This window comes from Mannheimia granulomatis, from assembly GCF_011455695.1.
Taxonomy (GTDB): Bacteria; Pseudomonadota; Gammaproteobacteria; order Enterobacterales; family Pasteurellaceae; genus Mannheimia; species Mannheimia granulomatis_A.
Map to the genome: position 1 here is coordinate 1211101 of NZ_CP015030.1, position 230686 is coordinate 1441786.

The 230686-nt window shown below is 38.4% G+C and carries 216 protein-coding genes, 1 tRNA gene, 2 pseudogenes and 2 riboswitches (2 of these 221 running past the window's edge); of the genes and pseudogenes, 103 read left to right on the forward strand and 116 right to left on the reverse strand.

Annotated elements, in window-relative coordinates; genetic code table 11:
• Positions 1-262, reverse strand: partial view of a fatty acid metabolism transcriptional regulator FadR gene (gene fadR / locus A4G16_RS05780; protein ID WP_165889088.1) — the 5' portion only. The gene continues 464 nt to the left of window position 1, outside the view; the window shows 262 of its 726 coding nt (coding positions 1-262); it begins with the start codon at positions 260-262; the stop codon falls past the left edge of the window.
• A gap of 162 nt (positions 263-424) precedes the next feature.
• Here fadR and nhaB point away from each other — a divergent pair, with 162 nt between their 5' ends.
• The 3 genes from nhaB to metC all read left to right on the forward strand — a co-directional run bounded on the left by nhaB (position 425) and on the right by metC (position 3848).
• Positions 425-1966, forward strand: a complete 1542-nt coding sequence (nhaB, locus tag A4G16_RS05785) for a sodium/proton antiporter NhaB (protein ID WP_165889089.1) — start codon at positions 425-427, stop codon at positions 1964-1966.
• A gap of 63 nt (positions 1967-2029) precedes the next feature.
• Entirely contained in the window at positions 2030-2569 is a 540-nt protein-coding gene (dsbB, locus tag A4G16_RS05790) for a disulfide bond formation protein DsbB (RefSeq protein ID WP_165889090.1), read from the forward strand.
• An 88-nt stretch (positions 2570-2657) separates the two neighbouring features.
• On the forward strand, positions 2658-3848 hold the full coding sequence (metC, locus tag A4G16_RS05795; protein ID WP_165889091.1) for a cystathionine beta-lyase: 1191 nt from the start codon (positions 2658-2660) through the stop codon (positions 3846-3848).
• A gap of 69 nt (positions 3849-3917) precedes the next feature.
• On the opposite strand, the gene A4G16_RS05800 is transcribed toward metC, so the two are convergent.
• The 3 genes from A4G16_RS05800 to A4G16_RS05810 all read right to left on the reverse strand — a co-directional run bounded on the left by A4G16_RS05800 (position 3918) and on the right by A4G16_RS05810 (position 6726).
• Positions 3918-5006, reverse strand: coding sequence for a 5-methyltetrahydropteroyltriglutamate--homocysteine S-methyltransferase (locus A4G16_RS05800; RefSeq protein ID WP_165889092.1), 1089 nt, complete (start codon positions 5004-5006; stop codon positions 3918-3920).
• A gap of 123 nt (positions 5007-5129) precedes the next feature.
• A complete protein-coding gene (gene pyrE, locus A4G16_RS05805) occupies positions 5130-5771 on the reverse strand; it encodes an orotate phosphoribosyltransferase (protein WP_165889093.1) in 642 nt (213 codons plus the stop codon).
• Between the two features lie 112 nt (positions 5772-5883).
• The gene (locus A4G16_RS05810; RefSeq protein WP_165889094.1) at positions 5884-6726 is read right to left on the reverse strand and encodes a 23S rRNA (adenine(2030)-N(6))-methyltransferase RlmJ; all 843 of its coding nucleotides are present in this window, start codon (positions 6724-6726) and stop codon (positions 5884-5886) included.
• Positions 6727-6784: 58 nt separating this feature from the next.
• Between A4G16_RS05810 and ampD the strand changes: the two genes are divergently transcribed.
• Complete coding sequence (gene ampD / locus A4G16_RS05815; protein WP_165889095.1) at positions 6785-7336, forward strand: 1,6-anhydro-N-acetylmuramyl-L-alanine amidase AmpD; 552 nt, start codon at positions 6785-6787, stop codon at positions 7334-7336.
• On the opposite strand, the gene rluA is transcribed toward ampD, so the two are convergent.
• The 4 genes from rluA to A4G16_RS05835 all read right to left on the reverse strand — a co-directional run bounded on the left by rluA (position 7337) and on the right by A4G16_RS05835 (position 12894).
• The gene (gene rluA / locus A4G16_RS05820; RefSeq protein WP_165889096.1) at positions 7337-8005 is read right to left on the reverse strand and encodes a bifunctional tRNA pseudouridine(32) synthase/23S rRNA pseudouridine(746) synthase RluA; all 669 of its coding nucleotides are present in this window, start codon (positions 8003-8005) and stop codon (positions 7337-7339) included.
• Positions 8006-8021: 16 nt separating this feature from the next.
• The gene (gene rapA, locus A4G16_RS05825; protein WP_165889097.1) at positions 8022-10931 is read right to left on the reverse strand and encodes an RNA polymerase-associated protein RapA; all 2910 of its coding nucleotides are present in this window, start codon (positions 10929-10931) and stop codon (positions 8022-8024) included.
• A 220-nt stretch (positions 10932-11151) separates the two neighbouring features.
• Entirely contained in the window at positions 11152-11508 is a 357-nt protein-coding gene (locus A4G16_RS05830; protein WP_165889098.1) for a hypothetical protein, read from the reverse strand.
• A gap of 60 nt (positions 11509-11568) precedes the next feature.
• Positions 11569-12894, reverse strand: a complete 1326-nt coding sequence (locus A4G16_RS05835) for an anti-phage deoxyguanosine triphosphatase (protein WP_165889099.1) — start codon at positions 12892-12894, stop codon at positions 11569-11571.
• A gap of 71 nt (positions 12895-12965) precedes the next feature.
• On the opposite strand from A4G16_RS05835, the gene rlmD reads away from it, so the two are divergent.
• Positions 12966-14282 (forward strand): 23S rRNA (uracil(1939)-C(5))-methyltransferase RlmD, encoded by a 1317-nt coding sequence (rlmD, locus tag A4G16_RS05840; protein ID WP_165889100.1) that lies wholly within the window; start codon positions 12966-12968, stop codon positions 14280-14282.
• Between the two features lie 81 nt (positions 14283-14363).
• On the opposite strand, the gene A4G16_RS05845 is transcribed toward rlmD, so the two are convergent.
• From A4G16_RS05845 to menC, 3 genes are all read right to left on the reverse strand, one after another.
• Entirely contained in the window at positions 14364-15551 is a 1188-nt protein-coding gene (locus A4G16_RS05845) for a Bcr/CflA family multidrug efflux MFS transporter (RefSeq protein ID WP_165889101.1), read from the reverse strand.
• Positions 15551-16243, reverse strand: a complete 693-nt coding sequence (gene rsuA / locus A4G16_RS05850; RefSeq protein WP_165889102.1) for a 16S rRNA pseudouridine(516) synthase RsuA — start codon at positions 16241-16243, stop codon at positions 15551-15553. Before rsuA ends, A4G16_RS05845 begins: the two co-directional genes overlap by 1 nt.
• 118 nt (positions 16244-16361) lie before the next feature.
• The gene (gene menC / locus A4G16_RS05855) at positions 16362-17336 is read right to left on the reverse strand and encodes an o-succinylbenzoate synthase (RefSeq protein WP_165889103.1); all 975 of its coding nucleotides are present in this window, start codon (positions 17334-17336) and stop codon (positions 16362-16364) included.
• Positions 17337-17482: 146 nt separating this feature from the next.
• On the opposite strand from menC, the gene metG reads away from it, so the two are divergent.
• Both metG and ndk read left to right on the forward strand, forming a co-directional pair.
• The gene (metG, locus tag A4G16_RS05860; protein WP_165889104.1) at positions 17483-19558 is read left to right on the forward strand and encodes a methionine--tRNA ligase; all 2076 of its coding nucleotides are present in this window, start codon (positions 17483-17485) and stop codon (positions 19556-19558) included.
• Between the two features lie 10 nt (positions 19559-19568).
• Positions 19569-19985, forward strand: a complete 417-nt coding sequence (gene ndk / locus A4G16_RS05865; protein WP_165889105.1) for a nucleoside-diphosphate kinase — start codon at positions 19569-19571, stop codon at positions 19983-19985.
• A 68-nt stretch (positions 19986-20053) separates the two neighbouring features.
• Here ndk and greA read toward each other — a convergent pair whose 3' ends face one another.
• A complete protein-coding gene (greA, locus tag A4G16_RS05870; RefSeq protein WP_027074296.1) occupies positions 20054-20530 on the reverse strand; it encodes a transcription elongation factor GreA in 477 nt (158 codons plus the stop codon).
• A 103-nt stretch (positions 20531-20633) separates the two neighbouring features.
• On the opposite strand from greA, the gene dacB reads away from it, so the two are divergent.
• Both dacB and A4G16_RS05880 read left to right on the forward strand, forming a co-directional pair.
• On the forward strand, positions 20634-22079 hold the full coding sequence (gene dacB, locus A4G16_RS05875) for a serine-type D-Ala-D-Ala carboxypeptidase (protein WP_165889106.1): 1446 nt from the start codon (positions 20634-20636) through the stop codon (positions 22077-22079).
• 12 nt (positions 22080-22091) lie between these two features.
• A complete protein-coding gene (locus A4G16_RS05880; protein WP_165889107.1) occupies positions 22092-22922 on the forward strand; it encodes a GIY-YIG nuclease family protein in 831 nt (276 codons plus the stop codon).
• Between the two features lie 54 nt (positions 22923-22976).
• Here A4G16_RS05880 and A4G16_RS05885 read toward each other — a convergent pair whose 3' ends face one another.
• Complete coding sequence (locus A4G16_RS05885; protein ID WP_165889108.1) at positions 22977-23246, reverse strand: GNAT family N-acetyltransferase; 270 nt, start codon at positions 23244-23246, stop codon at positions 22977-22979.
• Positions 23247-23452: 206 nt separating this feature from the next.
• On the opposite strand from A4G16_RS05885, the gene purH reads away from it, so the two are divergent.
• Entirely contained in the window at positions 23453-25042 is a 1590-nt protein-coding gene (gene purH / locus A4G16_RS05890) for a bifunctional phosphoribosylaminoimidazolecarboxamide formyltransferase/IMP cyclohydrolase (RefSeq protein ID WP_165889109.1), read from the forward strand.
• Positions 25043-25106: 64 nt separating this feature from the next.
• Here the strand turns inward: purH and A4G16_RS05895 are convergent, their stop codons facing one another.
• The 14 genes from A4G16_RS05895 to A4G16_RS05960 form a co-directional block, all read right to left on the reverse strand.
• Positions 25107-26150, reverse strand: a complete 1044-nt coding sequence (locus A4G16_RS05895) for a YcjF family protein (RefSeq protein ID WP_165889110.1) — start codon at positions 26148-26150, stop codon at positions 25107-25109.
• Between the two features lie 23 nt (positions 26151-26173).
• Complete coding sequence (gene dusC / locus A4G16_RS05900; protein ID WP_165889111.1) at positions 26174-27130, reverse strand: tRNA dihydrouridine(16) synthase DusC; 957 nt, start codon at positions 27128-27130, stop codon at positions 26174-26176.
• 131 nt (positions 27131-27261) lie between these two features.
• Positions 27262-27888: a DUF2238 domain-containing protein gene (locus A4G16_RS05905; protein WP_165889112.1), complete on the reverse strand. Its 627-nt coding sequence runs from the start codon at positions 27886-27888 to the stop codon at positions 27262-27264.
• A complete protein-coding gene (gene djlA, locus A4G16_RS05910; protein WP_165889113.1) occupies positions 27888-28748 on the reverse strand; it encodes a co-chaperone DjlA in 861 nt (286 codons plus the stop codon). Before djlA ends, A4G16_RS05905 begins: the two co-directional genes overlap by 1 nt.
• Before the next feature lie 301 nt (positions 28749-29049).
• On the reverse strand, positions 29050-29520 hold the full coding sequence (gene pal / locus A4G16_RS05915; protein WP_042801148.1) for a peptidoglycan-associated lipoprotein Pal: 471 nt from the start codon (positions 29518-29520) through the stop codon (positions 29050-29052).
• A gap of 29 nt (positions 29521-29549) precedes the next feature.
• Positions 29550-30836 (reverse strand): Tol-Pal system beta propeller repeat protein TolB, encoded by a 1287-nt coding sequence (gene tolB, locus A4G16_RS05920; protein WP_165889114.1) that lies wholly within the window; start codon positions 30834-30836, stop codon positions 29550-29552.
• 15 nt (positions 30837-30851) lie between these two features.
• Complete coding sequence (tolA, locus tag A4G16_RS05925) at positions 30852-32165, reverse strand: cell envelope integrity protein TolA (protein ID WP_165889115.1); 1314 nt, start codon at positions 32163-32165, stop codon at positions 30852-30854.
• Positions 32166-32182: 17 nt separating this feature from the next.
• The gene (tolR, locus tag A4G16_RS05930) at positions 32183-32620 is read right to left on the reverse strand and encodes a colicin uptake protein TolR (protein WP_165889116.1); all 438 of its coding nucleotides are present in this window, start codon (positions 32618-32620) and stop codon (positions 32183-32185) included.
• Positions 32621-32732: 112 nt separating this feature from the next.
• Positions 32733-33413 (reverse strand): protein TolQ, encoded by a 681-nt coding sequence (gene tolQ, locus A4G16_RS05935; RefSeq protein ID WP_042801158.1) that lies wholly within the window; start codon positions 33411-33413, stop codon positions 32733-32735.
• A gap of 34 nt (positions 33414-33447) precedes the next feature.
• Positions 33448-33837 (reverse strand): tol-pal system-associated acyl-CoA thioesterase, encoded by a 390-nt coding sequence (gene ybgC / locus A4G16_RS05940; protein WP_042801160.1) that lies wholly within the window; start codon positions 33835-33837, stop codon positions 33448-33450.
• Between the two features lie 160 nt (positions 33838-33997).
• The gene (ybgE, locus tag A4G16_RS05945) at positions 33998-34285 is read right to left on the reverse strand and encodes a cyd operon protein YbgE (RefSeq protein WP_165889117.1); all 288 of its coding nucleotides are present in this window, start codon (positions 34283-34285) and stop codon (positions 33998-34000) included.
• Complete coding sequence (locus A4G16_RS05950; protein ID WP_080686558.1) at positions 34285-34383, reverse strand: cytochrome bd oxidase small subunit, CydX/CbdX family; 99 nt, start codon at positions 34381-34383, stop codon at positions 34285-34287. The genes ybgE and A4G16_RS05950 overlap by 1 nt, the downstream gene beginning before the upstream one ends.
• 15 nt (positions 34384-34398) lie before the next feature.
• Positions 34399-35532, reverse strand: coding sequence for a cytochrome d ubiquinol oxidase subunit II (gene cydB, locus A4G16_RS05955; RefSeq protein ID WP_165889118.1), 1134 nt, complete (start codon positions 35530-35532; stop codon positions 34399-34401).
• Positions 35533-35544: 12 nt separating this feature from the next.
• Complete coding sequence (locus A4G16_RS05960) at positions 35545-37095, reverse strand: cytochrome ubiquinol oxidase subunit I (protein ID WP_165889119.1); 1551 nt, start codon at positions 37093-37095, stop codon at positions 35545-35547.
• Between the two features lie 419 nt (positions 37096-37514).
• On the opposite strand from A4G16_RS05960, the gene A4G16_RS05965 reads away from it, so the two are divergent.
• Positions 37515-37844, forward strand: coding sequence for a DUF5339 domain-containing protein (locus tag A4G16_RS05965; RefSeq protein WP_165889120.1), 330 nt, complete (start codon positions 37515-37517; stop codon positions 37842-37844).
• Between the two features lie 141 nt (positions 37845-37985).
• Here the strand turns inward: A4G16_RS05965 and groL are convergent, their stop codons facing one another.
• The gene (gene groL, locus A4G16_RS05970; RefSeq protein ID WP_165889121.1) at positions 37986-39626 is read right to left on the reverse strand and encodes a chaperonin GroEL; all 1641 of its coding nucleotides are present in this window, start codon (positions 39624-39626) and stop codon (positions 37986-37988) included.
• A gap of 23 nt (positions 39627-39649) precedes the next feature.
• Positions 39650-39940 carry a co-chaperone GroES gene (locus A4G16_RS05975; RefSeq protein WP_027074277.1) on the reverse strand — a complete coding sequence of 97 codons (291 nt, stop codon included), beginning with the start codon at positions 39938-39940 and terminating at the stop codon, positions 39650-39652.
• Between the two features lie 234 nt (positions 39941-40174).
• On the opposite strand from A4G16_RS05975, the gene A4G16_RS05980 reads away from it, so the two are divergent.
• Positions 40175-40786 (forward strand): hypothetical protein, encoded by a 612-nt coding sequence (locus A4G16_RS05980; protein ID WP_165889122.1) that lies wholly within the window; start codon positions 40175-40177, stop codon positions 40784-40786.
• Between the two features lie 128 nt (positions 40787-40914).
• Here the strand turns inward: A4G16_RS05980 and mutT are convergent, their stop codons facing one another.
• From mutT to secM, 3 genes are all read right to left on the reverse strand, one after another.
• A complete protein-coding gene (mutT, locus tag A4G16_RS05985; protein ID WP_027074276.1) occupies positions 40915-41313 on the reverse strand; it encodes an 8-oxo-dGTP diphosphatase MutT in 399 nt (132 codons plus the stop codon).
• Between the two features lie 96 nt (positions 41314-41409).
• Positions 41410-44121 (reverse strand): preprotein translocase subunit SecA, encoded by a 2712-nt coding sequence (gene secA, locus A4G16_RS05990; protein WP_165889123.1) that lies wholly within the window; start codon positions 44119-44121, stop codon positions 41410-41412.
• A 66-nt stretch (positions 44122-44187) separates the two neighbouring features.
• Complete coding sequence (secM, locus tag A4G16_RS05995; RefSeq protein ID WP_165889124.1) at positions 44188-44508, reverse strand: secA translation cis-regulator SecM; 321 nt, start codon at positions 44506-44508, stop codon at positions 44188-44190.
• A gap of 116 nt (positions 44509-44624) precedes the next feature.
• Here secM and A4G16_RS06000 point away from each other — a divergent pair, with 116 nt between their 5' ends.
• Positions 44625-44927: a DciA family protein gene (locus A4G16_RS06000; RefSeq protein ID WP_165889125.1), complete on the forward strand. Its 303-nt coding sequence runs from the start codon at positions 44625-44627 to the stop codon at positions 44925-44927.
• Between the two features lie 22 nt (positions 44928-44949).
• Positions 44950-45324: a copper resistance protein NlpE gene (locus tag A4G16_RS06005; RefSeq protein WP_042801174.1), complete on the forward strand. Its 375-nt coding sequence runs from the start codon at positions 44950-44952 to the stop codon at positions 45322-45324.
• A gap of 178 nt (positions 45325-45502) precedes the next feature.
• On the opposite strand, the gene A4G16_RS06010 is transcribed toward A4G16_RS06005, so the two are convergent.
• Together A4G16_RS06010 and A4G16_RS06015 are read right to left on the reverse strand one after the other, a co-directional pair.
• Positions 45503-45592: transfer RNA gene (locus tag A4G16_RS06010), tRNA-Ser, on the reverse strand.
• Positions 45593-45686: 94 nt separating this feature from the next.
• On the reverse strand, positions 45687-45998 hold the full coding sequence (locus A4G16_RS06015) for a BolA family protein (RefSeq protein ID WP_165889126.1): 312 nt from the start codon (positions 45996-45998) through the stop codon (positions 45687-45689).
• A 91-nt stretch (positions 45999-46089) separates the two neighbouring features.
• On the opposite strand from A4G16_RS06015, the gene A4G16_RS06020 reads away from it, so the two are divergent.
• The 7 genes from A4G16_RS06020 (at position 46090) to A4G16_RS06050 (ending at position 52277) form a co-directional block, all read left to right on the forward strand.
• Positions 46090-46677, forward strand: a complete 588-nt coding sequence (locus A4G16_RS06020; protein WP_042801178.1) for a YajG family lipoprotein — start codon at positions 46090-46092, stop codon at positions 46675-46677.
• 220 nt (positions 46678-46897) lie between these two features.
• Entirely contained in the window at positions 46898-47629 is a 732-nt protein-coding gene (gene rsmE, locus A4G16_RS06025; protein WP_165889127.1) for a 16S rRNA (uracil(1498)-N(3))-methyltransferase, read from the forward strand.
• Positions 47629-48189 (forward strand): YqgE/AlgH family protein, encoded by a 561-nt coding sequence (locus A4G16_RS06030; RefSeq protein WP_165889128.1) that lies wholly within the window; start codon positions 47629-47631, stop codon positions 48187-48189. Before rsmE ends, A4G16_RS06030 begins: the two co-directional genes overlap by 1 nt.
• Positions 48189-48602 carry a Holliday junction resolvase RuvX gene (ruvX, locus tag A4G16_RS06035; protein WP_165889129.1) on the forward strand — a complete coding sequence of 138 codons (414 nt, stop codon included), beginning with the start codon at positions 48189-48191 and terminating at the stop codon, positions 48600-48602. The genes A4G16_RS06030 and ruvX overlap by 1 nt, the downstream gene beginning before the upstream one ends.
• Positions 48603-48698: 96 nt before the next feature.
• Complete coding sequence (locus tag A4G16_RS06040; protein WP_165889130.1) at positions 48699-49751, forward strand: AI-2E family transporter; 1053 nt, start codon at positions 48699-48701, stop codon at positions 49749-49751.
• A 174-nt stretch (positions 49752-49925) separates the two neighbouring features.
• Positions 49926-50050, forward strand: a riboswitch (glycine riboswitch).
• A 129-nt stretch (positions 50051-50179) separates the two neighbouring features.
• Positions 50180-51541 (forward strand): alanine/glycine:cation symporter family protein, encoded by a 1362-nt coding sequence (locus tag A4G16_RS06045; RefSeq protein ID WP_165889131.1) that lies wholly within the window; start codon positions 50180-50182, stop codon positions 51539-51541.
• A 58-nt stretch (positions 51542-51599) separates the two neighbouring features.
• A complete protein-coding gene (locus A4G16_RS06050; RefSeq protein ID WP_165889132.1) occupies positions 51600-52277 on the forward strand; it encodes a thermonuclease family protein in 678 nt (225 codons plus the stop codon).
• On the opposite strand, the gene A4G16_RS06055 is transcribed toward A4G16_RS06050, so the two are convergent.
• The 5 genes from A4G16_RS06055 to A4G16_RS06075 form a co-directional block, all read right to left on the reverse strand.
• Entirely contained in the window at positions 52274-54364 is a 2091-nt protein-coding gene (locus A4G16_RS06055) for a peptidase domain-containing ABC transporter (protein ID WP_165889133.1), read from the reverse strand. The genes A4G16_RS06050 and A4G16_RS06055 overlap by 4 nt on opposite strands.
• A gap of 3 nt (positions 54365-54367) precedes the next feature.
• Positions 54368-55624: an HlyD family secretion protein gene (locus A4G16_RS06060; protein WP_165889134.1), complete on the reverse strand. Its 1257-nt coding sequence runs from the start codon at positions 55622-55624 to the stop codon at positions 54368-54370.
• A gap of 381 nt (positions 55625-56005) precedes the next feature.
• Complete coding sequence (locus tag A4G16_RS06065; RefSeq protein ID WP_165889135.1) at positions 56006-56233, reverse strand: hypothetical protein; 228 nt, start codon at positions 56231-56233, stop codon at positions 56006-56008.
• Between the two features lie 664 nt (positions 56234-56897).
• On the reverse strand, positions 56898-58055 hold the full coding sequence (locus tag A4G16_RS06070) for a cupin domain-containing protein (protein ID WP_207951332.1): 1158 nt from the start codon (positions 58053-58055) through the stop codon (positions 56898-56900).
• An 11-nt stretch (positions 58056-58066) separates the two neighbouring features.
• Positions 58067-58420, reverse strand: a complete 354-nt coding sequence (locus tag A4G16_RS06075) for a hypothetical protein (RefSeq protein WP_050436781.1) — start codon at positions 58418-58420, stop codon at positions 58067-58069.
• Between the two features lie 755 nt (positions 58421-59175).
• On the opposite strand from A4G16_RS06075, the gene A4G16_RS06080 reads away from it, so the two are divergent.
• The 3 genes from A4G16_RS06080 (at position 59176) to A4G16_RS06090 (ending at position 62238) form a co-directional block, all read left to right on the forward strand.
• Positions 59176-60372 carry an aminotransferase class V-fold PLP-dependent enzyme gene (locus A4G16_RS06080; RefSeq protein ID WP_165889137.1) on the forward strand — a complete coding sequence of 399 codons (1197 nt, stop codon included), beginning with the start codon at positions 59176-59178 and terminating at the stop codon, positions 60370-60372.
• Positions 60373-60483: 111 nt separating this feature from the next.
• Positions 60484-61458: a 6-phosphofructokinase gene (gene pfkA, locus A4G16_RS06085; RefSeq protein WP_027074258.1), complete on the forward strand. Its 975-nt coding sequence runs from the start codon at positions 60484-60486 to the stop codon at positions 61456-61458.
• A gap of 72 nt (positions 61459-61530) precedes the next feature.
• A complete protein-coding gene (locus A4G16_RS06090; protein ID WP_165889910.1) occupies positions 61531-62238 on the forward strand; it encodes a YwiC-like family protein in 708 nt (235 codons plus the stop codon).
• Between the two features lie 40 nt (positions 62239-62278).
• On the opposite strand, the gene A4G16_RS06095 is transcribed toward A4G16_RS06090, so the two are convergent.
• Both A4G16_RS06095 and rluD read right to left on the reverse strand, forming a co-directional pair.
• A complete protein-coding gene (locus A4G16_RS06095; protein WP_032847392.1) occupies positions 62279-62401 on the reverse strand; it encodes an entericidin A/B family lipoprotein in 123 nt (40 codons plus the stop codon).
• 80 nt (positions 62402-62481) lie between these two features.
• Positions 62482-63459, reverse strand: coding sequence for a 23S rRNA pseudouridine(1911/1915/1917) synthase RluD (rluD, locus tag A4G16_RS06100; RefSeq protein ID WP_042801196.1), 978 nt, complete (start codon positions 63457-63459; stop codon positions 62482-62484).
• Positions 63460-63597: 138 nt separating this feature from the next.
• Here rluD and bamD point away from each other — a divergent pair, with 138 nt between their 5' ends.
• From bamD to A4G16_RS06140, 8 genes are all read left to right on the forward strand, one after another.
• Complete coding sequence (bamD, locus tag A4G16_RS06105) at positions 63598-64377, forward strand: outer membrane protein assembly factor BamD (RefSeq protein WP_165889138.1); 780 nt, start codon at positions 63598-63600, stop codon at positions 64375-64377.
• A gap of 78 nt (positions 64378-64455) precedes the next feature.
• Positions 64456-65487 (forward strand): tRNA (adenosine(37)-N6)-threonylcarbamoyltransferase complex transferase subunit TsaD, encoded by a 1032-nt coding sequence (gene tsaD / locus A4G16_RS06110; RefSeq protein WP_165889139.1) that lies wholly within the window; start codon positions 64456-64458, stop codon positions 65485-65487.
• A 72-nt stretch (positions 65488-65559) separates the two neighbouring features.
• Entirely contained in the window at positions 65560-65865 is a 306-nt protein-coding gene (cyaY, locus tag A4G16_RS06115) for an iron donor protein CyaY (protein ID WP_165889140.1), read from the forward strand.
• 75 nt (positions 65866-65940) lie between these two features.
• Complete coding sequence (recQ, locus tag A4G16_RS06120) at positions 65941-67740, forward strand: DNA helicase RecQ (protein WP_165889141.1); 1800 nt, start codon at positions 65941-65943, stop codon at positions 67738-67740.
• A gap of 153 nt (positions 67741-67893) precedes the next feature.
• Positions 67894-68436, forward strand: a complete 543-nt coding sequence (infC, locus tag A4G16_RS06125) for a translation initiation factor IF-3 (protein WP_165889911.1) — start codon at positions 67894-67896, stop codon at positions 68434-68436.
• 295 nt (positions 68437-68731) lie between these two features.
• Complete coding sequence (gene rpmI / locus A4G16_RS06130; RefSeq protein WP_005596065.1) at positions 68732-68929, forward strand: 50S ribosomal protein L35; 198 nt, start codon at positions 68732-68734, stop codon at positions 68927-68929.
• A 100-nt stretch (positions 68930-69029) separates the two neighbouring features.
• A complete protein-coding gene (rplT, locus tag A4G16_RS06135; protein ID WP_165889142.1) occupies positions 69030-69383 on the forward strand; it encodes a 50S ribosomal protein L20 in 354 nt (117 codons plus the stop codon).
• Between the two features lie 125 nt (positions 69384-69508).
• A complete protein-coding gene (locus A4G16_RS06140; RefSeq protein WP_165889143.1) occupies positions 69509-69784 on the forward strand; it encodes a hypothetical protein in 276 nt (91 codons plus the stop codon).
• 11 nt (positions 69785-69795) lie between these two features.
• Here A4G16_RS06140 and A4G16_RS06145 read toward each other — a convergent pair whose 3' ends face one another.
• Positions 69796-70425, reverse strand: coding sequence for a TIGR01621 family pseudouridine synthase (locus tag A4G16_RS06145; RefSeq protein ID WP_165889144.1), 630 nt, complete (start codon positions 70423-70425; stop codon positions 69796-69798).
• A gap of 49 nt (positions 70426-70474) precedes the next feature.
• Between A4G16_RS06145 and A4G16_RS06150 the strand changes: the two genes are divergently transcribed.
• Both A4G16_RS06150 and A4G16_RS06155 read left to right on the forward strand, forming a co-directional pair.
• Complete coding sequence (locus tag A4G16_RS06150; RefSeq protein WP_165889145.1) at positions 70475-71104, forward strand: histidine phosphatase family protein; 630 nt, start codon at positions 70475-70477, stop codon at positions 71102-71104.
• Positions 71105-71378: 274 nt separating this feature from the next.
• The gene (locus A4G16_RS06155; RefSeq protein ID WP_027074246.1) at positions 71379-71942 is read left to right on the forward strand and encodes an acetate uptake transporter; all 564 of its coding nucleotides are present in this window, start codon (positions 71379-71381) and stop codon (positions 71940-71942) included.
• Between the two features lie 108 nt (positions 71943-72050).
• Here A4G16_RS06155 and plsB read toward each other — a convergent pair whose 3' ends face one another.
• On the reverse strand, positions 72051-74510 hold the full coding sequence (gene plsB, locus A4G16_RS06160; protein WP_165889146.1) for a glycerol-3-phosphate 1-O-acyltransferase PlsB: 2460 nt from the start codon (positions 74508-74510) through the stop codon (positions 72051-72053).
• Between the two features lie 163 nt (positions 74511-74673).
• Here plsB and lexA point away from each other — a divergent pair, with 163 nt between their 5' ends.
• The 7 genes from lexA to A4G16_RS06195 all read left to right on the forward strand — a co-directional run bounded on the left by lexA (position 74674) and on the right by A4G16_RS06195 (position 81247).
• Positions 74674-75309, forward strand: coding sequence for a transcriptional repressor LexA (gene lexA, locus A4G16_RS06165; protein ID WP_165889147.1), 636 nt, complete (start codon positions 74674-74676; stop codon positions 75307-75309).
• 127 nt (positions 75310-75436) lie between these two features.
• Positions 75437-76129, forward strand: a complete 693-nt coding sequence (gene mutH / locus A4G16_RS06170; protein ID WP_165889148.1) for a DNA mismatch repair endonuclease MutH — start codon at positions 75437-75439, stop codon at positions 76127-76129.
• Positions 76130-76212: 83 nt separating this feature from the next.
• Entirely contained in the window at positions 76213-76944 is a 732-nt protein-coding gene (locus A4G16_RS06175; RefSeq protein ID WP_165889149.1) for a TerC family protein, read from the forward strand.
• A 101-nt stretch (positions 76945-77045) separates the two neighbouring features.
• The gene (gene nagZ / locus A4G16_RS06180; RefSeq protein WP_165889150.1) at positions 77046-78083 is read left to right on the forward strand and encodes a beta-N-acetylhexosaminidase; all 1038 of its coding nucleotides are present in this window, start codon (positions 77046-77048) and stop codon (positions 78081-78083) included.
• Entirely contained in the window at positions 78076-79254 is a 1179-nt protein-coding gene (gene rlmC / locus A4G16_RS06185) for a 23S rRNA (uracil(747)-C(5))-methyltransferase RlmC (protein WP_165889151.1), read from the forward strand. The genes nagZ and rlmC overlap by 8 nt, the downstream gene beginning before the upstream one ends.
• A gap of 192 nt (positions 79255-79446) precedes the next feature.
• Complete coding sequence (gene eno, locus A4G16_RS06190) at positions 79447-80757, forward strand: phosphopyruvate hydratase (RefSeq protein WP_025247479.1); 1311 nt, start codon at positions 79447-79449, stop codon at positions 80755-80757.
• A 73-nt stretch (positions 80758-80830) separates the two neighbouring features.
• Entirely contained in the window at positions 80831-81247 is a 417-nt protein-coding gene (locus A4G16_RS06195) for a DUF2251 domain-containing protein (protein ID WP_165889152.1), read from the forward strand.
• A gap of 45 nt (positions 81248-81292) precedes the next feature.
• Here the strand turns inward: A4G16_RS06195 and apbC are convergent, their stop codons facing one another.
• The 4 genes from apbC to A4G16_RS06215 all read right to left on the reverse strand — a co-directional run bounded on the left by apbC (position 81293) and on the right by A4G16_RS06215 (position 86604).
• On the reverse strand, positions 81293-82390 hold the full coding sequence (gene apbC / locus A4G16_RS06200; protein ID WP_165889912.1) for an iron-sulfur cluster carrier protein ApbC: 1098 nt from the start codon (positions 82388-82390) through the stop codon (positions 81293-81295).
• A gap of 4 nt (positions 82391-82394) precedes the next feature.
• A complete protein-coding gene (locus tag A4G16_RS06205) occupies positions 82395-83939 on the reverse strand; it encodes a peptide ABC transporter substrate-binding protein (protein WP_165889153.1) in 1545 nt (514 codons plus the stop codon).
• A gap of 27 nt (positions 83940-83966) precedes the next feature.
• Complete coding sequence (locus A4G16_RS06210) at positions 83967-84614, reverse strand: YchE family NAAT transporter (protein WP_165889154.1); 648 nt, start codon at positions 84612-84614, stop codon at positions 83967-83969.
• A gap of 121 nt (positions 84615-84735) precedes the next feature.
• The gene (locus A4G16_RS06215) at positions 84736-86604 is read right to left on the reverse strand and encodes a SurA N-terminal domain-containing protein (protein ID WP_165889155.1); all 1869 of its coding nucleotides are present in this window, start codon (positions 86602-86604) and stop codon (positions 84736-84738) included.
• Between the two features lie 184 nt (positions 86605-86788).
• Between A4G16_RS06215 and rpsO the strand changes: the two genes are divergently transcribed.
• Together rpsO and A4G16_RS06225 are read left to right on the forward strand one after the other, a co-directional pair.
• Positions 86789-87058: a 30S ribosomal protein S15 gene (gene rpsO, locus A4G16_RS06220; RefSeq protein WP_005597777.1), complete on the forward strand. Its 270-nt coding sequence runs from the start codon at positions 86789-86791 to the stop codon at positions 87056-87058.
• Between the two features lie 72 nt (positions 87059-87130).
• The gene (locus A4G16_RS06225) at positions 87131-87988 is read left to right on the forward strand and encodes a DUF808 domain-containing protein (RefSeq protein ID WP_165889156.1); all 858 of its coding nucleotides are present in this window, start codon (positions 87131-87133) and stop codon (positions 87986-87988) included.
• Between the two features lie 52 nt (positions 87989-88040).
• Here A4G16_RS06225 and grxB read toward each other — a convergent pair.
• From grxB to hemC, 5 genes and pseudogenes are all read right to left on the reverse strand, one after another.
• Positions 88041-88678, reverse strand: a pseudogene (grxB, locus tag A4G16_RS06230) (glutaredoxin 2).
• Positions 88679-88737: 59 nt separating this feature from the next.
• Positions 88738-90003: a heme biosynthesis protein HemY gene (locus A4G16_RS06235; protein ID WP_165889157.1), complete on the reverse strand. Its 1266-nt coding sequence runs from the start codon at positions 90001-90003 to the stop codon at positions 88738-88740.
• Positions 90004-90018: 15 nt separating this feature from the next.
• Positions 90019-91362 (reverse strand): uroporphyrinogen-III C-methyltransferase, encoded by a 1344-nt coding sequence (locus A4G16_RS06240; protein ID WP_165889158.1) that lies wholly within the window; start codon positions 91360-91362, stop codon positions 90019-90021.
• Positions 91363-91372: 10 nt separating this feature from the next.
• Positions 91373-92137, reverse strand: a complete 765-nt coding sequence (locus A4G16_RS06245; protein ID WP_165889159.1) for a uroporphyrinogen-III synthase — start codon at positions 92135-92137, stop codon at positions 91373-91375.
• 4 nt (positions 92138-92141) lie between these two features.
• Positions 92142-93074 (reverse strand): hydroxymethylbilane synthase, encoded by a 933-nt coding sequence (gene hemC / locus A4G16_RS06250; protein ID WP_165889160.1) that lies wholly within the window; start codon positions 93072-93074, stop codon positions 92142-92144.
• 299 nt (positions 93075-93373) lie between these two features.
• Here hemC and adhE point away from each other — a divergent pair, with 299 nt between their 5' ends.
• Complete coding sequence (gene adhE / locus A4G16_RS06255; protein ID WP_165889161.1) at positions 93374-95980, forward strand: bifunctional acetaldehyde-CoA/alcohol dehydrogenase; 2607 nt, start codon at positions 93374-93376, stop codon at positions 95978-95980.
• A gap of 71 nt (positions 95981-96051) precedes the next feature.
• On the opposite strand, the gene A4G16_RS06260 is transcribed toward adhE, so the two are convergent.
• Positions 96052-97482, reverse strand: a complete 1431-nt coding sequence (locus A4G16_RS06260) for an SPFH domain-containing protein (RefSeq protein WP_165889162.1) — start codon at positions 97480-97482, stop codon at positions 96052-96054.
• 451 nt (positions 97483-97933) lie between these two features.
• Between A4G16_RS06260 and A4G16_RS06265 the strand changes: the two genes are divergently transcribed.
• Positions 97934-99157: a DUF711 family protein gene (locus A4G16_RS06265; protein ID WP_165889163.1), complete on the forward strand. Its 1224-nt coding sequence runs from the start codon at positions 97934-97936 to the stop codon at positions 99155-99157.
• A gap of 47 nt (positions 99158-99204) precedes the next feature.
• Here the strand turns inward: A4G16_RS06265 and A4G16_RS06270 are convergent, their stop codons facing one another.
• The 6 genes from A4G16_RS06270 to yegQ form a co-directional block, all read right to left on the reverse strand.
• Positions 99205-100422: an N-acetylmuramoyl-L-alanine amidase gene (locus A4G16_RS06270; RefSeq protein WP_165889164.1), complete on the reverse strand. Its 1218-nt coding sequence runs from the start codon at positions 100420-100422 to the stop codon at positions 99205-99207.
• Positions 100423-100441: 19 nt separating this feature from the next.
• Positions 100442-100933: a tRNA (adenosine(37)-N6)-threonylcarbamoyltransferase complex ATPase subunit type 1 TsaE gene (gene tsaE, locus A4G16_RS06275; RefSeq protein ID WP_165889165.1), complete on the reverse strand. Its 492-nt coding sequence runs from the start codon at positions 100931-100933 to the stop codon at positions 100442-100444.
• Positions 100926-101486: an oligoribonuclease gene (orn, locus tag A4G16_RS06280; RefSeq protein WP_165889166.1), complete on the reverse strand. Its 561-nt coding sequence runs from the start codon at positions 101484-101486 to the stop codon at positions 100926-100928. The genes tsaE and orn overlap by 8 nt, the downstream gene beginning before the upstream one ends.
• Before the next feature lie 9 nt (positions 101487-101495).
• A complete protein-coding gene (coaD, locus tag A4G16_RS06285; RefSeq protein WP_165889167.1) occupies positions 101496-101987 on the reverse strand; it encodes a pantetheine-phosphate adenylyltransferase in 492 nt (163 codons plus the stop codon).
• 1 nt (position 101988) lies between these two features.
• Complete coding sequence (gene waaA / locus A4G16_RS06290; protein ID WP_165889168.1) at positions 101989-103269, reverse strand: lipid IV(A) 3-deoxy-D-manno-octulosonic acid transferase; 1281 nt, start codon at positions 103267-103269, stop codon at positions 101989-101991.
• A gap of 109 nt (positions 103270-103378) precedes the next feature.
• On the reverse strand, positions 103379-104758 hold the full coding sequence (yegQ, locus tag A4G16_RS06295) for a tRNA 5-hydroxyuridine modification protein YegQ (protein WP_027074219.1): 1380 nt from the start codon (positions 104756-104758) through the stop codon (positions 103379-103381).
• Positions 104759-104890: 132 nt separating this feature from the next.
• On the opposite strand from yegQ, the gene A4G16_RS06300 reads away from it, so the two are divergent.
• Complete coding sequence (locus tag A4G16_RS06300; RefSeq protein ID WP_165889169.1) at positions 104891-105262, forward strand: cytochrome b562; 372 nt, start codon at positions 104891-104893, stop codon at positions 105260-105262.
• A 46-nt stretch (positions 105263-105308) separates the two neighbouring features.
• Here A4G16_RS06300 and dnaE read toward each other — a convergent pair whose 3' ends face one another.
• From dnaE to A4G16_RS06320, 4 genes are all read right to left on the reverse strand, one after another.
• Positions 105309-108788, reverse strand: coding sequence for a DNA polymerase III subunit alpha (gene dnaE / locus A4G16_RS06305; protein ID WP_165889170.1), 3480 nt, complete (start codon positions 108786-108788; stop codon positions 105309-105311).
• Positions 108789-108864: 76 nt separating this feature from the next.
• Positions 108865-109962 (reverse strand): LPS export ABC transporter permease LptG, encoded by a 1098-nt coding sequence (gene lptG / locus A4G16_RS06310; protein WP_165889171.1) that lies wholly within the window; start codon positions 109960-109962, stop codon positions 108865-108867.
• The gene (gene lptF, locus A4G16_RS06315; RefSeq protein ID WP_165889172.1) at positions 109962-111071 is read right to left on the reverse strand and encodes an LPS export ABC transporter permease LptF; all 1110 of its coding nucleotides are present in this window, start codon (positions 111069-111071) and stop codon (positions 109962-109964) included. The genes lptG and lptF overlap by 1 nt, the downstream gene beginning before the upstream one ends.
• A 193-nt stretch (positions 111072-111264) precedes the next feature.
• Positions 111265-112074, reverse strand: coding sequence for a hypothetical protein (locus tag A4G16_RS06320; RefSeq protein WP_165889173.1), 810 nt, complete (start codon positions 112072-112074; stop codon positions 111265-111267).
• A gap of 232 nt (positions 112075-112306) precedes the next feature.
• Between A4G16_RS06320 and pepA the strand changes: the two genes are divergently transcribed.
• On the forward strand, positions 112307-113803 hold the full coding sequence (gene pepA / locus A4G16_RS06325) for a leucyl aminopeptidase (protein WP_165889174.1): 1497 nt from the start codon (positions 112307-112309) through the stop codon (positions 113801-113803).
• Between the two features lie 41 nt (positions 113804-113844).
• On the opposite strand, the gene A4G16_RS06330 is transcribed toward pepA, so the two are convergent.
• The 11 genes from A4G16_RS06330 to A4G16_RS06380 form a co-directional block, all read right to left on the reverse strand.
• Positions 113845-115416 (reverse strand): DUF2813 domain-containing protein, encoded by a 1572-nt coding sequence (locus tag A4G16_RS06330; protein WP_165889175.1) that lies wholly within the window; start codon positions 115414-115416, stop codon positions 113845-113847.
• Positions 115417-115434: 18 nt separating this feature from the next.
• On the reverse strand, positions 115435-116802 hold the full coding sequence (gene ppnN, locus A4G16_RS06335; protein WP_165889176.1) for a nucleotide 5'-monophosphate nucleosidase PpnN: 1368 nt from the start codon (positions 116800-116802) through the stop codon (positions 115435-115437).
• A 44-nt stretch (positions 116803-116846) separates the two neighbouring features.
• Entirely contained in the window at positions 116847-117605 is a 759-nt protein-coding gene (gene tcdA / locus A4G16_RS06340) for a tRNA cyclic N6-threonylcarbamoyladenosine(37) synthase TcdA (RefSeq protein ID WP_165889177.1), read from the reverse strand.
• Between the two features lies 1 nt (position 117606).
• Complete coding sequence (locus A4G16_RS06345; protein ID WP_165889178.1) at positions 117607-119538, reverse strand: ABC transporter ATP-binding protein; 1932 nt, start codon at positions 119536-119538, stop codon at positions 117607-117609.
• 82 nt (positions 119539-119620) lie between these two features.
• A complete protein-coding gene (locus A4G16_RS06350; protein WP_165889179.1) occupies positions 119621-122713 on the reverse strand; it encodes a type I restriction endonuclease subunit R in 3093 nt (1030 codons plus the stop codon).
• A gap of 5 nt (positions 122714-122718) precedes the next feature.
• Positions 122719-124185 (reverse strand): anticodon nuclease, encoded by a 1467-nt coding sequence (locus A4G16_RS06355; protein WP_165889180.1) that lies wholly within the window; start codon positions 124183-124185, stop codon positions 122719-122721.
• A gap of 9 nt (positions 124186-124194) precedes the next feature.
• Positions 124195-125376: a restriction endonuclease subunit S gene (locus A4G16_RS06360; RefSeq protein ID WP_165889181.1), complete on the reverse strand. Its 1182-nt coding sequence runs from the start codon at positions 125374-125376 to the stop codon at positions 124195-124197.
• A 218-nt stretch (positions 125377-125594) separates the two neighbouring features.
• A complete protein-coding gene (locus A4G16_RS06365; RefSeq protein WP_165889913.1) occupies positions 125595-126506 on the reverse strand; it encodes an Abi family protein in 912 nt (303 codons plus the stop codon).
• A gap of 76 nt (positions 126507-126582) precedes the next feature.
• A complete protein-coding gene (locus A4G16_RS06370) occupies positions 126583-128133 on the reverse strand; it encodes a type I restriction-modification system subunit M (RefSeq protein ID WP_165889182.1) in 1551 nt (516 codons plus the stop codon).
• A gap of 113 nt (positions 128134-128246) precedes the next feature.
• A complete protein-coding gene (gyrA, locus tag A4G16_RS06375; RefSeq protein ID WP_165889183.1) occupies positions 128247-130949 on the reverse strand; it encodes a DNA topoisomerase (ATP-hydrolyzing) subunit A in 2703 nt (900 codons plus the stop codon).
• Positions 130950-131059: 110 nt separating this feature from the next.
• Positions 131060-131440 carry a pyrimidine dimer DNA glycosylase/endonuclease V gene (locus tag A4G16_RS06380; RefSeq protein WP_165889184.1) on the reverse strand — a complete coding sequence of 127 codons (381 nt, stop codon included), beginning with the start codon at positions 131438-131440 and terminating at the stop codon, positions 131060-131062.
• A gap of 63 nt (positions 131441-131503) precedes the next feature.
• On the opposite strand from A4G16_RS06380, the gene ubiG reads away from it, so the two are divergent.
• From ubiG to A4G16_RS06400, 4 genes are all read left to right on the forward strand, one after another.
• Entirely contained in the window at positions 131504-132217 is a 714-nt protein-coding gene (ubiG, locus tag A4G16_RS06385; RefSeq protein ID WP_165889185.1) for a bifunctional 2-polyprenyl-6-hydroxyphenol methylase/3-demethylubiquinol 3-O-methyltransferase UbiG, read from the forward strand.
• Positions 132218-132279: 62 nt separating this feature from the next.
• Positions 132280-133218: a tRNA 2-thiocytidine(32) synthetase TtcA gene (gene ttcA, locus A4G16_RS06390; RefSeq protein ID WP_165889186.1), complete on the forward strand. Its 939-nt coding sequence runs from the start codon at positions 132280-132282 to the stop codon at positions 133216-133218.
• Positions 133219-133412: 194 nt separating this feature from the next.
• On the forward strand, positions 133413-133976 hold the full coding sequence (locus tag A4G16_RS06395) for an AAA family ATPase (RefSeq protein ID WP_237052357.1): 564 nt from the start codon (positions 133413-133415) through the stop codon (positions 133974-133976).
• Entirely contained in the window at positions 133964-135211 is a 1248-nt protein-coding gene (locus A4G16_RS06400; RefSeq protein WP_165889187.1) for a hypothetical protein, read from the forward strand. Before A4G16_RS06395 ends, A4G16_RS06400 begins: the two co-directional genes overlap by 13 nt.
• A 121-nt stretch (positions 135212-135332) precedes the next feature.
• Here the strand turns inward: A4G16_RS06400 and A4G16_RS06405 are convergent, their stop codons facing one another.
• Positions 135333-136991, reverse strand: a complete 1659-nt coding sequence (locus A4G16_RS06405) for a putative transporter (protein WP_165889188.1) — start codon at positions 136989-136991, stop codon at positions 135333-135335.
• 231 nt (positions 136992-137222) lie between these two features.
• Between A4G16_RS06405 and A4G16_RS06410 the strand changes: the two genes are divergently transcribed.
• From A4G16_RS06410 to A4G16_RS06455, 10 genes are all read left to right on the forward strand, one after another.
• Positions 137223-138599 (forward strand): Na+/H+ antiporter family protein, encoded by a 1377-nt coding sequence (locus A4G16_RS06410; protein WP_165889189.1) that lies wholly within the window; start codon positions 137223-137225, stop codon positions 138597-138599.
• 98 nt (positions 138600-138697) lie between these two features.
• On the forward strand, positions 138698-139501 hold the full coding sequence (xthA, locus tag A4G16_RS06415) for an exodeoxyribonuclease III (protein WP_165889190.1): 804 nt from the start codon (positions 138698-138700) through the stop codon (positions 139499-139501).
• Between the two features lie 227 nt (positions 139502-139728).
• A complete protein-coding gene (lptC, locus tag A4G16_RS06420; protein WP_165889191.1) occupies positions 139729-140313 on the forward strand; it encodes an LPS export ABC transporter periplasmic protein LptC in 585 nt (194 codons plus the stop codon).
• A gap of 29 nt (positions 140314-140342) precedes the next feature.
• A complete protein-coding gene (gene lptA / locus A4G16_RS06425) occupies positions 140343-140849 on the forward strand; it encodes a lipopolysaccharide transport periplasmic protein LptA (RefSeq protein WP_165889192.1) in 507 nt (168 codons plus the stop codon).
• 10 nt (positions 140850-140859) lie between these two features.
• On the forward strand, positions 140860-141585 hold the full coding sequence (gene lptB, locus A4G16_RS06430) for an LPS export ABC transporter ATP-binding protein (protein WP_042801291.1): 726 nt from the start codon (positions 140860-140862) through the stop codon (positions 141583-141585).
• Positions 141586-141627: 42 nt separating this feature from the next.
• On the forward strand, positions 141628-142182 hold the full coding sequence (locus tag A4G16_RS06435; RefSeq protein ID WP_165889193.1) for a PTS sugar transporter subunit IIA: 555 nt from the start codon (positions 141628-141630) through the stop codon (positions 142180-142182).
• 12 nt (positions 142183-142194) lie between these two features.
• On the forward strand, positions 142195-143061 hold the full coding sequence (gene rapZ, locus A4G16_RS06440; RefSeq protein ID WP_165889194.1) for an RNase adapter RapZ: 867 nt from the start codon (positions 142195-142197) through the stop codon (positions 143059-143061).
• Positions 143062-143142: 81 nt separating this feature from the next.
• Positions 143143-144327: an FAD-dependent monooxygenase gene (locus A4G16_RS06445; protein WP_165889195.1), complete on the forward strand. Its 1185-nt coding sequence runs from the start codon at positions 143143-143145 to the stop codon at positions 144325-144327.
• 132 nt (positions 144328-144459) lie between these two features.
• The gene (locus tag A4G16_RS06450; RefSeq protein WP_165889196.1) at positions 144460-145035 is read left to right on the forward strand and encodes a lipoprotein HlpB; all 576 of its coding nucleotides are present in this window, start codon (positions 144460-144462) and stop codon (positions 145033-145035) included.
• 69 nt (positions 145036-145104) lie between these two features.
• Complete coding sequence (locus A4G16_RS06455; RefSeq protein ID WP_237052358.1) at positions 145105-145662, forward strand: lipoprotein Hlp; 558 nt, start codon at positions 145105-145107, stop codon at positions 145660-145662.
• A gap of 56 nt (positions 145663-145718) precedes the next feature.
• On the opposite strand, the gene asd is transcribed toward A4G16_RS06455, so the two are convergent.
• Complete coding sequence (asd, locus tag A4G16_RS06460) at positions 145719-146834, reverse strand: aspartate-semialdehyde dehydrogenase (protein ID WP_165889197.1); 1116 nt, start codon at positions 146832-146834, stop codon at positions 145719-145721.
• Positions 146835-147015: 181 nt separating this feature from the next.
• On the opposite strand from asd, the gene sodC reads away from it, so the two are divergent.
• Positions 147016-147564 carry a superoxide dismutase family protein gene (gene sodC, locus A4G16_RS06465; RefSeq protein WP_165889198.1) on the forward strand — a complete coding sequence of 183 codons (549 nt, stop codon included), beginning with the start codon at positions 147016-147018 and terminating at the stop codon, positions 147562-147564.
• A gap of 104 nt (positions 147565-147668) precedes the next feature.
• Positions 147669-147956 (forward strand): hypothetical protein, encoded by a 288-nt coding sequence (locus A4G16_RS06470; RefSeq protein WP_165889199.1) that lies wholly within the window; start codon positions 147669-147671, stop codon positions 147954-147956.
• Between the two features lie 56 nt (positions 147957-148012).
• Here the strand turns inward: A4G16_RS06470 and fdhE are convergent, their stop codons facing one another.
• The 4 genes from fdhE to fdnG are packed head-to-tail and all read right to left on the reverse strand — an operon-like array spanning position 148013 to position 153627.
• Complete coding sequence (fdhE, locus tag A4G16_RS06475; RefSeq protein ID WP_165889200.1) at positions 148013-148930, reverse strand: formate dehydrogenase accessory protein FdhE; 918 nt, start codon at positions 148928-148930, stop codon at positions 148013-148015.
• 55 nt (positions 148931-148985) lie between these two features.
• A complete protein-coding gene (locus tag A4G16_RS06480; protein ID WP_165889201.1) occupies positions 148986-149660 on the reverse strand; it encodes a formate dehydrogenase subunit gamma in 675 nt (224 codons plus the stop codon).
• Positions 149660-150553 (reverse strand): formate dehydrogenase subunit beta, encoded by an 894-nt coding sequence (fdxH, locus tag A4G16_RS06485; RefSeq protein ID WP_165889202.1) that lies wholly within the window; start codon positions 150551-150553, stop codon positions 149660-149662. The genes A4G16_RS06480 and fdxH overlap by 1 nt, the downstream gene beginning before the upstream one ends.
• 2 nt (positions 150554-150555) lie before the next feature.
• Positions 150556-153627, reverse strand: a complete 3072-nt coding sequence (fdnG, locus tag A4G16_RS06490; RefSeq protein WP_165889203.1) for a formate dehydrogenase-N subunit alpha — start codon at positions 153625-153627, stop codon at positions 150556-150558.
• 235 nt (positions 153628-153862) lie between these two features.
• On the opposite strand from fdnG, the gene fdhD reads away from it, so the two are divergent.
• Positions 153863-154675 (forward strand): formate dehydrogenase accessory sulfurtransferase FdhD, encoded by an 813-nt coding sequence (gene fdhD / locus A4G16_RS06495; protein ID WP_237052359.1) that lies wholly within the window; start codon positions 153863-153865, stop codon positions 154673-154675.
• 2 nt (positions 154676-154677) lie between these two features.
• A complete protein-coding gene (locus tag A4G16_RS06500) occupies positions 154678-155607 on the forward strand; it encodes an AEC family transporter (protein WP_165889205.1) in 930 nt (309 codons plus the stop codon).
• A gap of 70 nt (positions 155608-155677) precedes the next feature.
• Here A4G16_RS06500 and A4G16_RS06505 read toward each other — a convergent pair whose 3' ends face one another.
• The gene (locus A4G16_RS06505; RefSeq protein WP_165889206.1) at positions 155678-156187 is read right to left on the reverse strand and encodes a peptidylprolyl isomerase; all 510 of its coding nucleotides are present in this window, start codon (positions 156185-156187) and stop codon (positions 155678-155680) included.
• Positions 156188-156341: 154 nt separating this feature from the next.
• On the opposite strand from A4G16_RS06505, the gene cysS reads away from it, so the two are divergent.
• The 6 genes from cysS to metQ all read left to right on the forward strand — a co-directional run bounded on the left by cysS (position 156342) and on the right by metQ (position 162301).
• On the forward strand, positions 156342-157721 hold the full coding sequence (cysS, locus tag A4G16_RS06510; RefSeq protein WP_165889207.1) for a cysteine--tRNA ligase: 1380 nt from the start codon (positions 156342-156344) through the stop codon (positions 157719-157721).
• A gap of 230 nt (positions 157722-157951) precedes the next feature.
• The gene (gene metN, locus A4G16_RS06515; RefSeq protein ID WP_165889208.1) at positions 157952-158986 is read left to right on the forward strand and encodes a methionine ABC transporter ATP-binding protein MetN; all 1035 of its coding nucleotides are present in this window, start codon (positions 157952-157954) and stop codon (positions 158984-158986) included.
• Complete coding sequence (locus A4G16_RS06520) at positions 158976-159653, forward strand: methionine ABC transporter permease (RefSeq protein WP_165889209.1); 678 nt, start codon at positions 158976-158978, stop codon at positions 159651-159653. Before metN ends, A4G16_RS06520 begins: the two co-directional genes overlap by 11 nt.
• Before the next feature lie 22 nt (positions 159654-159675).
• A complete protein-coding gene (locus A4G16_RS06525; RefSeq protein WP_165889210.1) occupies positions 159676-160506 on the forward strand; it encodes a MetQ/NlpA family lipoprotein in 831 nt (276 codons plus the stop codon).
• Positions 160507-160615: 109 nt separating this feature from the next.
• Positions 160616-161446: a MetQ/NlpA family ABC transporter substrate-binding protein gene (locus A4G16_RS06530; protein WP_165889211.1), complete on the forward strand. Its 831-nt coding sequence runs from the start codon at positions 160616-160618 to the stop codon at positions 161444-161446.
• 63 nt (positions 161447-161509) lie between these two features.
• Complete coding sequence (gene metQ / locus A4G16_RS06535) at positions 161510-162301, forward strand: methionine ABC transporter substrate-binding lipoprotein MetQ (RefSeq protein ID WP_165889212.1); 792 nt, start codon at positions 161510-161512, stop codon at positions 162299-162301.
• A 137-nt stretch (positions 162302-162438) separates the two neighbouring features.
• Here metQ and priA read toward each other — a convergent pair whose 3' ends face one another.
• From priA to A4G16_RS06555, 4 genes are all read right to left on the reverse strand, one after another.
• Positions 162439-164652: a primosomal protein N' gene (priA, locus tag A4G16_RS06540; protein ID WP_165889213.1), complete on the reverse strand. Its 2214-nt coding sequence runs from the start codon at positions 164650-164652 to the stop codon at positions 162439-162441.
• Complete coding sequence (locus tag A4G16_RS06545) at positions 164649-165269, reverse strand: LysE family translocator (RefSeq protein ID WP_165889214.1); 621 nt, start codon at positions 165267-165269, stop codon at positions 164649-164651. The genes priA and A4G16_RS06545 overlap by 4 nt, the downstream gene beginning before the upstream one ends.
• A 17-nt stretch (positions 165270-165286) precedes the next feature.
• Positions 165287-166180 (reverse strand): EamA family transporter RarD, encoded by an 894-nt coding sequence (gene rarD, locus A4G16_RS06550; protein WP_165889215.1) that lies wholly within the window; start codon positions 166178-166180, stop codon positions 165287-165289.
• A 98-nt stretch (positions 166181-166278) separates the two neighbouring features.
• Entirely contained in the window at positions 166279-167496 is a 1218-nt protein-coding gene (locus tag A4G16_RS06555; RefSeq protein ID WP_027074161.1) for a pyridoxal phosphate-dependent aminotransferase, read from the reverse strand.
• Positions 167497-167687: 191 nt separating this feature from the next.
• On the opposite strand from A4G16_RS06555, the gene A4G16_RS06560 reads away from it, so the two are divergent.
• Both A4G16_RS06560 and A4G16_RS06565 read left to right on the forward strand, forming a co-directional pair.
• On the forward strand, positions 167688-168989 hold the full coding sequence (locus A4G16_RS06560) for an isochorismate synthase (protein WP_165889216.1): 1302 nt from the start codon (positions 167688-167690) through the stop codon (positions 168987-168989).
• 240 nt (positions 168990-169229) lie between these two features.
• Positions 169230-170453, forward strand: coding sequence for a hypothetical protein (locus A4G16_RS06565; RefSeq protein WP_165889217.1), 1224 nt, complete (start codon positions 169230-169232; stop codon positions 170451-170453).
• Between the two features lie 91 nt (positions 170454-170544).
• Here the strand turns inward: A4G16_RS06565 and A4G16_RS06570 are convergent, their stop codons facing one another.
• The 3 genes from A4G16_RS06570 to queC are packed head-to-tail and all read right to left on the reverse strand — an operon-like array spanning position 170545 to position 172253.
• Positions 170545-171171 (reverse strand): 7-carboxy-7-deazaguanine synthase QueE, encoded by a 627-nt coding sequence (locus A4G16_RS06570; protein ID WP_207951333.1) that lies wholly within the window; start codon positions 171169-171171, stop codon positions 170545-170547.
• On the reverse strand, positions 171171-171593 hold the full coding sequence (gene queD, locus A4G16_RS06575; protein WP_165889914.1) for a 6-carboxytetrahydropterin synthase QueD: 423 nt from the start codon (positions 171591-171593) through the stop codon (positions 171171-171173). The genes A4G16_RS06570 and queD overlap by 1 nt, the downstream gene beginning before the upstream one ends.
• A gap of 3 nt (positions 171594-171596) precedes the next feature.
• Positions 171597-172253 (reverse strand): 7-cyano-7-deazaguanine synthase QueC, encoded by a 657-nt coding sequence (gene queC / locus A4G16_RS06580; RefSeq protein ID WP_165889219.1) that lies wholly within the window; start codon positions 172251-172253, stop codon positions 171597-171599.
• Between the two features lie 3 nt (positions 172254-172256).
• Positions 172257-172301, reverse strand: a riboswitch (PreQ1 riboswitch).
• A 178-nt stretch (positions 172302-172479) separates the two neighbouring features.
• On the opposite strand from queC, the gene ubiK reads away from it, so the two are divergent.
• Together ubiK and pgi are read left to right on the forward strand one after the other, a co-directional pair.
• Positions 172480-172728, forward strand: coding sequence for a ubiquinone biosynthesis accessory factor UbiK (gene ubiK, locus A4G16_RS06585; protein WP_027074155.1), 249 nt, complete (start codon positions 172480-172482; stop codon positions 172726-172728).
• A gap of 31 nt (positions 172729-172759) precedes the next feature.
• Positions 172760-174400, forward strand: a complete 1641-nt coding sequence (pgi, locus tag A4G16_RS06590) for a glucose-6-phosphate isomerase (RefSeq protein WP_165889220.1) — start codon at positions 172760-172762, stop codon at positions 174398-174400.
• Between the two features lie 115 nt (positions 174401-174515).
• Here pgi and A4G16_RS06595 read toward each other — a convergent pair whose 3' ends face one another.
• The 12 genes and pseudogenes from A4G16_RS06595 to A4G16_RS06650 all read right to left on the reverse strand — a co-directional run bounded on the left by A4G16_RS06595 (position 174516) and on the right by A4G16_RS06650 (position 187895).
• Entirely contained in the window at positions 174516-174857 is a 342-nt protein-coding gene (locus A4G16_RS06595) for a hypothetical protein (protein WP_165889221.1), read from the reverse strand.
• Between the two features lie 60 nt (positions 174858-174917).
• Entirely contained in the window at positions 174918-176288 is a 1371-nt protein-coding gene (gene gorA, locus A4G16_RS06600) for a glutathione-disulfide reductase (protein ID WP_165889222.1), read from the reverse strand.
• Between the two features lie 69 nt (positions 176289-176357).
• A complete protein-coding gene (locus tag A4G16_RS06605; protein WP_165889223.1) occupies positions 176358-176891 on the reverse strand; it encodes a TIGR00645 family protein in 534 nt (177 codons plus the stop codon).
• 106 nt (positions 176892-176997) lie between these two features.
• Positions 176998-177636, reverse strand: a complete 639-nt coding sequence (locus A4G16_RS06610) for a nitroreductase family protein (protein WP_165889224.1) — start codon at positions 177634-177636, stop codon at positions 176998-177000.
• Between the two features lie 135 nt (positions 177637-177771).
• Positions 177772-178449, reverse strand: a pseudogene (locus A4G16_RS06615) (ATP-binding cassette domain-containing protein); the annotation flags it as partial.
• A 223-nt stretch (positions 178450-178672) separates the two neighbouring features.
• Positions 178673-179749 carry a class II fructose-bisphosphate aldolase gene (gene fbaA, locus A4G16_RS06620; RefSeq protein WP_027074148.1) on the reverse strand — a complete coding sequence of 359 codons (1077 nt, stop codon included), beginning with the start codon at positions 179747-179749 and terminating at the stop codon, positions 178673-178675.
• 89 nt (positions 179750-179838) lie between these two features.
• Positions 179839-181014 carry a phosphoglycerate kinase gene (locus A4G16_RS06625; protein WP_027074147.1) on the reverse strand — a complete coding sequence of 392 codons (1176 nt, stop codon included), beginning with the start codon at positions 181012-181014 and terminating at the stop codon, positions 179839-179841.
• Between the two features lie 159 nt (positions 181015-181173).
• Positions 181174-182532: a sodium-dependent transporter gene (locus A4G16_RS06630; protein ID WP_165889226.1), complete on the reverse strand. Its 1359-nt coding sequence runs from the start codon at positions 182530-182532 to the stop codon at positions 181174-181176.
• Positions 182533-182614: 82 nt separating this feature from the next.
• Positions 182615-183442, reverse strand: coding sequence for a Dam family site-specific DNA-(adenine-N6)-methyltransferase (locus A4G16_RS06635; protein ID WP_165889227.1), 828 nt, complete (start codon positions 183440-183442; stop codon positions 182615-182617).
• A gap of 12 nt (positions 183443-183454) precedes the next feature.
• Entirely contained in the window at positions 183455-184543 is a 1089-nt protein-coding gene (gene aroB / locus A4G16_RS06640) for a 3-dehydroquinate synthase (protein WP_165889228.1), read from the reverse strand.
• Positions 184544-184576: 33 nt separating this feature from the next.
• Complete coding sequence (gene aroK / locus A4G16_RS06645; RefSeq protein ID WP_027074143.1) at positions 184577-185098, reverse strand: shikimate kinase AroK; 522 nt, start codon at positions 185096-185098, stop codon at positions 184577-184579.
• A gap of 241 nt (positions 185099-185339) precedes the next feature.
• Entirely contained in the window at positions 185340-187895 is a 2556-nt protein-coding gene (locus A4G16_RS06650; protein WP_165889229.1) for a penicillin-binding protein 1A, read from the reverse strand.
• A gap of 124 nt (positions 187896-188019) precedes the next feature.
• On the opposite strand from A4G16_RS06650, the gene A4G16_RS06655 reads away from it, so the two are divergent.
• The 11 genes from A4G16_RS06655 (at position 188020) to ruvB (ending at position 195864) form a co-directional block, all read left to right on the forward strand.
• Entirely contained in the window at positions 188020-188730 is a 711-nt protein-coding gene (locus A4G16_RS06655; protein ID WP_165889230.1) for a competence protein ComA, read from the forward strand.
• A complete protein-coding gene (locus A4G16_RS06660) occupies positions 188706-189224 on the forward strand; it encodes a hypothetical protein (protein WP_165889231.1) in 519 nt (172 codons plus the stop codon). Before A4G16_RS06655 ends, A4G16_RS06660 begins: the two co-directional genes overlap by 25 nt.
• 3 nt (positions 189225-189227) lie before the next feature.
• Positions 189228-189773 carry a hypothetical protein gene (locus A4G16_RS06665; RefSeq protein WP_165889232.1) on the forward strand — a complete coding sequence of 182 codons (546 nt, stop codon included), beginning with the start codon at positions 189228-189230 and terminating at the stop codon, positions 189771-189773.
• The gene (locus A4G16_RS06670) at positions 189766-190173 is read left to right on the forward strand and encodes a hypothetical protein (RefSeq protein ID WP_165889233.1); all 408 of its coding nucleotides are present in this window, start codon (positions 189766-189768) and stop codon (positions 190171-190173) included. Before A4G16_RS06665 ends, A4G16_RS06670 begins: the two co-directional genes overlap by 8 nt.
• An 8-nt stretch (positions 190174-190181) precedes the next feature.
• Positions 190182-191486 (forward strand): type IV pilus secretin PilQ, encoded by a 1305-nt coding sequence (gene pilQ, locus A4G16_RS06675; RefSeq protein ID WP_165889234.1) that lies wholly within the window; start codon positions 190182-190184, stop codon positions 191484-191486.
• Between the two features lie 76 nt (positions 191487-191562).
• On the forward strand, positions 191563-191976 hold the full coding sequence (nusB, locus tag A4G16_RS06680; protein WP_027074137.1) for a transcription antitermination factor NusB: 414 nt from the start codon (positions 191563-191565) through the stop codon (positions 191974-191976).
• A gap of 63 nt (positions 191977-192039) precedes the next feature.
• A complete protein-coding gene (thiL, locus tag A4G16_RS06685; protein ID WP_165889235.1) occupies positions 192040-193020 on the forward strand; it encodes a thiamine-phosphate kinase in 981 nt (326 codons plus the stop codon).
• A gap of 5 nt (positions 193021-193025) precedes the next feature.
• On the forward strand, positions 193026-193499 hold the full coding sequence (locus A4G16_RS06690; protein WP_165889236.1) for a phosphatidylglycerophosphatase A: 474 nt from the start codon (positions 193026-193028) through the stop codon (positions 193497-193499).
• A 7-nt stretch (positions 193500-193506) separates the two neighbouring features.
• Positions 193507-194133, forward strand: coding sequence for a LysE family transporter (locus A4G16_RS06695; RefSeq protein WP_165889237.1), 627 nt, complete (start codon positions 193507-193509; stop codon positions 194131-194133).
• Between the two features lie 110 nt (positions 194134-194243).
• On the forward strand, positions 194244-194849 hold the full coding sequence (ruvA, locus tag A4G16_RS06700) for a Holliday junction branch migration protein RuvA (RefSeq protein ID WP_165889238.1): 606 nt from the start codon (positions 194244-194246) through the stop codon (positions 194847-194849).
• 10 nt (positions 194850-194859) lie between these two features.
• Entirely contained in the window at positions 194860-195864 is a 1005-nt protein-coding gene (ruvB, locus tag A4G16_RS06705) for a Holliday junction branch migration DNA helicase RuvB (protein WP_165889239.1), read from the forward strand.
• 89 nt (positions 195865-195953) lie between these two features.
• Here ruvB and A4G16_RS06710 read toward each other — a convergent pair whose 3' ends face one another.
• Positions 195954-197060 (reverse strand): MBL fold metallo-hydrolase, encoded by a 1107-nt coding sequence (locus A4G16_RS06710; protein ID WP_165889240.1) that lies wholly within the window; start codon positions 197058-197060, stop codon positions 195954-195956.
• Between the two features lie 294 nt (positions 197061-197354).
• On the opposite strand from A4G16_RS06710, the gene oppB reads away from it, so the two are divergent.
• Genes oppB through A4G16_RS06725 form a run of 3 tightly spaced genes read left to right on the forward strand, consistent with a single transcriptional unit; the run spans position 197355 to position 200804 of the window.
• The gene (gene oppB, locus A4G16_RS06715) at positions 197355-198278 is read left to right on the forward strand and encodes an oligopeptide ABC transporter permease OppB (protein ID WP_165889241.1); all 924 of its coding nucleotides are present in this window, start codon (positions 197355-197357) and stop codon (positions 198276-198278) included.
• Positions 198279-198299: 21 nt separating this feature from the next.
• Entirely contained in the window at positions 198300-199199 is a 900-nt protein-coding gene (gene oppC / locus A4G16_RS06720; RefSeq protein ID WP_165889242.1) for an oligopeptide ABC transporter permease OppC, read from the forward strand.
• Positions 199200-199208: 9 nt separating this feature from the next.
• Positions 199209-200804, forward strand: coding sequence for an ABC transporter ATP-binding protein (locus A4G16_RS06725; RefSeq protein WP_165889243.1), 1596 nt, complete (start codon positions 199209-199211; stop codon positions 200802-200804).
• Between the two features lie 84 nt (positions 200805-200888).
• Here A4G16_RS06725 and A4G16_RS06730 read toward each other — a convergent pair whose 3' ends face one another.
• Positions 200889-201032, reverse strand: a complete 144-nt coding sequence (locus A4G16_RS06730; protein WP_156930217.1) for a hypothetical protein — start codon at positions 201030-201032, stop codon at positions 200889-200891.
• 112 nt (positions 201033-201144) lie between these two features.
• Here A4G16_RS06730 and A4G16_RS06735 point away from each other — a divergent pair, with 112 nt between their 5' ends.
• Both A4G16_RS06735 and A4G16_RS06740 read left to right on the forward strand, forming a co-directional pair.
• On the forward strand, positions 201145-203310 hold the full coding sequence (locus A4G16_RS06735; protein WP_237052360.1) for an SEC-C metal-binding domain-containing protein: 2166 nt from the start codon (positions 201145-201147) through the stop codon (positions 203308-203310).
• Positions 203311-203538: 228 nt separating this feature from the next.
• A complete protein-coding gene (locus A4G16_RS06740) occupies positions 203539-203742 on the forward strand; it encodes a hypothetical protein (RefSeq protein WP_207951334.1) in 204 nt (67 codons plus the stop codon).
• Between the two features lie 192 nt (positions 203743-203934).
• On the opposite strand, the gene A4G16_RS06745 is transcribed toward A4G16_RS06740, so the two are convergent.
• Both A4G16_RS06745 and metH read right to left on the reverse strand, forming a co-directional pair.
• Positions 203935-204801, reverse strand: a complete 867-nt coding sequence (locus A4G16_RS06745; RefSeq protein WP_165889244.1) for a S1 family peptidase — start codon at positions 204799-204801, stop codon at positions 203935-203937.
• A gap of 13 nt (positions 204802-204814) precedes the next feature.
• On the reverse strand, positions 204815-208531 hold the full coding sequence (gene metH / locus A4G16_RS06750; protein WP_165889916.1) for a methionine synthase: 3717 nt from the start codon (positions 208529-208531) through the stop codon (positions 204815-204817).
• 159 nt (positions 208532-208690) lie between these two features.
• Between metH and A4G16_RS06755 the strand changes: the two genes are divergently transcribed.
• The 6 genes from A4G16_RS06755 (at position 208691) to adk (ending at position 216714) form a co-directional block, all read left to right on the forward strand.
• Positions 208691-209968 carry an AmpG family muropeptide MFS transporter gene (locus A4G16_RS06755; RefSeq protein WP_165889245.1) on the forward strand — a complete coding sequence of 426 codons (1278 nt, stop codon included), beginning with the start codon at positions 208691-208693 and terminating at the stop codon, positions 209966-209968.
• Positions 209969-210197: 229 nt separating this feature from the next.
• Positions 210198-210965: an ABC transporter ATP-binding protein gene (locus tag A4G16_RS06760; protein WP_165889246.1), complete on the forward strand. Its 768-nt coding sequence runs from the start codon at positions 210198-210200 to the stop codon at positions 210963-210965.
• Entirely contained in the window at positions 210962-211864 is a 903-nt protein-coding gene (locus A4G16_RS06765; protein ID WP_165889247.1) for an ABC transporter substrate-binding protein, read from the forward strand. Before A4G16_RS06760 ends, A4G16_RS06765 begins: the two co-directional genes overlap by 4 nt.
• Positions 211864-213816 (forward strand): Fe(3+)-hydroxamate ABC transporter permease FhuB, encoded by a 1953-nt coding sequence (fhuB, locus tag A4G16_RS06770; protein ID WP_165889248.1) that lies wholly within the window; start codon positions 211864-211866, stop codon positions 213814-213816. The genes A4G16_RS06765 and fhuB overlap by 1 nt, the downstream gene beginning before the upstream one ends.
• A 25-nt stretch (positions 213817-213841) precedes the next feature.
• Entirely contained in the window at positions 213842-215974 is a 2133-nt protein-coding gene (locus A4G16_RS06775) for a TonB-dependent siderophore receptor (protein WP_165889249.1), read from the forward strand.
• 95 nt (positions 215975-216069) lie between these two features.
• Positions 216070-216714: an adenylate kinase gene (gene adk / locus A4G16_RS06780; protein WP_165889250.1), complete on the forward strand. Its 645-nt coding sequence runs from the start codon at positions 216070-216072 to the stop codon at positions 216712-216714.
• 70 nt (positions 216715-216784) lie between these two features.
• Here the strand turns inward: adk and A4G16_RS06785 are convergent, their stop codons facing one another.
• Positions 216785-217633 carry a dihydroorotate dehydrogenase gene (locus A4G16_RS06785; RefSeq protein WP_165889251.1) on the reverse strand — a complete coding sequence of 283 codons (849 nt, stop codon included), beginning with the start codon at positions 217631-217633 and terminating at the stop codon, positions 216785-216787.
• Positions 217634-217825: 192 nt separating this feature from the next.
• On the opposite strand from A4G16_RS06785, the gene A4G16_RS06790 reads away from it, so the two are divergent.
• Both A4G16_RS06790 and A4G16_RS06795 read left to right on the forward strand, forming a co-directional pair.
• Positions 217826-218041, forward strand: coding sequence for a YdcH family protein (locus tag A4G16_RS06790; RefSeq protein ID WP_165889252.1), 216 nt, complete (start codon positions 217826-217828; stop codon positions 218039-218041).
• Positions 218042-218264: 223 nt separating this feature from the next.
• Entirely contained in the window at positions 218265-218906 is a 642-nt protein-coding gene (locus A4G16_RS06795; RefSeq protein ID WP_165889253.1) for a class I SAM-dependent methyltransferase, read from the forward strand.
• 56 nt (positions 218907-218962) lie between these two features.
• Here A4G16_RS06795 and uvrD read toward each other — a convergent pair whose 3' ends face one another.
• Genes uvrD through argR form a run of 3 tightly spaced genes read right to left on the reverse strand, consistent with a single transcriptional unit; the run spans position 218963 to position 222614 of the window.
• Positions 218963-221161 carry a DNA helicase II gene (gene uvrD, locus A4G16_RS06800; RefSeq protein WP_165889254.1) on the reverse strand — a complete coding sequence of 733 codons (2199 nt, stop codon included), beginning with the start codon at positions 221159-221161 and terminating at the stop codon, positions 218963-218965.
• Between the two features lie 40 nt (positions 221162-221201).
• Entirely contained in the window at positions 221202-222104 is a 903-nt protein-coding gene (locus A4G16_RS06805; protein ID WP_165889255.1) for a TIGR01777 family oxidoreductase, read from the reverse strand.
• Positions 222105-222152: 48 nt separating this feature from the next.
• Positions 222153-222614, reverse strand: coding sequence for a transcriptional regulator ArgR (argR, locus tag A4G16_RS06810; RefSeq protein ID WP_027074115.1), 462 nt, complete (start codon positions 222612-222614; stop codon positions 222153-222155).
• Between the two features lie 196 nt (positions 222615-222810).
• Here argR and mdh point away from each other — a divergent pair, with 196 nt between their 5' ends.
• Together mdh and A4G16_RS06820 are read left to right on the forward strand one after the other, a co-directional pair.
• The gene (mdh, locus tag A4G16_RS06815; protein ID WP_165889256.1) at positions 222811-223770 is read left to right on the forward strand and encodes a malate dehydrogenase; all 960 of its coding nucleotides are present in this window, start codon (positions 222811-222813) and stop codon (positions 223768-223770) included.
• A 72-nt stretch (positions 223771-223842) separates the two neighbouring features.
• A complete protein-coding gene (locus A4G16_RS06820; protein ID WP_165889257.1) occupies positions 223843-224136 on the forward strand; it encodes a hypothetical protein in 294 nt (97 codons plus the stop codon).
• Positions 224137-224184: 48 nt separating this feature from the next.
• On the opposite strand, the gene A4G16_RS06825 is transcribed toward A4G16_RS06820, so the two are convergent.
• The 3 genes from A4G16_RS06825 to serB all read right to left on the reverse strand — a co-directional run bounded on the left by A4G16_RS06825 (position 224185) and on the right by serB (position 225815).
• On the reverse strand, positions 224185-224358 hold the full coding sequence (locus A4G16_RS06825) for a DUF5363 domain-containing protein (RefSeq protein WP_165889258.1): 174 nt from the start codon (positions 224356-224358) through the stop codon (positions 224185-224187).
• An 84-nt stretch (positions 224359-224442) separates the two neighbouring features.
• Positions 224443-224934 (reverse strand): YajQ family cyclic di-GMP-binding protein, encoded by a 492-nt coding sequence (locus A4G16_RS06830; RefSeq protein ID WP_165889259.1) that lies wholly within the window; start codon positions 224932-224934, stop codon positions 224443-224445.
• A 17-nt stretch (positions 224935-224951) separates the two neighbouring features.
• Positions 224952-225815: a phosphoserine phosphatase SerB gene (gene serB / locus A4G16_RS06835; RefSeq protein WP_165889260.1), complete on the reverse strand. Its 864-nt coding sequence runs from the start codon at positions 225813-225815 to the stop codon at positions 224952-224954.
• Between the two features lie 86 nt (positions 225816-225901).
• Between serB and A4G16_RS06840 the strand changes: the two genes are divergently transcribed.
• Both A4G16_RS06840 and infA read left to right on the forward strand, forming a co-directional pair.
• Positions 225902-226561, forward strand: coding sequence for a YtjB family periplasmic protein (locus A4G16_RS06840; protein ID WP_165889261.1), 660 nt, complete (start codon positions 225902-225904; stop codon positions 226559-226561).
• Positions 226562-226671: 110 nt separating this feature from the next.
• On the forward strand, positions 226672-226890 hold the full coding sequence (gene infA / locus A4G16_RS06845; protein WP_005598198.1) for a translation initiation factor IF-1: 219 nt from the start codon (positions 226672-226674) through the stop codon (positions 226888-226890).
• A gap of 61 nt (positions 226891-226951) precedes the next feature.
• On the opposite strand, the gene A4G16_RS06850 is transcribed toward infA, so the two are convergent.
• From A4G16_RS06850 to A4G16_RS06870, 5 genes are all read right to left on the reverse strand, one after another.
• Positions 226952-227572 (reverse strand): tetratricopeptide repeat protein, encoded by a 621-nt coding sequence (locus A4G16_RS06850; RefSeq protein ID WP_165889262.1) that lies wholly within the window; start codon positions 227570-227572, stop codon positions 226952-226954.
• Complete coding sequence (locus A4G16_RS06855; RefSeq protein ID WP_165889263.1) at positions 227569-228654, reverse strand: hypothetical protein; 1086 nt, start codon at positions 228652-228654, stop codon at positions 227569-227571. The genes A4G16_RS06850 and A4G16_RS06855 overlap by 4 nt, the downstream gene beginning before the upstream one ends.
• A gap of 224 nt (positions 228655-228878) precedes the next feature.
• Positions 228879-230075: an NAD(P)/FAD-dependent oxidoreductase gene (locus tag A4G16_RS06860; protein WP_165889264.1), complete on the reverse strand. Its 1197-nt coding sequence runs from the start codon at positions 230073-230075 to the stop codon at positions 228879-228881.
• Positions 230075-230431, reverse strand: a complete 357-nt coding sequence (locus A4G16_RS06865) for a DsrE/DsrF/TusD sulfur relay family protein (RefSeq protein WP_165889917.1) — start codon at positions 230429-230431, stop codon at positions 230075-230077. The genes A4G16_RS06860 and A4G16_RS06865 overlap by 1 nt, the downstream gene beginning before the upstream one ends.
• Positions 230432-230525: 94 nt before the next feature.
• A protein-coding gene (locus A4G16_RS06870) for an NCS2 family permease (RefSeq protein ID WP_165889265.1) crosses the window boundary here: on the reverse strand, positions 230526-230686 show its end. 1141 nt of this gene lie beyond the right edge of the window; only the last 161 of its 1302 coding nucleotides appear in the window; the start codon falls outside the window, past its right edge; it ends in the stop codon at positions 230526-230528.

A 230686-nucleotide genomic window follows, 5' to 3' on the forward strand; every position in this document is an offset into this window, starting at 1 on the left:
CAATAATATTAGGTCCGGCTGTTTCCCATATATCATTTACTCTTGTTGGTTTACCATGCTGAATATTCAGCCAACCTTCACGAGCTAAGCGCTGTAAAACCTCACGTAATGTTGTTCTTGTAACCCCTATACGCTCTGCCAAATCTCGCTCAGCAGGCAAATCAGAGCCTGCCGGGAAATGGTTACTCCAGATACTTTTTACAATGTATTCTTCTGCCAGTGCGGCCGGGCTTTGAGCCCTTAAAATATCGTTTTTATCCATAGATAACATCCAAAAGAACATAACAAAATTATGTTTAAATCTAAAATTTAACTATTCTTTATCTAGAATCAATTATATAACTAAAAAATCTAATATGGCTATTATCCTTTAATCTAAACTAGATTACAATGCAATATCGATTTACAATTTTTGAGGTTTTACATGAGTCATATTGATACTCTTTTTAAAAGTTTTTTAGGTAAAAGCCCAGAATGGTACAAACTGTGTATTTTGGCTTTTTTAGTCATTAACCCTCTCATCTATTTATTTATCAGCCCCTTTGCTGCCGGCTGGTTTCTCGTTGCAGAATTTATTTTTACACTAGCCATGGCATTAAAATGCTACCCCTTACAACCGGGCGGATTGTTAGCCATTGAGGCTGTTGTTATCGGCATGACTTCCCCACACCACATAAAGGAAGAAATTATAAGTAACTTTGATGTAATCTTGCTCTTAATGTTCATGGTTGCCGGTATCTATTTTATGAAGCAACTTCTGCTTTATATTTTTACAAAATTATTAGTTGCAATTCACTCCAAGAAAATCCTATCGCTTGCTTTCTGCTTAAGTGCAGCCTTCTTATCAGCATTCTTAGATGCTTTAACCGTTATTGCGGTGATTATCAGTGTAGGAACAGGCTTCTATGGGGTCTATCATAAAGTCGCCTCAGGTAACAGTTTTGAAGACTCTACCGATATTACTAATGATGAAAAAATCCTCACCAACAAAGAAATTTTGGAGCAATTTAGAGGTTTCCTAAGAAGTTTATTAATGCATGCTGGGGTAGGGTCAGCCTTAGGTGGGGTTATGACAATGGTTGGCGAGCCACAAAATCTGATTATTGCCTCCCAAGCAGAATGGGGATTTATAGAGTTTTTACTACGCGTTTTACCTGTTAGTTTACCTGTTTTAATTTGTGGCGCAGCTACTTGTTTTATTGTTGAGAAATATAAAATATTCGGCTATGGCGACAGATTACCACGCAAAGTTTGGGTAGTTCTTGCTCGTTACAATCAGCTAAAAGAGCAAAAAATGTCTAAGCAAGATCGCTTTAAGATGTTAGTTCAAGCAATTGCCGGAGTGTGGTTGATTATTGGTTTAGCACTACATCTTGCCGATGTAGGCATTATTGGTTTAACTATTATTATTATCTGCACTGCATTCTGTGGTATTACTGACGAACACACTCTAGGTAAAGCATTCCAAGAATCCATGCCTTTTACCGCATTGCTTATTGTATTCTTCTCTGTAGTTGCTGTCATTATTGACTTAAAATTATTCGAACCAATTATTAGCTTTGTCTTATCCGCTGAACCACATTCGCAACTCTCACTGTTCTATATCTTTAACGGTTTACTCTCTATGATTTCCGATAACGTGTTTGTTGGTACAGTTTATATCAATGAGGCAAAAACAGCATTAGATTCAAGCATCATCAGCCGAGAACAGTTCGATTTAATTGCTGTTGCAATTAATACAGGAACAAACTTACCTTCTGTAGCAACACCAAACGGTCAGGCTGCCTTCTTATTCTTGCTGACTTCCTCGTTTGCGCCGTTAATTAAACTCTCCTACGGTAGAATGGTTTATATGGCATTACCTTATACTATCGTTCTGTCAATTATTGGATTCTTATCATTGGAATTCTTGCTTCCATCATTAACAGAGATGATGCTCAATTGGGGGTGGATAGTAATACGCTAGAAGGTAGATAATCTACCTTAAATCAGGTAGAATGCTTTAGCTTTATAAAACGAGGAACACGCTATGCTCCATTACTTTAAAAATCTGTCCCTTTCACGCAATGCTTGGTTTTTACTGACATTAAGTTGCATTTTGCTTGAAGGTGTTGCCCTTTATTTCCAACATGGTATGGGGCTTGTTCCTTGTGTAATGTGTATTTATGAACGGGTTACTTTATTTGGCATTCTATTTGCCGGTATTTTAGGTTTTATCGGCAACCGTTACGCAATTCTTCGTTGGCTAGCTATTCTTATTTGGCTTGGTAGTGCATTAAAAGGATTTACCCTTTCACTCAAACACCACGATTATCAAGTGAATCCATCACCTTGGAATCAATGTGAATTTAAAGTGGATTTTCCTCAAACATTACCCCTTGATAAATGGCTACCGGATGTTTTTGCTCCAGGCCCAGTGAATTGCAGCCAAAGCCAATGGGAAATGCTAGGATTTTCAATGGCACAATGGCTTATTTTTACCTTTGCAATCTATCTTGTTTTAGCAGCACTCTCCTTGGTGAGCCAGTTCAAACGTAGCCAGCAAAAACAACATTTTATGTTCCGTTAATCATTTTACAAGCGGTAAGATTTTGTAAAAATTTTGCAAAATCTTACCGCTTGTCTATTTTATAAGAACAATCCTATAAGGAAATATAATGTCAAACTATAAAAATCTTTCCACCAAACTTGTACATACAGGACGTAAAAAACGCTATACCCAAGGAGCTGTTAATAGTGTAATTCAACGTGCTTCCTCATTAGTTTTTGATACTCTTGCAGATAAAAAAACAGCTACTCAAAACCGCTATAAGGGGGCATTATTTTATGGTCGCCGTGGCACACTAACTCATTTTTCATTGCAAGAAGCAATGTGCGAATTAGAAGGTGGCGCGGGTTGCTACCTCTATCCTTGCGGAGCTGCTGCAGTAACGAATGCTATTTTAGCGTTCGTTTCACAAGGCGATAACATCTTAATGACTGGTGCTGCCTACGAACCAACTCAAGATTTTTGTAATGTCGTATTAAAGCGAATGGGGATCTCTACTACATTCTATGATCCAATGATCGGTGAGAATTTACGTAATTTGATACAGCCTAATACTAAAGTATTGTTTTTAGAATCACCGAGTTCATTGACAATGGAAATACCCGATATTCCTAGCTTAGTCAGAGTTGCACGAGAAGTGAACCCCGATATTATCATTATTATCGATAATACGTGGTCTGCTGGCGTGCTATTTCCTGCTTTAAAATATGATATTGATATTTCTATCCAAGCTGGAACCAAATATTTAGTCGGCCATTCCGATGTGATGATTGGTACAGCAGTTGCGAATGCGCGCTGCTGGGATCAACTACGAGAGGGCTCCTATCTAATGGGGCAAATGGTGGATGCTGATTCCGCCTATACTACAGCACGCGGGCTACGCACTTTAGGCATCCGCTTAAAACAGCACGAACAAAGCAGCATTGTGATTGCGAAATGGTTGGCAGAACGGCCGGAAGTTAAAGCCGTTTATCATCCTGCCCTCTCTAGTTGCCCCGGACACGAGTTCTTTCAACGTGATTTCCTAGGCTCAAGCGGTCTATTTTCCTTTGAACTTTACGAAAAGCTATCCAACGAAAAACTAGCTCAATTCTTAGAACATTTTGAGTTATTTTCAATGGCATACTCCTGGGGCGGATTTGAATCCTTAATTTTAGCCAACCAACCGGAAGAAATCGCTCGTATCCGCCCAGCAATTAATCGCAAATTAACCGGTACATTAATTCGTATTCACGTAGGTCTGGAAGCGGTGGAAGATTTAATTGAGGATTTAGCACAAGGGTTTGAACGAATCAAATAGCTTGTGAAACACTTATAAAAAATGCCCGATTTTATCGGGCATTTTTACTTTTTTATAACTATAAAGAAGTTAATCTTCGCCCCAAACTTCTTTAGCAATTTCTTCAACGTGGCGAACTTTTGCCCATTGCTGAGCTTCGGACATAATATTACCCTCTTCCGTCGAAGCAAAACCGCATTGTGGGCTTAAACAAAGCTGTTCTAACGGTACATATTTTGCAGCCTCTTGAATGCGGGCTTTGATCTGCTCTTTATCTTCCAACTCGGGGAATTTAGAGCTGATTAAGCCTAATACTACGCGCCCTTTATTATTGGCAAAATGCTTTAACGGTTCAAATCCGCCTGAACGCTCATCATCATATTCTAAGAAATAGCCATCATAATTGGTTTGACCGAATAAACCATCCGCAATTGGATCGTAAGCCCCTGTTAATAAATAGGAGGATTTATAGTTACCACGGCAAACATGGGTAGTAATAGTCATGTCTGCCGGCTTATCTGCCAGAATAGCTTGAATATTTGCCACTGCCTGAGCTTTATCTGCTTCAAATGTCGGTTGCTCAAAGTTATTACATAAGGATCCCCAATAAACATCATCAATCTGTAAATAGCGACACCCCGCTTCATAAAAGGCTTTAATCGCCTCTTTATAAGCTTGCTGTACATCTTTAGCAAATTCCTCACGCGTCGCATAAATACCATGGTCCCATTGAATCGGATACATTAACTGGTTCGGGCTTGGAATCGTAAATTTTGCTACTGCACGACCGCCAACAATTGCATTGAATTTTTTGAAATGCTCGATAAACGGATGGCTTGGATTCCAAGAAACTTTGCCACAACAACGAGTATTATATGGGCGAACTTCAACGCCTTTAAAAGCATAAGCTTTTTCCGGCACATAGCCCTCAATGCCATTCAGATTTTCTAAGAAATCAATATGCCACCAAGAACGATGGTACTCACCGTCTGTTACCACTTGAATTCCTGCATCTAGTTGAGCTTGCACTAATTTTTTTACTTCTGCTTCTACAATTTCATCACGCTCTTCAAGGGAAATTTGACCTGATTTGTAATCTGAATGTGCTTTTTTCCAAGCATCTGAACGCAAATATGAACCCACGGTATCCGCGTGGAAAGGTAATGTTTTGTTTGCCATAATCTTCCTAATTAATGTACGTTAATATGATGTTTTTATCCTAAGTGAATTAAGCTGGATGAACAAGATAAATTCCTCAAACTAAGTTGAAAATTATCTGACTTTACGATGAAAAAATTTCATCTAGATACCATACTTTTCACGGTATTCACGCATTTTTGGCAAATAAGGAGCGTATTGTGGCGATTTTTCAATAAAGGCAACTAAATCATCAAAGTCCACAATGGAAAATACTTCGCAGTCATAATCACGTTCAACTTCTTGAATTGCAGAAAGTTCGCCTTTGCCCTTTTCTTTACGGTTTAACGCAATTAATACACCGGCAAGCTCGGCATTGTTTGCATTGATAATTTCCATTGATTCTCGAATTGCCGTGCCGGCAGTAATCACATCATCCACCAATAAAATTTTGCCTTTGAGAGGTGCGCCGATTAAATTGCCCCCTTCGCCGTGATCTTTCGCTTCTTTGCGGTTAAAACAACAAGGCTTATCCACATCAAATTGGTTGGCTAAAGCCACAGCAACAGTAGTTGCAATCGGAATGCCTTTGTAGGCAGGACCAAACAGCACATCATAATCAATGTTTGAAGCTTGAATTGCTTGTGCGTAATATTCCCCTAATTTGGCTAAATCACGCCCGGTGTTGAAAAGCCCCGCATTGAAGAAATAAGGGCTGATTCTGCCTGATTTAAGGGTAAATTCACCAAATTTCAGCACATTACGGCTTAAAGCAAATTCGATAAAGTCATGTTTGTATTGTTGCATATCTTTTTTCCTGTTCTGACAAGCGGTTATTTTTAGCAAAAATTTTACTTACTACGCTCGCTCCTCTGAGCCATTAGCAAAGCCATGATTCAAATGTAAGCATTTGTACAAATTACTCAGGTGTAATCCATTCTAGCTTCCACGAGCCTGTCCCCTCCGGCACTAGTACTTCGGTTAAATAAGGCAGAATATTTTTCATCTGTTGCTCAAGCTGCCAAGGTGGGTTGATTATAATCATTCCGCTTGCGGTCATTCCTCGCTGATCACTATCTGGACGAATTGCTAATTCAATTTGTAGAATTTTGCGAATGCCGGTTTCCTGTAAACCACGCACAATACGTTTAGTATGTTGGCGTAATACCACCGGATACCAAATCGCATACACGCCGGTAGCAAAACGTTTGTAACCTTCTTCAATCGCTTTTACCACCAGTTCATAATCTTCTTTTAGTTCATAAGGAGGATCGATAAGCACAAAGCCACGTCGCTCTTTTGGCGGTAAAGCAGATTTTAATTGTTGGAAACCGTTTTCACGTTTGGTTTGCACATTTTTCGCTTTAGCAAATTCCTGGCGAAGAAGTGGAAAATCATTCGGGTGCAGTTCGGTTAAAATTGCTCTATCTTGCTCACGTAATTGCTGCACCGCCAATAATGGCGAACCGGCATAGTATTTTAACTTTTCGCCACGGTTGCTTTTTTTCAGCTCATTAATATAAAACGCTACGTCTTCAGGCAAATCATCACGTTCCCACAGGCGAGCAACACCCTCTAAATATTCCCCTGTTTTTTCCGATTCCGCACTTAACAGGCTGTAACGACCACCCCCCGAATGGGTATCAAGATATAAAAATCCTTTCTCTTTTTCTTTTAATGAACGCAAAATCAATAGCTGAACAATGTGTTTTAGCACATCAGCGTGATTTCCTGCATGGAAACTGTGGCGATAACTAAGCATAATCTTCTCTTTTCTAGTAAAATGGTGGATATTTTAACGTATTAACCCTATTTAGACTATGCAAAATTTCAAAATCGAAAACGGTTGCCTTACCAATCAAAGGCAGGTATCCTCGCCTCATTTCAGCCAACGTCCGAATGAAAATGATATTTCACTGCTGGTTATTCACTACATCAGCCTACCACCGGAAGAATTTGGAGGGGATTTTATCGATCGCTTTTTCCAAGGTACTCTAAACCCAAGCATCCATCCCTATTTTGAAGAAATTAAAGAGTTGAAGGTATCAGCCCATTGCTTAATTAATCGCAAGGGCGAAATTACCCAGTATGTGAACTTTAATGATATGGCGTGGCACGCCGGTGTGTCTTGCTTTGACGGGCGAGATAAATGCAATGAATATTCTATCGGTATTGAGTTGGAGGGCAGTAACAATCAGCCGTTTACTAAAGCTCAATATCATGCTTTAGCCAAACTGACTAAAGCGATTCAAAAAAGCTATCCGCAGATTACTGATGAACGGATTACAGGGCATAGCAATATTGCCCCGGAACGTAAAATCGACCCTGGGCAATATTTTGATTGGGAATACTACAAAAGCCTACTGAAATAATTAAAAATCCGGATCTGCAGTAAAAGTCATCCGTTCACCTGTAATTGGGTGAGTAATAGTGAGCGATTCTGCGTGTAGGCACAAGCGAGGAGATAGGCTTTTTGCCAGCGGATTAGCATAAAATTTATCGCCAATGATGGGATGTCCTAATGCCAAACTATGCACTCGTAACTGATGCGATCGCCCAGTAATAGGTGTTAATTTTACACGAGTCGTATTATTGGCATTATGTGCTAGAATTTCATAATGAGTAATGGCTTTCTTGCCTCGCTCATAACAAATTTTCTGGCGTGGGCGGTTTTCCCAATCACAAATTAAAGGAAAGTTCATCTCACCTTTATCGCCCACTTTATCGCCTAGCTTGCCCCAAAGTAACGCAATATAGTGCTTTTTTGGCTCACGCTCACGAAATTGACGTTTTAGCTCTTTTTCCGCCGCTTTGCTTAATGCGAACAATAAAATCCCGCTGGTTGCCATATCCAAACGGTGAGCAGGCTCAGTAAAACCATATTTTTTCTGAATGCGAGTCATCGCACTGTCAAAATATTCCGGGCGATTGCCCGGCACCGACAGTAATCCACTCGGTTTGTTAATCACTAAAATATGATTGTCCCGATAAACCTCCTCTAAAAAAGGCTCAAGCGGTGGGTTATATTCAATTAATGCCATATTATTTATCTTTAATCTACTCTTTATTACTCACAATCACACGCAAGCAGTCTAAACGGTAATTTGCGGTTTCAAGCTGTGCTAAGGTTTCATTTAGTTGCTGCTCCAAGGCTTCCACTTCATCGGCTCGAATGTTTTTATTTACCATTTTCAGCGATTCCAAGCGGTGTAATTCTGCTTTTAATTTGCTATTTGCCTCAAACTTTGCCGAATCAATAACCTCTTTTGCCAGACTAACAACAGCTTTTTCACTTGCTTTAATCAATTTTTCAATATCAAGACGTGCCATTTTCGCAATTTTATTTGCCATCTGCTTATTCATCGGTTTTAGCTGACGTTCAAGGGCTGTAAATGACACCTGCGGTGCAATATTATTACCTTTATTATCCATCAAAATCCGAATAGGCGTAGGCGGCAAGAAACGGGTTAAATTCAACCCTTTCGGAGCTTGGACCTCTACCACATAAATGGCTTCTAACAGTAATGTACCTGCTGGGAGCCCTTTATTTATCAACAAAGAAATCGCAACTTTACCGATATCACCGGAAGTGATTAAGTCAATACCATTTCGGATCATAGGATGATCCCAGGTTAAAAACTCTACATCTTCACGCATTAGGGCCAATTGGCGATCAAAGGTAATAGTCGTTCCTTCCTCTGCAAGCCCGGGGAAATCAGGCACAAGCATGTGTCCTGTTGGACTAATCACAATGCTCTTTTCCCCTAAATCTTCTTGCTCAACCCCAATAATATCAAACAAATTCAACGCAAAATTTACCAAGCTTGGATGATTGTCTTCTTTAGCAATTTCTTGTGCTGTTTGTTGGGCAGCCTCACCACCATTAGAATTTAATTCCAGCAAACGATCTCGCCCTTTCTCTAATTCTAATTTCAAAGTCTGCCGGCGTTTTGCGTTTTTTGCTAAAAATTCATCAAATTCTAAGCGGTCCGGATTATTGATAAATAATCCCAATTCATTGCCAAATTCTAAAAACAATGCTGTCCCTATCGGACAAGTTTCTTCAAAAGCATTTAAGCCCAGGTGATACCACTGAGCCAAAATTTGTTGTGCCGAATGGTTAAAACAAGGCACATAAATTTGGATATTACTTTTTTGTCCGATGCGATCTAAACGTCCGATACTCTGTTCCAATAAATCCGGATTATCCGGTAAGTTAAACAGCACTAAATCTTTAGCAAATTGGAAGTTTCTCCCTTCCGATCCAATGCTTGAACTAATTAGTACCTGCGCTCCCTCTTCTTGTTGAGCAAAGTAGGCGGCTGCTTTATCTCGTTCTACAATAGACATTTTTTCGTGGAAAACAGCAGAACGAATTGCTTCACGCTCACGTAAAACCTGCTCTAACGCTATTGCAGTATCGGCTTGTTTACAGATCACTAAGACTTTTTCATCACGATGATTTTTTAAGAAGGTAATCAGCCACTCAATACGAGGATCAAACTCTACCCATTTCGCATTTGGGTTCATTCGCTGGAATAAACATTCCGGGTAAAGCAAATCCTTTTGGTTAATGGTTCCCATCATCGCCATTACCTTTAACGCATTCGCATACTGCTTTGGCATTTCAAGGCTGATTTGGTGATATTCACGATGCGGGAAGCCTTTTACACCTTGACGGGTATTACGGAATAATACTCGGCTGGTGCCGTGGCGGTCAATCAGCTCACTAATAAGCTCTTGACGGGCTTGCAAGCGGTCATTTTCATCCGATTTTTTGCTATTAATAGCACGGAACATCGGCTCGGTATCTTGCTCGCTTAGTAGCTCGGAAATCGCATTTTGTTCATCATTACTGAGCGGTTTATCATTGAGCAATGTTGCTACTGCATCTGCTACCGGCTGATATTGAGCTTGCTCGGCAACAAAAGCTTGGTAGTCAAAAAAGCGATCGGCATCTAATAATGCTAAACGGGCAAAATGGCTTTCTTGTCCTAATTGCTCCGGCGTTGCTGTTAAAAGTAGTACAGACGGAATCTGCTTGGCTAGTTGTTCAACCAGCTGATAAGCTTGAGAAGGTGCATTTTCCGACCATTCCAAATGGTGAGCCTCATCCACAATCATTAAATCCCACTCTGCCTCAATTAGCTGCTTGGCTCGAGCAGGAGTGGTTTCCAGCCAATTAATCGAAGTGATCACCAATGATTCACTCTCAAACGGATTTTCACTTACATCCTCGCCATCTTCATCTCTTTTATCGAAATCGCCGCAGCGTTCCTCATCAAAAAGAGAGAATTTAAGATTAAAGCGGCGAAGCATTTCTACTAGCCATTGATGTTGTAAACTTTCCGGCACAAGCACAAGAACCCTTTCCGCTCGCCCGGAGAAAAGCTGCTGCTGTAAAATCATTCCGGCTTCGATAGTTTTGCCTAATCCGACTTCATCGGCTAACAACACACGAGGCGAAAGACGCTGTCCCACTTCTTTGGCAATATGAAGCTGGTGGGGAATGAGGCTCGCACGAATACCACGTAAGCCACGTAGAGGCGATTGGTATTGCGCCTGTTGATGTTCCAACGCTCGAAAACGTAATGCAAAACGATCACTTCTATCAATTTGAGCGGAGAATAATCTATCTTGCGGCTTGCTAAAACTGATTTTATGATCAAGCAGCATCTCAGGTAGCACAGCTTCTTCGTTATTATCTACCCGTTTACCTAAATAAATAACGGCACCTTGATTTTCAACCACATCGCTCACCTCAAGCTGCCATCCGTCAAGGCTGGTAATTCGGTCCCCAACTTGAAATTGCACACGAGCCAAAGGCGCCACTGAAATAGCATAAACACGCTCTTCCTCTGCTGCAGGAAAATGAAGCGTTACTGTACGGTTATCTACCGCCTTTACAATGCCTAAACCTAAATTATTTTCTGATTCACTTAGCCAACGTTGACCGACTACAAACATCCTTTTCCTCTAAATAGTAAAATGTCATTATTGTTATTTAAGTTGGTATTTTATCAAATTCTCTTATTATCCCGCTCGACTATTTTTGCAAAAACGCGACAAACGCTTGAGGTTTGAACGTTGACTCTGCCAACCATTACTATCGGCGAACAATAAAAAGACCGCTTGTAAGCTGATAGGTTATCTTACAAGCGGTCATTTTCGGTTTTAATTTTGCAAATTATTTTTTAGCATCTAACTCTGCTTTATATTCAATATGGTTGCCTTTAATTTCAATATCGACATCCAACTCTTGTGTTCCACGTTTGAATTTTAAATCTGCATCGTCATTATTAATTTTAGATTCCAGTACGGTGAAACCTTGGCTTTTAGCATGATCTGTCGCTTTTTCGGCTAACCCACGCACATCCTTACCTTGTACTTTGTATTCTACCTCAAATTCACCATCTGCTTGGCGTTCAGATTTTACGACATCGCCTTGAGGTTGATAAATTTCAGCCGGAATTGTATTACCCGCAAAAGCAGTTGCTGATAAAAATGGGGTCAAAATAACTAATGTTTTTGTGATCGCTTTCATTATAATCTCCTATTAAAAATAAAGCTTATAAATTAGACTTTGGCAAATCCGTTTAGTTCATTACAAACTATCGTAAAGTTTAAAAGCTTGTCCGTCAGACATGCTCGCCAAATAGTCACAAATCACCCTTGCACGCTTACTTTCGTGTGCATTTTTCCAACGTTCACGAATATTATTCGGCAATAATCTCATCGGATCACTGCTTAAAATATCAAACAGCTCCATTAAAATTTGTTGCCCTTTTCGCTCTACCCGCTGAGTTTTCACATCGCAAATAACATATTGATAGACAAAATCTTTAAGAATTTTCAGCACGCACGCTACATTTGCCGGCAAATAAGCATTATAACGAAGCAGAGGCTCGTCAAATTCCGGCAGCTCTAGCCAGCGTACATGAGTAATGAAATGATTTACCAAAGCCCCAATCACATCCTTACGTTCATAGCGATGCTGAGAAAAGAGCTTTTGGCGAATCTCCACAAGGCGCTCTTGTACCCAATCCGATTGACATTCAGCCAGTAATTTTTCTGCATTTTGCCAAGATTGCGGCGTAACCATTCCGCCCACAATTGCATCTTCCAAGTCGTGCACACCGTAAGCAATATCATCGGCTAATTCCATAATACTGCAATCAAGCGATTTATAACGTGTTTTATTCGGCTGGTTCGGATCTTTATTCGGCTCGACCGAACAAAACTGCATTCTATCTTTTTCGCTTAACGGTTTCAGTACCCATTCAAAAAAATGCTTGTCGTCATCATAAATCCCTTTACTTTGCGGAAAATGGTGCAAGTTAATATGGCGGGCATCTGTAATCTCAGGCTGCTTAACAGGCGAAGTTTTTGATAACAACGCCGGATATTTAATCACTCCCAACACGGTGCGGCGAACCAAGTTCATGCCCGCATTTTCAGTGTAAGGCTCCAGTTGGGTCATAATGCGAAAGGATTGAGCATTGCCCTCAAAGCCGCCAAAGGCATACATTTTATAGTTCAACGCCATTTCGCCACCATGCCCAAACGGTGGATGCCCGATATCATGAGCAAAGCAGAGAGACTCTATTAAGCTACTTGAAGGCAACAGCGCATTTAAAATTTCAGGATCCATTGCCACATTCGGCTCAGAGCAAACTGCTTGGAAGCCTTTCCAATCCGCTAATAATTTTTCCCGTAAGCTATTGCCGATTTGTGCGACTTCTAACGAATGGGTTAAACGGGTGCGGTAAAAATCATCCTCCCCCACTGCATGAATTTGGGTTTTGGCTTGCAAGCAACGAAAGGCTTCCGAATGCAGAAGCCTCGCTCTATCGCGTTGAAAAGGCGAGCGGTGATCTTGCTCTCGTTTTTTATCACTCAAATAGCGTTCAATCCAAACTGATGAAATCATATTTACTCCCATTTTCCCCAAAAGGCTTTTCTTATATAATACACCTATTTTTGACTATTTTATCATCTTAAATGGCTATTTTTTATTCTGAAAAATCTGCAAAAAAAGCAACAAAACCGACCGCTTTACAAAGTGTAAAAATTCAATCTTTGGATTATCAAGGCTTAGGTATTGCCAAAATTAACGGCAAAACATGGTTTATTGAAAATGCCCTGCCTGATGAACAAGTCGAATTCAAAGTCATTGAAGAAAAACGCCAATATGGGCGTGGACAAGCGGTCAAAATTCTAAAGAAATCTGCAAATCGTACAATGCCAAGCTGCGAACTTTACAGCAAATGTGGTGGCTGCCAAATGCAGCATATTTCGCTTGAATTGCAACGTGAAGCAAAGCAAAACGCCTTATTTCAATGCCTACAAAAATTGCAGGCAGAACAAATTACCTTCCAGCCGATGATTGCAGGCAATGATAAAGCCTACCGCCGCCGTGCAAAATTGAGTATTGCGATCCAAAACGCTAAATTGGCAATGGGCTTTCATTTGCAAAATTCCAACCAAATCATACCGCTTGTAGATTGCGAAGTACTGGTCGAGCCGCTCTCTCAACTCTTACCGCAACTACAACAATTAGTCGCAAATTGGCAACATAAGAAAAAATTAGGGCATATTGAGTTAGTCAATGCCGATAATACTACAGCACTCTTTTTACGCCATTTAGGGCAATTATCACAACAAGATCGTGAAAATTTACTGCAATTTGCTAAGCAAAATTCTCTGTCTGTTTTTCTCATGTGTAAGGAAAATCAGCTCGAACACCTGTACGGTGAGCTGCCTTATTATGAAATTCAAGGCTTAAAGCTACACTTTTCCATTCGGGATTTTATTCAAGTAAATGGCTCCTTAAATGAAAAAATGGTGGTAAAAGCCCTTGAATGGCTGGACTTATCTGAAAACGATAGAGTGCTAGATCTGTTCTGCGGTATGGGAAATTTCACCTTGCCGATTGCAAAAACCGCTAAGTCAGTAGTGGGGGTTGAAGGCGTTGAGCCAATGGTGGAACAGGCTCGCTTAAATGCCACTGCAAGCGGTCTAAAAAACGTGGAATTTTACCAAACCAACTTAGATGAACCTTTTTCTGATAAGGCTTGGGCGAAAGAACGTTTTGATAAAGTGCTGCTTGACCCGGCACGCAATGGGGCGCTATTTTGTTTAGACCACCTTGCCGCCCTCAATCCCGAGCGGATAGTTTATGTGTCTTGCAACCCTGCTACACTCGTGCGTGATGCGGAAAAACTACTGCAATTCGGCTACCGCTTGGAAAAAGTGGCAATGATTGATATGTTCCCGCACACAGGGCATTTGGAGTCTATTTCGTTGTTTCGGAAATAATGCTTACTGACATTTTGCAAAATTTCGACCAAAAATAACCGCTTGTAATATAGCCGTAGGGTTGGGCCTTACCCCACCCTACTATTTATTTTTCTGATAGCAAAGCAAATAATAAATCACACCGGCGGTAATGGTACATAATGCCATTGCATACAGCATTGGGGCTTCGCTGGTAATGGTGATATGTGAAAGCCCTGCCCCCACGAGCGAGGCAATACCAAAACGAGCAGTGCCGGCAACACCGTTTGCCGTGCCTGCCATTTGTGGATAGCGGTCTAAAATCGCAGCTGAGGCATTACTGCCAATGGTGGAAAGCATTCCAATATAAAACGGCACGCCTAATGCCATCGCCCAGAAGCCAAGCTCAAACATCGCAGTTAAAGCAAGCCAAATACCGCCTAGCACTTGTAACGCTAAAGCAATTTGTAACATTCTTTCCGAGCCGACTTTTACCACCATTTTGCTGTTGATGGCGGTCATTATTACCATTACCACCATATTTAAGCCGAAAAAGTAGCCAAAATATTCCTGCGAAATGCCATAAATACCAATATAAACAATTGAGCCTGACGTGAGAAAACAGAAGATGCCGGCAAAGGTTAAGCCACCAATAAGGACATAACCCAAGGTCGGTTTATGTAACAAAAGTTCAGAGAAATTTTTCAGACTTTTGCCAAAACTAAGCGGTAAGCGTTTTTCTACAGGCAAAGTTTCGGGGATTTTCCAGCTTATTAACGCTACGCAAAGCAGCCCCATTGCTACCAACACATAAAAAATCGAGTGCCAGTGGAAATATTTCGCCACATAACCACCGATAATAGGGGCAAGTAATGGGGCAAGCATTGAAATAATCATAATTACCGACATTAATCTGGCAAACAGATTTTTCTCGAACAAGTCCCGCACTAATGCCCCCAACACAACTGCCGGTGCAGCAGCACACAAACCTTGAATTAAGCGTAGCAGATAAAAGGTTTCTATATTTTCCACTTGAGTAAGAAAATAAGCAGCAATCGCTGAGCCTATCAGCCCGATTAAAATAATCACCTTTCGACCAAAGCTGTCTGCCATAGGCCCCCAGAAAAGCTGCCCGCAACCGAAGCCTAAAGTGAATACCGCCAAGGTAGTTTGTACCTTTTCTTGCGATACCGCTAAATCTTTAGCGATATCCAAAAATGAGGGCAAGTACATATCAATCGCCAAAGGCGGTAGCATTGCCATCATCCCTAAAATGATAAAAAAACTGGGTTCGGGTCTTTTATTTTCCATTAGAAACTCTCAATTTCGGCTTGTGTGAGGGAGCGAAATTCGCCCTCGTTCAAATTTTCATCTAACACGACATCGCCAATTCGCCAACGGTGTAAAGCCTCGACTTTATTACCTAAGGCAGCAAACATACGTTTTACTTGATGATAGCGCCCTTCACTGATAGTGAGATTAACATTGTAATCATCTAAAATTTCAAGTTGAGCCGGCAAAGTCGGCTCTTTTTCGCCACGCAGCAAAATGCCTTCCGCTAATTTTTCTGCATAAAAATCTTCTACAGGATCGGCAAGTGTTACCAGATACGTTTTCTCGCAATGGTATTTGGGCGAGGTAACACGATGCGACCATTTTCCATCATCGGTTAATAACACTAACCCTGTGGTATCCACATCTAATCGTCCGGCAGTATGTAATTTGCTCATCAACGGATAGTCAAAAAAATGGAATACGGTTGGATATTCACCATCATCGTGCGAACAGATATAGCCTTGAGGTTTGTAGAGCATAAAATACTGTCCTTCTTCCATCCAATTTAAATGTTCACCTTGGTAGCAAATTTCATCCTCTTGGCTGATTTTTACTGCTCCACTTTTCTCAATATTACCATTTACGGTAACCTCACCGCTTTTCAACACTTTCGCCGCTTGGGAACGGGTTAATCCTGTATTTTCGGCAATAAATTTATCTAAACGCATAATATCTCTTAATACAAAAAGAAATAATAATGTAGGAGCGATTTTAACCCACTCACATTACAAATGTAGAACGATATTCAGGCAGGTTAAAACCTGCCTCTACTCAAAATATGGCTAATTATACCACAACTTTACATACAAATTCGCTGCTTTCGTCCACAAGAGGTAGAGTTGAGCCTTGCCATTCTCGCAATAATTGCACCTGCATTAAATTCAGCGTATCTAACCCCGGAGTACTGTTAGGCGTGTATTGTTGGGCAAACCTTGCCAGTTGAGTTAGCCCCAAACTGCTTTCAAGGCTTGAGCTGATAACTGCCATTATTCCCAATTGATGTGCTTGTTCAATCAGCTTTCTACATTGTTGAATGGAACCAATCAGGGTAGGTTTTAGGACGATAGCGGTTAGATTTTGCTCTTTTTTTACCAAGAAATTCGGCTCTCGTACCGTTTCGTCCCACGCAATCGCAATGCCGGTTTGCTCGGCAAATTGGCGTGAAAGTTCAGGTGTTTGGCAGGGTTCTTCAATAAATTGAATTCTGGGTTTATTTTCATTTGCAATTTTTTCGGCAAATTTGACCGCTTGTTCCAAACTCCAAAGTCGGTTGACGTCTAATCTTAGCTGCAAATTAGGGAAAGTATTGATCAGTAAATTTGCCTGCTTGCCGTCAATTTCTGGATCTTTGCCTATTTTTAATTTCCCCAGTTGTTTAATCTGACGTGAGCCAAAGGTTTGATACATTTTGTCCAAATCAGCATAGCACAAGGTGGCAGACTGGTAATTGCCCGAATTACCCAATTCACTATTCAGTTCCGCCAAAGCACAACTTAGCCCAAAAGCAACAGAGGGGAAAAGTGAATCCAAGTCGTTCTCTTGCCCGATTTTCCACGCTTTCAACCATGCTTTGGCTTGCTGTTCTGCCTGTTCGAGTGATTCTTCGCTAAAAGTCGGTAAGGGAGCAATTTCCCCCCAGCCGATTTGGTTGCCTTGTTGCAATTTAACGATTAAGCCCGTCCGTTCGGTTAATGTTTGTTTACGTAGTATCACGCCTGTTTGGATAGGCAATTGGTAGCGATAGAGGTTTACTTTACGCATACTATTCTCAAAATTTTATTCATATTTTATAAATATATTCTACCGCTTGTTAGAACAAAGCTCTAATAAATTTAGCTAACTAGAAAATGCCCTGTATTTTTGCTAAAATATGCCACAATTTTTACATTAAATTAACGAGAAAAAGAATGTATAACCAAAAACGAAAAATGCTTGTTACTTGTGCCTTACCTTATGCCAATGGTGCAATTCATTTAGGTCATATGCTTGAACACATTCAAGCGGATATTTGGGTGCGTTTTCAACGTATGCGTGGTAATGAAGTGCATTTTGTCTGTGCTGATGATGCCCACGGCACACCAATTATGCTTAACGCCAATAAATTAGGCATTACTCCGGAAGAATTAATCGAAAAAGCAAAAGCGGATCACATCGCTGATTTTGAAGGTTTTAATATCAGCTTTGATAACTATCACTCTACCCATAGCGAAGAAAACCGTGAAATAACCACCGAAATCTATAAAAAATTGCGTGCCAACGGTTTTATTAAGAGCAAAGTCATTTCACAGCTTTTTGATCCTGAAAAAAATATGTTCCTACCCGATCGTTTCGTAAAAGGTGCTTGCCCGAAATGTAAAGCGGAAGATCAATATGGCGATAACTGCGAAGTTTGTGCGTCTACTTATAGCCCAATGGATTTAATCAATCCTCGCTCGGCGGTTTCCGGCTCAACGCCTGTGGTGAAAGAATCTGAGCATTTCTTCTTTGATTTACCGAGCTTTGAAGGTATGTTAAAAGAGTGGACTCGTTCCGGCTCACTGCAACCTGAAATCGCCAATAAAATGCAAGAATGGTTTGAAAGTGGTTTACAACAGTGGGATATCAGCCGTGATGCCCCTTATTTCGGTTTTGAGATTCCTGATGCACCGGGCAAATTCTTCTATGTATGGTTAGATGCCCCTATCGGTTATATGGCTTCGTTTAAAAACTTATGCGACCGCCAAGGCATTAATTTTGAGGAATTTTGGCAAAAAGATTCGCAAACGGAACTCTATCACTTTATCGGTAAAGATATCGTCTATTTCCATAGTCTGTTCTGGCCGGCAATGTTAGAAGGTAGCGGTTATCGTAAGCCGACTAATGTTTTCGCTCACGGTTATGTGACAGTGGACGGGGCGAAGATGTCGAAATCTCGTGGTACATTTATTCAAGCCGGCACCTATTTAAAACATATCGATCCGGAATGTTTGCGTTACTACTATGCAGCAAAATTAAACGACCGCATTGAAGATTTAGACTTCAGTCTTGAAGATTTTGTACAGCGAGTTAATAGCGATATCGTGAATAAATTAGTTAATTTAGCTTCTCGTAATGCCAGTTTTATTGCAAAACGTTTTGACGGTAAATTAGCTGATAAATTAGATGATGAAGCTTTATTTAATGACTTCATCGCCCAAGCAGAAACCATTGCGAATTACTACGAAAGCCGTGAATTTAACAAGGCAATTCGTACCATTATGGAATTAACTGACAAAGCAAATAAATATATTGACGACAAAGCCCCTTGGGTGATCGCAAAAGAAGAAGGCAAAGATGCGGAATTACAAGCGGTTTGCTCAATGGGGATTGAGTTATTCCGTATTTTAATGAGCTACTTAAAACCTGTACTACCGCAACTGGCAGAACGTTCGGAAGCATTTTTACAAACAACTCTCACCTGGGATAATATCGCTCACCCGTTGTTAGGACATACCCTTTCGCCATTTAAGGCGTTATTCTCCCGCCTTGAGAAAAAACAGATTGATGCGGTAATTGAAGAAACCAAAGCGTTATTTGCGGAAGCTAACAAAGAGCCGAGCAAAGAATCTAACAAAACAGAAAAAGGAAAACAAGCGGTGGAAAATCAAGAAAATTCTGCAATCGAACCGATTGCCACTGAAATCACCATTGATGATTTTGCAAAATTAGATTTACGAGCAGCAAAAGTATTAAACTGCGAAGCGGTGCCGAAATCGGACAAAATGTTACGTTTTGAGTTAGATTTAGGCGACCACAAACGTCAGGTGTTTTCAGGAATTAAAGCAGCCTACCCAAATCCGGAAGAGTTAATCGGACGTTTCGTGATTGTAATTGCAAATCTTGCACCACGCAAAATGTCATTTGGCTTATCTGAAGGAATGATCTTATCAGCCGGGACAGGCGGGGCAAATTTATTCTTGTTAGACGCAGACAGCGGTGTACAACCAGGAATGCAGGTGAAATAGGAGAAACTATATGATCCAACAAACCCTTTCTATCATAAAACCCGATGCAACTCGCCGCAATCTTATCGGCAAGATTCTGGCACATTTAGAATCGGCAGGTTTAATGGTTAAAGCCCTCAAGTGTCTTCATCTTACACGTGAACAAGCCGAAGGCTTTTATGCAGAACACAAAGGCAAAGAATTTTTTGAGCCTTTAGTAGATTTTATGACCTCAGGTCCGATTGTAGTGTCTGTCTTAGAGGGTGAAGAGGCAATTTCTCACTACCGCACATTAATGGGCGCAACAAACCCGGAGAATCGTGAAAAAGGCACAATTCGTGATTTATATGCCCTCAGTATACGTGAAAATTCCGTTCACGGTTCAGATTCGGAAGACTCTGCCAAACGTGAAATCGCCTATTTCTTCGTGCCGAGTGAGATTGTTTAGCGTATTGTTTAAATAGCAAAAAAGCCATTTGAGGGAACTCAAATGGCTTTAAATTTTTTAGAGAGCAACTAAATATATTCTACGCCCACAATATCAAATTCAACTTTACCGCCCGGGGTGGTAATACTAACGGAATCATCCACTTCTTTGCCGATTAAACCACGGGCAATCGGTGAATTGACCGAAATTAAGCCTTCCTTAATATTCGCTTCATCATCACCCACTATACGATAAGTCACTTCCTCATCGGTATCCGTATTCACTAACTCAACAGTTGCCCCAAAAATCACTTTGCCGTTATTCGCCATTTTGGTGACATCAATAATTTGAGCATTACCTAACTTACCTTCAATTTCTTGAATACGACCTTCACAGAAGCCTTGCTGCTCACGTGCAGCATGATACTCGGCGTTTTCTTTTAAATCACCGTGTTCACGAGCTTCTGCGATTGCATCAATAATTTGTGGACGACGCACATTTTTCAAAAAATCCAATTCTTCACGTAGCTGCTCTGCACCACGCACAGTCATAGGAATTTGTTTCATTAAATCTATTTCCTTACTAAAAATTATCGGTTTACGAATGAAATTGAAAGGGCTATTATTCAATTTCTCGTTAAAAATTTCAACTCCCCTTTTATTATGTATTATGGTTTTTAAAAATTTCACTCGCAGTTTTTTTCAAAAATTTATCTTATCTGCTTTATTTATCCCAACCTTTACACAAGCAGAAATCAACACTACTGAAATCATAAAAGCCTTACCACCGGGTACTTCAGTAAGTTTTATTGCGAAAAATTTAGAGACTAACCAAATTATTACCCAATACCAAAGTGATATCTTTATGCTACCGGCAAGTACGCAAAAAGTCTTTACTGCATTGGCAGCTAAACTGGCTTTAGGCGATGATTTCCGTTTTCAAACGGCATTATTAACTAATGGTTCTATTGAAAACGGCATATTAAAAGGGAATTTAATTGCACGCTTTACCGGTGATCCAGAGCTAACAAGCGGTCAAATTTATCAATTAATTAGCAAATTAAAGCAACAAAACATTAAAAAAATTGAAGGTGATTTGATTTTAGATACATCCGTTTTTGCCAGCCATGATAAAGCCTCCGGTTGGATTTGGAATGATTTAACCATGTGTTTTAATGCACCACCGGCAGCCATTAATGTGGATCATAACTGTTTTTATGTGACTTTAGATGCTGATCAACATATTGGCAATTTCGCTAAAATTAACGTGCCATCTTCTTACCCGGTACAAGTTTTTAGCTCCGCTTATATCGTAGATGGTAAAGAAGCACCTTTTTGCCAACTCGATGTTGTGGTGAACGATAACAACCGCTATCAAATTAAAGGCTGCATGGCTCGCCAATCCCAGCCTTTCGGCTTAAGTTTCTCGGTACAAGATCCAAGCAACTACGGAGCAAATATTATCAAATCGCACTTAAAAAATTTAGGTATTGAGTTTAACGGACAAATCAAAGAGCCACTGAATACCCAAGCAGGCGTGTTACTGGCAGAACATTATTCTGAGCCGTTACCGATTTTGCTGAAAAAAATGATGAAAAAATCAGATAACCAAATTGCTGATGCCCTATTTAGAACGATTGCCAATAAACAACATAACCGTCCGGCCTCTTTCCAACTCGGCAGTTATGTAATTCGCAATCTCTTGAAATCTAAGGCGAACATTCATTTTAATAATAGTGTGGTTGCTGATGGCTCAGGGCTTTCCCGTCATAATCAGGTCAGTGCTAATACGATGCTGGAAACTTTGGAATATATCGCACAAAATGAAACAACTTTACAGCTATTTGACACCTTTCCAATTGCGGGCGTGGACGGCACGATTTCTGGCAGAGGTTCAATTTCCAGAGAGCCGCTGGCGAAAAACCTTATTGCCAAAACCGGCTCTCTAAAAGGCGTTTACAACCTCGCAGGCTTTATGAAAAATGCCCGAGGCGAACGCATCGCCTTTGTGCAATTTATCAACGGTTATTCCACTGGTGAGCTTGAAAGCAAAACCAAGCGAGCCCCACTCAATACTTTTGAAAACAGCTTATATATGGCGTTGTTTAATGAATAAGGAAGAAAAATTATGGTTACACATACTGTCATCGTTGCAGACAGAGGAAGAGACAATATTACCGTTTACACCAAGGAACCGGCTTTCTTTGTTATTGCAGATCGTAACGATTTCAATGCTTTAAAAGATTTAGAAGAAGCGAATAAAGCCGGTATTTATATTTTATTAGGTGAAAATAGGCGATATGTCGGACAGGCTTCAGGAAAAATTTATGATCGCCTTGCCAAACATATTAAAGATCAGGATAAAGAATGGTGTAATAAAATCATTTTCTTTGGCAGAGAAGATGGCCATTTGGATAAATCACAAACCGACTATCTCGAAAAATTCCTTATTAACGAGTTCAAGAAAACTGATTTAAAGCTCGATAATGTTACTATTGGTAACACTTCTTATATTGATAAGACCAGCAAAATTAAGGCCCGAAATGTATTTGATATTGTTCAAGAAATTATGGATGAGGTTGCCCACATTAATATTTTTGAAAGTGAGACTGAAGAGAATAATTCCGTTCTAGAAGAAAATAAATGTTATATTGAGCTTGCAGATGGAACTCGAATTTCAGGAAAAAGTTTCCGAGATAATCAAAGAACCTTCTTTAACTATTTATTAAAAGATCCAAAATATAGAGGATTAGTAGAAAATTATATCAAGAATGGAAAACCCACATTGACACATTGTGTAGGCTCAGAGCCCTGTTACAGACCAAATGGTATGGCATACACGACTAAACTTGAAGAAGGCATTTATGTCTATACACATTCTTCAACGGCTCAACGCCGCAAAGCAATTCAAGATTTTGCCGATAGTGTAGGACTAAAAATTACCTTTCATTGGGAATAAAACTATAAAAACAAGCGGTCGTAAATTTTACATTTTTACGACCGCTTGTATTAATTAAGCCATTAACTCTTGATGACTTCGCTGCATTTTTACATCAATATAGCTACAGCTTGGTTTGATTTTGAGGTTATTTTCTACCGCAAACGCTATTAAAGCGTTATAAAGCTCGCCGGCAATGCCTTTGCCTTGAAAGGCTTCGTCCACTTTTGTGGTGTAGGCATCAATTACTTTCTCTTTGATATAGCGATAACGCAATTTTCCCGCTTTTATGCCGTTTTCATCGAAATATTCAAATTCTAAATTCTCTAAATTATGACTAATCATAATGTCTCCTGTTGTAGGTGTTTCTCTTGGTATTTTATTGAGTTTCAAAAAGCTTGCAAGCGGTTATATTTGTAAACATTTTTGCAAAAATGCGTTGCAAATTTTTGCGTAAATTCGACCGCTTACAGATGAAAAAAGCAAACGTTTGCCATATAATAACTAGCGTTTATTTCACATTTAAATCTCATTTTAAGGAACTTAGAAAAATGGCAATTCAACAAGCGTTATTAAGTGTGTCTGATAAAAAAGGCATTGTCGAATTTGCACAAGGGCTCATAACCCGCGGTGTAAAATTACTTTCTACAGGCGGTACAGCGAAATTATTGGCTGAAGCGGGTTTACCTGTAACAGAAGTATCTGACTACACCGGCTTCCCTGAAATGATGGATGGTCGAGTAAAAACGCTTCACCCCAAAGTGCATGGAGGGATTTTAGGTCGCCGTGGTACAGATGATGAAGTAATGAATCAGCATGGTATCGAACGCATTGATATGGTTGTTGTCAATCTTTACCCTTTTGCACAAACAGTCGCTAATCCAACCTGTAGCCTTGAAGATGCGGTGGAAAATATTGATATCGGTGGACCAACTATGGTGCGTTCTGCCGCTAAAAACCATAAAGATGTCGCGATTGTGGTAAATAACAACGATTTTGATGCGATTCTTGCTGAAATGGATCAAAACCAAAACAGCCTGACTTTAGAAACTCGCTTCAACTTGGCAATTAAAGCCTTTGAGCATACGGCACAGTATGATTCGATGATCGCCAACTACTTCGGTCAAAAAGTGCTACCTTATCAAGGGGCTGAGGAAGAAGATTTAACTCAAGTGTGCGGTCAATTCCCTCGTACATTAAACCTTAACTTTGTGCGTAAACAAACCATGCGTTATGGTGAAAATGCTCACCAAAATGCGGCGTTCTATGTCGAAAATGAAGTGAAAGAAGCGTCTGTTTCCACCGCAAAACAGCTACAAGGAAAAGCCCTTTCTTACAACAATATTGCCGATACCGATGCCGCTCTTGAATGTGTGAAAGAATTTTCACAACCTGCTTGTGTGATTGTTAAACACGCTAACCCTTGCGGTGTGGCGTTAGGTGAAGATATTTTGGAAGCCTATAACCGCGCTTACCAAACCGACCCAACTTCTGCATTCGGTGGCATTATCGCTTTTAACCGTGAATTAGACGGTGAAACAGCAAACACCATTGCAGAACGCCAATTTGTGGAAGTGATTATCGCCCCAAGAATTTCTGAAGAGGCTAAAGAAGCTCTAGCTAAGAAGAAAAACGTGCGTGTGTTAGAGTGCGGCGAATTCAGCCAAGCGGAAAAACGTCTAGATTTTAAACGCGTCAATGGTGGTGTATTAGTGCAAGATGCTGACCAAGGTGCGGTTTCAACCGAAGATTTACAAGTGGTATCTGAACGTAAACCAACACAAGCCGAACTAGAAGATTTATTATTCTGCTGGAAAGTTGCAAAATATGTGAAATCTAACGCGATTGTGTATGCAAAAAACGGACAAACCATTGGTATCGGTGCCGGTCAAATGAGCCGTGTGTATTCAGCAAAAATTGCCGGCATTAAAGCGGAAGATGAAGGCTTGCAAGTAGCAGGTTGCGTAATGGCATCTGATGCGTTCTTCCCATTCCGTGATGGTATTGATGCGGCAGCTAAAGTCGGTATTACTTGTGTTATCCACCCAGGTGGTTCAATGCGAGATCAGGAAGTGATTGATGCAGCAAATGGACACGGTATGGCAATGGTACTCACAGGAATGCGTCACTTCCGTCATTAATCTATAATAGACAAAGTCGATTAAGAAATTTTAATCGGCTCTTCTTTTTTAATCTAAGTTCTTATTAGACTCTCTCTTTTTCCTTTATTTCACTTTTGCTGAACACTCTATCCTTCATTGAAGTCAGCAATTCTTGACGAATAGCCGAGATTTTCGGGCGTTCGTTAGCTTGAAAGGCGATAGGGCGACAAAACTCCATCGCTTTAATGCCTAACCTTGCGGTGAGTAACCCCACGCCAATACATTGAGCCGCTCTAAGTGAAAGTTTTGCGGTAAGGTTTTGCGAAAAGAAATCCATCCCCACATCAGTGGCAATTTCGGTAGCGCCTGCAAATACCATATTACTTAGCACCAGCCGAAACAGCTTTAAACGGCTGATGTAGCCCAGCTCCATTCCGTATGCTCGCGTAATTTTATTCACTAACGCAATATTTCTTGCCGCCATCAGTAAAACATCTACTATCGCAAGAGGGCTAACTGCAACAATCACTGCATTTTCCGCTGCATTTTTAGAGATCATTCTTTTTACTTCTTTATCAATCGGTTTTAACACATTCTCGCTAAATAGATACAACACTTCTTTTGCGTTGTAAGCTTCATTTAATTGGCTTCTCCAACGTTTTTCCGATTGTGCCACCAACGGCAAACTTTTCAGATTATTTGCAATATTTTCGCAAAATTTAACCGCTTGTTCGCCATCATTTGAGGGTAAATTTTCCAGTAATAATTGTCGGCTGGTTTGTTGATTTTGCTGATGCTTACGCAAATAAACCAATTTTCGCCATTCGGAAATTACAGCGACAATGCCACTCAAACTGACAATAAAAAAGACAATGGAAAAAGCGAAATAGATCCACTCTTTTCGTTGAAAAGTATCCATCAGCCATTGAATGCTTTGGGCAATTACCGCCACTCCAAATAAAACAAGCGTTGCCAACAGCACCCTAACCCAAAAGCGAGAAGGTTTTAGGCTTTCCTCAATAATCAACTCGGCCTCAACCTGCTTTGCTTCATCTTCAATGATAACCTCATTAATATCAAACTCTTGCTTAGGTTCGATTTTTTCAGAGTGGATAACCTCTGATTCATTAAAAATTTGTTTTGTCATCGCTTACCTTTTTACATGGAGTACTATAGCTTCTCTACTGCATTTTCAATATGTGCTTTTAGACCATCATATCCGTGTTCGGTTTTCAAAATTTCAAATAATTCCACCGCTTGCGGATATTCTTTATCAAGATAACGTAGCCATTGTTTAATACGGGCAACATGATAAAAACCGGTGTCTTGATGATTTTCCATTTTGACGTATCGGTATAGCAGTTGTAATACCTCATTCCAAGCCATTTTCGGCTCATTATATTTAATTACTTTACTTAAATTTGGCGTATTTAATGCCCCACGCCCAATCATCAACGCATTACAAGCGGTGATTTTTTGACAATTTTTTGCAGATTCAAAATCCCAAATTTCACCATTGGCAATAACAGGAATAGAGAGACGTTTTTGAATTTCACTAATTGCTTGCCAATTAATGCGTTCTGCTCGATAGCCATCTGATTTTGTTCGTCCATGAACCGTGATTTCATTCGCTCCCCCTTGAGCCACCGCATCGGCAATTTCAAAGCATTGCTCGGCGGAATCCCAGCCTAACCGAACTTTTACCGACACAATTTTATCAGAAGGAACTGCTTGTCGCATTGCAAGAGTCGCTCGGTAAATTAAATCCGGATCTTTTAATAATGATGCTCCACCATTGCTGCCATTCACTGTTTTTGACGGACAACCACAATTGAGATCTATCCCGTGTGATCCAAGTTCAATCGCTAACGCTGCGTTTTCTGCAAGCCACTGAGGATGTTGCCCTAAAATTTGTACCCGAACAGGCGTGCCGGAGTCGGTCAATCCACCTTGGTATAATTCAGGAGCGAGTCGGTAAAAAGCTTTTTTCGGTAAACGTTGCTCAACAACCCGGACAAACTCAGAAATGCAGAGATCGTATTCATTTACAGAAGTTAAAAGCTGGCGGACAAATGGATCTAACACCCCTTGCATAGGGGCAAGAATCACTTTTGGAATTGTGTTCATTATCTAAAATAAAAATACAAGCGGTTACATTTACTCTCCACACTCGCACTCATCGGCAAAGCCGGCATTCAAACGCAAGCACTTTTGACAAAAATTTGCAAAAAATTGGGAAAAAATAACCGCTTGAAAAGTTAAAAATGTCTATCTCTAATACGTAAATCAGGGCGGGCAATGAGATAAATACTCAATGCAGTTAAAGCACCAAGGGTATCAGCGAGCATATCTTTTTGTGCATCCCAAATATCGCCTTGCGAGCCTAAAAATTCGATACCTGCATTTCCGCCTTCAATTACTGCATATTGCCATTCAATAATTTCATAGCAGGCTGCTACCGCCATAATAAAGAAAAGTGAGAAGAAAAAAGCAACACCCATTCCACATTTACGCTTACGCATTAACCACTCTGCCATTGGAAAACTGTAGAAACCGATAATATAGTGAGCCACACGGTCAAAATGATTGCGGTCTTCACCTAAAATTGGGGAGAGGAACTGATTTGCCCAATCAAACGGCACTTTGGCAAAGGTATATTTTGCTCCGATTAAATGCATGATCAACCAAAGCGACATAAAAAAATAAGCTAAACCGCTAAATTGGAATTTAGGGTAAGTAATAATTAATAAGGCAAAAACCACAAAAATAGGGAACACTTCCGCATACCAAACCGCTCTATCCGTTGGATTCAGCCCGGACCAAATTGCAACTACCGTAATCAATATAGCTAAAAATAGCGGAATAATATGCGAACGTGAGTCCATTATTTCCATCCTTTGATTTTGCAGATTAAGTCATAAGCTGCTTGAATTTGTTGTGCTTTCTCTTTGGCGAGTTCCATCATTTCATCAGGTAAACCTTTAGCCGCTAATTTATCTGGATGATGTTCATTCATCAGCTTACGGTAAGCACGTTTTACGGTATTGTGATCGTCTTGTGCAGTTACACCCAATACGGTATAAGCCGCCTCAATACTTGGAGCATTGCTTGATTGATGATAGTTTCCATAAGAGCCACTCTCCGATTGCTGATAGCCACCGTTTGTTTGTTGATAATAACCACCTGTACGGAATTGCTGGGCTGCAATAATCATCGCAATCATTTGTTCAAATTGGAAACGAGACATGCCCATTATTTCAGCAATAGTAAAGAGAATTTGTTGCTCTTTAGCATCTAGTTCTCCATCTTGTAATGCGGCTTGCATTTGAACTTCTACAAAAAAGCGTAATAAGTCCGTTCTTTGCCCGCAAGCTTCTCTAAATTCTTGAATTACTTGGCGTAATGGGAAATCAGCCTCTTTACCTAAAGTAAAAGCATTTTGTGCTAACTGCTGGGCTGCACTATCTAGTTTTAAACGAGCCATTAATACTCTTGCCAATTCAATATCAGCCTCAGTTACACGACCTTTTGCTTTTGCTATATGTCCTAAAACGGCAAAGGTAGTTTGAGTAAATAATGATTGACGGGTTAAATTCTTACCAAAAATACTAGAACGAACTGAGCCTAATTCATAAAGTTTTTTATCAGCCAGATGTCCGATAAAAGCACCAAATATTCCACCGAATAGACCGTGAAACATTTGATAACCCAAAATAAAGCCAACGATTTTTCCGATAAATTGCATTTTCAATCCTTTCTATAAAGACTATTACAGCTATTCTAGCAAAATTTGCCACAAAGATTAATTTTTCATTTTGCTTGTGTTCTAGGCAAAAGAAATATCCATCAAACTAGACTAAAGCTAATTGAGTAATTAATGGGGATAAAAGGCCATAATATCAAGCTCAAAAAGGAAACAATTGTGTTTGATGATTCTATAATGCTGTTTTAGAAATGTTTAAAATTAAGCGAGATTGATAAACAAATAAGATAAAAAATAAAGCCCTGATAACTCAGGGCTTCAATGTAATAGAATCAACTAAGGATTAGTATTCTAAAACTGCACGACGGTTTTTCGCGTAATCAGCTTCAGAGTGACCTAATACAGCTGGTTTCTCTTCACCGTAAGACACAGTTGAAGTGTTGTTAGCACCTTTAGCTGCTAAGTAACTTTTAACTGCATCTGCACGCTTTTGACCTAATGCGATGTTGTACTCTGGAGTACCACGCTCATCAGCGTGACCAGCAACAGTTACATTACCTTGAGTTTTAGCTAATAATTGAGCGTGAGCGTCTAATAATTGACGGTATTCACCTTCAACTGCATAGCTATCGAAACCGAAGTATACTGTGTTGTATTGTGATTTTAATTGTTCAGCTGTTAAGCCACCGAACTCACCAGCTACATTTGCTGCGTTTGCGTTTGCATTAGCTGCTGCATCATCAGATGAGCTGCTACATGCTGCTAATGCGAAAGCTGGTACTGCTACCATTAATACTTTAGCAAATTTTTTCATTTGTTGCTCCTAATAGAAGAGAATATTTATTATTTGATCAAATATGGTGACCATGCAGGGAATTTATAATGTCCACCTGCTCCAGGCAAATTAGCTTTAAAACGCCCATCTGCTGACACCAATTGTAGCACTTTGCTCGTACCTTTGGTAGAGCTATAAATAACCATGATGCCATTTGGTGAAATACTTGGACTTTCGTCTAAGAAAGTTGAACTCAATACTTCTGTGCCACCCGAAGCGAGATCGCGTTTCACAACTTTATCACCGGCAATCATGATTAGATTCTTACCATCAGATGATACTTTAGCATTATAGCTACCTCGACCACCCATTGGGCTTACACCACCACCTGATGAACTCATTCTGTAAACTTGTGGAGAGCCTGCACGGTCTGAAGTAAAGTAAATTGAACTTCCATCCGGTGACCAGCTCGGTTCTGTGTTATTACCAGCATTTGCTGTTAATTTACTTGGCGTACCACCGGAACTACCCACAACATAAATATTTAACTCACCATCTTGATTTGATGCAAAAGCAATACGAGAACCATCCGGTGAGAATGATGGTGCACCGTTATGCCCTTTCAATGCTGCAACCACTCGGCGTGATCCCGAACGCAAATCGTGTACTACAACTTGTGCTTTTTTGTTTTCAAACGTTACATAAGCTAAACGACTACCATCCGGTGACCATTCTGGTGACATCAAAGGTTCTTTACTTTTAGTGACTGTAAATGCATTAAAACCATCGTAATCTGATACTCTTAATTCGTATGATGATACTCCACGTTGAACAACGTATGCAATTTTTGTTCTGAATGCACCACGAATTTGGGTTAATTTTTCAAAAACCTCATCACTTACAGTGTGAGCACCTTGGCGAATTTGTGCTGCCGGCACAATAAATGAGCCTTGAGCAATCACACCACCTGCAACACCTGATGTACCTAATGTATCAATTAACTGATAAGCAACATTATAACCACCGCCTGCTGGGCTAACTTGACCAACAATGATGTTATCAATACCGATAGCGCTCCATTGATCTGCAACCACTTCACTTGCAGAACCTGGCTGCGCAGGCATTTGAGAGCGTTCAAGCGGTGTAAATTTACCACTATTTCGCAAATCGTCAGAAATGATCTGGGCTACATCTGCAGGTACACCACTGGACTTAAATGGTACAACCGCAATCGGTTGTGCCATACTCACCCCTTCATCAATTGAAATCCGAACATCTGAATCTGCAACTACTGATGTAGATACTAAAGCAGACACGATGCTTATTACACCCGCTATACGAGAGAATAATTTCATTTTTAATCCTCTAAATTATTTAACTCTTAAACTAAAATCAAGTGTTGGTGATTTAAACATATTATACACTGCATCCGATGGTGCTGGCGGAACCTTCCTAGTTGCCACAATTGCACTTACAGCCGCATCACAAACTGCCTTATCTCCACTTATAACTTGATAGTTAGTAATTGTACCGTCTCGACTTAAGAAAATCTTAACATCGCATTGCTTGCCGGCAAAACTCGGATCAACACGATATTTAGACTGAATTAATTTCTTAATTCTCTGACCGTATGCATTACCATCTACATTTGCACCTTGCCCTAAGCCGCTTGTACCACCAGAGCCCTGTGAACCAGATGAATTCTTATTACCACCTTTGCTTGAACCACCACCGACATCACCGCCACTTAGGAAGTCATCCAATGCCTGATTCTTCTTAGCTTGTGCAGCTTTTTCCTCAGCGGCTGCTTTAGCTTTTGCCTCTTTTTCTGCTTTTTCTTTAGCTGCCTTTTTAGCCTTTGCTTTGGCTTCTTTCTCAGCTTTTTCTTTAGCTTCTTTTTCAGCTTTCGCTTTGGCTTCTTTCTCGGCTTTTTCTTTAGCTTCTTTCTCGGCTTTTTCTTTAGCTTCTTTTTCAGCCTTCGCTTTGGCTTCTTTCTCGGCTTTTTCTTTAGCTTCAGCTTCTTTTTCCGCTTTTTCCTTAGCTTCTTTAGCTAATTTTTCTTTAAGCTCTTTCTGCTCTTGTAATTTCTTCTCAGCTTCAACTTTCTTCTGTTGCTCTAGTTTTTGCTGAGCTTCTTTTGCTTTTTTCTCTTCTTCAGCTTGTTTTGCAGCAGCTTCTAAACGTTTTGCTTCTGCATCCGCTTTTAACTTGGCTGCCTCAGCAGCTTTTTTGCGAGTTGCTTCTTCTGCCTGCTGCTTTTTCAATTCTTCTTGCTTAGCTTGCTCCTGCTTTTTCTGCTCTTCAAGTTTTTCTTGACGTCCAATTTCTTTTTGACGCTGTTTTTCTTGAATAGCGGCTAGCTGGGCTTGCTTTTCCTCTTGGATTTCCTCCGGAGTCGGTTTATCTTCCACTTCCTCAACAGTTTCTTTCTTCGATTCTTTAGGCTCTACTTCTGGTTTTTTAGTTCCTTTTTTTTCCGCCACTAACTGACCATACTCTGCAGCAACCTGCCCTGTATCAACCATTACAGCCTCGAAGCTATCGCTATCTCCACCACTACCACCAGCGGCAGCAAGCTCTGTTTTCGTGAAAAGAGACCCGAGTAATAATAATCCAATTAACAATATATGTAATAAGATTGAAATAATAACTGCAAGCTCTAGTCTATCTTGTTGAGATTTCACACTGTATCCTTGGCTTATTATTTACCTTCGGTCATTAAACCTACTGATTTAATACCTGCATCTTTAAGTAATGTGATACCTTTCATGATCTCTTCATAAGGTACAACTTTATCACCTGCAACCAAAAACAAAGTATTATTATCTTTTTGGAAAGCCTCTCCTGCATAAGCAATCACTTCAGCTTCCGAAAGATTATACTGTCCGTTACTTTGTATATAGTTACCATCAATTTTTAACTTATACTCGCCAACACCTGCGACTTCTAAAATAACAGGTGTTTTATCTTCATTAGAAACCGATTGGCTGTGTGTGTCTTCCGGTAAATTAACTTCCACACTTTGACTAATAATTGGTGCTGTTGCCATAAAAATAAGCAACAACACTAATAACACGTCTAAGAATGGTACGATATTAATTTCAGATTTAATGTCATTACGTTTTAAACGACGAGACATAACTTCCTCTTTTATAAGGTGCTTGGACACCTGTAATTAATCTTTATGTGCTATTCACACTTATTATCAAGCGGTTGAATTTTTATAAAATTTTGCAAACCGCCTCTACTACTTATTTTTTTGAGAACGCCTGACGGTGAAGTAAGGTAGTAAATTCATCAATAAAATTCACATAATTTTGTTCAACCTTACCTAAGCGTAAATTTAAACGGTTGTATGCCATTACAGCCGGAATAGCTGCAAATAAACCAATCGCTGTTGCAATTAGCGCCTCTGCAATACCCGGTGCAACAGATTGTAATGTTGCTTGCTTCACGGCACTTAACCCCATAAAGGAGTGCATAATTCCCCATACTGTACCAAATAAACCGATATACGGGCTAATTGAACCTACCGTGCCTAAGAACGGAATGTAGTTTTCTAAGCTTTCCATTTCACGGTTTAGTGCCAAATTCATCGCGCGAGTAGAACCCTGAATAATTGATTCCGGAGCATCTGGATTTGCTTGTTGTAAACGGGTAAATTCTTTAAAACCAACATAGAAAATCTGCTCAGCACCATTTAATACTTCACGACGATTTTCCAGTCCTTGATGTAAACGATTTAAATCTTCACCAGACCAAAAACGGTCTTCAAATGCCAGTGAATCTTTGAGGGCCTTAGTTAATACTTTGCTACGCTGAATAATGACTGCCCAAGATAAAATTGAGAAGACAATGAGGATCAACATAACGATCTTTACTACAATACTTGCTTCTAAAAATAACGATAGAAGGCTAAATTCAGTTTGCATTAATAAAACTCCGAATAGTTTTTTAAATATAAAATTACTTTATTTGTAATGCTTGACGTATATCATCAGGAATTGCTACCGGTTTCATTTTAACAAGATCAACACTTGCAACAATCACCGTTGCACTACTCAAACACACTCCATCTTTACACAATTTTTGTTCAAATATAAGAGTGGCTTTTTTACATTCTGATAGAGTCGTTTCGACCGTTAACAAATCATCTAAGCGAGCAGGCAGTTTATAATCTATCTCGATTTTTTTCACTACAAAAGCAAGTGATTGAGCAAAGAGTGCCTGCTGAGAAAAATGGTACTGCCTTAAAAACTCCGTTCTTGCACGTTCAAAAAAATTAAGATAATTCGCATGATAAACAACGCCACCAGCATCCGTATCTTCATAATAAACTCGAATCGGGAAATTCATAGATCTCATTTCTCTTATTCAAAATGAAAAAAACGCCCAAAATTTAGGCGCAAACTATATGCTATTTTAGAGATAGAAGAATCTTTGTGCAAGTAGATTTTATACTAAAATAGTAAAAATATTTTAAACTCAAGCCAATAAAAAAGAGGCGTAAAAGCCTCTATCTCACTAATAGGATCCATAAAGATGGAATAACGATACAATAACCAATCAACGGTAAGAAAATAACTTTCCAGAGAGTCGATTTAATTTCAAATCCAACTCCATGAATCCATAAAATAGCCATACCATAAAATACAATAATAACTAAGTAAGGTATTCTACCACCAAAATGTGTAGCGAAAGCGGTAGAATTTAGCAAAATCATTGCAACTAATGCTGTAGTTAAAATGAAAGAAAGGGCTTTTAGCAAGCCCTTTGCTGTTAAGTTATAAAGAGCATTAATCATTACTCGTCAAACTTACCTGTTTTTTCAATACTGATTGTGATAACGGTTGCAAAGAAAATTGCAAGCATTACACCTAAGACCCAAGTTACATAAAACATAATAAACTCTCCTTATTAGTAAGCTGCTTTGTTTTCTTCTAAATAGCTAGCATCTAAACGACCATACATTTTGATATATGACCAGATGGTATAGCCTAAAACGATTGGTACAAAAATACATGCAACAATAAGCATTACCGTTAATGTATATTGACTTGCTGTTGAATCCCAAACAGTTAAACTCATCTCAGGGTGTGTAATTGATGGCATAATGAACGGGAACATTGAAACAGCTGCAGTTAAAATCACACCAATAATCATCACAGAAGATGAGAAAAATGCCCAGCCAGAACGATTTGCTTTAGAGCTAACAATCGTTAACAATGCACCAATTGCAACTAATGCAGGAACAATCCATAAAACTGGCATTTCTGTATAATTTCTAAACCATGCAGCTGTTTCAACTGCAACTGTTTTATTAGTCAGTAATGATTGAGCATTACGATCTAATTCACTAGTCAGAACAAAACCATCTTTGAAAGATAACCATACACCAGCAATAACGAATGCTACCAATACCACTATTGCAGAAACTTGTGCCACTTTTCTTGAATTATTGCGTAGCTCATCTGTTGTTTTCATCTGTAACCAAGTTGCACCTTGAGTTACTAACATCATTAAACTCACAATACCGCATAACAAGGCAAATGGATTTAGTAAACCTAAGAATGAACCTGTATATAGAGATTGGTTAATCCCATTAAATTCAAATGGAACACCTTGCAATAAGTTACCAAATGCAACACCAAATACTAATGATGGGACAAATCCACCGAGGAATAGCCCCCAATCCCAAGCACTACGCCATTTTGAATCATCAATTTTAGCACGATATTCAAAACCAACCGGGCGGAAGAATAATGCAGCTAATACAAGTACCATTGCAATATAGAAACCTGAGAAAGAGGTTGCATATACTGTTGGCCAAGCAGCAAATATTGCACCGCCTGCAGTTAATAACCATACTTGGTTACCATCCCAGTGTGGAGCAACAGTGTTGATCATAATACGGCGTTCAACATTGCTTTTACCAATTACAGGTAAAAGATTTAATACTCCCATGGTAAAACCATCTGTAATGGCAAAACCAATTAACAATACCGCAATTAAGATCCACCAAATAAAGCGGAGAATTTCATAATCGATCATTTTTAACCCCTATTATTTTGCAGATTGTTCAAAGTGATAGCGGCCTGTTTTTAATGAGCTTGGACCAAGACGACCATATTTAAACATTAAATACATTTCCACAACTAAGAATAGTGTGTATAGACCACATAATAAACCAATCGTAAACCAGAGCTCACCTGTTGTAAGCGCAGAGTTTGCAACGCCTACAGGTAAAATTTCATAGATAGCCCATGGCTGACGACCATATTCTGCTAAGAACCAACCGGCTTCGATTGCGATCCAAGGTAATGGAATACCCCATAATAAGGCTTTTAATAAGAAACGGTTATTACCTACAGTTCCGCGTATATTCTGGCAGAATGCAAAGATAATTAAGAACAACATCAAGCCGCCGGCAATCATCATAATACGGAATGCCCAGAATGTAGGTCCTACATTCGGAATAGTATTGTCTGCTGCTTTTTGAATTTGCTCTTCAGTTGCATCTACAACATTAGGCGTATATTGTTTTAACAATAAACCAAAACCTAAATCTTTTTGAACATCTTTAAATGCAGCTTTATCTGCTTCTGTATAATTACCTGAGCGCAGTTTTTCTAATAAAGCATAAGCCTGAATACCGTTACGAACACGTTGTTCATTAACTACACGAATATCTTTTAAGCCTTTAATTTCAGTATCTAAAGAACGAGTTGCAATGATACCTGCTGCATAAGGAATATGAATTGAGAATTCATTTTTCATTTCAGCTGTATTTGGAATCACAAAAGCATTCCAAGCCGCAGGTGCAGGCTGAGTTTCAAACTCCCCTTCCATAGCAGCCAATTTAGTTGGCTGAGCTTTACCGATTTCATACCCAGACTCATCACCCATGATAAGAACAGAAATAATAGCCAAAATACCGAAACTTGCACCAACCGAGAATGAACGTTTAGCAAATCCTAAATCACGACCTTTTAAGATATAGTAAGAACTAATACCTAATACGAAAATAGCACCACAGGTATAACCGGCTGTGACAGTATGTAAGAATTTAGATTGTGTAACAGGGTTTAAAAGAAGCTCAGAGAAACTAACAAGCTCCATACGCATGGTTTCAAAATTGAATTCTGAAGCAACAGGATTTTGCATCCAACCATTCGCGACTAAGATCCATAACGCTGATAGATTAGAACCAAATGCAACACAGTATGTTGTTAATAAATGTTTACCTTTTGATAAACGATCCCAACCGAAGAAGAACAATCCCACAAATGTAGATTCAAGGAAGAAAGCCATTAAACCTTCAATTGCTAATGGAGCACCAAAAATGTCACCCACATAATGAGAATAGTACGACCAGTTCATACCAAACTGGAATTCCATTGTAATACCAGTTGTAATCCCTAGAGCAAAGTTAATACCGAATAACTTACCCCAGAATTTAGTCATATCTTTATATACTTCTTTACCCGTAGTTACATAAAGTGTTTCCATCACAACAAGAATGAAAGAAAGACCTAATGTAAGTGGTACGAATAAGAAGTGATAGAGTGCAGTCAAAGCAAACTGCAAACGTGAGAGTTCTACTACGTCTAACATCTCAAACCTCTTATTATTAATATACTAATTTGAACATTTAGATTACTAAAAAGTAATCACCCACAAATTTCACTAAATTCTAACAAATAACCCAAATTGGTTAATTATATAATAAAGTGTCGGCAGTTATTCTACCTGTAAATAGCTAATTAAAAAATAGCAATTTTGTTATATTGTTCACAAAATTGATTAATTTATATAATAAATGTTATATACCCGACTAGATGACAAGGGGATAAATAACAATCTGGTTACAAATATTTTACCATTTTATTATATTTCAGTTTTATCGATCTATTTCAGAAAAAAGATCAAATTATAGATGACTTTAAATTAAACTTTTGATAGTATCCTTTCGCTTTATCACTAAATAGATAAAAGCATCTATTTCAAATAAACACTTAATGTGTGGAGAACGCATGCTAACAAGAATTTTAGGAATAACGCTGATTGCTGGAGCCTTTATTTCAGCTACTGCTGTCGCGAGTGTTAAAACCTCATCACTTACAGTTGCAAAACCTACTTTAAGTAAAACATTACCGGCTGAATGTGAGAAAATGTTTAATACCGCAGACAAACTTGTATCTGATGCAGAAAAACAACCAGGTACACATACACAAGTCAGCAAAATGAAAAATAAACTTTCTTCAACTAAACAGCAAATCTTAAAAATGGATTCTGATCTACAACTTAAAAGTTGTGAGAAAGGTTTAACAGCATTAAATACCCTTAAACAGAAACACCAATAATTTTAAAGCCAAGCTTAAATAGCTTGGTTTTTTTATTTGCAAATTTTTTGATAAATTTGACCGCTTGTGCCATCACTTCTAGTAATTAAAAAAGCTACTGAATTGATTTTTCAGTAGCTTTTATTTAAATCAATAATGGAATTACATCATTCCGCCCATTCCACCCATACCGCCCATTGCAGCCGGGTCTAATTTTTCTTCTTTAGGAAGATCGGTGATCATACATTCTGTTGTAATCATCAAGCCTGCAATAGATGCTGCGAACTGCAATGCCGAACGGGTTACTTTAGTCGGATCTAAAATTCCCATTTCAAGCATATCACCGTATTGCTCGGTGCCTGCGTTATAACCGAAGTTACCACTACCTTCTTTCACATTACGAGCAACAACTGATGCCTCTTCACCTGCGTTTGCAACGATTTGACGTAATGGAGCCTCCATTGCACGCAATGCAAGTTTAATTCCCACATTTTGCTCTTCGTTATCACCGGTTAAGGTTGCACCTACTTTGGTTGCTGCACGCACTAATGCTACACCACCTCCCGGAACAATACCTTCTTCCACCGCTGCACGGGTTGCGTGAAGAGCATCATCAACACGATCTTTCTTCTCTTTCATCGCCACTTCTGTTGCTGCACCTACTTTGATTACCGCAACACCTCCGGCTAATTTTGCAACACGCTCTTGCAGTTTTTCTTTATCATAATCTGAAGTTGAATCTTCAATTTGCTGGCGAATTTGAGCTACACGCCCTTTAATTTGAGTTTCATCGCCAATACCGTCAATAATAGTCGTGTTATCTTTGCTAATCACCACACGTTTCGCTTGGCCTAACTCTTCTAAAGTTGCTTTCTCAAGCTCCATGCCGATCTCTTCAGAAATTACAGTACCGGCTGTTAAGATCGCAATATCTTGCAACATTGCTTTACGGCGGTCACCAAAGCCCGGCGCTTTTACTGCTGCCACTTTTACAATACCACGCATTGTGTTTACCACTAAAGTTGCTAATGCTTCACCTTCAATATCTTCGGCAATGATTAATAACGGTTTACCTGCTTTCGCCACACCTTCTAACACCGGTAATAATTCACGAATATTAGATACTTTTTTATCTACTAAAAGAATGTATGGATTTTCTAATTCAACTGTACCCGCTTCCGGTTTGTTGATGAAATATGGTGATAAATAACCGCGGTCGAACTGCATACCTTCAACCACATCTAACGCATCTTCTAAACCTGTACCGTCTTCAACAGTAATCACACCCTCTTTGCCCACTTTTTCCATTGCTTGAGCAATTAATTGACCAACGGTTGAATCAGAGTTTGCAGAAATAGTACCTACTTGCTCAATTTCTTTTGAGGTTTCACACGGTTTTGAAATTGCTTTTAACTCTTCTACCACCGCGGCAACCGCTTTATCAATACCACGTTTTAAATCCATCGGGTTCATGCCTGCGGCAACGGCTTTTAAGCCTTCGTTTACAATCGCTTGAGCTAATACAGTCGCAGTAGTTGTACCGTCACCTGCCGCATCATTGGCTTTAGACGCTACTTCTTTCACCATTTGTGCACCCATATTCTCGAATTTATCTTCTAATTCGATTTCACGAGCCACAGACACACCATCTTTCGTGATAGTCGGTGCACCGTAAGCACGGTCTAATACCACATTACGACCTTTCGGGCCTAAAGTAACTTTTACTGCGTCAGCTAAAATATTCACGCCTTTTAACATTTTTACGCGTGCATCATTACCAAATTTAACGTCTTTTGCTGCCATTTTTGTTTTCCTTATTTTAAGAATTATTCCACAATCGCTAAAATATCGTGTTCTGCAAGAATTAACACTTCTTCGCCATCAATTTTTTCAGTTTTAACGCCATAACCTTCATTGAAGATCACCACATCACCTACTTTAACCGCTAAGGGCTGAACTGAGCCATTATCTAAAATACGACCACTACCTACGGCAATTACTTTGCCACGGGTAGATTTTGTTGCTGCCGAACCGGTTAAAACAATACCACCAGCTGATTTTGTTTCAATTTCTTCACGTTTTAAAATAACTTTATCGTGTAATGGACGAAGTGCCATGCTATGTTCCTTCTCTTAAAATTAAATGATTAAAATTTTACGCCCAAAAGCGCAATGCTTAACAATATAAAGGCAGATTTCGGAGTTTCAAGAGCAAGCGGTCAAATTTGTAAAAAATTTTACAAATTTGACCGTTTTTGATAAAACATTATCCTTAAAAAATCGGTTTATGTTTAGAAAACTTCAAATTCTCTTATATCATTTAAACTCTTAATTTAAAGATAGGATAATAAAATGAAAAAATACTTAATGCTCTGCTCACTATGGTTCCTCTCCGCATGCTTTAACGAAAGTTATGATTTTAGAGGAAAAGAGTTTGAGGAGCCTGTGCAAGCTATTTTGGTTGAAACGGATAAAATTTATTTCATTGGTTCCACAATTGATGCGGTATTTGATAAAACTCTTGTGGGGAATACAAAAGCTTCAGATGTTATCTATTTTTTGAATAAACTTCTTCAAAGTCCGTATGGAAGCAAGATCAATAATCACCGAATTACCTTACAAATCTATGATGAAAATATTCAAATTCAGTACAGCCCGCAATTTCTTGTAAAAAATTTAGGTATGAGCGATATTCAAGCTCTACAAAAGTTAGGCTTTGAATTTAATCATTCAAAAGAATATCTATGGAAAAGCTATGCCGGTCTTGGAGGGAAAATCACACGGTTTAAAAACCGTGAGGAAATACTAGAAAAGTATAAATTTAAGCAACCTATAGTTGCTAAAGCGAAAAGTTATCAGAAAAACATAGAATTTAGCTTTGATGACACTATTGCGGTCATTGCAGCACCAATTACGATTCCTGCTTCTATTATTTTATTACCATTCTTTAATGACGCCCCTTAATAGCATAAGTTGTGCTAAACCCGATACAATCATCATCTATTAGGTATATCAAGCGGTCATTTTTTACTAAAATTTTACCAAAAAGAAAGGGCGAATAGTGATTCGCCCTTACGTCAATTTATTAGAGATTACACCTCTGCTTTTAAACGCTTAATTAATTCTGCATTTGCCGGAGGGAAAGCGCCTTCGTCTAAATCGGATTGAGCAATCCAAAAGCCTTCTTGTCCCTCTCGACCAAAAGGTTCATTCACCCATTCTTCAACTAAATAGAAGAAAAATTCAATAATCTTGTTTGGATATTCAAAGCTAAAAGAGTCGTACGGGAAAGCACTTAGCACCTGAATACCGATTTCTTCTTCCAACTCACGTTTTAATGCTTCCTCAGGGGTTTCACCCGCATCAACTTTACCACCGGGGAATTCTAAAGATTGTGCAAAATCCTGCCCTTCTAAACGTTGAGTTAAATAAATCTGCCCAAATTCGTTACGGATAATCCCTGCTGAGACTTGAACAATAGGTTTTGACATCATTTCTTACCTCAAATAAATCTCAAGCGGTCATATTTAGACATTTTTTTGCAAAATCGCTTGCAAATTTTTTGCCAAACATGACCGCTTGTTTAACTATGCGTATTTCGCCTTGTTACCGTGGCAATGTTTGTATTTCTTACCTGAACCACAAGGACAAGGATCGTTACGGCCGATATTTAAATTTGCTAGCCCTTCGTCTGTTAATGCTTCTGTATTTGCAATAACATCCGCTTCCTGTGTAGGCTGTTGTGCAGCCTCCGCTTCCATTTCAGCTTGCTGGCGTTGAGCTTCTTCTATCTCCTCTTGGCTACGCACCTGAATACGGCTTAAAATACTGATAACATTTGACTTTAAGGCATTCAACATATTGGTAAACATAGCAAAAGACTCTTTTTTGTACTCTTGTTTTGGATCTTTTTGAGCATAGCCACGTAAGTGAATCCCTTTGCGCAAGTAGTCCATTGACGATAAATGCTCTTTCCATAATTCATCAAGGTTTTGCAGCATTACACCTTTTTCAAAGTTACGCATCACTTCAGCGCCCACTTTTTCTTCCTTAGCTTTGTACTCTTCTTTCGCAATATTTAAAATACGCTCACGCAAGGTTTCTTCCTGGAGATCTTTTTCTGTTTCTAACCAATGAGAAATCGGTAACTCTAAGCCAAATTCACGTTGTAAACGCTCTTCTAAGCCGGGCACATCCCACATTTCTTCAATAGATTGCGGCGGAATATATTGGCTGATGGTGCTTTCAAATACATCTTCACGGATGGTTTCAATCATTGCAGAAATATCATCCGTTTCCAATAAATGATTACGTTGTTCATAAATGACTTTACGTTGCTCGTTCGCCACATCATCATATTGTAATAAGTTTTTACGGCCGTCAAAGTTATGGGCTTCTACTTTTGCCTGTGCCGATGCAATTACTTTAGTCAGTAATTTCGATTCCATAGCCTCACCTTCCTCAGTAAAGGCTTTACGCATCATATTAAGCTTGCCTTCGTTGAGGTAAATACGCATTAAAGCATCGTCTAGCGATAAATAGAAGCGTGATGAACCCGGATCTCCTTGACGACCGGAACGACCACGTAGCTGGTTATCAATACGGCGAGATTCGTGACGTTCTGTACCGATAATATGCAAACCACCGGCTTTCATCACCGTTTCATAACGTTCTTGCCAGGCTGTTTTAATTTCATCAATCTGCTCTTGGGTCGGATTTTCTAACTTGGCAATTTCCATTTTCCAGTTACCACCAAGCACAATATCGGTACCACGACCAGCCATATTAGTTGCAATAGTAACCGCACCCGGTGCACCTGCTTCAGCAACAATTTCCGCTTCTTGGGCATGGAATTTCGCATTTAATACGTTATGAGGAATGCCCGCTTTGGTTAACTCTGCAGAGAGTAATTCCGATTTTTCAACAGATGCCGTACCAACTAATACTGGTTGTTTGCGTTCAATACAATCTTTGATTTCATGAATAATTGCTGCAAATTTTTCCGCTTCGCTTTTGAACATTAAGTCTGTGCGATCATCACGAATCACCGGCTTGTTAGTTGGAATCACAACCGTGTTTAATCCATAAATTTGTTGGAACTCAAATGCTTCGGTGTCTGCAGTCCCTGTCATCCCTGCCAATTTTTCATATAAACGGAAATAGTTTTGGTAAGTGATAGAGGCAACGGTTTGGTTTTCCCCTTGAATATTCACACGCTCTTTCGCTTCAATGGCTTGGTGTAAACCATCTGACCAACGACGCCCAGCCATAGTACGGCCGGTGTGTTCATCAATAATAACCACTTCACCATCTTTTACAATGTAGTCCACATTCCGTTCAAATAGCTTATGCGCACGCAATGCTGCACTAACATGATGTAGTAGCGAAATACGAGCAGGGTGATATAAACTCTCTCCCTCTTCCATCAAGCCCATTTGGGTGAGGAAATCTTCTACCTTTACCATACCACGCTCGGTTAAATGAGCCTGTTTATTTTTCAGATCAACCGTAAAATCTCCTTCACCGGTGTATTCTTCGGTATCTTCTTTATCTTGCTGGATAAGGTGTGGAATAATTTGATCTACCGCTTGATAAATTTGGGTGGCATCTTCCGCAGGTCCGGAAATAATAAGCGGTGTACGGGCTTCGTCAATTAAGATTGAATCCACTTCATCCACTAAAGCGTAGTGCAATTCACGCTGGAAACGTTCGTTTTTATCGTGAGCCAAATTATCACGCAAATAGTCGAAACCTAATTCGCTATTGGTAGAATAAGTAATGTCCGCTTGGTAGGCAGCACGTTTTACCTCCGGTGGTAAGCCCGGCACATTCACTGCAACAGTTAAGCCTAAAAACTCAAATAACGGACGGTTTGTTTCCGCATCTCGGCGGGCAAGGTAATCATTTACCGTTACCACATGCACACCTCTACCGGTTAAAGCATTTAAATAACAAGGTAAAGTTGCGGTTAAAGTTTTACCTTCACCGGTACGCATTTCGGCAATATTACGCTCTGTTAACACCATGCCGCCAATTAATTGCACATCAAATGGACGCATTCCCATTACACGGCGGCTTGCTTCACGCACGGTAGCAAAAGCTTCGGGTAACAAGCTGTCTAGGCTGGCCCCTTCAGCTAAACGTTGTTTAAATTCTGTGGTTTTTGCTTGTAATTCTGCATCAGATAATTGCTCAAAAACATGCTCTAATTTATTAATTTGTGCAACACGTTTTTTTAAACGCTTTAAGATACGGTCATTGCTTGAGCCAAAAATAGCTGTCATTAATTTTGAGATCATTGTATTTTTCCTAAGTCCTAAATATAAATATGTAAAGTTTTGTGATGGTGAAGCTAAGATTTATATTTAAGCAACCGGACCGGCTCGAATCGGATACACATTTTGTCTATCGAAGCGGTAAGATTTTGCAAAAAATTCGCAAAAACTGACCGCTTGTGGTTTAATTTCCACAAGCAAATTGCGTTGTTCTACGATAAAGGGAGATTGTTGTTCAGCATCCGCAGCAGACTGCGTATATTGCACAACAGATTGATTGATAACGGTTTCTTGCTCACTTTCATTTGGATTTATTGCTTGAATTTCAGGTAAGGCAAGCATCGCAAACATACCTAAAAGTAATTGCGACCAAAAAGGAGTTTTATGAAAGTGTCTGAAAAATAAGTTCATTAAAATAGATTAAATAGAAAATTTAAGTGATTATACGCTAAATTTAAGTAGAATAAGCAAATTATTGGGTCAAGTAACGTAAAATCAAGTAGAAAACTGACAAAAATGGTAAACAGATGAAAAATTCAGCACCTAAAAATATTAATGAAGTTTTACAGAACTCTACTCTCAGCCGACTTGTCGAAAAAGCAAACTTCATCAATAATTTGAATCAAAAAGTGGAAAAATTACTGCCCGAATCATATCGTGGACTTTACCGTGTAGCAAATTTAGTTGATAATCAACTTATCATTAATGTGCAAAATGCTACTGTTCGTCAGGGCTTAATATTACAGCAAACAACATTACTACAACAGATACAAACAGATTTACCTGAAATAACGCAACTTGAATTTAGAGTAAATCCAAGCATTAAATAACTTAATAGAAGAGGAAAATGGTATGAAAAAAATCGCATTAGTTGGATTTACAGCGGCAATCTTAAGTGCGTGTTCATTACTACCGCAAAAAAGCGTAACAGGCACTTATGCGGGTGAATTACCTTGTGCAGATTGTGAAAAAATCCAAGCAAAACTTACCTTAAATGCCGATAAAACTTACCAATATGACACTGTATATTTCAAAGATAAAAAAGAATATGCTTACCGTGATAACGGCACTTATAGCTGGGAACCTAACAAAACCAATGTGATTCGCTTAGAAAAAGCTTCCGGCAACCTTGCATTCCAAGTATCTGACAGCCATGTTGAAATTTGCGATCCAAACGGTAACACGGTAAAAAGCAAACACAATTATAAACTGCAAAAGGTACGTTAAACATTATTTAAAAGAGATTTTCACGAATCTCTTTTTTATTTTCCGCCCCTTGCTTCTGCTATAAAAAAATCCCCAAGCGATGCATGCTTGGGGATAACCTAAAAATGAAAAAGTATTATCTACTTTAACTTAACCAAGGAAATATCTATGAAAACAGTAAGGAATCTTTCAGTATGAATGGCGGTGAGAGGGGGATTCGAACCCCCGATACACTTTCGCATATACACGCTTTCCAGGCGTGCTCCTTCAACCACTCGGACATCTCACCGAAACAAACAAAAAGATGGGCGTAAATATATCAATATTGCTGATAATTTTCAAGCATTTTATTTACAAAATAAAATAAATCACTTTTTAATCAATTAATGACCAATTCCTAAGCAATTTGGCGAGTCAGGTACTCTCCCACCGATATCTTCCCATTCAGCGGAAGTATATAAATGCAATGCCAAAGCATGAACCCCCTTTGCTAATTCTTCCGCCAAACAAGCATACACTGCTCGATGACGCGCGACTGCCCTTTTCCCCTCAAATTTATCCGAAACCAAGGTTAATTTAAAATGAGATTCAGCCCCTCTGCCCGAGCTGTGCATATAGCTTTCGTTTTCAATCTTGCATAAAACGGGCGAAAATTCGGAATTAATTTTCTGAATTATTGTCTGTTCTACTGACATTTTTGCTCTCTTTAATTGAAAATTAAAATAGAATGATACTATACTAGCAAAGATATTTCTCACAATTTCTTTAAAAGGAAGGATTTAATATATGAAACTCTCTAAAAAAACATTAGTTTTAGCAACTACCTTTGCCGCAGCATTATTAACAGGCTGCCAAAACCAATCAAATACACTTACATTCTCTACTCCAACGCCAACTGCGGTATTTAATACCAATAACCAAACCGCTGCGGTGAGTGTAATGACTCAAGATTTACGCACCTCACGCGAAATCGCAAGCTACACCAAAAACGGGGAAGTAATTCGCTTAACGGCAGTACCGGAAGTTGCTGCGATGTTTCAGCAAGCAGTACAACAAGACTTAAACGCTAAAGGCTTTCAAATTGTACAAGGTGCGGCAAATGCGAATGTTATCGTCAATATCCGTAAATTCTTTGCAACTGTAGAACAAGGTAACTTACGCTATAAAGCAGATGCTCAAGTAGGTGTTGAAGTTACTGTTCAAGGTGCAAGAGGCAACTTCAGCAAAAACTTCAACGCAACTCGCGGCTATGAAGGCGCATTCGGTGCCGATAATGATGAAATCAAAAAAGTGTTAGACCAAGCTTACTCTGATGTTGTAAAAGCAATTTATAATGACAACGAAGTGGCAAACGCTATTCATCAATTCAAATAATCTGCCTTTATAAGGCTATACAAGCGGTTAAATTTCTTCTGTTTTTTGCAAAAAATAGGAAAAATTCGACCGCTTGTGGTTTATTCATTTTGATGCTGTTGTTCGCAAGCAATAAAAAGCAATACAAAATTTAATTTACTGTTCCAGCATTTATCCTTAATATAAGGCAGGCAATCTGAATTGATTAGTCTGCCTTTGATTTTAAATAGATATATACCCAATGAGAATCCCAAGAATTTATCACCCCGAACCACTAGCCCATCAACAAAGTTGCGTTTTAAGCGAAGATGCTACCAATCATGTTGGGCGTGTTTTGCGTATGAAAGCAAGCGAGCAAATTATTTTATTTGATGGTTCAAACCACATTTTTAATGCGACTTTACAAGCGGTTGAAAAAAAGCAAATTATTGCAAAAATTAACTCAAGTGAGCTAGATAACAGAGAATCCAATTTACCTATTCATTTAGGGCAAGTTATTTCTCGTGGCGATCGCATGGAGTTTACCATTCAAAAATCGGTGGAGCTTGGAGTTAAAACTATCACGCCACTTTGGTCAGAGCGGTGTGGAGTAAAGCTTAACGACGAGCGACAAGATAAAAAACTACAACAATGGCAAAAAATTGCGATTGCAGCTTGTGAGCAATGCGGAAGAAATGAAATCCCCGAAATTCGTCCGATTATGAAACTAACAGACTGGTGTAAAGAACAAGATGAGATGCTTAAACTTAATCTTCACCCACGAGCTAAATACACCATTCGCCAATTACCTAATATGCCTACAGCCGGTGTTCGCTTATTAATTGGCTCTGAAGGCGGATTGTCCGCAGAAGAAATTGCTATGACTGAATCTGAAGGCTTTACCGAAGTCTTATTGGGCAAACGTGTATTACGTACAGAAACCGCATCACTTGCCGCAATTACGGCATTGCAGGTGTGTTTTGGAGATATTTAATGTTAGAAAATTTGCAAGGTAAATTTTTAATTGCGACACCGGAAATGGACGATGAATATTTTGATCGCACAGTTATCTATATTTGCGAACATAATCAACAAGGTGCGATGGGTGTTGTGATTAATACTCCAACCGATCTATCTGTGCTTGAGCTCATTACCCGCATGGATTTCCAAATGGCGAATCAGCGTGATTATAAAAAAGATCAAATGGTATTAAGTGGCGGACCGGTTAACCAAGATCGAGGATTTATTATTCACACTAAAACAGCAAATGACTTTATCCACACCTATCCGATCACAGATAAAATTACGTTAACAACTTCCGGAGATGTGCTAGACTCTTTCGGTACACCAAAATCACCAGAAAAATTTATTGTATGCTTAGGTTGCTCAACCTGGCGAAGCAGCCAACTTGAGCAAGAGATTGCACAAAATTATTGGATTGTGTCGGATGCAAATGAAAAAACGCTCTTTGAAACAAGCTATTTAGAGCGTTGGTCAGAAGCCTATGAGATGATGGGTATTTTAAGCATACCCTCCAGAGCAGGGAGAGCTTAATGCCAAAAACTGTAATCGCATTTGATTTTGGAACAAACAGTATCGGCTGTGCCGTAGGCCAAAGTATTACCGGAACAGCGCAAAACTTACCGGCTTTTAAAGCCCAAGACGGTATTCCCAATTGGGAAGAAATCGGTAAATTGTTAAAAGAATGGAAACCGGATCTATTAGTTGTCGGATTGCCACTAAATATGGACGGAACCGAACAACCTTTAACCCAAAGGGCGAAAAAATTTGCCAATCGCTTAAATGGCAGATTTAATCTACCTGTTGAGTTACAAGATGAGCGTTTAACCACTGTCGAAGCGAAAGCTGAAATTTTTTCTCGTGGTGGTTATAAGGCATTAAAAAAAGAGAAAGTAGATTCCATTTCTGCTTGTTTAATTTTAGAAAGTTGGTTTGAAAATCACTAATTTGCCCAATACTTGCGCTTGGTCCTAGGCTTTGCCGAATGAGCCTTGAGTAAGTAAAAAACTACTGATTTTTGACCGCTTGTAATAAGGATTTTTATGACACATTCCACTAAAACACTCGTCGCAATTGCTTCGATTATTATTATTTTAGCGGGTATTAAATTATCAAATGAAATTGTTGTACCATTTTTGCTTTCTCTGTTTATTGCGATCATTTGCTCACCGATGATCAAATTTATGACTAAACGGAAAATCCCACTATGGTTAGCTATTACCATATTACTTATTGCGTTTATATTAGGGTTTACATTTCTCGCGGGCATCATTAACAATACATTGCAAGAATTTACCAACTCTATCCCACAATATAAAACGCAGCTTTCTTCTAGAGTAAATGCGGTAATAGCATTCGCACAAAAATGGCATATACCACTTTCGCTTTCACAAGAAGAAATCATGAGTAAATTTGACCCAAGTGCACTCATGAATTTGGTAAGTAAGCTGCTGATGGGGCTTTCAGGCGCATTATCCAATATATTTGTCATCTTTTTAGTTGTCATTTTTATGCTATTGGAAATGCCTGTTGCAAAATATAAATTAGCCTTAGCACTTAGCCCCGATGATGATCTTAGAAATGAAAAAGAGTACATCAACCAAGTGCTTGACGGTGTTATTGGCTACCTTGGCGTAAAAACTTTTGTCAGTCTGCTGACCGGAGGCTTAGTGTGGATATTGTTAGAATCTTTAGATGTACAATATGCTATATTATGGGCAATACTGACTTTTTTACTTAATTATGTGCCGAATATCGGCTCAATTTTAGCCGGCATTCCGATTGTCATTCAAGCTTTGGTACTAAATGGCTTTTCAACAGGACTTGGTACATTAATCGGTATCGTTGTTATTAATATGATTATTGGTAATGCACTAGAACCTAAATTAATGGGCAAAAAACTGGGGCTTTCTACCCTTGTTGTGTTTCTCTCTCTTCTATTTTGGGGATGGCTACTCGGCACGGTTGGAATGTTACTTTCCGTACCGCTTACTATGGCATGCAAAGTAGCATTAGAATCAAATAAAGCGACACAAAAATATGCCGTACTATTTAGCGACTTAGAAGAGATACCAAAAGGCAAAAAATATCGCTAAATTACCCTTGACGAATCAAAAAGAGTTGCTAAAATCCGGCAACTCTTTTTTATTTCATTTTATGAAATAAATCAGACTGTTCGGATGAAGGTAGCTGGAGAGAAATGAATTAACATTTCACCGACGAGGTAAACTCTTTCAGGTGCGACTTTCTTAGTTGCGAGGACTGTTACTGGACGAACCCTTGGAGAGATCCACTCTATTTTAGTAATTAGTAAATAGAAAATGGACGCCGAAGGCGAAAATACATTAGCTTCTTAATGTGTGAAACGCTCAGGCAAAAGGACAGGGGAGAAAAGTGAACTCAACGTAGTGGCATACAAGCGGTCATATTTTGCCTGTTTTTTGCAAAAATTTACCGTTTTTTACCGCTTGTTTCTATCATTCCTTTTCTTTCCTTGTAAGCAGTTTTTACGAGGAATTTTCAAATGTCTATCGACACTATTTTAAGCCATATCAATAGTTTTATTTGGGGCGCTCCCCTACTTATTTTGATCTCAGGTGTAGGGCTATACCTCACACTTGCATTAAAAGGCATTCAATTCACCCAACTTGGACGAGCATTCGTTTATATGTTCAAGCCGGAAACCGGCAAAGGCCAATCCGGTGATATCTCTGCTTTTGCCGCCCTGTCAACTGCATTAGCCGCAACTATCGGCACCGGAAATATTGTCGGTGTTGCGACCGCAATTCACTCGGGTGGACCCGGTGCATTATTTTGGATGTGGCTAATCGCCTTATTCGGTATGGCAACCAAATATGCAGAGGGCTTACTTGCGATTAAATACCGCACTAAAGACAAATCCGGTTTTGTTGCCGGAGGCCCAATGTATTATATCGAACTGGGTATGGGTAAAAATTGGCGTTGGCTTGCCAAAGCTTTTGCTTTTTTCGGTGTTTTAGTTGCTTTATTTGGTATTGGCACCTTTCCTCAAGTAAACGGTATTACTACTGCATTGGAAGCAACCTTTGACGTACCTATTATCTTCACTGCAATTATTTTGACCTTAATTGTTGCTGCTATTATTTTAGGCGGAGTAAAACGTATCTCAAAAATTGCTACTATCGTAGTGCCATTTATGGCGGTTGGTTATGTAGTAGCCTCACTATGCGTTATTTTACTTAATGCGGAAAAAGTGCCTGCAGCAGTTGTAACTATTGTTCATGCAGCCTTTGATCCACAAGCTGCATTAGGTGGTGCATTTGGTTTTACCGTTATGCAAGCCATTCAACTCGGTGTTGCTCGGGGGATTTTTTCCAATGAATCAGGCTTAGGCTCTGCACCTATTGCAGCTGCAGCAGCTCAAACAAAAGAGCCTGTACGCCAAGGCTTGATTTCAATGACCGGTACATTTTTAGATACTATTATTGTCTGTACTATGACAGGTCTTGTTATCGTGATTTCAGGGGCCTGGATGGGAGATGCAAAAGGTGCGGCATTAACAACAACCGCATTCACCCAAGGTTTAGATAGCTCATTTGGTGCAGTCATTGTAACCATTGGCTTGATTTTCTTCGCTTTCACTACAATTTTAGGCTGGTGTTATTACGGAGAACGCTGCTTTGTCTATTTAACCCGTGGTCGCACTCAATACATTAAGCTATACCGCTTACTATTTATTATCTTAATCGCTACTGCACCATTTTTAAAATTAGACACAATTTGGACAATCGCCGATATTGTCAACGGATTAATGGCATTCCCAAATTTAATTGCACTTATTGCATTACGTAAGGTTATACTGACAGAAACTAAAGATTTCTTTAGCAGACTGAAAAAAGGCAAATAATCAAAAACAGATAAAATCTGATAAAATATGGGGTGTTTACACCCTATATTTTTATTTTATGAAATATTTCTACACTCTTATTTTCTGGTTTTTATCCGCATCAGTCAGCTACGCTGCTGAACACACACTTCAATGCAAAGTAGTAGGAATTAGCGATGGCGATACACTAAGTTGCTTAATCAATAAAACCTCTCTTAAAGTCAGACTACAACATATTGATGCACCGGAACAAACCCAACCTTACGGAACCAAAGCCAAACAAGCTCTGGCAAATTTAGTCTTTAAGAAGAATATTACGCTAAAAATCAGCGGCTATGACCGATACCAACGTATGCTTGCAGTTGTCTATGATGAAAACGGAAAAAATATCAATTTAACTCTCATTCAACAAGGTATGGCTTGGGCCTATAGCAAAGAAGCTGGCTACCAACAAGCTCAAGATAAAGCCCAAAAGGCTAAAGTAGGGCTATGGCAAGCTCCTAATCCTATTGCACCCTCCGAATGGCGAAAAGGTGATATCCAACCAACTCACTCACAAGCGGTTAAAAAAAGAGAAAATTTTGCAAATATTTCCAATGCCATCAACTGCCAAACCAAACTTAGTTGTAACCAAATTGATAATTATAAAATGGCTCAGTACTACTTCCGCCAATGTGGTTGGAAAGAGTTAGACGGCAATAATGACGGTATTCCTTGCAACAAACTTTACCGCCAAGCCCAACAAAATAGGAATTAATTTAGCTTATTTAAATCGACTATTCTATCAGCCGAATGAATAGTTGATTGCCTGTGTGCGACAATAATACGAGTGATTTTAAGCTGTGAAATTGCTTCATTCACTACACTTTCATTAGATTCATCTAAATGGCTGGTTGCTTCATCCATCAATAAAATTTGGGGCTTTTTATATAAAGCTCTGGCAATAAATAGTCTCTGACGTTGGCCGCCAGATAAATTATTACCCAATTCACCTAATAAAGTTTCATAATTCATCGGCATTGCCATAATATCATCGTGAATATTGGCTAATTTTGCACATTCAATTGCCCATTCCCGATTATAATTACTTTCAAAACTAACAATATTTTCCAAAATAGAGCCGGAAAAGAATTTATCTTCCTGTAATACACAAGCAATTTGAGTACAATATTGTGTTAATCCCAGTTGGTAAATATCAACACCGTTAAAAAAGATAGTGCCTGAAGTCGGTTTTAATAAACCAGCGATCAGTTTTAATAATGTGGTTTTTCCATAACCGGAGGGTGCCGTAATAGCAACACTTTCACCGCTTTTAACGGTTAAATTTAAACGCTCAATCACATGTTTAGCAAAAGGATCATATTTAAAACAGAGATCTTTTATTTCCAAATTGGCTTGATGATTTTCAATAATTATCTCTTGGTATTTCGTTTCATCTTCGACTTCATTTAAAACAATGTCAGCAATACGCTCCCGATGTAATGATAAAATTTTAAGATTAAATACAATATCAATTAAATTTCCCATTCGAGCAGAAAATGATCCACGATAAGCATTAAAGGCAACAAACATACCCAGTGTCATCACATTTTCAATCACCATCGTTGCTCCAATCCAAAGAATTAAAATCTGCTCAATGGTTGAAATAAAAGTATGAATGCCTGAAAATAGCATATCGAATTTAGTAACTTTAATTGAAGTATTAAATGCGTCCGCATTTAAAGACATCCACTGCTCTTGTCGTTTACTTTCTAACCCTAATGATTTTAACGTTGTAATACCATATAAGGTTTCCATAAAATGAGAATGTGCTTTAGCACCTTTAATAATTTGCTCTTCATTCATTTGACGGTAAACCAAATAGGTGATCATTCTTAATATAAAATAGATAAAGGAGAATGCAAGTACGACCCAAAACAACCAACCACCATATAGCACCATCATAATGATTAAACTAATGATCATAATCGTATCAATAATGGTTGCAACGATACTGGAGGTTAAGGTTTTTTGAATCGTTTTGAGTGAGCTAAATCGAGAGTGAATATCGCCAACTTGTCGCTTTTCGAAGAAATCTAGCGGTAATTTTAATAGATGAGAAAAGAAACTGGCTGTCCATTGAAAATCAATTAAATAACTCATTTTCAACGAAATCCAAGCCCGAAATAGACTGATTGCAGTACGGAAGAACGTAAATAGGAATAAACCCATGCAAATAATCAATAATAATGATTGATCTTTTGCTTGCATAACGTGATCCATCACTAATTGCGTACCAATCGGCATTAACAAGGCAATCAATTCAATTAACATCGAAAGGGCAAAAATTTTCACTAATGCCCTTTTAATGCCGGAAATATGTTTTAGTGTTTCATATAAGCTAATGGTATTTTGATTTTGGGTTTTCCCGAATTTTACTTCCGTCCAAACTTCTAATGCGACACCGGTAAAATGGTTAGAAAATTCTGCTTTAGATAATTTTCGTTTACCGAATGCAGGATCGTGAATAATGAAATATTTTTCTGTTGCCTGAGTTAAAACAACGAAATGATTAAAATCCCAATGCAGAATACAAGGTAAACGTAGCTGCGGAACCTCCTCTAATTCTAGGGATAAGGCACGAGTAATTAAGCCACAATCTTTGGCAACCGACATCATTGTTTGCAGATTTATCCCGTGGGAAGAGGTACCATATTGGCTGCGCAGTTCAAATAAATTAGTATTCTTTCCATAATAACCTAGCACCATTGCCAAACACGCTAAACCACATTCAGCCGTTTCCGTTTGTAAAATCATCGGCATTTTACGCAGAAAACCAAATTTTAACTGATCGATTCCTTTCATTATTTACTCCATATTTTTACGAAGCTGATAAATAGGAAAGAGCATCCATTCATAGAGTTTCCGATTTTCTAAAAATAGTGTAGCTTCTGCTTTCATTCCACTCATAAAATAGAGAGTCTTATCATTATATTGCACATTTTGATCAGCAATATCCACGATAATCTTATAAAGAGGAATTCCCTGGTCTAACTTAGGGGGTAGATTTTTATAGAAACTTAATTCCTGCAAAGAAGCAGGCAAAGTTGAAATCGTTTTAATTTCTCCCTTAAACTGTCCAAATTTTTCAAACGGAAATGCTTCGTAGCGAATATTCACTTCATCCCCTGTTTTAATAAAGGAAATAGCACTATTCGGTACCCACATAACCAATCGATAATTACCTTTATTATTCGGTAAAATTTGTGCAAGCGGGTCATTTTCTTTAACAATTTGCCCAACAGTCACATTCGTACTTTCAATTTTTCCATCTAGTGAAGCATTCACTATAATATCGGCTACCGATTCAAACTCCATTAAACGAATAGATAAATCACTTTTTTGCATCTCATAGCGAATAATTTGATTATTAAACTCTGTTTTTCTATTTTCCATTTCACTTTCTAAATTCAATATTGTAGATTGCAGCTGAACTAATTCTTGCTTTAATTCATTGAACAAGGATTTTTGCTGAAAATAGCGAGATTTCTGCAAATTCACTTCATCATGATTTGTGTGCCCTACTTTTAATAATTTTTCATACCGTTTAACTAAATCAGCATATTCACTCATACTTTTTTCAATCTCAATAGAATAAGTCTGTTTATCTTGGTAAATTTTCTTATTATTTTTAATCTGCTTTTCAAGGCTTGCTATGCTTTCTATTTTATTCTTCTCTAAAGCGCTAATCGCTTTTTCTATTGCAGAAATTTGGGATTTCAGTGAAAGAATGGAATTAACATTGATATTACCGCTATGAGTAATTCTATCTAACGTAATTTTAAATAGAGGATCGCCCTTTTTTACTTGCTGATGGGCCTCAATATAACTTTCAGAAATATAGCCTGATTTCGGGGCAGAAAGGATAATAGGGTGTGCTTGCATAACCAGTTCGCCCACAACTTTTTCACGGCGGGTGTAACTACCAAAAACAATAAACAGAATAAAAGCAGTAAAAACAAATAAAGAGACAAAAAAGATCAACCATGACGGAATTCGACTAAATAGTACAGCAGTGCTTTTCCACTTCTTTGATTGGTATTCAATAGCTTCTTGTCTAAACATATTAATTTATAGCAATTAAATATATTTTTTAAAATTATATAAATAGCATTTATATTTTTATTATAAAAAATATAAAACCCATACATTGAAAAATTCCAAACAATAAAATATAATTTATAAAAAAGTTATTTTAATAATTTTCACATTTTATAATATCTTAAATATAAGTAGCCTTCTATTAAAGAAGGCTACATTTTTGATCACATGTTTATAAGATATGGTTTATTTTCTCTTAAACATCTATTGTATTCAATCTCCTTTTGAAGTGCTGTTTTCGTTGTTGCCCCTCCATAAGAAGAATGATAGCATTGACTATCTTTATGACCCATTTGTGAGTGATTAGCACACGCAGTAAGAAATAACGATAGTAATAAGGTATATCTAAAATCTAATATTGACATTAATACCGCCACCAGTTATTTTGTTACCTCTAAATCTATCTTTTTGGAAATCAACTGATGGTGTTACTGAAATATTTTTTGTTGGATTAAATGTGTAACCAGCATTAATATTCATATGAGTACCCCAGTTTCCTCTTCCCCCTCCACCAGAGAAATTAAATCTACCACCACTTACAGCAAGTATTTCTAAATGATTCAAATTTTTCATAAAATTACTCCTTTTGAATTATTTTTAACTAATAGTCTGAATTGCTTCAGCAAGAGCATAGTAACAAAACCCAACCAAAAAAAAACTTGACAAAGATCAAAAAAAACACATCTTTTTACATTTTATTTATGCTTTTTGTTAAAAGATAGGATAAATAATTAAGAAATGCAACATAAATTATATACATAACAAAACCATATATACATATATATAAGAATATTTAGGTTACTCCTATTTTTTGCTTATCTCCATTTTCTATCAAACTATTATACTCTAATTAAATTGTCAAAGATTTTTATGTATTCTATATCATAGCATATTATTGCAAATTCAAAACAAGGAATTTCAATACATAGCTTAACCTATACCAAAAGAATGTTCTAGGCTAGTTAGTTTAAATCATAATAAACTACAAATCCATTTTTATTAACATTCTTATTCATTCTATCCAATGTATCAGGCATTTGCTTTTCTGCATTTTAATAAATGTTTCAAACAATGGTTCAAATCTAAATTTACCGATTTTCTAACAGATAAAATCTCCAGCAACAAAAACAGATATCATTTATACTCAAAAGAGGACTATTTTACAATAAATCATCAGCGTATAAAGACTAAAATAAGATATGAGAGAATAACTAATTATCTCTGGATAAACATATACTTAACTCAATTTTAGCACGCCAATATAAGATAACTGCCAAATAAGCTGAGAAACTTTATCTCGTTTATCTTCTGATACTTTTTCTAAAATATCATTTAATGAAACTTCCTGCCCCCGTTTAAGAAATTTAATAACATTTCCAAACTCTTCGTCAAGAGAAATACCATATCCATTTGAAATTATCTTATCTTCATAACCAAAGTAGTGATTTTTGGTTTTAAATGAAATTTTTTGATTTTCCGAAATAGAATTATATTGATAATTTCCTAAAGTTTCCAAATTAAGCGGTTTTTCAACCCGCTTCTGATCATAAAAATTCTCTATAAATTTGCGATAATTCTCTTTATCTTTAATATATTTTGCTGTTTGTTCTGCCAGCTGTGCTATCAACTCTTTATCTGATTCATAGTGCGATAAAGAAGCTCGAGCAATTTCTTTCTCAACCATATTTTGAGATACCCAAGTCAGATAGTTATGAGTATAAGCAGGGAAAATGCCTACAGCTAAATGCACTGTTTCTTCACCAACCGGAATAGGATCGTGCCACCAACCACGAGGGAGATAAAGAATATCACCAGCTTCAAGAACAATGTCCATATAAACATCATCAAGATTAGGAGCATATTCAGGCATATCCTTACTATGATGCATATATAACGGATTTTTAAAAGTTGGGGCATGAATAATCCAACGTTTTTTACCTTGCATTTGCACCGCAAAAATATCACGACTATCCCAATGACTTTTAAAAGACCGCTCAGTATTAAAAGCAATATATAAACTTGAAAAAATATGGCAGCCAGTAAATTGAGCTATCTCTTGAGAGAAACAATCAATACTTGGTTCATTAACAATACCATTAGCAACTAACGTTGCACCATCTCTTAAAAAGTTATACAAATGCTCTTCTTGAAATTTATAACGAATAGTACCTAGATCATTATATTCTTCTAAATAATCTTTCTTATGTACTCTTTTTCCTTTATACATTACTTTAATTGCATCTTCAGAAAGTAAATCACAACGAGGTAATACTTCATTGATAGCATTCCAAGAGAGTAAATCTTGTTGCTTTATTGCTCCTTTCATTAATAAAGGCTGTTTCTCAAAATAATTTTCACGAAATTCTTGATAAGAAATTGGAAATTGAATCTTCATTTTCATCTCCACTAGCCTTGATAATCTGTACCATCACCACAATCATAGTTTGAACCTGACTTATTATTACTGTTTCCTCGAATATCATCCCCCATACTCTTAATTATATTATCAGATATTCCTGAAACAACACCACCTATCGTAGAAGCCCCCCAAGAACCAAATTTCGCACCTATACCCCCACCTACTGCTCCTCCAGCAGCGGCTCCCAAAGCTCCTTGAAAAGTCATATTTTCTGGATTACTAATATTACTTGCTCCATAGTAGGCTGTGCCAGCTGCTGCTCCTTTTAAAGCTCCTCTTAGTATTAATCCAGAAAATCCACCATAAATAAGCTGACAATCATTAATAGTTAAATCTTTCAATTTTAATTCTCCTTTGCGTTAAAAATAAATTATCACTGGGTAAATATTAAAATAAGTCAAAAATAATTTCTCAATGTAAAAAAACAAAAAAATCAATATTACAAATAGAAACACCATTAAAAACCCTTTATCTTTTAAAAATGATTTTTTATGAAAAAAATAAAAAACAAAATAGGAAGGAGCAATAATCAACCCTAGGTGAATAAAAAGGTTTAACATTAAAATTGCTAATTCTTTCATGACTTTTCCTAAAACAAACATTATTAATTCAACAAAACATCTATTTATCAAGGATAAATATTTTCAACTTATTAAAGCGGCAAATAAAAATCAACATTCCAAAATAAAAATAAGCAACATGCACATTAAAAAATAATGATATTATTAACGACGTACAATATATAAAAATATAAAACAAAAACATATTTATGATTTTATTCGTATTTTTAAAAATAAGATTTTATATAACCTCCCTTAGGTTAAAATGAATAGAATATATTTCAAAGCATTCTAAAATATAGGTTATCTTATTCTTCTCATACGTTAGTAAGTTCATTTTTCACACCCAAATAGACCGTATTTTTTATATGGACTTTATGAAAAATAATTTTATTAGTTAACACCAATTTAACAAAAAGTCAACAAAATAAAGTAAGTCTATTTGTTTCTTGAAATGCTTCTTATCTCAAAACATTTCTTTATAATAAGTGCTTTCTTGGTAACTAAATTTTCAAAAAAATCTTAGGAATTAACTTATGCCTAACACCCAATTTCGTACCCATTTTCCCTTTTTTACCCAAGCTGAAGGCTGGACTTATTTAGACTCTGCGGCTACAACATTGAAACCAAATGCGCTCATCCAAGCAACCTCTGAATTTTACGCTTCTGCCGGTTCGGTGCATCGCAGTCAATATGATTTGCCGCAAACTCAGCAATATGAACTGGCTCGTGATTTGGTAATGAAACGCTTTAATGTGGAAGCGCGTGAAGCTGTGGTTTGGACAAGTGGTACAACTCAAAGTATTAACTTGGTTGCCTACGGATTAGAACATCAAATTGAGAAAGACGATGAAATCGTGATTTCAGTGGCAGAACACCATGCTAATTTTATTCCTTGGCAGCAGTTGGCAGAACGCAGGCAGGCCAAATTGATTGTTTTGCCGTTAAATGCAGATTATCAAATTGAACCTGAAACGTTAAAGCAAGTGTTATCGCCCAAAACCAAGATTGTGGCATTAAATTTAGTTTCAAATGTGAGCGGTGTACGTCAGCCTGTAGAAACCTTAATTCCAATAATCCGCCAGCATTCTTCAGCGAAAATCCTGTTGGATATTGCTCAAGCAGTCTGTTCGGAGCAAGTGGACGTGCAGAAACTAGATGCCGATTTCTACGCATTTTCAGCCCATAAAATGTATGGTCCGAATGGTGTTGGGGTACTGACGGGCAAATTGCAAAGTTTAGAACAAATTCAACCGCTTGTGTTTGGCGGGAAAATGTTACAAAACATCACAGAAGAAACAGGTTTAACCCTTGCAGAGCTCCCGTATAGATTAGAAGCAGGCACACCGAATATAGCCGGTATTATAGGCTTTAGCCAAGTATTGGAATGGTTGGAAACATTAGACTTTCAAGCACTCAATCAACAACTTTATAAATTGGCAGAACAGACTCGCAAGCGGTTAAATTCTTATCAAAATTTGCAAATTATCGGGCAGCAAAACACCCCGACAATCAGCTTTATTATAAAAGATCAGCACCCTGCTGATATTGCTGCCTTTTTAACCCAAAGTAAAATTGCCATTCGCTACGGTGAGCATTGTGCCAAACCTTATTTACGTTACTTGGATGAGGTCGGAACACTTCGAATCTCATTGGCTCATTATAATACTCAAGAAGATATTGAACAGTTTTTCAACGCTTTAGATTTTGCTTTAGCCATTTTACGGGAATAGCTAGAATTAAATCAAAAAATACGCATTTTTTAGTAGAACGAAAAGGCTGAATATTGTAACCTTTGCACCAGTTTTCAATTTAACTTTAATTTATCAACAAGGTGTTTTTAGATGAGTAAACAAATTAAAAAAATCGCAGTATTAACCAGTGGTGGTGATGCTCCGGGTATGAATGCGGCTATTCGTGGCGTTGTGCGTACGGCATTAAATGAAGGTTTAGAAGTTTGCGGTATCCAAGATGGTTATTACGGACTTTATCACGATAAAGTCATCCCACTTGATAGACGTTCTGTGTCAGAAACCATCAATCGTGGCGGTACTTTCTTAGGCTCTGCACGCTTTCCTGATTTTAAAAGACCTGAAGTCCGTAAAAAATGTGTTGAAACATTGAAGAAATATCATATTGACGCGCTAGTTGTTATCGGTGGGGATGGCTCTTATATGGGCGCAAAATTATTAACCGAAGAATTTGGCTACCCGTGCATTGGTATTCCTGGCACGATTGATAATGATATTGTCGGAACCGACTACACCATCGGTTATCAAACGGCATTAGAAACCGCATTAGATGCAATTGACCGCTTACGTGATACCTCAAGCTCTCACCAACGTATTTCGATTGTGGAAATTATGGGCCGCCATTGTGGTGATTTAACCTTAAGTGCTGCCTTAGCAGGTGGTTGTGAATACGTTATCGTGCCGGAAAAAGGCTTAGATAAAGAATCATTGATGAGAAGTATCGAAGAAGGCTTCCATAAAGGTAAACGTCACTCAATCATTGCCATTACCGAATTAATGACCGATGTACATGCACTTGCTAAAGAAATCGAAGCTCGCTTTGGTAATGAAACCCGTGCAACGGTATTAGGTCACATTCAACGTGGTGGTTCGCCTTGTGCGTTCGACCGTATTCTAGCCTCTCGTATGGGTGTTTATGCAGTAGAATTATTACTGCAAGGTTTTGGCGGGCACTGTGTAGGGATTCAAAACGAACAATTAGTTCACCACGATATTATTGATGCAATTAATAATATGCGTCGTCCGTTTAAAGAAGAATTGTATGAAGCCTCTAGAAAATTATTCTAACTTTTCTTAGAATTGAAAGGCGACTGTTTTAGTCGCCTTTTTTATTGATATCCGAATCAGAAGGAAAGTATGATGCTACAAGATAAACCTGTAATTTCCAACCAACATGGTGCATTAGCAATGGCAATTTTACCCTTTATTTATGCCATCATAGAAAGTCAGTTTATCCCTTTGCACATTTTTTTCGTTCTTTCGTGGTTATCACTTTACCTGTTCTCCTACCCATTTCTGGCACTATTTAGCAAAAAGCCCACCGAGCGTAATAAAAAATGGGCAAAAATCTATTTTGGGCTTAGCCTTCTTTTTGCCTTGCCAGTGATTTATACCAAACCGACTATTTTGCAATTTTTAGTTATAATTCTACCGCTTGGACTGACTCAAATTTATTATGCAAAACAAAAAGATGAACGTAATTTATTCAACGATATTGCCGGTATTTTAATTTTTGGCGTAATAGGCATGGCAAGTTTCTATTTAGTAAGCGAAAGCTATAATTTTGAAATTTTACTCCATCCAACCTTATTTTTTATCGCGACCACATTTTATGTTAAAAGTATGGTGAGGGAACGCCGCAACCCAATTTATATGGAAATAAGTATTCTCTCGCATTTATTATTGGCAATACTTTATATTATATGCTCCATGCAAGCAGTCTTTTTTGCTTATTTAATTGCATTATTCAGAGCAATTGTTGTGCCTGGCTTGGGGTGGAATGTAAAACAGATTGGAATGTTAGAATTTCCGATTGTGTTAATTTTTTTAATTAGTTTAATTTGGTAAGAAAAAAAGCCTCTGAAAATTCAGAGGCTTTTTTAAATAATTACTGAGCAGTTTTTTGGATTTTCTCACCTGCTTTCTCAACATCTTTACCCACACCATCAACAGTATTGCAAGCAGTTAAGAATGTTGCTGTTGCTAAAATTGCTAATACTAATTTTTTCATAATAGACTCCTTCTTTTTCTGGTTAGTTATGAAAACGATTCGACTATAACAACTTTGAAAATCAAATGCAACTTTAAATTTTAATAATCTAACTCATCTTTATAAAGTTCATAATCTGCTTTTAAAGCTTGAATCAGTTCGACGAAATCTTCCGGTAACGGAGCGTGCCATTCCATCAACTCGCCTGTAATTGGGTGTTCTAATCTGAGCATTGTTGCATGCAATGCCTGACGTTGAAATCCACGTAATACCGCTAAAAATTCTTCACTTGCCCCTTTCGGTGGACGAGGTCTGCCACCATAAAGCTGATCCCCCAACAACGGATGAGCGATATGAGCCATGTGTACACGAATTTGATGAGTACGTCCGGTTTCTAAACGTAAACGTAAACGTGTATAGTTACGGAAACGTTCCATAATACGATAATGTGTTACAGCAGGTTTACCCATCGGATGAACTGCCATTGCAGTGCGTTTAGTTGGATGACGAGCCATCGGTTCATCCACCTTTCCACCTTGGGTCATAATGCCACTTGCTACCGCTTCATATTCACGGGTGATTCTACGTTTTTGCAAGGCTGTAACTAAATGGGTTTGAGCAGGAATATTTTTCGCTACCACCATTAAGCCTGTGGTATCTTTATCTAAACGATGAACAATGCCCGCACGCGGCACTTCTGCAATCGGTGGGTAATAATGCAATAACGCATTTAATACTGTGCCGTCCGGATTGCCGGCTCCCGGATGAACAACTAAATCTTTTGGCTTGTTAATCACTAAAATATCATCGTCTTCATAAACAATATTTAATGGAATATCTTGTGGTTCAAAACGGATTTCTTCCTCAATTTCAGCTGCAATTTCAACACTTTCTCCACCAAAGACTTTTTCTCTTGCTTTGTTGACAATATTACCGTTTACTTTCACTAAATCACTTTCAATCCAAACTTTAATGCGTGAGCGGGAATAATCCGGAAAAAGCTGAGCGAGAGCCTGATCTAAACGAGCCCCTAATAAATCTGCAGTAACTTCCGCTTTTAAAATCATTTGTTGAGTCATTAAATAATAAATCCTAATTAGTCATTTGCTTACTTGCTTGATGTTATATAAAATAGAGATGAACTTCATAAGTTATTCTTAGTCTGAGGACATTGTACATGAACTTTCTGTTCCAGACACTTTTTATAGGTAAAACATATGCGTAAATTTAAATCTCTTGCCGCTTTAGTATTAGCAGGGCTTATGGTCGCCGGTTGTTCGAGTTCTAATAAAGAACTTGAAACATCCCCTGTTCAAGATCTTTATAGCAAAGGCCAAAATTATTTACAAGATGGTGATTATAACTCTGCCATTCGCTATTTAGAAGCTGTGGGTGCTAAAGGTGGTCAATATACAGGTATTGGGGAGCAGACTCAATTAAGTTTAATTTATGCACAATATAAAGTGGGTGAATATTATAAAGCCTTAGATGCTGCAGAGCGTTTTGCTCGCTCCTACCCGAATTCAGCAAACATGGATTATGTATTCTACTTAGCAGGTCTTTCTAACGCACGTTTAGGTGATAACTTTATTCAAGATTTCTTTGGCGTAAACCGAGCTTCTCGAGCTGTTGACAACGTCCGTAATGCTTACGGTAACTTCCAAACTATCGTGCAACACTACCCTCAAAGTCAATATGCTCAAGATGCCCAGAACTGGATGAACTACTTATTCAACCGCCTAGCTGAACATGAATTATCAACAGTAAAATTCTACGATAAACGTAACGCCTACGTGGCCGTCGTAAACCGAGTTGAAGAAATGTTACGCTTCTACCCAAATACTATGGCTACTAAAGAAGCACTTCCATATTTAAAAGAAGCATTTAAGCAAATGGGAATTCAAGACTCTGAGCAAAAAACGGATGCTTTAATTCAAGAATACGAAAACAAAACCTTACCAAATCCTGAAAAACCGAAATACGGCGAGCAATTTTAATCAGGCATAAGATAATTTCAGGGGGCGAGTATTCGCCCCTTTTAGTCTCATTAATTTAAAAATTAACTTAAGGAAATCATGCGAATTTTAGGTATTGAAACCTCTTGTGATGAAACAGGGGTTGCAATTTATGATGAAAAAAAAGGCTTAGTTGCCAATCAACTCTATAGCCAAATTGATATGCACGCAGATTATGGCGGTGTTGTGCCGGAGCTTGCCTCTCGTGATCATATCCGAAAAACACTACCTTTAATTCACGAGGCTTTAAAAGAAGCAGGGCTTAGCCCTACTGATATTGACGGTATTGCCTACACCGCAGGGCCCGGATTAGTTGGTGCCTTACTTGTTGGAGCAACCATAGCGCGCTCCCTTGCTTATGCATGGCAAGTACCGGCTCTTGGTGTTCATCACATGGAAGGGCATTTACTCGCCCCAATGCTTGAAGAAAATGCACCCGAATTCCCTTTCGTTGCATTACTGATCTCCGGTGGCCATACTCAATTAGTCAAAGTTGATGGGATTGGTCAATATGAATTGCTTGGGGAATCTATTGATGATGCTGCCGGTGAAGCATTTGATAAAACCGGAAAACTATTGGGTTTAGACTATCCGGCAGGAGTAGCAATGTCAAAACTTGCCGAATCAGGTACCCCTGAGCGTTTTAAATTTCCACGTCCAATGACTGACCGCCCGGGTTTAGATTTTAGCTTCTCCGGCTTGAAAACCTTTGCTGCAAATACCATTAAAGCGAATCTGAATGAAAATGGCGATCTAGATGAACAAACTCGTTGTGATATTGCTCATGCATTCCAACAAGCTGTTGTCGATACTATTTTAATCAAATGCAAGCGCGCTTTAGAGCAAACCGGTTATAAACGGCTAGTAATGGCAGGTGGAGTAAGTGCAAATAAGCAATTAAGAGCAGATGTTGCCGATATGATGAAAAAATTGAAAGGCGAAGTTTTCTACCCTCGCCCACAATTTTGCACCGATAACGGAGCCATGATTGCCTATACCGGCTTTTTACGCTTAAAAAATGGCGAACAAACCGACTTAAGCGTAAGCGTAAAACCACGCTGGACAATGACGGAACTTCCCTCAATCAAATAATCGCAAGCGGTCAAATTTGTAAAATATTTTGCAAATCTAACCGCTTGTTCCCTAAATATTTTGGAGAATAAAATGAACACAGCACAATTTCACCAAGCCGTAGAGCAAGTATGGCAACAAATTGAAGAAAAAATCGATGAAGAAGGTTTATCAGTTGATACTGAAATTCAAGGAGCGGTCTGTACTTTGACCTTTGATGACGAATCACAAATTATCATCAATAAGCAAGAAGCAATGTTGGAGTTATGGCTTGCCAGCAAATTAGGCGGGTTGCACTTTAAAAATATTGATGGCGAATGGGTAACCGCAGAGGGCAATAGTTTTTGGCAACATTTAGAAGAAGCTTTTAAAAGACATGGAGAAAACATCTCTTTTTAATATTAAGCACCCTTAGATCTCATCTACCCCTCTTTACTTAAAGAGGGGAGTTTTTTTACACAAACAATATAGCAAATGAATACCACTGCAATTTCTGTTTTAAATAATGTTTTTGGTTACCAAAAATTCCGAGATGGGCAAGAAGAAGTCATTAATGCCGTTTTGGACAAGCGCGATTGCTTGGTCATTATGACGACAGGTGGTGGAAAATCTCTTTGCTATCAAGTGCCTGCCCTCTGCTTGGAAGGCATCACCCTTGTGATCTCACCACTGATTTCGTTAATGAAAGATCAGGTTGATCAGCTCATTACTAACGGTATTGAAGCTGCTTATCTCAATTCAACTCAAAGCATTGAAGAACAGCAGCAAGTCGAGCAAAAAGCCTTATCCGGACAATTAAAACTCCTTTATCTTTCACCGGAAAAAGTAATGACGCAAGGCTTCTTTCAGTTTATTTCACTATGTAAAATCAGTTTTATTGCGGTGGATGAAGCTCATTGCGTTTCCCAATGGGGACATGATTTCCGCCCCGAATATACTTTACTTGGTAGATTACGTAATACTTTTCCAAATGTACCGTTAATGGCCTTAACCGCCACGGCAGATCCTACAACTCGGGCAGACATTCTGCACCATTTACGCTTACAACAGCCACATATTTATTTAGGTAGTTTTGACCGCCCCAATATTCGCTATACGGTGCAAGAAAAATTCAAACCGTTAGAACAGCTAGTGCAGTTTATCCATAAACAGCAAGGTAAAAGCGGTATTATTTACTGTAATAGTCGTAAAAAAGTCGAAGAGATTACCGAGAAGCTCTCCGCACGCAAAATTAGCGTTATGGGTTATCATGCCGGTATGAATTTTGAACAACGTGAATTAGTACAAAATGCCTTTCAGCGGGATAATATCCAAATTGTAGTGGCAACCATTGCCTTTGGAATGGGAATAAATAAATCGAATGTTCGTTTTGTAGTGCACTTTGACTTACCTCGCTCCATTGAATCTTACTATCAAGAAACAGGGCGAGCAGGGCGAGATGATTTACCCTCAGAAGCCGTTCTTTTCTACGATCCAACTGATTATGCTTGGCTACAAAAAATACTACTGGAAGAACCGGAAAGCGAACAACGTAATATTAAACAGCATAAACTACAAGCCATAGGAGCATTTGCTGAATCACAAACCTGTCGCCGATTAGTCCTACTTAACTATTTCGGTGAGCATAAGCAAGAAGCTTGTAAAAACTGCGATATCTGTTTAGACCCTCCGCAGAAATATGATGGCTTACTCGATGCGCAAAAAGTCATGTCTGTGATCTATCGTACAGGTCAAATTTTTGGTCAACACCATGTAATTGCTGTATTGCGCGGTATGAATAATCTTAAAATTCGTGAACATAATCACGATACCCTATCTGTTTACGGTATCGGCAAAGAGCAAAGCCAAAATTACTGGTTGAATGTGATTCGACAGCTCATTCACTTAGGGCTAATTTATCAAAATATTGCTAATCACTCTGCACTACAACTTACAGAAAGTGCCAGAGCCTTTTTACGTGGAGAGAAACCTCTACAACTGGCATTACCACGTTTAGGTATTTCAGCTACGGCATTCGTTCAAAAACAAACCAGCCAACGTTATGATAAAGATCTCTTTGCTCGGTTACGCTTCCTACGGAAACAAATTGCGGATAAAGAAAATATTCCACCCTATATTGTTTTCAATGATGCGACGTTACAAGAAATGGCAGAATTTTTGCCTACCTGCAAAATAGAAATGCTAGAAATAAACGGTGTTGGTGAAAGGAAATTTGAGCGTTTTGGTGAGGCTTTTATGACCTTAATCAAAGAACATCAAAATAACCGAAAATAGGCTGCAAACTAAGCATTGATTATTGCATATAGTTTGAAAATCCTATAAAATTCGCCCGTTTACCTGTTTTCTATACAGATAAAAACGAGCACTATAACAATATATATCGTCTGCTATGCACTCGATTTTAACCAACCTAGAAGGAATTATACTATTAAACCTGTAAAACGTGTTCAGACAAATCGTGCCCACCGTCTTAATGATGAAATCCGTGGCGTGAAAGAAGTTCGCCTAACCGATGAAAATGGTGAACAAGTTGGTATCGTATCAATTCAAGAAGCATTAGCAAAGGCTGAAGAAGCTGAGTTAGACTTAGTTGAAATTAGCCCAAATGCTGAACCACCGGTTTGTCGTATTATGAACTATGGTAAGTTCATCTACGAAAAAGAAAAAGCTGCAAAAGAGCAAAAGAAAAAACAAAAAGTTATCCAAGTGAAGGAAATTAAATTCCGTCCAGGTACTGATGAAGGCGATTATCAAGTGAAGCTTCGCAGTATCATGCGTTTCTTGGAAGACGGCGATAAAGTAAAAATTACCGTGCGTTTCCGTGGTCGTGAAATGGCCCACCAAGAAATTGGTATGGACGTATTAGAGCGAGTAAAAGCCGATACAGCAGAAGTCGCAATGATCGAGTCCGCACCAGGCAAACTTGAAGGCCGTCAAGTGGTAATGGTTATCGCACCTAAGAAAAAATAATCCGATCTCATATAAAGCACATAATTTTTATGTGCTTTTTTATCAGGATAATCCATCATTTCTACTTGCATAGCGGTCATATTTTCGCTAAAATTCGCAAGCTTTTTTTAAGCATCTAAGCAGACAGGCAGACTCAGCAGCCTGATTTGCTTTGAAATAGCAATGTCAATTGCACAGGAATGTGATTAGTGCTTCCAAGAGATTTCCATATAGACGAATGATTATTCGACCTCAGAATGTGTAATCCGCCTAATGACAATGAAGTAAACTTAAACAATGCGGAGTTTTTAAAACAATGCCTAAAATTAAAACAGTACGTGGTGCTGCGAAGCGTTTCAAAAAAACAGCTTCAGGCGGTTTCAAACGTAAACAATCTCACTTACGTCACATTTTGACTAAGAAAACCACTAAACGTAAACGTCACTTACGTCACAAATCAATGGTTGCGAAAGCTGACCAAGTATTAGTAGTAGCTTGCTTACCATACGCATAAGCCTTTTAAGGTTGCGTAGATAAGTACGGACGTACGGATTAGTTAATTTTTAGTTTATAAATGTGGGCAAATGCCCAAAGACAATTTAGGAGATTAAATAATGGCTCGTGTAAAACGTGGTGTTATTGCAAGAGCACGCCATAAGAAAGTTCTTAAGGCTGCTAAAGGTTATTATGGTGCGCGTTCACGTGTTTATCGCGTTGCGTTCCAAGCAGTGATTAAAGCTGGTCAATATGCTTACCGTGACCGCCGTCAACGTAAACGTCAATTCCGTCAATTATGGATTGCTCGTATCAACGCGGCAGCTCGTCAAAACGGTTTATCTTACAGCAAATTCATCAACGGCTTGAAAAAAGCGTCTGTTGAAATTGACCGTAAGATCTTAGCTGACATCGCTGTATTCGACAAAATTGCTTTCGCAGCACTTGTTGAAAAAGCAAAATCTGCTCTTTAATTTAAAGAATAGAGATGAGGACGCCCTTAATAGGCGTCCTTTTTTATTATAAAATAGACTATTTTCATGAATTAAATTCCAAATAAGCGGTCAAAAAGCTGATATTTTTTGCAAATGAGGGAAATATGAAAAAACTGATTTTAATTACCTTACCAGCAATGCTAACAGCTTGCTCAACACCAGTTCAACAAAGTAGTGTGCCAATGGATATGCAAGCAGTTGCAGATTACCAACAACGTATTATCACCAAACAAACGGTTAATCCAAATGAGAAACCAAATGACGAGCCGTTAAACCAAAGTGATAAACGAGCTAAAAGCACTGCAACACAAATTGTAAGGCCGGTCATTTATCCTAGCGTAGGCTATCATCATGGATTTGGGCGCTATCGAGGCTGGTAAAATAAGCTGATTTATTGGCAAATTTTTTGCCAAAATTGACCGCTTGTAGGCTCTGCATTTACGCAGATTCTTTCGCCATTGTATTCAAAATCAAGCTGATAAGCATGTAGGTAAACTCTATCTGCAACAGTTCCCGAATAGAGCCTATCACCTAAAATCGGGCTACCTAAGCTTTTCATCGCAACCCTTAACTGATGTGTTTTGCCGGTTTTGGGTTGTAGAAGAAAATGACGTAAAGGTGGTTCGATAGAGTAAGAAGTAAATTGTGTGACTGCGGGATTTTCTTTACTATGGCACAACTTCCATGCCCCATTACGGGATTTTTCCATATCCCCCACAATCTTGCCTTGCTTTTTCTTCGGCTTTTTATCGCTCAACGCCCAGTAAGTTTTCTGAATTTTGTGCTGCTCAAACAAATGATAAAACCGCACTGCAGCCTCTTTATTTAAGGCTAAAATCAATAAGCCGGAGGTAATTTTATCTAAACGGTGAACAAGCCAAACCTGTTCAACATTAAGCTGCTTTGCTACCTGTTCAGTTAAGCCAATCGCTTCCTCGTCTTTATGCACACTTAACCCATCAGGCTTATTGATAATAATAAAATCATGATGTTGATAACAAATCATCAATTCTGCATTCATTTTGCTATAATCTCTTTTAATTTTTTGATTATTTTAACAAGGAAATTCAATGGCACTTACAATTTATTTGGTCAGACATGGTAAAACCGTCTGGAATATTGAAGGTAGATTACAAGGATCAGGCGATTCAGCTTTAGTAGAAGAAGGGATCAATGGAGCTAAAAAGGCTGGAGTTGCCCTTAAAAATATTCCGTTTCGTGCTGCCTATTCCAGTATGCAAAAACGTGCCCAAGATACCGCTAACTATATTTTAGCAGAAAATGAGCTATCTAATATTCCCCATTTCCACCACTGGGGACTCAATGAATTTAATTTTGGCTCTTGGGAGGGCATAAAATCTGTTGATTTACAAGAACATGACGAATATTGGGTAATGAAACGTACACCGTCAGAATACCGAGCCAAAAGCAACGGTGGCGAGGTGTTTGAGCAGCTTTATCAGCGTGTTACCAATGCATTTAACCACATTGCTGAATTGCATAAAGATGATCAGCATGTATTAATCGTCTCTCATGGCATGACACTTACTTTATTAACCGCAGTGTTAAAAGGTATTCCTTGGCAAGACTTCCGTAATGAAGAAAAACATTGCTTTGTGAGCAACACCGCGATTACCAAAGTAAAAGTAGATAACGGTAAGGTTGAAGTCATTGATTTTAATAATATCGCTCATTTATAGTGAGGCAAATTTTAAATATAAAAAGCAGCAATCATTTGTAGGGTTTTAATCTCTAACTCATCAATAATAACTTAAAACATAATAAGCGGTCGATTTTCTGAAAAATTTCACAAAAAACAGCTATAAAATATGAAATTTCTAGTCAATTCATTGCAAAATCGCTATACTTTATCGCCCTAAATTTTAGGTCAAAAAATGGTCCCTCTTTTTAGAGAAATCATAGGAATTAGATAGCGTTAATTTACGCAAAAAAATAACAACACAGAGGTTTTAAATGTCAGCTCCAAATTCAGGAACTAACCCGGCTCCGCTCGGTTTATGCGGTTTTGCATTAACTACTTTTTTACTTAGCTTAATCAACAATGGTACATTCAGCGGTGAAAATGTAGGCTTAGTATTAGCAATGGGATTTGCATTCGGTGGTACAGCACAGATGATCGCAGGTATGTTTGAATTCGCTAAAGGTAATACTTTTGGTTTTACTGCTTTTACTAGCTATGGTGCATTCTGGTGGTCTTTTGCATTATTTAAAGTATTTTTCGCTTCAACGGTATCACCAGAATTTATCGGTTGGTATTTAGTGGCTTGGGGAACATTTACATTAATGATGTTTATTGGCACCCTCGCTAAAGCTCGTGCACTACAAGCGATTTTCTTATTCTTAACCATTACATTCTACTTGTTAGCCGCAGGTGACTTTACACACAACAGCTCGTTAACAAATATTGGTGGTAACTTCGGTTTATTAACTGCATTCTGTGCATTCTACTTAGCCGCTGCAGATATTATCAACGAAAGCTTTGGTAGAACCATTTTACCAATTGGCGAACCGAAATAATCTTTCTGTATTAAAAAATCAAAAAAGCTGAATGTTGTTCATTCAGCTTTTTTATTTCACATCTAATTTGCAAATTTTAACGTAAAAATAACCGCTTGTTAGCTCTGCTTACGCCTCTTTCTGAGTTTTTTTCTCAACTTCAATTTGCTCTGTTTTTTCCACTTCAATTTTAGACATCGAACCTTGAATAGTTTGTTGAATTTCAATTGAAATTAAGCTACGTAGCAAACTTTCTGTTTCTTTAACTTTTTCAACAACCAAACTATCTGATGAAACATCGAAATACCCTTGCTCTTTTAAGCTTGCACTAAAGGTTGAGAAAATTGCTTTATCAAAGAACTCTGGTGCATTAATGCCGTGTAATACGGATAAACGCTGAGCAATCGAACTACTCTCTTTTTCCAAAGCACCTCGGCTGATTTCCGGCTGCTCGAGCAACACACTCAAGCTGATATAGTAGCGTTGTAAAATCTCACGCACGCCCGCAGAGTGCAATTGTAGTGTACGGATATGCGGACGGCTAATCATCAACATATCGCTTTCGTTTTTAATTACACCTTGGCGAACAAATTCTGCAATAATAGCTTCAATATGCTTGCTAACTTTCTCTTGTTTAAAATGTAGGAATAATTCAGCTTGTAAAAACGGATAAATTCGATTTACCGCTTGAATCACTAAATCTTTTGAAATCGCCTCGTAGTGTAACACCATACTTGCCACTAAAGCTGGCAATACAAATAGATGCTGAACATTGTTGCGATAATAGGTCATCAGCACTGCTGATTCTCTATCTAAACGAATCAACTCACCAAAATTATCTTTTTCAATACAAACGCCTGAGCGAGGTAATTGGATAACATGATTTAACATCTCCTCCACAGACTCTTCGGGTAAAGTAACCTCTTTTGAATAAGGCACATTTCTAAATAACTGAACATAACTTTCAAGTTGTTCAATTACCTGCTCACGTGATAACGCACGCTGACGGGACGCTAATAAAGCAGAACCGACCAAGTTTTTCGCATTTACCGCTGCCGCTTTATTAATATTGACCATCACTTGGTTTGCGATGTTATCTACTGCCTCATTTAACCATTTAGGACGATTATCCTCCGACTGCTCTTTCCACTCAGGGAAATGTTGATTAAGGTAATTATTTACTTGAATCGGCTCACCAAAATTAACATAGCCCTGACCTAAGTTTTTCAGTTTTTTAATCACACGCAACACCAAACCCGCATTCTCTTTCTCTTTGGCTGCACCGCGTAATTCTTTAGCATAAGTATCCACTTCAAGCACATGCTCATAACCGATGTACACCGGCACAATGCTAAGCGGACGATTTAAACCACGCTGAAGAGCTTGTAAGGTCATCGACATCATACCTGTTTTGGGTTCTAACAAACGGCCTGTACGAGAACGACCGCCTTCAATGAAATACTCCACTGAATAACCACGATAAAATAACTCTGCTAAATATTCACGGAAAATTGTAGAATACAGGCGATTTCCTTTAAAAGTACGGCGAATAAAGAATGCCCCCCAGCTACGGAAAATAGGACCTGCCGGCCAGAAATTCAGATTAATACCGGCAGCAATATGTGGTGGAACTAAACCTTGATGATAAAGTAAATAAGATAAAAGCAAATAGTCCATGTGACTACGGTGACATGGCACATAAACAATCTCATGTCCTTCCAATGCTAATTTACGTACACGGTCAGCATTTTTTACATTAATGCCTTGATATAATTTATTCCAAAGCCAACTTAACACACGATCTGCCACTCTTAAGCTCTCATGTTTTACATCTGCGGCAATTTCATTAATAATTTTTTCAGCTTCTTTACGCGCTTTTTCTGGAGAAGATTTTTTCGCTTCTTCCGCAATAGCGGCTTGAATCACTTCAGAATTAAGGATTTTATTAAACATTGCCTCACGATTAGGCAAACGAGGTCCCATTGCAGAATAACGTAATTTAGCAAAATGAATTTTAGCCACCCTTGCCACTTTTTGAGCAATTTTCTCATCTGCTCCATGTTCGGTAACCATATAACGCAAAGATACCGCCTGAGAAAAACGGACAAAATTATCACGCCCTGACCAAACCATCGAAATAAAGCGTTGGAATGAGGTTAAAACCTGCAAATGACGAGCATCTTCTTTACCTGGAGCGCGCCCCCATAACACAGAGACAGGCACTATTTGAACATCTAACTCTTGATTTTCACGATGTAAATCTAAATAACGATAAAAAAGTGATTCTGTTTCGCTTTTTGCACCTTTTGATTTAAAGAAACGGCGACCTTCGTCTAAAAAGACGAAACGGGGCAAAGTCTGACCATCAATCACATTATCTTGCAATGGGTCAGGTAAATTTAATGCCAAACAGTTTTTTTGTAGAATCAATAAATCGGTTTGTGAGGTATATGGCAACACATAGACAATAGGTTGCTCAAGGTTGAGTGCCAATTCTCTTATAGGGTCATTAGGAATAGCACGAGACTTCACTAAAAGTGAAAGAGGTAAATTTAATAGGGTTCGATAACAATTTAATAAGCCAGACATATTAATATCCCTTTAGAATAGTTATTTTTGGAGGTCTAACCTCTAAGACACACCATTCTACCATAATTTTTTACATAATTTTGTGAAATTATTAGTTACAAAACCAAAAATACTGTATATACTATCAACATTTTCTGTATATAAAGCCAGTAAGGATATTCAAATGCGTAAACATTTAACTGCTCGCCAACAAGAAATTTTTGATTTTGTAAAAACCCATATTGAAAATACAGGTATGCCACCAACGCGAGTAGAAATTGCCCGCGAAATTGGTTTTAAATCACCTAATGCAGCAGAAGAACACCTAAAAGCACTTGCCCGTAAAGGCTATATTGAGATGCTTTCAGGCACATCTCGAGGTATTCGTATTTTGGTTAATGATGAAGCTGAAGCTGCCAATGACGAAGATGAAGGTTTACCACTTATCGGTAAAGTGGCTGCTGGCACACCTATCTTAGCAGTTGAACACGTAGAAAATCATTATCCAATAAACGGCGCGATGTTTAACCCAGCTGCTGACTATTTACTAAAAGTAAACGGCAATTCCATGGAAAAAATCGGCATTTTAGATGGCGATTTATTAGCCGTTCATAAAACCAACTCGGCCCGTAACGGTCAAGTGGTTGTCGCCCGTGTTAATGATGAAGTCACCGTTAAACGCTTAGAGAAAAAAGGCGAATTGATCTATTTGCATCCCGAAAACGATGAGTTAAAGCCAATTGTGATCAACCCAACTCAAGAATATATTGAGATTGAAGGCATTGCAGTAGGTGTTATTCGTAGCAATGCTTGGATGTAGAATATTATTGGGGGTGAGAATGAACTCTCCCTACTACAGCCGATATATCGAAAAAGGCGAATATTGATTCGCCTCTACAAATTGCAAAAAAATAATAGAATTTGACCGCTTGTATCCTTTCTTCTCTATGAAAAATTCTCCTCAGCTTGCCAGCTTTTCTCATACTGAACAGGAATTGCTAACCAAAGCACAATGGTTGGCAGGCTTTACCTTAGGTGAAATTGCCGAAATGCTGAATATGCCTATACCCATGGATTTAAAACGAGATAAAGGCTGGGTGGGTATGTTAATTGAAACGGCATTAGGCGCAAAAGCCGGTAGTAAAGCAGAACAAGATTTTGCACACCTTGGTATTGAACTTAAAACAATTCCCGTCAATGAAAAAGGCTTGCCTTTAGAAACAACCTTTGTCAGCCTTGCACCACTGACACAAAATAATGGTATTACTTGGCAAAGCTGCCATGTTCGACATAAACTCTCTCGTGTTTTATGGATTCCAGTTGAAGGTAAACGCACAATCCCGCTCTCTCAACGTCATATCGGGCAGCCGATTTTATGGTCGCCTTCCGTTGAGCAAGAATATCGCCTGCAACAGGATTGGGAAGAGCTTATGGAAATGATTGTCTTAGGTAAGCTTAATGAAATTAACGCCACACTTGGAGAAGTATTGCAGCTTCGCCCGAAAGGTAGGAATAGTCACTCACTTGCCCCTGCTATCAATAATAAAGGCGAGCTAGTGCAATCCCTACCTTTAGGCTTTTATTTACGCAAACAATTTACGACTGAAATTTTACAAAACTTTTTGCATTACCCTCTTTAAATTTTGTTCAACTCTCTATATGATGTCCTCGTTTTTTGGATAGAAAAAAACAATTAATCCCCCTATTTTTTGAAGGATATTTTATGTTTGACTGGATTGCAAACCCCGAAGCCTGGATTGCACTTTTAACTCTAACCGGGCTTGAAATCGTGTTAGGTATTGATAATATTATTGTAATTAGTATTTTGGTTTCTCGCCTACCAGTACATCAACGCCAATCAGCCCGAATTATCGGTTTGGCTCTTGCGATGGGAACCCGTATCCTGCTATTACTCTCACTTGCTTGGATGATGCGCTTAGTCGATCCTCTCTTTAACTTTGCGGGCCATGAAATTTCAGGCCGTGATCTGATTTTATTACTCGGCGGTATTTTCCTTATCGTAAAAAGTGCAATGGAATTAAAAGAGTCCATCGCCGCACAATCCCATGAAGAAAAACAAGCAGCTAGTAAAACAGCAAGCTTTTTCATGATTTTAACTCAAATTGCCATTTTTGATGTTGTATTCTCACTTGATTCTGTGATTACAGCTGTGGCAATGGCAAAAGATATTCCGGTTATGGTAATCGCGATTGTTATTGCAGTGGCAGTGATGATGTTAGCAGCAAAAAGTATTGGCGATTTCGTGGATAATAATCCAACTATCAAAAATTTAGCACTCGCCTTCTTAATTTTAATCGGTATCGTATTAATTGCCGAAGGCTTTGATATTCACATACCAAAAGCAGCGGTTTACACCGCAATGGGCTTCTCTGTGATTGTAGAAATGCTCAACATAAAGATGCGCAACAATCAAGAAAAGCTTGAACAAGTATAATTACTTAGCCCTTGATGAAAATCAGGGGCTTTTTATTGTACAATAACCCTACAAGCGGTTAATTTACTCAATTTTTTTACAAATTACTCTAACTCAAAAATATGTTACTGATTGATATTAAAGATAAAGAACTTACCCAAGAAGAAGTGGAAATGTTAGAGCATCCACTGGTTTCAGGGCTAATTTTATTTACCCGTAATTTTTATGATAAAGCCCAAATTCAAGCATTAGTAAAAGATATTCGCCAAAGGGTGAAAAAGCCACTCTTGATTACCGTCGATCAAGAAGGCGGACGTGTACAACGTTTCCGTGAGGGATTTACCAAATTACCGGCAATGCAATCTTTCAAGCAGCTTGCTTCAAAGGAAGCCAATGCAATCAAAATGGCAAAAGAGTCAGGCTGGCTAATGGCTGCTGAAATGTTTGCATTAGACATCGATTTAAGTTTTGCCCCCGTATTGGATTTAGGCCATGAATGCAAAGCAATCGGCGACCGTTCATTTGGGCAAGATCCCAGTTCAATTTTACCAATAGCTGAGGCTTTCATAGATGGTATGCTTGAAATAGGCATGGCAACTACGGGTAAACACTTTCCTGGTCATGGTCATGTATTGGCCGATTCACATTTAGAAACCCCTTTTGATGACCGTCTATGCGAAATGATTTTTGAGCGTGATATCCAGCCATTCAAACAGCTTATTGCTAAAAGTAAACTTTCCGCAATTATGCCTGCACACGTAGTTTATACCCAATGTGATAGCCAGCCTGCAAGTGGCTCAAGCTATTGGTTAAAAGAGGTGCTACGTAAACAATTAAATTTCAACGGTGTAATTTTCTCAGACGATTTAGGCATGAAAGGTGCCGGTTTTATGGGGAATTTCGTAGAACGTTCGGAAAAAGCTATCCAAGCAGGTTGTGATTTACTCTTACTTTGCAATGAACCAGATGGCGTTGTTCAAGTATTAGATGGCTTGAAATATCAACCAACTCAAGCTCAAAAAGAGCGTCATTTATCATTAATGAAACGTAAAACAATCAGTTGGCAAGAGCTGGAAAAAAGCTCTCGCTACCAACAAGCACAACTTGAGCTAACCACCTTACAAAATAAATGGTTAGAGTGGAAAGAAGCCAATGCCTAATATGTTGCATTGTTCTCATTTTGAACGTGGTAATTGTACTTCTTGCCAATGGCTTGAAAAGCCTTATAGCGCTCAATTATCCGATAAGGAGACTGATCTCAAGCGGTTAATTTCACCTTTTATTTTGCAAAATAAAACAGAAATATTACCGCTTGTATCCTCTCCTCTTTCGCATTTTCGCAATAAAGCTAAAATGGTAGTTTCTGGAAGTGTGGAACGTCCGATTCTCGGTATTTTAAAAGATCAAAATGATGCGCAAAGCGGCATTGATTTAACCGACTGCTCGCTCTACCCTACTTCATTTACAACACTATTTCCCATTCTGAAAGACTTTATCGCCCGAGCAGGCTTAGTGCCGTATAACATTGCGAAGAAAAAAGGTGAGCTGAAATATATTCTGATTACCGAAAGCCAATATAATCAATCACTTATGTTACGTTTTGTCGTAAGAAGTGAGACCAAACGAGTACTAGTCGAACGAGAACTACCCAAGCTGTTGGAAAAGTTGCCTGCAAATTCAGTGGTAAGCCTTAATATTCAGCCCCAACACGCAGCTTTACTCGAGGGAGAAAAGGAAATTTTTCTTACTAAACAGAAAGTGATTAAAGAATATTTCAACGGAGTACCGCTGTTTATTCGCCCACAAGGCTTTTTTCAGACCAATCCACAAGTTGCCAGTAAACTTTATCATACAGCACAAACATGGATTAAAGATTTGCCTATTGGAAAATTTTGGGATCTTTTCTGCGGTGTCGGTGGCTTTGGCTTACATTGTGCCAACAGCTTGGCTTGTAAAAATCCCAATGTGGAATTAACCGGCATTGAGATTTCCGCTTCAGCTATTGAAAGCGCGACTAAATCAGCAAACGAACTTGGCTTAAATAAAGTAAATTTCGCCTCACTAGATTCAGCTCAATTTGCGTTAAATGAAACCGGCTCAACGCCTGATTTGGTGATTGTCAATCCACCTCGCCGAGGCATTGGCAAACCATTAGCGGAATTTCTTAATCAGCTCGGCTCACCTTATTTGATTTATTCAAGTTGTAATGCTAATTCAATGGCAAAAGACTTTGAATCACTGACCAATTATGAATTACACAAAGTGCAACTTTTTGATATGTTTCCCCATACTTCGCATTACGAAACATTAACGTTTTTAGTCAAAAAATGAGCATTACAAGGGGGCAATTTTTTGCCGTTTTTTGCAAATATTGCTATAATCTTAAGCGAATATCGTCTTAGATCAAATTAGTGATAAATTATTTGTCGCAATTGCGGTTTTTAAAAGACAAAAGCAGAAAATCGCTTTAATATATATCTATTCTTTTTTTTCTATTAACTCTCACATTAGAGGATATCAACAATGGCAAAAATTGTTAAAGTAATCGGTCGTGAAATCATCGACTCTCGTGGTAACCCAACTGTTGAAGCAGAAGTTCACTTAGAAGGTGGCTTCGTTGGTTTAGCAGCTGCTCCATCTGGTGCTTCTACCGGTTCACGTGAAGCATTAGAATTACGTGATGGCGATAAAGGTCGTTTCTTAGGTAAAGGTGTATTAAAAGCGGTTTCAGCAGTAAATAACGAAATTGCAAATGCACTTGTAGGTAAAGAAGGTACTGCTCAAGCAGAAATCGACCAAATCATGATCGATTTAGATGGTACAGAAAACAAATCTAAATTCGGTGCAAATGCAATCTTAGCCGTTTCTTTAGCAACAGCTAAAGCAGCAGCTGCATCAAAAGGCTTACCACTTTACGCTTACATTGCTGAATTAAACGGTACACCGGGTGTTTACTCTATGCCATTACCAATGATGAACATCATCAACGGTGGTGAACACGCAGATAATAACGTTGATATTCAAGAATTTATGATTCAACCGGTTGGTGCATCAACATTAAAAGAAGCATTACGCATTGGTGCAGAAGTATTCCACAATCTTGCAAAAGTATTAAAAGCAAAAGGCTTAAATACTGCGGTAGGTGACGAAGGTGGTTTCGCACCAAACTTAGCATCTAATGCTGATGCATTAGCATGTATTAAAGAAGCGGTAGAAAAAGCAGGTTATGTTTTAGGTAAAGATGTAACTTTAGCGATGGACTGTGCATCTTCTGAGTTCTACGACAAAGAGCGTAATGTGTATGATATGAAAGGCGAAGGCAAAACCTTCACTTCACAAGAGTTCACTCACTACTTAGAAGGCTTATGCAAAGAGTACCCAATCGTCTCTATCGAAGATGGTCAAGATGAATCAGACTGGGAAGGTTTTGCATACCAAACTAAAGTATTAGGCGACAAAGTTCAATTAGTAGGTGATGACTTATTCGTAACCAACACCAAAATCTTGGCTCGTGGTATCGAAAACGGCATCGCAAACTCTATCTTAATCAAATTCAACCAAATCGGTTCATTAACTGAAACGTTAGCAGCAATTAAGATGGCAAAAGATGCAGGTTACACAGCGGTTATCTCTCACCGTTCAGGCGAAACTGAAGATGCAACGATTGCGGATTTAGCGGTTGGTACCGCAGCAGGTCAAATCAAAACAGGTTCAATGAGCCGTTCTGACCGTGTTGCGAAATACAACCAGTTAATCCGTATCGAAGAAGCGTTAGAGCGTGCTGGCACACCGGCTCCGTTCAACGGTCGTAAAGAGATTAAAGGTCAAGCATAATTGCTGATTTAACTTCCGAAATGCCACTGAGAAATCAGTGGCATTTTTATATTGAACTCAAAAAAGGGATAAAATGCTCTATTCTGTTCTCACCGACCATATTTTGTTAAACGAACCTTATCGGAATGGTGCTCACTCTACTCAGCACGAACACTTAGTAGTAATGTTTGAAATTGATGAAGAAACCGGCTATTTTTACGCAATGGATTTACACCAAACCGAACAGCCGGTAGTCGATAGTTTATTTGTTTTTAGCATTAGTGATATTGAGCAAAATTCACTACACGAACCACGCCGTGTAGAAATTTGTTGGGACGAAAGCGGTTATCAAGCCTTCTTGCTGATCAACAGCTACCCGCACGCGGTATTTGATTTCCGTCAATTTGTTGGCTATAACCACAGCAAATTCCCTCACCCGGAACTTGGCAGTATGTGGGTGCATAAAGAAACCACGAAAGAATTAGTTGAGAAATGGTTAGGCAATAGCTAAAACTATAAGGACGCACTAAAGTGCGTCCCTAAAAAATCTCTGATCCTATTTTACTTCTCTAATCATAATCTCGGAGGGAATCACACTTCCCTGCCAGTAGAGCTCAGCAGCTACTTTTTCCGCTAAGGCAAAATAGGCCTGACTAATCTCATGATCCGGTGCCGCAGCAACCGTTGGCACACCGGCATCTAAATCTTCACGTAAACGGATATGTAGCGGCAGTTGTGCTAACACTTGAGTTCCATATTTTTGTGCTATTTTATCTGCTCCACCGGTCCCAAAAATGGCTTCATGGTGACCACAGTTTGAGCAAATATGCATCGACATATTTTCCACCACACCAAGCACCGGTACAGAAACTTTCTCAAACATTGAAATTCCTTTAATAGCGTCTAATAGTGCAATATCTTGTGGGGTAGTCACTACAATCGCACCTGTTACTGGAATTTGCTGAGAAAGCGTTAATTGAATATCCCCCGTACCTGGCGGCATATCAATCACTAAATAATCCAATTCATTCCACCAAGTTTCATTCAGCAGTTGGCTCAACGCACTACTTGCCATAGGACCACGCCAAATGGTTGCGTTATCTTCATCCATTAAATAACCAATTGAGTTAGATTGCAGTCCATGTGCGACAATCGGTGTAATGTGCTTATTATCCGGTGAAGTCGGACGTTGGTCTTTTGCTCCCAGCATATGTGGAATTGATGGACCATAAATATCCGCATCCAAAATCCCCACTCTTGCTCCTTGGGCTTGCAACGCTAATGCTAAGTTTACTGATGTAGTCGATTTCCCCACGCCACCTTTACCAGAAGTAACCGCAATAATATTTTTCACACCATTCACAGCCGGATGCTTATTCGCACGTTTTAAGGTAGAAATTTGGTAATTTAGTACCCATTTTACACCGCTTGCTGCTGCAACTTGCTTCAATTTTTCTTCAGTCTCTGATTTTAGTGCCTGAAAACCACCATTCCAAGCAAAGGGCATAGTTATTTCAATTCGTAAAATACTTCCACCTAACTCTGCCTTTTTAAAAGCATTTAATACGATAAGATCTTTTTGTAATGTCGGGTGCGAAAATTGTTGTAAAACACTTTTAATTTCAACAAGTTGCTGCTCTGTTAATTGGTTCATCATATTAATCCTTTTGTGCTGAAACACGTCGTAGATCCTTGCTATAAATTACTTCGCTATCATTATTAAGATCAATACCTAAAAGGGAGGAAACCATCCCAACCCGATGCTGGTATTGAAATAGCGGTAGCACTGCTACATCATGATAAAGCAGTTCATTAATATCTAAAATCAGTTGATTACGCTCTTCTAAACTTAAGTTTTCTAATTGTAGTCGTTCAAGTTTTTGATCAACTAATTCATTTTTATAATTTGAGTGATTATCTGGACTCCTGGAGTGAAATTTCTGTAAAAACATTACAGGATCAGGATAATCTGCACACCAACCTGATCTTATTAACTGGAACTCCTTATGATATCTTAATTTACTTAAGGTTTCCCAATCAACCATTTTAGGTGTAATTTGAAATAACTCAGATTGTGAAAGCGTTCGAGTAATTTGGTTTGCAATCTTAATATTGATATGACTTTCATCATACAACAGCTTCAGTTTCAACGGATTATCTTGATGAATCCCTGCTTTTGTTAATAGCTGCTCAACAACTATCGGATTCCAAGTTTTTTCTCTATCTTTGATCAGATTATGTGGCATAACAGATTGGCTTGGAATGCCATGCTCTTGACCAATCTTTGCAGACGCAACCATTGTTCTTAATGCTTCTCGAATCTCTTTTTTACTTAGTATTGGGTCACTAAAGTTAAATTCATAATAATAAGAGCATAGACGTGGAAATTTCACGATATTCGTTTTTTGGCTATAAAGTGGATTTTCCACAATATCAAAGCGAGTGTAATTATCAACCGGTTTAATTAACTGATATTCTACTGTTTGAAAGGGAATATTTGTATCTACTGCTTTTAATACCATTTTATTGGGTATTATTTCTTCAAGTTGGTAAGCACCATTACTAACAAAATTTTCTGAATTTGGAGCTACACCGTGATAGGTAGGTAATAATGCGGCATGTGCCAACATTTCCGGCAATAAATAATTAGGATGATTTAAGCGAATTTGTAGAGAATGATCATTTAATGCTACGATACCTAATTCAGAGGCATCTTTTTCTTTATCTTGAATCGCTTTTGCATTTTCCACACCCATATAGACTAGATATTTTGCAAGAGATGAGCGATTTTGTGGTTCAATTAAACGCTGCCAGCTAGCAACAAAATCGTGTGCGGTAACTGCATCGCCGTTCGACCATTTTGCCTTTTCATTTAAAATGAACAACCACTCTTTTCCATCTTCGCTAAATCCATTCTGAGCAATTGCAGGAATGATATCACCTTTAGCATCGTATGCCATTAAACCCACTAATAGATCTCTTAAGGGTGCCGCATCTGCAGAAGCATTCACCTTATGAGGATCAAGTACAAATATATCTGAATAAATTGCACGCTTTAATAGCTCACTAGTGTGGCTTTCAATTGGTGAGATTTGAGTTGATTTAGGACTATTTAGTTTGTCACAAGCGGTAATGAGTAGCATGCAAGCGGTTATTTTTGCCAGTTTTTTTACAAATTTAACCGCTTGTAGAGATTTAAACATAAGTCTCCTAAAAACGAATCAAGGTTATTAAACAAGAAGCCCGGGGAATAGTGTAGTAATCCCCGCTACAATAATTTCAATGCCAAGTGCCATTAAAATCAACCCCATGATACGGGTCACAACATTCGATCCGGTTCTACCTAATTTCTTAACCAGAGGAGCTGAATAACGAAATAAAATATAACAGATCAATGCAAAAATAATAATAGCAAGGCTAAATCCGACATAATCCTCCCAATTATAGTACCTAGTTCCCCAAACTATCGTTGAACCTATTGCCCCCGGGCCTGCCATAATCGGCATAGCAAGCGGGACAACACCTATATTTTCATATTCAGTAATATCTTCATTTTTTTCTTCTTTATTTTGTTTATGTTCGCCCAGTTTACCGCTGATCATTGTCATTGCAATACTAACAATCAAAATCCCACCGGCAACTCTAAATGAACTTAAAGAAATACTAAAGGCATTTAAAATCAGGTTTCCAAAATAAAGGCTGACAAGCAAAATAATGCCAATTGATACCGCAGTAACCAAACTTGTATGATTTCGCTCCCCTTCATATTGATGGGCAGTCATACTGAAAAAAATAGGCAAAGAACCAAATGGATTTACAATAGCAAAAAGCCCGATAAAGAACTGAAGATAGATAGCAAAATTAACAATAATATCCACAACAACGATCTCAAATAACGATATTTCTACATGATTATATAGCGTAATTTAAAAGGGACTAAACTAAAAGCCCCAGAACCATTTCAGATTATGGGCACTTTTAGTTTAAAAACTTAGACAATTAACGAGATGACTGATTAATAAATTCTTCATTCACTTCAATAGAAGCTCTTGTGCGAAGATCCTTTAACAATTCATTACGTAAAATCAAACGATTTGCTTCTGCGAATTGTGGAGCTAAAGTATTAAATTTTTCAGTATCTCCCTCCTTGATTTTATCTAATGCAACAATCACAATATCACCTTGTTGGTTGCGCGCAATTTGATAGCTTGTTTTGTCTGCCTCTTTTTTCATTGCAAACACCGTTTTGGCTAAGGTCGGATTATCTACCTCTGCTTGCATATAAACTAAAGTTTGTGGTGCATTGAATTTCACTTCAGTTGTTTTACCTTCATTTAATGCTTTAAGAGCCTCATCAGCCTTACTCTGTAATGCTTTTTCCGCTTTCTCAGCTTTTACGAAATTCTCAACGGCAGCTTTTGCTTCATCAAAAGTTTGCACACGCTCAGCATCATATTCACTCACTCGTAAGAATAAGGTTTTCGGTTGCGTTTCCGTACCAATTTCTAGCGCATCAGAATTTTGTTTATTTTGACGTAACTCTCCATCGAATAACGCTTTTAATACTTTTTCATGCTGTAAGGCTGCAGGTACATTTGCACGGGTAAATTGTGCTGTTTTTTGTAATTCAACACCACCTGCTTTTGCAACTTCTTCCAATGAGCTATTATTTTCAAATGCCTTGTTTGCCATTTCACGAGCAGTATTTGAATATTCGGTTAGCACTAATTCTTGACGAATAGTATCCACTATACGATCTTTTACTTGAGCTAGTTCAATAACCTGTTCCGGCTTGCGTTCCAGTACTTTGATAATATGATAAGCATTATCCACTTTCACCACATTACTAATTTGGCCGGCATTTAAATTTACTATTGCATCTTCAAATGCTGTTGGGAAAGTACCCGCTTTAGCCCAACCTAAATCGCCGCCATGGGCAGCAGACAAGCTATCAATAGACTTCGCTTTTGCTAACGTAGCAAAATCCGCACCATTTTTTAGCTCTTGCTCAACCGCTTTTGCTTGCTCTTCATTAGATAATTGAATATGAGCTAAATGAGCTTCGCCTTTTGTTATATATTCAGCTTTATTACGGTCGTAATAAGTTTGAATCTGCTCATCAGTAATTTGGACTTTTTTCTCAATATCTTTTGGCGAAAGAGACACATATTCAACTACTAATTTTTCAGGCGCTAATAATTTTGCTTTATTGGCATCATAATAAGCTTTTAATTCTTCTTGTGAAGCGGTCTGATTTGGCATTTCTTTTGCAATTGAATATTCTGCTAAACGTATCTCACGTTGTTGTAATAATAATTTAGCTAACAACTCTTGTTGAGCTGGTACGGTAAATTCACTATTCACAATCCCTTCTTGCAATTGAGATTGCATCATTCCTTCATGAACAATGGCAGCATAAGCATCAGGGCTTAAGTTATTATGACGTAATGTTTGTTGATACAAATCATTGCTGAATTTGCCGTCTTGTTGGAACATTTGGCTATTTACAATTTCCGACTTAATTTGCTCAGCACTAATACCAAGCTTTAACTGTTTTGCATATTGACGTAAGAGTTCTTCATCCACCAAGCCGTTCAGTACAGATTGATTAAATTGAGCAGCATATTCAGGATTATCCATTAAATCCCAAAAACGGCTGCCCATTTCTGCATTTAAAATATTTTGCTGACGGCTTACTGCATTATTAAACACTTGCTGACTAATTTCTTCCCCATTGACTTTAGCAATTGAGTTATCAGATGAAATCAAGCCACCACTAATACCACCTATGACAAATGAAATAGAGATCAATGCAAAAATAATTTTAAATACCGGTCCGTTCGTCCGTTCATGCATATTTTCAATCATTTAAAAATTCCTAAATTTATTGATAAAAATTGGCATTGATTATACTCTTTCTGGAGTTAGAAATAAATTGCAAATTTTTATTGAAATTTAACCGCTTTCTCTTTAGAATTTGCAATTCCTGTCGTAGCTGAGTTAGAGATCGGCTATTGATGTATTATCAACCCTTAACAAAAAGGAAATTAAAATGTCTCTAAGCGTAGAAGCAAAAGCAAAAATCGTTGCTGAATTTGGTCGTGATGCAAAAGATACTGGTTCATCAGAAGTGCAAATTGCATTATTAACAGCTCAAATCAACCACTTACAAGCACACTTTGCTGAGCATAAAAAAGATCACCACGGTCGTCGCGGTTTATTACGTATGGTTTCTCGTCGTCGTAAATTATTAGACTACTTAAAACGTACTGATCTTGCTAAATATTCAGAAACTATCGCACGTTTAGGTTTACGTCGCTAATTTCAAATATTAAATATGAGAGCCGAGCTGAAAAGTTCGGCTTTTTTATAAATCCAATATTGAGGAAAAAATATGGCATTTGCGTCATTATTTACTTTGTTAGACGATATTGCAGCCGTGTTAGACGATGTGTCTATTATGACAAAAGTTGCAGCCAAAAAAACAGCAGGTGTGATTGGCGATGATTTAGCCTTAAATGCGAATCAAGTCAGCGGTAAAAATATCTTACCTGAACGCGAATTACCCATTGTTTGGGCAGTTGCAAAAGGTTCATTTATCAATAAAGTGATCTTAATTCCACTTGCCTTACTTCTATCAGTATTTCTGCCTCAAGCTATCATCCCATTGTTGATGATCGGTGGAGCTTATTTATGCTTTGAAGGTGTAGAAAAATTACTGCACAAATTCTTACATAAAAACGAGCATAGCGAATCCGAAGAACTGTCGGAAAAAGATAAAATTAAAGGTGCTATCCGTACAGATTTTATTTTATCAGCCGAAATTATTATTATTGCTTTAGGGGTTTTACAAAACTCCTCTACTCTCATTAAAATCTTATCTCTTTCTGCTATCGGTATCGGCATTACCGTGTTTGTTTACGGCTTAGTAGGCTTAATCGTTAAATTAGATGACATCGGTTTGTGGCTAATGCGTAAAAAAAGTGCATTCTCACAAGCGGTCGGAAAAGGCTTATTATTTACAATGCCTTGGTTTATGAAAACACTTTCTGTTATTGGTACTATCGCAATGTTCTTAGTAGGAGGTGGCATCTTTTCTCATAACTTACCGGCAATCCATCATTTTGTAGAGAAGTTACAAATCGCGCCAAACTATTTAATGTTCGTTGATTTAGTTGTAGGTATTATTGTCGGCTTAATTTGTTGCATGATTATCTTACCTATAATGAAATTGTTTTCGAAAAAAGCTTAATTAAAATAAAAGCGTTGATGACATCATCAACGCTTTCCTAAAAATATTCCTGCTAAATCGCTCTCGCCAGATATAAATCAACTTTACTCAACTCTGACATTTTAGTCAGATAATCTAGCACAGTTTTTGGAAACTCAACGCCTTTAACGCAGGTCAAGTTTCTAAGCATTGGGAAAACAATAATATCTTCCAGCGATAACCCACCGCTTAGTGCATTTTGTGATTTAATCAAGCTCGATAATTCCGTTAATAATGGTTGAACAGCTTGAATATAATGTTCGGATTGAGCAAAATTTTCGGCAAAATCTCCAATAAATTCCGTTTTTTTCTGCACGAAATAATCAATCGCACTTTGCTTTTCAAATTCTGCCAAGCCTAATTTTACAAAACGCGGCAATAATAAGTGGTTATAGACTTTTGCCAGTTTAGCTGTCCAAGCTTCAATTTCCGGTCGGATAGTCCCTGTAATTATTTTCTCACCATAGTTCGCATCCACATAGCGAACAATGTCCAAACTTTCCGGCATAGCCGTGCCATCCTCTTTGAGCAAAATCGGTACTACTTTTTTGCCGACTAAGTGAACTCATCATCGTTAGCAATTATTTCCACTTTAATAGGGACATTCTTTAAACCAAATATCATTTTAGCCCGCACACAATATGGGCAATGGTCATATACATATAATTTCATCATTATTCCTCATCAATTAATAAAAAAATAGCAGGAACTCCCTGCTATTTTATTAAATACTATAATGTTTTGCTTTCATTTAGACTTTCAGGCAAGGCAAGAACGCCATCCGCTTTAGCTTGAACATCCATGTTGACCTGTTTTAAGTTTTCTTCACGAATGCGATTTGCAAGTACTGTATCATTTGTTTGCTCTGCTACATGTAACGCCATAATACGATCATCTGCAATACACTCATCATGTTCTAATAACAACTCAAATTGTACTTTCGCTTTTTGGTATTCGCCATCACGTGTATAAATATAACCTAATGCTCTTGCGTAATCATCCGTATATTTAACATTTGCTTTATCTGCACGTTTTGCTAACACTTTTAATAATTTACTGTCTGAATCAACCTGTAAGCGTGTAAGCTGAACAAACAAGCCGTTTAGTTGTTCATCCTCAAATTTCTTCAAGGTTTCTAACGCTATTTCTTCCGCTGATTGGTGATCATCACTATCAATTAAACGTTTCACCACACCTACACGGCTATACACCGATTTACGGCGGCGGTTTGGTTGGTTTTCCCACCAATACAATAGCCCTTCTTGCCCTTCTTCTTGTAAACGCTCATCCTGTAAACCATCATCTACAAAATGCTCTAACTCGGCGTACTCTTCTGTGGTTAAGAAACTGCGTTGCCCGATTTCAGTTAGTAATCTGTCTAACGCCACATAGGCTTTAGAATCTTTGTAGATTTGAATAGCCAAACGTAAAACTTCATCGTTATGCGGAGCAAGTTCTAATAAACTATCAATCGCTGTACGGGCTGCGGGGATCTTACCTTGCTGTAACAAAATTTTAGTGCGGGATAATTCCACCGCTACATTATTTGGCCCGGCAATTTCAGCAGCTTTAATCAAATATTTGTTTGCCGCCAAATCATCCCCGTTTTGTTGTGCAGCTTCTGCTGCTTTAATTAAATTAAGCACGGGTTCATCGGCATGTTTAGCGTTTTTACTGAATAATTTTTCTGCTTTGGAATAATTACCTTCGCTCATACGCATTAGACCTTCTAGGGTCTCTTGCTGTGCTTTTTTATGTTTACGGGTTGAAAACCAGTTATAAGCACCACTACTCATTCTACAAATTTTAGTAAATATCCATTCCAAGCCATAAACTACCGCCATCGCTATAACAAAGAAAACTACTAGCATCACAATGCTCATTTCAATCACTGTTGATGCAGTTTCAATTCTTACATAGCCTTGACTACCTGCGAGATAAGGACCTGAAATCAAACCCGCTAATAATAAAAGCATTAAAAAGAGAGTTCTAAACATAATATTATTCTCCTTTTATTGTGCTGAAGGCTTTGTCGATTGTGGTTGTTCAGAAGTTGCATCTTCTTTCACAGGCTCAACTTGCTCTAGCTCTTTTTCAGCTTTAATTTCTACTTTTTCAACTGGTTGAGGTACTTTATTAATTTGCTGTGCTAATACTTTCAAACTTTGTAATGAATCAGGTGCATCTACATAAATAGTTTGCTCCGCTAAGTCATCCATCTCTTTTAAGAAATTTTGCACATTTTCATTTGAGGTTTCAAAATAACTTCTTATCCAAGAACCTACCGTTTGTAACGATTTTTTATACAACTCACTTTGTTGACGTGGAATTGCTAAAATCGCAATTTGAAGACGTAAGCGAATATTTTCACGCAAATAAATTTCTTGATTTGGTGCAACAAAAGCTTTCTCATCAGCTTCATTACGTTTAGAAACACGAATAAAATGATCTAAGAAAGAAGTCGCATTTTTCTCCAAATTGGTTTTCCAATCTTCTATTGAATCCGTTACTTGATTGTTTGAATTCGATGCTTGATTTTGCTCATTTTCTAAAATAGGCAAATCATCTAATTTATTAGCTAAATTTGCTACGCGCTGCATTAACGCATTTTGATCGACAACATTAATATTCGCCAACGTATTTAAATCAGCCTTAATTGCTTCACGCACATTAATAGCAGTAGGCACTTGCGTTAATACTTGATCAGCCTCCAATAAAAGATTTTTTGCTGTTTCAATATCGTTATCCAATACGACCTTACGCAGTGCATTATTTAATAGAAAATCAGCTTCAGATAACAACCAGAATGTTTTATCAGAACCAGAAGTATTATTTAATTTTTGTAGCTGTAACTGTAATCCACTAATTTGCTGAGTATAGCTGGTTTGTGCATTTTCAAGCTGACTAATACGCTCTAACGCTTTTTGATAATGTGCTGCAAGTTCATTAATTTGTGCTTTTTCATTATCAAAATTCGGCATTTCCAGTGCGGTTTGCACCGGCATTTGCAAATTTGCTTTCTCAGAAACTGCTTTAATTTGAGCATCAAGCTCAGTAAATTTTTGATTTCCTAGAAAATAGCCGGCACCACCTACAGCAAGAGCCACGAATAAAGATAATAATGCTAACCCTTTACCGCTTGATTTTTGCTGAACGATGACTTTTTCTTCTACTACTTTTTCAGCAGAAACATTTTCTTCAACTTGAGTAATATTTTCAGCAGACTCATTCACAACGGCCTTCTCAGCCTCTTTTTTTGCAAAAGATTCTGTAGAATCGACCGCTTGTTGAGTCTTATCTCCCACTTCTTCAATCTTATTTTCTACTTGTTCAAGTACTTTTTTTTGTCTTGACATACTCGCCACCTTAGTTAGATTTGTTGTCAATTTTAAATAATGTATTCATTAAGCTTACATTATCAGCTTTATATGATAAAAAAATCTGCTCTGCTTGCCAGCCCATCTGTCTGGCAATTTTTGCAATGCGATTACTTACTACTACAAGGTTACAACCCAGTAACCATTCACGGCAACTCTCTTTTGTCTGCTCAAACAATGAAGTTAAAATTTCACTACTGGTAATTACAACTGTATCCACACCTAAACGCTTACATAAACTGATTTTTTCAGGAATATCACCGGTTACAGGAACTCTTTGATAACATTCAAGATATTGTATATTTGCCCCACGCAAAGTCGCTTTTTCAGCTAACAATTCCCGACCAGAATTAGCCCTTAAAATCAAAATTGTCTTATCTTGTAAATTCTGCATTTCAGGCAGCTCTAATACTCCCTCACTATTTTCAGATTCTATCGGATAAATGACCGCTTGTTCAGCTTTTTCTGTAAAATATTTAGCCGTTCTTTGCCCTACCGCCAAATATTTTAGATCAGCACGGAAATGAAATCCTGTGTCAGAAAGCGTTTTAACCGCATATTCCACCGCATTAGGCGACACAGAAAAAACATAATCCCCCGATTTCAAACGGGATAAAACAGATGGAAGCTGCGGCAGATCTTTGCCGGCCTCAATTGTAAATAGCGGTTGATGAATAGCAAAAATTTGCTGCTCATTCAACATATCGGCTAATTCTTGTCCCCTACTGTCAGGACGTGTAACAAGTACATTCATTATCTTATGCGTTGTCTTTATAAACTTCTGCCAAAATTTTATCTGCACCTTGTGCCAATAATTGCTCAGCAACCGAAATACCCAACTGCTCGGCATTTTGTATATTAGCTTTACCGGAAGCTCGAATAATTTGTGAACCATCTAGCGAACCGACTAAGGCATTCAACGTAATCTCATCGCCTGCTAACGTCGCAAAACCACCAATCGGCACTTGACATCCACCTTGCAAACGAGTGTTCATCGCACGCTCAGCAATCACACAACAAGCGGTCGAATTATGATTTAATTTTGCAACATAGTTCAAAATACGCTCATCGTTTACTCTAGTTTCAATACCTACTGCACCTTGCCCTGCGGCCGGTAACGATTGCTCCACGGAAATATAGCTTCTAATTCTCTCTTTTAACCCTAAACGGATTAAACCTGCGGAGGCTAAAATAATGGCATCATATTCACCATTATCCAATTTACTCAAACGAGTCCCCACATTACCTCGTAAAGATTTTACTGTTAAATGAGGATATTTCGCCATTAATTGACATTGACGGCGTAAACTGGAAGTCCCTATAACCGAACCTACCGGCAATTCATCCAAGTTGCTAAATTTATTTGAAACAAAGGCATCTCTTGGATCTTCACGCTCGCAAATTACCGCTAACCCTAATCCTTCCGGAAAACTCATTGGCACATCTTTCATTGAGTGCACCGCAATATCTGCCCTATTTTCCAATAACGCCAACTCTAATTCTTTAACGAACAATCCTTTACCGCCAATTTTTGCCAAAGGAGTATCTAAAATAACATCACCTTTTGTTACCATAGTCACCAGTTCAACAGCTAAATTAGGAAAATATTTTTCTAATTCGCTTTTTACAAAATTAGCCTGCCACAAAGCAAGTGGGCTCTGGCGGGTTGCAATACGTAAAATATCCTTCATAAATCTCTAATACTAAAACGAACTTGTCAGTGCCCCATCCTAACACTTTTTGCCTCAAACTGCCAAAAATAATCATCTCTATCTATTTGGTCTTAATCAAAATTAAACGATTTTTATTAAAGAATATATATAAATAAACATATTTATATTTTATAGCATATATGCCATTTTTTAAAATCTTGATATAGATCAAAACAACACATCAAGAAGTATAATTCTTAACGACAAAATAACTCTTTTGGGTAATAATTTCAAAAGTTAAAAAAATTATCAAATTTAAACTTATGAGGAACCAAACTATGGCTAAACACACTCAACCATACGATGCCCAAACTGAAGTCAATGAGCTTGTTGAAAAAGGCTTAAAAGCACTTGAAGAGTTTAAAAAACTCAACCAAGAGCAAGTCGATTTCATTGTTGCTAAAGCTTCTGTTGCCGCATTAGATAAACATGGTATTTTAGCAATGCACGCTTATGAAGAAACCGGTCGCGGTGTATTCGAAGATAAAGCAACTAAAAACCTGTTTGCCTGCGAATATGTTGTCAATAATATGCGACATTTAAAAACTGCCGGCATCATTAATGAAGATGATGTAACAGGTATTACCGAAATAGCCGACCCGGTCGGTGTCGTCTGCGGTATCACGCCAACCACCAACCCAACCTCAACAACTATTTTCAAAGCCCTCATCGCTCTTAAAACCCGTAATCCTATCGTATTTGCCTTCCACCCATCTGCCCAGCAATGCTCAGCACACGCAGCTCAAATTGTACGAGATGCAGCTGTTGCAGCAGGCGCACCGGAAAACTGCGTACAATGGATTGCTCAACCCTCAATGGAAGGTACCTCTGCTTTAATGAAACACCCTGGCATTGCCACTATTCTTGCAACTGGCGGAAATGCAATGGTGGAAGCAGCCTATTCTTGCGGGAAACCAGCTTTAGGTGTAGGAGCAGGTAATGTGCCGGCTTATGTGGAAAAAACCGCAAAACTAAAACAAGCAGTTTATGACATTGTGATGTCGAAATCGTTCGATAATGGGATGATTTGTGCTTCTGAGCAAGCGGCAATTGTGGATAAAGAAATCTATGCCGAGTTTATCAAAGAAATGCAATCTTACGGAGTGTATTTAGTCAATAAAAAAGAGAAGGCCTTGCTTGAAAAATATATTTTCGGCGTAGATAAAGCAAAAGATGAAAACTGTGCGGGGGCAAAATTAAATTCCGCAGTTGTGGGTAAACCTGCAGCCTGGATTGCCGAGCAAGCAGGCTTTAAAGTGCCTGAAAAAACGAATATTCTGTTAGCAGAATGTGCCTTCGTGGGTGAAGGAGAACCTCTCACTCGTGAAAAGCTCTCCCCTGTGCTTGCTTTACTCAAATCTAACTCTACTGAACAAGGCTTGGAATTATCAGAAGCAATGGTGAACTTCCACGGTTTAGGTCATAGTGCAGCAATCCATACCGAAAACAAAGAATTAGCTAAAACCTTCGGCGAACGTGTTAAAGCTATTCGGGTGATTTGGAACTCACCATCTACCTTTGGAGGCATTGGTGATGTGTATAACTCCTTCTTACCTTCTCTCACTTTAGGTTGTGGCTCTTACGGTAAAAACTCCGTAGGCAACAACGTCAGTGCAGTGAACTTACTTAATATCAAACGTGTGGGCAGACGGAGAAACAATATGCAATGGTTTAAAGTACCATCAAAAATTTACTTTGAGCGTGATTCAATCCAATATTTAAAATCAATGCACGATGTGCATAAAGTGATGATCGTCACCGACCGCTCAATGGTAGATTTAGGCTTTGTAGATAGAATTACCGAACAATTACGCCAACGCCGCAATCCGATCACTTATCAATTATTTGCCGATGTGGAACCAAACCCAAGTTTAGACACGGTTAAACGTGGTACGGAATTAATGCGTAGCTTCCAACCAGATACTATTATCGCCTTAGGCGGTGGATCGCCAATGGACGCTGCGAAAATCATGTGGTTATTCTATGAACAACCGGAAGTCGATTTCCGTGATTTAGTGCAAAAATTTATGGATATTCGCAAACGTGCTTTCAAATTCCCACAATTAGGGCGTAAAGCGAAATTTGTTGGGATTCCAACCACCTCCGGTACTGGTTCTGAAGTAACACCGTTTGCGGTAATTACCGATGGCGATATCAAATACCCGCTTGCAGACTACTCACTTACTCCAACGATTGCAATTGTAGATCCTGCATTGGTGATGACAGTCCCATCTCACGTTGCAGCAGATACTGGCTTAGACGTATTAACCCACGCTACAGAAGCTTATACCTCAATTTTAGCCAACGACTACACTGACGGTTTAGCCTTACAAGCAATCAAACTCGTGTTTGAGAACTTGGAAAAATCGGTCAAAGAGTTTGACGAAGTAGCACGTGAGAAAATGCACAATGCCTCAACTATGGCAGGTATGGCATTCGCCAACGCATTCTTAGGAATTTGTCACTCAATGGCACACAAAATCGGCGGTAAATTCCATACCATTCATGGGCGTACTAACGCGATTTTACTACCACACGTGATCCGCTATAACGGCACCCGCCCAACAAAAGTTGCTACTTGGCCAAAATATACTAACTACGTGGCAGATATCCGCTTCCAAGACATTGCCCGCATGCTCGGCTTACCGGCAGACACACCAGAACAAGGGGTAGAATCTTACGCAAAAGCGGTGCATGACTTAGCGGAGCGCTGCGGTGTGAAAATGTCGTTACGTGGACAAGGCATTGATGAACAAGAGTTCTTGGCAGCTCGCCGCGAACTTGCCTTAAACGCCTTCGAAGATCAATGCACCCCAGCAAACCCACGCTTGGCCATGATTGAAGATATGGAAGCGATTATGACTAAAGCTTTTTATGGAAAATAAGCGGTAAATAATTATTAAAAAGCCTATAAAATAAAAGGTTGGTAAACATAAAATTTACCAACCTTTGTTTATTACTCTTTTTCTGACGGCTTATCTTGAGAATTACCTAAAAGCTTCCCAATTAACGCCTTGCCTAATTCAGATTGATTTAAGCCCTCTAAGGTTGCAGCAATTTTCGTACCGCCTGTTGAACTAAAAAGCTCACCTACCCGCTGAATCCCTTTATCTACACGTTCATCATTAATGATAAATTTCATATCAGAATGTGAAAGTGCTTTGGCTTGCTCAATACCAATGGCTTGATTCGCTTCAATTTGGCGAATACTGACAAGATATTGTTGATAACCTTCATTACCGCCAATTTCTCTTGCCAACTCAATTTGCCCTGATACCAAAGAGATTTCCAATTTTTGTTTAGCTTCAGCTTCAGCCGAACCAATTTTAGCAATACCTTGCGCCTCTTTATCTTTAGTTTCCAATAAGGCTTCTGCCTCCAAAAATGCTTTTTGTTTTTCCCCTTCAGCCACCAAAATTTGGTGTTGTTTCTCGGCTTCTGAATTAATAATTAACGCATTTCGATTTGCTTCTGCTTTAATTTCTTGGGTACGTTTATCTTGATCCGCTTTCACAATTTCTACATCTTTGGCAATTTCAGCTTGCTTGACTTCTGCAACCCGTTTCACTTCCATTTCACGCTCTTTGGTGATTTTTTCTTGCTGTTTCACCAACTGTTGAGCTTGCTCATTAGAAACTGCCACCTCACGCTGATTTTCAACAGTTTTTAAGCCTACTTCTTTTTCTGCTTCTTGACGTTTTACATCCGCCTCTTTCTTAGCTTCAATTTCGGCAATCTGTGCTTCTTTTTGGTTACGAGCCACTTCAACACGGCTCTCTTTTTCAATAAAGGATTTTTTAATTTCCATAATATTGAAAATTACTTTAGAACCACCGCTATCCCGAATATCCATCAGCTCAATGTTTTTCACCGGCTCAATCCCCCAATTTTTCAACTGTTCTTTGACGGCAGCAGTAAAATCATCACCCAATTCAGAACGCACCTGCAAAATATCATTTAGATTACGACTAGACAAAATAGAACGCACCGAACCTTGAATAATATCAACCAGTTGGATATTCATATCGTGAAAATCCGAAACACGCTGCGCAGCTAAATTGCTATCTGCCACACGGAAAAATGCGGTAATATCCACCACAAAAGGTAAACGCTCTAAATCATAGGCTTCATAGTTATCAATTTTAATCGAGAACACCGAGACCGGTAGCACGATCGTACTGACCCCAATCAGCGGTAACCAAGAAGGAAACGCATAATAAACATTACCATTGCCGGTATCTTTACCGTAAGATATCGTCTTACCTCCCGATTGCACGATGTGTACTTCATTGGTCTTTACGACCCGGCGGAATAGCAATGCAATAAAAAGCGATATAGCAATAACTATAACGATTCCAATAATTGCAACCAATATGTAAAAGTCCATAACATTCACCTTTTAAATAAAAAAACAATTCACACTTTAAGCCAACAAGCGGTGATTTTCTAGCAAAATTTTGCAAATTTTCATCGAATTTAGACCGCTTGTTCGCCGTTCCAACGCAGGGCTTCGATCACCGCTTTCAACGCGCCCGAACTTTTGCGGTTGGAGTAGTAGACTCGAGGATAAAACTCCCCTACTTACCGTCTGTTTGGCTAAACCAAGCAATCATAAAAAGCAATATTTTTAAATGTTAGCTTGCCAATGCTGCAAACAGCTCTTTCAAGGAGGGAAAATAATTGTTCGTAGAATTTTGCAACAAATAAACTTCTACTCTAAAGATACGAACTTATAGTATTATGCAGATGGAATTACTTGCTTTAACAAGCGGTTAATTTTTAGAGTTTTTTTGTAAAAATCAATTCAGATAAAAACCATAAATATAAGGAGTGAATTAATGCAAACCTACCAAAATAAATCCCTTTGTCGTGTACGAACGATAACATTATTTTTAAGCCTAACGAAAGATAAATCACAATGGCAAGATGCATTGAAATCGGCCAAAGCCGAATTTGATATTCTCGTTCCTGCAATCCAAAAACAAGGATATATTTTGCAATCTATTCGGATTGTAACAAATGGCTTTGGCGAATACTTAGATTTAACCAGTATTGAAACGGCTAAACAAGATTTAGCTTATCTAAAACAGTTATTAAGCCAGCTAAGCGATAGTGGTTTACGCATCCGATTTGCTATTGGTGAAGCTAAAACGGCTGAAGAGCTGGCATTATTGCCGGAACTCATCTTAAACTATGGCGATTTATCTAATGCTTGTGTGAATGTTGATTTAGATGAATTTGGTATTTTAGATAATGAAAAGATTTTGCACTCTGCTCAAATTATAAAACAGATTGCTGAAATTACCCCTAGAGGAGAAGGGAACTTTAACTTTACCGTTAACTTTAACTGCAAGCCATTCATTCCTTATTTTCCGGCAAGCTATCATTCAAGCCAGCTACCAAACAGCTTCGTGATTGGCTTGGAAACACCTGACTTGCTGGTTGCAGTATTAAAAGAGCTACAACAAACTCAACATAACGATTTTTATCACCAATGCTATGAAACAATGTCTCAAGCCTTACAATATCACGTTGATGAAATTCTAAGTGCCGTAAATTCGGTAAAAGATTCATTGAAATTTGAATTCGCCGGAGTGGATAGCTCGGCCGCTCCATCTAAAAATTGTGCTTCCATGACAGAAGTTTATGAATTAATGGGCGTGCCTTTCTTTGGTGCTGCCGGCACGGTTGAAGCATCTGCACTGCTGACAAAAGTATTTAAATCAGTCAAAAATGTACCGCTTGTTGGGTTTTCAGGATTAATGCTTGCAGTAACAGAAGATTTAGGGCTGGCTGAAGGCACACAAAAAGAACAATTTGATATTAGAGCACTACTAACTTATAGTGCTGTCTGTGGTATCGGGCTAGATACTGTGCCGATTTCGAGTGAAGCAACAATTGAGCAAATTGCAGCACTAATGCGAGATACAGGCACAATGGCATTTAGACTAAATAAGCCACTTACCGTCCGCTTATTCCCAATTCCAAATAAAGTAGCAGGTGATGTAACCGAATTCGAAAGTGATGATTTATGTAACTGCCGAATTTTAGCGGTTCCTTAATCTAGCAAAAAGGCTGATGATCCAATTGACTCATCAGCCTTTATCTTTTATTTCACCTTCAACTTCTTACCCACCGTGATCTGATAATTTTTTAGGTTATTCAGCTCACTTAATTTTTGTGGCGTAGTGCCGTAAGCACGAGCGATGGAATAAACCGTTTCGTCTTGTTGCACAACGTGATAGCCGGTTGAAGAGACCTTTATTTCCTTTTTGGACGTCATTTTTTCTTCTGAGGTTTTCTTATCTTTTTCTTTATTAGACGATTTTTCTTTTACATCTTCCGTTTTATTAGCTTTTTGTTTATCTGTCTGTTTTTCTTTATTATCAGCTTTTGATTGCTCTTTTTTATTGTCTTTTTTGTTATCTTCTTTGTTGTTTTTACTGTCTTTCTTAGTTTCTTTAGTCTCTTTTTTGTTTGATTCTTTTGTAGAATCTACCTTAGATTTTAGCTCTGTTTTTTCGTCTTTTATCGCTTTCTTATTATTCGTTGAGCCTGAAACCGAGGCTGAATTTTGAGTACGATAAGCCAATAATCCTTTATAAATAGCTTGCGCAATTTGGCGTCGGTAATTTGGGCTTGCCAATTTTGCTTCTTCTGTAGCATTAGATAAAAAGCCGGTTTCCACTAATACCGAAGTAATATCCGGTGAACGCAGTACACTAAGGCTGGCATGCTGTGGGAAAGATTTTGCAAGTGATGCTATATTTCCCATTTTCGCTAAAATACTTTTACCTAATTCATAACCGGAACGTTGTGAATGAGAAAATTGCAAATCAAGTACGGTTTGGTTTAAATAACGCTCGTTATTGCTAGAGAGCACTGAGCCAGCTCCTCCCAATAACTCAGATTGCTTTTCATGGTCTTCAAGCCATTTCCCCATTTCATCACTGGCTCGGCTGTTAGAAAGCACCCAAACCGAAGCCCCTTTAATAGAATCTGATTTTGGAGATGAGTCCGCATGGATAGAAATCAGTAAATCCGCTTTGTGTTTACGGGCAATTTCAGTTCGCTCAGGCAATTGGATAAAATAGTCTCCGCTGCGTGTCATAACTGCTTTAAAGTTAGGATCGGCATCTAATAAGGCTTTTAGTTCTTTTGAGATCGCAAGTGTGACGTTTTTTTCTTTCAGCCCCAAATTTTTGCCGATTGCACCGGGGTCTTTGCCACCATGTCCGGCATCAATCGCTACTATCGTTTTTGCGAAAGTAGAAAAACTGAATACACTTAATGCACTAAAAACAATATATTTGATAACCTTATTCATTCCCTTCCCTACAAGCGGTCTAATTCTGATTAAAATTTACTAAAATGTCTGCTGCTATTTGGTTTTGAGCTACCAAAGTAAGCTGTCGCCCATCACTTAAATAATCAATTTGGATTACAAAATCGGCGTGTGGAATCATCCCTTCACCTTTGCTTGCCCATTCCAGCAAGCAGAGTGTTTGAGGTTTAAAATAATCTCGAATTCCCATGAACTCCAGCTCTTCCGGATCGGATAAACGGTATAGGTCAAAGTGATATACGCTTATCGGATTCAATTGATATTCCTCAACTAACGTATAAGTCGGGCTTTTCACATTACCTTGGTGTCCTAATGCTCGAACAATACTACGTGTTAAGGTGGTCTTGCCTGCCCCTAGTTCACCATTTAAATAAATCACCAATGAGTGTGACGGTTCTTGCAACAAATAGCTTTTAAGTTTTGCTGCGAATGATTGACCAAATTCAAGTAATTTAGTTTCATTTTCACAGTAAAAAGAAAGTGAATTATCCATTATTTTCATCTAAATTAATAAAATGTTCCCGATAAAATTTTAATTCATTAATTGATTCACGAATATCATCTAATGCCAGATGTGTATTGCCTTTAGAAAATTTTTCCAGTAATTCCGGCTTCCAACGGCTTACCAGCTCTTTTAAAGTGCTAACATCTAAATGGCGATAGTGAAAATAATCCGCTAAATCCGGCATATATTTATAAAGAAAACGTTTATCTTGTGCAATGCTATTGCCACAAATCGGGGAAACGCCCTTCGCTACCCAACGTTTTAAAAAATCAAGTGTACGTAATTCTGCCGCACGTTCAGTTAATTTACTTGCTTTCACCCGTTCAATTAAACCGTTTGCTGTATGAGTTTTAACACACCATTCGCTCATTTTTGCTAATAATTCGTCGGATTGATGTACTGCGATAACTGGTCCTTCAGCTAAAATATTCAGATCTTTGTCAGTAACAATGGTAGCGATCTCAATAATACGTTCTTTTTCCGGATCTAAGCCTGTCATTTCAAGGTCGATCCAAATTAAATTCTGTTTATCTTGATTCATTTTATTACCTTAATTTTGCAATTTCCTTTTTGTAAGATTTAGAGCATTTTTGACCGCTTGCGGCACGAATTGGCTAATATCACCATGATGTCGATAAATTTCTCTGACCATTGTAGAAGAGAGATAACGCCATTCCACCGAAGGAGGGAAAAAAATCGTTTCTAAACTACCCGATAATTTTTGATTTAGCTGAGCCAGTTGAATTTCATAGTCAATATCATCAGCCCCTCGAATACCACGAATCAACGCCTTAGCATTATGTGATTTAGCAAAATCAGCAAGCAAACCACTAAAGCCAACCACTTCAATATTCCCTAATTCTGCACAGCTTTCCTTTACTAATTGAACACGCTCATCTAAACTGAAAAGCGGCTGTTTGCTTGAATTTTCAGCTACCGCTACTATCACTTCGCTAAAGAGTAGTGATGCTTTTCGAATCACATCTAAATGCCCATTGGTGATCGGATCAAAGGTGCCGGCATAAATAACTTTGTAACTCATTTTATTTCTCTAAATAAGGGGTAAGTAGATCAATATGACGTTTTAATGCCCCTTGATTTTCCATCAACACACTAAAACCTGATTTTGCAATCTCTTGTCCAATTTGAGGATTTTCTCGTAATAATTTAATGCTTTCCGTTACTGCTTCTACAGAACTTTCGATCTCAATTACTCCTCTTACTTGGCGTAACTTCTCAAACACTTCCGGAAAATTGTGGGTAAATAAACCGGATATGACCGGAATTTTGAAGGCTATCGGCTCAAGTGGATTATGTCCACCGTGTTTAACCAAGCTACCGCCGACAAAGGCAATATCTGATAAGCCGTATAACAACATCATCTCACCCATAGTATCACCTAATAAAACTTGCGTATTTTTATCTAAGGCTTTATTCGCAGAACGTTTGATATAATTTAGCTCTGATTTTTCAATGAGCATTTCAACTAAATTGAAACGCTCCGGATGGCGAGGAACTAAAATCAGCACTAAATCAGGGTAAGATTCTAATAATATCTTATGCGCATCTAAAATTAGCTTTTCTTCGCCTTCATGCGTACTACCCGCAATCCAAACAGGTCGATTAACTAAATTTAGTTTTCTCTTTGTTTCCTGCACTTCATCATAAAGTGCCGGTGTAATTTCTAAATCAAATTTTAAGTTTCCGGTATTCACCAACTTTTTAGCATCATAGCCTAAATTAAGATATCGCTCTGAACTTACTTCATCTTGAGCCATAATCAATGAAATTTGATTCAATATCACTTTAATATTCTGTTTAACCCAACCATAACGTTTTGCAGAACGAGGCGATAATCGAGCATTGGCAATCACAAACGGAATTTTACGTAAGTTCACTTTGCGGATTAAGTTAGGCCACAGTTCAGTCTCGATGACAATAATCAGTTTTGGATCAACAAAATTTAAAAACCGCTCAATAGCATCGGGCAGATCATAAGGCAAATAAAAGTGTGATACTGATTCCCCAAATACCGCATGCACGCGATCAGATCCGGTTGGCGTAACAGTTGTAATAATTAAAGGAAGATCAGGATATTTTTTGCTAATTGCTTTAATCAAAGGTGTTGCTGCAATCACTTCACCAACAGATGCAGCATGAATAACCACACCTTTTGCTTTCGGCTTTTCCAACTCATCATAGATACCGTAACGCTCCCATAAACGCTTTCTATAAGCAGGTTGCTTACGACCTTTATACCACATTAAAAACAGAACAAGAGGCTGTAAGAAATAACTTAAACAAATATATAATAGACGCAGCATGGACTTTCCTTTACAAGCGGTCATTTTTTGCAAACAACTTACTATTATACATAAAATAAAACCACGAAATAGGCTCTATTTCGTGGTTTAATCCTATTTTCTTCAAAAATTAGGCTTGGTGCGGATTACGTGTATTAGTATTGACCAAATTACGCATTAGTAAAGCAAAATCCAGATCAATATCTGACGGTACATCTAAAAAGACGAAATGCCCGTCACCTAGAGCTGCCTCTACATTTTCATGCTTACGGTTTAACATACGCTCAATTTTAAACACAATATTGCCCTTTGGCGTCATCATTTCTACGGAATCGCCCACTAGAAATTTATTTTTTACCGCTACTTCAGCCATTCCTTGCTCATTACGTTTGCCGGTAAATTCACCAACAAATTGCTGACGCTCTGAAATAGAATAACCGTATTCGTAATTTTGGTATTCATCATGTGTATGACGACGTAAGAAACCTTCTGTATAGCCACGATGTGCAAGGCTTTCAAGGGTATCCATTAAACTTTCATCAAACGGTTTTCCGGCTGCTGCATCATCAATCGCTTTACGATAAACCTGTGCGGTTCTTGCACAGTAATAGAACGATTTAGTACGTCCTTCAATTTTAAGTGAATGCACCCCCATTTGCGTTAAACGCTCAACATGTTGTACTGCACGCAAATCTTTTGAGTTCATAAAATAGGTGCCATGTTCATCTTCAAAGGCAGTCATTTGCTCATCAGGACGTTGTGATTCCGTATAAAGGAAAACCTTATCGGTTGACTCACCATTACCTAAAGTCGGCGCCACATTTTTCACTTCAATTTCAGGCTCGTATTTTGGTACGATTTGACCGACTTCATCTACTTTACCCTCTTCCATTTTGTATTCCCAACGACAAGCATTAGTGCAAGTTCCTTGGTTTGGGTCACGTTTATTAATATAGCCTGAAAGTAAGCAACGACCTGAATACGCCATACATAATGCACCGTGGACGAAGATTTCTAACTCCATATCCGGCACTTGTTCGCGGATTTCTTCAATTTCTTCAAGAGATAATTCACGAGATAAGATTACTCGGGTTAAGCCCATTTGATGCCAGAATTTCACTGTTGCCCAGTTTACTGCATTCGCTTGCACCGAGAGATGAATATCCATTTCCGGAAAATTTTCACGCACAAGCATAATCAAGCCCGGATCTGACATAATCAAGGCATCTGGCTTCATATCCACTACAACTTTTAAGTCTTTAATAAAGGTTTTTAATTTCGAGTTGTGCGGAGCAATATTGACCACTACATAGAATTTTTTACCTAAAGCATGAGCTTCATCAATCGCAATTTTTAAATTAGCGTGGTTAAATTCATTATTACGCACACGCAAGCTATAGCGTGGCTGACCGGCGTAAATCGCATCTGCTCCGTAAGCAAAGGCATAACGCATATTTTTTAAAGAACCTGCAGGCGAAAGCAGCTCAGGTTTAGCATATTTTAATGTCATAGGTAATTCTCTTTTTCTGATAACAAGTCAGGGCTTTTCAAAAGTGAAAAGCGTAAGCGGTGTATTTTCTAAGAAATATTGCATATTGGCAAGTTAATAGATTAGAATTTGTTTTTTTATGTGGGGAAGACTATGAAACTTAAACTCTTTTTGGCAACAACTTTATTTGCATTTTCAACATTAAGCCACACTCAAAGCATTAAAATGGAAATGATGCAAATGAATATGAATGCAAATAAATTAATGCGAGCTAATTCTATCGAAGAATTTACACAAACCGCTCAGGATTTCATTCAAATCACAGAGAAAACCAAGGCTATCTTTCCAAATAGCGTAGAAGGTGATAAAGCAGCTCAAGACGATTATCAAGCCGGTATGCAAAAACTGATTGATGTGGTGAAAAAAGCTGATGAAAAAGCACAAGCTGGTGAGTTACAAGAAGCGAAAATGATGATTTCAGATCTTGAAATTATCAAACGTGAATATCATAAAAAGTACAAATAAGCATATAAAAATAAAGGTGGGCAAAAGCTCACCTTTATTTTTAACCCTACCATTCAAATTCTAATTCAACCGCACTTTCTCCGAGTAATTCTTTTAGCTCATTAAACATTACCTCATTCGGGTTTATCCGCCATTCAACCCCGCCTTTAAGCAATACTCTGCCCTCTGGGCTTTGGTAATAGAAATGTAACGGTAGCGTTCCTTCTTTATATGGGCTGATGATAGCGGTCAATTTTTTAATAAAATCTGCAGATAATTGTTCTTGATTAATTGCTAACGCCAAACTCTTCGCAAATCTGGCTCTGGCTTCATCAAGCGATAACACTTCCCTTGCCGACATTTTCAGCCCACCGCTAAAGTCATCAAACTGAATTGAGCCGGTGGCAACAATAATCTGATCTTGCTGCATTAAATGACCAAAATTCTCTAATGCTTCGGAGAAAAGAGTAATATCCAACTTACCCGAACGATCTTCAATGGTCGCAATACCAATACGGCTTCCCCGCTTGGTGACAGCCACTCTTGATGCCATCACCATACCAGACACCGTTGCCATCTGCCCACGGAAAGTGGGTTGTAACTCATTTAATCTATTTGGTGAATAATGCGAAAGCTCTTTTAAGAACCGACCAATCGGATGTCCGCTTAAATAAAGCCCTAAGGTCGCACGCTCACCCTCTAATACCTTTTGCTCCGACCATTTCGGCGTATTGGCATAGGCATTTTGAACCTCTTCAGGGGTTTCGGTTAGTACACCGAACATATCGCTCTGCCCTAACTCTTCCATTTTACTATGCTGATCAGACGCTTTTAGTGCATCTTCTAAGTTTTTCATTAAGGCTGCACGATGTGGACCTAATTTATCAAAGGCCCCAGACATAATTAGACTCTCAAAGGTACGGCGATTAATTTTTTTCAGATCCACGCGAGCAGTTAAATCAAACAGATCGGTAAAACGCCCACCTTGATTTCGAGCTTCTAAAATCGCTTCAATCGGGCCTTCACCTACACCTTTAATTGCTCCTAAACCGTAAACAATCTCACCTTTTTCATTGACGCTAAAACGATGCTTACCACTATTTACATCCGGTGGCACAACCGTTAGGCCCATATTAATACACTCATCATAAAATCCGACGATCTTATCGGTATTATCCATCTCTGAGGTCATTACCGCGGCCATAAATTCTGCAGGATAATGAGCTTTGAGCCAAAGCGTTTGATAAGAGACCAACGCATAGGCTGCTGAGTGAGATTTATTAAATCCATAGCCGGCAAACTTTTCTACCAAGTCAAAAATCTGGCCGGCTAATTTACCGTCAATTCCTTTAGACTCCGCCCCTTTTTCAAAGACTTCACGTTGAGCAGCCATCTCTTCAGGCTTTTTCTTACCCATTGCACGGCGAAGTAAATCCGCTCCGCCCAGTGTATAGCCGGCAAGCTCTTGGGCAATTTGCATCACCTGTTCTTGATAAACAATAACCCCATAGGTTGGCTCCAAAATAGGCTTTAAGCACTCGTGCTGGTATTGCGGATCAGGGTAAGACACCTCTTCTTTACCGTGTTTACGGTCAATAAAGTTCTGCACCATGCCGGATTCAAGCGGACCGGGACGAAATAATGCCACCAATGCGATAATATCTTCAAAACAGTCTGGTTTAAGACGTGAAATCAGATCTTTCATCCCACGGCTTTCAAGCTGGAATACCGCCGTTGTTTTCGCAGCTAATAAAAGATCAAAAGATTTCTTATCATCAAGCGGAATACTTTCAATCCGAACAGGCTGTTTACCTTCCCTTTCCAAACGAGCATTAACCATCTCTAATGCCCATTTAATAATGGTTAAAGTACGCAAGCCCAAGAAGTCAAATTTTACCAGCCCTGCATATTCCACGTCATTTTTATCAAAATGGGTAACAGGATGAAGCCCCTCAGAGTCGCAATAAAGCGGTGAGAAATCAGTAATCGCAGTCGGTGCAATCACCACACCACCGGCGTGTTTACCGGCATTACGGGTTACCCCTTCGAGCTTACGGGCCATATCAATCAGATCTTTAACTTCTTCATCAGCTTCATAAAGCTCTGGCAATTTAGGTTCCGCAGCGAAGGCTTTTTCTAAGGTCATGCCCGGATCAGGCGGAATCAATTTAGAAATTCTGTCCACAAAGCTATACGGATGCCCAAGCACCCGCCCCACATCTCGAATAACGGCTTTTGCCGCCATCGTTCCGAATGTGATAATTTGCGATACGGCTTGACGACCGTAAGTTTCTGCCACATGCTCAATTACACGATCTCGCCCATCCATACAGAAATCGACATCAAAATCGGGCATAGAAACACGCTCCGGATTCAGGAAACGCTCAAAAAGCAAGTCAAATTCCAATGGATCCAAATCAGTAATTTTTAGTGCATAAGCTACTAACGAGCCTGCTCCCGAACCACGCCCCGGGCCAACCGGAATATCATTATCTTTAGACCATTGAATAAATTCCATCACGATCAAAAAGTAACCCGGAAAGCCCATCTGATTGATTACATCTAACTCAACCTGCAAACGTTCATCATAAACAGGGCGTTTTTCTTTACGGATTTCAGGATCAGGAAATAGAAACTCCAAACGTTCTTCCAAGCCTTCTTTCGACTTTTTGACTAAAAAATCTTCGGTAGAAAGATCACCCGTTGGGAAATTAGGCAGGAAATATTCGCCTAAACGAACAGTTACCGAGCAACGTTTAGCAATTTCGACCGTATTTGCTAATGCACTAGGCAGATCGGCAAACAAGTGACACATCTCTTCTTCGCTACGAAAATATTGTTTTGACGAATATTTTTTCGGGCGTTTGGGGTCATCTAATGTAAAACTATCATGAATTGCTACACGAATTTCATGAGCATCGAAATCATCTTCTTTTAAGAAAACAACATCATTAACCGCTACCAGCGGAATTGCATTTTTTTGTGCAAATTCGACCGCTTGTTTAATGTAGCGTTCTTCATCTATGCGTCCTGTGCGACAAAGAGAGAGATAGAAATGATTGGGAAAATAGTGCTGATAAAAGGCCAGCTTTTCTACTGCTTCATGCAGATTTTCTTTTAATAAGGCTTTGCCCACATCGCCCATTCGACCGCCGGACAGAACAATAATGCCCTCATTTAGCTCAGCAAGCCACTCACGTTCCACTAACGGGAATTCTATGTAACCGCTTTGGTAAGCACGAGAAAGAATTTGGGTAATATGGTGATAACCTTTATTATTTTTAGCAAGTAGAGTGAGTTCAAAATATTCTTCGCTACCCACTTCGGTACGTACATAAATATCCGCCCCGATAATCGGCTTAACCCCTGCTCCTAAAGCTTCGCCATAGAACTTAACCAAGCCACAAAAGTTGGTAAAATCTGTTAGTCCCATCGCCACCATATTGTTGGCAACGGCTGCTTTGACTAAAGGTTTAACTTTGGCTAAACCGTTAATCATTGAGAAATCACTGTGAACTTTTAAATGAACGAAACGACAATCAGACATAAGCATTAGAATTTGAGGTATACAAGCGGTCGTTTTTGCAAAAAATTTTGCAAAAATTACCGCTTGTCAAAAGATATTAATCACGTTTTTTGCTTAACAGCCACCAAACGACAATTAAACAGAGCACACTTGGAATCAAGGCACCAATCGGTACAGGTAGCCAAGTTGCAATTAAACTTAAGTTGCCGAATACAATATTGGCAACGTAGAACATAAAACCGGCAACAATACCGATCACGATCTTCGCTCCCATAGTACTACTGCGAAGCGGTCCGAAGATGAATGATATTGCAAGCAACATCATCACTGCCATCGAGATCGGCTGGAAAATCTTACGCCAGAAAGTAATTTCAAAACGTTTTGAATCTTGCCCGGTATCTTTTAAAAAACCGACATAATCTGCTAAACCAGAAATAGAAAGCGATTCAGGTTTGAGTGAAACGATACCTAGCTTACTTGGTGTAAGGCTGGTTTGCCAAACCTGATCTGGCTGTTTTGCCTGCTCAATTTGATTATCACCTACTTGCGACTTTTCCACTTTTGAAAGCATCCAACCTTTACCGTCGTCATATTTTGCCGCTCCTGCTTTTAGCACTGATTGCAGCTCACGTTTTTGCTCGCCTTCGCCAAATTCGTAAATAAGAATGTTGCTCAGACTTTTCTCATTATTGATACGTTTGATATAGATAAAAGAATTACCGTCTTTCGCCCAAAAACCGTCTTTAGTTGCGATCATTGAACCGCCACTTTGTGCTACAGAACGCATATTACGAGCAAATTGCTCTGTTTGCGGCACGCCCCATTCCCCGATAATCATGGTAAAAATCACAAGTGGTAACGCGGTTTTCATTACCGCTAAACCAATGCGGAAACGGGAAAAACCGGAAGCCTGCATAACAACCAATTCACTACGGCTGGCAAGGTTACCTAAGCCAAGTAATGAACCTAATAAAGCAGCAATCGGGAAAAAGGTTTCGATATCTCGGGGGATGGTCAAAAAAGTATAATAGGCTGCTTTTAAACCATCATAAGAACCACGCCCGACATCACGAAATTCTTCTACAAATTTAATGATTGCACCAAGCCCCACAAGCATAAATAGGGTTAAGAAAATAGCAGATAAAATCGTTTTACCGATATAGCGTTCTAAAATATTCATCGAGAAAAGTTTCATTATGCGACCACCTTATTGGTAAAAGATTTAGCACTAAAACGATAACGTAGTTTCGACATAAATTTACTATCCCAAACATTGAGCAAAATGCCTAACAGCAAAAATGCAATTGATACTGCCGGCATTAAAATCTCAGGATTCACTTTGCCTAAAGCACCGGAAGATTTCAACGAGCTCTGCAGTAAAAAATAGATTAAATAAAGCAATAATGCCGGTAATAATTTAGCAAAACGCCCTTGGCGAGGGTTAACACTACTCATTGGCACGGCTAATAATGCCATCAGCGGTACAGCAAAAATCAAGGCTAAACGCCAATGTAATTCTGCTTTTGCCTCAGGAGTTTTACTTTCCATTAATTGGGTAAAACTGGCACGCTGAACTAATTTTTCATCAGAATTAACATCTTGATAACCTAAATAAGCAGAATAATGCTCAAAATGTGAAATACGGAAATCTGCACTTTGAGGCGTTCCTTCAAAACGTTTACTCTCTGAAAGAGTCAGCACCTGATCTCCATTGGGTAAACCTTGTAATGTCCCTGTTTCAGCAACTACAACCGATGGTTTGTTTTTTTTCTGTTGTTCAGGTTGGAAAACATAAATATCGTTTAAATTATTATTTTCAATATTATCAATAAATAAAACATAGCCACCGGCAGACATAAATTGTCCGGCAGAAAGAGCAGCAAAGCGAGGATTTGCTTTTGCCTCTGCTAAGATTTCACTTTGCTTATTAATTGCCCATGGAGTAAGCCAAAAGACGTTATATACCGCCAATGCAGTGGTAAAAATAGACAAAAACATCGCGGCTTTCACCAATAAACCTTGTCCGATACCGCAAGCGCGCATAACCGTAATTTCGCTTTCCGCATAAAAACGCCCCAACGTTAATAGCAAGGCAATAAAAAGCGATAAAGGCAGCATCAATTGTGCCATAGTTGGCATACCTAAACCTAATAGGCTAACCACTAAATCTGCCGGCACTTTACCACTGACCGCAGAACTTAACACCCTGACTAATTGTTGACAGAAGAATATTAATAATAGGATAAACAATATCGCTACTTGGCTTTTAAATATCTCTTTTGTTAAATATCGACTTAAAATCACAGTTTTTATCTCTATTATGTTTAAAAAATCCTAAAAATCGAACAGATACAAGCGGTCTTTTTTTCCAAATCTTTTGCAAAAGCCACCAAATCTATGCTTATATGAACCAGTAATGATACCTTTTTTAAGCTAAAAAATCACGCGTTGAAAATAATAACGCACGGATTCAACCGTGCTTTTCATCACTCTGTTTTCATTTTTTCTTCTGCGTTTTAGATTGAACAGTATGAACTTCAAGAATTAACTTCTTGCCTTGCTCGTTTTCTATTTCTATTTTAGCCGGCGGGTTGCTGTTTTGATGCAAAATTGCAACAATATTTTCGCCTTGTGCCATCTCTTCAAACTGCCCTGTTACTTTAAATTTTGCTGCTTCAATATCGCTTTCAAAAATCAAAAATGTACCGAGTGGCGTTACCCGAATATTTTTTAGCCCCAAATTCTCTTTGCTCACAGTTTTATATTGAGGTGCTTTCTTATTTTTAACTGCCGCTAAAGATGCTTTATCAGTCGCAATATTAAAAATTTCTTGTAATCGGTTCGAGTTCGCATTATTAGCTGGGGTATTTGAAGCAGTCTCTGTTCTCTCCTCTGAGCTTTCAAACACAATATCGCCCACAAACTGCTCTTCTTGCGTTGAAGCCTTTATTAAAGGCTCCCCACCTTTGGAAGAGATAACAATAAAAAGACGGCTACCGATTTTTTCAAAACGAATATCTGCATCAGATAACTGATTTTCAATCTGCTCTTGAATCATTTTAATCGCTGTTTCATTCTCATTTTGGATAATGACTTTACGATTAATATCAATATCATAGGCAATAAAACCAACTTTCAAACGCTGAGATAGCTGTTGAAGCAAATTTCCAACACTACCCTCGTAAGATAGACGTACTTTTGCCTGCTCATAGCGTGTAATGTTCGTATCTTCACTTGCAACAGCTAGTGTGTGCATAAATAATCCAGCTATGCCGATAATCAAACTCTTTCTAAACAACCGTTTCATATTCTCTCCCTCTTCCATTCGGTATCAAAATCCTCTGCTAGTATAAAGTAAGCAGCCCTACAAACAAGTCAAATCGCCTTTTTGACAGCAAAATTTAGCAAAATTTCAACCTTAAACAATAATCTGTTTAAAATTTATATTTAAGGGTATATTTTCCGCTATAAATACTTGTAATTTAACTCATTAATCGTTAAGTTAACCGCAATTTTAGCTCACTTAAAAGGAGATAATAATGGAATTTAGTGTAAAAAACGGCAGTGTAGAAAAACAACGAACAGCATGCTTAGTCGTTGGAGTCTATGAACCAAGACGCTTGTCTTCCTCTGCAGAACAACTTGACAAATTAAGTCAAGGTTATATTAGTACCTTACTCAGACGAGGTGATTTAGAAGGCAAGGCAGGTCAAACTCTCTTATTACACAATGTGCCGAATGTACCCGCTGATAGAGTGTTATTAGTCGGCTGCGGTAAAGAACGAGAATTAACCGAACGTCAGTATAAACAAATTATCCAAAAAACCGTTCAAGCAATTAATGAAACCGGCTCAATGGAAATGGTCTGTTTTTTAACAGAATTACATGTTAAAGCCAGAACACCTTACTGGAATGTGCGATTTGCCGTTGAAGCTATCCAAGAAAATCAATATGCCTATAACGATTTCAAAAGCATCAAGCCGGAAGTGCGCCGTGAGTTACGCCGCGTAATTTTTAATGTTGCTCATCGCAAAGATTTAGCTGATGCAGAACGAGCATTAGAACACGGCAAAGCTGTTGCGTTAGGCATCACAAGTGCTAAAAATGTAGCAAATTGTCCACCTAATGTTTGCAATCCAAAATATTTATCCCAATTAGCTCAAGGCTTAGCGGAGGAATATGGTTCTATATCCACAACCGTTATTGATGAATCTCAAATGGCGACTTTAGGTATGAATGCTTATTTAGCGGTATCACGCGCATCAGAAAATGAGGCATTCTTGTCAGTTATTGAATATAAAGGTAGCCCAAATCCTCAAGATAAACCGATAGTGCTGGTTGGAAAAGGCTTAACTTTCGACTCAGGTGGTTTATCTATCAAGCCGGCTGAAGCAATGGACGAAATGAAATATGATATGTGCGGTGCAGCAAGTGTTTACGGTACAATGAAAGCCATTGCTGAAATGAAATTACCGCTTAATGTCATTGGACTTTTAGCTGGTTGTGAAAATGCAGTAGATGGCAAAGCTTACCGCCCGGGCGATATTCTTACTACAATGTCCGGCTTAACGGTTGAAGTGTTAAATACCGATGCAGAAGGGCGTTTGGTACTATGCGATACTCTTACCTATGTCGAGCGTTTTGAGCCGGAATTAGTTATTGATATTGCCACTTTAACAGGAGCTTGTATGATTGCTCTTGGCAATCATAACAGCGGTTTGATGAGTACGTCTAATAGCTTGGCAAATGAATTATTGCACGCGGCAGACCAAGCCGATGACAAAGCATGGCGTTTGCCTCTTGGCGAGGAATACCAGGAGCAGCTAAAATCAAACTTTGCCGATTTAGCCAATATCGGTGGGCGTTTAGGTGGGGCTATTACCGCAGGACAATTCCTCTCTAACTTCACCAAAAAATACACTTGGGCTCACTTAGATATTGCCGGTACTGCTTGGAAATCAGGTGCAGCCAAAGGGGCGACAGGCCGCCCGGTTCCTTTATTAACGCAGTTCTTAATCAATAAAGCTCACGCTTAACTAATAACAAGCGGTTAAAATTTGCAAATTTTTTGCTAAATTTAACCGCTTGTATTCAATTGACTCTCTTTATTTATCAAGGCTAGCACATTTATAAACAATTTTTTAAATAAAGGCGGAACGGAATGTTCGCCTCGATTTCGCATTTCATTAGATAAAGCAATCGCTAAATCGGGCTTTGATGTCTGTTGGATAGCTCGTTTAATAATATAAGATATCGGAAATTTTTCTTGTGAGCGCCAATTTGCTAAACGGACAAACACATTGCGTAACCCCGCTTTATAGAAGAAATGTTCAATATCCTTTTGTGGCAAAGTAGTCAAGCGCTTAGAGAACTCTTCGTCCATACTTTTAACTGTTTCTGTATAACGCTTTCCTGCCTCATCACCATCGGTTAAAACATACCACTCAATTCCCATTGCCCTTGCATATTTGATAAGCGGACGTAGCCCACATTGTGCAAACTCAACAATTTTGATACCTTCCATCTCCAAATTAATCTCAAGTAACTTTGCCAATTCACTTAAAATCCAAACCTCTGTTTCGCCTTCAACTAAAATCCACGCTCGAGCAAATAAAACCAAGCCGCGGTTATGGTGAATATGGAAGGTTAATTTCCGCAAATCATCTTTACCAAGATGGCTTCTATCTAAAAGATAAGCCTGAGTACGATCTTGATAGCGAACCAAACGGCAAATTTCTTTTAAAGGAACTTGAGAAACCACCTCCATTGAATTGGTTGTGGTAATACGTTGGCTTGGTAACAAGCTTAACAACTCCCAAAAAATCGCGATCATTCTAGGATGTAATTGAGCATTAAGATCTTCAAATAGAATAATCGGCTTATCTATGCTATTACCTTCTTGATTAAACAGAAATAATGCTGAAATATGGTGTTGAACTTTCTCTCTTAGGATCTCATTCTGATTAAGCCGCAAACATAGCGATTTAACCTTTTCCCACCATAAGCTGGTATCTTGCATACCAGTTTTCATTAAAGTACGACTTTGAGCCGTTAGAAAATAGTATTTCAAAAGCGAGGAAAGCGCATTTAGCTCTCGTTGAAACTCATCTTGATGCTCATAGTGACTCTGTAGAAGTAGCTCATCATGTACCCGCTTATTCAAACGTGCATCACGCAGACGATAAACCGAGTGTTGCCGAATAAAACGCTTAATAAGTTTTTCAGCTTGATGAAGTGAAATCGGTTTTAAATGTTGATCGACAAAATGATATTCAGTTATCACACTATCTTTGGTTAGTTTACCACTGACTTTTAGCGACAATTGCCGCAACTGCTCATTTAAAGGAAAAAAGAACGAGAGATAAGGAGAAAACCTTTCTGATAAATGCTCATCTACCTGTTCTTCAGAAAAAGTAAACACAAGTTCAATATCTTGCACTTGCTTAGGTGTTTGAGAATATTGGATATGAAAATCTTTAAAAGTAAACTGATATAACTCATTTTCAAGATTAAAAATCAGGCTAAGGGCATCAATTAAGCTTGATTTTCCCCATGAATTCTCACCAATTAATACCATATTGGGAAGTAAAGGGAGAGATAAGCGATTAATACCACGAAAACCTGAAATTTCAATCTGCTTTAAATACATAAATCTGTCTCTATCAGCTTAATTTTTTATAATTTCGTAGCACGGCTGATAAGCTTCTCCGGTTGGTATCTTCATACGATGCTGTACGATAAAACTTTCTAGCAACTGATCAATACTCTCCATTAAAGCCTTATCACCGTGCAATTTAAATACACCGTATTTTTCAATTAAGTCTGAAGTTTCCGGCTTAATATTCCCTGCTACAATGCCGGAAAAAGCACGACGTAAATTCGCTGCTAACTTCTCTGAAGGTTGATTTAGACTCAAGTCCAAATTCGCCATATTCTCATGAGTTGGAATAAACGGCTTGATAAAATCTTCTTCAATCTTTAACGACCAATTAAAACTGTAAGCATCGCCACTTTCATAACGGCTATTTTTAACTTCATACATAGATTGTTTCACTTTACGTGCAACCAAAACCGGATCATCAATAATGATTTCATACAAACTACGAGCTTCCTCACCCAATACCTTGCCAATAAATTGATCAATAGCGTAAAAATATTCTGCCGACTCCTTCGGGGCTGTTAAGATAAGCGGTAATTTCTGTGCGTGATTCGCCGGATTTAATTTAATACCGATAATATAAAGTAATTCCTCCAACGTACCCGGACCACCCGGAAAGACCACAATCGCATGCCCCAAACGCACAAAAGCTTCTAAGCGTTTTTCAATATCCGGCATAATCACCAATTCATTAACAATCGGATTAGGTGGCTCAGAAGCAATAATTGAAGGTTCAGTAACCCCAATAAAACGCCCATTTTTATAACGCTGATTAGCATGGCCGATTGCCGCCCCTTTCATCGGAGCTTCCATCACCCCAGCGCCACAGCCGGTCACAATATTAAGTTCACGCAAGCCAAATTCTTGTCCTACTGCACGGCAATATTGGTATTCAATTTCATTGATAGAATGACCGCCCCAGCACACAACTAAATTTGGATCAGTATTCATTTCAATCGCTTTTGCATTACGCAAAATTGAAAATACCGTATTGGTTGTTAAAGTCTCCAAAGAGGTTTCTTCAAACGGTCGGATCGTATTTTTCAACGCATTAACAAACACAATATCCCTTAACACCGCAAAAAGATGGTATTGAATATTTAAGATCATCTTACCATCAACAAAGGCACTTTCCGGTGGGTTATGCAACTCCAGCGATACGCCTTTTTCGCGAGTGAGTAGGCGGATTTCAAAATCAGGATACTGATTTAACAAGGCCCGACTGTCATCCGTATGAGCTCCTGAATTCAGAACTGCTAATGAGCAATTACGATAAAGTTGATATAAATTCCCTTGCGTATTTTTTGCCAATAATTGCATTTCCAAATGGGAAAGCTGCTCCATACTACCTTTCGGATTTACTCTGTGTACTGCCATTTTCGCTCCTTTTTTGCAAGATATTCTTCAAATAAGACCGCTTGTTACTTCAATAGTTTATCAATTACACGGCTAACCGCAAAAAAACCGAAAGTTGCAGTAACCATTGTTACCGCACCAAAGCCGTTGGCACAATTCATTGTAGCGGAAATTTCACAACCCTCACCCATTTTCGGGAAAATTAATTGCTGAGTGGACGACACACATTCCACACCAAATTTACTTTTATTGCTAAATCCATATTCTTTACGCAACAAGGTACGAACCCTTGCCGCCAAAGGATCTTGCACGGTTTTGCTTAAATCGGTAATCTGAATTTGTGTTGGGTCAGTCTGCCCTCCGGCCCCACCGGTAGTAATTAATTTGATTTTATTACGCTTACAGTAAGCAATTAAAGCCGCCTTGGTTTTCACCGAGTCAATCGCATCAATTACATAATCATAGCCACGATTAAGGTAGTCCGGAATATTTTCAGGGGTGATAAAATCATCAATAATCTCCACCACACATTCAGGGTTAATTCTCTCAATGCGTTCTTTCATTGCCTCGGTTTTCAGCTGAGCCACTGTGCCACTCATTGCATGAATTTGGCGATTGATATTAGTCACACAAATATCGTCCATATCAATCATGGTAATCTTGCCAATACCCGAACGAGCCAAAGCCTCCACCGCCCAAGATCCCACGCCACCAATGCCGATCACACAAATATGCGAACGGCGTAGCTTTTCAAGCCCTTCAGGCGTATAAAGGCGGCCAATACCGCCAAAACGCTGTTCGTAGTTGTCGATTCTCTCTGCCATTTTAAACGTTCCCGTTTTTAATATTTTCCAACTCTTCCCAACGCTCAAAGGCTTGCTCTAACGCGAGTTCTGTATCCGCAAGTTGCTGTAATTTCGCTTGAGTATAAGTCTGATCTTTAGCAAAGAAATCAGCACTGTTTACCTCAGCTTGCAAGGCTTCAATATCTGCTTCTAGGGCTTCCATTTTTGCAGGCAACTCATCAAGCTCACGTTGGTCTTTGTAAGAAAGCTTGACCTTTTTCGCTTCATTTTTTAGCTTTTCTTGCTTCGGTTGTTCTACTGCAAGCGGTTCTTTTTTAGCGGAATTTTGCAAATTATCTGCACGGGTAGCGTGGTAATTATCTTGCTGCTGTTTGGCATCAAAATAGCCGCCGATATATTTATTCAGCACGCCGTTGCCTTCAAAGAAGTAGCACTCTTCCACCGTGTTATCAATAAATTGACGGTCGTGGCTCACCACCAGCAACGTGCCTTGATAATCGGCAAGCATCTCTTCCAACAGCTCTAGCGTTTCCACATCCAAATCATTGGTCGGTTCGTCCAGAATCAATAAATTATTCGGTTTCAGCAATAATTTTGCCAATAACAAACGATTACGCTCCCCACCCGACAAGGCTTTCACCGGGGTCATTGCCCGTTTCGGTGGGAAGAGGAAATCTTGCAAATAGCCTAAAACATGGCGTTTTACGCCATTGACTTCCACATCTTGTTTACCGTCAGCTACGTTATCCATCACGGTTTTTTCTAAATCTAATTCCGCACGGTATTGGTCAAAATAGGCAACTTCTAATTTTGTACCGCAGCGGACTGAGCCAAAAGTTGGCTGTAATTCGCCTAACAAGAGTTTAATGAAAGTCGTTTTACCACAACCGTTCGGACCAACTAAAGCAATTTTATCTCCACGTTGAATCGTTGCTGTAAAGTTTTTGAGCAGCGTTTTGCCCTCAATTTCATAACTTGCATTTTCAATCTCAAACACAATTTTGCCGGAGCGTGCAGTTTGGTCGAGCTGAATTTTCGCTGTGCCCTGCACCTCACGGCGGTTACGGCGTTCTTCCCTCAAAGCTTTTAAGGCACGTACACGCCCCTCATTACGCGTGCGGCGAGCTTTAATGCCTTGACGAATCCAGACTTCCTCTTGTGCAAGTTTTTTATCAAAAAGCTCATTTTGCAAAGCCTCAACCCGCAAATCTTCTGCTTTTTCTTCTAAATATTTATCGTAATTGCTCGGATAAGACACCAACTTACCGCGGTCTAAATCCACAATACGGGTCGCCATTTTGCGGATAAACGAACGGTCGTGGGAAATAAAGATGATCGAGCCTTTGAAATTGAGCAATAAATCTTCAAGCCACGTAATCGCTTCCACATCCAAATGGTTAGTTGGCTCATCTAATAAGAGAATATCCGGATCTGCTACTAAGGCACGAGCTAAAGCTGCACGGCGAACCCAGCCACCTGATAATTCGCATAGACGTTTTTCAGGATCAAGCTCCAATAATTTCAAGGTATCTTGAATCCGATTTTCAAACTGCCAGCCGTTGTTATGCTCTAATTGTGCTTGAATATGGGATAATTTCGCCAATAGCTCATCGCTATAATCGGTCAGCATTTGTTGAGAAATGTAGTGATATTGCTTTAAAAGATCGCTTAAATGAGCAATTCCTTCCGCCACATAATCAAATACCGTATCTTGAATATGACGTGGTGGATCTTGTTCAAGACGAGTGACCACAATATCTTTCTCAAAAATCAACTTGCCGTCATCAAGCTGTACTTCACTGGCAAGCACTTTCATTAAAGTCGATTTGCCCGCCCCGTTTCTTCCTACCAAACAAACCCGCTCGTTCGGCTCGATGTGTAATTCAGTGTGATCTAATAAAGGATGATCGCCAAAACCTAAATAGGCGTTGGATAAATTAAGTAATGCCATAGTTTTTATATCAGAATGATTTTACAAATTTTAAATTGCTTGATTATAAAAGAAGGATGGAACATAGCCCATCCTATATACTTTAAGATAAAAATCCGCCAACCCCTTTAAACTTCTCTACAAAAGCCACGACTTTCTGAAAAACCGTCTGCTTTTTAGTCTTATATTGTGGATTTAGCGGGCTCATTTTAGGTAGAAGATCATTTAAATCTGTACCATTTTCGCTAGCATATTCTCGTTTAAGAGAGGCCATTATATACCTCTTCGCCGCATCTATATTTAAACTTTCGCTCTCAATTAAGCTATCCGCTTCTCTTTTTTGCTCTTGCTGAGCAAAGCGGAAAAATTCATCAATAACAGTTGCTTTATCAGGAATTTTATCTAAATCGGTTTGATGGATAAAATCAACAACTAGACTCTCTTTTGCTCGATTATCAATGCTCGCACGAATTGTTCGGCGAATTTCTTCAATCAATGCTGGTTTGTTTTTGAGTTTCTTATTATGTTCAAAGATCAACTCTAAAATATAATCTAAATTGATCTCTTGGGATTTTAATAAATCGACTTCAAAAACGACATCGCTCCAATCAATTTGAGATTTTTCCGCATTGCCGTTTTGAGTTCGTTTCCTTTGCCATTCACGAATATCGTTATAGGCAGAACGATAATCTTGTAGCTGCCTATCAGATAAAATCACGTTATTGTTCGGAAGATATAGGCCTTCAGGCTCTTTCAATGCATTGTCTGAATATGTGGTGTTTTTTAATGCGTAAAATTCATCGTAATTATGCAACACATTTTCCAAACGCAGATACTCGCTAAATAGTTTGGTAAAGGCTTTTTTATCTTCCTCGGTGTCAAGCTGAGTCGGATCTGGGAATGTCATTTGTAGTGCCTTAACAACCTCTCGATAACCTCGATGATAATTTCCATTAGTATCTTGATAGCCGTCCATATATTCTTTGAAACTATGCTCTAATACGATATTTCGAGTATTCGTATTACCAAACAACGTAATGGCATCTATCGTATCTTGCTCCAAATTACGGAAGGTGACAATATTCCCGAAAGCCTTGGTTGCATCATAAATACGGTTTGTACGGGAAAAGGCTTGTATTAAGCCGTGATAACGCAGATTTTTATCCACAAATAGCGTATTCAGTTTAGGGGCATCGAAACCGGTTAAAAACATACCAACAACAATCAATAAATCTACTTCTTGATTTTTAACTCTCATTGCCAAATCACGGTAGTAATTTTGGAATTCTTTGCTTTCCACACCATAATTAGTTTTAAATAACTGATTGTAATCATTGATTGCCGACGTCAAAAATTCTTTTGCTGAGCTATTCATTGCCGTTGGTTCAAAGGTTTCATCAACAATTTCACCAATCGAATTTTGCTCCTCATTTGCAGCAAAAGAAAAGATTGTTGCAATTTTTAACGGATTTTCAACCGCTTGTTGTTGAATTTTGAACTGTTCGTAATAGGCTTTTGCCGCATCAACCGAACTTACCGCAAACATCGCATTAAAGCCTTTGCCGGTAGTATTTAAGCGGTGCGTTTTTTGATTAAAATGGGTCAAAATATATTGGGTAATTTCTTTAATTCGTTCTGGATGCAATAGTGCCTGTTTATTTTCAAAAGCAGTTAACTTGTCCAAATCTTTTTCGCTTTCTATTTCACGGAATTTTGGGCGAACATTATTGTAATCTACCTTAAATTTCAACACTTTTTCATCACGAATGGCATCAGTAATGATATAAGAATGCAGTTGAGAACCAAATACACTGCCTGTATTTTCTGAGCCTAATGCATTACCTTTACTAATCAATTTTTCATTCTCTATTTTGTCTGGAAAAATAGGTGTACCAGTAAATCCAAACTGGCAGAATTTTTTAAACTTTTTCTTTAAATTCTTTTGGGCCTCGCCAAATTGAGAGCGATGGCATTCATCAAAAATAAAGACGACCGGTTGAGAATAAATTGCCAAATCACTTTCAGATTTCATTAAATTATTCAGTTTCTGAATTGTGGTAACAATAATTTTATTATCATCTTTCTCAATGTTACGCTTTAAACCTAATGTACTTTCCGAACCATTTACACTATCAGGAGAAAAGCGTTGATATTCTTTCATCGTCTGGTAATCCAGATCTTTTCTATCCACCACAAAGAACACTTTATCAATAAAATCCAATTCGGTGGCAAGACGTGCCGCTTTAAAGCTGGTGAGCGTTTTACCCGAACCTGTGGTATGCCAAATATAACCGCCGCTTTCTAAATTTCTCCAATTATTAGTTAAATAGGTATTTTGAATTTTCCACAAAATGCGTTCCGTTGCCGCAATTTGATACGGACGCATAATCAACAACGTATTACTTACATCAAATACGGAATACTGGATTAACACATTCAGTAAAGTATTTTTTTGTAAAAACGTGACGGTAAAATCTTTTAGATCCTTAATCAAGGTATTATCCGATTTTGCCCAGTTCATCGTAAAATCAAAACTGTTTTTATCTCGCTTAGTGGTGTTGGCAAAATAACGGGTATCTGTGCCGTTAGAAATAATAAAAATTTGCAGAAATTTAAACAGTGAATTTTCTGAATTAAAGCTCTCTTTGCTATAACGATGAATTTGGTTAAAGGCTTCTCGAATGGCCACCCCACGCTTTTTCAACTCAATTTGAACTAACGGCAAACCATTCACAAGAATCGTCACATCATAGCGATTAAAATGCGTACCTTTTTGCTCAAATTGATTGATGACTTGCACTTTATTACGAGTAATCTCTTTTTTATCTAGTAAATAGATATTTTGAATCCGCCCGTTATCAAACACAAAATCATAAATATGATCCTGATGAATTTTTCGGGTTTTCTCGATAATACTTTCTGAGACTTTATCGAGATATTCATCAACAAAACGTTTCCATTCTGAATCTAAAAAACGCACATTATTTAATTTTTCCAACTGCTCACGCACATTCATCAGCAATTTTTCTTGGCTATTTAAATCAGGACGATATTCATAGCCTTGAAACTGCAAATCGGCAATCAATTCTTTCTCTAAATCCGCCTCGGTTTGATAATAATTTGGCTGCTCAATTTTTTCGTATTTATCTAAAACGATGAAATTGTTGGTTTCGGTGATAGGGAGAATATTCATCATAAAAATTAGCCTTTATATATATTTAAATCAGAAAACTTAATATACCTCGGTTTGAATTTAAAAACCTTGTTTATATTCTCACTTTCGCTTAAATAAGTAACAAGAAACTTTAAAACCCTTTTATCATTAGAATTTACAAATGACATTTCCTCTCCAGAATGTTTTGAATGGCTTCCAAAATTAACTCTTCTATTTGTATACGCTTGAATTCTCTTGTTATACAACTCAGGGTTATTTTCATTGCTTGTAGGTAGCAACTCCTTAAATTCATAATACCCTAAGAATGTAGAGACCTTTTCCAAAATATTCCTAATAAAATTAAAGTGATATTTTTCTACTTTACAATCATCAATCTCTTTATCCTTAAAAAATTTCAACTTATAAAAAGTTTTTTTATTTTCTTTCTTAAAATATTTTTTAATCACATATAAACCATTAAATTCTGGAAATTCTCCACAGAATTCATCTAACTCTTCCTGTGCCAACCCATTATTAAATAGCATTTCTATTCTTTTTTCTTTATTTCCTCTGAATTCCTCATTAATCAGCTCTTTTAATTCTTCTTTTAAGACCTCTTCCTTAAATAGATCTTCCAACTGATTTTTGAGATATACCTGATATGCAAATGGAGAGTCACTTTCTTGTTTAGAAAGAATAAACTCATCATAATTTATCTTTTCTAACCTATAAGAAACACTCTCTTCCTTTCTGAATTCATTATGCAATACATTATAAAAAAGTGGGTTGTATGTTGTAATAATAAATCTCAGATTTGATTCACTTGATTTTATCAGTTGAGCAATATCAACAGCTAATTCAATAAGATGATTTTCATCTAATGAGCTAACCGGATCATCAATAAAGATATATTCTAAATTATTAAATTTATCTGTTGAACGCTTTTCTATTTCAGCAATATTCAATTCTGAGATAACTTGATCAAATAATGAATAAAAAATACTCCAAACAAAATTACTTTCCTCTCCTTTAGAAATTTTAATATTTTCCTGAATAGAATCATCACCTCTTGCATAGGAAAAAGTCACTTCAGAATAAGCTGGAATGGTAATGTCATCTCCATCCTCATTTTTAACTATATATTCTTCATTAAAGTTAGGGGTTAGTTTTTTATTGGTGTAAGTCTGAAATATTTTAGTAACATTATCTTCTAATCCCTGCTCTATAAAAATCCAATCAGTAAAGGAATTTTTATGTATTTTTAATTTAATTTTTGAATCATTTCTTAAATTATTATCCCAATAAAACAAATCTTCCGTAAAAGATGAATAATATAGGATTTTCTTATACTTCAATTCTCCGCTATACTCATTATCTTCTTCTAATCTAGAAGCAATAAACTTTTTAAACTCACAAGATAATCGAGTTTTTCCAGTGCCATTAAATGCATAAATTAACTGAACTTTTTTACCGTTACTCAGTTCTTTTGCTATATCATCTAAACTCTTACTCATATATAAGTCCTATAATTTCGGAAAATCCAACAACTGCTCCCGATAATACTCATACTGTTTACATCTTAACGCAATTTCTTTTGGCAAACCTTCACTGATAGAATTAGTCAAGCGGTCGAATTTATCTAAAATTTTAACGATTTTTTGTTGTTCGGAAATAGAAGGAACAGGAATTTTCAATTTTTTCAAATTATCATTGTACAATCTCTGAATTGTTCCACCCTCTGCTATATTCCAATTAGCTATTTGATAAATATAGAACAAGAATTTATTTAAAACTTGACTTTCATCATTTTCAATCCAAACTATATTACTATCTTGAAAATAAGAGTCTTCTCCATCAAAAACAACCGTTCTTCCTATTGTTCCTGCTGCTGAAATTAAAATATCACCTTTTTTAGGATAACTGTATTTTTGTTTATACTCTTCAAATAACTCTCTTGAAATATACGAATTTGCTTCTTTTCCAAATGTTCCAATTTTATAAAATGGAATATCTCCCTCGCTAGTTGTCTGTTCTTTTAAAATTCTTTTACACATTCTAACTTCACCAACCTCCCCCAAAGCCCTAAACACCACTTTACCACTGTGGCACAAGGCTTTAATGATGTCGTTATACCCCTCCTTATCTAAATCTTGCGGGAATGTCAATAGGGTTTCTCGGTAATATTGATATTGTTTTTTCCGCAGAGCTAATTCAGCTTCCAGCGTAGCTTCCAGCTCAGTGAATTTGTCAAGTGTTTTTACAATTTTTTCTTGGATTGATAGTGGAGGGATTGGAATTAACAAGCTAGATAAATCTTTTGGATAAACATGCGGAACACCAGAGCCTTTCTTTAAATTGAAGATCCGTTGTTGCCTAGATAATAAAAAGTGATACACATATTTTGTGATTAAGACTTCTAAATCGGGTTTTACTGAAAAAGCATCCCCTAAAAAAATTGGCTCATTCCAATACATTAAAAAACCAGCATAAGCTCCACTACCTGCAACAGTAATCGTTTCCCCTTCTCTATTATAGTTCCCAGTATAATACGCAGGTTTTTGTCCACCACTAATAACAGGGATATTTCCTTCCGTTGTGTCTTTTGCAGTAATGACTTGCCCTCTTTTTAATTCGGCAACCTCTCCCAAAGGCTTCCACTCTACCTCAGCCCCATTTAATAATTTCTCAATAATTTGATTACTCATTTTGCAAATTTTCCTGATTTTTATACCGCTTGTTTTTTATTGGGGCGAATGTAATTCGCCCCTACGATGATAACCGTTGATAAAATTTCAACCGTTTGTCAAGTCTTGACAATTTAAATTATTGACCTTTGGATCCATTTCAGTATAATGACCACCAATAACTCCCCTAGCTTTGCCAACCCACGAGGTTGGAACCACAAGGTTGGGGGCTTTCTTTTTTAGGCTTTCTGCCATAATTTCCACTTACTCAAATCTGTCACAATACCCATTTGTTGTAAATTAATTGCATTATTTTCAACATTGGGAAATTCTTCCAAAAGTGCCAAAAATCTTGTTCCCCAAGTTGAATTTGGGCAAATCACATCTAACATACGCTTCATTAAACAAAAATAGACAAAAGACTGAGCAACATTAAGCTGTTTCCATTGTTCATCTGGTAAGCCTTTCAGATTTGCTTTGAAAATAATCGGTTTATTCCATAAACGGCTATGATGAGCGGAGACATTTCGGATAAAATTAAAAGCGTGCAAATGCGTTTGTAAATGTTTCCCGTATTTTAAGTGATAAATTTTAGCAATGCGGTCTTTATCTTTCGATAACATTCCCTTGTAAAGCATCGACATTGTGCCGAAATCCCATACTTCGCTGGCTGCCCAAATCGGTAAATCGCCATAATGCTCTAAATGATGCTTAACAAAACTGCTTTCTGATTCTCTATTGATTAGATTTTGATATTTATCTAACCATTTTTGATGTTCAAAGTGCGGTTCAAAATACTGTGATTTTTGATGGACTAACGGTTCATATTTACCTAACTCATAGGCGATACTCACTCTTAAAGCAATTTCAATACGTTCTAAAGCATCAAGTGCTAACTGCCTGAGCTTTTTGTCAAAAATATACAATGCTTTTACATCTTCAAAGCGGCTATTAGGAATAAACTGGTCAAGCCGATTTTTAGGACTGCTTGGATCGATTTGCCTAAAAGAATACAAATAACCACTTAGCCGATAATAACCAAGGCTTTTCAAGTAACCTAAGGCTTTCTTTTCGTCATTAATCAACATCCCTCTCTCTTGTAAAAGAGCGAGCTGTTCATTAAAACTTTTCCAAATTTTCTGCTGCTTCATATGTATAATTATTTGCAAATTTTCCTGATTTTTATACCGCTTGTTTTATGTTTGGGCGAATTACATTCGCCCCGACTTATAAATCTCCCTCAATCTCCGCCACAATGGCATCAATTTCCGCTCGTAAGCAGTCAATTTTTGCGACAGTTTCGCTAATTTCGGCATTGAGTTCGGCAATGTTAATCACTTCTCGGGTATCTTTTTGTTCCACATAAGAACTTACTGCAAGGTTGTAATCATTTTCGGCAATTTGGCGGTTATCGATTGATTTTGCCAAATGATCCACGTCAGTTTTATCAGCAAAGAGTTTAAGAATTTGCTCAATATGCTCATCAGTCAGCACATTGTTGTTGGTTTCTTTTTTAAACAGTTCGCTTGCATCAATAAACTGGGTTTTGGTGTCGGTTTTATGTTTGGAAAGCACCAAAATATTCGTTGCAATGCTTGTGCCAAAAAAGAGATTGGACGGTAAAGCAATAACCGTTTCCACCACATTTTGTTCGATTAAGTATTGGCGAATTTTTTGTTCCGCACCACTGCGATAAAAAATACCGGGGAAAGTGACAATCGCTGCCCGCCCTTTTGCGGAAAGGTAATTTAAGGCGTGCAGAATAAAGGCAAAATCGGCTTTGGATTTGGGGGCAAGAATGCCTGCCGGTGCAAAACGTTCATCATTAATTAATGTGGGATCATCAGAACCAATCCATTTAATCGAATAAGGCGGATTAGATACAATCGCATCAAAGGGTTTGTCATCTTTTAATTTCGGATTGATAAGCGTGTCGCCCAATTCAATATGGAATTTGTCATAATTGATATTATGCAAAAACATATTCATACGGGCGAGGTTGTAGGTAGTGTGATTGATTTCTTGCCCAAAGAAGCCATCTTCAATCACGTGATCATCAAATTGTTTTTTGGCTTGTAATAATAAAGAACCCGAACCACAAGCCGGATCGTAAATTTTATTGACCGCACTTTGTCCATATAGGGCCAGTTGTGCAATCAATTTAGACACATTTTGTGGGGTGAAAAACTCTCCGCCGGATTTCCCTGCATTCGCAGCATAATTAGAGATAAGAAACTCATAAGCATCACCAAACAAGTCAATTTGATTATCTTCAAAACGACCAAAATCGAGTTCCGCTACGCCTTTTAATACCGCAGCAAGACGTTTACTTTTTTCACTGACACTACTGCCCAATTTACTTGATCTCGTATCAAAATCAGCAAATAAACCTTTAATATCTTGCTCCGACGGATAACCTACGGCAGAACTTTCAATAGCCTCAAAAATCTCCGCTAATTCAATATTGAGTGCCTGATTTTGATGTGCAGTTTTTGCTACATTTTTAAATAACTGGCTTGGGTAAATAAAATAGCCTTTGGTTTTTACTGCATCTTCTTTAATGCCAAACGCATCAATTTCTTCATCGGAATAGGTAGAATAATCAACACTTTCATCGCCGTTAGCGATATATTCTGCAAAATTTTCACTAATAAAACGGTAAAACAGTGTGCCTAATACATATTGCTTAAAATCCCAACCATCTACCGCTCCACGAACTTCGTTTGCAATTTGCCAGATTTGACGCTGGAGTTCTGCTCTTTGTTGAATAGCTGCCATTTATTTGTTTCCTAATATAACTCGTATATTAAAGCGGTCGAATTTCCCCAAATTTTTGCATATTGTTTATTTGCAAAATTCTCTGAAAAAACGACCGCTTGTGTAGGTTAAGATTATTCTTCTGTTGAAGTTTCTACATTCTCTGCATTAGTGTCTGCGTTGCCAAATTCATCAATGCTGTCATCTTCTTCAGGCTCACACACTCGCTCTAAACTTACAACATGTTCGTCTTCTGCAGTGCGGATAATGCGAACGCCTTGGGTGTTTCGCCCAACTAGGCTGACTTCAGCAACCCTTGTACGAACTAGTGTGCCGGCATCGGTAATCAGCATAATTTGGTCGGTATCAAACACTTGAACTGCTGCCACGACTTTACCGTTGCGTTCATTCACTTTGATTGAAACCACACCTTTGGTTGCACGGGATTTCACCGGATATTCACCAATGACGGTACGTTTACCGTAGCCATTTTGGGTGACGGTTAAAATATCGCCTTCGGTGCGAGGAATGACCAATGAAACCACGCGGTCGGTGTCTAGGCTCACGCTTGAAGTATCTTCCGCTTCCTCATTTTCAATTTCAATGATTTCCGCTTCTTCAATCTCATCACTTGAAATTTCGGTGGTAGCAAGTTTGATACCACGCACCCCCGTTGCGGTTCTGCCCATTGCACGCACGGCTTTTTCTGCAAAACGGACTACTCGACCTTGTGCCGAGAACAGCATAATTTCGCTTTCGCCATCGGTGATATCCACACCGATTAATTCATCGCCTTCACGAAGTTTTAATGCAATTAGACCGCTTGATCTCACATTGCTGAACGCATCTAAGGAGACTTTTTTCACCACACCGCTTGCGGTTGCCATAAAGATAAATTTATCTGCCGAAAATTCGCCATTTGGAATCGGTAAGATTGCAGTAATACGTTCGTTCTCTTCTTTCACTAACGGCAGAATATTGACAATCGGCGTACCACGTGCACCACGGCTAGCTTGCGGTAATTGGTACACTTTTAATTGATATAAACGACCACGGCTTGAGAAGCAGAGAATGGTATCGTGGGTGTTCGCCACCAATAGTTTTTCGATAAAGTCATCTTCTTTCATTTTCGTTGCAGACTTACCTTTACCACCACGGCGTTGAGCTTCGTAGTCGGATAACGGTTGGTATTTCACATAACCTGCGTGAGAAAGCGTTACTACCACATCTTCTTGGGCGATCAAATCTTCAATGTTGATATCGCCTGAAGCTGCAGTAATTTCGGTACGGCGTTCATCGTTAAAGGTCGCCTTAACCAGCTCTAATTCTTCACGAATTACTTCCATTAAACGATCTGCACTGTTTAGGATGCGTAATAATTCGCCAATTTCAGTTAATAATTCTTTGTACTCTTCAACGATTTTTTCGTGCTCTAAGCCGGTTAAACGGTGTAAACGTAATTCCAAAATCGCACGGGCTTGGGCTTCTGATAAATAATATTGACCATCACGCACGCCTAAGTTTTCCGGTAAATCTTCCGGACGAGAGGCATCCACCCCTGCGGCTTCTAACATTGAGGCAACATTTCCTAATGCCCAAGGGCGAGCTAATAAGCCTTCACGTGCTTCCTCAGCCGTTTTTGAGGCACGGATCAACTCAATAACAGGGTCAATATTCGCTAATGCAATCGCCAAGCCTTCTAAAATATGAGCACGTTCACGGGCTTTGCGTAATTCAAAAATGGTACGGCGAGTTACCACCTCACGGCGGTGTTTCACAAAGGCTTCGATGATTTGCGTTAAATTCAAGACTTTCGGCTGACCGTTATCTAACGCAACCATATTGATACCAAAAGTTACTTGCATTTGGGTCAGTGAATAGAGGTGGTTTAATACCACTTCGCCTACAGCATCACGTTTGATCTCAATAACAATTGAAATACCTTTTTTGTCCGAATAGTCATCAATTTTACTAATGCCTTCGATTTTTTTATCTTTCACTAACTCAGCAATTTTTTCGATCAATTTTGCTTTGTTTACTTGGTAAGGCAGTTCGGTTACAACAATCTGCTCACGGCCTTTGTCTGTGGTTTCCACGCTTGCTTTCGCACGCACATAGACTTTACCACGACCGGTGCGGTAAGCTTCTTCAATCCCTTTACGACCGTTGATAATTGCCCCTGTTGGGAAATCCGGACCTGGAATGTATTGCATTAGCTCTTCAACGCTAATATTTTCGTTATCAATGTATGCCAAGCAGCCATCCAGCACTTCGCCTAAATTGTGAGGCGGAATATTGGTTGCCATACCTACTGCAATCCCGGAAGAACCGTTTACCAATAAGGCAGGAATTTTGGTTGGAAGTACGTCAGGAATCATCTCTTTGCCATCGTAGTTTGGCGAGAAATCCACGGTTTCTTTATCAAGATCGGTTAATAATTCCTGCGTAATTTTTTGCATACGCACTTCGGTATAACGCATTGCCGCCGGTGCGTCACCGTCAATTGAGCCAAAGTTACCCTGCCCGTCAACTAACATATAACGTAATGAGAACGGTTGTGCCATACGCACAATAGTGTCATACACCGCAGAGTCACCATGCGGGTGATATTTACCGATAACATCACCCACCACACGGGCTGATTTTACGTGTGGTTTATTATAGGTATTGCTATTTTGATCCATTGAGAATAGTACACGGCGATGAACCGGCTTTAAACCGTCACGCACATCAGGCAATGCACGCCCAACGATAACCGACATGGCATAGTCAAGGTAAGAGGTTTTTAATTCGTCCTCAATACTTACGGGGATAATATCTTTGGCTAATTCGCTCATTGAAATTTCCTAATTTTATTGGTAAAAGAGCCTTAAACCACTATGGTTAAATCAGGCGAAAAATTGTCGTAAGTATAGCATGAAAAGCAACAAAAAGGGGGAACAAGCGGTTATTTTCTTTCGGTAAAACGCGGTTTTGCCGGCATTCTTAACGCAATTCGCTCACGATTTGTAGCTAATGCGGTTTCAGTCGGCTCATAATCAAGCCAAAGTGAAGAATCTTCCGGTAAGTCCTCAGCCCAGAAATATTGCACATTAAAGCCTCTTGCCAAGCACTCCTCATGCAGTAGATCGTAACGTTTTTTCAAAAAAGCGAGTTTATTGAAGAAAAAACGAACATGTCCTTCGCCTAATTTATAATCTTCCGGCTGACCTTTTAAGCTGAACTTACCTTTCGCCACCGCATTAGGGATACGAGTAAGTTCACGATGTTCCGCCAATAAATGTTGATCGCACAATTCGGACGGAGGAACAAGGTTGATTCGAGTCATTGTGATTTTCCTTTTAGACTAAATACGTTATAGTAACAGCCAAATTTACCATAGGAATAACTTATGCAAAATGTCGATCAACAAGAAATTACAAAATTTGAAAAAATGGCACAAACGTGGTGGGATCCTAATGGCAGTTTCAAGCCAATTCATCTGCTTAATCCGCTACGTTTAGCCTATATTTTAGAAAAATCGAACGGTTTATTCGGCAAAAAAGTGTTAGATGTCGGTTGTGGCGGTGGTATTTTAAGTGAAGCGATGGCGAAACAAGGGGCAATTGTCACCGGCATTGATATGACCACCGAACCGCTTGAAATTGCCAAACAGCACGCTAAACAAAGTGGTTTGAAAATTGACTACCAACAGACCACAATTGAAAATTTTTTGGAAAAAATGACCGCTTGTCAGGCTGAAAAATTTGATGTGATTACCTGTATGGAAATGCTGGAACATGTGCCGGATCCGCTGTCTGTTATCCAAAGCTGCAAAGCGTTGCTAAAACCAGACGGTATTTTGTTTTTCTCAACCATCAACCGTACCTTTAAAGCTTATATGTTGGTAATTATTGGGGCAGAATATGTGTTAAAAATGCTACCTAAAGGCACCCACGAATTTGAAAAATTTATTAAGCCTGCGGAATTATTGACGTGGTGCGATGAAGCTAATTTACGCTGCGATGAGATGAAAGGGTATCACTTCAACCCATTAACCGAAAAATTCCGGCTAAATAATGATGTGAGCTGTAACTACATTGCCACGCTTAAAATCAACAATTAACTTGCAAAATAGCACGAAATCTTTACTATACACCGCTTATTTCTCAGCCTATACAATAGATTATGACAGACGAAACCCAACAAAAAGACAAAAAAATTACATATAATTTCAATAAGTTACAAAAACGCTTACGCCGAAATGTGGGTAATGCGATTGCCGATTTTGGTATGATTGAAGAAGGCGACCGAGTCATGGTTTGCCTTTCCGGTGGTAAAGATAGCTACACGTTATTAGATATATTGCTAAATCTACAACAAAGTGCACCGGTTAATTTTAGCGTTGTTGCGGTTAATTTAGACCAAAAACAGCCAGGCTTTCCGGAAGATGTGCTGCCTCGCTATTTAGAAAGCATCGGCGTGGAATATAAAATTGTGGAAGAAAACACCTATGGCATCGTCAAAGAGAAGATTCCAGAAGGTAAAACCACCTGCTCACTCTGCTCACGACTTCGTCGTGGAATCTTATATCGCACTGCTACTGAACTTGGGGCGACTAAAATTGCGTTAGGCCACCACCGCGATGATATGCTGGCAACCTTATTCTTAAATATGTTCTACGGTGGCAAAATGAAAAGTATGCCACCAAAGCTAATTTCTGATGATGGCAAACAGATTGTGATCCGCCCGCTTGCTTACTGCAAAGAAAAGGACATCATTAAATACGCCGAAGCCAAGCAGTTCCCGATTATCCCGTGTAACCTGTGCGGCTCACAGCCGAATCTTCAGCGCCAAGTAGTAAAAGAGATGCTAAACACTTGGGATCGTCAATACCCGGGCAGATTAGAAACTATGTTCAGTGCCTTGCAAGATATTGTCCCATCACACTTATGCGACCCAAGCCTGTTTGATTTTAAAGGCATTAAACACGGTCAAATGATTGATGGCGTAGAAGGCGACACCGCTTTCGATAATATGAAAATTGAAGCAAAAACCTTTTTAGATGAAGATGATGATAACAATTTTGCTGAAGCGGGTGTGATTCAATTTAAAGCTGTTGATTAAGCCACCATATAAACACACAAGCGGTGACATTTTAGCTGAAATTTGCAAATTTCTTTTAAAATGTCACCGCTTGTAGTTTTACTCATTTATGACTCACCTATATATCGTACACTCCTAATATAAGTTTTCTGGCTATAACCATAAAAAACACTATAAAAAATAATTTATTTATGGATATACACAGAAAAATAAATATGATCAACAGACCAAATTACCATCAACAACTCAAACCATTTATCAATACACCGCTAATTAAAGTCATCACTGGCATTCGCCGTTCGGATAAATTGACCGTGATGAAACTGCTGCGAGCAGAGTTACTTTCACAGGGTGTGGCAGAGGCACAGATAATCCACATTAACTTTGAAAGTTTTGCGTTTATGGTGGACCTTAATCTCGCTCGCTACATCACGGGTGCGAACTCATACTTGCTCTCTACCAAGCTTTCCACTTACCTTGCCGGACGGTATGTAGAAATCCCGATTTTTACCTTATCTTTCAATGAGTTTTTGGCATTTAAAGCAAACCATTCTGCGGAAAAAACACAAAATCCGACCACCCTTTTTAATGAATATTTGCGAAAAGGAGGCTTTCCGATGGTGCATACTGGCAATTATGAGCTAGAAACAGCATATAAAATTGTGCAGGATATTTATACGTTGGTCATTTTGCGAGACACGGTGCAACGCCATAAAATTCGTGATGTGGAGGTGAAATATCATTTTCTATTTGGAATGGAGACAAATTGGCAGAATTAATACAAGCTCACTTCCTAAGAGAGGATATAGCACCTGATGATATAAAGAGTTTATTAAGAAAATCTTTAGCAATGGTTGATGAGCCAGAGATATCTATTTTACACTTTAAAAAATTAGCCAAGCACTTATTTTCCAGAAAAATGACAAGCAAAGATGATTACTTAACAATATTTAGACAGCTATACATATATACATCTATTTTGTGGATATGGTCAAGAAATGAAAATAACACTGAAAGTGCTTATATTTCTTCAGAGTTCTTTATATTACATACTTGGAATGTGTATAAGAAGTATATAGGTAATAAGAAAATAAGAGGACATTGCCCTGTTTATCAACAGCTAATTTCTTTGATTATGTTACACATGAGAATTTCAGAAGAATATATACAACGAGCTGTCATTCCATTATCACAAGAAAAGTACTTGTTATCATCTTCTATAGATCTATCTTCTGTTGATATAAATCTTAAATTATTTGATATTTTAAGCCGAGTTTCTTTACTTGGGATTTGGAACTCTTGGTTATATCAAAGAGTTAATGAAAAGCATAAAGACTTTTTAACCAATAGGCATTATGAGCTAACCAACTTGGTTTGGAATGTTATTATAAATAACAGTTCCTTATGTTCCCCTTATATAGATAACCAAATTATAGATATTTCTATTGCCATTATATTCCTAAATTCCCCTAAGGGTATTAATACCAATAACATGATAGGATGGCTTAATCAAGTTATAGATAATTGTGCATTTTGCCTTAATCAAATAAGGAGTTACATAACGACCATAAATAATTATAGAGATTTAATAGACTTTATAGATTTTTCTGGAGATAGAAATAAATTTGAAAAACTAACAAGTGCATCTGCATTCTATCCATATTTGTTTTTATTTTTATCTCAGTTAAAAGATGATTTAGGTACAAGTAGAATTTATTCTATTAAGAAAGAGCAATTGTCTCATTGTAGCTTTCAAGTATTCTTTTTTAATCGTATTTCTGAAGGTTATCTATATAATGATGAAGAAAGACACGGTGCGACATTGCCTAATGTTGATATCTCATCTCCAGAGAAATTTCTAGAACAATTAAATTTTGAAGTTAATAACCAAAAAGAAAATTTTGAGAATATATCTGCAATTAAACACGGGTTTTATCCTATTGCATTACTAGCTTGTAGGCACTACAGACTACCAGTTCCAATAAACTTTTTCCTAACGGGAGATAACAGCTAATTATTTTATATAAACAAGCGGTAAATGTACCTAAAAACTTTGCAACTATCCTCTGCACATATAAAAGGTGTAAAAGAATTGCTTCTTTTACACCTTTTTCCAGAAAGAATTACCAACAATACTAACCCGCCACCCATAGCATTATCGCCAGTATCTGTGGCAGCATAATGCGTAAGAACATGACCAGAGGGTAAACCGTGGCGTAAGAAAGTGCGGCGGCACCATTGCCTTCTTTAATTTCATTGGCGAAGGCGAGAGCTGGTGGGTCAGTCATTGAACCGGCGAGTAATCCACAAAGGGTGAGGTAATTCAATTTGCCATAAAGTCTGGCAATCAAGCCTGTGATCATCAGTGGAACAAAGGTAATCATTGCTCCATAGAGAATCCATTCCATACCATCACTACTGAGTAGCGTTTCCAGAAATCGCCCACCGGATTTTAAGCCTACAACAGCCAAGAATAGGACAATCCCAATTTCACGTAAGGCGAGGTTGGCACTTGGTGGCATAAACCAATAGAGTTTGCCGAAACTGCCGATACGCGCCAAAATTAATGCTACCACCAAAGGCCCGCCGGCTAAGCCGAGCTTTAATGCCACAGGGAAACCAGGTACATAAATAGGCACCGAACCTAATAATACCCCCAATCCGATACCGATAAAAATCGGCAGCATTTGTACTTGTTGTAATTTAGATTGTGCATTGCCAATAATGCCCATTACCGTTTCAATGTCAACCTGACGACCAACTAAATTCAGTACATCACCGAATTGCAGTGTCATATCACCATTTGGAACCAACTCTACTCCGGCTCGATTGAGGCGTGAAATTACTACATCATACTTACCTTTAAGCATTAGTTGGCGAATTTGTTTACCAAAAACTTTTTCATTGGTTACCACTGCACGTTCTGAACGGTAAATCGTACCTTTAGTTGAAACCGATACATCAGCTACTTCACCTAAAATGATCTGCATTTTATGTAACGCAGCTTCTTCTCCAACTAAATGTAATATATCGCCAACTTGTAATACTGTATCAATTTTAGGGATAGAGAGTTCATCGCCCCGTTTTAGTCGAGAATAAGAAACTTCATGCAAATCAAAATCTGGCAACTGATTAAGTTTTAACCCATTAATATTCGGATTAGTTAAGCGAACATTCAAACTATTAAGCTGCTCTTTACCTGGATTTTGTTCTTGATTAAATGCTTCTGCTTCTTTATCTATATTGATTTTTAATAGGATACGAACCAACCACATCGTAAGCAAAATCCCGATAATGCCAAAAGGATAAGCAATCGCATAGCTCATCCCCATAATTTCGGTCACATTGCTATTACTTAATTCAGATAGAACCTGCTGTCCTGCCCCTAAAGAAGGCGTATTGGTTACTGCACCGGAGAATATCCCTAAAATTACCGGTAAAGGCACATTGAAGAATTTGTGAATAAGTACTACTAATACACCACTTAACAGTACGATTAATACTGCAAAAGCATTTAGCTTTAAGCCGGAATGTTTAAGCGATGCAAAAAAGCCGGGCCCCACTTGGATACCAATCGAATAAACAAACAAAATCAAGCCAAACTCTTGAATAAAGTGCAAAGTATGAGCGTCAAGCTTGACAGCAAACTGCCCCATAAAATGGGAGACCAGTAATCCACCAAAGAGTACCCCTCCGATACCCAATCCAACCCCTCTTACCTTAATATGCCCAATCCACAATCCTAATACTGCCACTAAAGATAATAAACTGACAGTAAGTGCAATTTCGCTCATTACAGCCTCTCTTTAATATAAAATACCTCCAAAATGGTAGCTTATTCTAACAAATCTCTACGAGTAAAAATGCGATCTATGTCAAAAAACAGAATATTGATAGCAACACTCCACTGCCACACACCAAAGTAAACTTTCAAAAAAGTTCCTCAATTGCTAAAAAAATTCTCGACAACTTATTTTTTTTCAGTAAATTAAATAAGTTTTATATTACTTAAGGAAACAAACACAATGTTATCAAACGAAGTTTTTATTTCGATTATCGTTTTGTTGGTACTGAGTTTACTCAGAATTAACGTGGTAATCGCATTGATTATTTCTGCATTAACTTGCGGAATGATTGGCAATTTAGAAGTCGAAGGTGTGGGCTTTGCTGATGCCTTAGACAAAACTATCAAAAGTTTCACTGGAGGCTTAGGTGGCGGTGCAGAAACCGCGATGAACTATGCCGTTTTAGGTGCTTTTGCGGTTGCGCTTTCAAAATCAGGCGTAACTGATTTACTCGCTTATAAAGTGATTAAATCCTTCGGTCACAGCCCGTCAGGACGTTCGGTATTTTGGTTTAAATATATCGTACTCTTTGTATTGACCGGCTTTGCAATGTCTTCTCAAAACTTAATTCCGATTCATATTGCCTTCATTCCAATTTTGGTTCCACCACTGTTAAGCGTCATGAATAAATTACAGATTGACCGCCGTGCAGTTGCCTGTGCATTAACTTTTGGCTTAACAGCAACTTATATGTTAATTCCGGCAGGTTTCGGACAAATCTTTATTGAAAGTATTTTGGTTAAAAATATTAACCAAGCTGGAGAGCAATTCCAATTATTCGCAACAACCCCGGAAATGACTAAGGCAATGCTAATCCCGGTCTCGGGCATGATTTTAGGTTTATTGTTTGCATTTTTTGTTTCTTATCGCAAACCACGTACTTACGTAGAACCACAAGCAGAGCTAACTGTAGATAATATCGAAGCACGTGTTGCCAATATTAAGCCATTCCACATTGGTATTAGTATTATTGCGATTATCACCACCTGTTCTATCCAATTAGCAACTAATTCAACCATTATCGGGGGATTAGCCGGTTTAGTCATTTTCGCATTTGGCGGCGTATTTAAATTAAAACAAAGCAATGATGTTTTCCAAGACGGCTTACGTTTAATGGCAATGATTGGCTTTGTGATGATCGCAGCCTCTGGCTTTGCCGGCGTGGTGAATTCTACCGGTGGCGTGCCTGAATTAGTAGAAAGTTTACGTACGGTAATCAGCTCAAAAGAGATGGCAGCCCTATTAATGTTAGTGGTCGGTTTGTTTATCACAATGGGCATTGGCTCATCATTCTCAACAGTGCCGATTATTACTTCAATCTACGTTCCGCTTTGTGTTTCTTTTGGTTTCTCACCACTTGCAACAATGTCTATTATTGGTGTTGCCGCCGCATTAGGCGATGCAGGCTCTCCGGCTTCTGACTCAACGCTTGGTCCGACATCAGGCTTAAATGCAGACGGAAAGCACGATCATATTTGGGATTCTGTTGTACCAACCTTTATCCACTTTAATATTCCATTATTAGTATTTGGTTGGATTGCAGCAATGACACTTTAAGTTATAATACGCAAAATTTTGTTAGAAAAAGACCGCTTGTAAACTGCAAGCGGTCTATTTTCATTTATTTTTTGCAAACCCTACGATTAGGATAACAAATGAAATTTATCTCTTTTAACATTAACGGATTACGTGCCCGCCCGCACCAGCTTGAAGCAATTATTGAAAAACATCAACCCGATGTGATTGGCTTGCAGGAAATCAAAGTTGCCGATGAAGATTTCCCCTACGATTTAGTGAATCATTTAGGCTACCACGTTTTCCATCATGGACAAAAAGGGCATTATGGTGTAGCGCTTCTAACAAAACAAGAACCGCTGGCTGTACGTAAAGGTTTCCCAACCGATGACATAGATGCTCAGAAACGAATGATTATGGCTGATATTGAAACAGAATTTGGGATCCTTACTGTATTAAACGGTTATTTTCCACAAGGTGAAAGCCGTACCCATGAAACTAAATTTCCTGCAAAACAGAAATTCTACTCCGACTTACAACATTACTTAGAAAGCGAATTAAAGCCGGAAAACCCAATTATCATTATGGGCGATATGAATATCAGCCCAACAGACTTAGATATTGGGATTGGAGAAGCGAATCGCAAACGTTGGCTACGTGATGGAAAATGTTCATTCTTACCGGAAGAGCGCGAATGGTTAGCACGTTTACACAGCTTCGGTTTAGTCGATACATTCCGTATCGCTAATCCGGAGGTAAATGATAAATTCTCATGGTTTGATTATCGCTCAAAAGGCTTTGATGATAACCGTGGCTTACGCATTGATTTAATCTTGGCCTCAAATATGTTAGCTGAACGTTGTGTAGAAACCGGTATTGATTTAGAAATTAGGGCGATGGAAAAACCGTCTGACCACTCACCTGTTTGGGCAACCTTTAAATAATTTGTAAAAAATTTACATTTTTTGACCGCTTGTAACTCCTCAACCCAGGCACAACAAGCGGTTATTTATTACTCACTACGCTCACACTTCGTGCATTGGCAAAGCCAGCCTTCAAAGGCGAGCATTTCTCAGACAATTTGCCACTTTTCTCCCTTGCGATTGTCTACTATATCACTATCTAAATTTATGCTACAATCAATCTCTATTTTTGAGCCATTTTAAGATTTATGAATACACGTTTAACTGTAGTTTTATTACTTATTGTTGCTGTGCTAGGTGGGTGGTATTACAGCTTGCAAGAAAAAGACAATAGCGGACTTGACCAACTGATCAAAAAAGAGGGACAGCCCGAATATGTGGGGAATAAAATGTCCACCTCGGTTTATGATCTAACAGGTAAACCGCAATATTTTGCGCAAGCCGATGAAATTAAACGCTATGAATCTACCGAGCGCACCGAATTTTTAAAGCCCTTTATTGAGCTTTTCGCCAAAGATTCAGATGCAAAGCAGTGGAAAGTGAGTGCAGATCACGCTGAAATTACTAAAGATAAGATCTTAAATTTAACCGGCAATGTGCAACTGAATGCTTTAGACCCACTTTCTCGCTTACAAAAAATATCTACCGATAAATTAACCGTCGATTTAAACACTCAGGATATTTTTACTGAAAGTACGGTCAAATCAGTGGGCTTAGGCTTTACAACTACCGGTGTGGGGCTAAAAGGAAATTTAAAGCAACAGGTAGCAACATTACAAAAAGATGTAAAATCGTATATTGAACCAACGATTATCAAACAAACGCAAGAATAACCAATTCGCTTTTTCAATAAGGAAAAACAATGAAATTACTGTTTAAATCTATTTTAGTTACTCTACTTTTAGGCAGCAGCTTCTCTGCTTATGCATTAAAAGGCGATACCGATCAGCCAATTAACATTGATTCCGGCAGTCAATCATTAGATATGACTAGCAATATTGTGACATTTAGTGACAATGTGGTAATCACTCAAGGCTCAATTAAAGTCACTGCGGCGAATGTAAAAATCACGCGCCAAGAAGGCAAAAAAGAAACCATTGATGCCAATGGTTCACCGGTTACCTTCCAACAAACCTTAGATAATGGAAAACCAGTTAATGGTAAAGGCAACAGTGTACATTATGATTTAAATTCTGAATTTTTGACCTTAATAGGTAATGCTGAATTAAAACAACAAGGCAGTTTTATTCGAGCAAATAAAATCACCTATGATGTGAAAAAACAACAACTTAAAGCCACCAGCGGTGGTAAAGCACGAGTGAAAACTGTGTTGATTCCAAACGAACTTCAAGATAGCAAGAAAAAATAAGGTAGATAATATGTCTGTGCTTTATGCAGAACATTTAGCAAAAAGTTATAAACAACGCCAAGTGGTGAAAGATGTAAGCTTGAATGTAAAATCAGGTGAAATTGTCGGCTTACTTGGCCCAAATGGTGCGGGAAAAACGACTACATTCTATATGGTAGTCGGCTTGGTTCGCCACGATCAAGGCAAAATCCGTATTGATGACGAAGATATCAGCACACTACCCATGCACGACCGAGCCAAACAAGGTATTGGCTATCTACCGCAAGAGGCTTCTATTTTCCGCCGTTTGACAGTGTATGATAATTTAATGTCTGTGCTGCAAGTACGTAAAGATATTAATAATGAACAACGCAAAGCTCGAGCAGAAGAATTAATTGCTGAATTTCACATCGAACATATCAGAAACAGTTTAGGACAATCGCTTTCAGGGGGCGAACGCCGCCGCGTAGAAATTGCCCGAGCGTTGGCTGCAAATCCCAAATTCATTTTGTTAGATGAGCCTTTTGCCGGTGTTGATCCCATTTCAGTTATCGATATTAAAAAAATTATCGTCAATCTAAAAGAACGTGGATTAGGTGTTCTGATTACAGACCATAATGTACGAGAAACTTTAGATGTATGCGAACGCGCCTATATTGTAGGTAGCGGTGAAATGATAGCCAATGGCACACCGCAAGAAGTGCTGGAAAACCCAGATGTAAAACGTGTTTATCTAGGCGATCAATTTAAACTCTAAACTCAATCCCCTTTTGGGGATTTCATCTTTAGATGAAAAATTATGACAAAATTAACTGATTTTTTAAGCCCTGAAAATATTCGCCAGGGAGTGTTAGTTTCAAGCAAAAAACGGGCGTTAGAAACTGTAGGCAAAATTATTGCTCAATCGCTAAATAATAAAGCAAATCATATTCCGAAGAATCCTGAACAAGTAGAAAGAACAGAAGAAAATGAACTTATTTGCCCAATTGAATGTTTTGCCAATTTATTTAAACGAGAAAAACTTGGCACTACCGGCTTAAATCAAGGCATTGCTCTTCCTCACGCCAAACTTCCGACTTGCGAATCACTGGCAATAGATAAACCTATCGCTGTTTTCTTGCAGTTAGAAGAAGGGGTTGAGTATGAAGCACAAGATAATAAAGAAGTTGATTTAATTTATGCTATCATGTTCCCGGAAAATAACTGCATGCAATATAAGCACTGCTTACCAGAAATTGCACGCCAATTATCGGATAAAGCATTGCTCAAACAGCTCCGAGCAGCAGAATCTGAAGAAGATATTTGGCAAATTTTAATGTATGCTGATAATCATACAGTCAAAATTGAAGAATAATGTTGAGGCTATATGGAATTGATCATCATCAGCGGGCGTTCCGGTTCCGGCAAATCGGTTGCATTAAGAGCACTAGAAGATGCAGGCTATTACTGCGTAGATAATATTCCTCTGCCACTTATCCCAATCTTAACCGAATACCTTAGCAAAGAAAAACTCTCTGCGGTAATAAGCTTAGATATCCGTAATTTACCAGATACGCCAAAAGCGATTGATGAATTACTTTTCCAGCTTATGCCATTAAATACCAAGTTGATCTTTTTAGATTGCGAACGCAATACGCTTATTCGCCGCTATAGCGATTCTCGCCGCATTCATCCGCTTTCAACCCAAGATGATCTTTCGCTTGAAAGTGCTATCGACCTTGAGCAAAAACTGCTTGAGCCGCTGGAACAAAATGCCAATTATATTATTGATACCAGCAATATTTCCTCACACGAACTGGCAGAAAATCTCCGTAATATTCTTCAAGGCTCAAGCGATAAAGAATTAAAGATTATTTTTGAATCATTCGGTTTTAAATACGGCTTGCCTGCTGATGCCGATTATGTATTTGACGTTCGATTTTTACCGAATCCTCATTGGAATCCGGAATTACGTCCGATGACGGGCTTAGAGCAACCTGTCATTGACTTTTTAGACCGCCAAACCGAGGTACATAATTTTATCTACCATACCCGAACCTATTTGGAAATGTGGCTACCGATGTTAGAACAAAATAACCGCAGTTACCTAACAATCGCAATAGGCTGCACGGGTGGAAAACATCGTTCTGTGTATATTACAGAACAGTTAGCGAAATATTTCCAAGCGAAAGGGAAAAACGTGCAAATTCGCCATAAGAGTTTGGAAAAACACCATAAGAAATCCACAGTTTGATGATTCTACAAGCGGTTAAATTTCAGTAAAATTTTGCAAAAATTCAACCGCTTGTTTCAACTAATTAACACACTATTGCCTATGAAATCTACAGATATTGTTATTATTGGTGGAGGAATGGTCGGGCTAGCTCTCGCTGGGTTACTCAAAGACGCTCCTTGCAAAATTACAATCATCGAAAAAAATACGCCAACATTCGATGCCGATACGATATTCCACCGTGTCAGTGCTATTAACGCCAGTAGCCAAAAAATGCTGGAACAGATTGGCGCTTTTCAGCATATTCCGTCGGAACGCCTCTCCCCTTATTCGGAAATGTTTGTCTGGGAAAAGGACAGTTTTGCAAATATCCATTTTGATAATAATGATAGTGAAATTAAACAACTCGGATTCTCACAACTTGGCTTTATCTTAGAAAACCAAGTAATTCAACATTCACTTTGGCAGCAAGTTTCTACTCAATCAAATGTTGACTATATTGTCGCTATGCCTAAAACCTTAGGTATTAGCGATAACGGGGCTTTTTTAACACTGGATAACGGTGAAATGATTTCAGCCAAATTAGTGGTAGGGGCTGACGGAGCGAATTCTTGGGTACGTAACCAAACTCAAATTCCATTAACCAGCCGTGATTATCAACATACTGCGTTAGTCTGTAATGTGAAAACTAGCGAAAAACACGGTCAAACTGCTCGTCAGATTTTTGCTGAGGATAGCATTCTCGCATTTTTACCATTAGCAGACGAAAATTTAAGCTCGATTGTATGGTCATTACCGCCAATAAAGGCAAATGAGCTAAAAAATTGTTGTGAACAGGAATTTAATAAGGCACTAACTATCGCCTTTGATAACCGCTTAGGCTTGTGCGAATTGCAAAGTTTACGCGAAATTTACCCGCTTACCGCACGCTATGCCCGCGATTTCGCTCAATCAAGAGTGGCGTTAGTCGGCGATGCCGCCCATACTATCCATCCACTTGCCGGTCTTGGAGTAAATTTAGGCTTTGCCGATGCTGTAACACTTGCTAATGAAATCCAGAAACACTTAATAAATGGTGAAGATATTGGCGAATATCGTCATTTGCGCCAATTTGAACGAGAACGCAAAGCCGAAGCAGTAAAATTATTAGTTGCAATGGAAGGATTAAAACAACTTTTCCACGGTAATCATCCTATAAAAAAACTGTTTAGAGGATTAGGGCTAAATGCCACTGATCGGCTGCCATTTATAAAAAAACTGCTTATTCAACAAGCAATTCATCTTTAAAATGTAAATTTAATTGAGATAGCGTAAATATTCCCAATTTTGTGAACTAATAATAACATTATCTGTCTATTTGTTGGTACAATATCGTATCCCTACTCGGGTTTCTTTTTATTTTCATTTAAGGATTTTTTAATGAACAAATTAACTAAAATCAGTGCAACTGCATTAGTTGCTTTATTCTTAGCGGCATGTGATAAACCAGCGCAAAAAGCACCTGCGGCAGAGCCTGCAAAAACAACTGAATCTGCACCAGTAGCTCAAGCTTCTGCAACAGAAGCAGCTAAACCAATGGTTGAAGCACCAACAGAAGCAGCTAAAGCAGATTACCAAAAGCTAGTTGACTGGAATGTCGCTCAAGAGAAAACAATGGCTACAGCACAAGCTGAATTACAACAAAAATTAGCATCTCAAGATCCAAAACAGATTCAAGAAGGCTTAACAACATTCAAGCAAAAAGTATCTGAAGTTGTAAAAAGTTTAGAAAGTATCGAAGTTTCTGATGCTCAAATCAAAGCATTTAAAGAAAAAACAAAATCTGTCTTAACACTTTCAAGTGAAGTGCTATCTGAACAAGTTAAAGCAATGGGAACACCAAATGACCAAGCTTTAGTGGAAGCACTACAGAAAAAAACTCAAGCCTTAATTGAAGAAGGCAATGAGCTACAAAAACTCAATGCTGAGTTACAACAACGATTTACAGCTAAATAATTTAGCGTTCAAATTCAGAAGCTAGAGTGTTTTGCTCTAGCTTTTTTTCTGAATGACACAGGAATCATTATGAATACATTAACTAAAGTCGGTCTATCTGCATTATTGACGATTTTTTTAACCGCTTGTGAGAAACCTTCATCTCCCGAAGCACAAAAATCGGAACAAACTCCAAGTCAAACACAAGAAAAAGTAGAAGAATCAAAAGATACCGGTGCACAAGACTATAAAGCATTACGTGAATGGCAAGATGCACAAGAAAAAGCGCTACGCGATACAATTAGCAGCGCCACAAATAAGCTCAATGAAAAACAAAAGAGCGATGCAGCATTAATGCAAGAAACTGTTAATCAGGCTTTATTATCTCAACTTGAAAATATCAAAGCCAGTGCTGAAAGCCTAAATATTCAAAATGCTGAAGTGAAAGCGCTTAAAGATAAAACATTAGAAGTGCTGACTCTAGGCACTGAAATGATTGTTGAAGGTGCCAAAATGGAGAAAAATCCAACTCCAGAGGCTCATAAAGCCTTCGGTGAATTACAAACCAGACTTAACCAATTGGCTGAACAAGGGCAGCAATTAGAAAAAGCATTAAAAGCAAAATACGAGCCAGCTACACAGCAATAATAAAAAATGGTACATATTAAAAGTATGTACCATTTTTTCATTTTCAGCAGTTTAAACTATTGTGTTAATTGCACTAAAATACGACGAACAGGTTCTGCCGCACCCCATAGTAATTGATCCCCTACGGTAAATGCTGCTACATATTCAGGCCCCATAGCTAGCTTACGTAAACGTCCAACCGGCACACTTAATGTACCTGTTACTTTAGCAGGTGTTAACTCACGTAATGTCGTTTCTTTATCGTTCGGAATCACTTTCACCCATTCGTTATGAGCTGCGATGATTTGCTCGATTTCTGCTAGTGGAATATCTTTTTTCAGTTTAATAGTAAATGCCTGGCTATGGCAACGTAATGCACCAATACGCACACATAAGCCATCAACAGGAATTGGGTTATCACTTAAACCTAAAATTTTGTTAGTTTCCGCATAACCTTTCCACTCTTCTTTGGTTTGCCCTGTTTCAGGTAATAATTTGTCGATCCAAGGGATTAGGCTACCACCTAAGGCTGCACCGAAGTTCTCTGTTGGGAAATCTTCAGCACGCATTTTAGCCGTTACTTTACGCTCAATATCTAAAATCGAAGAGGCCGGATTTGCTAATTCAGCTTGCACGGAGTCACGTAATTCACCCATTTGTGAAAGCAGTTCACGCATATTTTTTGCACCAGCTCCTGATGCTGCTTGGTAAGTTGCAACAGAGACCCATTCAACCAAATCTTTCTCAAATAATCCACCAATAGCCATTAACATTAAGCTAACAGTACAGTTTCCACCAACGAATGTTTTAATGCCGTTTTTCAGACCTTCTGAAATAACATGCTGGTTTACAGGATCTAATACGATAATAGCATCATCTTGCATACGAAGTGCAGAAGCTGCATCGATCCAATAACCATTCCAGCCAGTTGCTTTTAATTTTGGATAGACTTCGTTGGTGTAGTCACCACCTTGACAGGTAACGATAATGTCTAATTTTTTTAATTCTTCAATATCAAAGGCATTTTTCAATTCGCCTGCATCTTTACCAGCAAAAACAGGGGCTTTTTGTCCCGCTTGTGAAGTGGTGAAAAAAATCGGATTAATGTTAGCGAAGTTGTTTTCTTCAACCATACGGTCCATTAAAACTGAACCAACCATACCACGCCAACCGATAAAACCTACGTTTTGCATTGTGTTTGCTCCTACCAAGAGATAAAAAATTAATTGTTGTTAAGGTAGGAATAAATACAGGATTTCGAGTGAAAAATCAATGTTTTTTGTTAATTTGTAAAGTTTTGACAAAATTTGACCGCTATGGTTAAAATAATAAAATGCCTGTTAGGTAGAGAATTAACACTAAAAGGACGGTTTTATGAAAATGAAAGCAGCTTTATCTATTGTATTAAGTTCTTTGATACTAAGTTCAACCTCTGTATTTGCTACAGAGCAACCAGCAAAAATTGTTGTCAATATCCAGCAACTTGATGTAGAAAAAGGCAATAAAGATATTGGTACTATTGAAATTACCGAATCTGCATATGGGTTAGTTTTTACACCTAATCTAACGCATTTAACTGAAGGCTTACATGGTTTTCATATTCATGAAAATCCAAGTTGTGAAGCAAAGGAAAAAGAGGGAAAACTAATAGCAGGTCTAGCTGCTGGCGGTCATTGGAGTCCTAATAAAAAAGCAACTCACGGCTTACCATGGTCTGATGAGGCTCATTTAGGCGATCTTCCTGCATTAACCGTACTTCATGATGGGTCAGCAACTAACCCGGTATTGGCTCCCCGCCTGAAAAAATTAGAAGAAGTTAAAGGTCGTTCTTTAATGATTCACGCCGGCGGAGATAATCACTCAGATCATCCAGCACCTCTTGGTGGGGGTGGAGCACGTATGGCGTGTGGAGTAATTAAATAAAATTTGATCTAAATTAGAGAAAGTGTTGGTTTTAGTATTATATTTCCAACACTTTTTTATTTTTAACGTTAAAATAAACCAACTTTATTTTTAAGGACTACATTATGTCACATAAACCATCTCGTCGAGTAATTCCTGAGCAACTCTATTTTTGCCAATCTTCTCCTGTTTATATTCCTCTCTTTTTTGCAGATAAAACCAAAAAAGTGCAGGCAGTATGGGAGTTAGAAATGGAAAATGGTGAACGTAATTCGGGTGCAGTGAAACGCAACCGTATCCAGTTTACCAATTTACCAATTGGTCAGCACAAATTAACGTTGATTGTTGGAAAACCACTATTAGGAAAAGGAACTAATATTTATCACTCAGTGTTAAATATTAGTGAGAAATAGTATTTCAATCATATAAGGCAAGATGGCTTCTTGCCTTATATTTTAGATTGCTCTACTTATTCCCCTTGAAATAGGAATGGGTTTAATGCACTTTTAGAAAAGCCCTTTTGCTCCATTTCTGAGTCTAGGAACAAGCTGGCTAAATCATCAGCAACAGGTTCTACATTAACATCTTTATCTTGATATAAAACTTTTAAATAGGAGTGACAGTCTCCGCAGCTTTCTGATTTTACTGCGGCTTCAACGTTATCTAAACTCCAATAATCTAGTTTACCTGATTCATCACAGTTTGTGCATTTTGAACGTACAACGTGCCACTCACTTTCACATAATGAACAGTGCAAGTAACGTAAGCCTTGAACCTCTCCAAAGTGAATAACGCTGGTAACAGGCGCTGAATCACACACTGGGCATAGGTGTTTATCTCCAACTTCTGCTCGGGTATTACGAGGTAATTGTTGGGTTAATTGTACCCAGTAGAGTGAAAGTGCCGCCCAGACAAACACGGCTTTATCTGCACCGACAAGTTCATAGCGCTCATTCAATAAATTATCAGCAAGTGATTCAATCTCGGAAGTAGAGGCTTTTTCAAACCATTCAAGTGTTGGATAAATAGCATCGTTAGCATAAGGCTTGAATTTTTCAACGAGCGCTAACAGCAAATCTCTCCACTCATCACTGCGCTGGAAGGTTTTACCATTTAGTGGTTTTTCCCCTTGAGTAAGCTCGACACAAGCGGTTATTTTTTCCGAATAATTTGCAATCGGTCTGCACTCTAACAATTCTAGCTGAATATCAACTAAATTAGCTGCAAATTCCATATATTCACCAAAAGGGTTTTCTTTGGCTAATTCTCTTAATCTTTTTGCTCGACGGTAATAAAGATTTTTAGGATTAGCAAATAATAATTCGGGTTGCTGAAATGAGCTGGCAGTTTGCTTGATTTCATCTTGATGTAGTATTTTGATACTCATAATGTTCTCTAAGTCGATAAAATAAAAGTGCGGTAATCATACCGCACTTGATACATTATTTGCTGTTTTGTTCAGCGATTTCTTTTTCTAACTTCGGTAGTACTTCTTCACGGTACCATTTCGGATGGTGTTTTTTCGCCCAGCGAACGGTTACCCAACCTTCAACCATACCACGAATTGAGCCTTTCACCCAGAATGCCATGTAGATATGCACCATAATGCCGGTAAATAACATAAATGCACTTGCAGAGTGAAGTAAAATAGCAATTCGAATTACCGGAATTGAGAAATTATGCGAGAAGTATTGTCTCCACATAATAATTCCAGTAGCCAGTAAAGTTACCATTGCTAAAATCAATGTCCAAAACAGCATTTTTTGTCCGAAGTTGTATTTACCGTTATCGGCAACAGCATGCTCGTTACCTTTTAGAACCTCAACAATGCCTTTTGCCCAGCGAATATCATTCTTTTCTGGAAGGTTATGTCGCCAGTAAATGCGAGCAAGGTTGATGAAAGCTAAAAACATCACAATACCTGTGAATGGATGCAAGAATCTCGCTAATGCAGGGGTGCCAAGAATCTCGGCAATCCACGCCATATCAGGGAAGAAAAATGCTAATCCTGATAAACCAGTCATAAAGAAACAGAGAACCAAAAGCCAGTGGCTTAAACGTGCAGGACGTTTATGGCGTACGATTTTGGTATCGTTGCTAATAGTCACTTTGCTCATTATTTTGTCTCCTCGTGATGATCTTCTACATCTTCTTCATTGTTTGGACCAATGCTGATGTAATGTGCAGCGGCACTTAATGCTAACCCCCCCATTGCAACCGCAGCTACTGGTTTGAGAACATCTTTCCAGAGCGTAATAGTTGGGTCGATTTTCGGATCTTTTGGTAAACCGGAGTAAAGCTCAGGTTTATCTGCATGGTGTAATACATACATTACGTGCGTACCACCCACTCCCTCCGGATCGTATAATCCGGCGTTTTCATAGCCACGAGATTTTAGATCAGCAATACGCGTTTGCGCATAATGTTTCATCTCTTCTTTGCTACCGAAACGAATTGCACCGGTCGGACACGTTTTCACGCAAGCAGGTTCTTGACCAACAGTAACACGGTCAACACAAAGCGTACATTTATAAACACGGTTATCTTCCGGATTCATACGTGGAATGTTAAACGGACAGCCAGCGATACAATAACCGCAACCGATACATTTGTCGGATTGGAAATCAACAATACCGTTCGCATATTGAATAATTGCACCCGGAGAAGGGCAAGCCTTTAAGCAGCCCGGCTCAGAGCAATGCATACAGCCATCTTTACGAATTAGCCATTCCAAGCGGTCATTTTCTTCAACTTCGTTGAATTTCATTACCGTCCATGCTTTTGCATTCAAATCCGCAGGGTTATCATATACGCCAACGCAAGCCGCATTGACATCAGAGCGGATATCATTCCATTCCGAGCAACCTACTTGACAAGCCTTGCAACCGATACAGGTTGTTACATCAATCAGTTTTGCCACTTCAACCTGATGCCCGCGGGCTTGAGGTGAAGGGGTTAAACCTGACGTTGCAGAGGCTTTAATAATGTTTTGTGATTGAATTACACCCATTGTTATGCCCCCACAATTTTCTCAATATTTAACAACATACATTTCGATTCAGGTGTATTTGAACTTGGATCACCTGAACGAACAGTTAAGTTATTAGCGAAGTAACCTTTTTTCGCACCGGTTGTTGCAGCAAATCCCCAGTGAATAGGAATACCTATGGTGTGAATTGGTTTACCGTCTGAAACTAAAGGACGGATACGTTTTGTCACTACAGCCACTGCTTTAATTTCACCACGTTTAGACCAAACTCGCACTTTATCGCCATTAGTAATACCTTTTTCAGCAGCCAATTTTTCACTAATCTCGACGAACTGCTCAGGTTGAGCGATAACGTTGATCATTGAATTTTTCGTCCAGTAGTGGAAATGCTCAGTTAAACGGTATGTTGTCCCTACATAAGGGAAATCCGCGCTTGTACCTAAATCCGCTTTATCCGTTGGTAAAATACGGGCAACAGGGCTATAAATTACATTAGGGTGTAACGGGTTAGTACCGATCGGTGTTTCTAACGGCTCATAGTGTTCTGGGAACGCACCATCAATCATACGTTCACGCACGAACAAGCCTGAAACCCCTTCTGGTTGCATAATAAATGGCATTGTTGGCGCATTTGGTGGGGCTGTACCGAAGTCAGCAACATCAATATAGTTCCAGTTTTTACCATTCCATTTAACCAGCTGGCGTTTCGGATTCCATGGTTTACCGCTTAAATCTGCTGACGCACGGTTATATAAAATACGACGGTTTGCAGGCCATGCAAATGCCCAACCAAGTGTATTTCCTAAACCTGAAGGATCAGAATTGTCGCGATTTGCCATTTGGTTACCTTTTTGCGTCCATTGACCTGTGTAAATCCAGCATGCACCGGAAGTTGTACCGTCATCACGCATTTGACCGAAACTTGAAAGTAACTCGCCTTTTTTAACAATCACATTACCATCAGCATCTTTTACATCTTCTAATGCATAACCGTTGTTTTCTTTTGCGATTTCCTCAGCTTTTGGTTCTAACGGGTTGCTGTAATTCCATGTCATTGCTTCTAATGGCTCAACCGGTGCTTTTCCACCTTCTTTATGGTAAAGATGGATAAGTTCTGCACGGATTTCCGATAAAATATCAATATCCGGCTTTGCTTCACCCGGTGCATCAGAAGCCTTCCAATGCCATTGTAACCAACGACCGGAGTTTGCAATTGAGCCTTCTTCTTCAGCGAAACAAGTAGTTGGTAAACGGAATACTTCAGTTTGGATTTCTTCTGAATTAACATTATTGAACTCGCCGTGATTTTTCCAGAACTCGGAAGTATCGGTAACAAGCGGGTCAAAAATGACTAAATATTTCAAATTACTTAACGCTTTGATGATCTTCTGTGAGTTCGGGTAAGAGGCAATCGGGTTCATTCCTTGACAGAAATAACCGTTAATTTTGCCTTCGTACATCTGCTCAATGAAGCGGAAGTGATCGATACCGCCTTTCTGTAATTTCGGCAGATAGTGGAAACCAAACTCGTTTTCCGGCGTTGCTTTATCGCCATAGAACGATTTCATCATACTGATGAAGAATTTCGGCGTATTCTGCCAGTAGTTGGTTTGCCCTGCCCCCATCGTTTTTGGCGTAATTCGTGCTAAGAATGCTTCTAGAGAAACATCAGATTCGCTTGGTAAAGGAAGGTATGCAGGTAATCGTGCAGGGAATAAACCTAAATCAGTAATTCCTTGTACATTCGAGTGACCACGTAGAGCATTTACCCCACCACCGGCAACACCGATGTTACCGCACAGAAGCTGGATAATTGCCATAGAACGAATATTTTGCGCACCTACGGTGTGTTGTGTCCAACCTAATGCATAAAGGAAAGTTGCAGCTTTATCCGGTGCAGAGGTTTTAGCAATCTCTTCACAGAAAATCAGGAAATCTTTTTGTGATGTACCGGTAATGCGTTCGACCATTTCAGGTGTATAGCGGGAAACGTGTTCACGCAGCATATTTAGTACACAACGAGGATCTTGAAGAGTCATATCCCGTTTCGGGTTGCCTTCTTCGTCCATTTGATATGCCCAAGTCGAACGATCTTTATAAGTGCGGGTAGCTTCATCGTAGCCGGTGAATAAACCGTCTTCAAATTTAAAGCCTTCATGCACCAAGAAAGTCGCATTGGTATAGTGTTTGACATACTCGTGTTGAATTTTATCGTTTTTCAACAGGTAGTTGACCGCACCTAACAGGAACGCAATGTCCGTACCCGGACGTAGCGGCATATAGATGTCAGCAACAGCAGCACTACGGTTAAAGCGTGGATCAACCACCATTAACTTAGCACCGTTTTGTTTTTTTGCCTCAATTGCCCAGCGGAAACCAACAGGGTGAGCTTCAGCGGCGTTACCGCCCATAACGATTACAAGATCAGCGTTCTTAATATCAACCCAGTGGTTGGTCATCGCACCGCGACCAAATGTTGGAGCAAGACTTGCTACCGTTGGTCCGTGTCAGATACTCGCTTGGTTGTCGGTAAAGACCATACCGAGAGAACGAATCCATTTCTGCGTGATAATACCTGTTTCATTACTACATGCAGAACCGGCTAAGAAACCAGCTGTCAGCCACTGGTTGACCGGTGTACCTTCTGTATTTTTTTCAATAAAGTTATCATCACGGTCATTTTTTATATGACGGGCAATACGCTCTACCGCTTCATGCCATGAAATACGTTTCCACTCTTTTGAACCTGGTTCACGTACTTCCGGATAATGCACACGGCGATCACTATTGACATAATCTAATGCACCTGCACCTTTAGGGCATAATGCACCGCGACTTACCGGGTGGTCAGAGTCACCTTCAATGTGGAAAAGTTTCCCTTTGCTATTCATTGCTTCACCGCCTAGGCTATACATTATCATGCCACAGCCTACAGCACAGTAAGTACAGGTTTGGCGAGTTTCTTTCGCTCTTAAGAGCTTGTACTCGCGTGGGGCTGCTAGTGCTGTTGCCGGGGCAAAGCCCAACATTGCAGCAGAAGTACCCGCCATACCACCTGCACAGACCTTAAAGAACTTACGTCTTGAGATCTGCATAATCACTCCAAATCACATAATATGAGAAATAAAAGAAAATTTGACCAAAATAGATTAATAAATTGGTCGAAGAGGTGTATTATTTTCCTTTGGACAAAGGCAAATAGATATACTCTTTTTTAAGTAAATCGGTAAAATCAATACAAAGTTTGATTTAAACCAAATTTAATGTCGCTTTATGATACAACTTTTTAACAAAATAAACCACTTTTTAAGCATGTAAGAGATGAATATTGTGAATAAGATCACAAAAAAAACGGCCAAAAAATTATCATTTTCAATTAACGGAATTGAAAAACAGAATTGTGAGGATAATTTGATTTCAGAAGTGCCTGTCGCGTTAGTCTATAATGGTATTTCGCACACGGTTATGATGACTACACCAATAGATTTAGACGATTTTGCACTTGGATTCTCTTTAGCGGAAGGTATTTTAAACACCCCCCAAGAGCTATATGGATTAGATATTATTGAGCAACCTACAGGAATTGAAATTCAGTTGGAAATTTCTACCCGTCAATTTGTGTTATTAAAAGATAAGCGTCGCTCAATGGCAGGAAGAACAGGTTGTGGAATTTGTGGTGTTGAGCAATTAGAGCAAGTTAATCAAAGTTGTAAAATTGTTAAAAAAAATAACCGCTTGCAGGCGGTAAATCCACTGATTTTAGAACATTGTTTAGCTCAGCTTGAGAAAGCTCAATATTTATCAAAAGAGACCGGTGCCAGCCATGCTGCTGCATTTTTCAGCCCTGAAGGAGAATTATTGGCAATTCGAGAAGATGTTGGTAGGCATGTCGCATTAGATAAACTCATAGGTTGGTACGCTAAAGTTGGTTTTCCTATCGGTTTTGTATTTGTCACCAGCAGAGCGAGTTTTGAAATGGTTCAGAAGTGTTTGGCTGTTGGGATAGAAATGTTGTGTGCCATTTCAGCAACCACCGAAATGGCTGTGAATATGGCAACTGAGAATGCATTTACCTTATTAGCCTTTACCCGTAAAGGGAAAGCTACAATTTATTCCGGAGAAGAGAGAATCTCTTTAGATTAAAAATGGACATCGCAATTTTACTTGCCGATAAAATCATACAACTAAGCTTGATGGTGTTATTAGGCTATTTAAGTGTAAAAACAAAATTATTGACCTCTGAGCAAAGCTATCCGATCTCAATTATAGGCTTATATATTATTAGTCCTGCAATGCTGATTACTGCCTTTCAGGTAGATTATACAACCGAAATTCTTAATGGCTTATATCTGGCTTTTGTAATGGCATTTGTATTAAGCGGGATATTGATTTTTCTTGGTTGGCTGCTTAAGCAGCTATTTAAGCTGGATAATATTGAACAAGCAACTTCTATTTATTCTAATTCCGGTAACTTAATTATCCCGATTGTTGCTTCTGTATTTGGAAATGAATGGGTAATTTATTCTATCGCTTTTATTGTAGTACAAAATATCTTATTTTGGTCGCATTTACGTTTACTGATTTGTGGTAAAGGCAGTGTACCGTTCAAAAAGATGATCTTTAATATCAATATTATTGCGATTGTGGTGGGCATTACCCTATTTTTACTGCATGTCAAATTGCCTACAACTATTGCTGCTACCTTATCAACTTTAGGCCATATGCTTGGGCCTCTATCAATGTTGGTTGCAGGTATGCTCATTGCCTCTATTCCTTTTAAAGAGATTATTACAGATAAACGAATTTATTTAGTAGCCTTCCTACGTTTGATTTTGATCCCTTTAATTTTATTAGGTGTGATTAAATTATGCGGATTTTCCAACTGGGTTGAAAATGGCATCACTATTGCGATGATTAGTTTTTTAGCCACCACCAGTCCTTCTGCAGCAACTGCAACCCAAATGGCTGTGGCTTATGGTCAAAATGCGAAAAAAGCCAGTGCTATTTATGGGGTAACAACGGTACTCTGTGTTGTGACTATGCCATTGATTATTTGGCTTTATCAACAGATATAACAAAACAAGCGGTTAATTTCTTGCAAAATTTTGCAAAAATTTAACCGCTTGTGTGAGGCTAATCAGTGGATTAAGCCACAGTGACTGACTCAATCACAACATCTTCTTTTGGTACATCTTGGTGGAAGCCTTTATTGCCGGTTTTTACACCTTTAATTTTATCCACTACATCCATACCTTCAACCACTTCGCCAAATACCGCATAGCCCCATTCTTGTACTACAGTTTTACCAAACATCTCTTTTGAACGGTAATCTAAGAAATTATTGTCTGCCACATTGATGAAAAATTGCGAGCTGGCCGAATGAGGATCTGAAGTACGAGCCATTGAAAGTGTACCACGCTTGTTGCTTAAACCGTTGCTAGCTTCATTTTGGATTGGTGCTTTAGTTGCTTTTTCTGACATACCAGCTGTCATACCACCGCCTTGAATCATAAAACCATCAATCACACGGTGGAAAATAGTACCGTTATAAAAACCTTCTTTACAGTAATCTTCAAAGTTCTTGGCCGTAATCGGCGCTTTTTCAAAGTTTAATTCAATTTTAATGTCGCCAAAATTAGTATGTAATGTAATCATTCTGAGTTCCTTAATGAATAAAAATGGGATGGGAAATAAATTTCGGTCGTTATTATTAAAAAGTTTAAAACAAATTGCAAAAAAATCTCAAAATTAGACCGCTTATTCGCTATACTTAGACGCATTTTGAAAGAATATTAAACAAGAGGACTTTATGCTCAAAATTTATAACACCCTAAAACGGGAAAAAGAAGAATTTAAACCGATTAATTCTGAGCAGGTGGGAATGTATGTCTGTGGCGTAACCGTTTACGATCTTTGTCATTTCGGGCATGGGCGTACTTTTGTCTCTTTTGATGTAATCGCTCGTTATTTACGTTATTCGGGCTACAATTTGCGTTATGTCCGCAATATTACTGATGTGGACGATAAAATCATCAAACGTGCATTAGAAAATAACGAAACTTGCGATGAGTTAGTTGAGCGAATGATTGCGGAAATGCATCAAGATTTTGACGATTTAAACATTTTACGGCCTGATGTTGAGCCTCGAGCAACCAAACATATCCCTGAAATTATTGCCATGGTCGAAAAGTTGATTAAAAATGGCAACGCTTATGTCGCCGCGGATGGCGATGTGATGTTTGATGTAGAGTCATTCAATAAATATGGGGCGTTATCTCGTCAAAACTTGGAGCAACTCCAAGCAGGAGCAAGAGTTGAAATTAAATCGGTGAAAAAAAGCCCGATGGATTTCGTATTATGGAAAATGTCGAAAGAGGGCGAGCCAAGTTGGGAAAGCCCATGGGGCAATGGTCGCCCGGGCTGGCATATTGAATGCTCGGCAATGAACAGCAAAGAGCTAGGCGAACATTTTGATATTCATGGCGGCGGCGCGGATTTAATGTTTCCACATCACGAAAATGAAATTGCTCAATCTTGCTGTGCCCATGGTGGTGATTATGTAAACTACTGGTTACACACCGGAATGTTAACCATTGATAAAGAGAAGATGTCTAAATCACTGGGTAATTTCTTCAGTATTCGCCATATGTTAGGCTTATATGATGCGGAATCACTACGTTATTTCTTCTTAACAGCACATTACCGCTCATTGTTAGACTACAGTGTGGAAAACCTTGATTTAGCTCGCTCTGCATTAGAACGCTTATACACAGCCCTGCGTGGTTGTGATCTGGCTGATGTGGCAACGGCAGGAGAGCAATATGTTGAAGCTTTCAAAACCGCAATGGACGATGATTTCAACACACCGGGTGCATTAGCTGTTTTGTTCGAAATGGCTCGTGAAGTGAACAAGCTCAAAACTGAAGATATGCTAAAAGCCAATGCTTTGGCTGTACGCTTAAAGGAACTTGCAGGTGTATTAGGGTTGTTAGAGCAAGATCCGGATATTTTCTTAAAAGGAAATACTAACGATGATGAAAGCGCTGAAATTGAAGCACTGATTAAACAACGCAACGAAGCAAAAGCTAGCAAAAACTGGGCAGTTGCTGATGAAGTGCGAGACAAACTCAAAGCGATGAATATCGTTTTAGAAGATACCCCAAACGGCACAATTTGGCGTAAAGCTTAATCATATTATTTACAAGCGGTTGGATTTTGCAAAAAATTTGCAAATTCTGACCGCTTGTCATTTTATGATGAAAATCAATCATACAGAATGCAAATTTATTTCAGATGCAAGCAATTATTTTATACGCTATGCTCATTTGGAATAAAAAATTTGTATGAGTGAATTGACATAGCATTCTAGACGTCTAAAATAGCAAAAAAATAATATTTAATTAAGTGGATAAATAGAAAATGATTCAGCTGAAAAATATCAGCAAACAATTTGAGGTAAAGGGCAAGAAAATTACTGCTCTAGATAATGTGAACCTAGAGGTTCCGAAAGGCACAATTTATGGTGTAATCGGAGCATCAGGAGCCGGGAAAAGTACCTTAATTCGTTGTGTTAATTTATTAGAACGTCCAACAATTGGGCAAGTGATTGTTGATGGGCAAGATTTAACGGCAATGTCGGATAAAGAGCTGATTTCAGCTCGCCGTAATATTGCAATGATTTTCCAACATTTTAATTTACTTTCTTCACAAACCGTATTTGAGAATGTGGCGTTGTCTTTGCGTTTAAGTCATACACCTAAAGATCAGGTTGAGAAAAAAGTAAATGAATTACTAGCGTTAGTCGGGTTAACTGATCGTAAAGACGTTTATCCGGCAAATCTTTCGGGTGGACAAAAACAGCGTGTGGCAATTGCCCGTGCGTTAGCAAGCGACCCGCATGTGTTACTTTGTGATGAAGCAACCAGTGCATTAGACCCGGCGACTACACAATCTATTCTTCAATTATTAAAAGATATTAATAAACGCTTAGGTTTAACTATTCTGTTGATTACACACGAAATGGAAGTGGTAAAACGTATTTGCGATCGTGTGGCAGTGATTGATAGAGGACAATTGATTGAGTCAGGCTCGGTAAGTGAGATTTTCTCTAATCCAAAAACAGAGTTGGCACAGAAGTTTATCCAATCGACTTTCCATTTTGATTTGCCACAAGAATATACCGAGCAGCTTTCCTCTATGCCAAGCAAAAATAGTAAGCCGATAATTAAATTTGAATTTACCGGCCGTTCAGTTGATGCTCCATTGCTGTCAATTGTATCGAAAAAATTTGGTATTGATTTTAGTATTTTGATGTCGCAAATTGATTATGCCGGTGGAGTAAAATTCGGTTTTGTCATTGCAGAAGTAACAGGAAATCCGGATTCTATTGCTGAGGCTAAGTTTTATTTAATGGATAATAATGTAAAAGTAGAGGTGTTAGGCTATGTGGGCTGATTTTGTAAAAGAGATGACGCCACAGATGTGGGGCTTAGTATGGGAATCTACTTTTGAAACCATCTATATGGGCTTTGTGGCAACAGCTTTAGCGGTGGTGATTGGTTTACCGATCGGCTTTTTAGCCTTTTTAACAGGCAAAGGCGAGATTTTAGAAAACCGAAGATTACATCAGATTTTAGATGTCATTATTAATATCGGGCGTTCTATTCCGTTTATTATCTTGTTGATTATTTTACTGCCGTTTACCCGTTTAATTGTGGGAACCACTTTAGGAACAACAGCAGCAATTGTACCGTTAAGTATTTCAGCCATTCCGTTTTTTGCACGTTTAACTTCCAATGCATTATTGGAAATTCCGTCAGGTTTGACGGAGGCTGCAAAATCGATGGGGGCAACTAATTGGCAGGTTGTGAGTAAATTTTATTTGCCGGAATCATTGCCAATTTTAATCAATGGTATTACTTTAACCTTAGTTGCCTTAATTGGCTATTCAGCTATGGCTGGTGCTGTTGGCGGCGGTGGTTTAGGCAATTTAGCAATCAGTTACGGTGAACACCGTAATATGGTTTATGTAAAATGGATCGCAACAATCATTATTGTCGCGATTGTGATGGTGAGCCAGAAAATAGGAGACTATTTGGCAAAACGTTACGATCATCGTTAATTTTTATTTAACAGAGGTTTGTATGAATTTCAAGAATGTATTAGGCGTGGTGTTAGTATCTGCATTAGCATTAACAGCTTGCAAAGACGAGAAAAAAGCTGAGCCGGCAACTCAAGCTACTACACCGGCAGCAAAAATTAAAGTGGGTGTAATGTCCGGCTCTGAGCATACTGTTGCAGAACGTGCAGCTCAAATTGCGAAAGAAAAATATGGCTTAGAAGTAGAATTCGTTTTATTTAATGACTACGCATTACCAAACACAGCGGTAAGCAAAGGTGATTTGGATGCGAACGCTATGCAGCATAAACCGTATTTAGATAAAGATAGTCAATCAAAAGGTTTAAATAACTTAGTGATTGTAGGCAATACTTTTGTCTATCCATTAGCAGGTTATTCGAAAAAAATTAAGAATGTATCTGAGTTAGCAGAAGGGGCGGTCATTGCTGTACCAAACGATCCGTCAAACTTAGCCCGTGCGTTAATTTTATTGGAAAAGCAAGGTTTACTTAAACTCAAAGATAACACTAACTTATTCTCAACGTCGTTAGATATTATCGAAAATCCAAAGAACTTAAAAATTAAAGAAGTAGACACTTCTGTTGCTGCAAAAGCATTAGATGATGTGGATTTAGCGGTAGTGAATAACACTTATGCTGGACAAGTTGGCTTAAATACACAAGACCACGGGGTATTTGTTGAATCTAAAGATTCACCATACGTGAACATTATTGTATCTCGCCAAGATAATAAAGATTCTGCAAATGTACAAAACTTTATTAAGTCTTACCAAACCGAAGAAGTGTATCAAGAAGCACAAAAACACTTTAAAGACGGTGTTGTCAAAGGCTGGTAATGACCATTTTTTAATATAGCGATTAATCGCTTAGTTTGAACAGTTAGTTTGAGCTCTTAGATTAATCGCTTTTTTATCTTTAATATCTCTAAATATAGGAAGAACAAACATGAATTTTAAAAAATTATTAAGCGTGGCATTAGTGTCTATTTTAGCATTAACCGCGTGTAAAGAAGAAAAAGCACAAACCGCTTTAGAGCCAACAAAAGCAGAAAATAAAGCTCCTTTGAAAGTAGGCGTAATGACAGGGCCTGAAGCACAAATGACCGAAGTAGCGGTAAAAATTGCGAAAGAAAAATATGGCTTAGATGTAGAATTAGTTCAATTTACTGAATATACGCAGCCAAATGCAGCACTACACGCAAAAGATTTAGATGCTAACGCATTCCAAACTGTACCTTATATGGAACAAGAAATAAAAGATCGTGGCTATAAATTAGCCGTTATTGGTAATACCCTAGTATGGCCAATTGCCGCGTATTCGAAAAAAATTAAAAATATCTCTGAGCTAAAAGAGGGTGCTACGGTCGCAATTCCAAATAATGCAAGTAATACAGCACGTGCGTTATTATTACTTCAGGCACATGGTTTACTTAAATTAAAAGATCCGAAAAATGTATTTGCTACTGAAAATGATATTATCGAAAACCCGAAAAATATCAAAATCGTGCAAGCTGATACTTCATTATTGACTCGTATGTTAGATGATGTTGAATTAGCAGTGATCAACAATACTTATGCAGGTCAAGCTGGTTTAAGCCCGGACAAAGACGGTATCATTGTAGAATCAAAAGATTCGCCGTATGTTAACTTAGTGGTTAGCCGTGAAGATAATAAAGATGATCCTCGTTTACAAACATTCGTGAAATCATTCCAAACTGAAGAAGTGTTCCAAGAAGCGTTAAAATTATTTAACGGCGGTGTGGTAAAAGGTTGGTAATTTACATAACCCAAATGAGCAGTAGCTAATGTTGCTGCTCATTCTTTTTAACAAGGAGATATTATGAAACTTAACAAAATTTTAGGTGTATTTGCAATTTCTACGCTATTTTTGACCGCTTGTAACGATAAAGCAGAGAAGCTGAAAGTCGGTGTAATTTCTGGACCTGAACATAAAGTGATGGAAGTTGCAGTAAAAATTGCGAAAGAAAAATATAATCGTGACGTAGAATTAGTCGTCTTTACTGATTATGCGACCCCAAATGAAGCGCTCAATAAAGGGGACTTAGACCTTAATGCTTTCCAACATAAGCCGTATTTAGATAACCAAATTCAAGAAAAGGGCTACAAACTAGTGCCGGTTGGTAATACTTTTGTTTATCCAATCGCAGCGTATTCAAAGAAAATTAAGTCGCTTGACCAATTAAAAGATGGTGATACTATCGCAGTGCCAAATGATCCGACTAATTTAGCCCGTGCATTAATTTTATTGGAAAAACAAGGCTTAATTAAATTAAAAGCCGAAGCAGGTTTAAAAGCAACTAGTGTTGATATTGTTGAGAATCCTCGCCAATTAGTTATCCAAGAAATTGAAGCTCCACTTTTACCTCGTACTTTAGATGACGTTGCTTTTTCTATCATTAACACGACTTATGCGGGGCAAAATGGCTTAACGCCTACAAAAGATGGCTTGTTTGTAGAAGATAAAGATTCTCCTTATGTTAATTTAATTGTAGCTCGTGAAAATAATCAGCATTCAGAAGCGGTTAAGGATTTTGTAAAAGCTTATCAAACAGAAGAAGTCTATAATAAAACTAATGAAGAATTTAAAGGAGCAATGGTTAAAGGCTGGTAATCATTGAATAAAAAACGCGATCTATACATAAATTGCAGCTCGATTTTGTATGATAGTTTATAGTGATTTTTAATACAGCATAGCCTTATTTTTTGTGATCCTCCAAACCACCTTTTAAGAAGGTGGTTTTTACCTTTCTATCCTATCTCTTGTGGGTCAATATCCACGGAGAGTCTAATATTAGTCGGTACCAACAAGCTTTCCCGCTCCACATCAAAAAAATCTAAGAGCCTTTGCAATACAGTGCGTGTAGGGTGCTGAATCAGTAATAACCAACGATAATGCCCTGCTTTTTTTGCCATTGGAGCGGAAAACGGCGGTAAAATCTGCACGCCTTGTAAATTATATTGCTGAATTTTTTGCAGAAAGTAATCCTGTAGCTGTTCCAGCACAGTTAAAGTTTGAGCATGATCTTTGCCCGTTGCCCGAAATAAAACCTGAGAAGTAAAAGGTGGTAGGCTCATTAGTTTGCGCATTTTTAAAGCTTCTTGTGCAAAAGCAGCATAGCCTTGTTCAAGCAAGGTTGTTAGTAGCGGATGTTCAGGATAATGGGTTTGTAGCACCACTTCCCCTTTTTTCTCGGCTCGTCCAGCACGTCCTGCCACTTGTAAATAGAGTTGGGCTAAACGTTCTTCTGCTCTGAAATCAGTAGAAAATAGAGCGGAATCCACATTCACAATTGCAACTAATGTTACATTCGGAAAATGATGCCCCTTCGCCAGCATTTGTGTACCAATCAGAATTTGGCTTTTTCCTTCTCGAATATCTTTTAGATGATTCTCCAGCGTCCCTTTACGAGCAGTTGAATCACGGTCGATACGAGTCACTTGATAAGTCGGGAATTGCTCATTAAGTACCTGCTCCAACTGTTCTGTACCAATTCCTGTAGTAATCAGATTAGTTGAACCACAATGCCCGCATTGACGCGGGATAACTTTTTGGCCGGCACAGTGATGACAGCGTAGCACCCGCTGTTTCTGGTGGTAAGTAAAAGGTTTATTACATGCCTCACATTCGCAGATCCAACCACATTCGTGGCAAAGTAATACAGGAGCAAAACCTCGGCGATTTAAAAATAGCATCACTTGGTTACCCTGCTCCAAATGCATTTTCATCATTGAAAGTAAACGCTCAGATAAGCCGGCAGTAATTCGCTGGGTTTTTAAATCAATAATCTGCTGATTTGCCAACTGAGCATTGCCAGCCCGAGCGGTTAAAGCAAGTTCCACAAATTTACCGTTTTGGGCATTTTGAATACTTTCAAGGCTGGGAGTTGCCGAACCTAACACAATCGGAATATCACCATTTTTCGCACGAAGCACAGCGAGATCACGAGCATGATAGCGCCAACCGTCTTGTTGCTTGAATGAGCTATCATGTTCTTCATCTAAAATAATTGCGCCAAGTTTGTAGAATTGAGTGAAAAGGGCTGAACGAGTACCGATGACAATCGCACTTTCTCCGTTTTTTGCCCGTAGCCATGCATTCAGGCGTTCCATTTCATTCATATTGGAATGTAAAACATCCATTTCTACATTAAAACGGGCTTTAAAACGCTGTACAGTTTGTGGTGTGAGACCGATTTCCGGCACCAGCACCAAGACTTGCTCACCTCGTTTTAACACTTCTTCAATCAGCTGCAAATAAACCTCTGTTTTACCCGAACCGGTTACTCCATTGAGTAAAAAAGCGGCAAATCCTTTCTGAGCATTTAATCGACTTACTACTAAAGTTTGTTGTTTATTGAGTGTTAAACGGTTTGATACATTGACTAAAGGTAACTCACCAAGAGTTTGCTGCCAACTTCGAGCAATAAAAGGCACATCAATCTTTTCTACATAACCTTTTTCCAATAATCCTTTCCAAGCAGAGGGGCTACAAGCGGTCGGTTTTTCAAAAAATTTTGCAAATTCTGCCAGCTCAGTAAGCAATTCAACCTGCTTCTTTGCTTTTTTATTTTCACCATTTAGCAGAGATTTCCGCCCTTGTTCGGTCACAATAAAATAATCCGGCTGAGTACGTTCGGTAGAATCTCCATTACGCAATTTAATCGGTAAGGCATTTATCAGCACCTCGCCAACCGGGGCGTGATAATAGCGAGCCGCCCAATCCAACAGCTGCCAAATCTCTTTATCAAAAATCGAATGGGTATCCAGCACAGATTGAATTGGCTTGAGTTTTTCAATGGGAATATCGCTAGACTCCGGAAAATCGACCACAATCCCGATTTTGGTTTGACGACCAAAAGGCACAACGACTCGGCAGCCTTTGTGTGCAGTCACACCTTCAGGTAGCAAATAGTCGAAATAGCGATTTAACGGCACCGGCAGTGCTAGGCGAATTAATCTCATCTTTCTAAACCAATTTTTGCCGCTAAAGCAATAAAAATCGAGCCGCAGATTTTATTCATAACATCACCAACGGTTTTGTTAGAGCGTAGAAAATACCCCAAAGGAGCGGCTACCAGAACCAATATTGTTACCCAAAATGTGCTGGTTGTAAGTAACGTTAAACCCAATAATAGAAAAGGTAGGAAGGTATTTTCTAAATTATGTGATACAAATTGCGGTAATAATGCTAAGAAAAACAGCACTACTTTTGGGTTCAGTAAATTTGTTAACACACCTTGACGAAAAATTTTCCAAAGCGGCAGTTTATCTAAATCCACTCGGTTAATTACCAAAGGCTCTCGCCACATTTTAATGCCGAGGTAAACTAAATACGCCGCACCAAGGTATTTCAAAATATAAAATAGCGTTGGAGAGTGAGCAACAATTCCCGCCAGTCCAAGCGAAACCGCTAAAATATGAATCAGCATGCCGCCTAAAATACCAAAAGCGGACATCAAACCTGCTTTTTTCCCCTCTGCTATCGTTCGGGTAATAATATAAATTGTATCTGAACCCGGAGTTAAATTCAGCAAAATACAAGCGGTTAAAAATCCCCAATAATTTACAATTCCGTCCATTTTGACCTCAAAAGAACTTATTTCGCTAATTTGCGATATTTACGTTGCCGACGAAGTGCCATTGCACCGTCTAAAACTAAAAGTAAAACTGCAATTAATAAACAGCCCATTAAAAGATAAGCTTCTTTTGCTAAAGTTTCGCCAATTAAAAATGAAATCACCAGCATCACACAAGGCTCGGCATAACCTAAAAGCCCAAGCACATTAAAAGGTAAAATCGTACTTGCCAACGTATAAGAAATTAATGCTGCCCCACTAATTAAGCCAAGTAAGACAATAAAATAGTAGATATTCGGATTTTGGCTTTCAATATAAAGCATATCCGTTTTTCCGATAAAATATAATGCAACCGGAATCAAAAATAAAATTTCACAGACAAAACTATATAGATGACTCAAACCAAACTTACGGCGTAAATAGAAATAGATAGGATAACCGGTACACACAAACAAACTTTCGAGCGACAGTTTTCCAGATAAGAGAATATTGCTCATCACGCCAATAAAAGCAAAAATAATCGCTAACCATTTATTAAAGGAAAGCATTTCTTGATAAACTACTTTACCAAAGGCAACCATCACAATCGGCATTAATAAATAGCCCATTGAAACTTCAATCGCTTTTCCGCTATTCGGTGCCCACAAAAACAGCCACATCTGCCCGCCAACGATGCCCGAGGTAACTAACATAACGAGCAAAAGGTAAGGCTCTTTTATCAAACGTTGAATAAATGCAAAAAAATCTTTTTGTTTTTTAAATAGAAATAATGCCAAAAAAAGAAAAGGCAATGTAACTACCATTCGAATGCCAAACACACTTTCACCAGAAAGCGGGCGTAGAAAAATCGCCAAATAATACATACAGCCAAATAAAACGGAAGCTGAAAGCGAAAAAAGAATACCTTTTAACATTTAAAATAAGACTTTAAAAAATGAATGGATAATTTCAAATCTACCTATAGAGATCAGATTCCCCTCTTGAGAAAAGAGGGGAATTTAGATGATTTAAGCTACTCTTGACGATATGTTTTCAAGAAATTCGCAAGCCGCCCGATTGCTGCTTCAATTTGGTGTGCATAAGGCAATGTGACCACACGGAAGTGGTCTGGTTTCTTCCAGTTAAAGCCGGAACCTTGCACTAATAACACTTTTTCTTGTTGCAGTAGATCGTAGATGAATTTTTGGTCATCTTTAATGCCATACATTTCCGTATCAATTTTCGGGAACATATACAACGCACCTTTGGCTTTCACACAGCTAATACCTGGAATTTGCACCAATAAATCATACATTTTATTGCGCTGTTCCAATAGACGTCCGCCTGGCAACACAAATTCATTAATGCTCTGGTAACCACCTAATGCGGTTTGAATAGCATGTTGCATTGGCGTATTCGCGCACAAACGCATTGAGGCTAACATATCTAAGCCTTCAATAAAGCCTTTTGCTTGATTTTTCGGACCGCTTAATACCATCCAGCCTTGGCGGAAACCTGCTACACGGTATGCTTTAGATAAACCGTTATAAGTTACGGTTAATACATCTGGAGCAAGGGTTGCAATATGATGATGCACCGCGCCATCATAAAGAATTTTTTCATAAATTTCGTCCGCAAAAATAATCAAATTATGTTGGCGGGCAAGTTCTGCAATCTCTAATAAGATTTGACGGCTATAAACAGCCCCGGTCGGGTTATTCGGGTTAATAACCAAAATCCCTTTAGTGCGTGGTGTAATTTTTGATTTAATATCTTCAATATCCGGAAACCATTCATTTTCTTCATCGCACAGATAATGCACCGCTTTACCACCGGCAAGGGTGGAAGCTGCCGTCCATAACGGATAATCCGGCATTGGAATTAAAATTTCATCACCATCGTTTAATAATGCCTGCATCGACATCGTAATCAACTCAGACACACCATTACCGATGTAAACATCGTTAACATCCATGCCACGCATGCCTTTAGATTGATAATATTGCACAATCGCTTTACGGGCAGAATATAAGCCCTTCGAATCGCAATAACCTTGAGCGGTTGGAAGATTACGGATAACGTCTACTAAAATTTCATCAGGGGCCTCAAAACCAAAAGGAGCAGGGTTGCCGATATTTAATTTTAAAATTTTATGCCCTTCTTCTTCTAAACGAAGAGCCTCTTTGTGAATAGGCCCGCGAATATCGTAGCGAACCTGTGCTAATTTATCTGATTTTGGGAAACGATCCATTATAAACTTCCTATTACTTTGTTATTCTGATAGCAGTATTCATCCCATCTGCTCAAAAAATCAATAATTTGGAATGAATTTGCAAACATTACTCTAATTTGGGAGGAAAAAAAAGAGGAAATGCGTTAAAATGGGGACCTTTTTTTCGATCAGCTAAAAACAAGCGGTTAAGTTTTCTTATTTTTTTGCAAATGCCTATTTTTAATCAACTAAAACAAGAACTTATAAAAGGTTATACAGAAATCAGTCATCATCAAGGTTTGATTGCCATTCAAGCCTCTGTTGCCTATTCAGAAGAGAATTTCTCATTACTTGGTTGGTTAAAAGCACAAGAAAACCACTATCCGCATTTTTTTCTACAATATCGCGATTCAGCTCAGGCCATCGCGACTATCGGGATACTTAAACAATTTAATACTCTTGAAGCGGCACAAACCTTTATTGAACAACAAAACTTACCTTTAATTGGGGGTATGCAATTTGAAGGTAATACACAATTTATTTTGCCGCAATTTTCACTGGTAAAAAATCAGCAAAATTTGACCGCTTGTTTTTATTTCGACAGTGATCATTACCAACAACAAGCGGTTATTTTTGAGCAATTTCTTGCGAATTTTGAGCAAGTTGCTCAGTTAAGTCTTACTAACAATACTATGCTTTCCATTAACTCTGCCAGTAATTTTGAGCAATGGAAACACAATATTGATAAAGCTATTGCAGCCATAAAAGAGGGATTTTTTCGTAAAGTGGTTCTGGCAAATGCAACCATACTTAACTTTGAATTGCCGATTTCCTGCTATGATTTATTAGCCGAAAGTGAAAAAACTAATCTGGGGTGTTACCATTTTTTATGGGCGGAAAGTGCAGAAAATGCTTTCATCGGCTCTACTCCGGAACGCCTATATCAACGACAAGGAAAATATTTTTTTACTGAGGCCCTTGCGGGCACATCTGCAGTTATGCCAAGTGAAATTCAAACCGAATTAAACGCTCAATGGCTATTAAGCGATCCGAAAAATATCCATGAAAATCAATTGGTGGTTGATGATATCGAAAATAACCTAAAAGATTGTGTAGATCGTTTTGAGGTGGCAGAAGCCACTATTAAACGCCTAAATAACGTTCAACATTTACGCCGTACAATTCAGGCCGAATTGAAAGGCAATATGTCAGATAGAGATTGCTTGGTAAGAATTCATCCAACTGCTGCTGTTGCAGGACTACCGCGTCGAAATGCAATTCAATTTATCACTCAAAATGAACCATTTACCCGCCATTGGTATGCTGGAACATTAGGGGTAATGAGCCAGAGAGAATCGGAGTTTTGTGTCACCTTACGTTCAGCTCTTATCTCTCGTAATACCATTACTTTATATGCAGGAGCCGGTATTGTTGAGGCATCTGATCCTCAATCTGAATGGCAAGAAATCAAGCGTAAATCACAAGGTATTGCGAAATTATTAAATATTGATTTAATAGTAAGTGAGATTTAAGGGATTAATACCCAGCTCTTCAAAACAGAGTCCCCTTTCTACTTAGTACACTCTTTTCATTTCAAAGCAATTTATTGCTAAATAAGAGGTCTCTTATCATAAACTTATATTGATATTCCATAATTAAAAATTATTTATCATAAAACCGTTTGCATAAAAGCTCATCAGACCACTTAATCATATCTCATATAAAAATATTTGATAGAATTCCGTGTTTTTTTATAATTAAGGAGTATCTCAATGAAACTAAATAAAAAATTAATTCTAACATTTGCTGCAGGCATGGTTTTAACTGCTTGCGGAGGTGGTAGTAGCGGCGGTGCGGTATCAAATCCAAACCAACCGACACCAGTCTCACATAAGCTTGCAGGAATAAATAACAACCAGGGAAAAAATAACACTCAAAAACCAACTGACGTTCAAGAGCCAGCTAACACTCAAAAACCAGCTAACGTTCAAGAACCAGCTAACACTCAAAAACCAGCTAACACTCAAAAACCAGCTAACGTTCAAGAACCAGCTAACGTTCAAGAACCAGCTAACACTCAAAAACCAGCTAACATTCAAGAACCGGCTAGCTCTAAAGGTCAGGATAAAGCACAAACATTACCTAACTCTCAAAACCAACAACCATCAGATCAAAGTAATGTAATAGAGAAAAAACCTCAGACTGAAGCAATACCTTCTGTAAAACAAACATCCGTTGTACCACAACCTCAAGAGAAAAAAATAGATGCATCATTTGACAAAATCGGCTCAGTAACACTCGACAAAGATGCACAAACCCTAACACTTAATCAATTTATCTTAGTAGATAAAGCTGGCGTTCAAACAAAGTATGATCGCGTAAGTGGCAAAAAAATTATTGAAGAAAAAGAAACTATTGTATTGCCATTAACTAATATTGGAGCAGAACATAAATCAGCAGATTTTATAGTACGTCACAGCGATGATCTGTTCTACGGCTACTATCACGATACAAATAGCAAGAATCTTGTCGATGCTGCCGATAAATTCAGTCGCTACTTTGTAGTGTATGATGAAAATCGCGTAAATAGTAATATCGCTCACGATTTAACTGCGGTTTATAGCAAAAAAGAGGGCTTTATATATGGTTCAAACCCTCAAAATAAAGAGTTTGCCGCACGCATCAGCAAATTTGGCGATGTATCAATTAACTTTGAAAATGGTGAAGCTAAAGGGCAAGTGAAAGACGGAAGTTCTGATATTTTTACTATCTCCGGTGATACTAAGCAACTAATTGTGACGCCAACAGAAAGCAATCCTATTATTACTGCTGTTTTGACCCACAACCAAAAAAGCTATACGCAAGGAATGGATAAAGCGGTAATGGATATTAAGTTTGTTGATTCTAAATCTGGGGCTTCTGATCAGAAATATTTAATCGGTGAAGCGAAAAACGATAACTGGCAAGCAGTAATGGTTAGTGAAAAACAACAGTAAACATTAATTCAACTGAAATAAAAAGAACTGATCCCAGTATTATATCGGCATCAGTTCTTTAAATTTGTGGGAAATAATAACTTCTTCAAGTCTATTCAATACCAACCATTTTATGGGTTTGAATACTTAGTTGCCATTTTGGCTTATTTGGTCGTTGGTTCAACAAACCTAACTGCGTAATGGTATCTAACAAATTCATTTTTCCCTCCACTTCACAAGGTGAAAGGTAATAATGTTCGGCTTTGATTTTGTTTTCCAACTGCTCACAAAACTCTTGTACCTCACCATCCACCACAACTCTCACTTCATTTGCAAAAGCAATACAACGGCGCTGGTATTTTTCCTGATACATCCGCTTTGGGCTGGTTGCGATATAATCTATTTGTGGCGGAATTTCCTTTAAGCCGTTAGTTTCAATTGCTAAAAAATAGTCCTCTTGCTTTAGTTGATCCAATAACAGAGATAAATTCGGCTGAATAGTTGGCTCACCACCAGTGATGATAATATTCTTTGCCGAATAGCCTCGAACTTTGGCAAGAATATCGCCTAATGTCCATGACTCAAATTGATTGTAATTGGTGTCACACCATGGACAAGTAAGATTACATTTGCCAAAGCGTACAAAAATTGCTGGCATTCCGGTATTAAAACCTTCACCTTGCAAGCTCTCAAAAATTTCGACAATCGGAAAACTGGGATTAGAAATTAACATTCCCATTATTTGCTGTACTCACAATAGGAAGTTGGCGTTTCCCATAAGCGAATCAAACTTACCGGTAAGCCCACTCTTTCCAGCTTTTCAAACATATATTTCGCCATTTCTTCCGCCGTTGTGCGACTTGGAATACCATAAACTTTAGATTTTAAATCAACCAGCAGTTGAGCCACTTGGCTTTCACGTTCGCTATTTAAATCATAAATAAAGGCATGATCCATCGGCTCTAAAATATGGGTTTTCACCACTGATTTCAGATCTGAATAATCCATCACCATACCACGCTTTGCTCCATTTTGATGTAGATCTCCTGTCACTTCAACTTGTAGCTTATAGGTATGACCGTGCAAATTTTGACATTTACCATCGTGCCCATCCAGCATATGAGCCATATCAAAACTAAATTCTTTTGCAATTTTAAACATCATTTAACCTCTTTCTGCCAAATATTCATGCAAGCCTTTTTCACGCAATACACAACTCGGACAGGTGTGGCATCCTCCCTCAACGCCTAAATAACACGTATGGGTGTGTTCACGAATGTAATCAAAAGCCCCTAATCGATCGGCTAATGCCCAAGTTTCCTTTTTGGTTAAATACATTAATGGCGTGCGAATATTAAAATTGTAATCCATCGCTAAATTGAGTGTAACATTCATTGATTTCACAAATATATCACGACAGTCCGGGTAACCACTAAAATCGGTTTCACACACACCGGTGAAAATAGTTTGAATACCCTGCCCTTTGGCGTAAATGGCAGTGTAGAGCAAAAATAACGCATTACGCCCATCTACAAAAGTGTTTGGCGTGCTGCCGTGTTGTTGAATATTCGCTTTATCGTCCATTAAGGCATTGGTGGTGATAGCTTTAATTACTGAGGTATCAATCAAAGTTTGCTTCACCCCTAAATCTTGGGCAATCCACGCTGCTTTTTCCAATTCAATGGAATGGCGTTGCCCATATTGGAAAGTGACGACTTCTACATTTTCTCTGCCAAATTCAGCGATAGCTTGAAACAAGCAAGTAGTGGAATCTTGACCGCCGGAAAAAATCACAACAGCCTTTGGAGTTTGGTTAGTCATATTGTGTCCTTAGTTTTTTTGCGTGGGAGGTTTACGAACCACGTAAGATGAAAAAATACAAGCGGTACTTTTTGCCTTGTATTTTGCGAAAGGCGGCATTTTACAGAGAAATTGAGAAAAAGGCTATTTAAATAGCATCTACTCTTGCAATAAATCAAAGAATTTACTTTCTCTTATACCCAAAATTAACTAGAATTAGGGTAATTTTATTGTAAGGAATTCGAAAATGCTCACCCCAAAAAACTTAGAAGCTATTGCTCAACAATTACACAATGCCTTACCCCAAGGTTTAAGAAACGTCGGTAACGACCTCGATGAAAAATTTAAACAAATATTGCAAGCCCAATTAGCTCGTCTTGATGTGGTTACCCGAGAAGAATTTGACGTGCAATCACAGGTTTTACTGCGCACCCGTGAAAAATTAAATGAATTAGAAAAACGTCTTGATGAATTAACAAAAGATGCACAATCTTAAGCCTATTCACATTTAGTAAAAGGAAATAAAGATGCAAAAAATTAACCCAACTCAAACTTTTGCTTGGAATGCATTAGAGCAACATAAAGCAGACAATCTGACTATACCTCAACTTTTTGCAGCTGATGCAAACCGCTTTGATAAATATTCACTTCGTTTTGAAAATGAGCTGTTAGTCGATTTTTCAAAAAATGCCATTAATGAAAAAACCCTCACTCTACTTCGCCAACTTGCTAACGAATGTGGCTTAGAATCAGCTAAAAATGCAATGTTCTCGGGCAAGAAAATCAACCGTACCGAAAACCGTGCCGTTTTACATGTAGCCTTACGTAACCGCTCAAATACGCCAATCGCTGTGGATGGCAAAGATGTGATGCCGGAAGTTAATGCGGTATTAGCAAAAATGAAAGATTTCTGTGAGCGTGTGATTTCAGGTGAATGGAAAGGCTACACCGGCAAAGCGATTACAGATGTCATTAATATCGGTATTGGTGGCTCCGATTTAGGTCCTTATATGGTAACAGAAGCCCTACGACCGTATAAAAACCACTTAAATATGCATTTCGTGTCTAATGTGGACGGCACACATATTGCAGAAGTATTACGTAAAGTCAATCCTGAAACAACCTTAGTTTTAGTCGCTTCAAAAACCTTCACGACCCAAGAAACCATGACTAATGCACTTTCAGCTCGTAAATGGTTATTAGATTTGGCTCAAGATGAATCTGCGGTAGCAAAACATTTTGTGGCACTTTCAACTAATGCGAACGAAGTAGCAAAATTTGGTATTGATACCGCTAATATGTTTGAATTCTGGGACTGGGTTGGCGGCCGTTATTCTCTATGGTCTGCAATCGGTTTATCTATTGCTCTTTCTATCGGCTTTAACAACTTTGAACAATTATTAGCCGGCGCACATGCTATGGATAACCACTTCTTAATTACCCCTATTGAGAAAAACATTCCAACTACATTAGCCTTAGTCGGTATTTGGAATAACAATTTCTTAGGGGCAGAATCGGAAGCTATTTTACCTTATGACCAATATATGCACCGTTTTGCAGCTTATTTCCAACAAGGTAATATGGAGTCTAACGGTAAATTTGTCGGTCGTGATGGCAAACCGGTTACTCATCAAACCGGCCCGATTATTTGGGGCGAACCGGGAACAAACGGTCAGCATGCTTTCTACCAATTAATTCACCAAGGCACAAAATTAATCCCTTGTGATTTTATTGCACCGGCACAAACACATAACCCGTTAAGCGATCATCACAATAAATTGCTCTCTAACTTCTTCGCTCAAACTGAGGCTCTTGCATTCGGTAAATCAAAAGAAACAGTAGAAAAAGAGTTCTTAGATTCAGGCAAAACCTTAGACGAAGTGGCTGAAATCGTACCGTTTAAAGTCTTTATCGGCAATAAACCAACCAATTCAATTTTGGTACAGAAAATTACACCATACAGCTTAGGGGCCCTGATTGCAATGTACGAACATAAAATCTTTGTACAAGGTGTGATCTTCAATATTTACAGCTTCGACCAATGGGGAGTGGAACTTGGTAAGCAGTTAGCTAACCGTATTTTGCCTGAACTGGAAAATAATGAAGAAATCACAAGCCATGACAGTTCGACTAACGGTTTAATCAATCAATTTAAAGCTTGGCGTTAGTATATATTCTACAAGCGGTGAAATTTACAAAATTTTTAGCAAATTCCACCGCTTGTTATATGAACAAAGCAAACTGAATTCAAGTTATAAAAAATGGAGCCAAAGCTCCATTTTTTTATTTATCTCTTATCACTTTTTTTACTTCACAGCGGTTGGCTATAATATCTTTATCAGACATAAACGCATATCGGCACTGCGATTTAAAATATTGAACTTCGGCTTTATCCGGAATATGTTGGGCGCCAACCCTCAGCTCTTCCATTGAAAAGCTGCTCACCTCTTCTTCCATTTCATTTTGAGCCTGTTTCAAAATTTTACGTTCAGATATTTTAAATGCTTGTTTATTATCTGATTTTTTAAGATAGTCAGGCTGAGCTTTATGGTTAGATGGATAATTCGCCTGAACATCACTAACCATAAAAGAACATATTGCTATAAAACCAAGAGAAGATCTCATGTTAATCCAAATATTAATAAAATTTCCTTTTTCCTATAGGGAATACTTATTGTATTACATTTAACGCATGGTTACAAATTCTTCAGAACCTGTTGGATGAATAGCCACTGTGCTGTCAAAATCAGCTTTTGTTGCTCCCATCTTAATCGCTACAGCGAAACCTTGAATCATTTCATCTACGCCAAATCCGATACCATGTAACCCTACTATCTTTTCATCAGCCCCTACACATACCAATTTCATTCGGCAAGGCTGACGATGCTGAGTAACTGCAGTATACATTGCTGTAAATGAGGATTTATATACCTTAACATTTGCTTCACCATACTGCTCTATAGCTTGAGGCTCTGTTAATCCAATAGTACCAATAGGTGGGTGACTAAATATAACTGTTGGCACTAAATTGTAATCTAAACACTCATTTGGTTTATTATTAAACAAACGTTCTGATAAACGGCGACCTGCAGCAACTGCAACGGGCGTTAACTCAATGCCACCTTCAATAATATCACCTACCGCATAAATATTCGGCACATTAGTATTTTGGAATTTATCGACTTTAATAAAACCACGTTCATTGGTTTCTACCCCCACAGCCTCCAAATTTATCACATCAGTGGCAGGTTCCCTGCCAATTGCCCAAACAAGCGTATCTACTGTTGTTTTGCGTCCGTCTGCTAATTGTAAAGTTAAAGAACCATCCTTATTTTTCAGCACTTCTTTTGGAATAGCTTGAGTGTGTAGTTCTACACCGTCCTGGGCTAGCACTTCAACTAAAGTTTCAACAATTAACGGATCTTGGTTACGCACCGGGGCATGTTGACGCACAAATAAGTGTGTTTCTACTCCAAGACTATTAAAAACTCCAGCCAATTCAACTGCAATATAGCCGGCTCCAACAATGGCAAGACGTTTCGGTAACTCTGTTAATGCAAATACACCATCAGAAGTTATGCCATACCCCGCCCCTTTCACATCCGGGATACTAGGGCGTCCACCTGTTGCAATTAAAATATGATCTGCGGTTACTTCTTCTGTTGAACCATCAGGATAACTCACCTCAATGGTTGTAGCATCTTTAAAACGGGCAAAACCGTTAAGTACATCAACACCATTTTTGCTTAATACATTGTTGTAAGAACCATGAATACGCTCAATATACGCTTGTCGGCTTTCTACCAATTTTGCATAATCAAAATGGTTAACTTCTAGATCAAAACCATAGTCTGGAGCATATCGATGAATAGCTTCAGCAATGTGAGCACCGTAAAACATAACTTTTTTCGGCACACAGCCAACATTCACACAGGTTCCCCCTAAATGTTTAGCTTCAATAATTGCACATTTTTGACCGTAGCTGGCCGCCCGATTGATAGAGGCTATTCCACCACTACCACCACCGATAGCTATATAATTATAATGTTTAGCCATGATTTTGCTCCTTACAATGAATTACTCTAATTATTCTAACAACTTTTATAACAAATAGTTCAAATTACTCTAATAGGCTTTATGCTTAATATATGAAGAATTAAGAGCCTTATCAATATAGGCCATTGCCAATGCAGAAATGATAAAAGCGATATGAATCACCACTTGCCATAACATCGTTTTTTCATCTAATCTGGAAGCATTAATAAAAGTTTGCAACAAATGAATAGAAGAAATGCTAATAATTGCCATCGATAATTTAACTTTCAAAATGGTCGCATTTACATGATCAAGCCATTCCGGTTGGTCAGGATGATTGTTTACTTTCAACCGAGAAACAAAGGTTTCATATCCTCCTACAATCACCATGACTAACAGGTTTGCAATCATCACCACATCAATTAAATTCAACACCGCTAACATAACGGTATTGGCATCCATTTGATTTAAATTTACGACTAATTCATACAGAGATTTTATAAATTTATAAGCATAAATCCCTTGAACAACAATTAACCCTAAGTAAATCGGTAATTGTAGCCAACGGCTGGCAAAAATAATTTTCCCTAAAATGTTTGCTCGGGCATTTAATTCTGTTTGCATAATACTCCAATAGATAGCACTAAATATAAAAAAACAAGCGGTCAAATTCTAACAATTTTTGCAAAAAAATTAACAGATTTGACCGCTTGTATAATATCTATTTTTCTTATTTTTTAAAGCCTTTTCCATCATTCCAAGAAACAGTGTATTCTAGTGGCAAACGACAGCTTGGTAATGCAGGAACTGCCGCTTTCCCCATGGCTAACAACATCACCGGCAAATAGCGTGCTTTATCAATTTTCAACAAATCCAATACCGCATCACGATCAAAAATACCAATAGCATGAGTGTCATAACCTTTATTTTTCGCTATCAGCATTAATTGCATTGACACTAAACTAGAATCAATTAAAACCTGATCTCGAATCTCTGCTGCACTTAGTTGATTATGTAAATTCAACAAAAAATCAAAACTACGATCTCTAAAACTTTCATGCAAACAACCGTTTTTCACTGAATTTTCTAAAAGATCGCCTAATAATCTTTCATACTGTAAGTCTGCTAAAATAGCAATTACTACCGAGGAAGTTTCACAGGGAGGTCCATTAAAGGCTACATTAGCAGATAGCGCTTTTTTAACCTGTTGGTCATCTACCACAACAAAGCGCCAAGGTTGTAAATTCGCTTTTGAAGGGGCAAGTTGTGCGAGAGTGAGCATTTCTTCTAACTCGGCTCGGTTTATTTTTATACTTGAATCGAACGCTTTAATGGTTTTACGTTGCTCAATTACATTTTTTAATTCCATAGTTTTTCCTTGCATTCATCAAAATTTGAACAGTCTATAACTTAGAAATATGAAATGTAAGAACCTCAAAGAGGTATTCCACCCATTTATTGAGATAGGTCAAAATTATGATATAGACCACAGTACTAATGAGTCTTAAACCGCCCAAGCCGCTTCAGTTAGAGGCTTACCAAAATAGCTTTCAATCAATCGCTTGGTAATTTGATGTTGGGGATTTAATAAAATCTCTTTAGTTGGACCATATTCTACAATTTCTCCGCTTTGCATCACCATAAGCTTATCACTCACATGCTTAATCAGTCCCAAATTCTGACCAACATAGATATATGAAATTGCCTGCCGTTGCTGCACACTTAACATCAAATTGGTTAATTGCGTTTTAACTGAGAAATCCAACACACTCATGGTATCATCTGCAATAATAATTTCGGGTTCTAAAATTAAGGCACGAGCCAAGGCAATTCTCTGCTTCTGCCCACTTGAAGCTTCTGAAATAGGGATTAATGCGTGTTCCGGATACATACCAACTAATCTAAGCGTATTAAAAATCCGTTCATTTCTCTCTTCTTCACTTAAATCAGTTGCTAGTCGTAAAGGTGTATCTAGAATTTGCCCGATATTATAATTGGGATCAAAGGCATCATTAGGGTCTTGGAACATCATTCGAATATGCTTCGCACGATATTTATAATCGCCGAAAGTCAACTCATTGCCACGAAACACTAGTCTACCTGAGGTCGGTTCAACCATACCGGCAATCATTTTTGCTAACGTCGATTTTCCTGCACCATTCTCTCCTACAATCGCGAGAGTTTCTTTACGATTGAGCGTAAAAGAAACCTCTTTCACCGCATAAAAATCCTGTTTATGAAACAAGCTGTCGCGTTCAATAAAACGTTTATTCAAATTGTGGACTTCAAGTAATGCCATAAGATTGAACCAAAAGAAAATAAAGCCATAGTTTACCGCAAAAAATAAATAAAAAAAGACCGCTTGTCTAACAACAAGCGGTCGGATTTATTAAAAATATTGCAAATTATAATACGTTCACACAGTTTAAGTCTTCGAAAGATTGCTCTAAGCGTTTAGACATAGACTCTTCCATTTTACGTAACCAAACACGTGGATCGTAGTATTTTTTATTTGGTGCATCAGGGCCTGTCGGGTTGCCTAATTGACCTTGTAAGTACGCTTCGTTTGCTTTGTAGAATTGAAGGATACCATCCCACGCTGCCCATTGAGTATCGGTATCAATGTTCATTTTGATTGCACCGTAGCTGATTGCTTCACGGATCTCTTCACGAGAAGAACCTGAACCACCGTGGAATACGAAGTCTAATGATTTCGCAGGTAAACCACGCTCTTTAGAAACATACTCTTGTGAAGCCCCTAAAATAGACGGTTTTAATTTCACATTACCCGGTTTGTAAACACCGTGTACGTTACCAAATGCCGCTGCAATAGTGAAACGTGGGCTGATTGGGCTTAATTGGTCATAAACATATAACACTTCTGATGGTTGAGTGTAAAGTTTAGACTCATCCACATCTGAGTTATCTACGCCATCTTCTTCACCACCGGTTACACCGATTTCAATTTCAAGGGTCATACCGATTTTATCCATACGTGCTAGATATTCACGGCAGATTTCCATATTTTCTTCAATTGGCTCTTCAGATAAATCGATCATGTGTGAAGAAAATAATGGGCGACCGGTTTCTGCAAAGTGTTTTTCGCCTGCTTCTAATAAGCCGTCAATCCAAGGAAGTAAGTTTTTCGCTGCATGGTCTGTATGAAGAATAACAGGCACACCGTATTCAACCGCTAATTGGTGAACGTGTTTCGCACCTGCAATCGCACCTAATACATCAGGACGAGCACCTGAGGTAGGTTTAATACCTTTACCGGCATAGAATTGTGCACCACCGTTTGAGAATTGAACAATTACCGGTGATTTAACACGTGCGGCAGTTTCTAATACTGCATTTACAGAGTCAGAACCTACACAGTTTACTGCAGGAATTGCGAAGTTGTGTTCTTTAGCGTAAGCGAAAACTTTTTGTACGTCGTCGCCTGTTACCACGCCCGGTTTTACGATGTTTAATAATGACATTTTTGCTTCCTATTTATATAAAATAAAATGATTTAAAAGCGGTCAAAATTGCAAATTTTTACTGAAATCCAACCGCTTGTAGTGCTCTATTAGCCGTTTGCACGTTTTTCTAAAATTTCAACTGCCGGCAATACTTTACCTTCAACAAACTCTAAGAAAGCACCGCCACCGGTTGAAATATAAGAAATTTTATCTTTGATGCCGAATAAGTCGATAGCTGCTAAAGTATCACCACCACCTGCGATAGAGAAAGCACCGTTTGCTGTTGCTTCTGCGATTGCATTTGAAATCACTTCAGTACCTTTACGGAAGTTAGGGAATTCAAATACACCTACTGGACCGTTCCAAAGAATGGTTTTCGAATTACGGATAATTTCTGCTAATTGCTCTGCTGATTTTTCACCAATATCAAAAATTGACTCATCTGCTTGAACTTCGTTCACCGCTTTTTCAGTTGCCGGTGCAGTTTCAGAGAATTCCGTACCAACACGCACATCAACAGGCACAGGAATATTTGTTACTTGTGCTAAACGTTTTGCTTCAGGGATTAAATCTTCTTCGTATAATGATTTACCTACCGCGTGGCCTTCTGCTGCGATAAAGGTATTTGCGATACCGCCACCTACAATTAATTGGTCGGCAATTTTTGAAAGGGAATCTAGAACAGTTAATTTAGTTGAAACTTTTGAACCACCAACAATCGCGAGCATCGGGCGTTGTGGTTCTTTTAATGCTTTACCTAAAGCATCCAATTCGGCCGCTAATAATGGACCGGCACAAGCAACAGGCGCATATTCTGCTACACCATAGGTTGAACCTTCTGCACGGTGAGCAGTACCAAAAGCGTCCATTACAAATACGTCACAAAGTGCAGCATATTTTTTCGCAAGTTCCGGATCGTTTTTCTTTTCACCTTTATTAATACGTACATTTTCAAGTACAACAATTTCATTTTCTTTGACATCAACGCCGTCTAAGTAATCACGTACTAAACGTACCGGAACACCTAAATCTGAGGCATTTAGATAATCTACCACAGGTTGTAAAGAATTTGCTTCTTCAAAAACGCCTTCCGTTGGGCGACCTAAGTGAGAAGTTACCATCACTTTAGCCCCTTTTTGTAAGGCTAATTTTAAGGTTGGAATGGTTGCTACAATACGCGCATCCGATGTCACTTTGCCATCTTTTACCGGCACGTTAAGATCAGCACGAATAAATAAGCGTTTACCCGCTAAATCAAGGTCAGCCATTTTAATAACAGACATAGTTTGTTCCTCTTTAATAAATGTTTAAAAGTGATAACGGTTGGATTATATCAGCTTATAATCATTTTGGGGGTAACTTAGATCAAATAAATTATGAATTTTTATCAAAAAAGAAAGCTGTTTGACTTATTATTCAAACAGCTTTACTCAACTAAAATTTTAAAGTGAATTAAAGAAAATCACTAAGATAATAAGTGGGATCACGAAGCGGACGTAATTAAACCAGATATTCGTTAAAGTTTTACCCGCTCCCAGCTCCTCTTTAGCTTCATCTTTTAAGACAAAGCCGACAAAAATAGCGCTACCTAAGGCAGTCAAAATAAAGAGAATATTTCCACTAATATAGTCAAAAGCATCAAAAATACCTTTACCCATAATTTGCACCTCTTTTAAAACATTATCACTAAGAGCGGAAGGAATATTACCCAATACGAAGATCGTCGCTAATGTTAAAAAGATAGCTTTTTTGCGGCTAATATTCGCTTTCTCTTGTAATGAGGTAATAATCACTTCATAAATCGTTAATGAAGTGGTTAAAGCTGCGACTACCAACAAGCTAAAGAAAATAATTGCAAAAACTGTTCCGCCCCACATATTCGAGAATACAATAGGTAAACTTTGGAATACTAAAGTCGGGCCAGAATTTGGTGCCACCCCAAAACTAAACAAGGACGGGAAAATCATAAAACCGGCAAGTACCGCAATCACAGTATTCATTATGCCTGTAATGGTTGCCGTTTTAACTAAATTTTCATTTTTATCCAAATAGCTTGAAAGTGTAATCAATACCCCAAATCCTAAACTTAATGCAAAGAATACCTGACCTAGTACAAACACAAATAGCTTAGGCGTAATTTTAGAAAAATCAGGCATTAAATAAAATGAAATACCCTCAGCTGCACCCGGCAAAGTCACATTTCGGATCACCATAATAATCAGGAAAATGAATAAAATCGGCATCAGATATTTGACCGAGCGCTCAATACCATCCACAATCCCTTTCACTAAAATAAAGTAATTTACCAGCACAAATAAAGCCGTATATCCAATAATAGTTGCAGGGCTGTTAAAAATACTTTGCTGGAAAAATTGGTAAGTTGTTTCTACTGTGATTGGAGTAGAAAGATCTAAGCTCCCTGTTAACAGACTGCCGATATAATTCAGCACCCAACCACCAAGTACCATATAGTAGGCCAAAATACCAAAGGAACCGAGTAACCCCATATAGCCTAAAATCTTCCAAGCTGAGGCAATTTTTTTACCATTGGCTTCTCCGCCGAAAGCATCTACCGCATTAACACGCATGCGACGTCCAATAACATTTTCAACCAAAATCATCGGAATACCGATAACAATCATAGCGATACAAAATAAGAAAACATAAGCACCACCTCCATTTTCACCAACTAAATAGGGAAAACGCCAAGTTGCACCAAAACCAACAGTTGCCCCTGCAACCGTCATAATATACGCCAATCTATTTGACCAGGATTGACGCTCTTCCTTTTGATTTGCCATTTCATACTCCAGAGGCTAAATAAAAATAAAGCTTGTTGCCAATACAGCAAGCGGTAATTTTTTTAGAAAAATTTGCTAATAGTTAAATAAAAAGTGCGAATAACTCGCCCACTTTGATTCTTGAATCTGCCTTCTGCCCAATAGAACGCTGTACCTGAATAGACTGCATTTGTGCAGACTGATAAATTTGGCGAGTAAATTCCGTATCATGATTAGAGATTAAAACAGGAATGCCCTGCTCTTTCATTTCAAAAGCTAACTGAGCCAAACGCATTTGTTGCGTCAAACTAAACCCTCCTCCGGCATATTGGGTAAAATTAGTTTCCTGCTTTAAAGGCGCATAGGGAGGATCGCAATAGATAACACAATCATTCGGTGATTGTTTAATCTGCTCAAACACCTGCTCAAAATCCGCACAAACAAACTCCGCTTTCTGAGCTTTTTCTGCAAAAAAACGCAACTCTTTTTCTGGGAAATAATGCGTTTTATAACGCCCAAACGGCACGTTATAGCCCTGTTTTTTATTATAACGACACAACCCGTTATAACCAAAACGATTTAAATAGAGAAAAATCACTGAGCGACGAAAACTATCTTTTGAACGATTAAATTCCGCACGACGTGCTTTATAAAAGGCTTCTGTATTTGCTTTAGGGTGTAAAAAAAGTAATTTCGTATGAGCAATATATTGCTCTACATCACCTTTTATTACATTGAAAAGATTGATTAAATCAGGATTAACATCAGCTAAAATATAGCGGTCAAAGTCAGTATTTAGAAAAACCGAACCCGCACCGACAAAAGGCTCAACTAAACAAGCCTTTTTCGGCAAATGGGTTTGGATATCTGATATTAAGCGATATTTACCGCCTGCCCATTTTAAAAAGGCTCTATGTTTAGGATGATTCATGAACAGATAAAATTAACGCTGGGTAAAACGCTCAATAGATGCCAACACTTGTGCTTCAGTTGCTTTTGCCGAAACATAAGCTTGACCAAGCGATTTCAATAAAATTAAACGTAATTGACCACTCAACACTTTTTTATCACGCCACATATAAGGCAAATATTCCACAGGCTCCATGCCGTCAGGAGAAACGGTCGGCAAATTAGATCGTGCCAGTAGCTTTTCCAAACGACCGACATCCTTTTCACTTAAATCACCTAAAATATGAGATAAGGCAGCAGCCTCAAGCATTCCAACAGACACTGCCTCTCCATGAAGCCATACACCATAGCCCATTCTTGCTTCAATAGCATGACCAAAAGTATGACCTAGGTTTAACAACGCACGATCGCCCTTTTCTGTTTCATCACGGGCAACCACATCTGCCTTTAACTGACAGCAACGCTGAATACAATATTCCAAAGCATCTTGTTGTAAATTAACTAAATCATCAATATGCTTTTCCAACCATTCAAAAAACGGCAAGTCAAAAATAGCCCCATATTTAATTACCTCCGCTAATCCTGCACTCACTTCACGCTTTGCTAAAGTGTGCAAAGTATCAGTATCTACAATAACTGAAACCGGCTGGTAAAATGCACCAATCATATTTTTGCCAAGGGGATGATTCACCGCTGTTTTTCCACCCACAGATGAATCTACTTGTGCCAACAAGGTTGTTGGAATCTGGATAAAGCGGATGCCTCGCTGGTAAGAAGCTGCTGCAAAACCCGCTACATCGCCAATCACGCCACCCCCTAATGCAATAAGAGTAGTATCTCGGTTGTGATTTTTTTCTAAAAGCGCGGTAAAAATTAAGTTTAATGAGTCTAAGGTTTTATGCTGTTCACCATCAGGAATTAAAACCGAATCAACCTGACAACCTAACTCCGTCAAGGCTTGTGTAACAGTAGCAAGATAGTGAGTTGCAATAGTTGGATTTGAAACCACCATGACTTTATCACCTGCTTTTAATGGGTGATAACTGGCAGGCTCATTTAATAGGCCTGCACCAATTATAATCGGGTAACTGCGTTCTTTTAATTCAACATTTACTTGCAACATATCTTAGCTCCTTTCCTACTCTGTCGCTCTACACTATTGTAAATTATCTATTAAATCGATAATTTGTGTTGCAACTACTTTCGCACTTTGTTCATCCGTATGAATAGTAATGTCGGCAATTTCTTCATAAAGCGGATTACGGATTTTCGCTATCTCTTCTAGCGTTTTACGCGGATCTTCCGTCTTTAATAGAGGACGCTTTTTATCACGTTGGGTTCGCTCAAATTGTTTATCAACCGTCGTTTCTAAATAAACCACAATACCACGGGCAGATAATACATTACGATTATCTTTGGATAATACGGAACCACCACCGGTTGAAAGTACAATACCATGATTTTGCGTTAATTCGTTCAGAATTCGCTCTTCACGTTTACGAAATCCGGCTTCACCTTCAACATCAAAAATCCAATCAATTTCCGCACCAGCTCTTTCCTCAATAACACTATCGGAATCAATAAACTCCATACCTAAAATTTGAGCGAGCTGGCGACCAATAGTGCTTTTACCTGCCCCCATAGGCCCAACTAAAAAAATATTACGTTTTTCAGCCATTATTCTTTCTTCTTTTTAAATTTAATAAACATTTGATTTGTGAAATTAAAAGAAAAAACGACCGCTTGCGACTTACAAGCGGTCTGATTTCTTATAAAATTTGCAATAAAATCTATTTATTGACTAAGGAATATACAAATAATTCACAAATCGCCCAAAATAAAATTGGTGGTTATTATCGCAAGAAATGCCCCTATTTTTCAACTTTTAAGAGTAAATCCCACTATAAATTTATTGTAAACTAAAATAACTCACCACCTTTCAATACACCCGGAGGCGGTAAGCCCAAACGCAATGGTTGCGTTTCCGTAGTAGGTGCTTTTTCCGTATAAGCCCTCTCGATAATATATCTTTTCGTTGGCTCGGTTCCTTTAATAAAAAATTCTTTACGTCCATTGCCTAAAAAACCACTACTAGGATCAATATTTACCTCAATAATATTTTTCGGTAAAGGATCTTTTTTAACCGGTTTATCAGCCAAAGCCACTTTCATGTAACTTGTCCAGGCCGGCAAAGCAGTATTAGAACCCGAAGCATTTTTACCTAAATTTCTTTTATTATCATCAAAACCAACATACACCACTGTTGAAATATCTGCACCAAAACCGGCATACCAAGTAGCTTTAGCATTATTGGTGGTTCCTGTTTTCCCCCCCACATCAGCGCGCTTAATCGAATTTAGCATACGGTAGCTTGTGCCTCGCCAGCCATTTTCCGGCTCACCAGTAATTGCACTTGCTAAAGCACTACGCATTAAAAAGGCCAGTTCACTGCTAATAACATGTGGCGCATAACGAAGTCCTTTAACATGGTGAGATGACTCAGCCATTAAACTTGGAGCGCTCTTTTCACCATTATTCGTTTGCTGTAATTCCGGATCAATCTCAGCATTCTCCTCAGCTAAGTCTTCTTCTTTGGTTAAGGTTACCGGTGCGGTATTTACCTGTGTTTCATCATGAATTTTAACCGAGTCAAAATACTCCGGCTCAGGATAAATAACAGGGTTATCACAGCCAGAGCATGCCACTACAGGATTTGCTTGATATAACTCATAACCTTGAGCATCAATAATTCTGTCAATAATATATGGTTCAATTAAATAACCGCCATTCTCAAAAACAGCATAGGCACGAGCCATTTCAAGCGGAGTAAAAGAAGCAGCCCCTAGCGCTAAAGACTCCGTTGCCAGATATTGACTATGATTAAAGCCAAAACGTTGTAAATAGCCGGCAACATAATCAATACCCGCCATTTGCAATACACGAATCGCTACCATATTTTTTGATTTTCCTAATGCCACCCTTGCCCGTAATGGTCCACCATAAACACCATCAGCATTTTTAGGTCGCCACTCTTTCTGGCCTTTCTTTTTAATGACAATAGGAGAATCACTAATTGTGGTGGATAAGCTTAAACCTTTATTCATTGCAGCTGCATAAATAAATGGTTTAATTGCTGAACCAACTTGCACTAAAGATTGAGTTGCACGGTTAAAACGGCTTTGCTCAAAACTAAATCCACCAACAATCGCTTCAATTGCACCATTTTCGCTATTAATTGAAACTAATGCAGAATTAACTTCCGGAATCTGTCCCAGCACCCACTCTTTATTTTTATTTTGGCGTACCCAAATTTGCTCACCTGCTTTCAATCCTTTACTTGCAAATGAAGAATTTACACGCTTCAAACTATCGCTTTCACCATTAGCCAGCAAAATTGTATATTTTGATTTATCAACTTCAATCACTGCAGCCGGAGTAAAGGGTTCTGATTTTGGCAATTTACTTAGGTGATCGATAATCTTCTCTTCGTCCCAAGCTGAGTTACCTGTCCATAATTTTTCAGCCCCTCTCCAACCGTGACGGCGATCATAATCAATTAAATTCTCACGCAAAGCATCTTGTGCTGCTTTCTGGTCTGCAGAAATGACTGTCGCATACACTTTCAAGCCTTTGTTATATGCGATATTCTCGCCATAGCGCTTAACAATCTCTTGGCGTACCATTTCCGTTACATAGTCAGCTCTAAACTCTAAAGCTGCTCCGTAATAGCTTGCTACCACAGGTTCAGCTTTTGCTTTTTCATATTCTTCTTTAGATATATCCCCGGTCTCTAACATTCGTCCCAATACCACATTGCGACGATCTTCTGCTCGTTTAACCGAATAAAGCGGATTCATGGTAGAAGGCGCTTTCGGTAAACCGGCGATAATTGCAATTTCAGATAGCGTAAGCTCACTTAGCGTTTTATTAAAATAAGTTTTAGCTGCCGCTGCTACACCGTGAGAACGATAGCCTAAATAAATTTTATTAAGGTAAAGTTCTAAAATTTCATCCTTGGTTAAAACCTGTTCAATTTCAAGGGCTAAAATCGCCTCTTTAGCTTTACGTTCTAAGCTTCTTTCAGGCGTAAGAAAAAAGTTTTTTGCTAATTGCTGAGTAATAGTACTTGCACCTTGGGTATCCCCTTGGCTGGTACGCCATAATGCACGCATAATGCCTTTAGGATCGATCCCCTTATGCTCATAAAAACGAGCATCCTCTGTTGCAAGAATGGCTTTACGCAACATTGGCGGAACATCCTCCAATTTCACAGGAATACGACGCTCTTCACCTACCTCACCTATCAATTTACCATCTAAAGTAAAAATCTGCATAGGCTGTTGTAGCTCAACATTCTTTAACGTTGCCACATCCGGCAAATCTGATTTGATGTGCATATACAACAAACCAGCGATTACCCCACCTAAAATGAAGAGCGAAAGTAAAGTACTAAATATTATTTTTGCGATCCGCATCGAAAAAATCTCTTTTGGTTAATGACTAAAAGTAAATATAAAGCCAATATTAAAGCTCTAAGTATAAGCGAAAAACGCTAACTTTGCCCTAATTAATTACAAATATTTACTTATTAAATCAATTATGAAATTACTACAGAAAGTCCCAAAATACTGCTTGCAACCCTATGTTTTAGGGCTAAGTGAAGATGAGCATTACTATTGCTTAGTCAAAAAAGAAACCGAAAAATTCACTGTTTTCTGGCAAAAAAAGCCCTTTGACTTAGCTTACTTTATTCAAATGAATACAAGCGAAAAACTCAATCAACACAGAGAAAAATTGAACCTAATCCGCCCTGTTTCGCACACCTATATTTGGCGAAAAACTGTTTTTCTGCCAAAAACTTTAAATGCAATTCAATTACACCAGCACATTATTCAAATTTTGAAAAATGAGCAACCACTTGCTATTGAAACATTAAATTTTGATTATCAACAATTCTCACTCAGTAATAACAATCTTAATAAAATTGTTATCTATGCATTACGTAAAAGCTATGCAGATAATCTCACTCAAATACCTTGCGTATTAGATTGTGAACTACATTGTTATATCAGAGCAATTTCTTACTTTAAAAATCTAACAGACAAAACTGAATTTCCACCGTTTTGTTTCCAACAAAAAACCGTGCAATTCACTGAAGCCGATATCCGCTTTCTCCCAATAGCACCGGAGAACAGTATCAGAATCGAAGATATTGAAATTTCAGAATCGGAAATAAATAGCATACAAAACAAGCATCTCTATCTGCTGGCTGTAGGAGCAAGTTTATGGAATGGCAAGGTATTGATTTAGCCGGAAACGCACAAAGTAAATGGATATTTACAACATACTATCTGATTAAAAAGATGGCATTGGTGTTATTTTTTCTTATTGGAATAGCTCTATTTCTCATTTTTTATCATTTGCAAAAAAAGCAAGAAATTTACCCGCTTGTAGAGCAATTAAATCAATTACAAACAGAAAGTCACGCTTTAGAAAATAAAATTGCAAATTTACAGAGCCATAATCAAATCTCACTGCCTGTTAGTACAAAAAAAGAGATAGAAAAATTCATAACATTGATTATGCAATTTCCGCTGAAAAAAGGCGGAATCAATACTATTCAACTTTATCATGACAACCGGCTTTATTTAAAAATCAGTGGAAAGATAAGCTCACAAGAAGATTTTCAGGCACTTGATAAATACCTCAAAGAACAACAATTTTTTGAGTTAAAAACGGATCATATTAGTGTTAACAGTAAAAATGAAACTGAATTTATTTTCACCCTTAAATATCAAGGATAAAAAATGGAATTCATCAAGAAAAAACTAATTTATTTATATCTCAATCCACATAAAAACGGATTTATTTTTCTCTCTACCATTATTCATAAAAAGCATATTATATTGATAATATTAACACTTATTTTTCTTACTTACCCAATAATTAACTTGGTAAAAATACACTTCTTGGAAATGGAAACAAAGCAAGAGATAATTAATCAAACCAAAGTTCTTGAACATCAACAAGCAATATATAACACTTTGCTAGAAAAGGAGAAAACACTAAACAATAAAAGCTTTAATTTAACAAATATTAACGAAAACATACAGCAAATTGCTCAGAAAAATCGGCTTCAGATTTATAATCTGCAATGGAATTTAGAAAAAGGAAAAAGTATTGAACTGCAAGTAGTTCATCATAGTTCATCCATTTTTAATTTTATTCAAGAACTCAATCAGATTCCTTATTTAAAATTCAATATGATTTCTCTAACTAAATCTACTCAGGAAAGAAAGCTGGAACTCAATACTATTCTAGTACCTAGTACTAATAAGGAAGAATATGAATAAATATTTCTTATCTATTTTATTACTTTGCTGCAATGCAGTGGCAGATCCTTTTTTTGGCACAACTAACACTACAGAAAATACTCAATTAATAGAGGTAGAAAATGATATTGCAAAAAATAATGAAAATTTAACCGCTTGCAAACCCTCCAAAAATCTATTTTCTATTAATTTACCTACTGAATTTGAAAAACTAAAACTAGTTGGTTTAATAAAAATAGATAACAGTTTTAGAGCATTATTTATTGATGAAAAAGATCAACTTTTTGACTTCAGGGAAAATGAATTAATCAACAATCATCAAATTGAGATAAAAACTATTACACTTAAATCGATTACTTATATTGATTGGAAATTGACTCAACATTGTAATACGCCTTATGAAGTCACCTTAAAATTATAGAGGTTTATATGTCTAAAATTCTCTCATTATTATTGCTTACCCCTTCTCTTGTCTTAGCAAATACATTATCTATTTCATTAAAAAATGCCCCAACACCTGCAATATTGACTTATTTAGCAGAAGAAACCGATAAAAATATTGTATTGGAAGATAATATAGACACTAAAACCACCTTACGTTTAGACAATAAATCTATTGATGAAATATTAAAAACAATAAGTAAAATCAATAAGTTATCATTAAAGCAAGAAAACGACATTGCTTATATTAATAAACAAGAAAATAAGTTAGAAAGTATGCCACCAATCGCTCATTTGCAAAATAATGGGCAAATTCACCCGCTTGCTCCCCCAAAACTTATCACGAAAACGATCAAACTCTATTATGCTAAAGCTTCTGAAATCATAGACTCTTTAACTAAAGGCAGTGGTACATTTCTATCGGAAAACGGCTATATTCATTTTGACGAAAGAAGTAATAGTTTGATTATTAAAGACAGCGAAAAGTCGTTACGAAATATAGAAAAATTAGTAAAAAAACTCGATCATCCAACTGAGCAAATTGCTATAGAGGCCAGAATTGTAACGATTAGCAGCGAGCATCTACAAGAGCTTGGTGTACGCTGGGGTATGTTTTCCTCAAGTCCGGAGCATTATAAATTTGGCGGAAAGCTGGAAGGCAATGGTTTGAACAATATGGCTAACAATTTAAATGTCAATTTCCCAGTAGCAAATGGTGCTTCTGCAGTATTACAAATTGCCTCCATTAATAGCCGTGTACTAGATTTGGAGCTTTCTGCACTTGAGCAAGAAAACAGTGTAGAAATTATTGCAAGCCCACGCCTACTCACTACCAATAAAAAAGCCGCCAGCATTAAGCAAGGTACGGAAATCCCTTATGTAATGTATAACACAAAATCAGAAGCAACTGATGTTGAATTTAAAGAAGCCGTATTAGGACTGGAAGTTACCCCTCACCTTTCCACACAAAATCAGATTTTACTGGATCTGGTTGTAACTCAAAATTCTCCTAATTCGCAATCCGGTAGCAGTGGTTTAATTACCATAGATAAACAAGAATTGAATACACAAGTCTTTGCCAAACACGGAGAAACCATTGTTTTAGGTGGTATTTTCCAACATTTAACCCAAAAAGGAGAAGATAAAGTACCAATTTTAGGCTCAATTCCCTTTATTAAGCGGCTGTTTAGTCAAACACGAGATAAAATCAGTAAACGTGAATTAGTCATTTTCGTTACCCCTTATATTTTACAATCTAGTGAGAAAATCAGTACCATCTCAAAATTAAAATAGCATAAATTTAAGCAAAAAGAGGGGAATTGTGATAGAATCAGCCGTCATTTTTTGCTGTTAGAAATTAAGAGGTATTATGAAAGTTTCTCCCCGTCGCCGTGCAAGAGAATGTGCAGTGCAAGCGATTTATTCTTGGTACATTTCTCACAATACAGTTGAAGAGGTCGAATTAGCCTTTGTTACCGATCAAGATATGAATGGCGTTGATATGCCTTACTTCCGTAAGCTTTTCCGTGGTGTAGTTAATAATGTTGAAGCCATTGATGAAGCATTACGTCCTTATTTAGATCGTAATGAAGCCGATATCGACCCGATTGAACGTTCTATTTTGCGTTTATCTGGCTATGAATTAAAATTTGAGCATGATGTACCTTTCCGTGTAGTCATTAATGAAGGTATTGAGGTTGCAAAAGTATTTGGTTCCGATGATAGCCACAAATACATTAACGGTATTTTAGACAAATTAGCCCCAGCATTAGGTAAGAAATAGCCACTTCCCCAATTTTGTTACAAAATTGGGGATTTTGATAATAAATAATCTTAAGGAAATTTTATGGGTGAATTTGATATTATTGAACGCTACTTTAATGCCTCTCAACGTCCACCTCGCAAAGATGTATTACTTTCTATCGGTGATGACTGTGCAGTAACCTCCCTTAAGCCTAACCAACAGCTTGCGATTACAACAGATACGCTTGTCTGTGGCACACATTTTTTGCCGACTATTTCACCAGCTGATCTCGCTTATAAGAGTGTCGCAAGCAATTTAAGTGACCTTGCTGCAATGGGGGCTGAACCGGCATGGTTCTCTTTAGCACTCACATTGCCGGAAATTAATCACGAATGGCTGGCGGAATTTAGCACACATTTCTTTGAGATTCTGGACCATTATAACGTCGATTTAATTGGAGGAGATACCACACAAGGACATCTCTCACTCACTATTACAGCTCAAGGGATTGTGCCACAAGATAGAGGCCTATTTCGCCATAATGCAAAAGTAGGTGATTGGATCTATGTCTCAGGCACACTAGGAGATAGCGCAGGCGGCTTGCAATTACTCCTTAATCAGACCGAAGAAACACCGACTTGGAGTGCTGAGGAAAGCTACTTAATCCAACGCCATTTACGCCCAGTACCACGCGTGTTACTTGGCTTAACTATTGCCCCTATCGCAAATGCCGCCATTGATATTTCAGATGGTCTTTTATCTGATTTAAGCCATATTCTCAAACGCAGCGAATGTGGTGCGGTAGTAAATCTGGAAGATCTCCCACTTTCAGAAGAATTACTCAAGTGTTACTCTCGTTCAGAGGCGGAGCATTTTGCATTAACTGGTGGGGAAGATTACGAACTTTGCTTTACCGTACCCAATGACAATAAACAAAAATTAGAAAAAGAATTAACGAATATCGGGGTAAATTATACTTGCATAGGGCAAATTCGTTCTGCAAAAGAAGGGTTAACTTTATTACGTCATAATGAGCCTTACTCGCTACCTAGCTATATCGGCTATGATCACTTCAAAAAATAAACTGTATGAAACCTATCAATCTTAAAAATCCAATCCATTTTTTTGCATTCGGATTTGGCTCAGGCTTATTAAAACCCGCCCCCGGCACTTGGGGGACGGTTGCAGGCTTAATTGTAGCAATTATATTATGGTACCTAACCAAATCTCCGCTATTTTTTGTTCTACTGACTCTTATCTCATTTATTTTTGGGTGCTATATTTGCACTCAAACCAGCCAAGATCTAGGTATCCATGATGACGGTAGAATTGTTTGGGACGAAATTGTCGCCATTTTTCTAATGTTTAGCTGCCTACCGGAATATAACTTGCTCGGTTACTTTTTTACCTTCATTAGTTTTCGATTTTTCGATATTGTAAAGCCTTACCCTATCCGCTATTTTGATGAAAAACTCGAAAGCGGCTTAGGTATTATGTTTGACGATATTCTCGCGGCTATTTACGCCCTCATTTCACTGCATATTTTGTACTGTTTTATTTAAGGATTTTATGCTTACTATTTTATTTATCCATCTCACAGGGCTTGTCAGCCCCGGTCCCGATTTTTTCTATGTAGTCAGGCAGTCCGCCAGCCATTCGATTAAAAGCGGTATTTTAGCCGCAACCGGTATCTCGTTAGGTATTGTTTTTTGGGCAGGATTCGCTATTTTGGGCTTAGCATGGTTAAGTAACAGCATTGGCATCCTCTTTCAATACTGTATTATGGTATTAGGAGGCTGTTATCTTACCTATATCGGCTTAAAAATGGTACGAGTGCGGGAAAATATCACCTTCGTTGAAGATAAATCTAACCTCACACCGTTAAACAGTTGCACAGAAATTAAAAAAGGTTTACTAATCAATATTTTTAATGCCAAAGCCGGTGTTTATTTCACCAGTGTAGTATCTGCTTATTTAGGTAAATTTAGCCAAACCTCACAAATGTTTGAGTTGCTGTTTTTATTTGTTTTCACTACTTTTCTCTATTTTGCACTTATCGCCCTACTATTTTCACGCAAGCCGATAAGACAAGTTTACGCCAAATACAGCCGCTATATTGATAATGTGTCAGGTATCATCTTTATTTTATTTGGTTTAATGCTGATTTATGAAGGTATTACCCACCTAATACATTAGATCAAGCGGTTAAATTTTTACGAAAATTTGCGAAAGCAAAACAGAATTAAATAGTGTTATTTTATACAGTTTCTGCTATGCTATCGCAAATTTCATTCTTGGACAAAAAAATGATCGGACGATTACACGGCAACATTATTGAAAAACAACCACCGGAAATCTTACTTGACGTACAAGGGGTTGGCTATGAATTATTACTCCCCATGACAAGCTTTTACAGCTTACCAGCAGTTGGTGAGGAAACCAGCCTGTTCACTCATTTAGTAGTACGTGAAGATGCTCACTTATTATTTGGCTTTGCTCAAAAACAAGACCGAACCTTATTCCGTGAGCTGATTAAAACTAACGGTGTTGGCCCTAAACTCGCACTTGCTATTCTCTCTGCAATGTCTGTTTCTCAATTTGCCACCGCCATTGAAAATGAAGAACTGGCGAAACTCACTAAAATTCCGGGTATTGGACGAAAAACAGCTGAACGCTTATTAGTTGAATTAAAAGGCAAATTCAAAGGCATGGCACAAACAGATTTCTTTGTGGAAACATCTCACGATCAAATTGTTGCAACGCATGTACCCGATCCGGCAAATGAGGCCCTTGATGCCTTAATTGCTTTAGGTTACAAACCGGCTGACGCAGAAAAAATGATTAAGAAAGTAAACAAAGCCGGCGCAAGTAGCGAGCAGTTAATTCGTGAAGCGTTAAAAAATTCGTTATAAGTAAGTATTTATGATTGAAGCAGATAGAATCATTAGTGCCTCACCGAAGCGTGAGGAAGAAGTAATAGACAGAGCCATCCGCCCAAAATTACTCACTGACTATGTCGGCCAGCCTTCAGTACGTGATCAAATGGAAATCTTTATTAAAGCCGCAAAACTGCGAGAAGAAGCCCTCGATCATCTTTTGATTTTCGGCCCACCGGGTTTAGGTAAAACCACCCTTGCTAATATTGTTGCCAATGAAATGGGGGTGAATATCCGCACTACTTCTGGACCTGTGTTGGAAAAAGCAGGTGATCTAGCAGCAATGCTGACAAATCTGGAACCTTACGATGTGCTGTTTATTGATGAGATCCATCGTCTTTCGCCGGCAATTGAAGAAGTGCTTTATCCGGCAATGGAAGATTATCAACTTGATATTATGATAGGCGAAGGTCCGGCTGCACGTTCTATCAAGCTAGATTTACCGCCTTTTACCCTCATTGGAGCAACTACTCGCGCCGGTTCTCTTACCTCTCCGTTACGGGATCGTTTCGGCATTGTACAGAGGTTAGAATTCTACTCGGTGGACGATCTGACTTCTATCGTTAAACGCAGTGCCGACTGCTTGAATTTAAATTTATCACCAGACGGAGCTTATGAGGTCGCTCGTCGCTCTCGTGGCACGCCCCGCATTGCCAACCGCCTGCTTCGCCGAGTGCGAGACTATGCCGATGTTCGCAATAACGGAATCATTACTTCAGAGATTGCCAAACAAGCACTTACCATGCTAGATGTTGATTCTGAAGGCTTTGACTTTATGGATATCAAACTGTTACAAGCTATTGTCGAACGCTTTGACGGTGGTCCGGTGGGGGTGGATAACCTTGCTGCAGCCATTGGTGAAGAACGAGATACCATTGAAGATGTGCTGGAACCTTATCTGATTCAACAAGGCTTTCTGCAACGCACTCCAAGAGGGCGAATTGCCACCAACCGTACCTATGCTCATTTAGGCATTACCAAAATTGACTAATGCACAAGCGGTCATTTTCTCTTGAAAATTTGCCAATATCTGCAAAAAATCTTGTGAAAATGACCGCTTGTTTTGCTTCATCTCAGCTTTTATTTTACCGCTTCCCACCACTTTTCTTTTGGTAACGGCTCGAAAATATTAAATATTTCACCGATTTTAGGGGTAGCTACATCAATATTGTGCTGACTAACTGCTGCTAGAAAACGCTCAATAGGATCCGCCCAATGGTGTTCGGACAAATTAAATTTCGCCCAATGAATTGGCATAGCTTTGGTACTTTTCACATCAAGCAAGGCTTGAACAGCTTGTTCGGGAAATTCGTGAATCTGATCCCATTTCGAATTATAAGCCCCATTTTCAATCATCACAAAATCAAAGGGGCCATAACCCGCAATGCGTTCGCGATAATGTTTGCCGTATCCACTATCGGCGCTAAAATAAAGTGATAAATCCGGAGATTTAACTACAAATCCGCCCCATAAAGTTGAATTTTGATCCGTAATGGAACGACCGCTGAAATGGCGAGCCGGTACTAAGGTTACCTTCACATCTCCCACATCAGCCGATTCATCCCAATCCAGCTCGGTAATTTTATCGCTTGCTATTCCCCAACGTTGTAAATGTCCTTTTACTCCAAGCGGCACAATAAATTGCTTAGTTTTGCTATCTAGCTGTCTAATGGCTTGATAATCTAAATGATCGTAATGGTCGTGTGAAATCAGCACTACATCAAGTCTCGGCATATCTTCAATCTGCGGTGGATGTTCCATAGCAAAGGGCCTCACCATAAAAGACACAGGTGAAGCGGAATAAAACAGCGGATCGGTCAGGAAAAACTTACCGTCAGTTTGGAATAACACACTCGAATGCCCCAACCACGCCATACTGCCGTTTTTAAACTGCCCAAGGGCTAGCGGCACAGTTGGTAGAGGTTTAGCGGGGTATCGCTCTTTAGGCGGAGTAATTTTATGCCACAGCCAATCTTTCCAAGAAATAGGTTCATTTCCTGTCTGAATGAAGGTTTCCTCCAAATTGACAAAACCCCTATCACCATAATTACGCGAAGTCTTTATTTTTGCTAAGCTTTCCGCATCAGGTTTACCACCGAAAACGGGGTGAAAAGTTACCACAGAAAAGCCCAAAATAGCTAATGTGATAGCAATGTAAACCAGCCATTTAAATAATGAAAAAATCATAAATCTCTTTGCTTTCTAAGTAAATTTGCAAAACTTTCTTAAAATATAACCGCTTGTAAAGCTGTTATACACTCGGGTGGTTTGATTTTAGCAGAAAGTTACTCGCTACGCTCAAACTGGCTGCAAATAGCCTGTTTTTATGCTTAACGTAGGCTGCTGTGCAAAAATTTAGTAAAAAATAACCGCTTGCAACCTAGCATCTTGAACTTAAACAATCTCCCGCTCTTACCCTATTTACAAAACTTTTAATTTACGCTATTAATTAAATATTCTATAACTACAAAGAGTAATGCTATGTTGAAATTTATTTTTAAACGTCTTCTTGAGGCAATTCCAACCCTGTTTATTCTGATTACTTTTTCATTTTTTCTAATGCGGCTTGCCCCCGGTAGCCCTTTCACAACCGAAAAAGCTTACCCACCGGAAGTCATGGCAAATATTGAAGCCAAATATCATCTTAACGAACCGCTTTATAAACAATATTTCATCTATATGGAAAATCTGTCTAAAGGTGATTTCGGCCCTTCATTTAAATATAAAGATCAATCTGTGAACAATCTAATTGCTTCTGCTTTTCCGGTATCTTTAAAACTTGGCATTATCTCTTTTATTTTTGCAGTAACCATCGGCTTAACTGCCGGCACTATTGCTGCACTTAAACAAAACAGTAGGTGGGACTATTTGGTCATGGGCTTTTCAATGACAGGCATTATTATGCCGAGCTTCGTATTTGCTCCTCTACTTGTATTGTTTTTCGCGATTTATCTTAAATGGCTGCCTGCCGGTGGTTGGAACGGAGGGCAGCTTTATTATATGGTGTTGCCTGTGCTTTCTTTAACCATCAGCTATGTTGCAGGCATTGCCCGTATTACCCGAGGTTCAATGATTGAGGTGCTTCACTCGAATTTTATCCGCACGGCTAAAGCTAAAGGATTACCTATGAGTAAAATTATTTTCAAACACGCCTTACGCCCTGCCCTACTGCCTGTGATTACCTATTTAGGTCCGGCTTTTGTCGGCATTATTACCGGCTCAATGGTCATTGAAAGCGTCTTCGGCTTACCGGGCATCGGTCAGCTCTTTGTAAACGGTGCGTTAAACCGTGATTATTCACTGGTGCTGAGCTTGACGATTTTAGTCGGCACCTTAACTATTTTATTTAATGCGATTGTCGATATTTTATACGCGGTAATCGATCCGAAAATTCGTTATTCTTAATTTAAGGAGTGGGAGCGGAAAATGCAAAATTCTAATAAAAATCAACCGCTTGTTGATGTTACTGCCACGCTAGAAGGCAGAAGTTTATGGCAAGATGCACGCCGTCGTTTTTTTCGTAATAAAGCGGCTGTAGCAAGCCTCATTATTTTATGCTGTGTCTTACTTTTTATTACCTTTGCCCCCATACTAATGCCGTTTAGCTATGAAGATACTGACTGGAATATGATGGGAGCTGCCCCCAATTGGGCTTCACAGCACTATTTTGGCACAGATTCCTCAGGACGTGATTTATTAGTGCGAGTTGCTATAGGTGGACGTATTTCGTTAATGGTGGGGATTGCAGGAGCCTTAATTGCAGTTATTATCGGTACAATTTATGGTGCGATTTCCGGTTATTTAGGCGGCAAAGTTGACATGGTAATGATGCGCTTTTTAGAAATATTAGGCTCATTCCCGTTTATGTTCTTTGTGATTTTGCTGGTAACTTTCTTCGGACAAAATATTTTCTTGATCTTTATCGCAATCGGCATGGTCGCTTGGCTTAACCTTGCCCGAATTGTTCGAGGACAAACCCTTGCATTAAAAAATAAAGAGTTTGTTGAAGCAGCGATTGTCTGTGGTGTCTCACGCCGCCAAATTATCTGGCGACACATCGTGCCAAATGTATTAGGTTTAGTAGTTGTTTACGCCTCACTTGAGGTGCCAGCTTTAATTCTGTTTGAATCCTTTTTAAGCTTCTTAGGTTTAGGTACACAAGAGCCAATGAGTAGCTGGGGCGCATTGCTAAGTGATGGTGCAGCACAAATGGAAACCTACCCATGGCTGCTTGCCTTTCCTGCTTTTTTCTTATGCTTAACGTTATTTTGCTTTAACTTTATTGGTGATGGTTTGCGTGATGCACTCGATCCAAAAGATAAATAGAGGTTTAGAATGAAATTATTAGAAGTAAATAATCTTGATGTCTATTTAAAAACGGACGAAGAATTAGTTCACGCAGTACGTAATGTCTCTTTTGCGATTGAAAAAGGGCAAACCTTGGCGATAGTTGGCGAATCCGGTTCGGGGAAATCCGTGACCTCAATGGCAATTATGCAGCTTTTACCGAAAAATATTGTGAAGTTTGGCGACAAATCAAGCATTGTATTTGAAGAACAAAATCTGCTCACTCTTTCGGAAAAAGCAATGCAAGCAATCCGTGGTGACCGTATTGGAATGATTTTCCAAGAACCGATGACCTCTCTCAACCCTTATATGCCAATCGGTGAACAAGTTGCCGAGGCAATTTTAACCCATAATGAGAAGCTGACTAAAGCTGAAGCTCAAAAGTTAGTGTTGGAAACCTTACAAAAGGTAAAAATTCCCGATGCTGAGAAAAAAATGATGTGTTATCCACACGAATTTTCCGGTGGCCAACTCCAACGCATTATGATTGCCATGGCAATTATCAATAAGCCCGACTTACTCATTGCCGATGAACCAACTACTGCTTTAGACGTAACCACACAAGCGGAAATTTTGGACTTAATGCACGACTTACAAAGTGAAATGGGCATGGCGATTATCCTCATTTCCCACGATTTACGCCTTGTGCATAAATACAGCGATTTTGTTTGCGTTATGCAAAACGGCGAAATTATCGAACGTGGTGAAACAGAAAAGGTATTTACACAACCAAAGCACCCTTACACTATTGAGTTATTAACGCCAATTCCGAATAACTTAAAGGGTGAGTTGCCGACAGATACGCCAACGCTAATCAAGGCTGACAATATTGAGGTGGACTATATTTTAAAACGCTCACTTTTCGGCAAACCGAAAAAAGTATTTAATGCGTTAAAAGAGATTTCACTAGAACTTAAAACAGGCGAAACGTTAGGTATTGTAGGTGAATCCGGCTCAGGTAAATCAACCCTTGGGCGTGCAATTATGCAAATTTTGGACTACCGAGGCAATCTCACCTTTGCCGATAAAACCATCAACAAACTTGGCAAAGCCGAATACCAAGCTTTGAAAAAAGATATGCAAATGGTATTCCAAGATCCATTTAACTCACTTTCACCACGCTTGACAGTGGGCGAAATTATCACCGAAGGCTTAACCGTGCATTATCCGCAAATGAGCAAAGCAGAACGACGTGAAAAAGCGATGAAGATTTTGGAAGAGGTCAACCTGAATCCTGCTATGATAAACCGCTACCCACACGAATTTTCCGGCGGACAACGTCAACGTATTGCCATTGCCAGAGCCATTATTTTAGAGCCAAAATTTGTGTTGCTGGACGAACCAACCTCAGCCCTTGACCGTTCAACACAAATTACCGTGATTGAACTGCTCAACCGCTTACAGAAAAAATATGGCTTAAGCTATATTTTCATCAGCCACGACCTTGCCGTAATTCGCGCATTAAGCGACCGAGTGATTGTAATGAGCCAAGGCGAAATCGTCGAAAGTGGCAATGTGAAGCAAATTTTCGACAACCCGCAACAAGACTACACCAATCGGTTAATTGCAGCCTCTAATCTATAAAAACAAAACCTTACCGAAGCCAAAACGGTAAGGTTTTTCTTTATGATTACAAGCGGTAATATTTTCTAAATTTTTTGCAAATCACTAATTTTCTATACTAAGCCCGCTAAGCTCTCCACCTACAACGCCTTCTTTTTCGATAGAGCTGATAGCATACGCCAAGTTAAGGTAGGTTTCTGCCCAAGTGGTATGGGAGAGGAATAGAAGGAAGAGAAATAGGCGTTTCATTTTTTAATTTTTTGAGCATAATTATGCTCACGCAAGCGGTTGATGCATATGAATTTTGCAAAGTCTTGAGTTATTTTATAGCCCAATCAAAATATCTAGCTAAAGTGAGGTAATGATGAATTCATTGAATAATATTAGAGATGAGAAAATTATTTTTAAAGATCTAGAGGAACTATGTCAACAACCTGGTTATGCTCATGTAATCGCATATTTTTGTTATAGAGACAATACTATTCAATCTGCTCAAGATAATGTTACTAGAGAAGAAATGTTAGGACAATATGAGCCAAATCGTTTATTAAGAACGGAGATTTCATTATTAATTGGATTAATGTGTAAGGAAAAAATTTCACTAGAAATTCCTATACCTCCAAAATTTGAAGCGCTTATCAATAAAACCGAGGAATTACTCAAAGAATTACACTTATCTATCACATATGCAGATAGAAATAAATTAAATTCCCTTGAAAAATTAAAGTCATTCTTAAAATCAGGTAAGATGTTAAGAGAGGTTATTTTTTATGGTGGTGAGTCTGCATATAGCTTTCAATATAGAGACTTTTCTAAAATTAAATATAGCTATGATAATAATTGGTTTTTAGAAAATAAAAGATATTCAGTAGATCAGTTACATCAAGTAATTATAGCTCTAGAGAAAATTGCTCCAGAAAAACTTAGTAATACTATACAATCGTTACAATTTAAACATCCTTATTTATGGACTATATTAGATGGTTATACATTCTCTATAAAAGAAATTTCAATTAACACTGGAATAGATGAGGAAATAGTTGAGGATATCATTAAATCTTTTAGTCTATCAAATGATGAAGACATGTCATTATTTAATAGCTTTGGAGCGTTTAACCCTACTAATGCCTACCCTATTCTATTATTAGAAAATGGAAAATTTATATTATTTCAACACTATAGTTTGACTGAAGCTGTTTATGAAACACCATTCTTTTGGTTTAACAAGGATAAAAATTATCAAAATATAGCAATGGAACATAGGGGGCAATTCACCGAATATTTTTCTTATGAGCGTCTAAAATCTGTTTTTGGAAATAATAATGTATTCAAAAATGTAGAAATACAAGATACAAATAGTAATAAATTAGGTGAAATTGATGTACTTGTTACTTTTGGTAATAGAGCAATTATTTTACAAGCTAAGGCTAAAAAACTTACTATACTCGCTCGTCAGGGAAATGATGATGCACTGCAAGATGATTTTCAGAAGGCTATACAATTATCATACGATCAAGCAGTAGAATGTGGAATTTTCCTATTAGACTCTAAAACAAGATTAATTCTTCCAACAGGAAATGAATTAAAAATTAATCGAGATTTTTCAGAAATTTATCCATTTTCTGTTGTTTCAGATCACTATCCTGCTTTAGCAACTCAAGCTAGAAATTTTTTAAACCAGACAGTTCATAATATTATTAAACCTGCATTTGTTATTGATATATTTGCTTTAGATGTTATTTGTGAAATGTTATGTACACCTTTATACTTCTTAAGCTATATTCACCGCAGAGCAATGTATACTGATAAATTCCTAGCCAATCATGAACTTACTATACTCTCATATCATTTAAAACAAAATTTATACCTGCAAGATAATTTTACTCTTATGCATTTAGGCGACGATTTAGGAGTAGATCTTGATTTAGCTATGGAATCTAGGAGAAATGGACTCTCTAACCAATATGATGTTGATGGAATACTGACTAAATATAAAGGGACTTTTTTCGAAAAATTAATTAAAGATATTGAGAGAAATTCTGACTCTAATTTAATTGATTTAGGGTTAGAGTTATTGATGGTAAATGAAGATACGGTAAAAACATTAAACGAAAGTTTTGATATTATCCATCGTAAAAGTATAAGTGATAGAAAAGAACATAATCTTGTTTTAACATTTGATGAAAATCATTCTATTGGACTTGTTATTCATTGTACTAACTCACCAAATGATATTGCAATACAATCTCTAGATAATCATTGTGAAATACGTAAGTATAAGTACAAAGCAGATCGTTGGTTTGGGATTGCTGTAGATATTAATAAGGCTGATCTAAGATTCGGAATTAATAAGACATATAAGTGGGAACAGTCTGATGAAATGGATAAAATATGTGGTATTTTTCCATTCTCTAAAAAAGCTATTTCCTCTTCTCATATATCAGGGTATAAAAATAAAATAGGACGCAATGATATGTGCCCATGTGGTAGTGGTAAAAAATATAAAAAATGTTGTATTGGCTTATAATCTATTTATGATTCCTGCTCTAATAACATTTTTTACTAGCGGTCAAATTCCTCCAAAACTTTGCAAATCCCCACCGCACTTTGACCGCTTGCTCCCTCCCCTTGACCCAAATCAAACTTCCCCTGATATGTGGAAAACCACAATACCCACTTAATCTGCTCGTTTCTACAATATCCTTTTTTGATTTTTTATCACTTCCCGAAAGGCTTGCAAAAACAGAAAGTCAAAATGGCAATGGCGTGGCACGGCGAGCAGAATAAGCATTATCTTTGGGATAAAATCCAACTTCGACATATTTTCCATACCGCAAAGTTAGCTGGGTTATCAAAGCAGACCGTGGAAGAGATTTTGCAGGAGATTGTTGCTGCTTCATCACAATTAAATCGCATTCCACACAACATTTGCCTGAACAGATTGTTGAACCGATTTTGAGTGGGGTGGAGAGGAAGTTGGGAGTGGTGAATGGATAAAAGAACAAGAGGTCGGTTCTGCGAGAAAATTTGCAAAGTTTTTGGGGAAAGTGACCGCTTGTGGTTGATAGCATCCATCTCTGACGGGGACGTAGAGTTTATAAAGCACTCGTCAGAGACTAGTGTCATCGGAGAAAATATCAAATATGGGTATTTACCATGCCCATGGATTATTATTAGTAATTTTTTCTTTGAAAAGATCTATTGTTTCTATAATCATTCTAGATTTAAGAACAACGCCTAAATCTATCATTTCTTGATTTGATACAATAGGTACTAAAGCAGTAGGAATTTCTCTAGCTTCAACACTGTTCATTTGTGTCCTAAAATATACTGCACTAACTATACCTAAGAAATAAAACCTACTTCCGATAACTGCACCACCATTTTTATCAGCGTACACACCATTGTCCATCAGAAATAATGGGCTCCCACTAGAACCTCCGAATACCGAAGCGTCAATTAAGAAAATAGGTTTCTTCTCAAAATCAATTTGTAATGGTGATGCAGTTGTTCCTTTTCTTAATATTGGTAGATGATGAACTGAATCCCACATACCATTTGGGTAGCCAACAAATGTTATATTTTCAACTACATCTAAAGAGTTTAAGTGCTCTTGTTCAGGAATAGTTTCTCTAGAAATAGCTTTAAAGAACAAAGTTTGATTAAAATCTTTCTTTACATTTTCAATAATTGGTAAAAATGGGCATATTGCAATATCAATATCATTGTCTGGATGGTAAAACCAAATTGAGCTCCAATCTGGAATTTCTAAATAGAACCCTTTGTCTAATGGAGCTTCTTCTCCTTTATCATTATCATCAATGATATGAAAAAGAATTTTCCCTCTTTGGGTATTTTCAACGACATGTCTATTAGTTACTAAAAATAGGGCTGTTTTTTCAGGATTAGATGAATAATCAAAAATAAATCCTGTACCAGAACCGTAACCCGCCTCACTAAAAGTTTCAATTTTTACTGTGGTAAAATATAACTGTGATGCAATTGTATCTAATTTCATAAATATCTCCTATCTAAATTCCTGTTTCAGTTGCCTGCGACTTCACATCCTGTTTCATCGCCACACTTAACCATTTCTTAGCCGTAACCTCGTCCCAACCCTTACGTTTCGCATAATCCAACACTTGGTCTTCGTCAATTTTGCCGAGTGTGAAATACTGGCTTGCCGGGTGGGTGAAGTACCAGCCGCAGACGCTTGCTGCGGGGAACATGGCGTAGCTTTCGGTCAGTTTCATTCCGATGCGTTGTTCCACTTCGAGTAAGTCCCAAATCAGTTGTTTTTCGGTGTGCTCCGGGCAGCTTGGGTAGCCCGGCGCAGGGCGGATGCCGATGTATTCTTCACGGATTAAGCGTCCGTTGTCTTCGTCTTCCACGGTGTAGCCCCAGACTTTGGTGCGGAGCTCAAAATGCAGGTATTCCGCCATCGCTTCGGCTAAACGGTCGCCGACCGCTTGAAGCAGAATGGCGTTGTAGTCGTCGCCTGCGGCTTTGTAGCCTTCCACCAAGTCGTATTCTTCAATGCCGGCACAGACGGCGAACATGCCGAACCAGTCTTGTTGCTCGCTTTCACGGTCGGCGATAAAGTCGCTCAGGCAGAGGTTGTACGGGCTTTTGCTGTTTTTGCCTCGCTCCGATTGCTGGCGGAGGTGGTAGGATTTGCCGATACAAGCGGTGCGTTCTTCGTTTAAAATTGCAATATCATCACCTTCTCGCACGGCAGGGAAAATGCCCATAATGCCACTCGGAGTCAGCTTGCCGTTTTGTTCCAATTCGTCCAGCACCCGTTGGGCATCGTTATAGACTCGGCGAGCCTCTTCGCCGCCTTCGGGGTAGTCAAACGCATCAGGGTAGCCGCCCATCAAGCCCCAGAGCATAAAGAACGGCGACCAGTCGATAAATTTCCGCAGGGTGGCAATCGGCACGTTTTTGTATTCGATAATGCCGGTCTGTTTCGGCTGTGGCACTTGGTAATCCGCCCATTCACCGCTGAATGCGTCAAACCGGTTAGCACGGGCTTCTTCAATGGAAAGCCCTTTTCGCATTGGCTTACGCACGGCGAATTTGCGTTGAATTTCCTCGTATTCCGCTTTGGTTTTTTCCCAAAATTCGGCTTTGGCTTCGGGGTTCATTAGCGTGGCACAAACCGTTACGCAGCGAGAGGCGTTGGCGGTATAGACCACAGGGTAGTTGTATTTCGGGTAGAGCTTGATCGCTGTGTGTTCTTTGGAGGTGGTCGCTCCGCCAATCAGCACAGGCAAATCGAGCTTCAAGCGGTTCATTTCACTTAAAAAATACTCCATTTCGTCCAACGACGGCGTAATCAGGCCGCTTAACCCGATGAGATCGGCTTTTTCTCGGATTGCTGTTTCAATAATCACATCGGCGGGCACCATTACGCCTAAGTCGATTACTTCAAAGTTATTACATTGCAGCACTACGCTCACAATGTTTTTGCCGATGTCATGTACGTCGCCTTTTACGGTGGCAATGACCATTTTGCCGTTGGACGAGCCTTTCTGCTTGGTGGCGTTGATGTACGGCTCCAAATAGGCAACCGACTGCTTCATTACCCGTGCGGATTTTACCACCTGCGGTAGGAACATTTTGCCGTCGCCGAATAAATCGCCGACCACGTCCATTCCCGCCATCAGCGGCCCTTCGATCACTTCAAGCGGCGAGGCAAATTTTTGGCGAGCCTCTTCGGTATCTTCCACAATATAGTTGGTAATGCCTTTCACAAGGGCGTGTTTCAAGCGTTCTTCCACCGGCAAGTTTCGCCATTCTGCCGCACTTTCGTCCGCACTTTCCACCTTCACGCCTCGGTATTTTTCCGAGATTTCCAGCAAGCGGTCGGTGGCATCGGCACGGCGGTTCAGCACCGCATCTTCAATCGCCTCACGCAGTTCGGGGTCGAGGTCGTCATAAATCGCCAGCTGACCGGCATTGACGATCCCCATATCCATTCCCTCTTTGATCGCATAGTAGAGGAACACGGCGTGAATCGCCTCACGCACCACGTTGTTACCTCGGAACGAGAACGACACATTAGATACCCCGCCCGAAATTTTGGCATAAGGTAGGGTCTGTTTAATGCGGGTACAGGCTTGAATGAAATCCACGCCGTAGTTGTTATGCTCTTCGATCCCTGTGGCAATCGCAAAAATGTTCGGGTCGAAAATAATATCTTCCGGCGGGAAACCGAGCTGATCGACTAAAATGCGGTAGGCACGGGTACAGATTTCTACTTTGCGATCTTCGGTGTCAGCCTGTCCGACTTCGTCAAATGCCATCACGACCACCGCCGCCCCATAACGGCGGCAGAGTTTTGCTTGATGAATAAATTTCTCTTCGCCCTCTTTCAGGGAAATGGAGTTCACAATCGGCTTGCCTTGCACGGTTTGCAAGCCTGCCTCAATGACCTCCCATTTGGACGAGTCGATCATAATCGGTACTTTTGCCGCTTCCGGCTCGGTGGCGAGAATGTTGAGGAAGCGGGTCATACATTTTTTAGCATCAAGCAAGGCTTCGTCCATATTGACATCAATCACTTGTGCGCCGTTTTCGACTTGATGGATCGCAATTTCAATCGCTTCCGAAAATTTTTCTTCTTTAATCAGCTTTTTAAACTTCGCCGAACCGGTCACGTTATTGCGTTCGCCCACATTCACAAACAGAGAATTTTCATCAACGGTCAGCGGCTCTAAGCCCGACAGCCGCATTGCGGTTGGGATTTCCGGTAAGGCACGAGGCTTCACGCCTTGGGTCACGTCGGCAAAAGCACGGATATGTTCAGGGGTTGTACCACAACAACCACCGACAATGTTGAGCCAGCCCAATTCCGCCCACTCTTTGATATAGCCCGCCATCTCTTCCGCACCGAGATCGTAGCCGCCAAAGGCATTAGGCAAGCCGGCGTTCGGGTGAACAGACACAAAGGTTTCGCTGATTTTCGACATCTGTTCCACATAAGGGCGAAGCTCTTTCGGGCCGAGCGCACAGTTCAAGCCGAAGGAGAGCGGCTTGGCGTGACGGAGCGAGTTGTAAAACGCCTCGGTGGTCTGCCCCGAAAGGGTACGCCCAGAGGCATCGGTAATCGTGCCGGAAATCATCACCGGCAATTTCACGCCTAGCTCTTCAAACACCTGTTCAATCGCAAACACGGCGGCTTTGGCGTTGAGGGTGTCAAAAATGGTTTCGATCATAATCAGATCCGAACCGCCCTCAATCAAGCCACGAGTCGCCTCCGCATAGGCTTCCACCAGTTGCATAAAGGTAATGTTGCGGAAACCGGGGTCGTTTACGTCAGGCGAAATTGAACAAGTGCGGTTGGTCGGGCCGAGAATACCGGCAACAAAACGAGGCTTATCTGGTGTGGAGTATTTATCTGCGGCTGCTCGTGCCAGCTTTGCCCCTGCAAAATTTAGCTCGTAAGCGACCGCTTGTAGGTCGTAATCCGCCTGTGCAATGGTGGTGGCACTGAACGTATTGGTTTCGATAATATCCGCACCGGCGGAGAGATATTTTTCGTGAATGGCTAAAATCAGCAGCGGCTGGGTTAGAGTGAGTAAGTCATTATTGCCTTTGAGATCAATTAGGCTGTCTTTAAATCGTTCACCTCTAAAATCTGCCTCAGTTAATTTATATTGTTGGATCATCGTTCCCATTGCACCATCAAGAATTAAGATTCTCTCCGCAAGGGCCCTTTGTAGTAAACCACTGTTATGTTGCATATTCATTTTTTTATTTCCAAAGCTAAAGATTAACGAAATAATAGGAAGATGTTACTAGGCTGTCAAACCCTATCTATATCTCAATGAAAAGGGTTGGGGAAGCATTTTAAATTATGTTATATTTTGCTCACCGTCCCATTTGCAAAATATAGGAAAAATATGACCGCTAGTACTCTGCCTCAACCCTCTATTTGGAAGCAAATTTTCACCAAAAATATGTTGCTTTGTGTCTATACCGGCTTTTGTTCAGGCTTACCGCTGTTTGTATTAATTCAATTAATGCCTGCTTGGCTAACCAGTGCTAATCTTGATATTAAAACGATCGCAGCTTTCACCCTTACCTCTTTGCCCTACACGTGGAAGTTTCTTTGGGCGGCCTTATTAGATCGCTATTTTCCGCCATTTTTAGGCAGACGTCGTAGTTGGATTTTCATTTCACAAATAGGCTTGTTGGTAATTTTAGCCAGCTTTGGATTGTTTGATCCGGTACAAGATATTTCGATTGTTGTTACACTTTCTGTTGCATTGGCATTTTTATCGGCTTCACAAGATATTGTAGTGGATGCTTTTCGGCGTGAAATTCTAAGTGATAACGAGCTAGGATTAGGAAATTCTATCCACGTCAATGCTTATCGCATTGCAGGCTTGATTCCCGGTGGCTTATCACTCTTTTTAGCAGATCATTTTGATTGGGATACGGTATTTTTTATCACCGCTAGTTTTATGCTGCCTTGCTTGCTGATTACGCTGATTGCCAAAGAGCCTCATCACAATCCGATTGATCGTTCTAAGCCGTTTTATATGGCGTTTGTCGATCCATTTAAAGAGTTTTTCACCCGTAAAGGTGTCATGGGTGCAATTGGATTAATCTTGTTTATTTTTCTCTATAAATTGGGCGATTCTTTAGCGACTACTCTGCAAACTAAATTTATTTTGGATATGGGCTTTACTAAATCTCATATTGCCGGCATTGTCAAAATGACCTCCCTTTGGTGTAGCATTGGAGGTGGTATTATCGGCGGTATTGCCATGCTGAAATTAGGCGTAAACCGCGCCTTGTGGTTGTTTGGCTTTGTTCAATTAATCACCATTTTAGGATTTGCCTACCTTTCCAGCTTCGGCCACTTCCCGACCGAGAGTATTGGTGCTGCTGAACTTTGGCGATTAGGTTTGGTAATGGCAGGTGAATATTTAGGTGTAGGGCTTGGCACCGCAGCCTTTGTTGCCTATATGGCTCGTGAAACCAACCCGGCTTATACTGCAATGCAGTTAGCAATCTTTACCAGCCTTGCTGCCCTACCAAGCAAAATGTTAGGCGCCTACACAGGGCATTTAGTGGAAATGATGGGCTACTATCAATTCTTCTGGCTCTGCTTTTTTATCGGCATTCCGGGAATGTTAATGCTGTTTAAAGTAGCACCTTGGCACCAAACTTAAGAAATATTTAAAATATCAGACCACTTATAACCTATTGAATTATTTAACTATTCAATAGGTTATTTTTTTATATCTGCTTTTTAACCTCATAAAAAATAAAATGATATTGACTTGCATTTTCAATTTAAATATATTTAGTACACTTTTAAAAGTATTCCGTAACTATTTTTCTTTTGTATTTATGGTGGGCATTTCCCACCTTTTTTATGCTTATTATAAACACAACACTATGATCCAAGTTAATTCCGTTAGTTACATTGTTGAGCAACATCGTAAGTTACTCAACAATATATCCTTTAATTTAGGAAAAGGGAGGCTATATGGCGTAATAGGCCATAACGGCTCAGGAAAATCTACTTTAATGCGTCTACTTGGCGGTGATATTCAGCCGACTAGCGGTTCTATACTTATTGATGGCGTGACACTTAACCAACTTTCAACTAAAGAAGCGGCAAAACATATTGCATATTTGCCACAACGCTTACCTGAGGCCGAGGATTTCTTAGTACATGAATTAGTCTCTTTGGGTCGATTCCCATACCAAAAATGGTTACAAAAACCAACCACATTAGATAAACAAATAATCAATGACGCAATGGATAGGACATCTGTAACTCAATTTGCTAATCAGCCGGTAAATAGTTTATCCGGTGGTGAAAAGCAACGTGTTTGGTTAGCAATGTGTTTAGCTCAACAAACTCCGTATTTACTGTTGGACGAACCTCTAGCAGCTCTTGATATTGTTTATCAAGTTGAAGTTATGCAACTTGTTCGTCGTTTGGTCAATGAGCAGAGCTTAACCGTCATTATCATTATTCACGATATCAATCTTGCTGCTCAATTCTGTGATGAGATTATTGCGTTAAAGCAGGGAAATCTCTACCTCAAAGCATCAGTTAATGAAATAATGCAAGAAGAAAAATTGCTAGACATCTTCGGTCTAAAGCTACATTTATTTAAGCACCCTGAAGGTGAGCATAAAGTGGCGGTTCTATGATAAAGCATTTATTCAAGCGGTTATTTTTTCTCTTTATTTTACAAATTTCTACTGTATTTGCTCAAACGAAGATTTTCACACCAGATTGGTCTATTGCCTCGGCCCTTACTGAAATGGGTAATCCCCCTATTGCAATGGGAGATAAACGGATCTATCCATTATGGTCACATCGTCCAATCCAGCCTGATAGCGTATTAGACATTGGTACTCGTTATCAGCCTAATCGTGAATTATTAGCACAACTGCCTGTGGATCTGGTTTTATCTAACTTTTTCTATGCACATTTATCCTCTGTTTACTCAAAAGAAATCAGACAAATAGATGTACTTTTTGATGGCGGAAACCTTGAACATATACAATCTTGGCATACTTATCAAAAAGCGACACGTGTTATAGGAGAAGCTATAAAAAATCCTCAGGCAGCAGAGGCTTACTTAACACATACTGAAAATCAGCTAGCTATATGGGGAATAGATATTCGCAAAAATGCGCCAGAAATAGACCACTATGCGGTGGTACAATTTGGCTCCCCCAAAGAGCTACGTTTGTATGCATCAAACTCTATGTTCCATGTTGCCTTCGATTTAATGGGCTTAAAACAAGCGGATTTGGGTGTAGGCGATCGCTGGGGAAATAAACTTATCACCGTAAGTGAACTGGCAAAGCTACCAGAACGTACCTGTTTAATTATCATCTCTCCTTTTTCAAAAATGACACAAGCTGACTTAGCAAAAAGCTATATTTGGCAACGTTTGGGCTTTGGTAAAAGCCGTTGTATGAAAGTGCTGCCGCCTGTTTGGCTTTTTGGCGGCCCTGATTCAATTTCACATTTTGCTGAATTTCTACATTACGCTATGACACAGCCTGATAACCAACTCGCAACTAAGGAGAAAAAGTAATGAAATCATCATTTTTGTTGATTATTTTCGTTCTTTTCTCCTTGATTACTGCAGTTATACGGTTAGATATGATGTGGAAGTGGGATTGGATATTGTTGGTACAAAATGCCGACTTATTATCGATGGAACAAGCAACAGTAAAAGTCTCTCTTTTACCAGAAATGGCGACATCTTTCTTAGCTGGGGGGTTATTAGCAACTGCCAGTAGCTGGCTACAGCATATTGTCAGAAATAATTTAGCCTCAGATAGCACCCTTGCAGTTAGTAGTGGCGCTCAACTTGCGTTAATGATAACTGTTATTTTTTTCCCGGCAGCTGAGCTATTTTCTAGCTTTTGGGTTGCGTTTATCGGTGCATTAATCGCGATACTCTTGGTTCTATTTATTGCAAAGGTCGCTAAACTTAATCCACTAACACTTATTTTAGGTGGACTAATTATTAATATTCTTTTTGGTGCTATTGCCTCTTTTCTTACCCTATTTTACTTCGATTTTCTCTTTGGAATTATGGTGTGGGGAAGCGGTTCACTCCTGCAAGATGGTTGGGAAACTACTTTCATATTAGCAATCACAGCCTTAATTACCCTATTGATCTTTATCTTGCTTTCTCGTCCACTCAGCATCTTAAGTTTGGACGATGAACAAGCTCGTCGTTTAGGTGCACCTGTTAATTTATTACGCTATTTAATTATCTTAGTGTGTGCAGCAATCACTTCACTAGTCGTCAGTAAAATCGGTGTAATCGGTTTTATTGGATTTGCCGGTGCGAGTTTCGCTCATTTTTGCAAAATCAGACATTTATCATCTCGCTTATTAACTGCCTTTCTAGCGGGCGGATTTTTGCTATTTTTTACTAACAATCTGATTAGTATTATTGGCAATCTTACAAATACCCTCCTTCCTATTGGTGCATTTACAGCAACACTTGGTGCCCCATTATTAATTTTTTTCGTTTTACGCCAGAGAAAAAGCCAATTTGAGTCTACAAATAATACAAGTTATTTACCTGTTAAACGTTTAAACTCCTGGAAACTTCCTATACAACTTCTATGTGGAGGAATAATTCTATTTGGAATATTACAAATCATAGTACCTACTATTACAGGTTGGTCAATCAGCATTGATGAACATCTTATCAATGCATATCGCTTACCTCGTAGCTTAAGCGCTATTGCGACAGGCGCTATGCTCGCCGTAAGTGGTAGTCTACTTCAAATACTGACTCGGAATCCGATGGCAAGTCCGGAAGTATTAGGTATAAGTTCTGCGACGTCCATTTCAGCTGTACTTTCCTTTTTATTTATACCGACATTATCCGCACTCGGATTTCTCTGCTTCGGTGTATTAGGAAGTTTAGCTACCCTCGCTCTGATTATATGGCTATCACGTAAATTACAACCTTCAGCATTAATCATCACAGGTGTAGCAATAGGTACTTTTGCAAATAGTGTAATGGCGATTATCCAATTAAGTAGTAATCCACGTTTAACTGCCGTAATTAGCTGGCTTTCAGGCTCTACTTATTATACTAACCCTAACACCGTATGGATTTTATTAGCTATCTCTATACTCCTTATCAGCCTGAGCTTACTCTTTATTAAACCTCTCCATCTAATTTCAATTGGAGAAACTGTTTCTCGTCATTTAGGGCTAGAGGTAAAAAAAGTTCAAACTATTTTGCTTCTTTTAATCGCATTAATGAGTGCAGCCTCCACTCTTGCTGTAGGTCCAATGAGTTTTGTTGGTTTAATGACACCACATTTAGCTCGTTATCTAGGTGCCATCACCCCTGATAAACAACTACCTATGGCCGCATTATTAGGGGCGATTTTAATGTTGATTGCAGATTGGTTAGGCCGCTATTTAACTTTTCCTTATGAAATTGGAGCTGGCATTATAGTCTCGATTTTAGGAGGAGTTTATTTCTTACTGCTGTTAATAAAACGTAAATAATTCTATTTATTCTTAGGAGAAAAACATGAATGTGACATCTAAAGCAATACGAATTGCCCTATATGGTTCTAGTATAGGATTAATTTCAACAGCTTATGCAGAAACTGTTGCCCATCTTGATACAGTTGAAGTAACTGCAGAAAAGCAAAGTACTTCTTCGGAAGAAACCGGACGTTATAGCCAGAAAACAGCTAAAGGTTCTACTGGAATGCTATTGACAGCAAAAGAAACACCACAAAGTGTAACAGCGGTAACACACCAACAGATTAGAGACCAAAATCTAAATTCTCTTGCCAAAGTATTAGAAGCAACACATGGTATATCCGTTTCAGCATTTGACCGTGGGCGTTATTCCTTTAGTGCTCGTGGATTTGGAATTGATAAAGTCAAAGTTGATGGTATGGATCTCAAAATCAATAATCAATGGACAACGGGAGAAAGTACCGAGAATAGTGTCTTATACGATCGAGTAGAAGTCGTACGTGGCGCTACAGGACTAACAACTGGTGCAGGTGATCCATCTGCTAGTGTGAATCTAGTGCGTAAACGTGCTAACAGCACAAGTCATTATACTATTTTAGAAGGTGGTATCGGTCGTTATGGCGATATCAATACCATGATAGATCATAGCCTGCCATTGAATTCCTCAGGCTCAGTAAAAAGTCGCTTTATTGTTGAGCATAAAAACGGCAATACTTTTATTAAAAACGAAAAAGAACGTTATACCACGTTATACGGTAATATTGAAGCGGATCTTACCGATACGACTAAACTCGGATTAGGAATTAGTTACCAAAAAGAAAAGCGTAATGCTGCTCTTTGGGGTGGTTTACCTGCATTCTATAGTGATGGAGAAGAAACTAACTGGATTAGAAGCAAAAATGCAAGCCCAGACTGGACATATTGGGATAATGAATCGGTGAACTATTTCGCAGATCTGACTCAAAAACTAGGTGATAAATGGGAGATAGCCCTAAAAAGTAATTACCGCATCGGCAAACATAACTCCGAACTTTTCTATTTTAGTGGCTCTAGTCTCAATCGCCAAGATGGGCTAGGCTGGTCACCTTGGCCTGGCAAATTTAGAAATGAAAATACTCAATCTAATGTTCAACTCGATCTGTCCGGTTCATTTTCTGCCTGGGGGTTAGAACACAGTGCAGCATTTGGCATTCAATACAATAGAGTGCATCGTAACTCCTATGCTGCTGATAATAGTATTTTTGATGGCGCATCTGATTTTAACCGCTGGGATGGTAGCTACGCCAGACCGAAATGGGGAAATATGTCTGAAAAATACTATCAAAACTTAACAGAATTTGGTGCTTATGTATCAACTCGCTTACGTATTACAGACAGACTATCCACTATATTAGGATCTCGTATTTCCTCATACCGTACCGAGGGGATTTATTATGGCACAAAACAAAACTTCAATGCACATGATGTCTGGACACCTTATGTAGGATTAACATTCGATATTAACCCTCAAAACACAGTTTATGTAAGCTATACTGATATCTTCAAACCACAAAACTATGTAGATTATAATAATAAGCTCCTCTCCCCTGTTACAGGAGAAACTTATGAAACTGGCTGGAAAGGTAGTTATTTCAGCAATAATCTACAAACTCAATTGAGCGTATTTGAAACCCGACAGGATAATTTGGCAGAATACGTAGGTATCAATCCTAATACTTTATTAGGTTACTATAAAACCAGCAAAGGAGCAAAAGTAAGAGGTTTTGAAATTGAAGCATCCGGAAACCTCACTCAAGAATTAAAACTGAGTGCTGGTTATACACAGTGGACAGGTAATGATGCTACAGGTAATCCTATCAATACTACTCAGCCACGTAAACAATTTAAGCTCTTTGCAACTTATAATATGAACAGCTTGATTCAAGGCCTAACCGTTGGTGCCGGGATAAATTGGCAAAGTAAGATCTACACTAAGCAAGCCAATTATGGTATTTATCAGCAAAAATCTTATGCTTTAGCAAATCTAATGGCACGCTATCAATTTAATGATAATCTCTCTGTTCAACTTAATATTGATAACCTATTCGATAAAAAATATCGAAATGCACTTAGTTTTGGTCAATATACTTACGGGGAGCCATTTTACACTCACTTAAATTTACGCTATGAGTTTTAAATAACTTTAATAAAAAATTTGCAATTTCAGGCAGTAATCGGTAAGGTTACTGCCTAATTAATTTATTATTCTTTTTATTTTAGCGAGGTCCTCAAATGAAAGTGATTTTATTAGGTGCACCGGGTGCAGGCAAAGGTACACAGGCTCAATTTATTATGGGCAAATTCGGTATTCCGCAAATCTCAACGGGCGATATGTTCCGTGCTGCAATCAAAGAAGGAACAGAATTAGGTAAACAAGCAAAAGCCTTAATGGACGAAGGTAAATTAGTACCAGATGAATTAACGGTGGCATTAGTAAAAGATCGTATCGCGCAGCCGGATTGTGCGAATGGTTTCTTATTAGACGGTTTCCCTCGCACAATTCCACAAGCAGATGCATTAAAAGAGTCAGGCGTAAAAATTGATTTAGTGCTAGAGTTTGATGTAGCTGATGAAGTGATCGTTGAGCGTATGAGCGGACGCCGTGTTCACCAACCGTCTGGTCGTACTTACCATGTGGTTTACAACCCACCAAAAGTGGAAGGCAAAGATGATGTAACAGGCGAAGATTTAATTATCCGCCAAGATGATAAACCTGAAACCGTATTAGAGCGTTTGGCGATTTATCATAAACAAACTAAACCATTAGTCGCTTATTATACCGCTGAAGCAGAAGCAGGCAACACGCGTTATGAACGTTTAGACGGTACAAAACCTGTGGAAGAAGTGAGTGCGGAATTAGCGAAAATTTTAGGTTAATCCTTTCTTTTAACCAACAAGCGGTAAAATTTCTTGAAAATTTTACCGCTTGTTTTTTGCTTTAATTCGCTTAAATATAATTTTTCGATAGCATTAAGAAATCATCATAAATCGGTGAAATAAAAATTTCCGGATTTTCCAATTCTGTCTGCTTCGACTTTTCTTCGCTTTTTATCTCAGTCTGTTTTACTTCCCCTGCCTTTTCTACTGAACCCTCGCTATGACTCTCTGATGTAATATTGCTTAAAGCCGGGACAGCGTCCACTTTTTCATTCATGGAAGGTGCTTTTGCTGATAATTCCTGTTCAGCCGGTACGATTGTTTTTTCTGAATTCAATTTAACGTTCTCTTCAACTTCTGTTTCTTCAGCCTTTTTTTCTGTATTGGCTACGATAACCTCTTCCGTTTTTGCTTCAACTGGCTTAGGTTGAGCCTTGTAAGAAGGATCAAGCAATTGACGGCTAATATCCATTTTCGGATCAAGCCAAATAGCGACAATAGCATCACTAAACTCTTTATTAAAAATATCAGATACTACTTTGTCGTTTAAAATAAAATAGCCTCTATCTTCTAAGGCAATGTAATGTAAATTATCTTCCGGTTTGATATCAGGAAAGGTTTTTCTAAGATGAGTAATAACTTCATCAACTTCTTTTTCCGGTAATTTAATGCCTAAATTATTCCAAGTTCTTGCTAGAGAAACGGCAAAATCACGCCCTTCCCACGGTTTTTTATACTGTAAGGTTAACATTAACGGACGAGTACCCTCAGTATAAATGCCTTTTTCCGTAAAAAGCGTAATATTGTAAATATTAAACGGTCCCCACGTATAATCTACTTCATTAATTTTTGTCCAATTTGCATTTGCCGTTCCTACAAATAAAGAAAGCAACATTGAAAAGACCACTTTGTAACGCATTATTTTTGTGTCCTTAAAGATAAAATTCCTACTTGCTATTATAGCGTTAAATACTGCTATCACATATTATAATTTTCGATATAAATTTTGTGATCAAGTTCAAAAAAATAGAAAGATTTAACAGTAAATAAGCAAAAAAGTGCTAGTATTTAAACATAAGAAAATTTCCAAACAACCCTATAGGAGCCAAATATGTTTCCAGAATTTCGTGATTTAATCACACAATTAAAACAAAACGATTTACATTTTGCTCGCTTGTTTGATAAGCATAACGAACTTGATCAACGTATTAAAAATATGGAGGCCAATATAGAACTTGCTACCCACGAAGAAGTTGAGATGCTAAAAAAAGAGAAATTGCACCTAAAAGATCAGCTTTATGCCATTCTAAAACAGAAATCATCCTAAGATTAAGGCAGGAAAAGTCCAGAAAATGCTGGACTTTTTTATTTTAAGACATACAAACGGACACAAAAATCATCGGCTTTTTACATCTTATTTTCTCCAACAGAACAATAACTATAAGGACGCTTTAGTACAAAGTTATCTTTTTGGTTTTTTCCTTTTTGCCAAATAGTTATTAATTCACTAAAATAGTAGAATAAATAAACACTAAAAAGGAAATGAAATAATGATATGCCAACCCAACCAATCATCAGAATATAGCTTCAGTTCTGATTGGTTCAGCCATAATATTCCCAGCTTAAACTCTATTTTTGATCATCTAAAACCACAGCGTATTTTAGAAATCGGGTCTTTTGAAGGGCGTTCAACCGTCTTTTTTATTGAAAAAGCACTTGAATATCAACCAAGTGTGGAAATTACCTGTATCGATAGCTGGGAAGGTGGTGCAGAACATGCAGGGGTCTGGAATATGGGGCAAGTTGAACAAAATTTTGTGCATAATATTAAACTTGCTATAGCACATTACCCAACTGCTACCGTACATAAAAAACGCGGCTATTCACACCCAAGAATGATAGAGCTTCTGGCAAATGGCTATGAAGGCTACTTTGACTATATTTATATTGACGGCTCTCACGAGGCGCCTGATGTATTATTCGATGCTCTACTTGCTCATCGCCTTGTTCGACAAGGAGGAATAATTAGCTTTGATGATTATCTTTGGTCACCAGATAATGAAGGAGAACAAAGACATTATATGTTAGTCAAACCGGCGGTAGATCACTACGTGAATACTTATCAACAGAAACTCCATGTGATCCAAAATTTACCGCCATATCAACTGCATGTGATTAAGAGAAAAGATTAAAATCAGTTTCTCTATTTTGATACCGCTTATTAAAATAGAGAAACGATATTTATCTGCTAAATCTTCTGCAAATTCGCCATTTTAGCAATTAACCATTTTATTCCATTACCCACAAACGCTACTTGCAAGCGGGTTGCCTCGCCTGAGCCTTCCACGTTAATAATCGTACCTTGCCCAAATTTAGCGTGGCTGACTTTCTGGCCCATTTTCCAAGTATCGTCATTTAAGATGGAAGCGGTCGTTTTTTGCGGATTTTTTACAAATGCCGCAGGCTGTGCAAAACTTGCTGCTCGGTTAATCGAGCCTCTTAGACGGACTTCTCGAATGTTTTCTTCCGGCAATTCGGCAATAAAACGCGACGGAATATGGCGCTCTTCCTTACCATATAAACGGCGTAATTCTGCATAGCTGATAGTTAGTTTTTTCTTGGCACGAGTAATGCCCACATAGGCTAAACGCCGTTCTTCTTGCAACCTACCTTCATCAAAGCTCATCCCGCTTGGAAAAATACCCTCTTCTACCCCCACCATAAAGACCCGTGGAAATTCCAAACCTTTTGCTGAATGCAGAGTCATTAATTCCACATAATCTTCATGTTGTGAAGCCTGGGATTCTCCGGCCTCAAGGGAGGCATGAGTTAAAAAGGCAGTAAGGTCAGTTAAATCTTCTGCTTCATCCGGCTTTACAAATTGCTTGGTTGCAGTCACTAACTCTTCCAAGTTCTCAATCCGCACCTCACCTTTTTCGCCTTTTTCTTGCTTGTACATTTCATATAAGCCAGATTTTTTAATCACAAAATCTGTTTGCTCGGCAAGTGACATCTGCTCGGTTTCCTGATCTAAGGCATTAATCAGCTCAACAAAACGTAACAATGCTGAAGCGGCACGCCCTGAAAGTTGCTCTTCTTGAATCGCCACTTGCACTGCTTGCCACAAAGTAATTTGGCGGTTACGGGTAATTTGACGAAGCAGATCTAAGGTGCGATCGCCAATCCCTCGAGTTGGAGTATTAATTACCCGCTCAAACGCAGCATCATCTTGGCGATTGGCAATCAAACGTAAATATGCCAAAGCATCTTTGATTTCTTGGCGTTCAAAGAATCGCATTCCACCATAAATCCGGTAAGGAATATTCGCTTGAATTAAGGCTTCTTCAATCACGCGGGATTGGCTGTTGCTACGGTAAAGCACCGCACATTCGCTCAAATAGCCCTCATCTTCTTTCCATTGTTTGATTTGTGAAGCAATAAAGCGAGCTTCATCTAACTCGTTGAACGCACAGTAAATATCCACCGGTTCGCCATCACCACTGTCTGTCCATAAATTTTTACCTAACCGGTTGTCGTTGTTGGCAATCAGCTCATTCGCACAATTTAGAATATGGCCTGTCGAGCGGTAATTTTGTTCCAAACGAATAGTTTGAGCATTGTCATAATCATCCAGAAAACGTTGGATATTTTCCACTTGAGCCCCACGCCAGCCGTAAATGGATTGGTCGTCATCGCCCACAATCATCACTTTGCCGGAATTGCCCGCCAGCAAGCGGATCAAATCATACTGAATGTTGTTAGTATCTTGGAACTCATCAATCAAAATATGCTGAAAACGTTGCTGATAACGCTGTAAAATTGCAGGCTTATGTTTGAATAATTCATAAGCACGAATCAGCAACTCGGCAAAATCCAAAAGACCGGCACGATCGCAAGCATCTTGATAAATTTGATAGATCTCAACCAATTTTTTCTCATTGGGATCGTTGTGGTGTTCGATCTCTTTTGCCCGTTTTCCTTTATCTTTTTGTGCATTGATATACCAAGCAACATGTTTTGGTGGGAAATGTTTTTCATCAATATTATGCAGTTTGAGCAAGCGTTTAAGCAAACGTTGCTGATCTTCGGTGTCCATAATTTGGAAATCTTGTGGCAAACCGGCATCCAAATAATGCGAACGCAGCAAGCGGTTGGCAATGCTATGAAAAGTGCCAACCCACATACCAAACAGACGATTACTACTCGATTGAGAAAGCGTATGCTCAATTCTGTGTCGCATTTCTGCTGCAGCTTTATTAGTAAAGGTTACCGCCAAAATATTCGATTCCGGCACATTTTCTACGCCAATCAGCCAAGCAATACGATGAGTTAGCACCCGTGTTTTGCCCGAACCTGCACCGGCTAATACTAAATAGTTGCCAATAGGAGCAGCAACCGCTTCTCGCTGCCTGTCATTTAAACCGTCTAACAATAATGAAAAATCCATAAAACACCTTTTAATATGTTCTTTTATACAGCATTATAGCTTATTTTGGTGCTTTAAGAAAAACTTTCTCGCTTAAAAGCGGATTTTGGAATTGAAACCCTGCTCTCTCTAATTTTTCAGGAATGACTTGCTGATTGTCTAATAGCAAGCTTGCTCGCTCGCCCAATAGTAATTTCAGTATAAATGCCGGAACATGAAAAATAGCAGGTATTTTCACCGCACTGGCAAGTGCTTGATTAAATTCAGCATTGGTAACCGGATTCGGAGCAACAAAATTAAATGCCCCAGAACAATTTGCATTTTTCAGTAAAAAGATAACCGCTTGTACGTGATCTTGTAGGCTTATCCAACCCCAATATTGCTTGCCTGAACCAAGTTTTCCGCCTAAGCCCCATTTATAAAGAGGCAACATCTTTTTTAAAGCTCCACCATTAGGTGAAAGCACCATGCCTGTACGAATAAGGCAAACTCGGGTTTTCTCACTCGCTGCTTTTAAAGCTTCATTTTCCCACGCTTGACAGAGTGTGGAGGCAAAATCGCCGGCAATACAAGCGGTCGATTCTGTATAAAAATTTGCAGACTGTGGCAAATCGCCATAAATTCCAATCGCGGAACCGGAAAGAAAAGTATGCGGAGGCTGTTGGCTTTGCTGAATTAATTTACTCAATTTAGCAGTAACCTCTATACGACTTTTAAACAGTTTTTCTTTCTGCCTTTCTGTCCAATACTTATCAAAAATAGGCTCTCCGGCAAAATTAATCACAACATCAAAATCATTCAGATCGGAAAACTCATCTAACGAATAACAATACTGAATCTGTTTATCATCACTTTTCAGTTCTCTATTTCTAGTTAAAAGAGTAAAGTGATGATTTTCAGATTTTAAGCATCTGACTAATTCAGTGCCAATAAAGCCTGTACCGCCTGTTACTAAAATTTTCATAAATACTCCTTAACATAAAGGAGGGCATAAGCCCTCCTTCAAAATTAACTATAATGATGTTTCAAATAATTCTGTAATCTTCTTGGTTAAATCTTCGGTTAGCACATGACGAACCGGCGTAATGAAAATAGTATCGTCACCTGCAATCGTACCTAAGATCCCCTCTGATTTGCCGATAGAATCCAATAAACGGGCAATAAGCTGTGCCGCGCCTGGGCTGGTTTTCACGACAATCAATGCTTCGTTATAATCAACATCTACTACCAAATTTTTTAATGGACTGGATGTAGTCGGCACGCTGAGCTCTGCCGGAAGCTGATAAACCATCTCCATTTTAGTGTTACGTGTTCTCACCGCACCAAATTTAGAGAGCATTCGAGATACTTTCGATTGGTTTATGTTATCAAACCCCATTTCCTGCAATGCAGCTACAATTTCACCTTGTGAACCGAATTTTTCTTCTTTTAATAGTAATTTAAAAGCTTCTGAAAGCTTATCTAATTTATCCACAGTTGTCTCTTATTCATTTAAATATCAAAATATTCACAATTTTTGCTTATCTATGCAAAAAAAGCAATCGACTTACAAAAAAATCCCACAAAAATTTGCTGTATGTCTCAAAAATGAAAATTCGTGTTTGAATCAGAATATAAATTCTCATACACTATCTTTCATTAAATTTCTATCACTTTTTAGGAGAATATTTATGTCTAAAAAAGTCGCACTTTTAGGTTCAGCAGGTGGAATTGGTCAATCTCTAGCCCTATTATTAAAACTCAATTTACCGGCACAAACCGAATTAGCTCTTTATGATATTGCCCCTGTTACACCGGGTGTTGCGGTGGATTTAAGCCATATTCCAACCGGTGTAAAAGTTAGCGGATACGTAGGCGATGATCTTGCCCCCGCACTTGAAAATGCAGATTTAGTAGTAATTTCTGCAGGTGTTGCCCGTAAACCAGGAATGACACGCGCAGATTTATTCAACACAAATGCAAGCATTGTCTATAAATTGGTAGAAAAAGCAGCTCAAGTTTGCCCTAATGCTTGTATCGCTATTATTACTAACCCTGTAAATACTCTAATTCCAATTGCAGCAGATGTATTGAAAAAAGCTGGGGTTTACGACAAACGTAAATTATTCGGTGTAACCACATTGGATGTTATCCGTGCAGAAACTTTTGTAGCTGAAACAAAAGGCGAAAACGTGAAATATGTGAAAGTGCCTGTTGTGGGTGGTCATTCTGCACCGACTATCCTCCCATTATTATCTCAAGCAACCGCAAATGGTCTAAAACTTGAATTTACTCAAGAAGAAGTTGAGCGTTTAACTCATCGTATTCAAAATGCAGGAACAGAAGTCGTTGAAGCAAAAGCAGGTGGTGGCTCAGCAACTTTATCCATGGCGGAAGCTGCAGCACGCTTCGTATGTGGTGTTTTACGAGGATTAATGGGCGAAGATGTCATCCGTTATGCTTATATTGATAGCGATGATTCTCGCTACTCACCATTCTTCGCCTACCCGATTCGTTTCGGCCTCAATGGCGTAGAACAAGTGCTTTCTATCGGCTCGCTAAGCGAATATGAGCAAAAACAGTTAGAACAATTAATTCCGGTCTTAAATGATGAAATCGCACAAGGTGCGAATTTCAGCGTTAACGGTTAAAAACAAGATAAGGGTTGAGTAATCAGCCCTTTTTTTATACATTATAAGAAAAACCAGCAAAAGGAAGTGATTATGAAAGCATATAAACTAGGCATAATTGCCTGTATTACATTAGGTCTTGCCGCTTGCTCATCAAAGCAGGCTGTTAATGTAGTAAAAGGGGATGAAAATATCGACTATTCCCAGCCTAAAAATATTCATATTAGTGAGTCTAATACTACACCTGAGGTTCAAAAAATAGAACAAGTAAAACCAAGAAATGCCACAGCACTTTGCGCTAATGGGAGCTATTCTATTGACATACAAAACCCTTGTGCTAATGAAGGGGGCGTTAAATTAAGGTTCTCACACTATTACGCCGATTAATTCAATTTTCTCAAAAAAAGCACAATGATAATAACCATTGTGCTTTTTTTAATCTTTTTCTTGACTTGACTTTTTAGACTCTTTTTCCGGCTCCGGGTCAAACTTTACTATCGGTACACAGCCACGACAAGCCCCTTGATTTACGCCCAGCTCATCACAAAAATGATCATACTTTTCTAAGGCTTTTTTAAACCAGCCTTTCTTTTCTGTTTGTTCGCTCATGCTACCCTCTAAACTTTCTAGATTTAGGCTTACAAGCGGTTAAATTTCGTAATTTTTTTACCAAAAACCACCGCTTGTATCCCATTAATCACGGAAATTATTGAATTGGAACGGTTGTCCTAAATCAGCACCTTTTACTAACTGAATCGCTGCTTGTAAATCATCACGAGATTTGCCGGTAACGCGCACTTGATCTCCTTGAATCTGAGCCTGCACTTTGATTTTTGAATCTTTAATCAGCTTAGTAATTTTCTTCGCCATATCGGACTCAATACCTTGTTTGAGCTTGATCTCTTTTGAATAGAGCTTACCATGATGCTCGCTCTCAGAAGGAATATCCAGAGAGTTATGCTCAATATCGCGTTTCACGCAAGAGCCAATTAAAATTTCCAGTAGCTGCTCTAATTGGAAATCCGATTCGGTTGTAAGCTTAATGCTTTCATTTTTCTCGTTTAATTCAATAATCGCTTCAACGCCACGGAAGTCATAACGAGTGCTTAATACACGGTTTGCATTTTCCACCGCATTACGTACTTCATGCAGGGTGATTTCAGATACAATATCAAATGATGGCATTTTTTGTTCCTCTAAAATTAACTTTTAAATAAATTATTCGCATTGAGTAAAACACATAATGCGGTTAAATCACCAAAGTTTACCACAAAATTTGCTTGTTCTTGCACTTTTGGTTTTGCATGCAAGGCAACACCTAAGCTTGCCGTTTTTAACATTGGCAAATCATTCGCTCCATCGCCTACCGCAACCCACTGATTTTTCGGAATATCAAACTCTTTCGCTAAATGCTGTAAAGTTTCTGCCTTAAATTGAGCATCTACCACTTTACCTAGCACGTTACCGGTAAGTTTTTGCTCCACAATTTCAAGTTGGTTCGATACTGCAAAATCAAGCTCATATTTTTCTTTCAGATAATCAGCAAAATAGTCAAAACCACCGGAGGCAATCGCCAATTTCCAGCCATTTGCTTTAAGAGTGGAAACCATAAGCTCAAAACCATCCATAAGCGGTAGATTTTCTCTTACTTTTTGCAAAATGCTTTCAGGGGCATTTTCCAATGTGCCGACACGTTTACGCAAACTTTGCTCAAAATCCAATTCGCCCCGCATTGCACTTGCGGTAATCGCTAATACCACCTCACCGGTGCCTGCAAGCTTGGCAATTTCATCAATACATTCAATTTTAATGGCGGTCGAATCCATATCCATCAGTAATAAACCCGCTTGATTAAGGTTTGGAACGATGTTCAGATCACTGATGTCCGCATTCACATTTTTTGCCGTTTCACGCAGTTCGCAAGCGGTTAAATTTGTGTCAAAAAATGCAATTTTATAGCCTAAATAAACCGCTTGTTTACGCAAAGTAGCATTTGCTTGCTGAGAAAACTGCTCAATTTCGTTTTCTGTCAAGGTTTTTGAATAGATAAAAAGAGTGTTTGTCATAGTCTGTTTTTGTGAAGTTTAAAATTTACTACGTTAATCTAACAGAAAACCGTGCTACAATCACGTATCATTTTAAGGGGATTTTAATGTATATCACTCGTGAAAAAATCGCAAAAACGCTTTTACTCGCAGGCATTACATTGATCTGTGCCGGAATCATTGCGGTTATTCTAATGGGCGTAAATCAATTTAAATTTGGCTCGCAACTTGCCAGCATCAACCAAGTATCCAATCTGTCACATTTATTGGTACGCCAACAAGCAAATCTGTTCTCCTTTTTGCTGGTGAAAAATGCTAAAACAGAAGAGTTAGCTGATGCGTTAGATAGCTTTGCTAAAGAAAACTTTATTATTGATGCTAATATCTATTCGCCCTCAGGCATGCTGCTTGCCAGCAGCCAAAATGCAAAAAATTTAAAAACCTTACTACATTCTGATCAGGTAGAAAAAACACAGCAGATTGTAGAACCGATTTTCTCTCAACAAATGCTGGTAGGTTTTTTGCGAGTCACATTTGATGCACAATATGGACAAACGACAAAAGCCAGAGTTGAACAGCAATTCCACCAACTTTATGGTGAGATGATTATTTTGGTGTTAACCGGTATTTTATTGGCAGGTAGTTTTTATTACTACTTCCGCCGTAAAATTCACCACACTCATGCGGTTTCAAGACCGATACTAAATAAAACAAAAACACAAACACAGCGATTCCATTCTCGTCGCCGTTTGCTGCAACGGAAATAGTTAGCACTGAGAGAGATAAACGATTGTAATTTGAGCGAATAAGCGTATAATATCCGCCGTTTTTCGCCAAAAGGCAATAGCATAAAAAATAAAACTTAAAAGAGGAATAAATGGCTAAAGAAGATTGCATTGAGATGCAAGGTACAATTTTAGAAACCTTACCAAACACGATGTTTCGTGTGGAATTAGAAAATGGTCATGTAGTAACTGCACACATTTCAGGTAAAATGCGTAAAAACTATATCCGTATTTTAACCGGCGATAAAGTTACCGTTGAAATGACCCCATACGACTTAAGCAAAGCACGTATTATTTTCCGTGCAAGATAATTAATTCGTTCAAAAATAACAATCCGTATACAATATACGGATTGTTATTTTTCTTTATATCCTATTTTTGATGGGACATATTGTAATAAGGCACGATTTCATTATCCCAATTTTTTATAATATATTGAAATTTACTACTACCTAAATTAGCTGCTTTTTGAGCATACTCCCTCGCTTTCTCAAGATTTCTACCTACTCCTATACCATTGAAATAAGAATTAAATAAATTATCTATCGCCATAACAGAGTTAAGAGCAGCCGCCTTTTCATAATAAAATAATGCTTTTTCTCTTTGTCTTGGTTCGGAATAAAAATCATACATATTTCCAATGAAAAAAATAGCTAATTGATGCTTATTATTTAATGAATATGTCTTTTCATAGTAATACATTGATAGTTTACACTTCTTAATATCTATAATATCATAGTTTGAATCTAAACAGCCTTTGTGATGATAAATAGAAGCAAGTAGATAAGCACTATCCGCATTTTTCTCTGCATTTTGTACAAGTCGAGAAAATTCTTTCTCAGTTCTAGGCGGAGGAGCCTTTTTTACTATTGATTTGTCATAATCTAATTCAAAAGGATAGTAATTAAATTCTAAAAGAGGATTTTTTGAGATAGAATTTGCATTATTCATAAGTATTACTCCAAGTATTATTACCGATAATATCTTTTTCATAAAATTGCCTCGGATTTTGTATCATCAAAATAATTATTGGGTATAACATCTATAACATTATTATACGTATATTCTGAAGCAGAAATACTAGAATCTCTATCATTAGATTCACTATTATCAACAATACTATTTTCCCTGAAGAAAACATCTACCATTTCAATGACTTTACCATTCTCTAGTAAAATTTCTGATTTAGTTTGATGAAAATTACCATGTTCATCAAAAGTACGAATATCAGTTTCTTTTAAAGATATTTCTTTTATGCTAAATTGATTTAAAGAGTAAATTTCATCTAATTGTGAAACCTTATCGCTATTTTTATCTATCCACAATTTTAGATTTTCCCAGCTTTCATCTTCTTGATTAATTTTTCCATCATTATTTGAATCATATATAGAAAGGGCATTAAAGCCATCTTTTGCATAAGAACCATCTTTGAGTTCACTATATCCCCCAAAAAGTTCATTTCCTGATATATTATTATCCTGATTTTTATCTATAACCAGAAACGCATCATTTTTATTTATCCAACCTGTTTTATAAAAATCTCCTTTTCCACTAAAATCAAACATTAAATCGCTATCTATCGTAGATATTCCATCTCCATCAAGATCAATTACTAAAGGAGTTAAATAATTATCTGCAATATGTTGTAAATTCTCTAATATTTTATCTGGCGTTATTGCTAATTTTAATGGAATACCTAAGGAATTAGCTATCTTATTAACAAACCCGATACAATTATTACCAATTAATGAGTAAGTTTCGGGTTTTATTTTTCCACTTTTTAGACCATCATAAATAGCTGAAAATTGATGAACTAAATCGCTATTATTCATTGATAGTAAAGTTAAGCTAGAAGCATCTTTATAGCGAATATGGTCATTAAAAGATATATTATCAGATGCAGTCCCCCAATTATCCCCTGGACTAAACCCTAACGACATGGTTTTATAAGTATGAGTTACAGGATCAAATTTTGTAGCTCCAATAAAGACATGTCCAAATTTGGATTCTCCGACTTTACCATTATCAACGAAAGTACTATTTTTAGGAGCAACAAAGAAAGTAATGGATTCCACAACACCAAACATAGATTTAGGGAGATTAGAATGCAGATTTCTGAATTCCTATTTTGTTACAGAGTAATGTTTAGCCATTTTTCCACCTCACATAGAAATATTGATTTAAAACTCACAGTACTAAATGAGAACAAATTCATTAAACACAATAATTAAAAAATATCAATAGATTTCTTTAAAAATAGTTGATTTATTACAATGTATAGTAAAGTATCATTATTACTTTACGTCTTACCTTTTTCAATAACCCCTTCCGCACAGGCAAAAGCCGATGACCAAGCCCATTGGAAATTATAGCCACCAAGCCAGCCAGTAACATCTAGTACTTCGCCGATAAAATAAAGCCCTTCAACGTTTTTTGCTTCCATCGTTTTAGATGAGATAAAATCAGTATCAACTCCACCTTTTGTCACTTCAGCGGTACGATAACCTTCAGTGCCATTAGGCAAGAAATGCCAGTGGTGGATAAATTGGTCTAAAAACGCTAAGTCAGCCTTGCTTAGCTGAGCGATAACTTTATCCGTAACTAAGTTTTGTACTAACCAAAGATCCACTAATTTTTTCGGGAAATAGCGTCCTAATACGGTTTTTAGCTGTAATTTCGGCGAAGATTGGCGAAGATCGTTTAATATCCCAACAATAGAGTCTGAAGGCAACAGATCAATTTCTACCGTTTCGCCCAACTCCCAATAATTTGAGATCTGCAAAATCGCTGGTCCTGATAAACCACGATGAGTAAATAACATCTGATTATTGAAACTTTTACCGTTGCTTGAAACAGTCACCGGAATCGCAATACCTGAAAGCTCGGTAAAATATTTATCACTCTCTTTCCAAGTAAAAGGCACAAGGCTGGCTCGAGGTGAGGTGACAGGAATTCCAAACTGCTCTGCGATTTGATAGCCAAAAGGGCTGGCACCTAATGCAGGCATAGATAAACCACCTGTAGCAATCACTAAATTATCAGTTTGGAATTGTTCACTAGCGGTCGAAATTTGGAAAAAATTTGCAAATTTTTCTACAGAAATGACCGCTTGTCGGAGGAAAATCTCGACATTACCTTTATCACATTCCGCCTTAAGTAAATCAACAATCTGCTCTGAGCTCTCGTCACAAAACAGCTGCCCCAGTTCTTTTTCGTGATAGCTGATGCCATAGGCTGCCACCAAGGAGATAAAATCCCATTGAGTATAGCGAGAAAGGGCGGATTTCACAAAATGGCGGTTTTGGCTAAGGTAGTTCGCTGCACTCACATCCATATTAGTAAAATTGCAAAAGCCACCACCAGACATTAAAATTTTCCGCCCGATTTTCTTGCCGCTATCTAAAACCGCAACTTTCTTGCCGGCTTGTCCGAGTTGTGCACCGCAGAACAAGCCCGCGGCCCCTGCACCAATAATGACGACATCAAATTTTTGCATTAGAAATTAAGTACCTTATCCGCTTCAAACGTCCAATCCGCCAATTCAATTAAAGTGCCGATTTCCACCCCATCCGCAAGCGGTAAATCAGTTATGCCACGAGCATTGGTGCAAGTCTTACAGAGTTTCACCCTAGCGCCTTGGGCAGTTAGAATTTCAAGCATCTGCTGTAAATGATAACCTTCAGCCGGATTTTGTTTGGCAAGCCCTGCAGTGACTGCATCAGACATTAAAAACAGTTTGATTTCAGTGCTGGTTTTATGTTGCTCTTGAATTTGTAACGCCAAACGTAATGCACTGAAAAAACATTCATTGCCATAAGGAGCGGAATTGATGATAAAAAGCAGCTTTTGAATTGAGTTTGACATGTTTTACCTCGGAATACACGAAACACACAGATAATAAAGTTCCCTCCTCTAACAGGAGGGATAACATGAAGAGTCTACCAAATTAATGAGCATCAGCCCAAATAAATTTCGTAATAAAGAGTAAAGAAACCACTACCACAGAGAGGTTAATTTCTTTCCAACGCCCTGTACAAGCTTTCATTATACAGTAGCTAATAAAGCCAAATGCAATTCCTTCCGTAATTGAGTAAGTAAATGGCATCA

Excerpts from the sequence above, each read along its gene's own strand:
- nhaB (WP_165889089.1), top strand. The coding sequence starts at position 425 with ATGAGTCATATTGATACTCTTTTTAAAAGTTTTTTAGGTAAAAGCCCA.
- dsbB (WP_165889090.1), top strand. The coding sequence starts at position 2,030 with ATGCTCCATTACTTTAAAAATCTGTCCCTTTCACGCAATGCTTGGTTT.
- metC (WP_165889091.1), top strand. The coding sequence starts at position 2,658 with ATGTCAAACTATAAAAATCTTTCCACCAAACTTGTACATACAGGACGT.
- A4G16_RS05800 (WP_165889092.1), bottom strand. The coding sequence starts at position 5,006 with ATGGCAAACAAAACATTACCTTTCCACGCGGATACCGTGGGTTCATAT.
- pyrE (WP_165889093.1), bottom strand. The coding sequence starts at position 5,771 with ATGCAACAATACAAACATGACTTTATCGAATTTGCTTTAAGCCGTAAT.
- A4G16_RS05810 (WP_165889094.1), bottom strand. The coding sequence starts at position 6,726 with ATGCTTAGTTATCGCCACAGTTTCCATGCAGGAAATCACGCTGATGTG.
- ampD (WP_165889095.1), top strand. The coding sequence starts at position 6,785 with ATGCAAAATTTCAAAATCGAAAACGGTTGCCTTACCAATCAAAGGCAG.
- rluA (WP_165889096.1), bottom strand. The coding sequence starts at position 8,005 with ATGGCATTAATTGAATATAACCCACCGCTTGAGCCTTTTTTAGAGGAG.
- rapA (WP_165889097.1), bottom strand. The coding sequence starts at position 10,931 with ATGTTTGTAGTCGGTCAACGTTGGCTAAGTGAATCAGAAAATAATTTA.
- A4G16_RS05830 (WP_165889098.1), bottom strand. The coding sequence starts at position 11,508 with ATGAAAGCGATCACAAAAACATTAGTTATTTTGACCCCATTTTTATCA.
- A4G16_RS05835 (WP_165889099.1), bottom strand. The coding sequence starts at position 12,894 with ATGATTTCATCAGTTTGGATTGAACGCTATTTGAGTGATAAAAAACGA.
- rlmD (WP_165889100.1), top strand. The coding sequence starts at position 12,966 with ATGGCTATTTTTTATTCTGAAAAATCTGCAAAAAAAGCAACAAAACCG.
- A4G16_RS05845 (WP_165889101.1), bottom strand. The coding sequence starts at position 15,551 with ATGGAAAATAAAAGACCCGAACCCAGTTTTTTTATCATTTTAGGGATG.
- rsuA (WP_165889102.1), bottom strand. The coding sequence starts at position 16,243 with ATGCGTTTAGATAAATTTATTGCCGAAAATACAGGATTAACCCGTTCC.
- menC (WP_165889103.1), bottom strand. The coding sequence starts at position 17,336 with ATGCGTAAAGTAAACCTCTATCGCTACCAATTGCCTATCCAAACAGGC.
- metG (WP_165889104.1), top strand. The coding sequence starts at position 17,483 with ATGTATAACCAAAAACGAAAAATGCTTGTTACTTGTGCCTTACCTTAT.
- ndk (WP_165889105.1), top strand. The coding sequence starts at position 19,569 with ATGATCCAACAAACCCTTTCTATCATAAAACCCGATGCAACTCGCCGC.
- greA (WP_027074296.1), bottom strand. The coding sequence starts at position 20,530 with ATGAAACAAATTCCTATGACTGTGCGTGGTGCAGAGCAGCTACGTGAA.
- dacB (WP_165889106.1), top strand. The coding sequence starts at position 20,634 with ATGGTTTTTAAAAATTTCACTCGCAGTTTTTTTCAAAAATTTATCTTA.
- A4G16_RS05880 (WP_165889107.1), top strand. The coding sequence starts at position 22,092 with ATGGTTACACATACTGTCATCGTTGCAGACAGAGGAAGAGACAATATT.
- A4G16_RS05885 (WP_165889108.1), bottom strand. The coding sequence starts at position 23,246 with ATGATTAGTCATAATTTAGAGAATTTAGAATTTGAATATTTCGATGAA.
- purH (WP_165889109.1), top strand. The coding sequence starts at position 23,453 with ATGGCAATTCAACAAGCGTTATTAAGTGTGTCTGATAAAAAAGGCATT.
- A4G16_RS05895 (WP_165889110.1), bottom strand. The coding sequence starts at position 26,150 with ATGACAAAACAAATTTTTAATGAATCAGAGGTTATCCACTCTGAAAAA.
- dusC (WP_165889111.1), bottom strand. The coding sequence starts at position 27,130 with ATGAACACAATTCCAAAAGTGATTCTTGCCCCTATGCAAGGGGTGTTA.
- A4G16_RS05905 (WP_165889112.1), bottom strand. The coding sequence starts at position 27,888 with ATGGACTCACGTTCGCATATTATTCCGCTATTTTTAGCTATATTGATT.
- djlA (WP_165889113.1), bottom strand. The coding sequence starts at position 28,748 with ATGCAATTTATCGGAAAAATCGTTGGCTTTATTTTGGGTTATCAAATG.
- pal (WP_042801148.1), bottom strand. The coding sequence starts at position 29,520 with ATGAAAAAATTTGCTAAAGTATTAATGGTAGCAGTACCAGCTTTCGCA.
- tolB (WP_165889114.1), bottom strand. The coding sequence starts at position 30,836 with ATGAAATTATTCTCTCGTATAGCGGGTGTAATAAGCATCGTGTCTGCT.
- tolR (WP_165889116.1), bottom strand. The coding sequence starts at position 32,620 with ATGTCTCGTCGTTTAAAACGTAATGACATTAAATCTGAAATTAATATC.
- tolQ (WP_042801158.1), bottom strand. The coding sequence starts at position 33,413 with ATGCAAACTGAATTTAGCCTTCTATCGTTATTTTTAGAAGCAAGTATT.
- ybgC (WP_042801160.1), bottom strand. The coding sequence starts at position 33,837 with ATGAATTTCCCGATTCGAGTTTATTATGAAGATACGGATGCTGGTGGC.
- ybgE (WP_165889117.1), bottom strand. The coding sequence starts at position 34,285 with ATGATTAATGCTCTTTATAACTTAACAGCAAAGGGCTTGCTAAAAGCC.
- A4G16_RS05950 (WP_080686558.1), bottom strand. The coding sequence starts at position 34,383 with ATGTTTTATGTAACTTGGGTCTTAGGTGTAATGCTTGCAATTTTCTTT.
- cydB (WP_165889118.1), bottom strand. The coding sequence starts at position 35,532 with ATGATCGATTATGAAATTCTCCGCTTTATTTGGTGGATCTTAATTGCG.
- A4G16_RS05960 (WP_165889119.1), bottom strand. The coding sequence starts at position 37,095 with ATGTTAGACGTAGTAGAACTCTCACGTTTGCAGTTTGCTTTGACTGCA.
- A4G16_RS05965 (WP_165889120.1), top strand. The coding sequence starts at position 37,515 with ATGCTAACAAGAATTTTAGGAATAACGCTGATTGCTGGAGCCTTTATT.
- groL (WP_165889121.1), bottom strand. The coding sequence starts at position 39,626 with ATGGCAGCAAAAGACGTTAAATTTGGTAATGATGCACGCGTAAAAATG.
- A4G16_RS05975 (WP_027074277.1), bottom strand. The coding sequence starts at position 39,940 with ATGGCACTTCGTCCATTACACGATAAAGTTATTTTAAAACGTGAAGAA.
- A4G16_RS05980 (WP_165889122.1), top strand. The coding sequence starts at position 40,175 with ATGAAAAAATACTTAATGCTCTGCTCACTATGGTTCCTCTCCGCATGC.
- mutT (WP_027074276.1), bottom strand. The coding sequence starts at position 41,313 with ATGTCAAAACCTATTGTTCAAGTCTCAGCAGGGATTATCCGTAACGAA.
- secA (WP_165889123.1), bottom strand. The coding sequence starts at position 44,121 with ATGATCTCAAAATTAATGACAGCTATTTTTGGCTCAAGCAATGACCGT.
- secM (WP_165889124.1), bottom strand. The coding sequence starts at position 44,508 with ATGAACTTATTTTTCAGACACTTTCATAAAACTCCTTTTTGGTCGCAA.
- A4G16_RS06000 (WP_165889125.1), top strand. The coding sequence starts at position 44,625 with ATGAAAAATTCAGCACCTAAAAATATTAATGAAGTTTTACAGAACTCT.
- A4G16_RS06005 (WP_042801174.1), top strand. The coding sequence starts at position 44,950 with ATGAAAAAAATCGCATTAGTTGGATTTACAGCGGCAATCTTAAGTGCG.
- A4G16_RS06015 (WP_165889126.1), bottom strand. The coding sequence starts at position 45,998 with ATGTCAGTAGAACAGACAATAATTCAGAAAATTAATTCCGAATTTTCG.
- A4G16_RS06020 (WP_042801178.1), top strand. The coding sequence starts at position 46,090 with ATGAAACTCTCTAAAAAAACATTAGTTTTAGCAACTACCTTTGCCGCA.
- rsmE (WP_165889127.1), top strand. The coding sequence starts at position 46,898 with ATGAGAATCCCAAGAATTTATCACCCCGAACCACTAGCCCATCAACAA.
- A4G16_RS06030 (WP_165889128.1), top strand. The coding sequence starts at position 47,629 with ATGTTAGAAAATTTGCAAGGTAAATTTTTAATTGCGACACCGGAAATG.
- ruvX (WP_165889129.1), top strand. The coding sequence starts at position 48,189 with ATGCCAAAAACTGTAATCGCATTTGATTTTGGAACAAACAGTATCGGC.
- A4G16_RS06040 (WP_165889130.1), top strand. The coding sequence starts at position 48,699 with ATGACACATTCCACTAAAACACTCGTCGCAATTGCTTCGATTATTATT.
- A4G16_RS06045 (WP_165889131.1), top strand. The coding sequence starts at position 50,180 with ATGTCTATCGACACTATTTTAAGCCATATCAATAGTTTTATTTGGGGC.
- A4G16_RS06050 (WP_165889132.1), top strand. The coding sequence starts at position 51,600 with ATGAAATATTTCTACACTCTTATTTTCTGGTTTTTATCCGCATCAGTC.
- A4G16_RS06055 (WP_165889133.1), bottom strand. The coding sequence starts at position 54,364 with ATGAAAGGAATCGATCAGTTAAAATTTGGTTTTCTGCGTAAAATGCCG.
- A4G16_RS06060 (WP_165889134.1), bottom strand. The coding sequence starts at position 55,624 with ATGTTTAGACAAGAAGCTATTGAATACCAATCAAAGAAGTGGAAAAGC.
- A4G16_RS06065 (WP_165889135.1), bottom strand. The coding sequence starts at position 56,233 with ATGAAAAATTTGAATCATTTAGAAATACTTGCTGTAAGTGGTGGTAGA.
- A4G16_RS06070 (WP_207951332.1), bottom strand. The coding sequence starts at position 58,055 with ATGAAGATTCAATTTCCAATTTCTTATCAAGAATTTCGTGAAAATTAT.
- A4G16_RS06080 (WP_165889137.1), top strand. The coding sequence starts at position 59,176 with ATGCCTAACACCCAATTTCGTACCCATTTTCCCTTTTTTACCCAAGCT.
- pfkA (WP_027074258.1), top strand. The coding sequence starts at position 60,484 with ATGAGTAAACAAATTAAAAAAATCGCAGTATTAACCAGTGGTGGTGAT.
- A4G16_RS06090 (WP_165889910.1), top strand. The coding sequence starts at position 61,531 with ATGCTACAAGATAAACCTGTAATTTCCAACCAACATGGTGCATTAGCA.
- A4G16_RS06095 (WP_032847392.1), bottom strand. The coding sequence starts at position 62,401 with ATGAAAAAATTAGTATTAGCAATTTTAGCAACAGCAACATTCTTAACT.
- rluD (WP_042801196.1), bottom strand. The coding sequence starts at position 63,459 with ATGACTCAACAAATGATTTTAAAAGCGGAAGTTACTGCAGATTTATTA.
- bamD (WP_165889138.1), top strand. The coding sequence starts at position 63,598 with ATGCGTAAATTTAAATCTCTTGCCGCTTTAGTATTAGCAGGGCTTATG.
- tsaD (WP_165889139.1), top strand. The coding sequence starts at position 64,456 with ATGCGAATTTTAGGTATTGAAACCTCTTGTGATGAAACAGGGGTTGCA.
- cyaY (WP_165889140.1), top strand. The coding sequence starts at position 65,560 with ATGAACACAGCACAATTTCACCAAGCCGTAGAGCAAGTATGGCAACAA.
- recQ (WP_165889141.1), top strand. The coding sequence starts at position 65,941 with ATGAATACCACTGCAATTTCTGTTTTAAATAATGTTTTTGGTTACCAA.
- rpmI (WP_005596065.1), top strand. The coding sequence starts at position 68,732 with ATGCCTAAAATTAAAACAGTACGTGGTGCTGCGAAGCGTTTCAAAAAA.
- rplT (WP_165889142.1), top strand. The coding sequence starts at position 69,030 with ATGGCTCGTGTAAAACGTGGTGTTATTGCAAGAGCACGCCATAAGAAA.
- A4G16_RS06140 (WP_165889143.1), top strand. The coding sequence starts at position 69,509 with ATGAAAAAACTGATTTTAATTACCTTACCAGCAATGCTAACAGCTTGC.
- A4G16_RS06145 (WP_165889144.1), bottom strand. The coding sequence starts at position 70,425 with ATGAATGCAGAATTGATGATTTGTTATCAACATCATGATTTTATTATT.
- A4G16_RS06150 (WP_165889145.1), top strand. The coding sequence starts at position 70,475 with ATGGCACTTACAATTTATTTGGTCAGACATGGTAAAACCGTCTGGAAT.
- A4G16_RS06155 (WP_027074246.1), top strand. The coding sequence starts at position 71,379 with ATGTCAGCTCCAAATTCAGGAACTAACCCGGCTCCGCTCGGTTTATGC.
- plsB (WP_165889146.1), bottom strand. The coding sequence starts at position 74,510 with ATGTCTGGCTTATTAAATTGTTATCGAACCCTATTAAATTTACCTCTT.
- lexA (WP_165889147.1), top strand. The coding sequence starts at position 74,674 with ATGCGTAAACATTTAACTGCTCGCCAACAAGAAATTTTTGATTTTGTA.
- mutH (WP_165889148.1), top strand. The coding sequence starts at position 75,437 with ATGAAAAATTCTCCTCAGCTTGCCAGCTTTTCTCATACTGAACAGGAA.
- A4G16_RS06175 (WP_165889149.1), top strand. The coding sequence starts at position 76,213 with ATGTTTGACTGGATTGCAAACCCCGAAGCCTGGATTGCACTTTTAACT.
- nagZ (WP_165889150.1), top strand. The coding sequence starts at position 77,046 with ATGTTACTGATTGATATTAAAGATAAAGAACTTACCCAAGAAGAAGTG.
- rlmC (WP_165889151.1), top strand. The coding sequence starts at position 78,076 with ATGCCTAATATGTTGCATTGTTCTCATTTTGAACGTGGTAATTGTACT.
- eno (WP_025247479.1), top strand. The coding sequence starts at position 79,447 with ATGGCAAAAATTGTTAAAGTAATCGGTCGTGAAATCATCGACTCTCGT.
- A4G16_RS06195 (WP_165889152.1), top strand. The coding sequence starts at position 80,831 with ATGCTCTATTCTGTTCTCACCGACCATATTTTGTTAAACGAACCTTAT.
- apbC (WP_165889912.1), bottom strand. The coding sequence starts at position 82,390 with ATGAACCAATTAACAGAGCAGCAACTTGTTGAAATTAAAAGTGTTTTA.
- A4G16_RS06205 (WP_165889153.1), bottom strand. The coding sequence starts at position 83,939 with ATGTTTAAATCTCTACAAGCGGTTAAATTTGTAAAAAAACTGGCAAAA.
- A4G16_RS06215 (WP_165889155.1), bottom strand. The coding sequence starts at position 86,604 with ATGATTGAAAATATGCATGAACGGACGAACGGACCGGTATTTAAAATT.
- rpsO (WP_005597777.1), top strand. The coding sequence starts at position 86,789 with ATGTCTCTAAGCGTAGAAGCAAAAGCAAAAATCGTTGCTGAATTTGGT.
- A4G16_RS06225 (WP_165889156.1), top strand. The coding sequence starts at position 87,131 with ATGGCATTTGCGTCATTATTTACTTTGTTAGACGATATTGCAGCCGTG.
- A4G16_RS06235 (WP_165889157.1), bottom strand. The coding sequence starts at position 90,003 with ATGTTTAGAACTCTCTTTTTAATGCTTTTATTATTAGCGGGTTTGATT.
- A4G16_RS06240 (WP_165889158.1), bottom strand. The coding sequence starts at position 91,362 with ATGTCAAGACAAAAAAAAGTACTTGAACAAGTAGAAAATAAGATTGAA.
- A4G16_RS06245 (WP_165889159.1), bottom strand. The coding sequence starts at position 92,137 with ATGAATGTACTTGTTACACGTCCTGACAGTAGGGGACAAGAATTAGCC.
- hemC (WP_165889160.1), bottom strand. The coding sequence starts at position 93,074 with ATGAAGGATATTTTACGTATTGCAACCCGCCAGAGCCCACTTGCTTTG.
- adhE (WP_165889161.1), top strand. The coding sequence starts at position 93,374 with ATGGCTAAACACACTCAACCATACGATGCCCAAACTGAAGTCAATGAG.
- A4G16_RS06260 (WP_165889162.1), bottom strand. The coding sequence starts at position 97,482 with ATGGACTTTTACATATTGGTTGCAATTATTGGAATCGTTATAGTTATT.
- A4G16_RS06265 (WP_165889163.1), top strand. The coding sequence starts at position 97,934 with ATGCAAACCTACCAAAATAAATCCCTTTGTCGTGTACGAACGATAACA.
- A4G16_RS06270 (WP_165889164.1), bottom strand. The coding sequence starts at position 100,422 with ATGAATAAGGTTATCAAATATATTGTTTTTAGTGCATTAAGTGTATTC.
- tsaE (WP_165889165.1), bottom strand. The coding sequence starts at position 100,933 with ATGGATAATTCACTTTCTTTTTACTGTGAAAATGAAACTAAATTACTT.
- orn (WP_165889166.1), bottom strand. The coding sequence starts at position 101,486 with ATGAATCAAGATAAACAGAATTTAATTTGGATCGACCTTGAAATGACA.
- coaD (WP_165889167.1), bottom strand. The coding sequence starts at position 101,987 with ATGAGTTACAAAGTTATTTATGCCGGCACCTTTGATCCGATCACCAAT.
- waaA (WP_165889168.1), bottom strand. The coding sequence starts at position 103,269 with ATGCTGCGTCTATTATATATTTGTTTAAGTTATTTCTTACAGCCTCTT.
- yegQ (WP_027074219.1), bottom strand. The coding sequence starts at position 104,758 with ATGACATTAAAATATGCTAAACCTGAGCTGCTTTCGCCTGCAGGTTCT.
- A4G16_RS06300 (WP_165889169.1), top strand. The coding sequence starts at position 104,891 with ATGAAACTTAAACTCTTTTTGGCAACAACTTTATTTGCATTTTCAACA.
- dnaE (WP_165889170.1), bottom strand. The coding sequence starts at position 108,788 with ATGTCTGATTGTCGTTTCGTTCATTTAAAAGTTCACAGTGATTTCTCA.
- lptG (WP_165889171.1), bottom strand. The coding sequence starts at position 109,962 with ATGAAACTTTTCTCGATGAATATTTTAGAACGCTATATCGGTAAAACG.
- A4G16_RS06320 (WP_165889173.1), bottom strand. The coding sequence starts at position 112,074 with ATGAAACGGTTGTTTAGAAAGAGTTTGATTATCGGCATAGCTGGATTA.
- pepA (WP_165889174.1), top strand. The coding sequence starts at position 112,307 with ATGGAATTTAGTGTAAAAAACGGCAGTGTAGAAAAACAACGAACAGCA.
- A4G16_RS06330 (WP_165889175.1), bottom strand. The coding sequence starts at position 115,416 with ATGTATTTAAAGCAGATTGAAATTTCAGGTTTTCGTGGTATTAATCGC.
- ppnN (WP_165889176.1), bottom strand. The coding sequence starts at position 116,802 with ATGGCAGTACACAGAGTAAATCCGAAAGGTAGTATGGAGCAGCTTTCC.
- tcdA (WP_165889177.1), bottom strand. The coding sequence starts at position 117,605 with ATGGCAGAGAGAATCGACAACTACGAACAGCGTTTTGGCGGTATTGGC.
- A4G16_RS06345 (WP_165889178.1), bottom strand. The coding sequence starts at position 119,538 with ATGGCATTACTTAATTTATCCAACGCCTATTTAGGTTTTGGCGATCAT.
- A4G16_RS06350 (WP_165889179.1), bottom strand. The coding sequence starts at position 122,713 with ATGATGAATATTCTCCCTATCACCGAAACCAACAATTTCATCGTTTTA.
- A4G16_RS06355 (WP_165889180.1), bottom strand. The coding sequence starts at position 124,185 with ATGAGTAAGAGTTTAGATGATATAGCAAAAGAACTGAGTAACGGTAAA.
- A4G16_RS06360 (WP_165889181.1), bottom strand. The coding sequence starts at position 125,376 with ATGAGTAATCAAATTATTGAGAAATTATTAAATGGGGCTGAGGTAGAG.
- A4G16_RS06365 (WP_165889913.1), bottom strand. The coding sequence starts at position 126,506 with ATGAAGCAGCAGAAAATTTGGAAAAGTTTTAATGAACAGCTCGCTCTT.
- A4G16_RS06370 (WP_165889182.1), bottom strand. The coding sequence starts at position 128,133 with ATGGCAGCTATTCAACAAAGAGCAGAACTCCAGCGTCAAATCTGGCAA.
- gyrA (WP_165889183.1), bottom strand. The coding sequence starts at position 130,949 with ATGAGCGAATTAGCCAAAGATATTATCCCCGTAAGTATTGAGGACGAA.
- A4G16_RS06380 (WP_165889184.1), bottom strand. The coding sequence starts at position 131,440 with ATGACTCGAATCAACCTTGTTCCTCCGTCCGAATTGTGCGATCAACAT.
- ubiG (WP_165889185.1), top strand. The coding sequence starts at position 131,504 with ATGCAAAATGTCGATCAACAAGAAATTACAAAATTTGAAAAAATGGCA.
- ttcA (WP_165889186.1), top strand. The coding sequence starts at position 132,280 with ATGACAGACGAAACCCAACAAAAAGACAAAAAAATTACATATAATTTC.
- A4G16_RS06395 (WP_237052357.1), top strand. The coding sequence starts at position 133,413 with ATGATCAACAGACCAAATTACCATCAACAACTCAAACCATTTATCAAT.
- A4G16_RS06405 (WP_165889188.1), bottom strand. The coding sequence starts at position 136,991 with ATGAGCGAAATTGCACTTACTGTCAGTTTATTATCTTTAGTGGCAGTA.
- A4G16_RS06410 (WP_165889189.1), top strand. The coding sequence starts at position 137,223 with ATGTTATCAAACGAAGTTTTTATTTCGATTATCGTTTTGTTGGTACTG.
- xthA (WP_165889190.1), top strand. The coding sequence starts at position 138,698 with ATGAAATTTATCTCTTTTAACATTAACGGATTACGTGCCCGCCCGCAC.
- lptC (WP_165889191.1), top strand. The coding sequence starts at position 139,729 with ATGAATACACGTTTAACTGTAGTTTTATTACTTATTGTTGCTGTGCTA.
- lptA (WP_165889192.1), top strand. The coding sequence starts at position 140,343 with ATGAAATTACTGTTTAAATCTATTTTAGTTACTCTACTTTTAGGCAGC.
- lptB (WP_042801291.1), top strand. The coding sequence starts at position 140,860 with ATGTCTGTGCTTTATGCAGAACATTTAGCAAAAAGTTATAAACAACGC.
- A4G16_RS06435 (WP_165889193.1), top strand. The coding sequence starts at position 141,628 with ATGACAAAATTAACTGATTTTTTAAGCCCTGAAAATATTCGCCAGGGA.
- rapZ (WP_165889194.1), top strand. The coding sequence starts at position 142,195 with ATGGAATTGATCATCATCAGCGGGCGTTCCGGTTCCGGCAAATCGGTT.
- A4G16_RS06445 (WP_165889195.1), top strand. The coding sequence starts at position 143,143 with ATGAAATCTACAGATATTGTTATTATTGGTGGAGGAATGGTCGGGCTA.
- A4G16_RS06450 (WP_165889196.1), top strand. The coding sequence starts at position 144,460 with ATGAACAAATTAACTAAAATCAGTGCAACTGCATTAGTTGCTTTATTC.
- A4G16_RS06455 (WP_237052358.1), top strand. The coding sequence starts at position 145,105 with ATGAATACATTAACTAAAGTCGGTCTATCTGCATTATTGACGATTTTT.
- asd (WP_165889197.1), bottom strand. The coding sequence starts at position 146,834 with ATGCAAAACGTAGGTTTTATCGGTTGGCGTGGTATGGTTGGTTCAGTT.
- sodC (WP_165889198.1), top strand. The coding sequence starts at position 147,016 with ATGAAAATGAAAGCAGCTTTATCTATTGTATTAAGTTCTTTGATACTA.
- A4G16_RS06470 (WP_165889199.1), top strand. The coding sequence starts at position 147,669 with ATGTCACATAAACCATCTCGTCGAGTAATTCCTGAGCAACTCTATTTT.
- fdhE (WP_165889200.1), bottom strand. The coding sequence starts at position 148,930 with ATGAGTATCAAAATACTACATCAAGATGAAATCAAGCAAACTGCCAGC.
- A4G16_RS06480 (WP_165889201.1), bottom strand. The coding sequence starts at position 149,660 with ATGAGCAAAGTGACTATTAGCAACGATACCAAAATCGTACGCCATAAA.
- fdxH (WP_165889202.1), bottom strand. The coding sequence starts at position 150,553 with ATGGGTGTAATTCAATCACAAAACATTATTAAAGCCTCTGCAACGTCA.
- A4G16_RS06500 (WP_165889205.1), top strand. The coding sequence starts at position 154,678 with ATGGACATCGCAATTTTACTTGCCGATAAAATCATACAACTAAGCTTG.
- A4G16_RS06505 (WP_165889206.1), bottom strand. The coding sequence starts at position 156,187 with ATGATTACATTACATACTAATTTTGGCGACATTAAAATTGAATTAAAC.
- cysS (WP_165889207.1), top strand. The coding sequence starts at position 156,342 with ATGCTCAAAATTTATAACACCCTAAAACGGGAAAAAGAAGAATTTAAA.
- metN (WP_165889208.1), top strand. The coding sequence starts at position 157,952 with ATGATTCAGCTGAAAAATATCAGCAAACAATTTGAGGTAAAGGGCAAG.
- A4G16_RS06520 (WP_165889209.1), top strand. The coding sequence starts at position 158,976 with ATGTGGGCTGATTTTGTAAAAGAGATGACGCCACAGATGTGGGGCTTA.
- A4G16_RS06525 (WP_165889210.1), top strand. The coding sequence starts at position 159,676 with ATGAATTTCAAGAATGTATTAGGCGTGGTGTTAGTATCTGCATTAGCA.
- A4G16_RS06530 (WP_165889211.1), top strand. The coding sequence starts at position 160,616 with ATGAATTTTAAAAAATTATTAAGCGTGGCATTAGTGTCTATTTTAGCA.
- metQ (WP_165889212.1), top strand. The coding sequence starts at position 161,510 with ATGAAACTTAACAAAATTTTAGGTGTATTTGCAATTTCTACGCTATTT.
- priA (WP_165889213.1), bottom strand. The coding sequence starts at position 164,652 with ATGAGATTAATTCGCCTAGCACTGCCGGTGCCGTTAAATCGCTATTTC.
- A4G16_RS06545 (WP_165889214.1), bottom strand. The coding sequence starts at position 165,269 with ATGGACGGAATTGTAAATTATTGGGGATTTTTAACCGCTTGTATTTTG.
- rarD (WP_165889215.1), bottom strand. The coding sequence starts at position 166,180 with ATGTTAAAAGGTATTCTTTTTTCGCTTTCAGCTTCCGTTTTATTTGGC.
- A4G16_RS06555 (WP_027074161.1), bottom strand. The coding sequence starts at position 167,496 with ATGGATCGTTTCCCAAAATCAGATAAATTAGCACAGGTTCGCTACGAT.
- A4G16_RS06560 (WP_165889216.1), top strand. The coding sequence starts at position 167,688 with ATGCCTATTTTTAATCAACTAAAACAAGAACTTATAAAAGGTTATACA.
- A4G16_RS06565 (WP_165889217.1), top strand. The coding sequence starts at position 169,230 with ATGAAACTAAATAAAAAATTAATTCTAACATTTGCTGCAGGCATGGTT.
- A4G16_RS06570 (WP_207951333.1), bottom strand. The coding sequence starts at position 171,171 with ATGGGAATGTTAATTTCTAATCCCAGTTTTCCGATTGTCGAAATTTTT.
- queD (WP_165889914.1), bottom strand. The coding sequence starts at position 171,593 with ATGTTTAAAATTGCAAAAGAATTTAGTTTTGATATGGCTCATATGCTG.
- queC (WP_165889219.1), bottom strand. The coding sequence starts at position 172,253 with ATGACTAACCAAACTCCAAAGGCTGTTGTGATTTTTTCCGGCGGTCAA.
- ubiK (WP_027074155.1), top strand. The coding sequence starts at position 172,480 with ATGCTCACCCCAAAAAACTTAGAAGCTATTGCTCAACAATTACACAAT.
- pgi (WP_165889220.1), top strand. The coding sequence starts at position 172,760 with ATGCAAAAAATTAACCCAACTCAAACTTTTGCTTGGAATGCATTAGAG.
- A4G16_RS06595 (WP_165889221.1), bottom strand. The coding sequence starts at position 174,857 with ATGAGATCTTCTCTTGGTTTTATAGCAATATGTTCTTTTATGGTTAGT.
- gorA (WP_165889222.1), bottom strand. The coding sequence starts at position 176,288 with ATGGCTAAACATTATAATTATATAGCTATCGGTGGTGGTAGTGGTGGA.
- A4G16_RS06605 (WP_165889223.1), bottom strand. The coding sequence starts at position 176,891 with ATGCAAACAGAATTAAATGCCCGAGCAAACATTTTAGGGAAAATTATT.
- A4G16_RS06610 (WP_165889224.1), bottom strand. The coding sequence starts at position 177,636 with ATGGAATTAAAAAATGTAATTGAGCAACGTAAAACCATTAAAGCGTTC.
- fbaA (WP_027074148.1), bottom strand. The coding sequence starts at position 179,749 with ATGTCATTATTAAACATCGTAAAACCGGGCGTGGTAACAGGCGACGAC.
- A4G16_RS06625 (WP_027074147.1), bottom strand. The coding sequence starts at position 181,014 with ATGTCTGTTATTAAAATGGCTGACCTTGATTTAGCGGGTAAACGCTTA.
- A4G16_RS06630 (WP_165889226.1), bottom strand. The coding sequence starts at position 182,532 with ATGGCAAATCAAAAGGAAGAGCGTCAATCCTGGTCAAATAGATTGGCG.
- A4G16_RS06635 (WP_165889227.1), bottom strand. The coding sequence starts at position 183,442 with ATGAATCATCCTAAACATAGAGCCTTTTTAAAATGGGCAGGCGGTAAA.
- aroB (WP_165889228.1), bottom strand. The coding sequence starts at position 184,543 with ATGTTGCAAGTAAATGTTGAATTAAAAGAACGCAGTTACCCGATTATA.
- aroK (WP_027074143.1), bottom strand. The coding sequence starts at position 185,098 with ATGGCTGAAAAACGTAATATTTTTTTAGTTGGGCCTATGGGGGCAGGT.
- A4G16_RS06650 (WP_165889229.1), bottom strand. The coding sequence starts at position 187,895 with ATGCGGATCGCAAAAATAATATTTAGTACTTTACTTTCGCTCTTCATT.
- A4G16_RS06655 (WP_165889230.1), top strand. The coding sequence starts at position 188,020 with ATGAAATTACTACAGAAAGTCCCAAAATACTGCTTGCAACCCTATGTT.
- A4G16_RS06660 (WP_165889231.1), top strand. The coding sequence starts at position 188,706 with ATGGAATGGCAAGGTATTGATTTAGCCGGAAACGCACAAAGTAAATGG.
- A4G16_RS06665 (WP_165889232.1), top strand. The coding sequence starts at position 189,228 with ATGGAATTCATCAAGAAAAAACTAATTTATTTATATCTCAATCCACAT.
- A4G16_RS06670 (WP_165889233.1), top strand. The coding sequence starts at position 189,766 with ATGAATAAATATTTCTTATCTATTTTATTACTTTGCTGCAATGCAGTG.
- pilQ (WP_165889234.1), top strand. The coding sequence starts at position 190,182 with ATGTCTAAAATTCTCTCATTATTATTGCTTACCCCTTCTCTTGTCTTA.
- nusB (WP_027074137.1), top strand. The coding sequence starts at position 191,563 with ATGAAAGTTTCTCCCCGTCGCCGTGCAAGAGAATGTGCAGTGCAAGCG.
- thiL (WP_165889235.1), top strand. The coding sequence starts at position 192,040 with ATGGGTGAATTTGATATTATTGAACGCTACTTTAATGCCTCTCAACGT.
- A4G16_RS06690 (WP_165889236.1), top strand. The coding sequence starts at position 193,026 with ATGAAACCTATCAATCTTAAAAATCCAATCCATTTTTTTGCATTCGGA.
- A4G16_RS06695 (WP_165889237.1), top strand. The coding sequence starts at position 193,507 with ATGCTTACTATTTTATTTATCCATCTCACAGGGCTTGTCAGCCCCGGT.
- ruvA (WP_165889238.1), top strand. The coding sequence starts at position 194,244 with ATGATCGGACGATTACACGGCAACATTATTGAAAAACAACCACCGGAA.
- ruvB (WP_165889239.1), top strand. The coding sequence starts at position 194,860 with ATGATTGAAGCAGATAGAATCATTAGTGCCTCACCGAAGCGTGAGGAA.
- A4G16_RS06710 (WP_165889240.1), bottom strand. The coding sequence starts at position 197,060 with ATGATTTTTTCATTATTTAAATGGCTGGTTTACATTGCTATCACATTA.
- oppB (WP_165889241.1), top strand. The coding sequence starts at position 197,355 with ATGTTGAAATTTATTTTTAAACGTCTTCTTGAGGCAATTCCAACCCTG.
- oppC (WP_165889242.1), top strand. The coding sequence starts at position 198,300 with ATGCAAAATTCTAATAAAAATCAACCGCTTGTTGATGTTACTGCCACG.
- A4G16_RS06725 (WP_165889243.1), top strand. The coding sequence starts at position 199,209 with ATGAAATTATTAGAAGTAAATAATCTTGATGTCTATTTAAAAACGGAC.
- A4G16_RS06730 (WP_156930217.1), bottom strand. The coding sequence starts at position 201,032 with ATGAAACGCCTATTTCTCTTCCTTCTATTCCTCTCCCATACCACTTGG.
- A4G16_RS06735 (WP_237052360.1), top strand. The coding sequence starts at position 201,145 with ATGATGAATTCATTGAATAATATTAGAGATGAGAAAATTATTTTTAAA.
- A4G16_RS06740 (WP_207951334.1), top strand. The coding sequence starts at position 203,539 with ATGGCAATGGCGTGGCACGGCGAGCAGAATAAGCATTATCTTTGGGAT.
- A4G16_RS06745 (WP_165889244.1), bottom strand. The coding sequence starts at position 204,801 with ATGAAATTAGATACAATTGCATCACAGTTATATTTTACCACAGTAAAA.
- metH (WP_165889916.1), bottom strand. The coding sequence starts at position 208,531 with ATGCAACATAACAGTGGTTTACTACAAAGGGCCCTTGCGGAGAGAATC.
- A4G16_RS06755 (WP_165889245.1), top strand. The coding sequence starts at position 208,691 with ATGACCGCTAGTACTCTGCCTCAACCCTCTATTTGGAAGCAAATTTTC.
- A4G16_RS06760 (WP_165889246.1), top strand. The coding sequence starts at position 210,198 with ATGATCCAAGTTAATTCCGTTAGTTACATTGTTGAGCAACATCGTAAG.
- A4G16_RS06765 (WP_165889247.1), top strand. The coding sequence starts at position 210,962 with ATGATAAAGCATTTATTCAAGCGGTTATTTTTTCTCTTTATTTTACAA.
- fhuB (WP_165889248.1), top strand. The coding sequence starts at position 211,864 with ATGAAATCATCATTTTTGTTGATTATTTTCGTTCTTTTCTCCTTGATT.
- A4G16_RS06775 (WP_165889249.1), top strand. The coding sequence starts at position 213,842 with ATGAATGTGACATCTAAAGCAATACGAATTGCCCTATATGGTTCTAGT.
- adk (WP_165889250.1), top strand. The coding sequence starts at position 216,070 with ATGAAAGTGATTTTATTAGGTGCACCGGGTGCAGGCAAAGGTACACAG.
- A4G16_RS06785 (WP_165889251.1), bottom strand. The coding sequence starts at position 217,633 with ATGCGTTACAAAGTGGTCTTTTCAATGTTGCTTTCTTTATTTGTAGGA.
- A4G16_RS06790 (WP_165889252.1), top strand. The coding sequence starts at position 217,826 with ATGTTTCCAGAATTTCGTGATTTAATCACACAATTAAAACAAAACGAT.
- A4G16_RS06795 (WP_165889253.1), top strand. The coding sequence starts at position 218,265 with ATGATATGCCAACCCAACCAATCATCAGAATATAGCTTCAGTTCTGAT.
- uvrD (WP_165889254.1), bottom strand. The coding sequence starts at position 221,161 with ATGGATTTTTCATTATTGTTAGACGGTTTAAATGACAGGCAGCGAGAA.
- A4G16_RS06805 (WP_165889255.1), bottom strand. The coding sequence starts at position 222,104 with ATGAAAATTTTAGTAACAGGCGGTACAGGCTTTATTGGCACTGAATTA.
- mdh (WP_165889256.1), top strand. The coding sequence starts at position 222,811 with ATGTCTAAAAAAGTCGCACTTTTAGGTTCAGCAGGTGGAATTGGTCAA.
- A4G16_RS06820 (WP_165889257.1), top strand. The coding sequence starts at position 223,843 with ATGAAAGCATATAAACTAGGCATAATTGCCTGTATTACATTAGGTCTT.
- A4G16_RS06825 (WP_165889258.1), bottom strand. The coding sequence starts at position 224,358 with ATGAGCGAACAAACAGAAAAGAAAGGCTGGTTTAAAAAAGCCTTAGAA.
- A4G16_RS06830 (WP_165889259.1), bottom strand. The coding sequence starts at position 224,934 with ATGCCATCATTTGATATTGTATCTGAAATCACCCTGCATGAAGTACGT.
- serB (WP_165889260.1), bottom strand. The coding sequence starts at position 225,815 with ATGACAAACACTCTTTTTATCTATTCAAAAACCTTGACAGAAAACGAA.
- A4G16_RS06840 (WP_165889261.1), top strand. The coding sequence starts at position 225,902 with ATGTATATCACTCGTGAAAAAATCGCAAAAACGCTTTTACTCGCAGGC.
- infA (WP_005598198.1), top strand. The coding sequence starts at position 226,672 with ATGGCTAAAGAAGATTGCATTGAGATGCAAGGTACAATTTTAGAAACC.
- A4G16_RS06850 (WP_165889262.1), bottom strand. The coding sequence starts at position 227,572 with ATGAAAAAGATATTATCGGTAATAATACTTGGAGTAATACTTATGAAT.
- A4G16_RS06860 (WP_165889264.1), bottom strand. The coding sequence starts at position 230,075 with ATGCAAAAATTTGATGTCGTCATTATTGGTGCAGGGGCCGCGGGCTTG.